The organism is Pseudomonas sp. B21-032, assembly GCF_024748965.1.
Taxonomy (GTDB): domain Bacteria; phylum Pseudomonadota; class Gammaproteobacteria; order Pseudomonadales; family Pseudomonadaceae; genus Aquipseudomonas.
This window is the reverse complement of the sequence record NZ_CP087180.1, coordinates 1314954-1536692: the sequence shown is the minus strand read 5'-3', so window position 1 is coordinate 1536692 and position 221739 is coordinate 1314954. Positions and strand designations below refer to the sequence as shown.

226 protein-coding genes and 4 tRNA genes (2 of these 230 running past the window's edge) are annotated in these 221739 nt (G+C 62.3%); 81 read left to right on the top strand and 149 right to left on the bottom strand.

Annotated features, from left to right (window positions below):
- On the top strand, positions 1-1441 hold the 3' portion of the coding sequence (locus LOY54_RS07090; protein ID WP_258610031.1) for an ABC transporter ATP-binding protein. It extends 392 nt beyond the left edge of the window; 1441 of the gene's 1833 nt are visible here — the last part of the coding sequence; the start codon falls outside the window, past its left edge; its stop codon occupies positions 1439-1441.
- Between the two features lie 96 nt (positions 1442-1537).
- On the opposite strand, the gene LOY54_RS07085 is transcribed toward LOY54_RS07090, so the two are convergent.
- From LOY54_RS07085 to hrpA, 6 genes are all read right to left on the bottom strand, one after another.
- The gene (locus LOY54_RS07085) at positions 1538-2662 is read right to left on the bottom strand and encodes a GNAT family N-acetyltransferase (RefSeq protein ID WP_258610029.1); all 1125 of its coding nucleotides are present in this window, start codon (positions 2660-2662) and stop codon (positions 1538-1540) included.
- Positions 2663-2746: 84 nt separating this feature from the next.
- Positions 2747-4060: an OprO/OprP family phosphate-selective porin gene (locus tag LOY54_RS07080; protein WP_045193409.1), complete on the bottom strand. Its 1314-nt coding sequence runs from the start codon at positions 4058-4060 to the stop codon at positions 2747-2749.
- A gap of 198 nt (positions 4061-4258) precedes the next feature.
- The gene (locus LOY54_RS07075) at positions 4259-4489 is read right to left on the bottom strand and encodes an anti-sigma factor (RefSeq protein ID WP_093386024.1); all 231 of its coding nucleotides are present in this window, start codon (positions 4487-4489) and stop codon (positions 4259-4261) included.
- On the bottom strand, positions 4483-5094 hold the full coding sequence (locus LOY54_RS07070) for an RNA polymerase sigma factor (protein ID WP_045193411.1): 612 nt from the start codon (positions 5092-5094) through the stop codon (positions 4483-4485). The genes LOY54_RS07075 and LOY54_RS07070 overlap by 7 nt, the downstream gene beginning before the upstream one ends.
- 111 nt (positions 5095-5205) lie before the next feature.
- Positions 5206-6327, bottom strand: a complete 1122-nt coding sequence (locus LOY54_RS07065; RefSeq protein ID WP_258610027.1) for a beta-ketoacyl-ACP synthase III — start codon at positions 6325-6327, stop codon at positions 5206-5208.
- A 205-nt stretch (positions 6328-6532) separates the two neighbouring features.
- On the bottom strand, positions 6533-10438 hold the full coding sequence (gene hrpA, locus LOY54_RS07060; protein WP_258610025.1) for an ATP-dependent RNA helicase HrpA: 3906 nt from the start codon (positions 10436-10438) through the stop codon (positions 6533-6535).
- A gap of 186 nt (positions 10439-10624) precedes the next feature.
- Between hrpA and LOY54_RS07055 the strand changes: the two genes are divergently transcribed.
- The 3 genes from LOY54_RS07055 (at position 10625) to LOY54_RS07045 (ending at position 13587) form a co-directional block, all read left to right on the top strand.
- On the top strand, positions 10625-10789 hold the full coding sequence (locus LOY54_RS07055) for a hypothetical protein (protein WP_195883322.1): 165 nt from the start codon (positions 10625-10627) through the stop codon (positions 10787-10789).
- 96 nt (positions 10790-10885) lie between these two features.
- Positions 10886-12250: a glutamine synthetase family protein gene (locus LOY54_RS07050; RefSeq protein WP_213602105.1), complete on the top strand. Its 1365-nt coding sequence runs from the start codon at positions 10886-10888 to the stop codon at positions 12248-12250.
- A gap of 29 nt (positions 12251-12279) precedes the next feature.
- Positions 12280-13587, top strand: a complete 1308-nt coding sequence (locus LOY54_RS07045; RefSeq protein WP_045193415.1) for an FAD-binding oxidoreductase — start codon at positions 12280-12282, stop codon at positions 13585-13587.
- A gap of 84 nt (positions 13588-13671) precedes the next feature.
- Here the strand turns inward: LOY54_RS07045 and fadD1 are convergent, their stop codons facing one another.
- Positions 13672-15369 (bottom strand): long-chain-fatty-acid--CoA ligase FadD1, encoded by a 1698-nt coding sequence (fadD1, locus tag LOY54_RS07040; RefSeq protein WP_093386044.1) that lies wholly within the window; start codon positions 15367-15369, stop codon positions 13672-13674.
- A 268-nt stretch (positions 15370-15637) separates the two neighbouring features.
- A complete protein-coding gene (fadD2, locus tag LOY54_RS07035) occupies positions 15638-17326 on the bottom strand; it encodes a long-chain-fatty-acid--CoA ligase FadD2 (RefSeq protein ID WP_045193417.1) in 1689 nt (562 codons plus the stop codon).
- 209 nt (positions 17327-17535) lie between these two features.
- Here fadD2 and LOY54_RS07030 point away from each other — a divergent pair, with 209 nt between their 5' ends.
- The gene (locus LOY54_RS07030; protein WP_045193418.1) at positions 17536-18480 is read left to right on the top strand and encodes an alpha/beta hydrolase; all 945 of its coding nucleotides are present in this window, start codon (positions 17536-17538) and stop codon (positions 18478-18480) included.
- A 34-nt stretch (positions 18481-18514) separates the two neighbouring features.
- The gene (locus LOY54_RS07025) at positions 18515-18985 is read left to right on the top strand and encodes a MaoC family dehydratase (RefSeq protein ID WP_045187560.1); all 471 of its coding nucleotides are present in this window, start codon (positions 18515-18517) and stop codon (positions 18983-18985) included.
- Positions 18986-18988: 3 nt separating this feature from the next.
- Here the strand turns inward: LOY54_RS07025 and LOY54_RS07020 are convergent, their stop codons facing one another.
- From LOY54_RS07020 to LOY54_RS07005, 4 genes are all read right to left on the bottom strand, one after another.
- Positions 18989-20224 (bottom strand): RNA polymerase sigma factor, encoded by a 1236-nt coding sequence (locus LOY54_RS07020; protein WP_258610023.1) that lies wholly within the window; start codon positions 20222-20224, stop codon positions 18989-18991.
- Positions 20224-20715 (bottom strand): SRPBCC family protein, encoded by a 492-nt coding sequence (locus LOY54_RS07015; RefSeq protein WP_045193421.1) that lies wholly within the window; start codon positions 20713-20715, stop codon positions 20224-20226. The genes LOY54_RS07020 and LOY54_RS07015 overlap by 1 nt, the downstream gene beginning before the upstream one ends.
- Before the next feature lie 19 nt (positions 20716-20734).
- Positions 20735-21079 carry a YciI family protein gene (locus tag LOY54_RS07010; RefSeq protein WP_258610022.1) on the bottom strand — a complete coding sequence of 115 codons (345 nt, stop codon included), beginning with the start codon at positions 21077-21079 and terminating at the stop codon, positions 20735-20737.
- An 86-nt stretch (positions 21080-21165) separates the two neighbouring features.
- Positions 21166-21600: a nuclear transport factor 2 family protein gene (locus LOY54_RS07005; RefSeq protein ID WP_258610020.1), complete on the bottom strand. Its 435-nt coding sequence runs from the start codon at positions 21598-21600 to the stop codon at positions 21166-21168.
- Positions 21601-21930: 330 nt separating this feature from the next.
- Between LOY54_RS07005 and LOY54_RS07000 the strand changes: the two genes are divergently transcribed.
- Entirely contained in the window at positions 21931-23055 is a 1125-nt protein-coding gene (locus LOY54_RS07000; protein ID WP_258610018.1) for an IS481 family transposase, read from the top strand.
- A gap of 236 nt (positions 23056-23291) precedes the next feature.
- Here the strand turns inward: LOY54_RS07000 and LOY54_RS06995 are convergent, their stop codons facing one another.
- The 4 genes from LOY54_RS06995 to LOY54_RS06980 all read right to left on the bottom strand — a co-directional run bounded on the left by LOY54_RS06995 (position 23292) and on the right by LOY54_RS06980 (position 26049).
- Positions 23292-23441: a hypothetical protein gene (locus LOY54_RS06995; protein WP_258610016.1), complete on the bottom strand. Its 150-nt coding sequence runs from the start codon at positions 23439-23441 to the stop codon at positions 23292-23294.
- 498 nt (positions 23442-23939) lie between these two features.
- Positions 23940-24599, bottom strand: coding sequence for a LysE family translocator (locus LOY54_RS06990; protein WP_258610014.1), 660 nt, complete (start codon positions 24597-24599; stop codon positions 23940-23942).
- Positions 24600-24680: 81 nt separating this feature from the next.
- Positions 24681-25013 carry a type II toxin-antitoxin system HicB family antitoxin gene (locus LOY54_RS06985; RefSeq protein ID WP_195885914.1) on the bottom strand — a complete coding sequence of 111 codons (333 nt, stop codon included), beginning with the start codon at positions 25011-25013 and terminating at the stop codon, positions 24681-24683.
- Between the two features lie 79 nt (positions 25014-25092).
- Complete coding sequence (locus LOY54_RS06980) at positions 25093-26049, bottom strand: threonine dehydratase (protein WP_258610012.1); 957 nt, start codon at positions 26047-26049, stop codon at positions 25093-25095.
- 87 nt (positions 26050-26136) lie between these two features.
- On the opposite strand from LOY54_RS06980, the gene LOY54_RS06975 reads away from it, so the two are divergent.
- The 3 genes from LOY54_RS06975 (at position 26137) to ada (ending at position 29247) form a co-directional block, all read left to right on the top strand.
- Positions 26137-27480 carry a PLP-dependent aminotransferase family protein gene (locus tag LOY54_RS06975; protein ID WP_258610010.1) on the top strand — a complete coding sequence of 448 codons (1344 nt, stop codon included), beginning with the start codon at positions 26137-26139 and terminating at the stop codon, positions 27478-27480.
- Entirely contained in the window at positions 27480-28109 is a 630-nt protein-coding gene (locus tag LOY54_RS06970; RefSeq protein WP_093386074.1) for a DNA-3-methyladenine glycosylase, read from the top strand. The genes LOY54_RS06975 and LOY54_RS06970 overlap by 1 nt, the downstream gene beginning before the upstream one ends.
- Before the next feature lie 76 nt (positions 28110-28185).
- Positions 28186-29247 carry a bifunctional DNA-binding transcriptional regulator/O6-methylguanine-DNA methyltransferase Ada gene (gene ada / locus LOY54_RS06965; protein WP_258610008.1) on the top strand — a complete coding sequence of 354 codons (1062 nt, stop codon included), beginning with the start codon at positions 28186-28188 and terminating at the stop codon, positions 29245-29247.
- 6 nt (positions 29248-29253) lie between these two features.
- On the opposite strand, the gene LOY54_RS06960 is transcribed toward ada, so the two are convergent.
- On the bottom strand, positions 29254-29883 hold the full coding sequence (locus LOY54_RS06960) for a lytic polysaccharide monooxygenase auxiliary activity family 9 protein (protein WP_045193429.1): 630 nt from the start codon (positions 29881-29883) through the stop codon (positions 29254-29256).
- 99 nt (positions 29884-29982) lie between these two features.
- On the bottom strand, positions 29983-30240 hold the full coding sequence (locus LOY54_RS06955) for a DUF2790 domain-containing protein (protein WP_258610005.1): 258 nt from the start codon (positions 30238-30240) through the stop codon (positions 29983-29985).
- A 366-nt stretch (positions 30241-30606) separates the two neighbouring features.
- Between LOY54_RS06955 and LOY54_RS06950 the strand changes: the two genes are divergently transcribed.
- Positions 30607-30978 (top strand): GNAT family N-acetyltransferase, encoded by a 372-nt coding sequence (locus tag LOY54_RS06950; RefSeq protein WP_309475661.1) that lies wholly within the window; start codon positions 30607-30609, stop codon positions 30976-30978.
- Here LOY54_RS06950 and def read toward each other — a convergent pair.
- From def to LOY54_RS06935, 3 genes are all read right to left on the bottom strand, one after another.
- Positions 30930-31469, bottom strand: coding sequence for a peptide deformylase (def, locus tag LOY54_RS06945; protein ID WP_093386093.1), 540 nt, complete (start codon positions 31467-31469; stop codon positions 30930-30932). The genes LOY54_RS06950 and def overlap by 49 nt on opposite strands.
- The gene (locus tag LOY54_RS06940; protein ID WP_093386097.1) at positions 31459-32445 is read right to left on the bottom strand and encodes a YihY/virulence factor BrkB family protein; all 987 of its coding nucleotides are present in this window, start codon (positions 32443-32445) and stop codon (positions 31459-31461) included. Before LOY54_RS06940 ends, def begins: the two co-directional genes overlap by 11 nt.
- A gap of 166 nt (positions 32446-32611) precedes the next feature.
- Positions 32612-32791: a CsbD family protein gene (locus LOY54_RS06935; protein WP_045193435.1), complete on the bottom strand. Its 180-nt coding sequence runs from the start codon at positions 32789-32791 to the stop codon at positions 32612-32614.
- A gap of 208 nt (positions 32792-32999) precedes the next feature.
- Between LOY54_RS06935 and LOY54_RS06930 the strand changes: the two genes are divergently transcribed.
- The gene (locus tag LOY54_RS06930) at positions 33000-33380 is read left to right on the top strand and encodes a hypothetical protein (RefSeq protein WP_038996550.1); all 381 of its coding nucleotides are present in this window, start codon (positions 33000-33002) and stop codon (positions 33378-33380) included.
- On the opposite strand, the gene LOY54_RS06925 is transcribed toward LOY54_RS06930, so the two are convergent.
- Entirely contained in the window at positions 33381-34217 is an 837-nt protein-coding gene (locus LOY54_RS06925; RefSeq protein WP_258610001.1) for a S1 RNA-binding domain-containing protein, read from the bottom strand.
- 145 nt (positions 34218-34362) lie between these two features.
- On the opposite strand from LOY54_RS06925, the gene LOY54_RS06920 reads away from it, so the two are divergent.
- Positions 34363-35232, top strand: coding sequence for a DUF6279 family lipoprotein (locus LOY54_RS06920; protein ID WP_258609999.1), 870 nt, complete (start codon positions 34363-34365; stop codon positions 35230-35232).
- 167 nt (positions 35233-35399) lie between these two features.
- Here the strand turns inward: LOY54_RS06920 and aceK are convergent, their stop codons facing one another.
- Positions 35400-37121 (bottom strand): bifunctional isocitrate dehydrogenase kinase/phosphatase, encoded by a 1722-nt coding sequence (gene aceK, locus LOY54_RS06915; protein ID WP_045193438.1) that lies wholly within the window; start codon positions 37119-37121, stop codon positions 35400-35402.
- 186 nt (positions 37122-37307) lie between these two features.
- On the opposite strand from aceK, the gene LOY54_RS06910 reads away from it, so the two are divergent.
- The 20 genes from LOY54_RS06910 to LOY54_RS06815 all read left to right on the top strand — a co-directional run bounded on the left by LOY54_RS06910 (position 37308) and on the right by LOY54_RS06815 (position 55816).
- Positions 37308-38192, top strand: a complete 885-nt coding sequence (locus LOY54_RS06910; protein ID WP_093386111.1) for a DMT family transporter — start codon at positions 37308-37310, stop codon at positions 38190-38192.
- Between the two features lie 334 nt (positions 38193-38526).
- On the top strand, positions 38527-39363 hold the full coding sequence (locus tag LOY54_RS06905; protein ID WP_045193440.1) for an ABC transporter ATP-binding protein: 837 nt from the start codon (positions 38527-38529) through the stop codon (positions 39361-39363).
- A 39-nt stretch (positions 39364-39402) separates the two neighbouring features.
- Positions 39403-40401: an ABC transporter substrate-binding protein gene (locus tag LOY54_RS06900; protein ID WP_258609997.1), complete on the top strand. Its 999-nt coding sequence runs from the start codon at positions 39403-39405 to the stop codon at positions 40399-40401.
- A 29-nt stretch (positions 40402-40430) separates the two neighbouring features.
- Entirely contained in the window at positions 40431-41207 is a 777-nt protein-coding gene (locus LOY54_RS06895; RefSeq protein ID WP_045193442.1) for an ABC transporter permease, read from the top strand.
- Positions 41207-41971, top strand: coding sequence for an SDR family oxidoreductase (locus LOY54_RS06890; protein WP_258609995.1), 765 nt, complete (start codon positions 41207-41209; stop codon positions 41969-41971). The genes LOY54_RS06895 and LOY54_RS06890 overlap by 1 nt, the downstream gene beginning before the upstream one ends.
- A 14-nt stretch (positions 41972-41985) precedes the next feature.
- A complete protein-coding gene (locus LOY54_RS06885; protein WP_093386119.1) occupies positions 41986-42525 on the top strand; it encodes a cupin domain-containing protein in 540 nt (179 codons plus the stop codon).
- Positions 42526-42529: 4 nt separating this feature from the next.
- On the top strand, positions 42530-43399 hold the full coding sequence (locus LOY54_RS06880) for an alpha/beta fold hydrolase (RefSeq protein WP_258609993.1): 870 nt from the start codon (positions 42530-42532) through the stop codon (positions 43397-43399).
- Positions 43396-44223, top strand: a complete 828-nt coding sequence (locus LOY54_RS06875) for an IclR family transcriptional regulator (protein ID WP_045193445.1) — start codon at positions 43396-43398, stop codon at positions 44221-44223. Before LOY54_RS06880 ends, LOY54_RS06875 begins: the two co-directional genes overlap by 4 nt.
- A 1-nt stretch (position 44224) precedes the next feature.
- Entirely contained in the window at positions 44225-45025 is an 801-nt protein-coding gene (locus LOY54_RS06870; protein WP_258609990.1) for an SDR family oxidoreductase, read from the top strand.
- Positions 45018-46700 carry a thiamine pyrophosphate-binding protein gene (locus tag LOY54_RS06865; protein WP_258609988.1) on the top strand — a complete coding sequence of 561 codons (1683 nt, stop codon included), beginning with the start codon at positions 45018-45020 and terminating at the stop codon, positions 46698-46700. Before LOY54_RS06870 ends, LOY54_RS06865 begins: the two co-directional genes overlap by 8 nt.
- 10 nt (positions 46701-46710) lie before the next feature.
- Positions 46711-47514 carry an aspartate dehydrogenase gene (locus LOY54_RS06860; protein WP_045193450.1) on the top strand — a complete coding sequence of 268 codons (804 nt, stop codon included), beginning with the start codon at positions 46711-46713 and terminating at the stop codon, positions 47512-47514.
- A 10-nt stretch (positions 47515-47524) separates the two neighbouring features.
- Entirely contained in the window at positions 47525-49015 is a 1491-nt protein-coding gene (locus LOY54_RS06855; protein ID WP_195885900.1) for an aldehyde dehydrogenase, read from the top strand.
- On the top strand, positions 49012-49977 hold the full coding sequence (locus tag LOY54_RS06850; protein ID WP_258609986.1) for a VOC family protein: 966 nt from the start codon (positions 49012-49014) through the stop codon (positions 49975-49977). The genes LOY54_RS06855 and LOY54_RS06850 overlap by 4 nt, the downstream gene beginning before the upstream one ends.
- 13 nt (positions 49978-49990) lie before the next feature.
- The gene (locus LOY54_RS06845; protein ID WP_195885898.1) at positions 49991-51133 is read left to right on the top strand and encodes an FAD-dependent monooxygenase; all 1143 of its coding nucleotides are present in this window, start codon (positions 49991-49993) and stop codon (positions 51131-51133) included.
- Positions 51134-51142: 9 nt separating this feature from the next.
- The gene (locus tag LOY54_RS06840; RefSeq protein WP_258609984.1) at positions 51143-51460 is read left to right on the top strand and encodes a hypothetical protein; all 318 of its coding nucleotides are present in this window, start codon (positions 51143-51145) and stop codon (positions 51458-51460) included.
- Position 51461: 1 nt separating this feature from the next.
- A complete protein-coding gene (locus tag LOY54_RS06835) occupies positions 51462-51689 on the top strand; it encodes a recombinase-like helix-turn-helix domain-containing protein (RefSeq protein ID WP_045193456.1) in 228 nt (75 codons plus the stop codon).
- A gap of 20 nt (positions 51690-51709) precedes the next feature.
- The gene (locus LOY54_RS06830; RefSeq protein WP_258609982.1) at positions 51710-52741 is read left to right on the top strand and encodes an aromatic ring-hydroxylating dioxygenase subunit alpha; all 1032 of its coding nucleotides are present in this window, start codon (positions 51710-51712) and stop codon (positions 52739-52741) included.
- On the top strand, positions 52741-53178 hold the full coding sequence (locus LOY54_RS06825) for a Rid family hydrolase (protein ID WP_258609980.1): 438 nt from the start codon (positions 52741-52743) through the stop codon (positions 53176-53178). Before LOY54_RS06830 ends, LOY54_RS06825 begins: the two co-directional genes overlap by 1 nt.
- A gap of 3 nt (positions 53179-53181) precedes the next feature.
- Positions 53182-54141, top strand: coding sequence for a PDR/VanB family oxidoreductase (locus LOY54_RS06820; RefSeq protein WP_258609979.1), 960 nt, complete (start codon positions 53182-53184; stop codon positions 54139-54141).
- Positions 54142-54586: 445 nt separating this feature from the next.
- Positions 54587-55816 (top strand): hypothetical protein, encoded by a 1230-nt coding sequence (locus LOY54_RS06815; protein WP_213602130.1) that lies wholly within the window; start codon positions 54587-54589, stop codon positions 55814-55816.
- Positions 55817-55855: 39 nt separating this feature from the next.
- Here LOY54_RS06815 and LOY54_RS06810 read toward each other — a convergent pair whose 3' ends face one another.
- The 4 genes from LOY54_RS06810 to cysK form a co-directional block, all read right to left on the bottom strand.
- Positions 55856-56746, bottom strand: a complete 891-nt coding sequence (locus tag LOY54_RS06810; protein ID WP_258609977.1) for a DMT family transporter — start codon at positions 56744-56746, stop codon at positions 55856-55858.
- A gap of 107 nt (positions 56747-56853) precedes the next feature.
- Positions 56854-57015, bottom strand: a complete 162-nt coding sequence (locus LOY54_RS06805; protein WP_176794290.1) for a hypothetical protein — start codon at positions 57013-57015, stop codon at positions 56854-56856.
- A 128-nt stretch (positions 57016-57143) separates the two neighbouring features.
- On the bottom strand, positions 57144-58079 hold the full coding sequence (locus LOY54_RS06800; RefSeq protein ID WP_045193463.1) for an aspartyl/asparaginyl beta-hydroxylase domain-containing protein: 936 nt from the start codon (positions 58077-58079) through the stop codon (positions 57144-57146).
- Positions 58080-58240: 161 nt separating this feature from the next.
- Positions 58241-59215, bottom strand: coding sequence for a cysteine synthase A (gene cysK / locus LOY54_RS06795; RefSeq protein WP_045193464.1), 975 nt, complete (start codon positions 59213-59215; stop codon positions 58241-58243).
- Between the two features lie 131 nt (positions 59216-59346).
- Here cysK and LOY54_RS06790 point away from each other — a divergent pair, with 131 nt between their 5' ends.
- The 3 genes from LOY54_RS06790 to LOY54_RS06780 all read left to right on the top strand — a co-directional run bounded on the left by LOY54_RS06790 (position 59347) and on the right by LOY54_RS06780 (position 62599).
- Positions 59347-60420 (top strand): DUF748 domain-containing protein, encoded by a 1074-nt coding sequence (locus LOY54_RS06790; RefSeq protein WP_213602132.1) that lies wholly within the window; start codon positions 59347-59349, stop codon positions 60418-60420.
- Between the two features lie 138 nt (positions 60421-60558).
- A complete protein-coding gene (locus LOY54_RS06785) occupies positions 60559-61404 on the top strand; it encodes a MoxR family ATPase (protein WP_038996581.1) in 846 nt (281 codons plus the stop codon).
- Between the two features lie 16 nt (positions 61405-61420).
- Positions 61421-62599, top strand: coding sequence for a VWA domain-containing protein (locus tag LOY54_RS06780; protein ID WP_045193466.1), 1179 nt, complete (start codon positions 61421-61423; stop codon positions 62597-62599).
- 65 nt (positions 62600-62664) lie between these two features.
- On the opposite strand, the gene LOY54_RS06775 is transcribed toward LOY54_RS06780, so the two are convergent.
- The 4 genes from LOY54_RS06775 to LOY54_RS06760 are packed head-to-tail and all read right to left on the bottom strand — an operon-like array spanning position 62665 to position 66347.
- A complete protein-coding gene (locus LOY54_RS06775) occupies positions 62665-63585 on the bottom strand; it encodes a biotin-dependent carboxyltransferase family protein (RefSeq protein WP_258609975.1) in 921 nt (306 codons plus the stop codon).
- Positions 63582-64286 carry a 5-oxoprolinase subunit PxpB gene (gene pxpB, locus LOY54_RS06770; RefSeq protein ID WP_258609973.1) on the bottom strand — a complete coding sequence of 235 codons (705 nt, stop codon included), beginning with the start codon at positions 64284-64286 and terminating at the stop codon, positions 63582-63584. Before pxpB ends, LOY54_RS06775 begins: the two co-directional genes overlap by 4 nt.
- On the bottom strand, positions 64283-65035 hold the full coding sequence (locus LOY54_RS06765; RefSeq protein ID WP_258609971.1) for a 5-oxoprolinase subunit PxpA: 753 nt from the start codon (positions 65033-65035) through the stop codon (positions 64283-64285). Before LOY54_RS06765 ends, pxpB begins: the two co-directional genes overlap by 4 nt.
- Positions 65036-65060: 25 nt before the next feature.
- Positions 65061-66347 (bottom strand): MFS transporter, encoded by a 1287-nt coding sequence (locus LOY54_RS06760; RefSeq protein WP_045193471.1) that lies wholly within the window; start codon positions 66345-66347, stop codon positions 65061-65063.
- A gap of 142 nt (positions 66348-66489) precedes the next feature.
- Here LOY54_RS06760 and LOY54_RS06755 point away from each other — a divergent pair, with 142 nt between their 5' ends.
- Entirely contained in the window at positions 66490-67401 is a 912-nt protein-coding gene (locus tag LOY54_RS06755) for a LysR family transcriptional regulator (protein ID WP_258609969.1), read from the top strand.
- Here LOY54_RS06755 and LOY54_RS06750 read toward each other — a convergent pair.
- From LOY54_RS06750 to LOY54_RS06740, 3 genes are read right to left on the bottom strand one after another with little or no spacing between them, the layout of a single operon-like run.
- Positions 67398-67919 (bottom strand): DUF2937 family protein, encoded by a 522-nt coding sequence (locus LOY54_RS06750; RefSeq protein ID WP_093386196.1) that lies wholly within the window; start codon positions 67917-67919, stop codon positions 67398-67400. The two genes, LOY54_RS06755 and LOY54_RS06750, sit on opposite strands and share 4 nt — an antisense overlap.
- Positions 67920-67930: 11 nt before the next feature.
- Positions 67931-68707 carry a class II glutamine amidotransferase gene (locus LOY54_RS06745; RefSeq protein ID WP_045193474.1) on the bottom strand — a complete coding sequence of 259 codons (777 nt, stop codon included), beginning with the start codon at positions 68705-68707 and terminating at the stop codon, positions 67931-67933.
- Between the two features lie 22 nt (positions 68708-68729).
- A complete protein-coding gene (locus LOY54_RS06740) occupies positions 68730-69221 on the bottom strand; it encodes an MFS transporter (protein ID WP_258609967.1) in 492 nt (163 codons plus the stop codon).
- 84 nt (positions 69222-69305) lie between these two features.
- Here LOY54_RS06740 and LOY54_RS06735 point away from each other — a divergent pair, with 84 nt between their 5' ends.
- Both LOY54_RS06735 and LOY54_RS06730 read left to right on the top strand, forming a co-directional pair.
- Positions 69306-71357 carry a S9 family peptidase gene (locus tag LOY54_RS06735; RefSeq protein ID WP_213602135.1) on the top strand — a complete coding sequence of 684 codons (2052 nt, stop codon included), beginning with the start codon at positions 69306-69308 and terminating at the stop codon, positions 71355-71357.
- A gap of 95 nt (positions 71358-71452) precedes the next feature.
- Positions 71453-71926: a cyclic nucleotide-binding domain-containing protein gene (locus LOY54_RS06730; RefSeq protein WP_045193477.1), complete on the top strand. Its 474-nt coding sequence runs from the start codon at positions 71453-71455 to the stop codon at positions 71924-71926.
- Here LOY54_RS06730 and LOY54_RS06725 read toward each other — a convergent pair.
- Positions 71923-72195, bottom strand: coding sequence for a hypothetical protein (locus tag LOY54_RS06725; RefSeq protein ID WP_213602137.1), 273 nt, complete (start codon positions 72193-72195; stop codon positions 71923-71925). The two genes, LOY54_RS06730 and LOY54_RS06725, sit on opposite strands and share 4 nt — an antisense overlap.
- Before the next feature lie 126 nt (positions 72196-72321).
- Between LOY54_RS06725 and LOY54_RS06720 the strand changes: the two genes are divergently transcribed.
- From LOY54_RS06720 to LOY54_RS06710, 3 genes are all read left to right on the top strand, one after another.
- Positions 72322-72693 (top strand): YajD family HNH nuclease, encoded by a 372-nt coding sequence (locus LOY54_RS06720; RefSeq protein ID WP_038996595.1) that lies wholly within the window; start codon positions 72322-72324, stop codon positions 72691-72693.
- A 61-nt stretch (positions 72694-72754) separates the two neighbouring features.
- Positions 72755-73225, top strand: coding sequence for an RNA methyltransferase (locus LOY54_RS06715; protein ID WP_093386219.1), 471 nt, complete (start codon positions 72755-72757; stop codon positions 73223-73225).
- A 66-nt stretch (positions 73226-73291) separates the two neighbouring features.
- Positions 73292-73657 (top strand): DUF2892 domain-containing protein, encoded by a 366-nt coding sequence (locus LOY54_RS06710; protein WP_093386224.1) that lies wholly within the window; start codon positions 73292-73294, stop codon positions 73655-73657.
- Here LOY54_RS06710 and LOY54_RS06705 read toward each other — a convergent pair.
- Both LOY54_RS06705 and LOY54_RS06700 read right to left on the bottom strand, forming a co-directional pair.
- Positions 73654-74868 (bottom strand): hypothetical protein, encoded by a 1215-nt coding sequence (locus LOY54_RS06705; protein WP_045193703.1) that lies wholly within the window; start codon positions 74866-74868, stop codon positions 73654-73656. The two genes, LOY54_RS06710 and LOY54_RS06705, sit on opposite strands and share 4 nt — an antisense overlap.
- A 58-nt stretch (positions 74869-74926) precedes the next feature.
- On the bottom strand, positions 74927-75376 hold the full coding sequence (locus tag LOY54_RS06700; protein ID WP_045193480.1) for a YcgN family cysteine cluster protein: 450 nt from the start codon (positions 75374-75376) through the stop codon (positions 74927-74929).
- 147 nt (positions 75377-75523) lie between these two features.
- Between LOY54_RS06700 and LOY54_RS06695 the strand changes: the two genes are divergently transcribed.
- Positions 75524-76117 carry a nitroreductase family protein gene (locus tag LOY54_RS06695; protein WP_258609964.1) on the top strand — a complete coding sequence of 198 codons (594 nt, stop codon included), beginning with the start codon at positions 75524-75526 and terminating at the stop codon, positions 76115-76117.
- A gap of 27 nt (positions 76118-76144) precedes the next feature.
- Here the strand turns inward: LOY54_RS06695 and LOY54_RS06690 are convergent, their stop codons facing one another.
- The 5 genes from LOY54_RS06690 to LOY54_RS06670 all read right to left on the bottom strand — a co-directional run bounded on the left by LOY54_RS06690 (position 76145) and on the right by LOY54_RS06670 (position 80834).
- Positions 76145-77077: a D-2-hydroxyacid dehydrogenase gene (locus LOY54_RS06690; protein ID WP_045193705.1), complete on the bottom strand. Its 933-nt coding sequence runs from the start codon at positions 77075-77077 to the stop codon at positions 76145-76147.
- A gap of 64 nt (positions 77078-77141) precedes the next feature.
- Positions 77142-77435 carry a YcgL domain-containing protein gene (locus tag LOY54_RS06685; protein WP_045193483.1) on the bottom strand — a complete coding sequence of 98 codons (294 nt, stop codon included), beginning with the start codon at positions 77433-77435 and terminating at the stop codon, positions 77142-77144.
- Entirely contained in the window at positions 77432-78565 is a 1134-nt protein-coding gene (gene rnd, locus LOY54_RS06680) for a ribonuclease D (protein ID WP_045193484.1), read from the bottom strand. The genes LOY54_RS06685 and rnd overlap by 4 nt, the downstream gene beginning before the upstream one ends.
- 99 nt (positions 78566-78664) lie before the next feature.
- On the bottom strand, positions 78665-80299 hold the full coding sequence (locus LOY54_RS06675) for a phosphoethanolamine transferase (protein WP_258609961.1): 1635 nt from the start codon (positions 80297-80299) through the stop codon (positions 78665-78667).
- A 169-nt stretch (positions 80300-80468) separates the two neighbouring features.
- The gene (locus tag LOY54_RS06670; protein WP_258609959.1) at positions 80469-80834 is read right to left on the bottom strand and encodes a 5-carboxymethyl-2-hydroxymuconate Delta-isomerase; all 366 of its coding nucleotides are present in this window, start codon (positions 80832-80834) and stop codon (positions 80469-80471) included.
- A 120-nt stretch (positions 80835-80954) separates the two neighbouring features.
- On the opposite strand from LOY54_RS06670, the gene LOY54_RS06665 reads away from it, so the two are divergent.
- Entirely contained in the window at positions 80955-81179 is a 225-nt protein-coding gene (locus tag LOY54_RS06665; protein ID WP_045193487.1) for a YdcH family protein, read from the top strand.
- A gap of 91 nt (positions 81180-81270) precedes the next feature.
- On the opposite strand, the gene LOY54_RS06660 is transcribed toward LOY54_RS06665, so the two are convergent.
- Positions 81271-82074, bottom strand: a complete 804-nt coding sequence (locus tag LOY54_RS06660) for a phytanoyl-CoA dioxygenase family protein (protein WP_093386256.1) — start codon at positions 82072-82074, stop codon at positions 81271-81273.
- Between the two features lie 203 nt (positions 82075-82277).
- On the opposite strand from LOY54_RS06660, the gene LOY54_RS06655 reads away from it, so the two are divergent.
- A complete protein-coding gene (locus LOY54_RS06655; RefSeq protein WP_258609957.1) occupies positions 82278-83675 on the top strand; it encodes an amino acid permease in 1398 nt (465 codons plus the stop codon).
- On the opposite strand, the gene LOY54_RS06650 is transcribed toward LOY54_RS06655, so the two are convergent.
- The 6 genes from LOY54_RS06650 to LOY54_RS06625 form a co-directional block, all read right to left on the bottom strand.
- Entirely contained in the window at positions 83676-84572 is an 897-nt protein-coding gene (locus LOY54_RS06650) for a LysR substrate-binding domain-containing protein (protein WP_093386266.1), read from the bottom strand.
- A gap of 41 nt (positions 84573-84613) precedes the next feature.
- Positions 84614-85270 carry a DUF1266 domain-containing protein gene (locus LOY54_RS06645; RefSeq protein WP_258609955.1) on the bottom strand — a complete coding sequence of 219 codons (657 nt, stop codon included), beginning with the start codon at positions 85268-85270 and terminating at the stop codon, positions 84614-84616.
- A gap of 10 nt (positions 85271-85280) precedes the next feature.
- Positions 85281-86495 carry a hypothetical protein gene (locus LOY54_RS06640; RefSeq protein ID WP_258609953.1) on the bottom strand — a complete coding sequence of 405 codons (1215 nt, stop codon included), beginning with the start codon at positions 86493-86495 and terminating at the stop codon, positions 85281-85283.
- Positions 86486-88813: a hypothetical protein gene (locus LOY54_RS06635; RefSeq protein ID WP_258609951.1), complete on the bottom strand. Its 2328-nt coding sequence runs from the start codon at positions 88811-88813 to the stop codon at positions 86486-86488. Before LOY54_RS06635 ends, LOY54_RS06640 begins: the two co-directional genes overlap by 10 nt.
- A gap of 198 nt (positions 88814-89011) precedes the next feature.
- Entirely contained in the window at positions 89012-89335 is a 324-nt protein-coding gene (locus LOY54_RS06630) for a chemotaxis protein CheY (protein WP_230090928.1), read from the bottom strand.
- A gap of 198 nt (positions 89336-89533) precedes the next feature.
- A complete protein-coding gene (locus LOY54_RS06625) occupies positions 89534-89911 on the bottom strand; it encodes a hypothetical protein (protein WP_093386285.1) in 378 nt (125 codons plus the stop codon).
- Positions 89912-90121: 210 nt separating this feature from the next.
- On the opposite strand from LOY54_RS06625, the gene LOY54_RS06620 reads away from it, so the two are divergent.
- The 7 genes from LOY54_RS06620 to LOY54_RS06590 all read left to right on the top strand — a co-directional run bounded on the left by LOY54_RS06620 (position 90122) and on the right by LOY54_RS06590 (position 102407).
- Positions 90122-92950: an ATP-binding protein gene (locus LOY54_RS06620; protein WP_258609949.1), complete on the top strand. Its 2829-nt coding sequence runs from the start codon at positions 90122-90124 to the stop codon at positions 92948-92950.
- The gene (locus tag LOY54_RS06615) at positions 92937-94130 is read left to right on the top strand and encodes an EAL domain-containing protein (protein ID WP_045193498.1); all 1194 of its coding nucleotides are present in this window, start codon (positions 92937-92939) and stop codon (positions 94128-94130) included. Before LOY54_RS06620 ends, LOY54_RS06615 begins: the two co-directional genes overlap by 14 nt.
- 80 nt (positions 94131-94210) lie before the next feature.
- Positions 94211-97441: a hybrid sensor histidine kinase/response regulator gene (locus LOY54_RS06610; RefSeq protein ID WP_258609947.1), complete on the top strand. Its 3231-nt coding sequence runs from the start codon at positions 94211-94213 to the stop codon at positions 97439-97441.
- A 71-nt stretch (positions 97442-97512) separates the two neighbouring features.
- Positions 97513-98160, top strand: a complete 648-nt coding sequence (locus LOY54_RS06605; protein ID WP_123565844.1) for a response regulator — start codon at positions 97513-97515, stop codon at positions 98158-98160.
- Positions 98161-98330: 170 nt separating this feature from the next.
- A complete protein-coding gene (locus tag LOY54_RS06600) occupies positions 98331-98927 on the top strand; it encodes a fimbrial protein (protein ID WP_258609945.1) in 597 nt (198 codons plus the stop codon).
- An 87-nt stretch (positions 98928-99014) separates the two neighbouring features.
- Positions 99015-99758 (top strand): molecular chaperone, encoded by a 744-nt coding sequence (locus LOY54_RS06595; protein WP_195885873.1) that lies wholly within the window; start codon positions 99015-99017, stop codon positions 99756-99758.
- 84 nt (positions 99759-99842) lie between these two features.
- Complete coding sequence (locus LOY54_RS06590; protein WP_408980559.1) at positions 99843-102407, top strand: fimbria/pilus outer membrane usher protein; 2565 nt, start codon at positions 99843-99845, stop codon at positions 102405-102407.
- Between the two features lie 18 nt (positions 102408-102425).
- Here the strand turns inward: LOY54_RS06590 and LOY54_RS06585 are convergent, their stop codons facing one another.
- The 6 genes from LOY54_RS06585 to dapA all read right to left on the bottom strand — a co-directional run bounded on the left by LOY54_RS06585 (position 102426) and on the right by dapA (position 106816).
- Positions 102426-102995: a DJ-1/PfpI family protein gene (locus LOY54_RS06585; RefSeq protein WP_258609943.1), complete on the bottom strand. Its 570-nt coding sequence runs from the start codon at positions 102993-102995 to the stop codon at positions 102426-102428.
- 132 nt (positions 102996-103127) lie between these two features.
- Positions 103128-103217: transfer RNA gene (locus LOY54_RS06580), tRNA-Ser, on the bottom strand.
- A 93-nt stretch (positions 103218-103310) separates the two neighbouring features.
- Positions 103311-104021, bottom strand: coding sequence for a phosphoribosylaminoimidazolesuccinocarboxamide synthase (purC, locus tag LOY54_RS06575; RefSeq protein ID WP_045193505.1), 711 nt, complete (start codon positions 104019-104021; stop codon positions 103311-103313).
- Positions 104022-104048: 27 nt separating this feature from the next.
- Positions 104049-104807, bottom strand: a complete 759-nt coding sequence (locus LOY54_RS06570; RefSeq protein ID WP_093386320.1) for an MBL fold metallo-hydrolase — start codon at positions 104805-104807, stop codon at positions 104049-104051.
- Entirely contained in the window at positions 104808-105920 is a 1113-nt protein-coding gene (bamC, locus tag LOY54_RS06565) for an outer membrane protein assembly factor BamC (RefSeq protein ID WP_258609940.1), read from the bottom strand.
- Positions 105921-105937: 17 nt separating this feature from the next.
- Positions 105938-106816, bottom strand: a complete 879-nt coding sequence (gene dapA / locus LOY54_RS06560; protein ID WP_093386329.1) for a 4-hydroxy-tetrahydrodipicolinate synthase — start codon at positions 106814-106816, stop codon at positions 105938-105940.
- Between the two features lie 260 nt (positions 106817-107076).
- On the opposite strand from dapA, the gene LOY54_RS06555 reads away from it, so the two are divergent.
- Complete coding sequence (locus LOY54_RS06555) at positions 107077-107637, top strand: glycine cleavage system protein R (protein WP_038996628.1); 561 nt, start codon at positions 107077-107079, stop codon at positions 107635-107637.
- 11 nt (positions 107638-107648) lie between these two features.
- A complete protein-coding gene (locus LOY54_RS06550) occupies positions 107649-108122 on the top strand; it encodes a peroxiredoxin (protein WP_213602161.1) in 474 nt (157 codons plus the stop codon).
- Positions 108123-108195: 73 nt separating this feature from the next.
- Here LOY54_RS06550 and LOY54_RS06545 read toward each other — a convergent pair whose 3' ends face one another.
- On the bottom strand, positions 108196-109266 hold the full coding sequence (locus tag LOY54_RS06545; RefSeq protein ID WP_045193511.1) for an AI-2E family transporter: 1071 nt from the start codon (positions 109264-109266) through the stop codon (positions 108196-108198).
- 24 nt (positions 109267-109290) lie between these two features.
- Positions 109291-109530 carry a sulfurtransferase TusA family protein gene (locus LOY54_RS06540; RefSeq protein ID WP_045193512.1) on the bottom strand — a complete coding sequence of 80 codons (240 nt, stop codon included), beginning with the start codon at positions 109528-109530 and terminating at the stop codon, positions 109291-109293.
- 124 nt (positions 109531-109654) lie between these two features.
- On the opposite strand from LOY54_RS06540, the gene LOY54_RS06535 reads away from it, so the two are divergent.
- Positions 109655-111088: a M48 family metalloprotease gene (locus LOY54_RS06535; RefSeq protein WP_093386343.1), complete on the top strand. Its 1434-nt coding sequence runs from the start codon at positions 109655-109657 to the stop codon at positions 111086-111088.
- A 58-nt stretch (positions 111089-111146) separates the two neighbouring features.
- On the opposite strand, the gene nadA is transcribed toward LOY54_RS06535, so the two are convergent.
- The 4 genes from nadA to LOY54_RS06515 form a co-directional block, all read right to left on the bottom strand.
- Positions 111147-112205 (bottom strand): quinolinate synthase NadA, encoded by a 1059-nt coding sequence (nadA, locus tag LOY54_RS06530; RefSeq protein WP_258609928.1) that lies wholly within the window; start codon positions 112203-112205, stop codon positions 111147-111149.
- Between the two features lie 226 nt (positions 112206-112431).
- The gene (locus LOY54_RS06525) at positions 112432-113928 is read right to left on the bottom strand and encodes a YdgA family protein (protein ID WP_258609926.1); all 1497 of its coding nucleotides are present in this window, start codon (positions 113926-113928) and stop codon (positions 112432-112434) included.
- Between the two features lie 54 nt (positions 113929-113982).
- A complete protein-coding gene (locus LOY54_RS06520; protein WP_195885868.1) occupies positions 113983-114852 on the bottom strand; it encodes an oxaloacetate decarboxylase in 870 nt (289 codons plus the stop codon).
- Positions 114853-114905: 53 nt separating this feature from the next.
- A complete protein-coding gene (locus LOY54_RS06515; protein WP_045193518.1) occupies positions 114906-115820 on the bottom strand; it encodes a helix-turn-helix domain-containing protein in 915 nt (304 codons plus the stop codon).
- Between the two features lie 174 nt (positions 115821-115994).
- On the opposite strand from LOY54_RS06515, the gene LOY54_RS06510 reads away from it, so the two are divergent.
- The 3 genes from LOY54_RS06510 to LOY54_RS06500 are packed head-to-tail and all read left to right on the top strand — an operon-like array spanning position 115995 to position 119787.
- Positions 115995-117353: a glutamine synthetase family protein gene (locus LOY54_RS06510; RefSeq protein WP_045193707.1), complete on the top strand. Its 1359-nt coding sequence runs from the start codon at positions 115995-115997 to the stop codon at positions 117351-117353.
- 50 nt (positions 117354-117403) lie between these two features.
- A complete protein-coding gene (locus LOY54_RS06505) occupies positions 117404-118492 on the top strand; it encodes a polyamine ABC transporter substrate-binding protein (RefSeq protein WP_195885867.1) in 1089 nt (362 codons plus the stop codon).
- Entirely contained in the window at positions 118489-119787 is a 1299-nt protein-coding gene (locus tag LOY54_RS06500; RefSeq protein WP_258609921.1) for an FAD-binding oxidoreductase, read from the top strand. The genes LOY54_RS06505 and LOY54_RS06500 overlap by 4 nt, the downstream gene beginning before the upstream one ends.
- 54 nt (positions 119788-119841) lie before the next feature.
- Here the strand turns inward: LOY54_RS06500 and LOY54_RS06495 are convergent, their stop codons facing one another.
- The gene (locus LOY54_RS06495) at positions 119842-120267 is read right to left on the bottom strand and encodes a hypothetical protein (RefSeq protein WP_195885865.1); all 426 of its coding nucleotides are present in this window, start codon (positions 120265-120267) and stop codon (positions 119842-119844) included.
- A gap of 101 nt (positions 120268-120368) precedes the next feature.
- On the opposite strand from LOY54_RS06495, the gene LOY54_RS06490 reads away from it, so the two are divergent.
- Positions 120369-121016: a TetR/AcrR family transcriptional regulator gene (locus tag LOY54_RS06490; protein WP_258609918.1), complete on the top strand. Its 648-nt coding sequence runs from the start codon at positions 120369-120371 to the stop codon at positions 121014-121016.
- 6 nt (positions 121017-121022) lie between these two features.
- On the opposite strand, the gene LOY54_RS06485 is transcribed toward LOY54_RS06490, so the two are convergent.
- Positions 121023-121703 carry a peptidoglycan DD-metalloendopeptidase family protein gene (locus LOY54_RS06485; protein WP_213602190.1) on the bottom strand — a complete coding sequence of 227 codons (681 nt, stop codon included), beginning with the start codon at positions 121701-121703 and terminating at the stop codon, positions 121023-121025.
- A gap of 48 nt (positions 121704-121751) precedes the next feature.
- Positions 121752-122633 (bottom strand): LysR family transcriptional regulator, encoded by an 882-nt coding sequence (locus LOY54_RS06480; RefSeq protein ID WP_258609916.1) that lies wholly within the window; start codon positions 122631-122633, stop codon positions 121752-121754.
- Between the two features lie 91 nt (positions 122634-122724).
- Between LOY54_RS06480 and LOY54_RS06475 the strand changes: the two genes are divergently transcribed.
- Positions 122725-123675 carry a DMT family transporter gene (locus tag LOY54_RS06475; RefSeq protein WP_258609915.1) on the top strand — a complete coding sequence of 317 codons (951 nt, stop codon included), beginning with the start codon at positions 122725-122727 and terminating at the stop codon, positions 123673-123675.
- Here the strand turns inward: LOY54_RS06475 and LOY54_RS06470 are convergent.
- Positions 123617-124075: a carboxypeptidase regulatory-like domain-containing protein gene (locus tag LOY54_RS06470; protein WP_258609914.1), complete on the bottom strand. Its 459-nt coding sequence runs from the start codon at positions 124073-124075 to the stop codon at positions 123617-123619. The genes LOY54_RS06475 and LOY54_RS06470 overlap by 59 nt on opposite strands.
- Before the next feature lie 148 nt (positions 124076-124223).
- On the opposite strand from LOY54_RS06470, the gene LOY54_RS06465 reads away from it, so the two are divergent.
- Positions 124224-125477 (top strand): ankyrin repeat domain-containing protein, encoded by a 1254-nt coding sequence (locus tag LOY54_RS06465; RefSeq protein WP_258609912.1) that lies wholly within the window; start codon positions 124224-124226, stop codon positions 125475-125477.
- Between the two features lie 3 nt (positions 125478-125480).
- Here the strand turns inward: LOY54_RS06465 and LOY54_RS06460 are convergent, their stop codons facing one another.
- Positions 125481-126101: a CatB-related O-acetyltransferase gene (locus tag LOY54_RS06460; RefSeq protein ID WP_045193528.1), complete on the bottom strand. Its 621-nt coding sequence runs from the start codon at positions 126099-126101 to the stop codon at positions 125481-125483.
- A gap of 17 nt (positions 126102-126118) precedes the next feature.
- Positions 126119-127003 (bottom strand): glycosyltransferase family 2 protein, encoded by an 885-nt coding sequence (locus tag LOY54_RS06455; protein WP_093386460.1) that lies wholly within the window; start codon positions 127001-127003, stop codon positions 126119-126121.
- 269 nt (positions 127004-127272) lie between these two features.
- Between LOY54_RS06455 and LOY54_RS06450 the strand changes: the two genes are divergently transcribed.
- Positions 127273-129444, top strand: a complete 2172-nt coding sequence (locus tag LOY54_RS06450) for a TonB-dependent siderophore receptor (protein ID WP_258609910.1) — start codon at positions 127273-127275, stop codon at positions 129442-129444.
- A gap of 60 nt (positions 129445-129504) precedes the next feature.
- On the opposite strand, the gene LOY54_RS06445 is transcribed toward LOY54_RS06450, so the two are convergent.
- The 18 genes from LOY54_RS06445 to LOY54_RS06360 form a co-directional block, all read right to left on the bottom strand.
- Positions 129505-129580, bottom strand: a tRNA-Lys gene (locus LOY54_RS06445).
- Between the two features lie 61 nt (positions 129581-129641).
- Positions 129642-130316, bottom strand: coding sequence for a 7-cyano-7-deazaguanine synthase QueC (queC, locus tag LOY54_RS06440; RefSeq protein WP_045193531.1), 675 nt, complete (start codon positions 130314-130316; stop codon positions 129642-129644).
- A 13-nt stretch (positions 130317-130329) separates the two neighbouring features.
- Entirely contained in the window at positions 130330-130977 is a 648-nt protein-coding gene (gene queE / locus LOY54_RS06435) for a 7-carboxy-7-deazaguanine synthase QueE (protein ID WP_093386470.1), read from the bottom strand.
- 158 nt (positions 130978-131135) lie between these two features.
- Positions 131136-131963, bottom strand: coding sequence for a tol-pal system protein YbgF (gene ybgF, locus LOY54_RS06430; protein WP_258609908.1), 828 nt, complete (start codon positions 131961-131963; stop codon positions 131136-131138).
- A gap of 6 nt (positions 131964-131969) precedes the next feature.
- The gene (pal, locus tag LOY54_RS06425; protein WP_010223188.1) at positions 131970-132467 is read right to left on the bottom strand and encodes a peptidoglycan-associated lipoprotein Pal; all 498 of its coding nucleotides are present in this window, start codon (positions 132465-132467) and stop codon (positions 131970-131972) included.
- Between the two features lie 52 nt (positions 132468-132519).
- The gene (gene tolB, locus LOY54_RS06420) at positions 132520-133821 is read right to left on the bottom strand and encodes a Tol-Pal system beta propeller repeat protein TolB (protein ID WP_045193535.1); all 1302 of its coding nucleotides are present in this window, start codon (positions 133819-133821) and stop codon (positions 132520-132522) included.
- Positions 133818-134894, bottom strand: a complete 1077-nt coding sequence (tolA, locus tag LOY54_RS06415; RefSeq protein ID WP_093386479.1) for a cell envelope integrity protein TolA — start codon at positions 134892-134894, stop codon at positions 133818-133820. Before tolA ends, tolB begins: the two co-directional genes overlap by 4 nt.
- Entirely contained in the window at positions 134894-135346 is a 453-nt protein-coding gene (gene tolR, locus LOY54_RS06410) for a protein TolR (protein ID WP_045193537.1), read from the bottom strand. Before tolR ends, tolA begins: the two co-directional genes overlap by 1 nt.
- A gap of 14 nt (positions 135347-135360) precedes the next feature.
- A complete protein-coding gene (gene tolQ / locus LOY54_RS06405) occupies positions 135361-136056 on the bottom strand; it encodes a protein TolQ (protein ID WP_010223192.1) in 696 nt (231 codons plus the stop codon).
- Between the two features lie 2 nt (positions 136057-136058).
- Positions 136059-136514, bottom strand: coding sequence for a tol-pal system-associated acyl-CoA thioesterase (ybgC, locus tag LOY54_RS06400; RefSeq protein ID WP_045193538.1), 456 nt, complete (start codon positions 136512-136514; stop codon positions 136059-136061).
- Between the two features lie 125 nt (positions 136515-136639).
- Positions 136640-137695 (bottom strand): Holliday junction branch migration DNA helicase RuvB, encoded by a 1056-nt coding sequence (gene ruvB, locus LOY54_RS06395; RefSeq protein WP_258609906.1) that lies wholly within the window; start codon positions 137693-137695, stop codon positions 136640-136642.
- Positions 137696-138304 (bottom strand): Holliday junction branch migration protein RuvA, encoded by a 609-nt coding sequence (gene ruvA / locus LOY54_RS06390; protein WP_010223195.1) that lies wholly within the window; start codon positions 138302-138304, stop codon positions 137696-137698. It lies immediately after the preceding gene.
- A 108-nt stretch (positions 138305-138412) separates the two neighbouring features.
- Positions 138413-138937 carry a crossover junction endodeoxyribonuclease RuvC gene (gene ruvC, locus LOY54_RS06385; RefSeq protein ID WP_045193540.1) on the bottom strand — a complete coding sequence of 175 codons (525 nt, stop codon included), beginning with the start codon at positions 138935-138937 and terminating at the stop codon, positions 138413-138415.
- Between the two features lie 170 nt (positions 138938-139107).
- Positions 139108-139854: a YebC/PmpR family DNA-binding transcriptional regulator gene (locus LOY54_RS06380; protein WP_045193541.1), complete on the bottom strand. Its 747-nt coding sequence runs from the start codon at positions 139852-139854 to the stop codon at positions 139108-139110.
- A gap of 121 nt (positions 139855-139975) precedes the next feature.
- Complete coding sequence (gene aspS, locus LOY54_RS06375) at positions 139976-141751, bottom strand: aspartate--tRNA ligase (protein ID WP_258610696.1); 1776 nt, start codon at positions 141749-141751, stop codon at positions 139976-139978.
- 93 nt (positions 141752-141844) lie between these two features.
- Complete coding sequence (locus tag LOY54_RS06370; RefSeq protein ID WP_045193542.1) at positions 141845-142066, bottom strand: FmdB family zinc ribbon protein; 222 nt, start codon at positions 142064-142066, stop codon at positions 141845-141847.
- A gap of 93 nt (positions 142067-142159) precedes the next feature.
- Positions 142160-142489: a ribbon-helix-helix domain-containing protein gene (locus LOY54_RS06365; RefSeq protein WP_045193543.1), complete on the bottom strand. Its 330-nt coding sequence runs from the start codon at positions 142487-142489 to the stop codon at positions 142160-142162.
- A gap of 242 nt (positions 142490-142731) precedes the next feature.
- A complete protein-coding gene (locus LOY54_RS06360) occupies positions 142732-143205 on the bottom strand; it encodes a Dps family protein (RefSeq protein ID WP_045193544.1) in 474 nt (157 codons plus the stop codon).
- 297 nt (positions 143206-143502) lie between these two features.
- On the opposite strand from LOY54_RS06360, the gene LOY54_RS27450 reads away from it, so the two are divergent.
- Positions 143503-144090 carry a cold-shock protein gene (locus tag LOY54_RS27450; protein WP_045193545.1) on the top strand — a complete coding sequence of 196 codons (588 nt, stop codon included), beginning with the start codon at positions 143503-143505 and terminating at the stop codon, positions 144088-144090.
- A gap of 63 nt (positions 144091-144153) precedes the next feature.
- Here the strand turns inward: LOY54_RS27450 and LOY54_RS06350 are convergent, their stop codons facing one another.
- The 3 genes from LOY54_RS06350 to LOY54_RS06340 form a co-directional block, all read right to left on the bottom strand.
- On the bottom strand, positions 144154-144360 hold the full coding sequence (locus LOY54_RS06350; protein ID WP_093386494.1) for a SlyX family protein: 207 nt from the start codon (positions 144358-144360) through the stop codon (positions 144154-144156).
- A 3-nt stretch (positions 144361-144363) separates the two neighbouring features.
- Positions 144364-144789, bottom strand: a complete 426-nt coding sequence (locus LOY54_RS06345) for an HIT domain-containing protein (RefSeq protein WP_045193546.1) — start codon at positions 144787-144789, stop codon at positions 144364-144366.
- A 255-nt stretch (positions 144790-145044) separates the two neighbouring features.
- A complete protein-coding gene (locus LOY54_RS06340) occupies positions 145045-145302 on the bottom strand; it encodes a hypothetical protein (protein WP_213602202.1) in 258 nt (85 codons plus the stop codon).
- 296 nt (positions 145303-145598) lie between these two features.
- On the opposite strand from LOY54_RS06340, the gene LOY54_RS06335 reads away from it, so the two are divergent.
- The 3 genes from LOY54_RS06335 to LOY54_RS06325 all read left to right on the top strand — a co-directional run bounded on the left by LOY54_RS06335 (position 145599) and on the right by LOY54_RS06325 (position 149761).
- The gene (locus tag LOY54_RS06335; protein WP_045193547.1) at positions 145599-146903 is read left to right on the top strand and encodes an OprD family porin; all 1305 of its coding nucleotides are present in this window, start codon (positions 145599-145601) and stop codon (positions 146901-146903) included.
- Between the two features lie 170 nt (positions 146904-147073).
- Positions 147074-148789: a proline--tRNA ligase gene (locus LOY54_RS06330; RefSeq protein WP_045193549.1), complete on the top strand. Its 1716-nt coding sequence runs from the start codon at positions 147074-147076 to the stop codon at positions 148787-148789.
- 18 nt (positions 148790-148807) lie between these two features.
- Positions 148808-149761, top strand: coding sequence for a lipoprotein (locus LOY54_RS06325; RefSeq protein ID WP_045193550.1), 954 nt, complete (start codon positions 148808-148810; stop codon positions 149759-149761).
- Between the two features lie 45 nt (positions 149762-149806).
- Here the strand turns inward: LOY54_RS06325 and dinB are convergent, their stop codons facing one another.
- The gene (gene dinB, locus LOY54_RS06320) at positions 149807-150871 is read right to left on the bottom strand and encodes a DNA polymerase IV (RefSeq protein ID WP_258609903.1); all 1065 of its coding nucleotides are present in this window, start codon (positions 150869-150871) and stop codon (positions 149807-149809) included.
- 218 nt (positions 150872-151089) lie between these two features.
- On the opposite strand from dinB, the gene LOY54_RS06315 reads away from it, so the two are divergent.
- From LOY54_RS06315 to LOY54_RS06300, 4 genes are all read left to right on the top strand, one after another.
- Positions 151090-151166: transfer RNA gene (locus LOY54_RS06315), tRNA-Met, on the top strand.
- A 131-nt stretch (positions 151167-151297) separates the two neighbouring features.
- Positions 151298-151374, top strand: a tRNA-Met gene (locus LOY54_RS06310).
- A 224-nt stretch (positions 151375-151598) separates the two neighbouring features.
- Positions 151599-154241 (top strand): bifunctional lysylphosphatidylglycerol flippase/synthetase MprF, encoded by a 2643-nt coding sequence (gene mprF / locus LOY54_RS06305; protein WP_213602203.1) that lies wholly within the window; start codon positions 151599-151601, stop codon positions 154239-154241.
- A complete protein-coding gene (locus tag LOY54_RS06300; RefSeq protein WP_258609902.1) occupies positions 154241-155536 on the top strand; it encodes a virulence factor family protein in 1296 nt (431 codons plus the stop codon). The genes mprF and LOY54_RS06300 overlap by 1 nt, the downstream gene beginning before the upstream one ends.
- 107 nt (positions 155537-155643) lie before the next feature.
- On the opposite strand, the gene LOY54_RS06295 is transcribed toward LOY54_RS06300, so the two are convergent.
- Positions 155644-157542 carry a potassium transporter Kup gene (locus LOY54_RS06295; RefSeq protein WP_045193554.1) on the bottom strand — a complete coding sequence of 633 codons (1899 nt, stop codon included), beginning with the start codon at positions 157540-157542 and terminating at the stop codon, positions 155644-155646.
- A 201-nt stretch (positions 157543-157743) separates the two neighbouring features.
- On the opposite strand from LOY54_RS06295, the gene rimO reads away from it, so the two are divergent.
- The 5 genes from rimO to tsaA all read left to right on the top strand — a co-directional run bounded on the left by rimO (position 157744) and on the right by tsaA (position 161698).
- Entirely contained in the window at positions 157744-159081 is a 1338-nt protein-coding gene (rimO, locus tag LOY54_RS06290; RefSeq protein WP_045193555.1) for a 30S ribosomal protein S12 methylthiotransferase RimO, read from the top strand.
- A 91-nt stretch (positions 159082-159172) separates the two neighbouring features.
- A complete protein-coding gene (locus LOY54_RS06285; protein ID WP_258609900.1) occupies positions 159173-159643 on the top strand; it encodes a GNAT family N-acetyltransferase in 471 nt (156 codons plus the stop codon).
- A gap of 130 nt (positions 159644-159773) precedes the next feature.
- The gene (locus LOY54_RS06280) at positions 159774-160484 is read left to right on the top strand and encodes an rRNA pseudouridine synthase (protein ID WP_258609898.1); all 711 of its coding nucleotides are present in this window, start codon (positions 159774-159776) and stop codon (positions 160482-160484) included.
- 49 nt (positions 160485-160533) lie between these two features.
- The gene (locus tag LOY54_RS06275; protein ID WP_258609896.1) at positions 160534-160995 is read left to right on the top strand and encodes a DUF1456 family protein; all 462 of its coding nucleotides are present in this window, start codon (positions 160534-160536) and stop codon (positions 160993-160995) included.
- Between the two features lie 7 nt (positions 160996-161002).
- Positions 161003-161698 (top strand): tRNA (N6-threonylcarbamoyladenosine(37)-N6)-methyltransferase TrmO, encoded by a 696-nt coding sequence (gene tsaA, locus LOY54_RS06270; RefSeq protein WP_258609894.1) that lies wholly within the window; start codon positions 161003-161005, stop codon positions 161696-161698.
- Between the two features lie 223 nt (positions 161699-161921).
- Here the strand turns inward: tsaA and fpr are convergent, their stop codons facing one another.
- The gene (gene fpr / locus LOY54_RS06265; protein WP_003222277.1) at positions 161922-162701 is read right to left on the bottom strand and encodes a ferredoxin-NADP reductase; all 780 of its coding nucleotides are present in this window, start codon (positions 162699-162701) and stop codon (positions 161922-161924) included.
- 119 nt (positions 162702-162820) lie between these two features.
- On the opposite strand from fpr, the gene LOY54_RS06260 reads away from it, so the two are divergent.
- Positions 162821-163747 (top strand): LysR family transcriptional regulator, encoded by a 927-nt coding sequence (locus tag LOY54_RS06260; protein WP_045193561.1) that lies wholly within the window; start codon positions 162821-162823, stop codon positions 163745-163747.
- Here LOY54_RS06260 and LOY54_RS06255 read toward each other — a convergent pair.
- From LOY54_RS06255 to LOY54_RS06245, 3 genes are all read right to left on the bottom strand, one after another.
- The gene (locus tag LOY54_RS06255; RefSeq protein WP_038996675.1) at positions 163744-164109 is read right to left on the bottom strand and encodes a diacylglycerol kinase; all 366 of its coding nucleotides are present in this window, start codon (positions 164107-164109) and stop codon (positions 163744-163746) included. The two genes, LOY54_RS06260 and LOY54_RS06255, sit on opposite strands and share 4 nt — an antisense overlap.
- Before the next feature lie 75 nt (positions 164110-164184).
- A complete protein-coding gene (gene erdR / locus LOY54_RS06250; protein ID WP_093386534.1) occupies positions 164185-164835 on the bottom strand; it encodes a response regulator transcription factor ErdR in 651 nt (216 codons plus the stop codon).
- 261 nt (positions 164836-165096) lie between these two features.
- Entirely contained in the window at positions 165097-165807 is a 711-nt protein-coding gene (locus LOY54_RS06245) for a tRNA-uridine aminocarboxypropyltransferase (RefSeq protein WP_045193563.1), read from the bottom strand.
- Between the two features lie 235 nt (positions 165808-166042).
- Here LOY54_RS06245 and LOY54_RS06240 point away from each other — a divergent pair, with 235 nt between their 5' ends.
- Positions 166043-166459 carry a quorum-sensing-regulated virulence factor family protein gene (locus LOY54_RS06240; RefSeq protein WP_045193564.1) on the top strand — a complete coding sequence of 139 codons (417 nt, stop codon included), beginning with the start codon at positions 166043-166045 and terminating at the stop codon, positions 166457-166459.
- A 5-nt stretch (positions 166460-166464) separates the two neighbouring features.
- Here LOY54_RS06240 and LOY54_RS06235 read toward each other — a convergent pair whose 3' ends face one another.
- Entirely contained in the window at positions 166465-166665 is a 201-nt protein-coding gene (locus LOY54_RS06235) for a hypothetical protein (protein WP_045193565.1), read from the bottom strand.
- Between the two features lie 394 nt (positions 166666-167059).
- Here LOY54_RS06235 and LOY54_RS06230 point away from each other — a divergent pair, with 394 nt between their 5' ends.
- Entirely contained in the window at positions 167060-168178 is a 1119-nt protein-coding gene (locus LOY54_RS06230; protein WP_258609891.1) for an LOG family protein, read from the top strand.
- Positions 168179-168182: 4 nt separating this feature from the next.
- Here the strand turns inward: LOY54_RS06230 and recX are convergent, their stop codons facing one another.
- The 31 genes from recX to LOY54_RS06075 all read right to left on the bottom strand — a co-directional run bounded on the left by recX (position 168183) and on the right by LOY54_RS06075 (position 193302).
- A complete protein-coding gene (gene recX / locus LOY54_RS06225; protein ID WP_045193567.1) occupies positions 168183-168650 on the bottom strand; it encodes a recombination regulator RecX in 468 nt (155 codons plus the stop codon).
- Between the two features lie 8 nt (positions 168651-168658).
- Positions 168659-169726 carry a recombinase RecA gene (gene recA / locus LOY54_RS06220; protein ID WP_045193568.1) on the bottom strand — a complete coding sequence of 356 codons (1068 nt, stop codon included), beginning with the start codon at positions 169724-169726 and terminating at the stop codon, positions 168659-168661.
- Between the two features lie 103 nt (positions 169727-169829).
- Positions 169830-170312, bottom strand: coding sequence for a CinA family protein (locus LOY54_RS06215; RefSeq protein ID WP_258609888.1), 483 nt, complete (start codon positions 170310-170312; stop codon positions 169830-169832).
- A 59-nt stretch (positions 170313-170371) separates the two neighbouring features.
- Complete coding sequence (locus tag LOY54_RS06210) at positions 170372-170872, bottom strand: lysis protein (protein ID WP_258609880.1); 501 nt, start codon at positions 170870-170872, stop codon at positions 170372-170374.
- Positions 170869-171414, bottom strand: a complete 546-nt coding sequence (locus tag LOY54_RS06205; protein WP_258609878.1) for a glycoside hydrolase family 19 protein — start codon at positions 171412-171414, stop codon at positions 170869-170871. Before LOY54_RS06205 ends, LOY54_RS06210 begins: the two co-directional genes overlap by 4 nt.
- A 23-nt stretch (positions 171415-171437) precedes the next feature.
- Positions 171438-172490: a phage late control D family protein gene (locus LOY54_RS06200; protein WP_258609876.1), complete on the bottom strand. Its 1053-nt coding sequence runs from the start codon at positions 172488-172490 to the stop codon at positions 171438-171440.
- A gap of 68 nt (positions 172491-172558) precedes the next feature.
- Positions 172559-172765 (bottom strand): tail protein X, encoded by a 207-nt coding sequence (locus LOY54_RS06195; protein ID WP_093386571.1) that lies wholly within the window; start codon positions 172763-172765, stop codon positions 172559-172561.
- Positions 172740-173585: a phage tail protein gene (locus tag LOY54_RS06190; RefSeq protein ID WP_258609874.1), complete on the bottom strand. Its 846-nt coding sequence runs from the start codon at positions 173583-173585 to the stop codon at positions 172740-172742. Before LOY54_RS06190 ends, LOY54_RS06195 begins: the two co-directional genes overlap by 26 nt.
- Before the next feature lie 9 nt (positions 173586-173594).
- The gene (locus LOY54_RS06185) at positions 173595-175607 is read right to left on the bottom strand and encodes a hypothetical protein (RefSeq protein WP_258609872.1); all 2013 of its coding nucleotides are present in this window, start codon (positions 175605-175607) and stop codon (positions 173595-173597) included.
- Between the two features lie 143 nt (positions 175608-175750).
- Positions 175751-176053, bottom strand: coding sequence for a phage tail assembly protein (locus LOY54_RS06180; RefSeq protein ID WP_045193580.1), 303 nt, complete (start codon positions 176051-176053; stop codon positions 175751-175753).
- Positions 176054-176062: 9 nt separating this feature from the next.
- Positions 176063-176572, bottom strand: a complete 510-nt coding sequence (locus LOY54_RS06175) for a phage major tail tube protein (protein WP_045193582.1) — start codon at positions 176570-176572, stop codon at positions 176063-176065.
- Between the two features lie 12 nt (positions 176573-176584).
- Positions 176585-177751 (bottom strand): phage tail sheath family protein, encoded by a 1167-nt coding sequence (locus LOY54_RS06170; protein ID WP_213602211.1) that lies wholly within the window; start codon positions 177749-177751, stop codon positions 176585-176587.
- 90 nt (positions 177752-177841) lie between these two features.
- Positions 177842-178291 carry a phage tail assembly chaperone gene (locus LOY54_RS06165; protein WP_258609869.1) on the bottom strand — a complete coding sequence of 150 codons (450 nt, stop codon included), beginning with the start codon at positions 178289-178291 and terminating at the stop codon, positions 177842-177844.
- Between the two features lie 19 nt (positions 178292-178310).
- The gene (locus LOY54_RS06160) at positions 178311-180254 is read right to left on the bottom strand and encodes a phage tail protein (RefSeq protein WP_258609866.1); all 1944 of its coding nucleotides are present in this window, start codon (positions 180252-180254) and stop codon (positions 178311-178313) included.
- The gene (locus tag LOY54_RS06155; protein WP_258609864.1) at positions 180251-180856 is read right to left on the bottom strand and encodes a phage tail protein I; all 606 of its coding nucleotides are present in this window, start codon (positions 180854-180856) and stop codon (positions 180251-180253) included. The genes LOY54_RS06160 and LOY54_RS06155 overlap by 4 nt, the downstream gene beginning before the upstream one ends.
- A gap of 1 nt (position 180857) precedes the next feature.
- Complete coding sequence (locus LOY54_RS06150; protein ID WP_258609855.1) at positions 180858-181739, bottom strand: baseplate J/gp47 family protein; 882 nt, start codon at positions 181737-181739, stop codon at positions 180858-180860.
- A 73-nt stretch (positions 181740-181812) separates the two neighbouring features.
- Positions 181813-182274, bottom strand: coding sequence for a hypothetical protein (locus LOY54_RS06145; protein ID WP_258609853.1), 462 nt, complete (start codon positions 182272-182274; stop codon positions 181813-181815).
- Positions 182275-182283: 9 nt separating this feature from the next.
- Complete coding sequence (locus LOY54_RS06140; RefSeq protein ID WP_258609851.1) at positions 182284-183021, bottom strand: DUF1565 domain-containing protein; 738 nt, start codon at positions 183019-183021, stop codon at positions 182284-182286.
- Positions 183022-183026: 5 nt separating this feature from the next.
- A complete protein-coding gene (locus LOY54_RS06135) occupies positions 183027-183713 on the bottom strand; it encodes a phage tail protein (RefSeq protein ID WP_045193590.1) in 687 nt (228 codons plus the stop codon).
- On the bottom strand, positions 183710-184342 hold the full coding sequence (locus LOY54_RS06130; RefSeq protein ID WP_045193591.1) for a phage tail protein I: 633 nt from the start codon (positions 184340-184342) through the stop codon (positions 183710-183712). The genes LOY54_RS06135 and LOY54_RS06130 overlap by 4 nt, the downstream gene beginning before the upstream one ends.
- Complete coding sequence (locus LOY54_RS06125; RefSeq protein ID WP_258609840.1) at positions 184339-185319, bottom strand: baseplate J/gp47 family protein; 981 nt, start codon at positions 185317-185319, stop codon at positions 184339-184341. The genes LOY54_RS06130 and LOY54_RS06125 overlap by 4 nt, the downstream gene beginning before the upstream one ends.
- Positions 185316-185642 carry a GPW/gp25 family protein gene (locus tag LOY54_RS06120; protein WP_093386612.1) on the bottom strand — a complete coding sequence of 109 codons (327 nt, stop codon included), beginning with the start codon at positions 185640-185642 and terminating at the stop codon, positions 185316-185318. The genes LOY54_RS06125 and LOY54_RS06120 overlap by 4 nt, the downstream gene beginning before the upstream one ends.
- Positions 185643-185689: 47 nt before the next feature.
- A complete protein-coding gene (locus LOY54_RS06115; RefSeq protein ID WP_093386615.1) occupies positions 185690-186250 on the bottom strand; it encodes a phage baseplate assembly protein V in 561 nt (186 codons plus the stop codon).
- Positions 186247-186765, bottom strand: a complete 519-nt coding sequence (locus LOY54_RS06110) for a hypothetical protein (protein ID WP_258609837.1) — start codon at positions 186763-186765, stop codon at positions 186247-186249. Before LOY54_RS06110 ends, LOY54_RS06115 begins: the two co-directional genes overlap by 4 nt.
- A 120-nt stretch (positions 186766-186885) precedes the next feature.
- Entirely contained in the window at positions 186886-187434 is a 549-nt protein-coding gene (locus LOY54_RS06105; protein WP_258609828.1) for a hypothetical protein, read from the bottom strand.
- A 73-nt stretch (positions 187435-187507) separates the two neighbouring features.
- Complete coding sequence (locus tag LOY54_RS06100) at positions 187508-188332, bottom strand: hypothetical protein (protein WP_156160152.1); 825 nt, start codon at positions 188330-188332, stop codon at positions 187508-187510.
- A gap of 7 nt (positions 188333-188339) precedes the next feature.
- Complete coding sequence (locus LOY54_RS06095; RefSeq protein ID WP_258609825.1) at positions 188340-188720, bottom strand: 2OG-Fe(II) oxygenase; 381 nt, start codon at positions 188718-188720, stop codon at positions 188340-188342.
- A 183-nt stretch (positions 188721-188903) separates the two neighbouring features.
- Positions 188904-190066, bottom strand: a protein-coding gene (locus LOY54_RS06090; protein ID WP_258606965.1) for an IS3 family transposase whose coding sequence is annotated in 2 segments (ribosomal slippage) — positions 188904-189814 and positions 189814-190066 — 1164 coding nt in all. Because the reading frame shifts where the segments join, the coding sequence is not laid out codon by codon here.
- A 158-nt stretch (positions 190067-190224) separates the two neighbouring features.
- A complete protein-coding gene (locus LOY54_RS06085; RefSeq protein WP_045193597.1) occupies positions 190225-190572 on the bottom strand; it encodes a phage holin family protein in 348 nt (115 codons plus the stop codon).
- Between the two features lie 468 nt (positions 190573-191040).
- Positions 191041-191784, bottom strand: a complete 744-nt coding sequence (locus LOY54_RS06080) for an XRE family transcriptional regulator (RefSeq protein WP_258609823.1) — start codon at positions 191782-191784, stop codon at positions 191041-191043.
- Between the two features lie 93 nt (positions 191785-191877).
- Positions 191878-193302, bottom strand: a complete 1425-nt coding sequence (locus LOY54_RS06075) for a hypothetical protein (protein WP_258609821.1) — start codon at positions 193300-193302, stop codon at positions 191878-191880.
- A gap of 270 nt (positions 193303-193572) precedes the next feature.
- Here LOY54_RS06075 and mutS point away from each other — a divergent pair, with 270 nt between their 5' ends.
- Positions 193573-196140, top strand: a complete 2568-nt coding sequence (mutS, locus tag LOY54_RS06070) for a DNA mismatch repair protein MutS (protein WP_258610695.1) — start codon at positions 193573-193575, stop codon at positions 196138-196140.
- Positions 196141-196280: 140 nt separating this feature from the next.
- Entirely contained in the window at positions 196281-196604 is a 324-nt protein-coding gene (gene fdxA / locus LOY54_RS06065) for a ferredoxin FdxA (protein ID WP_010224804.1), read from the top strand.
- A 533-nt stretch (positions 196605-197137) separates the two neighbouring features.
- On the opposite strand, the gene rpoS is transcribed toward fdxA, so the two are convergent.
- The 8 genes from rpoS to LOY54_RS06025 form a co-directional block, all read right to left on the bottom strand.
- Complete coding sequence (rpoS, locus tag LOY54_RS06060) at positions 197138-198145, bottom strand: RNA polymerase sigma factor RpoS (protein ID WP_045193601.1); 1008 nt, start codon at positions 198143-198145, stop codon at positions 197138-197140.
- A gap of 106 nt (positions 198146-198251) precedes the next feature.
- Positions 198252-199148, bottom strand: a complete 897-nt coding sequence (locus tag LOY54_RS06055; RefSeq protein ID WP_258609819.1) for a peptidoglycan DD-metalloendopeptidase family protein — start codon at positions 199146-199148, stop codon at positions 198252-198254.
- Between the two features lie 179 nt (positions 199149-199327).
- Positions 199328-200005 (bottom strand): protein-L-isoaspartate(D-aspartate) O-methyltransferase, encoded by a 678-nt coding sequence (locus LOY54_RS06050; protein WP_045193603.1) that lies wholly within the window; start codon positions 200003-200005, stop codon positions 199328-199330.
- Positions 200005-200754, bottom strand: a complete 750-nt coding sequence (gene surE, locus LOY54_RS06045) for a 5'/3'-nucleotidase SurE (protein ID WP_093386651.1) — start codon at positions 200752-200754, stop codon at positions 200005-200007. Before surE ends, LOY54_RS06050 begins: the two co-directional genes overlap by 1 nt.
- On the bottom strand, positions 200742-201800 hold the full coding sequence (gene truD / locus LOY54_RS06040; RefSeq protein WP_195885832.1) for a tRNA pseudouridine(13) synthase TruD: 1059 nt from the start codon (positions 201798-201800) through the stop codon (positions 200742-200744). Before truD ends, surE begins: the two co-directional genes overlap by 13 nt.
- On the bottom strand, positions 201800-202273 hold the full coding sequence (gene ispF, locus LOY54_RS06035; RefSeq protein WP_045193605.1) for a 2-C-methyl-D-erythritol 2,4-cyclodiphosphate synthase: 474 nt from the start codon (positions 202271-202273) through the stop codon (positions 201800-201802). Before ispF ends, truD begins: the two co-directional genes overlap by 1 nt.
- 71 nt (positions 202274-202344) lie before the next feature.
- Positions 202345-203199: an S-formylglutathione hydrolase gene (gene fghA, locus LOY54_RS06030; protein WP_258609817.1), complete on the bottom strand. Its 855-nt coding sequence runs from the start codon at positions 203197-203199 to the stop codon at positions 202345-202347.
- Between the two features lie 8 nt (positions 203200-203207).
- Complete coding sequence (locus LOY54_RS06025; RefSeq protein ID WP_045193608.1) at positions 203208-204320, bottom strand: S-(hydroxymethyl)glutathione dehydrogenase/class III alcohol dehydrogenase; 1113 nt, start codon at positions 204318-204320, stop codon at positions 203208-203210.
- Positions 204321-204425: 105 nt separating this feature from the next.
- Here LOY54_RS06025 and LOY54_RS06020 point away from each other — a divergent pair, with 105 nt between their 5' ends.
- Positions 204426-205322, top strand: coding sequence for a LysR substrate-binding domain-containing protein (locus LOY54_RS06020; RefSeq protein WP_258609814.1), 897 nt, complete (start codon positions 204426-204428; stop codon positions 205320-205322).
- Positions 205323-205382: 60 nt separating this feature from the next.
- Here the strand turns inward: LOY54_RS06020 and ispD are convergent, their stop codons facing one another.
- The 15 genes from ispD to bamA all read right to left on the bottom strand — a co-directional run.
- Positions 205383-206090, bottom strand: coding sequence for a 2-C-methyl-D-erythritol 4-phosphate cytidylyltransferase (ispD, locus tag LOY54_RS06015; protein ID WP_093386661.1), 708 nt, complete (start codon positions 206088-206090; stop codon positions 205383-205385).
- Entirely contained in the window at positions 206087-206365 is a 279-nt protein-coding gene (ftsB, locus tag LOY54_RS06010; protein WP_038996723.1) for a cell division protein FtsB, read from the bottom strand. Before ftsB ends, ispD begins: the two co-directional genes overlap by 4 nt.
- A 161-nt stretch (positions 206366-206526) precedes the next feature.
- The gene (gene eno / locus LOY54_RS06005) at positions 206527-207816 is read right to left on the bottom strand and encodes a phosphopyruvate hydratase (protein ID WP_045193612.1); all 1290 of its coding nucleotides are present in this window, start codon (positions 207814-207816) and stop codon (positions 206527-206529) included.
- A gap of 153 nt (positions 207817-207969) precedes the next feature.
- A complete protein-coding gene (gene kdsA, locus LOY54_RS06000) occupies positions 207970-208815 on the bottom strand; it encodes a 3-deoxy-8-phosphooctulonate synthase (RefSeq protein ID WP_045193613.1) in 846 nt (281 codons plus the stop codon).
- A 3-nt stretch (positions 208816-208818) separates the two neighbouring features.
- A complete protein-coding gene (locus LOY54_RS05995) occupies positions 208819-210447 on the bottom strand; it encodes a CTP synthase (RefSeq protein WP_038996727.1) in 1629 nt (542 codons plus the stop codon).
- Between the two features lie 271 nt (positions 210448-210718).
- The gene (tilS, locus tag LOY54_RS05990; RefSeq protein ID WP_258609812.1) at positions 210719-212014 is read right to left on the bottom strand and encodes a tRNA lysidine(34) synthetase TilS; all 1296 of its coding nucleotides are present in this window, start codon (positions 212012-212014) and stop codon (positions 210719-210721) included.
- Between the two features lie 106 nt (positions 212015-212120).
- Positions 212121-213068, bottom strand: a complete 948-nt coding sequence (locus tag LOY54_RS05985) for an acetyl-CoA carboxylase carboxyltransferase subunit alpha (RefSeq protein WP_045193615.1) — start codon at positions 213066-213068, stop codon at positions 212121-212123.
- Positions 213069-213166: 98 nt separating this feature from the next.
- Positions 213167-216688 carry a DNA polymerase III subunit alpha gene (dnaE, locus tag LOY54_RS05980; protein ID WP_258609810.1) on the bottom strand — a complete coding sequence of 1174 codons (3522 nt, stop codon included), beginning with the start codon at positions 216686-216688 and terminating at the stop codon, positions 213167-213169.
- Positions 216689-216796: 108 nt separating this feature from the next.
- The gene (gene rnhB / locus LOY54_RS05975) at positions 216797-217426 is read right to left on the bottom strand and encodes a ribonuclease HII (RefSeq protein ID WP_093386668.1); all 630 of its coding nucleotides are present in this window, start codon (positions 217424-217426) and stop codon (positions 216797-216799) included.
- Entirely contained in the window at positions 217427-218554 is a 1128-nt protein-coding gene (gene lpxB, locus LOY54_RS05970) for a lipid-A-disaccharide synthase (protein WP_093386671.1), read from the bottom strand. It lies immediately after the preceding gene.
- A gap of 1 nt (position 218555) precedes the next feature.
- Positions 218556-219332 carry an acyl-ACP--UDP-N-acetylglucosamine O-acyltransferase gene (gene lpxA, locus LOY54_RS05965; protein WP_045193619.1) on the bottom strand — a complete coding sequence of 259 codons (777 nt, stop codon included), beginning with the start codon at positions 219330-219332 and terminating at the stop codon, positions 218556-218558.
- Positions 219329-219769, bottom strand: a complete 441-nt coding sequence (gene fabZ / locus LOY54_RS05960; RefSeq protein ID WP_010224833.1) for a 3-hydroxyacyl-ACP dehydratase FabZ — start codon at positions 219767-219769, stop codon at positions 219329-219331. The genes lpxA and fabZ overlap by 4 nt, the downstream gene beginning before the upstream one ends.
- A 110-nt stretch (positions 219770-219879) precedes the next feature.
- Positions 219880-220935, bottom strand: coding sequence for a UDP-3-O-(3-hydroxymyristoyl)glucosamine N-acyltransferase (gene lpxD / locus LOY54_RS05955; protein WP_045193620.1), 1056 nt, complete (start codon positions 220933-220935; stop codon positions 219880-219882).
- Positions 220936-220937: 2 nt separating this feature from the next.
- Complete coding sequence (locus LOY54_RS05950) at positions 220938-221441, bottom strand: OmpH family outer membrane protein (RefSeq protein ID WP_038996736.1); 504 nt, start codon at positions 221439-221441, stop codon at positions 220938-220940.
- A 44-nt stretch (positions 221442-221485) separates the two neighbouring features.
- Positions 221486-221739: the 3' portion of an outer membrane protein assembly factor BamA gene (gene bamA / locus LOY54_RS05945; RefSeq protein WP_045193621.1), read on the bottom strand. Its footprint extends 2107 nt past the window's final position; the window shows 254 of its 2361 coding nt (coding positions 2108-2361); its start codon lies off the right edge, out of view; the stop codon is at positions 221486-221488.

Genomic DNA, 221739 nt, shown 5'->3' with positions numbered 1-221739 from the left:
GAACTTCTTCCAGAGCGATTTTGCCGGGCGCATCGCCCAGCGCATCATGCAGACCGGCAACTCGTTGCGCGACTCTGCGGTGCAAGCGGTGGATGCGCTATGGCACGTGCTGATCTACGCGATCAGCTCGCTGGTGCTGTTTGCCGAGGCCGACTGGCGGCTGATGTTGCCGCTGATCACCTGGATCGCCTGCTACATCGGCGCGCTCTACTACTTCGTGCCACGGGTCAAGGCCCGTGCGGTGATCTCCTCCGATGCCCGCTCCAAGCTCATGGGCCGCATCGTCGATGGCTACACCAACATCGCCACCCTGAAACTCTTCGCCCATACCGACTTCGAGCAGCAGTACGCCCGCGAAGCGATCAGCGAACAAACCGAAAAAACCCAGCTGGCCGCCCGCGTGGTCACCAGCATGGACGTGGTCATCACCAGCCTCAACGGCCTGCTGATCGTCAGCACCACGGGCCTGGCCCTGTGGCTGTGGACCCAGTCGCTGATCACCGTCGGCGCCATCGCCCTGGCCACCGGCCTGGTGATCCGCATCGTCAACATGTCGGGCTGGATCATGTGGGTGGTCAACGGCATCTTCGAGAACATCGGCATGGTCCAGGACGGCCTGCAGACCATCGCCCAGCCGGTCAGCGTCAACGACTCGCCTAGCGCGCCCAAGCTCAAGGTCGAACGCGGCGCGGTCAAGTTCGACAACGTCAGCTTTCACTATGGCAAGGGCAGCCGCATCATCGATGGCCTCAACCTGGACATCCGCCCCGGCGAGAAGATCGGCCTGATCGGCCCGTCCGGCGCCGGCAAGTCGACCCTGGTCAACCTGCTGCTGCGCCTTTACGACCTGGAAAGCGGGCGCATCCTCATCGATGGCCAGGACATCGCCCAGGTGACCCAGGCCAGCCTGCGCGCACAAATCGGTATGATCACCCAGGACACCTCACTGCTGCACCGCTCGATCCGCGAAAACCTGCTGTATGGCCGGCCCGATGCCACTGAAGAAGAGCTGTGGGAAGCGGTGCGCCGGGCACGGGCTGACGAGTTCATCCCGCAACTGTCCGACGCTCAGGGCCGGACCGGCTTCGATGCCCATGTCGGTGAGCGCGGGGTCAAGCTTTCCGGCGGCCAGCGCCAGCGCATCGCCATAGCCCGTGTGCTGCTCAAGAACGCGCCGATCCTGATCATGGACGAAGCCACCTCAGCGCTGGACTCGGAAGTCGAAGCGGCAATCCAGGAAAGCCTGGAAACCCTGATGCAAGGCAAGACCGTGATTGCCATTGCCCACCGGCTGTCGACCATTGCCCGCATGGACCGCCTGGTGGTGCTGGAAAAAGGCCGGATTGCCGAGATGGGCAGCCACTCGGAGTTGCTGGCGCACCAGGGCCTGTATGCGCGGTTATGGCACCACCAGACGGGGGGGTTTGTCGGCATCGACTGACAGTAACCTCATCGCGGGTCAAGTCGAGGCGTCGCACCGCCGCTCCCACAGTGGGAGCGGCGGTGCGACGCCTCGACTTGACCCGCGATGAGGCCCTCAACCTTGCCGATAAGGCAACGCCAAACGCGCTTCCTGGGCATAAGCCAACACCCCTGCCCGCTCCTGCTCAAGGAACTCCTCCACCGCCCGGCGCAAGCCCGGGTGCAGCAGGTAATGCCAGGAGCGGGTGATCACCGGCTCAAAACCGCGAATCAACTTGTGCTCGCCCTGCGCACCGGCATCAAAGCGCTGTAAACCCTCGGCAATCGCCCAATCCATGCCCTGGTAGAAACAGGTCTCGAAGTGCAGCCGGTCGAACTCGTCCAGGCAGCCCCAATAACGGCCATACAGGCTGTCGCCACCGACCAGGCTGAAGGCCATGGCCACATCACGCCCACCCTGGCGCGCCATCACCACGCGTATTGACTCAGGCATGCGCTCAGCCAGCAGGCTGAAAAATTCCCGGGTCAGATACGGCGCACGGCGGCGTACGGCATAGGTATTGGCATAACAGGCGAAGACGAAATCCCACTGCGCCTCACTCAGCGCTTCGCCGCGAAACCAGCAAAACTCGATACCCTGCCCCGCCACCTGCTCGCGCTCCTTGCGCATTTGCTTGCGCTTGCGTGAACTCAAGGTATCGAGAAAATCGTGGAAGTCGCGGTAGCCCTGGTTGCGCCAGTGAAACTGGCATCCCAGGCGCTCCATCCAGCCGTCACGCTCGCGCATCAGCGCATCCGCCTGCGCATCGGTGAAGTTGATATGGGCGCCGGACATCCCCTGCTCGAACAGTTCATCGGTCAGTTGATCGACCAGCTCGGCCGCCGCCTGCGGGTCGCCCAGCAGCCGTGGGCCGGTCACCGGCGAGAACGGCACGGCACACAGCAGCTTGGGGTAGTAGGCAATACCCGCCCGCTCACAGGCATCGGCCCAGCCGTGGTCGAACACGTACTCGCCGAATGAATGGGCTTTCACGTAGGCCGGCAAGGCCGCTCGCAGTTGCCCGGCGCTGTCGGTCAGCAACTGGTGCGCGGGGCTCCAGCCGGTGTGGCGGCTGACACTGCCGCTGTCTTCCAGGCTGGACAGGAATGCATGGCGCAGGAACGGCTGGTCCCCCGGCACCAGGGCGTCCCAGGTGGCAGGCGTGAGTTCGGCTAGGTGTTGCAGGATGAGCTTGGGCATTGGCGCAGTCTGCCTCGTCGCGCAGACGAAAAAAAGCCCCGCGCAAGCGGGGCTGAAGATCTAACGGATGAGGAGCGGTGTTGCTTAGAACACGTACTGCGCGCGCATGACGAAACCGTCGCCGCTGTCGTCGCCGGCAGCGTTCTGGGCGTTGTCGACCTTGGCCTTGACGTATACGCCACTGAGCTTGATCGACTCGTTGGCATACCAGTTCAGGCCGACGTTGTGGACCTTGCCTTCGACATCATCGATGTTGGCAAAGGCGCCGTTGTCGTCATCGACGCTCAGGTGGTCATAGCGGTAGAACACTTCCCAGGCACCGATCTGCTTGTTCGAAGGCTTGATGCTGTCGAACTTGCCGAGCTTGTAGCCACGGGCTTCACCGGTGATGGTGTAGGCCAGCTGGCCGTAGTAGCCGTCTGCCTTGATGTCGGAGAACGAGGCGCTGTCGGCCTGGACGTCACGCTTGACGTATTCGCCCTGTACCGAAAACGGGCCCATGGCCCATGCCGCTTCCAGGCCCCAGGCCTTGTCGGTGTCGTAGGCACCGGCCGGGGTGTTGTTGGCACCGCCCAGGGTCAGGCGGTTGCCGTTGCTGCCGGCATCCTGGCCACCGTCGGTGCTGACGCCGCGCATGCCCAGGCGGCTGCGGATACGACCATCGAAGGCGGTGTCGGAGAGGTCACGCTGGGCGTAGTTGATACCGAAGTGCAGGACATTGCCGGCTTCGTGCATCGGCGCGAAGACGCCGCGCAGGTTGAACTGCTTGGTGCTGTCGCCGTCCTTGTCCTGGTTGGTGGCGTCCTTGGCGAAGGCACCGACCGAGCCGTACAGCGAGTCACCGACGGTACCCGAAGCCTGGATACCCAGGCCGCCGTTGTGGGCGTTGGTCCAGTCGACCAGGTCATAGGCGGCAGTACGTTCCTGCGCGGTCACCCACTTGGAGCTGGTGGCTTTTTCCAGGCCGAACTCGGGGTCGAAACGACCAACCTTGATCGATACCGGGCTGAAGCCGTTGTAGGCCAGGGACGCTTCATCGAAGTAGCCGTCTTCGGAACGGTTGTCACCGCCGGAGTTGTGCGAGAAGTCGTAGGCGATCTGGTAGGCCCAGTCCTTGTACATCACGCCGCCCAGTTCCAGGTAGGCGCGGCGGAAGTAACCGGCGTCGGCGGTATTGCCGTTGTTGGTGTAGAAACCGTCGAAACGGCTGTAGTCAGCCTGGATCCGACCGCCCAGCTTGAAGCTGAATTCCTTGTCGGTGGTAGCGACCTCGAGGCCACCCTTGGTCTTGACTACGATATCGGCGCCGTCGGTGGTCACGGTACCCGCGAAAGCCTGGGCGGTAACGGCCATGGCCAAGGCGCTGGCTACGAAACCTGCGAAGTGCTTACGGATCATCGAAGAAGCTCCCCTACTTTATGGTCTTGATAATGTTGGAAAAACACGCGGCTCAGGCCACTTGTGCTGGGGAGGAATCTTGGCGGGGGTGTATGTCAGATCAGTGGCTTTTAGATAAATGTTTTGTGACAGGGGAACTTTTTTACTTCGAAATGAAATAAGCCGGAAAGCTCCGTTGCAGAGCCTCCCGAGCCGGATTCAGGAGTTTTTCAGCTCCCGCGCCAGACGCTCGGCCAGTGCCTCGCTGTCGCCCGCCGGTTGTTCCGGCAAAGCCCGTACCGTGGCCTGGGCCACGCGCATCTGCTTGAGAAAGCGCCGGCAATGGCGACAGAACAACAGGTGCTGACGGACCATCAGGCGCTCGCCCAGGGTCAGTTGTCCATCCAGGTAGTCGCTGGAGCGGGCGACGAGTTCCTTGCAGCTCAGCATTGACCGGTTTCCTCGAAATGTTCCAGGGTGGCGAAGACCTTCAGGCGCGCGCGGTGCAGCAACACGCGGACATTGGAGAGGGAAATCTCGAGAAGATTACAGATCTGCTCGAGCTCCAGGCCCTGACGCTCGCGTAGCACCAGCACACTGCATTGCAGTTCCGACAGGCTGAGCAAGGTGTGCTCAAGGCATTCACGCATCTGCTCGCGGCTGAGCAGGGCTTCAGGGGTGTCCTCATGCCAGGCCGAAGGCCCTTGCAGCCAGTGGCCATCGGTAGCAAAGCGCTCATCGCCAATGGTGCCATGCGGACCTGGCAGGTCATCGAGAAGCACTTCGCGACGATTTTGCTTGTAGCGGGTCTTGGCCGCGTTGGCGGTAATGGTCAGCAGCCAGGTTTTCAGGCTCGAACGCTGCTCGAACCCCTTGAGGTTGCGCACCACCGCCAGCCAGGCGTCCTGTACCGCTTCGTCGGCATGCCGGCTGCCGACAATCGCATAGGCCACTGCGCGCATGGCGCCCTGATAGCTGTCGACCAGTTCCTTGAACGCCTGTTGCTCACCCTTGAGCAGCCGCTCCAGCAAGCGGGTTTGTTGTTCAGCAGTCATCGCCATCCATCCATCGTTCTGCGGGTAGAGTCCGATTAGGCGGATTTGTTACAGCTAACGCCATCAGCGAAGTGTCCCGGCTGCGTGGGACACTTCACCGGTAGTTGCAGCTCAACGCTTGCGCAGGATCACGCTACCGATCGAATAGCCGGCCCCGAACGAGCTGAGCACGCCCAGGGCGCCCTGTGGCAGGTCGTCCTGATGCTTGTGCAGGGCGATTACCGAGCCTGCCGAGCTGGTGTTGGCGTAGCTGTCGAGGATTACCGGTGCCTCTTCTTCGAGGGCGTCACGACCAAGCAGTTTCTTCACGATCAGGTGGTTCATGCTCAGGTTGGCCTGGTGCAGCCAGAAGCGCTTGACGTCGCTGACATTGAGGTTGTTCTCGGTCAGGTGCTGGCCGATCAGCTCGGCGACCATCGGGCAGACCTCGCGGAACACCTTGCGGCCTTCCTGGACGAACAGCTTGTCGGGGGCGCCAATGCCCTCTTCGGCCGCGCGGTTGAGGAAGCCGAAGTTGTTGCGGATGTTGTTCGAGAACTGGGTCAGCAGTTTGGTGCTGACGATGTCGAACTGGTGCCTGGAGGTGGCCAGGTCGGCGCGCTCCACCAACACGGCAGTGGCGGCATCACCAAAGATGAAATGGCTGTCGCGGTCACGGAAGTTCAGGTGGCCAGTGCAGATTTCCGGGCTGATCACCAGCACTGCGCGGGCCTGGCCCAACTGTACGCTGTTGCAGGCAGTCTGAATGCCGAAGGTGGCCGACGAGCAGGCTACGTTCATGTCGAAACCAAAGCCGTTGATGCCCAGCGCCTGCTGCACTTCGATGGCAATCGCCGGGTACGGGCGCTGCAGGTTGGAACAGGCAACGATCACCGCATCGACGTCGGCGGCAGTACGCCCGGCGCGTTGCAGGGCCTGCTCGGCGGCGGCCACGGCCATCTGGCAGAGGATCGACGGTTCGTCGTTGGAGCGCTCGGGCAGGCGCGGCTTCATGCGCTGCGGATCGAGGATGCCGTCCTTGTCCATGACGAAGCGGCTCTTGATACCCGAGGCTTTTTCGATGAAGGCGGCGCTGGACTCGGCCAGGGCCTGGACTTCACCGCGCTCGATGGCGGCGGCGTTGTCACTGTTGAACTGCTGCACGTAGGTATTGAAGGACTCCACCAGCTCTTCGTTGGAAATGCTGTTGGCCGGGGTGTACAGGCCGGTGCCGCTGATGACGACGTTATGCACGGTCGTTCCTCTGTTCGGGGCCATTGCCAGCCCGGCAACGGCCTGTTCGGTCGGTTTGAGTTGGCACCAAAGTACCAACTTTGACTGGCAATGCCCCCAGCTTGCGGGCCACTGCGCAGTGCTGCATGCGTGAGCCGCGCAGGCCCGGCAGGTTATTCCGGGATGCGCGGCGTATATCGGTCAAGTGTGCCACAACTGCAGGGGTTTAGGCTTCCACCTGACTCCACTGCTTGCTCAGTCGTTTGTCGGAAACCGGGACCTTGGTGCCCAACTGCTGGGCGAACAACGACACCCGGTATTCCTCCAGCCACCAGCGGTACAGCTGCAGCTGCTCGTCGCGCTTGCCTTCCTGCAGGTGCTTGTCCAGGCGGGTCTGGTACTGGCTCCAGAGGTTGCCCAGCTCGCCGCTCCAGACCCGGTCCTTCTGCACCTGGGCGCCAAGCTTCTCAAGACGCAACTCGATCGCCTTGAGGTAGCGCGGCAGCTCCTTGAGCCACAGCCCCGGGGTTTCGCGGACAAAGCCGGGGTAGACCAGGTTGCCCAGTTGCTGCTTGATGTCGTTGAGGGCCACGGCCTGGGCCAGGTCGATCTTGCCCTTGAAGCGCTTTTGCAGGCCATGCCAGAGCTTGAGGATTTCCAGGGTCAGGCGAGCCAGACGCTCGGCGTGCTCGGCCCAACTGCCGCGCTTGCGCTCGGCCAGCGAGGCCAGGCCGGCGCCATCGCGTGGCAAGGTAGCCTCGCCTTCAAGGATGCAACTGTCGAGGCTGGCCAGCAGAATGTCCTCGACCAGCGCCTCGACCCGGCCCAGCTCGCGGTACAGCAAGCCCAGCTCGGTCAGCCCCGGCAGCTTGCCGCGCAAAAACTTGGCCGGCTCCGCCAGTTGTTGCAGCAGCAGGCGCTGCAAGGCTCGGCGGTGCTGGAACTCGGCTTCAGCCTGGGTCGAGAAGCGCCCTTCCTTGACCGTGCCGTTTTCTTCCACCAGCGCCGGATAGACCGTCATCGACAGCCCGGCAAACTTTTGTTGCGCAGTCTCGGCCACCTGGGTGAAGGCCTTGGCCTGCACCGGCTGCTGGCTTTGCGCGGTTTGCGGGACCGCCAGCGCGGCCTGGCTGGCCGCGGCAAAGCGCGCGGTCAGCTCGGCCAGGTCACGGCCTTCACCGAGGAACTTGCCCTGGCCGTCAACCACTTCCAGGTTCATCTTCAGGTGGCTGTCGACCTGCGCTGCGGCTTCGGCCCAGGCTTCGTCGCTGACCCGCGCACCGGTCATGCGCAGCAACTCGCGGCCGAGCGCCTGGGGCAACGAACCTTCAGCGAAGCTCATGCGCTGCAGGGCGGCCTTGACGAAGTCCGGCACCGGCACGAAATTCTTGCGCAAGGCCTTGGGCAGGTTGCGCACCAGGGCGATGCACTTGGCTTCCAGCAGGCCCGGCACCAGCCACTCCAGGCGTTCGCCCGGCAGGCTCGGCAACAGCGGCGCCGGCACCCGCACGGTAACGCCGTCGCGTGGATGGTTTGGCTCGAAGTGGTAACTCAGGGCCAGGCTCAGGTCGCCCAGGCGCAGGGTGTCCGGGTACTGCGCGGCAGTGACCTCACTGGCCTCGCGGGCCAGCACGTCTTCCTCGCGCATGATCAGCAGCTGCGGGTCTTTCTGGCTGTTGACCCGGTACCAGCTGTCGAAGGTTGCGGTCTGGTGGATCTCGGCCGGCAGCCGCGCCTCATAGAAGCCGTACAGGGTTTCTTCATCGGCGAGGATGTCGCGCCGGCGGGCCTTGGCTTCCAGCTCGTCGAGTTGCTCAAGCAAGCGCCGGTTGGCGGTCAGGCACCTGGCCTTGGACTGGATCTCGCCGCCGACCAGGGCCTCGCGGATAAACAGCTCGCGAGACATTACCGGGTCGACCGGGCCGTAATGCACCGGGCGCCGACCAACCACGATCAGGCCATAGAGGGTGACCTGCTCGAAGGCCACCACCTGGCCGCGCTTCTTCTCCCAGTGCGGTTCGAAGTGGTTCTTCTTGATCAGGTGCCCGGCCAGCGGCTCGATCCAGTCCGAATCGATCTTGGCCACCATGCGCGCATAGAGCTTGGTGGTTTCCACCAGCTCGGCGGTCATCAACCATTGCGGACGCTTCTTGCCCAGGCCGGACGAGGGGTGCACCCAGAAGCGCCGTTGGCGGGCGCCGAGGTAGTCACCGTCTTCGCTCTTCTGGCCGATCTGGCTGAGCAGACCGCAGAGGATCGCCTTGTGCAGGCGCGGGTAGTCGGCAGGCTCTTTATTGATGCTCAATTGCAGGTCGCGGCAGATCAGGCTGAGCTGACGGTGAGCATCGCGCCATTCGCGCAGGCGCAGGTAGTTGAGGAAATTCTTCCGGCACCAGTTGCGCAGCGGGCTGGCGGTCAGGGCCTGGCGTTGCTCTTCAAAGCCACGCCACAGGTTGACCAGCGCGGCGAAGTCGGAGTCGGCGTCTTTCCATTGCGCATGGGCCTGGTCCGCCGCTTGCTGGCGCTCCGGCGGCCGCTCGCGCGGGTCTTGCACCGACAGCGCACTGGCGACGATCAACAGCTCATTGAGGCTGCCCTGCTTGGCGCCTTCGAGCAGCATGCGGCCCAGCCGCGGGTCCACCGGCAGGCGCGCCAACTGGCGGCCCAGGGGCGTGAGCTGGTTCTCGCGGTTGACCGCCGAGAGCTCCTGCAACAGGTTGAAGCCGTCGCTGATGGCCTTGCCGTCCGGCGGCTCGATGAACGGGAAGGCGTCAATATCGCCCAGGCGCAGATGCAGCATCTGCAGGATGACTGCCGCCAGGTTGGTACGCAGGATCTCAGGGTCGGTAAAGGCCGGCCGCGCATTGAAGTCTTCTTCGCTGTACAGGCGCACGCAGATGCCCGGCTCGACCCGCCCGCAGCGGCCCTTGCGCTGGTTGGCGCTGGCCTGGGACACCGCTTCGATCGGCAGGCGCTGAACTTTGGCCCGGTAGCTGTAGCGGCTGATGCGCGCGGTGCCGCTATCGATCACATAGCGGATGCCCGGCACCGTCAGTGAGGTTTCGGCAACGTTGGTGGCCAGCACCACGCGCCGTCCCGGATGGGACTGGAAAATCTTCTGCTGCTCAGCCGGCGACAGGCGTGCGTACAGCGGCAGGATTTCGGTGTGGCGCAACTGCGCCTTGCGCAGCATCTCGGCAGCGTCGCGAATCTCGCGCTCGCCGGGCAGGAACACCAGCACATCGCCCGGGCCCTTGCCCTGGCTGCGCTCAAAGGCGGCAATCTCGTCGAGGGTGGCGAGGATCGCCTGGTCGACGGTGAGGTCGTCCTCGACGCGGTTGCCCTCCTCGTCCTGCTCGCGGGTTACCGGCCGGTACCAGGTTTCCACCGGGTAGGTGCGGCCCGACACCTCGATGATCGGCGCATCGTTGAAGTGCTTGGAGAAGCGCTCAAGGTCGATGGTCGCCGAGGTGATGATGACCTTGAGATCGGGGCGACGCGGCAGCAGGGTCTTGAGGTAACCGAGCAGAAAATCGATATTAAGGCTGCGCTCGTGGGCTTCGTCGACAATGATTGTGTCGTAGCGCTCGAGAAAGCGGTCGTGCTGGGTTTCGGCCAGCAGGATACCGTCGGTCATCAGCTTGACCAGGGTATTGGCGTCGCTCTGGTCTTCGAAGCGCACCTGGTAGCCGACCAGCGCCCCCAGTGGCGTGCCCAGCTCTTCGGCAACCCGGGTGGCAACGCTGCGCGCGGCAATCCGCCGGGGCTGGGTATGGGCGATCAGGCCGTGCTGGCCGCGGCCCAGTTCCAGGCAGATCTTCGGCAGCTGGGTGGTTTTGCCCGAGCCGGTTTCGCCGGCGATGATCAGCACCTGATGCTCGGCCAGAACCTTCTTGATCTCGTCACGCTTGGCCGCAATCGGCAGGCTGTCGTCGTAACGGATGCTCGGCACGCTGGCCTTGCGCGCGGTGACCTGGGCGCAGGAGGCCTGGACCTTGTCGACCCATTGCGCAAGCCTGGCCTCATCCGGGCGCTTGCGCAGCTCGTGCAACTGCCGGCGCAGACGGTGGCGCTCGGCAATCATGGCGTGGTCGAGGTTTTTCAGCAGTTGATCAATCGCGTGGTCAGTCATGGGGGCTTTTTAGTCGTGCAGGTGAGCCTGCTTTTGCATGATCGGCTTTTCAAGGGCTGCGATTGTCGCAGATTTGCCGACGCTCGGCACGGTTGCGGGCGGGCGGACGATTGTTTAGCCGCGGCTTATCTGAAGTTACCCAAAGGCTGATTTAATGAACCTTCCCTGGCATGGGAGTATCCAGGCATGACTTCGTCTACCGGTTTGCCCCGCCTGCTGCTGCGCCCTTCGTTCCCGAAGGTGCGGGCGCGCTGCGGGGAAAATCCGCTGGTACACATCATTCTCGCCTTCTGGGCTTTGTGGCACTGCCGCCATGCCCGCCCACCGGACGCCCGCCTCGCTCTGCAGTGAACCGTGCGGCCAGCTTCTGGCCGACCTTCCTTGTCGAAGACTGCCGCCTGACCGGCTAGACAGTCCTGTGCGCCTGAGGGCGCGAGCGAGCACACCATGCACTTTGCCCCTATCGAGCAGGCCCGAACGTTCCTGGCCGCCAACCCCGATATCGAGATGATCGAGCTATTCATCCTCGACGCCAACGGCGTACCACGCGGCAAGCTGCTGCACCGCGAAGAGCTGCTGGCGGTGTACGAAAGCGGGCGGCCATTGCCCAGCACCATCCTCGGTTTGACCCTCAACGGCGACGATGTGGAAAACTCAGGCCTGGTCTGGGATGTCGGCGATATCGATTGCCGCGCCTACCCGCTGGAAAACAGCCTGGTGCGCCTGCCGTGGCGGCAGATTCCCACCGCTGCAGTACAAGTCAGCATGCACCCCAGCGAAGGCCTGCCGGCGACTGTCGCCGACCCCCGCCACCTGCTGGTCAAGGTCATCGACGCGCTCAAGGCCGACGGTTACTACCCGGTGATGGCCTGCGAGCTGGAGTTCTATCTGCTCGACCAGCAACGTGACAGCCACGGCCGCCCGCAACCGGCCCTGGACCGCGACGGCGGGCGCCCGCGTGGCACTCAGGTCTATGGCCTGCGTGAGCTGGAGCAGATCGAGCCGTTTCTCGCCGACCTCTACGCGGCCTGCAAGGCCCAGGGCATTCCAGCGCGCACGGCGATTTCCGAATACGCCCCGGGCCAGGTGGAAATCACCCTCGAGCATGGCGATGCGCTGCTGGCCATGGACCAGGCGGTGCGCTACAAGCGCCTGGTCAAGGGCGTGGCGCACAAGCACGGGATGCAGGCCTGCTTCATGGCCAAGCCGTTCGATCACCTGGCCGGCACTGGCATGCACATGCACGTGAGCCTGGCCGATGCCCAGGGCAACAACCTCTACGCCAGCGAAGACAAAGCCGGTACGCCGCTGCTGCGCCAATCGGTGGCCGGCATGCTCACGCTGCTGCTCGATTCGCTGCTGCTGTTCTGCCCCAACGCCAACTCCTACCGCCGCTTCCAGGCCAACAGCTATGCGCCGCTGGCGCCGACCTGGGGCGTCGACAACCGTACCGTCAGCCTGCGCGTGCCCGGCGGCCCGGCCAACAGCCGGCACATCGAGCACCGCATCTGCGGCGCCGATGCCAACCCTTACCTGGCCGCAGCAGCGATTCTCGCCAGCCTGCATCACGGCATCCGCCAGCAACTCGACCCGGGCGCGCCGGTCGAGGGCAATGGCTACGCCCAGGCCAGCGAACTGCTGCCCACCGACTGGCTGACCTCGCTGACTGCGCTTGAGCGCTCGAACTGGGCTCGCGAAGCCCTGGGCGCCGAGTTCCTCGGCGTGTACCTGGCGGTCAAGCGCGCCGAGTACCGCCAGTTCATGGCCGAAGTCGGCGAACAGGACTGGCGCTGGTACCTGAGCCAGGCCTGACCCTTTATTTTTGCACCAAGGATTTTGTTATGAATGCAGCCGTAAACGCCGGCCCTGCCCAACGCAGCGCCTCGTACTACACCGCCAGCCTCAACGACACCACCCAGTACCCGACCCTCAAGGGCACGGTGAAAGTCGACGTGGCAATCATTGGCGGCGGCTTTACCGGGGTGGCCAGCGCCGTGGAACTGGCCGAGCGCGGCCTGAAAGTCGCCATCGTTGAAACCAACCGCATCGGCTGGGGCGCCAGCGGGCGCAACGGCGGCCAGGTCACCGGCAGCCTCTCGGGCGATGAAGCGATGCGCAAACAGATGCGCGACAAGCTCGGCGATGACGTCGATGATTTTATCTGGCACCTGCGCTGGCGCGGCCACCAGATCATCGAGCAAAGGGTCGAGCGCTACGGCATCGACTGCGACCTCAAGCGCGGCCACCTGCACGCGGCGATGAAAGACTCGCACATGGGCGAACTGCGCGCCTTCGCCGCCGAGGCCGAGCGCCGCGGCATGGGCGACCAGGTCGAGCTGCTGGGCCAGAACGCCATGCGCGAACACCTGCAAAGCCCGCTGTACCTCGGCGCCTTGAAGAACCGGCGCAACCTGCACCTGCACCCGCTCAACCTGTGCCTGGGCGAAGCCCGCGCCGCACACAGCCTGGGCGCACTGATCTTCGAGAACTCCGAAGTGCTGGACATCATCCATGGCGAGCAGCCGGCAGTGGTGACGGCCCACGGCCGGGTCGAGGCCAAGCAGATTCTGTTGGCCGGCGACGTCTATCACAAACTGGAAAAACGCCAGCTCAAGGGCAAGATTTTCCCGGCCATGGGCGGTATCGTCACCACCGCGCCGCTCGGTGAACTGGCCGCGCAGATCAACCCGCAGGATCTTGCGGTGTACGACTGCCGCTTCGTCCTCGACTACTACCGGCTGACCGCCGATGGCCGCCTGCTGTTCGGCGGTGGCGCCAACTATTCCGGGCGCGATTCACGGGATATCGCCGGCGAACTGCGGCCGTGCATCGAGCGCACCTTTCCGGCGCTCAAGGGCGTGCCGATCGAGTTCCAGTGGAGTTGCGCGATGGGTATCGTGGTCAACCGCATTCCGCAGCTGGGCAAGCTTTCGGACAACGTCTGGTACTGTCAGGGCTATTCCGGACACGGCATCGCCACCAGCCATATCATGGGCGAGATCATGGCCGAAGCACTGACCGGGACGCTGGAGAAATTCGATACCTTTGCCGGCTGCAAACACATCAAGGTGCCGATGGGCGATGTGCTGGGCAATCCGTTGCTGGCGGCGGGGATGTGGTATTACCAGATGCTTGAAAAACTGCGCTGAAAGCATCGCTGGCAAGCCAGCTCCCACAGGATCGATGGTGGGAGCTGGCTTGCCAGCGATCGAGCGCGAAGCGCTCGCCTTGACTCAGGCGATCTTCTTCAGGCCCAGCTTCTTCAGTTCTTCATCACGCAGTTCACGGCGCAGGATCTTGCCGACGTTGGTGGTCGGCAGCGCATCGCGGAACTCGATGAAACGCGGCACCTTGTAGCCGGTGACGTTTGCACGCATGTGCTCCATCACCTGCTCCTTGGTCACGGTCATGCCCGGCTTGACCACGATGAAGATCTTGATCACTTCACCGGATTTTTCATCCGGCACACCGATGGCCGCGCACTGCAGCACGCCTGGCAACGCCGCCAGCACGTCCTCAAGCTCATTCGGATAGACGTTGAAACCGGAGACCAGGATCATGTCTTTCTTGCGATCGACGATGCGCATGTAGCCGTCGGTCTGGATCAGGGCGATGTCACCGGTCTTCAGCCAGCCGTCACTGTCGAGGATCTCGTTGGTGGCGTCTTCGCGCTGCCAGTAACCCTTCATTACCTGCGGCCCTTTCACGCACAGCTCGCCGACTTCGCCCAGGGCCAGTTCAACACCGGCGTCGTCGATGATCTTGCACAGGGTCGAGGGCACCGGAATGCCGATGGTGCCGATCTGGTTCTGCTCGGCCGGGTTGACCGCCGCCACCGGGCTGGTCTCGGTCATGCCGTAACCTTCGCAGATGGCGCAGCCGGTAATTGCCTTCCAGCGCTCGGCGACGCTCATCTGCAGGGCCATGCCGCCCGACAGGGTGATCTTCAGGCCAGAGAAATCCAGCTTGCGGAAATTCTCGTTGTTGCACAGGGCCACGAACAAGGTATTGAGGCCGACAAAGCCGCTGAACTTCCACTTGCCCAGTTCCTTGACCATCGCCGGCAAGTCGCGCGGGTTGCTGATCAGGATGTTGTGGCTACCGATCAGCATCATTGCCATGCAATGAAAGGTGAAGGCATAGATGTGATACAGCGGCAACGGCGTGATCAGGATCTCGCAACCTTCATTGAGGTCCGAGCCCATCAGCGCCCGGCATTGCAGCATGTTGGCCACCAGGTTGCGGTGGGTCAGCATCGCGCCCTTGGCCACCCCGGTAGTGCCACCGGTGTACTGCAATACGGCGACGTCATGGCGGTCCGGATTGGCTTCCTGAAAGGTCTGGCCACGGCCCTTGCTCAAGGCGTCGTTGAACTTGACCGCCTTGGGCAGGTTGTACGCCGGGACCATTTTCTTCACGTACTTGATCACGCTGTTGATCAACAGGCGTTTAACCGGTGGCAAGAGGTCGGCCACTTCGGTGACAATAACGTGTTTGACCTGGGTCTTGGGCACTACCTTTTCGGCCAGGTGCGCCATGTTTGCCAGGCAGACCAGCGCCTTGGCGCCGGAATCATTGAACTGGTGTTCCAATTCCCGCGCGGTATACAACGGGTTGGTGTTGACCACGATCAGGCCCGCACGCAGGGCACCGAACACGGCAACGGGGTATTGCAGAACGTTGGGCAGCTGCACGGCAATACGATCACCCGGCTGCAGGTCGGTATGCTGTTGCAGGTAAGCGGCAAACGCCCCCGACAACTCATACAACTCGCCGTATGTAATGGTTTTGCCCAGGTTGCTAAAGGCCGGTTTATCGGCAAAGCGCTGGCAAGACTGCTTCAATACCGCCTGAATATTCGGATACTCATCAGGATTGATTTGCGAGGCAATCCCGGCTGGGTACTTATCCTTCCAAAAGTTTTCGATCATGGAAGCCCACTCCTCCAGCAACAGCGAATTCTTCACCGCAGTCGATGCGATTATTATTGATATAAGATTACGGTTTATTGCAAACCTGATAATCAGAAGCGGGCCGAGAGTAGCAGCTTTGCCAAAGGCCGCCTAGAGCTAAAGTAGCCCAGACAGTCACGGAAATGACTCTTGATAATCACGTAGTCATTTTTAGAGTAAAGATTCTAAAGCTTCAAGCCACAAGCTACAAGCTGGCCGGGCTTGTAGCTTGCAGCTTGCAGTTCCCTCAGGCTATATCCCGAAGCTCCCTGCGCAGAATCTTGCCCACTGCCGTCATCGGCAGCGACTCGCGCAAGACAATATGCTTGGGCACCTTGTAGCCGGTGAAGTTGGCCTTGCAGTAAGCCTTCAGCTCTTCAAGGCTTACCCCGCCCTCGCGCGGCACCACGAACAGCTTCACCGCCTCGCCCGAACGCTCGTCGGGGATGCCGATCACCGCGCAACTGGCCACTTGCGGATGGCTCATCACCACTTCCTCGATCTCGTTGGGGTACACGTTGAAGCCCGAGACGATGATCATGTCCTTCTTGCGGTCGACGATGCGGGTAAAGCCGTCCGGATCGATCACGGCAATGTCGCCGGTCTTGAACCAGCCTTCGCTGTCCAGCGCCTCGGCCGTCGCCTCGGGGTGCTGCCAGTAACCCTTCATCACTTGCGGGCCCTTGATGCACAACTCGCCGCGCTCGCCGAAGGGCTGCTCGACACCTGCATCGTCAATCACCTTGAACGCCGTGCCCGGCACCGGAATGCCCACGGTGCCCAGGCGTGCCAGCTGGCCGTAAGGGTTGGTGCTGGCTACCGGCGAGGTCTCGGTCAGGCCGTAGCCTTCGACAATGCGGCAACCGGTGATGCTCTCCCAGCGCTCGGCGGTGGCGCTGACCAATGCGGTACCGCCGGAGTTGGTGACCTTCAGCGCCGAGAAGTCGAGGTTCTTGAACTCTGGGTGGTTCATCAGCGCGACGAACAGGGTGTTGAGCCCGAGCAGCCCGGAGAACTTCCACTTCTTCAGCTCTTTGACAAAGCCGGCGATGTCGCGCGGGTTGGTGATCAGCACGTTGTGGTTGCCGGTAACCATCATGCACATGCAGTTCGCGGTAAAGGCATAGATATGGTAGAGCGGCAGCGGCGCGATCATCACCTCCTGCCCGTCCTTGATCAGGCGCTGGCCATCGGCACCGTGCTGGGAGAAACACGCCAGCACCTGGAGCATGTTCGCCACCAGGTTGCCGTGGGTCAGCATCGCGCCCTTGGCCAGACCCGTGGTGCCGCCGGTGTATTGCAGCACGGCGATGTCATCGAGGCCCAGGGCAACCGGCTTGAGCGCCTGGCCGCGGCCCTGGGCCAGGGCGCTCTTGAATGGCACCGCCTGCGGCAGGCGGTAGTCCGGGACCATCTTCTTGACCTTGCTGACGATGGTGTTGACCAGCCAGCCCTTGGCCGTCGGCAGCATGTCGCCCATCTTCGCCTCGATGAGGAACTCGATGCCGGTGTCGGGCAGCACCTCCTGCACCAGCTTGCCGAACATGTTCAGGTACACCAGCGCCCGGGCGCCGGAGTCCTTGAACTGGTGGCGCATTTCGCGGGCGGTGTACAGCGGGTTGGTGTTGACCACGATCAGGCCGGCGCGCAAGGCGCCGAACACCGCGATGGGGTACTGCAGCACGTTGGGCATCTGTACCGCGATGCGGTCGCCCGGCACCAGGTCGGTGTGCTGCTGCAGGTAAGCGGCAAAGGCCGCAGAATAGCGTTCGAGTTCGGCGTAGCTCAGGGTGACCCCGAGGTTGCTGAACGCCGGGCGGTCAGCAAACTTCTTGCAGGAGCGTTCGAATACTTCGACCACTGACTTGTAAGCATTTATGTCAATTTGCGAAGGAACCCCTGCCGGGCGCTTGTCATTCCAGAAATCAGCTTGCATCTATTATTGTCCTCATACCTGAGCCGATCCGGCCCCCTTGCCTGCTTGGCGAAGAAGGTGCTCTGCCGACGTTAGCAGGTATGTCGCAGGTGGCAAATACGCCAAGCGCTGTCATTAACATTGTGAATCTTATTGCTGATGACCCTGCGATCCTGTCCCTGGGTTATACACTGTGCTGACTTACCGAGTTGCGCGCACAAGGACCCGCCATGCACCACGACGCGTTCTGGCTCCCGGCCAGCGATCACTGCAGCCTCTACGTTTATCAATGGCTGCCGGCCTCGCCGATCAAGGCGGTGGTGCTGCTGGCCCACGGCATGGCCGAGCACGCCGGGCGCTACCAACGCCTGGGCGAGGCCCTGAGCAATGCCGGCTATGCCCTGCTCGCCCACGACCAGCGCGGCCATGGACGCACCGCCGAACTTGGCACTTTAGGCCTGTTCGCCCGACACAATGGCTGGAACAGCGTGGTCAACGACCTGGCCCTGCTCAGCCAGCACATCGGCCAGCAGTTTCCGGGCACCCCGGTGTTCCTGTTTGGCCACAGCATGGGCAGCTACATTGCCCAGGCCTACCTGATGCACCACGGCGCCAGCCTGCAGGGCGCGATTCTCAGCGGCTCGAACTTCCAACCGCCCGCGCTGTACCGCACCGCCTGCCTGATCGCCCGCTTCGAAGCCTGGCGCCAGGGCCCGCTGGGCCATAGCGCGCTGATCGAGTGGCTGTCGTTCGGCTCGTTCAACAAGGCCTTCAAGCCCAACCGCACGGCGTTCGACTGGCTCAGCCGCGACAACGACGAAGTCGACAAGTATGCTGCCGACCCGTTGTGCGGCTTTCGCTGCAGCAACCGTTTGTGGATCGACTTGCTGATGGGCCTTGAGCAAATCAGCCAGCCACGCAACCTGACGCAGATCGATCCGAACCTGCCGATCCTGGTGATGGGCGGCGAATGTGATCCGGTCAGTGCCGGCAAGCGTCTCAAGGATCTGGCCGGTGCCTTGCGCCTGGCCGGCAATCAGCATGTGCAGTTGCAGCTCTACCCCCAGGCGCGGCATGAGCTGCTCAACGAAACCAACCGTGACGAGGTCACGGCCGCCATCATCGACTGGCTGGAGCAGGCCCTGGCCATTGGCCGCCCCGCCCGCAGCGAATGATCGGCCGACCCGCACGTCAGAAGGAAAGCCAAGCATGACCCAGGTCACCAACACCCCGTACGAAGCCCTTGAAGTCGGCCAGACCGCCAGCTTCAGCAAAACCGTCGAAGAACGTGACATCCAGCTGTTCGCGGCGATGTCCGGTGACCACAACCCGGTGCACCTGGATGCCGAGTTCGCCGCCAAGAGCATGTTCAAGGAGCGCATCGCCCACGGCATGTTCAGCGGTGCGCTGATCAGCGCCGCAGTGGCCTGCGAGTTGCCTGGCCCGGGCACCATTTACCTGGGCCAGACCATGAGCTTCCAGAAGCCGGTCAAGTTCGGCGACACCCTGACCGTGCGCCTGGAAATCCTCGAGAAACTGCCGAAGTTCAAGGTGCGCATCGCCACCCGTGTGTTCAACCAGAACGACGAACTGGTGGTCGATGGCGAGGCCGAGATCCTCGCCCCGCGCAAACAGCAGACCGTCGAGCTGGTCAGCCCGCCGCCTATCACCATCGGCTGATGCCTACAACTCGGCCAGGCGGCGCTCGATAAAGCGCCGCTCGGGGCCCTGACGGGTCAGCTCGAGGGCACTGCGATAGGCCTCGCGGGCGTGATCCAGGCGGCCCAACTGGCGGCACAGTTCGGCGCGGGCCGAATGGGCCAGGTGATAATCCTGCAACTGGCCACGGGCCAGAATTGCCTCCACTGCCGCCAGCCCCGTCTCGGCGCCATCGCGCCGGGCCAGAGCCGCTGCGCGGTTGAGCTCGATCACCGGTGACGGCCAGCGCTGCAGCAGCACATTGTACAAACCGACGATTTCATCCCAGTCCGTTGCCTCGGCACTGGCAGCTTCAGCGTGCACGGCCGCTATCGCTGCCTGCAGGCTATACACACCAAACTGCTGACTGCGCAGAGCTTGCTGCACCAACTGGCAACCTTCAGCTATAAATGCACGGTTCCACAGGCTGCGGTCCTGCTCATCAAGCAGTACCAACTCCCCCTCGGCGTCGCTGCGCGCCTGTTGCCGCGAGGCCTGCAAAAGCATCAAGGCCAACAGCCCGAGCACCTCCGGGTCAGGCAGCAGCTGCTGGAGCAAGCGCCCCAGGCGGATCGCTTCATCGCTCAGGTCGTGGCGCATCAGGCTCTCACCCGACGACGCCGAGTAGCCCTCGTTGAACACCAGGTAGATCACCCGCAATACGCTATCAAGGCGCTCCGGCAGCTCGGCCAGCGACGGCACCTGGTACGGTATGCGCGCATCGCGGATCTTGGCCTTGGCCCGTACGATGCGCTGGGCGATGGTCGCCGGGCTCTGCAAAAAGGCGCGGGCGATTTCTTCGGTGGTCAGGTCACAGACTTCACGCAATGTCAGCGGCACCTGGGCATCGGCGGCCAACGCCGGGTGGCAACAGGTGAAAATCAGGCGCAGGCGGTCGTCCTCCAGTTCTTCGTCATTCACCTGAACCTCCTCTTGCGCCTCCAGCGCCTGCATCAACTGCACCTGGGAACGGTCGAAGCGCGCACACCGGCGCAGGCTGTCGATAGCCTTGAAGCGCCCGGTAGACACCAGCCAGGCCCGCGGGCTTGCCGGAATGCCGTCGCGTTGCCAGCGCTCCACGGCAATGAAAAACGCCTCGTGCATGGCCTCTTCGGCCAGATCGAAGTCGCCCAACAAGCGAATCAGCGTCGCCAGGATGCGCCGCGACTCCTGACGGTAGACGGCCTCCAGTTGCGCCCGTACCTGTGCCAGCGCTGCCATCAGTCGGGCATCTGCGTGGTCACCAGCGCCACCAGGCGATCCAGGCTCTCACCCCAGCCCCGGTGAAAGCCCATCTCTTCATGGGCCTGACAATCGGCGGCACTCCAGTGCCAGGCGCGGGCGGTGTACTGGGTCTTGCCGTGGACGTCGTCAAAGGTCACCACGGCGGTCATGAACGCCTTGTTCGACGGCACCCAGCCTGGGCCGAAGGCATCGGTGAAGACGATCCGCGCCGGCGGCACGATCTCCAGAAACACGCCCTGGTTTGGGTATTCGCTGCCGTCCGGGGCACGCATCACCGTACGAAACAAGCCGCCCACCCACAGCTGCATTTCGCATTCCGGCGTGGTCATGCCGTTGGGCCCCCACCACTGGGCCAGCAGTTGTGGCTCGGTCCAGGCGCGAAACACCTTGCGCCGCGGCGCATCGATCAGGCGCGTCAACGACAACTCATGCTGCGCCTTGGGCGGCTCGGGGTGTAAAAGGCTCATCGTGTTGTGCTCCTTGGGTTCAGGGTTGCAACTCGCGCACCGGCCGCACCTCGACACTGCCGACTCGCGCTGCGGGAATGCCCTTGGCAATGTTCAACGCCTCATTGAGGTCGCGGGCATCGACCAGATAGAAGCCGGCCAGTTGCTCCTTGGTTTCGGCGAACGGGCCGTCGGTCAGGCTCATCTGCCCGCCGCGTACACGCACGGTGGTCGCGGTCTGCACCGGCTTGAGCGCCTCGGCGGCGAGCATCCGGCCGCTGCCCTGGACCGACTCGGCATAGGCCATGCACTCGGCGTCGGCCGGGCTTTCAGGCAGGCTGTGCAGCAGACTTTCATCACAGTAGACCAGGCACAGGTATTTCATCGTCGTCTCCACCGCTGGGGATACTATGGCGGCAGTTCGCACCGCCTTGAAAAGCGCGATTCGGCATAACTTTCGGGGTTTTCAGCTCAAGGCTTGAGCGAGAACAGCGCGGCACCGGATTCCATGTCGAACGGTGCCGACCAATGCTCATGAATCACCTTCCACTGCCCGTCGATGCGCTGGTAGCCAACGGTCGCGCGCATATAGCAGCCTTGATCCTCACCGCCTTCGCTACTGGCCGGACCACAGCGGTTGAGCCAATGGGCCAGGGCCAGTTCCGGCGTGGCGTGGATCTGCAGTTGCTCGATTTCGAAGATCATCTCGCCGGGGCAGTGATCCATGCAGGCCTGCCAGTGGGCGCGATAGGCGGCCTTGCCCTGGAACTGCAATTGCTGGATGGCATCGAAGGCGCGAATGTTCTCGGCGTAAGGCGCGGTAATGGCCTCGACATCGCGCGCGCGTACGGCGGGAAGCCACTGCTCGATGAGTTGGCGGATTTCGTTCTCGGCGGCACTGCTCATGGTCGTGTCCTCTGCGCGAAGGGGCGCCGGATGCTCGGCGCGTTCACAGATGGTCGAATGGCAGTGGTTGAAATCGACAGGCTAGGGAAATGGATAACCCAGCAACCTCAATTTCGGGTCTAAAAAAAGAGGTTCTTCACGGAATCCCGGGGGCTATGATTCTTGGGTTGGGTTGCGGGCTTATCCATTCGGTGTGGCGCCGCTGTTGGCCCCTTCCGCCCTTACGGCGGGTCCCTTTTGTTCTTGGTGTAGAGACCGGACACATGGTTGACGGGTGTGCGGAGACATGGTGGACACTTTTCGGCGAGCTCACTTCGCCGGAAAACCATCATGCCTTGGAACACGAGAGATGCCATGAGCCTGAAAGAAGAGTTCGTTGCCTTGGCCCTGCAACCCGGCAGTAACAAGCGCCAACTATGCCGACGATTCGGTATCAGTCCCCAGACGGCCTACAAGTGGCTTGAGCGCTACCAGGTGCAGGGCCGTGCGGGCCTGCAAGAAAAGTCTCGTCTCCCCATCACTAGCCCCAGATTGACTGATGCAGCTCTGGAAGCTGAGGTTGTAGCCCTTCGGCAGGAGCATCCTGCCTGGGGAGGGCGCACAATCAGCAGCTTGCTGGAAAAACGTGTTGCTCCCAGCACAGTCACAAACGTATTACACCGCCACAAGCTGATTCTGCCCAAGCCGCCGACGCGAGCGGGCATGCTGCGGTTTGAGCACGATGCGCCTAATGATCTTTGGCAGATGGACTTCAAGGGCCACTTCGCTATGCAGCAAGGCCGGTGCCACCCCCTGACGGTGCTGGACGACCATTCTCGATTCAATCTGGCCATTCAGGCCTGCGATAACGAGCGTAGCGGGACGGTCAAGGAGAGGTTGGTCGAGATCTTTCAGCGCTACGGCTTGCCGGCGCGCATCAACGTTGATAACGGCGCGCCTTGGGGCTCTCCGCGTAGTCCTGGGGAACACAGTGATCTGAGCATCTGGATAATTCGACTTGGAATCAGAATAAGCTTCAGTCGCCCATATCACCCGCAAACCAACGGAAAAGTCGAACGCTTTCACCGCTCTCTCAAGGCAGAAGTGCTTGATGGACGGCAGTTTTCAACGCTTGTGGAAGCTCAGTCAGCATTTGATAGATGGCGTGAGATCTACAACCACCAGCGCCCACATCAGGCTTTGGACTACCAGGTTCCGATGGCCAGATATCGTGCCAGCCCCTGGGCTTACCCACAGCAACTGACCGAGTTCGAATATGGGCCTGACGACATATTAGCCAAGGTCTATCACGGTCGCTTTCGCTTCAAAAAACGCTACTTCAGGGCCGCGAAAGGCTTGGGCGGGCAACACATTGCGATACGTCCCAGCCCCGATGGCGAGGACCTATTTGAAATCTATTTCTGCAATCAGCACCTGCGGACTATCGACGTGAACAAGCCTGACTACGGTCCATAATGTGTCAACCATGTCCCCGCACATGTGTCCACCATGTGTCCGGTCTCTACAGTTCTTGGCAAAAGGAACCAAAACCGCTCGCTCCAGCATACGGCCCTACGCTGCGCTCCGGGTTCCTTCGCTACGGTGCCTTCCAGGGGCATCGCGGCCTACGACTTGCTTCGCCAAGTCTACGTCTCGCGACTTCGGCTCAGGCCGAAGGGTGCTACGCACCAGCCCCCTCCAGACACCTACGCTCAGCCTCCTGAAGTCGCGAAGTTACGGGCGGCGCCTGCACTGACGTATCTGCGAAAGCAGATGTTGGCGAAGCCATGCTGACGCAGGAGCGGGACAAGCCCGCTGATAAAACGAGCACCAACTTGTTTGGTCTTGATCTTGATGTTCATGCACGTACTTCCAGGCGCCGCGAAAAGCGACTTCAGGAGGCCGAGCGGAGGTGCCTGTAGGGGCGGTGCGCAGCACCTTCGGCGGCAGCCGAAGACGCGAGATGTAGACTTGCAAAGCAAGTCGTAGGCCGCGATGCCCCGGAAGGTGCCGTAGCGTAGGGCCGTATGTAGGAGCAAGCGGTTTTGCCTACTTCTTCCCAAGAGAAAAGTAGGCCGCCGTAAAGGCGGAAGGGGCCAGCAGCAGCCCCACACTGAATGGATAAACTCGCAGCCTCAACATCCCAACCCGGGATTCCGTGAAGAGCCAAAAAAGAGCCCCTTGCGGAGCTCTTGGCGTTACTGTGCAAGAAAACTGTCGCCAGAGCGCTTGGCGCGTTTAGCGGCGTGTTTTTCCTTGGCGGTTTTCAGTGGTTTTTTCTTCGTCATCTTTTTTGCATCCAGACCTTTCATCGAAGATCCTCCTGCCTGACGGCACCTGCGCACCGGTGTCCCGAATCATTATAGACCCGGGGTAGCCGCAGGCACGGCAAGGATGAACTCGCGGTAACCGGAAAGGATCACGTAGCCGGCAAAGTAACAGAAGATGCCCGCCGACAGCAGGTACGACCAGGTCAGCAGGCGGTCACCCAGCAGGCGCCTGCCATGACTGGCAATACCGCACAACGACAGACACCAGATCAGCCCGGCGGCAAAAAAACCGCTTAGAAACAGCCCGGCCTCAAGCAGGCTGCCGCCCCCTGAACGGGAAATCAGCACCCCGCCGACCGCGGCAAACCAGAGGATGGCGCTGGGCGAGGACATGGCCAGGAAGATCCCGCGCAGGAACTCGCGCCAGCCCGATTCGATCACCACTGCGCCGGGGGTCTGCAGATGGGTGTTGCCGCGCAGCGCCGCCAGCAGCATCTTGATGGCAAACCATACCAGCAACACCGAGCCGCCCAGCCACAGCACCCAGCGTACCGTTTCAAATTGCAGCAGCACGGTCATCCCGGCCAGCGCCGCAATGGCATACAACAGGTCACCGACACAGGTACCCAGCCCCAGCCAGAAACCCTGCAAAAAACCCCGCTGCATGGCCAGGGTGATCATGGCGATATTGGCAATGCCGATATCCAGGCACAGCGACAAACTCAGCAGAAATCCGTTTGAAAAAGGCATCGACGTTCCGTAACCGCGGTTGATGGCAGGCGCTATTAAAACGGTTTTCTGCTGAGCTGTATTGGAAGAAATTGCCTTTATTCAGGCCTGTGCTGCGCGCTCGAAAACTTCATCGGCCCATTGGTTGAGGCTCTTGCCTGCCGATTGAGCGGCGATGGTCGCCGCAGCATGGACTTCTGGCCTGATACGCAGCATGACCTTGCCGGAAGCGGGTTTTTCCGGCTTGACCCCACGCTCGGCGCAATCGGCCAGGTAGTCATCCAGGGCCAGGTGAAACGCCTCGTGCAACTGCCTGACGGCGCTGGCGTGAAAGCTGATGATGTCACGCACCCCCAGGACACGTCCGACGAAAATATCGTCCCGTGGGTCGTATTCGACTCGGGCGGTGTAGCCCTTGTAGTTCATAGTGTTCATGGGCGCAGTCCCTAGATTGACGTTAAAAATGCTATCAAATTTAGATAGCATTTTTATCAACCGATCAATTCAGGATTTTTCAATCGCCCGCCAGCACCTGCGCATACCGCTGCCGGTCAATGTTCGCCCCGCTGAGGATCACCGCCACCTTGCGCCCCTGCTGGCGCTCGCGCTCCTGGATCAGCGCGGCAAGGCCGGCGGCGCCTGCGCCTTCGGCGGTATTGTGGGTGTCTTCGTGGTAGATGCGCATGGCCCGGGCCACTTCTTCGTCGCTGACGCGCACAATCCGTGCGGCATGCTGGCGGATGATTTCGAAGGCTTCGGGCAACGGTATGCGGCAGGCCATGCCGTCGGCAAAGGTGTTGGCCGTGGCAGTGGTGACGATGCGGCCCTGCTCCAGGCTCTGGGCAAAGGCGTCGGCGGCGCTGGAGACCACGCCGACGATCTCGGTGCGCAGGCCCAGCAGGTTGCGCGCCTGGATCAGCCCGCAGATGCCCGAGCCCATGCCGATCGGCACGTAGATGCAATCCAGCTCCTGCACGGCTTCGAGCAGCTCCAGCGCGTAGGTGGCGACGCCACGGATCAACTCGGGATGAAACGGCGGCACGCTCTCGTAGCCGTGAAACTGAGCCAGGCGTGCGGCCTCTTCGCGGGCCTGGTCAAAGTCGGCGCCGTGCTCGATCAGTTGGGCGCCCAAAGCGCGCATCGCCGCGTTCTTTTCCAGCGAGTTGCCCTCGGGCACAACGATGATAATCGGCAGCCCGGCATTGCCCGCAGCCAGGGCCATGCTCTGGCCGTGGTTGCCACGGGTGGCGGTGACCAGGCCACGCACTGCCGGCTTTTGTGCCCGCAGCCACTGCACATACATCAACCCGCCGCGCACCTTGAAGGCGCCGGTCGGGGCATGGTTTTCATGCTTGACCCAGACTTCGCAGCCCAGCCGCTCGGCCAGGCGCGGCCAGGCGTACTGAGGGGTGGCGGGTACGCTGGCATGAACCAGGCGGGCAGCTTCGCGCAGGGCTGGCAGGTCGAACATGGAACACCTCGGCAGGATCGGATTTGACCTGATCCTAGTCGCCGCGCATTGTATGGGTAAATTCCTATATTGCATGGCCAACAATAAATGTGGACCCCTACCCTCTGCGATGATGCCCAGCCGCGCTACCTGGCCCTGGTCGATGCAATAGCCATTGCCATCGAACGCGGCGAGCTGAAAGTCGGCGAACGCCTGCCGCCACAACGGCGCCTGGCCTGGAACCTGGGGCTCAACCCGAGCACCACCCAGCAGGCCTACCGTGAGGCGGCGGCACGCCATTTGGTTTCCGGTGAAGTCGGCCGTGGCACCTATGTGCTGGCTGGCAGCAAGGAGGCCACGCTGTTTCGCCTCAAGCAACGCGACGTGCAATCGAGCCTGATCGACCTGTCGACCAACGTGCCGGTGATCGAGCCGGCCAACCGCGACAGCGAAAACACTTTGCAGGCGCTGCTTGAGGAGGGGCTGGCGGCTTGCCTGGATCACTACCTGAGCGCCGAAGAGTTGCTGCGCGCTCGCGTGCACGGCGCCGCCTGGCTGGCCAACCGCAGTTTGCAATTGAACGAGCGGCAATTGCTGCTGTGCGGCGGCGCCCAGCAGGGTTTGTTCACGGTGTTGCTGTCGCTGTGCCAGCCGGGTGAAACAGTGCTGGTCGAGGCCCTTACCGCCCCCGGCATCAAGGCCGCCTGCCGACAATTGCGCCTGCCGTTGCATGGCATCGCCCTGGACGATCAGGGCATTGTTGCCGACGACCTCGACCGGGTCGCCAGGGCCACCGGCGCACGGGTCATGGTCCTGACCCCGAGCCTGCACAACCCAACGGGTGCGTGCATGAGCAGCGCCCGCCAGCAGGCGATTGCCGAGGTGGTCGCGCGCCATGACCTGCTGGTGATCGAAGATGATGTCTACGGCGCGCTCACCGACCAACCACCGCTATGGCGAATGCTCGGTGAGCGCGGCCTGTTGATCAGCAGCCTGTCGAAAACCGTGGGCGCCGGCCTGCGCCTGGGCTGGATTGTGGCTGAGCCGCAAGTGTTGGAACAGATTGATCCGCATGCCCAGGCCACTCACTGGCAGGTGTCGCCGCTGAACCTGCAGATCGCCTGCCGCTGGATCGCCGATGGCACCGCTCAAAGGCGCCTGGCCTGGCAGCGCGAGGAAATCACCCAGCGCTGGCGCCTGGCGTGCAAGGTGCTCAGTGGCCACCTGCTAAATAGCCGCCTGCCGGCGCCGCACATCTGGGTCAAGGCCGGGCTCAGCGCCGCGCGCTTGGCCGAGGCCTGCCGGGCCCATGGCGTGGCGGTGGTGCCAGGCGAGGTGTTCGCGGTAAAACAGCATGAGCTGGCGGCAATCCGTATCAGCCTGTCGGCCGCTGGCAGCCGCGCCGAACTCAAGCAGGCGCTGGAACAAGTGGCCAAGGCACTGGAGGCCTGATGAGCACGCACGCGTTCTATACCGAGGCACAAACCTGCCTCGCCGCACTCGACCCACAGTGGGCTGCGCACATCGAGGCGATTGGCCCGTGCCTGCACCAGCCCAAACCCACCCGTGACCCGTATCAGGCACTGGTGCGGGCTATCGCCTATCAGCAACTGCATGCCAAGGCCGGCGATGCGATCCTCGCGCGCTTTCTGGCGCTCTACCCGGGCAGCGCCTTTCCCAGCCCCGAGCAGGTGCTGGCGACCACCCCGGAGCAATTGCGCGCCTGCGGCTTTTCAGCGAGCAAACTGGCAACCATCCAGGGCATCGCACGGGCGCGCCTCGACGGCCTGGTGCCGGACTATCAGCAGGCTCTGATGCTTGAAGACGAGGCACTGATCGAACGCCTGGTGAGCCTGCGTGGCGTGGGCCGCTGGACCGTCGAGATGTTGCTGATCTACACCCTGGAGCGCATGGACATCCTGCCGGCCGACGACTTCGGCGTGCGCGAGGGCTACCGCCGCTTGCAGGGCCTGCAAGGGCAACCGACACGCCGGCAGATGATCGACCTGGGCAAGCACTGGAGCCCCTACCGGACCGTGGCCGCCTGGTACCTGTGGCGAGTGCCGGCCACTCGAGTTTGAACGCAAGACCCGGAGTTTTTCCGCAGCGCCAAAGCCGTAGCCTGAACCCATCGATCAACGCCAGGAGCACCCCGTCATGAGTACAGGCAAACCACGGATCAGCGAATCCGACCCACGCTGGCAGGCGATCCTGGCCCGCGACCCGGCCGCTGACCAGGCCTTCGTCTATGCCGTGCGCACCACCGGCGTGTACTGCCGGGCGAGCAGTAGCTCGCGCCTGCCGCGCATCGACAACGTCGAATTTTTCGACAGCGCCGAACAGGCCGAAGCCGCCGGGTACCGGCCAAGCAAGCGCCGCGGCGCCGACCAGACACACGTTGCCGAACAGCACCGGGCCCAGGTCACCCGCGCCTGCGCTTTGATCGAAAACGCCGACCCGGCGCCGAGCCTGAACCAGCTGGCCGAGCAATTGAACCTCAGTCCGTTCCACTTTCACCGGGTGTTCAAGGCCGTGACCGGGCTGACGCCCAAGGCCTATGCCTCGGCCCACCGCGCGCACAAGGTACGCACGCAGTTGCAGCAATCGGCAACGGTCACCGACGCCCTCTACGAGGCCGGGTTCAATTCCAACAGCCGCTTCTACGAATCGAGCAACGCGCGCCTGGGCATGACCCCGGGGGCCTATCGCGACGGCGGTGCCAACACCGACATCCGCTTTGCCATCGGCCAGTGCTCCTTGGGGGCAATTCTGGTGGCGCAGAGTGAACGGGGGATTTGCGCAATACTGCTCGGTGACGATCCGCAGGCGCTGCTCAATGACCTGCAGGACAAATTCCCCAAGGCCAACCTGATCGGCGGCGACGCCGGGTTCGAAACCCTGGTGGCCAGGGTCGTGGGCTTTATCGAAGCGCCGGGCATCGGCCTGGACCTGCCGCTGGACCTGCGCGGCACGGCGTTCCAGGAGCGAGTCTGGCAGGCGCTGCGGGCGATCCCGGCTGGCAGTACAGCCAGTTATGCCGAGATCGCTCAGCGCATCGGCTCTCCCAGGGCGGTGCGCGCGGTGGCCCAGGCTTGCGCGGCCAATGCCCTGGCTGTGGCCATCCCGTGTCACCGGGTGGTGCGCAGCGACGGCAACCTCTCGGGTTACCGCTGGGGCGTGGAGCGCAAGCGTGAGCTGCTGGCGCGCGAGAGCCAGTGAGGCGGGTTACTGGAAGTTGACGTCGAAAGCCTGGTAAAAGGCGTTGCCGGTGTCAGCGACCAGCCACAGCAGCACGATTACGTGATGGCCTTTTTTGTTGGCCGGTAGCTTGACCTCGTGCTCGACCTTGGCCACGAGTTTGTCCGTATGGGCCCAGCGCGGCACATAGGGATAAATGTCATCGGCAAAGGGCGTGGTTTCAAGTTGCGCGCGGGTGATGCGCTTACTCTCGTCCCAGCCATCCTTGGTAATAAACCAGCGATAACCGCGGGTGAGGTGTGGCGCCGTATAAGTCCACTCGACTTTTAAGGTTTGCCCTGGTGTCACGTTCAGCAATGGCCATTTAAATTCATGGCCGAGCTTGGCGCTCATTTCAGCATTGGTAAAGTTGACACAATCACGCTTATCCTGCCGACCGCCACTGAGGATATAGCCGTCTGCCGGGGGTACTGTACTTTGTACATCGTCTTGATAAGGCGCAGGTACGGGGCCGGCGACCGTGTCTGGAAAGTTCTTGCCGCCTTCCATTTCATTGACTTCGGACACCCCCAACAACTTCAGCTCAATCGCCGTGGAACCGCGACTGGCAGGGGTAATCACTCGACCGTGACGCAGAATCTTTTCAGGGCTGTTCATTGCAATCACTCCATGTGAGATAAGAAAACCTGTCCACCCTGGACCCGTTTGACCCTAGCTCAAGCCCTGCAATGCGCAACCCAGAGGCGCCGAACGGTATCAGCCGTTGCTGCAGCCGTCGCCCATGGCGCGGTATTCGATGATGTGGCGCTGACCTTGGTGGTCTTCGTAGGTCATGGTTGCCGGTACCACTTCACAGACATTGGGAATGGTCGACAGGCTGATGACCTTGGCGATATCCAGGTTGGTGCTGTAGTCATACTGCTCGACAACCGGTTGCGCCGCGGCGGTAGTGATTTCATCCGCCAGGGCGAACGAAGAAACCGCAACCAGGGCAACTGCAATTAAACGTTTCATGATAATAGGCCTGCAAAGCAATCAAACTAATCGATTGACTTCATTTGCCAATAAGGGCGCGGAGAAGTTGTTATATCAAGCGATGGGACATAACACGAAGACCCGACCCCACTACAACTTATTCTGTGGGATGTGGTTAGTTTACAAGGTACTTCAGGCCGTTAAATCACGAAGCCGGACAATCACTGTTACCACTTGTGCAACAATAACCCCGAGGCACGCCCCTCGACATTGATTGACTTGCGGTGTAAAAGCCCGGGGTAGAGCCATTGCCAGATCAAACCTGTGACCCGTTTACGCTACTGCCCATTGCTTGCGCCCGAGCGGCCCTTGCTGAATAAATTCTATCGAAACCACGGCTCGCCCATGCGCGCAGCGGCCCAGGGTCGACTTTGGGTGGCCCGAGCCGAGGAAATCGTCGCCGCCTTGTGCCTGAGTGAAGTGCCCGGCGGCCATTGGCTGACCGGCTTGTTCGTTGCCCCCGCCTGGCGCGGCCAACAGCTCGCCGGGCGCTTGATCGACGCGGCGCTGGCTGAGTTGCAAGGCAATATCTGGCTGTTCTGTCACCCGGACCTGACAAGCTTCTACGCCCACCAGGCCTTCACCAGCACCGACGCCCTGCCTGCGCCACTGGCCGAGCGCCTGCAGCGCTACCAGCAAAGCAAGCCGCTGCTGGCGATGGTGCGGGTTCAGTCGTCGCTGGCCGGGTCCAGCCCGGGGAACAGCACCTCGGTATAACCAAAGCGGCTGAAGTCGTGGATGCGTGAGGGGTACAGGCGGCCGATCAGGTGATCGCATTCATGCTGCACCACCCGCGCATGAAAGCCTTCGGCGTTGCGCACGATGGGCTGGCCCTGGGGGTCGACGCCTTCGTAGCGAATCCGCTGGTAGCGTGGCACCACGCCACGCAGGCCCGGCACCGACAGGCAGCCTTCCCAGCCATCCTCGACCTCGGTGCCCAAGGGCGTGATCAGCGGGTTGAGCAAAATGGTTCGCGGCACCGCCTCGGCATCCGGGTAGCGCTCGCTGCGCTCGAAGCCGAAGATCACCAGTTGCAGGTCGATGCCGATCTGCGGCGCGGCCAGGCCAACGCCGCCGACATGCTCCATGGTTTCGAACATGTCGGCGATCAGCCGCTCAAGCTCGGCGCTGCCGATCATGTGCGCCGGCACCGGCGGGGCGATGCGCAACAAGCGCTCATCGCCCATTTTCAGGATGTCATGAATCATGCTGGCTTCGACTCAGGGGTTCGCTGGCAGGCGTGGTTTCATGATCGAGGGAGTGATCACGGCCCAGCCCGGATACATGCTTTTTATCATGCTCAGGGGCCACGCCATCAAAGTCTTTTTCGCCAGGGTCCTTGCCTTCCTCGGACATATGCTCGATCACCGCGTTCATCTCCGCGCCCAGTAGCAGTACGGCAGCAGAAATGTAGAAGTACAACAGCAGGACAATGATCGCACCGATACTGCCGTACATGGCGTTGTAGTCGGCGAAGGTCTTGACGTAATAACCAAAGCCCAACGAGGCGATGATCCACACCACCACCGCCAGCACCGAACCCGGGGTAATGAAGCGAAACTTCTGCTTCACATCGGGCATCACGTAATAGATCAGAGCCACCGCGACCATCATCAGAATGATGATCGCCGGCCAGCGCAGCACCGTCCACAAGGTAACGATGAACTCCTGCATGCCGATCTGCGCGGCAATCCATTCCATCACCTGCGGCCCCAGCACCATCAGTGCGGCGGCCGCCAGAAGCATGCCGGCGATACCGACGGTGTAGATCACCGACAGCGGAATGCGCTTCCACACTGGGCGCCCTTCGACCACATCATATGCCGCGTTCATGGCGCTCATCATCAGCCGCACGCCGGCTGAAGCGGTCCACAGGGCAATGACGATACCCACCGAGAGCAAGCCGCCCTTGGACTGCTGCAACTGGTCGATCACCGGGTTGACCTGCTCCAGCGCCTGGGGCGGCAACACCAGTTCCGACTGCAGGCGCAGCCAGGAGAAGAAGTCGGGCAAATGCAGGAAACCGATCAGGGCGATCAAAAACAGCAGGAAGGGAAACAGCGAGAACAGCATCTGGTAGGCCAGCGCCGAGGCATAGGTGGACATCTCGTCGTCGAGAAATTCCTTGACCGTGCGCACCAGCACACGGTGCAACGGCAAGCCGCGCAGGTCGGGAAAAATCATAGCGTCTCCTTTCGCCGCTCGAGGTTCATGGGCGGGCTCCTCACACACTCATCTGACAGGTACGTCCTGAAGTCTAATCGACGATCGCCTCAAAGTTGCGATTGATTGCTGCAGATAGCACAACGGCCACCCGAGGATGGCCGTCGTCCCGCCCTGCTCACAGGGTTCAAGGCTTCTTCACGGCATCCTTGACCTTGCCGACCACTTGCTGGGCTTCGCCTTTGCGCTCCTGCAGTTCGCCTTCGGCGCGCAGACGATCATTGTCGGTCACTTTGCCGACACCTTGCTTGATGTTGCCAACAGCCTCATTGGCCATGCCTTTGACTTTATCTTTAGTGCCACTCATGGGAGTTCTCCTGAAGGGGAAATAACACGCTGTCAGAGTCGACAGTCTGTGGACCCGTGGCCGCTTGCGAGAGTTTCAATTATTTTTCGGCGGGCCGCCTGTCGAGCGCGCAGGGGCAATAGAGAGGCCGGCGAGCAACGTCGCTTTATGTTTCATCGCGTTGCCAGCACAATAAGCGACCTTTCAAGCGTCACCCGTAGGAACCTGCATGAAACTCGACAAACCCACCGCCATCGCCCGCCGCAACCAGGAACTGGAACGCCCCGTGCTCAACAGCGACAACACCCTGTTTGCCGTGCTCGACACCAAGCGCAGCCTGTGGTGGTTCGATGTGCCGGTGAAACTGCTGCGCAAGGGCCAGCCCGACTGGGTCAACCTGCTGCTGCACACCCCCGAAACCGACGAGCTGCAGCATTTGAAGGTGCCGGTGAACTACCTGCAGGCCCATCAGGAAAAAATGGAAGTGCGCCACCCGGGCAAGCGTCGCTCGACCATCAGCCTGGCGCTGAGCGCCGATCGCGACTCGCTGCTCAAAGACCTGCGCCCAGGCGGTGAGAACCTGAGCTTTGCAGGCTTCAAGCAGGTCTGATCAAGCCAGTTCGATGCGGTCGGCGTGGATGACGATGCGGCCATCCTTGTACAAGGCACCGATGGCCTTCTTGAAGTTGCCCTTGCTGACCCCGAACAGATCGCTGATCAACTGCGGGTCGCTCTTGTCGCTGACCGGCAGCACGCCGTTGGCGTCCTTGAGCTTGGCGAGGATCTTGTCGTGCAGGCTGTTGACCAGGTCCTGGCCGATGGGCTGCAGGCTCAGGGCAATCTTGCCGTCGCTGCGCAGCTCTTTGATGTAGCCCTTCTCCTGCTTGCCCGAACGCAGGAACTTGAACACCTCGTTCTTGTGAATCAGGCCCCAGTGCTTGTTGTTGATGATCGCCTTGAAGCCCATCGGGGTTTCTTCGACCACCAGCAAATCAACCTCCTGGCCGACCTTATAGTTGGCCGGCACCTTGTCCAGGTAGCGGTCCAGGCGCGCGGTTGCAGTGATGCGGCGGGTGCGCTTGTCGAGGTAGGCATGCACCACGCAGTACTCGCCGGCCTTCATCTGGCGCTTTTCTTCGGAGTACGGCATCAGCAGGTCTTTGGGCAGGCCCCAATCGAGGAAGATACCGATGCTGTTGATTTCCTTGACCTTGAGGCTGGCGAAGTCGCCGACCTGCAACTTGGTCTTTTCCGTGGTGGCGATCAGCTTGTCTTCGCTGTCGAGGTAGATGAAGACGTTCAGCCAGTCCTCGACCTCGGTGGGCGTGTCCTTGGGGATGTAACGGTTGGGCAGCAGGATTTCGCCGTCCGCCCCGCCGTCCAGGTACAGACCGAAGTCTGTGTGCTTGACCACTTGCAAAGTGTTGTAACGCCCAACTAAAGCCATTTCCGGAAATCCTCGTTGCGAGCGGGGCATTCTACACCTCACGCGGCGATTGCGCCCGGTCGCCGATGACGGCCTGTCAGCAAAATGAACCGCACAGGCTTGCCCTGTTCTATAAAGACAAGCAAGCCTTCGCAAGGATTCGCTCATGTACGCCTGCCTGTCCAAGTACCTGCGCACCGTTCTGTTGCTGGTGATATCGGCCTTGCTGGTGATCGCCTGCAACCGCATCGATCTGGCCTACCGCAACCTCGACATGCTGGTGCCCTGGTCGCTCAACGACTACCTGAGCATGAATCGCCAGCAAAAAACCTGGCTCAATGAACGGCTCAAACAGCAACTGGCCTGGCATTGCCGCACGCAACTGCCCGGCTACCTGACCTGGATCGACGAAATCCAGGCGATGGTCGCCCGCAATGCGATAACCGACCAGCAGTTGCAGGTACGCACTGAAGAAGCCCGGCAGGCGATTGCCAAGGTCGCCGACCAGATCACTCCGTCGGCCGCCGAACTGTTGCGCAGCATGGATGACGAGCAAGTGCGGGAAATGCGCGAAGCCTTTGCCGACGACATTCGCGAACGCCAGGCCAAATACGTCAATACCCCACTGGCGCGGCAGATCGAACGCCGCGCCGAGCGAATGGAAAAACGCCTGAGCACCTGGCTGGGCGAGCTCAGCCCGCAGCAAAAACTTCGAGTCATGACCTGGTCCCAGGGCCTGGGCGAGCAGAACCGCCAGTGGATCGCCAACCGCGCCCATTGGCAGGCGCAGTTCAGCGCGGCGATGGACCAGCGCCACAGCGACAGCTTCGAACCACGCCTGGAGATCCTCTTGAAAAAACGCGAAAGCCTGTGGACCCCGGAGTACCGGATCGCCTTCCAGCGCACCGAGCAGGAGGCGCGGCGCTTGTTGGTGGATGTGATGGCGCAGAGCAGCGAACAACAGCGCCAGCACCTGGAGCAGAAGCTTGCGCAGGTGCGCCAGAGTTTCAGTGAGTTGAAGTGTTTGAAGGGGTAGCGGCCGCATTCAACGGTAGGAGCGGGCTTGACCCGCAATGAGGCCAGTACAGTCAGCAAACCAGGAGTTGCCTGGCATACGACCGCTACGCGCTCGATCGCGGGGCAAGCCCGCTCCCACAGATTCACCCTCATTCCTGTGGGAGCGGGCTTGACCCGCGATGTTGTTCAGCCCTCCCGGCACTTGCGCCGGTACGGGAACACATCGATCACTTTGCCGCCGCGGATCGCCGCCTGCAGGCTCTTCCAGTAGTCGGCGTCGTACAACTCGCCGTGCAGCTGGTTGAACAACCGGCGCTGGCCGCTATCGGCGAACAGAAACGGTGGAAACTCCTCGGGGAACACGTCCAGCGGGCCGATCGAGTACCAGGGCTCTGAGGCCATTTCATCCTCCGGCGTGCGCGGCGGCGGGATATAGCGGAAGTTGACCTCGGTCAGAAAGCAGATTTCGTCGTAGTCGTAGAACACCACCCGCCCGTGCCGGGTAACGCCAAAGTTCTTCAGCAGCATGTCACCGGGGAAGATGTTCGCCGCCGCCAGTTGCTTGATGGCCAGGCCGTAGTCTTCCAGGGCCTCGCGTACCTGGGCGTCGTTGGCGTTTTCCAGGTAGAGGTTGAGCGGGGTCATGCGCCGCTCGGTCCAGCAGTGGCGGATCAGCACGGTGTCGCCGTGCACTTCAACGGTGGACGGCGCCACTTCCAGCAGTTCGGCCAGGCACTCGGGCTCGAACTTGCTCAAGGGGAAACGAAAATCGGAGAACTCCTGGGTATCGGCCATGCGCCCGACGCGGTCGACGCTTTTTACCAGCCGGTACTTTTCAATCACCGTGGCGCGGTCGACGTTCTTCGACGGCGAGAAGCGGTCCTTGATGATCTTGAATACGGTGTTGAAGCCCGGCAGGGTAAACACGCTCATGACCATGCCACGCACGCCCGGGGCCATGATGAAGCGGTCATCGGTGCCGGCCAGGTGGTTGATCAGCGCCCGGTAGAACTCCGACTTGCCGTGCTTGTAAAAGCCGATCGAGGTGTACAGCTCGGCAATGTGCTTGCCCGGCAGGATGCGCTTGAGAAAGCCGACGAACTCGGCCGGCACCGGTACATCGACCATGAAGTAGGAGCGGGTGAAGGAGAAGATGATCGACACCTCTGCTTCGTCGGTGATCAGCGCGTCGACCTCGATGCCGTGGCCCTCGCGGTGCAGCAGCGGGATCACCAGCGGCCATTGCTCGTCCTGGGTGTACAGGCGCCCAACCAGGTAGGCGCCCTTGTTACGGTACAACACCGAGGAAAACAGCTCGACGGCCAGGGCCGGGTCTTTGCAGACCCAGTCCGGCAGGTTTTCGCGCAGTTGCCCTTCCAGGCGTGCCAAGTCGCCGGCAAGGTCCGCGTAGGGCACATCGAAACGGTAGTCGGCAAACACCTGCGCCAGCAATGCGCTCAAGCCGCTTTGTGGCCGATAGGTGCGGGTTTGCGCTGCCCGCTCGTGGCTGCGCAGCGAGGGCCGGGTGGTGTGGATGAACATGCAGCCATCGCTGATCAGGTCATGGCTGAACAGGCTGCAGAAGATCGAGTTGTACCAGGTCTCGGACAGTTCATCGTCCAGGCGCGGGTCGATCAGGCCTATATAAGCACTTTTGACCAGCGGCCACAGCGCGACGTCGAGCAGCACCTCGCCCTCGAAGCCCTGGCGCAGCCAGCCGCTGACCTCGCTGACTTTTTCCTCATACAGATTGATGCGCGCCGCCGAGGCGCTCTGGGTCTGTTGCCACTGGGCCTGCTCGAATCGCTCGCGGGCGCCGTCGGTGATCTGGCGAAAATGCTCGCGGTAATCGTCGAAGCCATCGAGGATCATCCGGGCGATATCGGCGGCCGGCCATTGCTGGGGCATACGTCAGACCTCTGCGGGAATGTCAAAGCCTGAGCTTAGCCAGTCGCCACGGGCAGGGAAAGCCTGTTGGCGCGGCTGTATCGGCCAAACTCGCCGGGTGCTGAATTCAAGCGCAAGAAAGGGAGAGAGCGCAGGCTGCGATGTAACGTAAACTCGCGCCCTGCCCCAAAGGACCCGGAGAGCCCCATGAGCCCCATCGCCATATCCCGCCTGTTGATTCTTGCTGCTGTCTGGGGGGCGAGCTTTCTGTTCATGCGCATCATCGCGCCGGTGCTCGGCACCCTGCCGACGGCGTTTTTCCGCGTCTCCATCGCCTGCCTCGGCCTGCTGGTGATTCTCGCCCTGCTGCGGGTGCGCTGGGACTTCAATGGCAAGCTCAAGGCCTGCCTGGTGCTGGGCATGATCAACTCGGGGATACCCGCCACCCTTTATTCAGTGGCCGCCCAGGTGCTGCCGGCCGGCTACTCGGCGATCTTCAATGCCACCACGCCGCTGATGGGCGTGCTGATTGGCGCGTTGTTGTTCCGTGAGCCGCTGACCCTGGCCAAGCTCAGCGGCATCTTCCTCGGCCTGTTCGGGGTTGGCATTCTCAGTGGCGCGGGGCCGGTGGCGTTCGATGCCAAACTGCTGCAAGGTGCCCTCTCGTGCCTGGCGGCGACCGCCTGCTACGGCCTGGCCGGCTTTCTCGCCCGGCGCTGGCTCGACCAACAAGGCGGCCTCGACAGCCGGTTGTCGGCGCTGGGCAGCATGATGGGCGCGACCTTGCTGCTGTTACCACTGTTCGGCTACAGCGTGCTGACCCAGCCGCCGGCAAGCTGGGGTGGCTGGCAGGTGTGGGCGTCGTTGCTGGGCCTGGGGCTGGTGTGCACCGCCTTTGCCTACATCCTGTATTTCCGCCTGATCAGCGAGATCGGCCCGGTCAAATCCAGCACCGTGACCTTCATGATCCCGGCCTTCGGTGTGCTGTGGGGCGCCTGGCTGCTGGACGAGCCACTGTCGATGGCGCACCTGTATGGCGGGCTGTTGATTGCCGTGGCGTTGTGGCTGGTGCTCAAGCCAGCTCGCGCCTGACAGGTTAATGCTTGTTCCTGTGGGAGCTGCCAAGCCAGCTTCCACAGTTTCTGGTTTCACCCCTGAAACCAGCCCTTCACTCGCGTTACCGAAAAAAGCCTCTTTTCATTGCACCCGCAATTGCCACGCGCAGTTGTTGTGCAATTTCGTGCCATATAGAAAACCTTGTTTCATATATAAAACAAACAAGTTTTCCTGTTAATTCAATAAGTCACTAATAAATAAGCACTTTTCAAATAAAACAGGGCCAATACACATTTGGCATTGTTCATGCACTAAACCGCGTATCACCTATAAAACAGACCAGAGAGCTTCCCCAATGGCTGTGAAAGAGATGTACGCAATCCCCTCTCAATGGAATACGCCGCACTCCAAGGAAGACTTGGAGCCGACCGAAATCGAATTTCGCAATGTCGGTAAATGCTTCCCGGCCAAGGGCAAGGCCGAGGCGCCCTTTGCCATTCGCGAGGTGAACTTCAAGATCCGCCGCGGCGAGGTGGTGTCGATCATCGGCCCGTCCGGTTGCGGCAAAAGCACCATCCTCAACATGGGCTCGGGCCTCTACCGCCCCAGCGAAGGCGAAGTTTTCGTCGGTGGCGAAGCGGTGGTCGGGCCGGTGCGCAAGGTCGCCTTCATGCTGCAGAAGGATCTTTTGATGCCCTGGCGCAGCATCCGCCGCAACGTTGAGCTGGGCCTGGAAATCCAGGGCATGCCCGCCGCCAAGCGCCAGCCGATTGCCGAAGATCTGCTCAATCGCTGCCACCTGCAAGGCTTTGCCGACCACTACCCGTTCCAGCTGTCGGGCGGCATGCGCCAGCGCGCCGCCCTGGCCCGGACCCTGGCCATCGACCCGCAGGTGCTGTTCCTCGACGAGCCGTTCTCGGCCCTCGATGCGCAGACCAAGATGATCCTGCAACAGGACCTGGCGCGGATGCTGTTCGAAGAAAAGAAAACCGCGCTGTTCATCACCCATGACCTGGTCGAGGCGATTGCCATGTCCGACCGTCTGCTGGTGATGAGCGCCCGCCCCGGCACCATCATCGAAGAAATCACTGTCGACCTGCCGTTTCGCGACAACCCGCTGGAGCGCCGCAAGCTGCCGGAAATCGGCCCGCTGGCCGGGCGCCTGATGGAACTGCTGAAAGTCGGCGAAGACACCGAACTGCATTGATCAACGGCCACCGGCCCATCAACCGATTCAGGAGTACGCATGTTCAAGTCCCTGCAACGCCTGGCACAGACTTCAGTCATCGCCCTGGGCCTTGGCCTGGCGCTCAGCGCCCAGGCAGAGCCGACCAAGGTCACCTACCTGCTACCCGCGCCGCCCAACTCGCCGGCTTTTGCGCCGTGGATCATCGCCAAGGAAAAGGGCTACTACCGTGCCAGGGACCTGGACCTGACCTTCATCGCCGCCAAGGGCGGAGTCGATGTCGCCAAGCAGATCGGTGCCGGCAACGCCATGCTCGGCGGCGCCATCGGTGACACCCCGATCGTGGTCCGCGCCAACGGCATTCCAGTGCGTGCGGTAGCGGTGCTCGGTGCCGGCGGGGTGACCATGATCGCCACCAACGCCGACGAGAACATCCAGTCGATCAAGGACCTCAAGGGCAAGACCCTGACCGTGATGTCCTACTCCGACACCACCTACTACGCCCTGCTCGCCTCGCTGCGCAAGGCCGGCCTGAACAAGAACGACGTCGATATCCAGGCCGCCGGCCCCTCGGGGGTGTGGCAGCTGTTTTCGGCCAACAAGGCCCAGGCCATGGCCGGGGTGCCGGACTGGGTGGTGAATGCCGAAGAGGCCGGGCTGAAGATCAGCCTGATCCCGCAGAGCGAAATCTTCGAGAGCATGGCCCAGGCGATCCTCGCCTCGGACGAGGCGATCAAGAACCAGCCGCAGGTGGTCGGCGGCGTGGTCCAGGCCACCCTGCAGGGCATGCGCGACATCATCCAGGACCCGAAGGCCGCCGCCGCCACCTTCGCCAAGGCCGTGCCGGCCTACGCCGGCAAGGAAGCGGCGCTGGAGAAAACCTTGCGCCTGTATGTCGAGCACGTCTACGCCAACCAGACCGTGCTCGGGCGCATCGACCCGGCGCGCCTGGACGCAGTGCGCAAGTTCTACGTCAGCGAAGGCATCGTCGCCAAGGAACCCAAGCTCGACGAGCTCTACAGCAACCAGTTCATCGAAACCACCACGGCCGCGCAATAAGCCTGGATGCATAACAAGGTATTAGCCCGATGAGAAACCTCAACACCTCCGTGCTCGGCAGCGTCGCCCTGCTGATCCTGTTCCTGCTGCTCTGGCAGTGGGGCCCCGGCCTGCTCGGCATGCCCGAGTTCGTCATGCCGCAACTGAGCCGCGTGGCCCAGGAAAGCCTGGTGATGTGGCAGTCCAGCGGCCTGCTGCAGCACACCCTGATCACCGCCTTCGAGATCATCGTCGGCTTTGGCCTCGGCGCCCTGCTGGGCGTGGCCATCGGCGTGTCGCTGGGCCTGTCGCCGTCGGCCGAAGCCATGCTCTCGCCGTACATCCTGGCCCTGCAGATCGCCCCGAAAGTCGCCTTCGCGCCGCTGTTCGTGATGTGGCTGGGCTACACCATCTACCCGAAGATCCTCATCGCCATCCTCATCGTGTTCTTCCCGGTGATGATCAACGTGCTCTCGGCAATCCGTACCGTGGACCCGGACATGATCAACCTGGTGCGCACCATGAACGCCAGCCGCTGGCAGATCTTCCGCCTGGTGGAGTTCCCCTCGGCCATGGCCGCGCTGTTCTCGGGCCTGCGCATCGCCTCGACCCTGGCGGTGATCGGCGTCACCGTCGGCGAACTGGTCGGCGGCAACCAGGGCCTGGGCTTCCTGTTGGTCGACGCTGAAGGCCAGGGCAACACCGCCGGGGTCTTCGTCGCCATCGTCATGCTCACCCTGATCGGCGTACTGGCCTACGGCGCGGTGGTCTGGGCCGAGAAACGCGTCCTGCACTACCTGCCCAAAGCCATGCTGAGTACTCAATGATGAACCCATTCAAAACCATGCTTGAAGGCCGCCGCGTGCTGGTCACCGGTGGCGCCCGTGGCCTGGGCTATGCCTTCGCCCAGGCCATCGGCCAGGCCGGTGCCCGCGTGGTGATCGCCGATATTCTCCAGGAGCGCGTGCTGCAGGCCGCCTGCGAGCTGCGCGAGCAAGGCTTGCAGGTGACCGGCGTGACCCTCGACCTGGGCAACCCGGAGTCGATCACTGCCTGCGTCGCCGAGACAGTTGCCGAGCTCGGCGGCCTCGACGGCCTGGTCAACAACGCCTCGATCACCAACTCCGGCGGCAAGAGCTGCGAGCAACTGGACATCGACACCTGGGACCAGGTCATGCAGGTAAACGTGCGCGGCACCTGGCTGATGACCCGCGCCTGCCTGCCGGCCCTGCGCGCCAGCGGCAAGGGCGCGGTGATCAACCTGGCCTCCGACACGCCGCTGTGGGGCGCGCCGAACCTGCTGGCGTATGTCGCCAGCAAGGGCGCGATCATCGCCATGACCCGCAGCCTGGCCCGTGAACTTGGCACTGACAACATCACCGTCAATGCCATCGCCCCCGGCCTGGTGCTGGTCGAGGCCACCGCCTATGTGCCCGAGGCGCGCCACCGCCTGTACACCGAACAACGGGCGATTCAGCGCCCGCAACTGCCAGAAGACGTCAGCGGCGCCGTGCTGTTCGCCCTGTCCGACCTGTCGCGCTTCATCACTGGACAAACCCTGCCGGTCAACGGCGGGTTCGTCATGCCTTGAGCAAGGAGAAACCCATGACCGACCTATCCGTACAAAACGCCACCGCGAAAACCTGGGAACAACCCGCAGGCTCGGACCTCGCTGGCTGGATGCAGACCCGCATCGCCCGCTACCAAACCCGCAAGTACGACTGGGACGCGCTGAAGTTCCAGGCCGACTTCGACCCCAAGTTCCGCCGCGCGCAAATGCGCTACGTCGGCACCGGTGGCACCGGGGTCAACAGCGACATGAACACCATCCCCTCGGAGCACTTCACCTTCTCGACCATGGTCATCCCGGCCGGTCATGAAGGCCCGCCGCATATCCATACCGACGTCGAGGAAGTGTTCTTCGTGTTGCGCGGCAAGCTCAAGGTGATCATCGAGAAAGACGGCGAACGCTTCGAAACCGTGCTCACCGACCGCGACCTGATTTCGGTACCGCCGGGCGTGTACCGCGAAGAGATCAACATCGGCGATGAAGACGCGCTGATGTGCGTGATGCTCGGCGCGAAAAAGCCAGTGACCCCGACCTACCCGCCAGCGCACCCGCTGGCCTCGATCAAGCGCGGTTAAGCCGATGTTGCACGCCACCGACCACTCGCTCGCCGGCCTTGCGGCCCAGTTGCAGCAGCGCTTCCCCCAGCGCCTGGTGCAACTGGCAAGCGGCGCCCAGGCGATCCGCGAAGCCGGGCACGGGCCTGCCATCGTGCTGTTGCATGGCATCGGCTCGGGCGCCGCGTCCTGGCTGCAGGTGGCGCTGCAACTGAGCCAGCAGGCCCGGGTGATTGCCTGGGATGCACCGGGCTACGGCGACTCCAGTCCGCTGGCCAACCCTGCGCCGCAGGCGGCGGACTATGCCCGGCGCCTGCGGCAATTGCTCGATGCGCTGCAGATTGACGACTGCCTGCTGGTCGGCCATTCCCTCGGTGCCCTCAGCGCTGCGGCCCTGACCCAGCAGCAGCCGCAACGGGTGCGGCGCCTGGTGCTGATCAGCCCGGCTCGCGGCTATGGCGACCCGGCCCGTGCCGAGCAGGCGCAACAAGTACGCAGCCAGCGTCTGCACAACCTTGAGCAACTGGGCATCGCCCAGATGGCCAACCAGCGCAGCGCCCACATGCTCTCGCCAGCGGCCAGCAGCGAGGCCCGCGCCTGGGTGCAATGGAACATGGCGCGGCTGCTGCCCCAGGGCTATCGCCAGGCCATCGAGTTGCTGTGTGGCGATGACCTGCTGCGCTACGCCGCCCTGGCCGTGCCGTGCGAAGTGCATTGCGGCGCCGCTGACAGCATCACCCGCCCCGAGGACTGCCAGGCCCTGGCCAAGGCCCTGGGGGCAGCGTTCGCGTTGATTGCCGAGGCCGGCCACGCCAGCCCGATCGAACAACCCGAGGCCGTGGCAAGCCTGCTTGCCCGGGCCCTCGAAGAATCCCTGACAGGTACTGCGCTATGAATGATTCGGATCTGTTGAAAGACAACCAGGACAAGTACATCGTCCCCGGCCTTGAGCGCGGCCTGTTGCTGCTCTGTGAATTCAGCCGGCAAAACCGCACCCTCACCGCGCCGGAACTGGCGCGGCGCCTGGAGCTGCCGCGCTCGACCATCTTCCGCCTGTTGACCACCCTGGAAACCATGGGCTTCGTCACCCGCAGCGGCAACGAGTACCGCCTGGGCATGTCAGTACTGCGCCTGGGCTTCGAGTACCTGGCATCGCTGGAGCTGACCGAGCTCGGTCAACCGCTGCTGGCGCGGCTGTGCGATCACCTTAATTACCCGAGCAACCTGGTGGTGCGTGACGGTCGCTCGATCGTCTACGTGGCCAAGGTTTCGCCGCCGTCGGTGTTCTCCAGCGCGGTCAACGTCGGCACCCGCCTGCCGGCCCACGCCACGGTGCTGGGGCGCATCCTCCTTGAAGACCTGAGCCTGGCCGAGCTGCGTGAGCTGTACCCGGAGGAGCACCTGGAACAGCACTCGCCGTGCACACCGAAAACCGTACTGGAGCTGTTCGACCTGGTGCAGAGCGACCGTCAGCGCGGCTATGTCAGCGGCGAAGGGTTCTTTGAATCATCGATCTCGACCATCGCTGCGCCGGTGCGTGATCACAGTGGCCGGGTGGTTGCCGCCATGGGCGTGACCATCCCTACCGTGCAGGTTGCGCACATCAATTTCGACGGCCTGCTTGGCCATGTGCGGGGCAGCGCCGATGAGCTGTCGCGCCTGCTCAACTACACGCCAAACGCTGGCTCCGGCCGCGTCACCGCGCTGATGAGGGACTGACATGAGCAACCTCTATCAACTGCACGGGCGCACCGCCATCGTCACTGGCGGCTCTTCCGGGATTGGCCTGGCCTGTGTCGAGCAACTGCTTGAAGCCGGTGCGGCAGTGGCCTTTTGTGGTCGCGATCAGGACCGCTTGAACAGCGCCGAAGCCCGCCTGCGCGAACGTTTCCCCGATGCGCGTCTGTTGGCTCAAGCCTGTGATGTGCTGGATGCCGCGTCAGTCAACGCATTCGCTGCCGCCAGCCTGGCCGCCCTCGGCCCGGCCCAGGTGCTGATCAACAACGCCGGTCAAGGCCGGGTCTCGACCTTTGCCGACACCACTGATGAGGCCTGGAGCGAAGAGCTGCAGCTGAAATTCTTCTCGGTGATCTACCCGGTGCGCGCCTTCCTCCCCCAACTGCAAGGCCAGGCCGGCGCTTCGATCGTCTGCGTCAACTCGCTGCTGGCCAGCCAGCCGGAGCCGCACATGGTCGCCACCTCGGCAGCACGTGCGGGCCTTAAGAACCTGGTGCGCTCGATGGCCACCGAGTTCGCCGAACAGGGCATCCGGGTCAACGGCATCCTCATCGGCCTGGTCGAATCCGGCCAGTGGCGCCGGCGCTTCGAGGCCCGCGAAGCGCGCGATCTGGACTGGTCGCAATGGACCGCGCAACTGGCGCAACGCAAACACATTCCCCTGGGTCGCCTGGGCCTGCCCAAAGAAGCAGCCCAAGCGATCCTGTTCCTGGCTTCGCCCCTGTCGGCCTACACCACTGGCAGCCATATCGATGTTTCTGGAGGCCTGTCCCGCCATGCGTAATGAAAACACTGTCACCGTTGGCGCTGCCATCACCGCGTTCCTCGAACAATGCGAGGTCAAGGCCGCCTTCGGCGTGATCTCGATCCACAACATGCCGATCCTCGATGCCTTCGCCGTACGTGGCAACATCCGCTTCGTCATGGCCCGTGGCGAAGCCGGCGCGACCAACATGGCCGATGCCTACGCCCGCACCACCGGTGGCCTGGGCGTGTGCCTGACGTCCACCGGCACCGCTGCCGGCAACGCCGCCGGGGCGCTGGTCGAAGCACTGACCGCCGGCACGCCGCTGCTGCACATCACCGGGCAGATCGAAACGCCGTACCTGGATCAGGACTTCGCCTACATCCACGAAGCCCGCGACCAGTTGACCATGCTCAAGGCGGTGTCCAAGGCGGCCTTTCGCGTGCGCAGTGTCGAGACCGCGCTGAGCACCCTCAAGCTCGCCGTGCAGACCGCCCTGACCGCGCCCACCGGCCCGGTCAGCGTCGAGATCCCGATCGATATCCAGTCGACCTTCATCCCCATGCCGAGCGACCTCTCGCCGCTGCCGATCCCGGTTGCGGTGCCGGCGCCGGAAGCCCTCGACCTGGTCGCCGAACGCCTGGCCAGCGCCACCCGCCCGCTACTGTGGCTCGGCGGCGGTGCCCGCCACGCCGGGGCGCAGGTCAAGCGCCTGCTGGACATGGGCGTTGGCGTGATCACCTCGACCCAGGGTCGCGGCGTAGTCAACGAAGACGACGAGCGTTGCCTCGGCGCCTTCTCGCAGAACAAGCTGGTCGAAGGCTTCCTGCAAAGCTGTGATGCGCTGGTGGTGGCCGGTTCGCGCCTGCGCAGCAACGAGACCTTCAAGTACGCCCTGAAGCTGCCGCGCACCACCCTGCGCATCGATGCCAACCCGGCCATCGAAGGGCGCAGCTACTCCAGCGAGCTGTTCATCTGCGGCGACTCGGCCCTGGCCCTCGATGGCCTGGCCGACCGCCTTGAAGGCCGCCTGAACATCGACCCGAACTTTATCGACGAGCTCAAGGCCGTCCGCTCGCAATCGCGCGCGCAGCTGGTGGCCGACCTCGGCCCGTACTCGGCGATGGTCGAGCAACTGCAGGGGCTGACCGGGCGCAATTTCTCCTGGGTGCGCGACGTGACCCTGTCCAACAGCATCTGGGGCAACCGCCTGCTCAACCTCTACCACCCGCTGGCCGGCGTGCATGCCCTCGGTGGCGGCATCGGCCAAGGGTTGGCCATGGGCATTGGCGCGGCGGTGGCAGCGGCGGAAACCGACCCGCAGCGCAAGGTCTTCGCCCTGGCTGGCGACGGCGGTTTCATCCTCAACCTCGGTGAGCTGGCGACCCTGGTGCAAGAGAAAGCCAATGTGGTGATCCTGCTGATGAACGACCAGCGCTACGGGGTGATCCGCAACATCCAGGACGCCATCTACGGCGCCCGCCACGCCTATGTCGAGCTGCACACCCCGGACTACACCAAGCTGGCCGAATCGATCGGCCTGCGCCATGGCCTGGTCAGCGACCTGAAGGACTTCGGCGCGGTGCTGGACAATGCCCTGAGCCAGGGCGGGCCGTTTTTGCTGGAAGTCGACATGCTCAGCGTCGGCGGCTTTGCCACCCAGTTCGCCGGTCCCCCCAACAGCGAAACCAAAGCCCAGAAAGCCACGGCCTGAGGACTTGCGCATGCTCAATATCACCATGATCGGCTGCGGCGCCATTGGCGTCGCGGTGCTGGAACTGCTGGAGAACGATGCGCAGCTGCGCGTCGAGCATGTGATCGCCTCGGCCGGCTCCGAAGCCCTGGTGCAACAGCGCCTGGCCAGCTTCAAGCGCCCGCCACAGGTGCTCACCGCCCTGCCCGCCGACGCCCGCCCGGATTTGCTGGTGGAATGCGCCGGGCACAAGGCAATCGAGGAGCACGTGCTGCCGGCACTGGAGCGCGGCATCGCCTGCCTGATCGTCTCGGTCGGTGCGCTGTCGGAGCTGGGCCTGGTCGAGCGCCTGGAGGCCGCCGCCGCCCGTGGCAACACCCGCATCGAGCTGCTGCCCGGCGCCATCGGCGGCATCGATGCGCTGTCGGCGGCCAAGGTCGGCGGCCTGGATTCGGTCGACTACACCGGGCGCAAACCGGCCAGGGCCTGGAAGAACACCCCGGCCGAAGAGGTTTGCAACCTGGACGCCATCGACCAGGCCACGGTGATCTTCGAAGGCAGCGCCCGCGAAGCTGCGCGCCTGTACCCGAAGAACGCCAACGTCGCCGCCACCTTGTCGCTGGCAGGGCTGGGCCTGGACCGCACGCGAGTGACACTGATTGCCGACCCGCTCAGCGAAGAGAACGTCCACCACTTCGAAGCCCGTGGTGCCTTCGGCGGTTTCGAGATGAGCCTGCGCGGCAAGCCGCTGCAGGCCAACCCGAAAACCTCGGCGCTGACCGTCTACAGCGTGGTCCGTGCCCTGGGCAACCACGCCCATGCCATTTCCATCTAGGGGAACGTCGATGACGCTGGAACAGACTCTACCTATCTGCATTGCCGGCACCTGGCGCCTGGGCGGCGGTGAGCGCTACGCCACGCGCTACCCGGCCACCGGCGAGCCGGTGGCCTGGCTCAACGCCGCCAGCCTCGAGGATGTCGAAGACGCCGTGCAAGGCGCCCACCAGGCTTTCCTCAACAGCGGCTGGGCCCAGCGCAAGCCGCACGAACGCGCCGCCGTGCTGTACCGCATCGCCGAGCTGATCCGTCAGCGCGGCGAAGAACTGGCGCAATTGCAGCGCCAGGACAACGGCAAGCCGATCAACGAAACCCGCGCCCTGGTGGCCAGCGCCGCCGGTACTTTCCAGTTTTTCGCCGCCGCCTGCGAAACCCTGGAAGAGACCATCACCCCGTCGCGCGGCGACTTCGTCAGCATGAGCGTCTACGAACCCATGGGCGTGGTCGCGGCTATCACCCCGTGGAACTCGCCGATTGCCAGCGAAGCGCAAAAGGTCGCCCCGGCCCTGGCCGCCGGCAATGCGGTGGTGATCAAACCGGCAGAAATCACCCCGCTGCTGGCCCTGCAACTGGCGCAGATCTGCGAAGACGCAGGCTTGCCCAAAGGCCTGGTCAGCGTATTGCCGGGCAAGGGCTCATTGCTCGGTGATGCGCTGACGCAGCACCCGCTGATCAAGCGTGTGTCGTTCACCGGCGGGACCAAGACCGGCAAGCACATCGCCCACATCGCCGCCGACAAGATGATGCCGGTGTCGCTGGAACTGGGCGGCAAGTCGCCGACCATCGTCCTCGACGATGCCGACCTCGATCACGCCGTGGCCGGGGTGCTGTATGGCATTTTCAGTTCATCGGGCGAGGCCTGCATTGCCGGTTCGCGGCTGTTCGTTGCCCGCGCCCTGTACGAGCCGTTCATGCAGCGCCTGGTCGCAGGCGCTGCGCGTTTGCGCCTGGGCGACCCGGCGGACGAAACCACGCAAATGGGCCCGCTGATCAGCGCCGCGCACCGCGAGTCGGTGGAGCGCTACGTGGCCCTGGGCCTGGCCGAAGGTGGCCGCCTGCTGCTCGGTGGCCAACGCCCGACTGGCGGCCTGTTTGATCAGGGCTACTTCTACCCGCCAACCATCCTCGAAGGCCTGCGCAACAGCCAGCAGACCTGCCAGGAAGAAATCTTCGGCCCGGTGCTGGTGGCCCTGCCGTTCGACAGCGAGGCAGAGCTGATCGAGCAGGCCAACGACAGCCTCTACGCCCTCGCCGCCGGCATCTGGAGCCGCGACTACAAGCGCGCCTGGGCCCTGGGCCGCAAGATCCAGGCCGGCACGGTGTGGATCAACACCTACAAGCAGTTCTCCATCGCCACCCCGTTCGGCGGCTGGCGTGACAGCGGCCTGGGTCGTGAAAAAGGCCGCCTGGGGATCCTGCAGTACATGGAACAGAAAAGCCTCTACTGGGGCATGAACGAACAACCACTGGCCTGGGCCGGTGTGGAGGCAAGGCCATGAGCGTATTGGGCATCGATGAAGTCACCTACGGCGTCGAAGACCTCGACATCTGCGTGCGCTTCTTCAGCGACTGGGGCCTGGACAAGGTCAGCGAACAGGCCGACGAGGTGGTCTTCGAAACCCTCAACGGCTGCCGGGTGGTACTGGCCGACATCAACAAGCCCGGCCTGCCAGCGGCCATCGAGCCGGGCTCGACCGTGCGTGAAGTGGTCTGGGGCGTGGAAAGCGAAGCGGACCTCGCCCTGTACAGCCAGCGCATCGCCAACGACCCGGGCTTTGTCGAAGGCAACGGGCGCATCGGCTGCACCGACCCCAACGGCCTGGCGATCCGCCTGCAGGTGACCCGCAAGCGCGCACTGGACATCGAGTGCAGCGGCCACAACACCTGGCAGACCAAGGGCCGGATCAACAAGCCGGCGCCGGTGTATGAGCGCGCCACGCCGATCGAAGTCGGCCACGTGGTGTTCTTCGTCAAGGATGTGAATGCCTGCGAAGCCTTCTACCACGAGCGCTTCGGCTTCCAGGCCTCGGACCGCTATCCCAACCGCGGCGCGTTCCTGCGCACCGCCGAAGAAGGTGGCCACCACGATTTGTTCATGCTCCAGCTGCCGGCCCCCCGCGCCGGTCTGAACCACGTCGCCTTCACCGTGCGCGACCTGCACGAAGTGTTCGGCGGCGGCATGCACATCTCGCGCAGTGGCTGGGCCACCGAGATCGGCCCGGGCCGCCACCCGGTGTCGTCGGCGTTCTTCTGGTACTTCAAGAACCCGGCCGGCGCCCTGGTCGAGTATTACGCCGACGAAGACCAGCTGACCGGCGAATGGCAACCGCGCGAGTTCGAGCCGGGCCCGACGGTGTTTGCCGAATGGGCGATTGCCGGCGGCATCGATGGCAATACCCGGCGCCAGCAGCATGTCGAGGCGCCGCAAGGCAAGTTCCTTACCGACAAACCCAAACCCTGAGCAGGAGTTGTCCATGTCTTCGTTGAACATCGCCATCAACGGTGCCGGCATCGGCGGCCTCACCGCCGCCATCGCCCTGCGCCAGGCCGGTCACCAGGTCACGGTTTTCGAACAGTCCAAGGCGTTTTTGCGGGTCGGTGCCGACATCAACCTCACCCCCAACGCCGTGCGCGCCCTCGATGGCCTCGGCGTCGGCCCGGCCGTGCGCATTCCGGCCGCGCGCCCGACCCACCGCATCAGCCGTATGTGGGACACAGGCGAAGAAACCTCGCGCCTGGAAATGGCCGACGCCGCGCAAAGCCAGTACGGCGCACCGCAATTGACCATTCACCGCGCCGACCTGCTGGCGGCCCTGGCCGATGTGTTCCCGCTGCACAACGTGCAGTTCGCCAAGCGCGCCGAGCAGGTGCTGCAGGATGCCGACGGCGTCGAGCTGCGCTTCAAGGATGGCAGCCGCCATCGCGCCGACCTGCTGATCGGCGCCGACGGCATTCACTCGGTAGTGCGCAATGCCCTGTTCGGTGAAGAGCAGCCGCGCTTTACCGGCGTGGTCGCCTACCGCGCCGTGGTCCCGGCCGAGCGTGTAGCGCATGTACCGAACATCCAGGCCTTCACCAAATGGTGGGGCCCCAACCCGCAGAGCCAGATCGTCACCTTCCCGCTGAACCAGGGCCGCGACATCTTCATCTTCGCCACCACCGCCCAGGACAGCTGGCACCTGGAGTCCTGGACCACTGCTGGCGACGCCGCCGAGCTGCGCAGTCACTACCAGGACTTCCACGCCGACGCCCGGGCGCTGCTCGACGCCTGCGACGAAGTCCTCAAGACCGCGCTGTACGAGCGTGACCCGCTGCCGTACTGGTCCGAGGGCGCGATCACCCTGCTCGGTGACGCCTGCCACCCGATGATGCCGTTCATGGCCCAGGGCGCCGGCCAGGCCATCGAAGACGCGGTGGTGCTGGCCCGTCATCTGCAGGGCGTAAACAGCCCGGCACAGATCGCCAGCGCCCTGCAGGGTTACCAACGGTCGCGCCTGGAGCGCACCAGCCAGATCCAGATCGGTTCACGCGGCAACCAGTGGCTCAAGGCCGGCGGCAATGCCGACTGGGTCTATGGCTACGACGCCTGGACCGTGCCTACCGCCAGCGCCGCCTGAGGCCCAAGCATGAGCGAGACGATGCAACTGACGGTGGTGCTCAAGCACGACCAGTCGAAGAACCTGGAACAGATCCAGGCGCACATGAAGCAGATGGGCTGGTGGGACAGCTTCCCGCCGGCCGGCGTCGAGCTGGTGTCCTGGACCGTGGCCATGGGCCTGGGCCAGATCGTCACCCTGCGCCTGCCGCCGAGCCTGCTCGGCAAGGTCAATGTGGAACTGGAGCGCGCCGCCTGGGGCGTGTTCCGCACCGAATGCTACCCGACGTACGACTTTGTCCCGGTCCGCGAAATGATCCGCGAACGGGTTCGCAATGGAGGTCAATGACATGAGCAACACCCCACGCTACCTGGAGCCCCATCAGGCGCGCAAACGGCCCAACACCCCGTTCGAAGAACTGCTCGGCGATTCCATCGAGCGCGCCTACGGCAACGGCATCACCCAGCTGCCCGAGCTGCTGGCGCACCTGAACCTGGCCGGTCCGCCCTGCCCGTTGACCCGCGGTGAGTGGACCGAAGACTCCTATAAAACCCTGATGGCGCGGCTGGGCGCATGACCCGCCGGAGGTAAAACAAGATGAATATGCAATTCACCGTCGATCCTGTTGAGAACCACCTGGCCAACGGCCTCAAAGACCTCTGGTTTCCCGTATTGCCCTCCGAGCTGCTTGGCGACAAGCCGCTGTCGGTGCGCCGCCTGGGCTACAAGATCGCCCTGTGGCGCGACAACGATGGCAGCGTGCATGCCCTCGAAGACCACTGCCCGCACCGCGGCGCGCCGCTGTCCCAGGGCCCGGTGCTGGGCGACCGCCTGCAGTGCCCGTACCACGGCGTCGAAGTGCGCTGCGACGGCACCGTGACCAAGGTCCCCGGCAGCCCTGGCTGCAAGCTCGAAGGCAGCCGCCCGACGCGCATGTTCCACACCCGCGAGGCGGCCGGGGCGATCTTTTTGTTCAACGCCACCGACCCGCACCTGGACACCCCGCCAGAGCTGGTGCTGCCCGAGCAACTGACCTCGTCCGAGTGGAGCAGCTTCCTCTGCTACACCGAGTGGCAAGGCGACTACCGCTACGTGCTCGACAACGTCATGGACCCGATGCACGGCACCTACCTGCACAAGATGTCGCACTCGATGAGCGAAGGCGAAGCCACCGCCAAGTTCGTCACCCGCGATACCGAACAGGGCTTCTTTTTCGAGAAGGAAGGCCAGCGCGGGGTCAACTTCGACTGGACCGAATTCCTCGACAACGGCTGCCACTGGCTGCGCCTGGAAATCCCCTACCCGAAGACCGGCGGCCCAGGCGGCAACTTCACCATCATCGGCAGCTACACCCCGAGCAGCCGCAGCCTCTCGGCAGTGTTCCACTGGCGCGCGCGGCCACTGACCGGCTGGCAGCGCGACACCTGGCGCTTCCTCTACAAGAACCGCCTGGAAGCCCGCCACTGGGCAGTGCTGGAGCAGGACCGGGTGCTGCTGGAGTTCATGGAGTTCGACGCCAACCAGCGCGAGAACCTCTACCAGCATGACCTCGGTGTGGTGCGCCTGCGCCGCTACCTCAAGGGCAAGGCCAAGGAGCAACTGGCGCTGATCGAAGCGAAGCAACTGTGATGAACCTGCCCGTGCACCGTATCCAGGCACAGGCGGTGACCGAGCTGGCCACTGCCAGCTGGTCCAACGCCCTGCTGCTGGGCAACGAGCTGGTGATGTCCGGCATGACCGGCCATCCCGCCACCCGCCAGGCCGCCGAGGGCGGCGCGCCGCTGGATGCCTACGCGCAGACCCTGGTGGTACTGAACAAGATCCGCGCCCTGGTGGAAGCGGCAGGCGGGCACATCGGCAATCTCTACCGCTTGACGCTGTACCTCACCGACATTGCCGACAAGGATGAAGTCGCTCGCGCCCGCCGCGACTTCTTCCAAGGCTTTGCCTGCTACCCCACCTCCACCCTGGTTCAGGTGAGCGCCCTGGTGTTCCCCGAACTGGTAGTGGAAATCGAAGCCAGCGCCCGGCTCGACATTGACTTGCGCACTGCGCCCTTGAGGTGACCGATGTCCAACTCCTCTACCATCACCGCGCTGGTGCACACCCTGCGCCACGAAGCCGAAGGCATCATCAGCGTCGAACTGCGCCCCTGGGGCGACACCGTGTTCGCGCCGTTCGAAGCCGGCTCGCACATCGACCTGCACCTGCCCAATGGCCTGGTGCGCAGCTACTCACTGCTCAACTCGCCGAGCGACCAGGGCCGTTATGTAGTCGGCATCCTGCGTGATCGCAACAGCCGCGGCGGCTCGGCGTTCGTCCATGAGCAACTGCGGGTTGGCACGCAACTGCACATCTCGCAACCGCGCAACAACTTCGCCCTCGACCCGCACGCCAGCCACAACGTGCTGGTGGCCGGCGGCATCGGCATCACGCCGATCTACTGCATGTTTCGCCAGTTGCTGGCGCTGGGCAAATCCGCCGAGCTGATCTACTGCGCCCGCTCGCGCAAGGAAGCGGCGCTGCTGGAAGAGCTCAGCGGGGTCGATGCCAAGGTGCTCTACCACTTCAACGACGAGAAGAACGCGGCACCCGACCTGGCCCATTACCTGGCCGGGCAGCCCAGCGATTCGCACTTCTACTGCTGCGGCCCGACGCCGATGCTCGATGCCTTCGAGAGCACCTGCGAAAGCCTCGGTTACCCTCATGCGCATATCGAACGCTTCACCGCCGCCGAACTGCCGCCCTCGGAAGATGCTCAGGACAGCTACAGCGTCGAGCTGAAAAAGTCCGGCAAGACCCTGAATGTCGAGCCTGGGCTGAACCTGCTCGACGTGCTGCTCGAAGCCGGCTGCGATATCGAGTACAGCTGCCGCGAAGGGGTGTGCGGCTCGTGCGAAACCCGGGTGCTGGAAGGTGACATCGACCACCGCGATGGCGTGCTGACCAAGGCCGAACGGGCGGCGAACACATCGATGATGGTCTGTGTCTCGGGCTGCAAGAGCCGGCGCATGGTGCTTGATCTGTAACTGTTGCAACACGCGCAATTGGCCGGCACCGGGTGTGCCGGCTTTTTTTTGCGCGGCTTTCGCAGGTCCGGCGGCCCCAAAACAGTCAATTACTTATTCATTGATAAAACAACCCACGCACTGTCAACGCGCGCTGTGCAGTTAAACCGCACTGCCATTGCCCACCCCTGTTACTTAAACACCACGCTGTTTCACCCACGGCACGAATTAAGGCGTTTCAGATATAAATAATTGTTTTACATCATATTTATTAAAACAACAGTCACTCATCAGCACTGGCACAGTTCCTGCTCTTTCCCTCTCGAATATAAATAAAAACAATGTGCCACCTATAAAACAATAACAAACCCACCGATGCGCCACCGCTGACTTTCGCTTAACGCCTGATTCCAGGCGGCGGACAGCTGTTGCCCAGAGATACTGCTCAACCTTGCGGGGCATTGATATGAACAAGTACGTGATAAGCCTGGGCCTGATCCTTGGCAGCGCCACCAGTTTCGCTTCCGAGCCCGGCCCGGCGGCGCCGGACCAGCCGCCAGCGCTGAAAAAGCCCTTCCCGCACATTGCCTGGCGCAGTGACGACGGCCAGAGTTCGCTGGATATTGGCGGCGCACTGCGGGTCAACTACCGCGATGAGCACTGGGATACCACCGAAAACAACGGGCGCTTTCTCTTCGACACCTTCCGCCTGGATGTCCAGGCCACCCACAAACAACTGTTCAGCGACATCGGCTACTGGTTCCAGGACGACGGCAAACGCTCGATCGACCGCGGCTACGTCGGTTATCGCTTCAATGCCAATTCCAACGTGCAACTGGGCGCACCGTTCAAACCCTTTGGCCTTGAGCCCTACCCGCAGTTCGGCTGGAGTTACCACATCCCGTTTTTCATGGGCTATGGCGTCAGCGCCGGCAGCGGCCTGAAGTACAGCTACAAGGACAAGGACTGGGACCTGCAACTGGGCTACTTCCCGCGCATGCTGCCCAGCGGCATCCGCTACTCGCCAGAAGTCGGCCGTTACAGCGATCTTGACGACAACGCCGTGGCCTTCACCCAGTCACGCCAGGACAACGAGAAGCGCAACCAGGTCAACGCCCGGGTGGCCAGGACCTTCAGCGGTGACGGCTGGAAAACCGAAATCGGCGCCTCGCTGGCCGCAGCCGAGCTGTACAACGCCACCACCCGTGACGATGGCGACTACTGGGCCGGCGGCGTGCATGCGATCGTCAACGCCGGCAACTGGACGGTTACCAGCCAGGCGATTCGCTACGAATACGATCCGAAGAACCCCGACGGCGTCAGCAACGACTCGGTGCTGATGGGCGGCAACGGCCTGACCCCGGCCTACCTGATCGCCTCCAAGGCCACCATCGGCTCGATCAACGTCGGCTACGACATCTTCACCCCGGGCCTTGGCCAGTTGAAGAAGATCAAGGTCTACAACGACTACAGCCGCATGATGAAAGACAAAAGCGGCTGGGATGACTCGCAGATGTTTACCGTCGGCGCGCAGTTTTTGGCCATGCCGATCATGGCCTGGGTCGACTTCACCTGGGCGAAGAACGCCAACCCCTTTGGCGGCGCCGAGAACGGCACGGGCTGGACCAGCACCAACTCGGTCGGCAGCAACGACTGGTACTACCGCACCAACATCAACATCGGCTACTACTTCTGAGGGCAAACCGCCCGGCGCACTGCCGGGCGGTCCGTACGGTCAGTCAGCCTGCAGTTGCGCCTGCGTGGCTGCGGGCTTGCGGAACACGAACAGCAGGCCGATGACGATCAGCCCCATGCCCAACAGGCTGAGCGCCGCCAGGCGGTTGCCGAAGATCAGGTAGTCCATGACCGCCGTCACTGCGGGCACCAGGTAGAACAGGCTGGTGACATTGACCAGGTTGCCCTTGGCGATCAGCCGGTACAGCAGCAAGGTCGCCAGCAGCGACACCACCAGGCCCATCCACAGCAAGGCGCCGATGAAACTGTCGGTCAGTTCCACGTGCAGCGGCTGGAACGGCGCAAACACCGCGCACATCATCAGCCCGGCAATGTACTGCAACGGCAGGGTGCCCATGGGGTTGCTGGTGATGCGCTTTTGCATGATCGAACCGCAGGTCATGCTCATCAGCGCCAGCAAGGCAAACAGCATCCCGGCCAGCGACACGCCACCGAGGTTGATGCCCTGGTAAACCACCATGATCAACCCGCTCAAGCCCAGGCCCAGGCCGAACAACCGGCTCCAGGAGCGCTGGCGCTCCATCAGTACCACGGTGAGGATCGGTTGCACGCCCATGACCGTGGCCATCACCCCGGGGGTAACGTGGGTGTTGAGCGCCAGCAGGTAGAAGATCTGGTAGGCGCCGAGCAGCACGCAACCGGTGGCCAGGGCTTGCAGCAACGCCGGGCGGCTGCGCGGCCAGTGCAGTTTGAGCAACGGGCTGAGCAACAGCAGGCCGGCCAGGGCCAGGGCCGAACGCAGCAGCAGGAAGGCAAACGGGCTGGCGTGGGCCAGGCCGAGCTTGGAGACGATCGCCCCGCTACTCCAGAGCAGGACGAACAGGCTGGTAGTGGCCGCCGAGGCCATAGATTGTTTCGATAGAACAGACATGAATGCCACCTGTAATTCGGGCAGATAAGCCGAACGGCGCTACCCGCGAGGGGCAGCCAACCGTATTCAGTAGGGTGCAGGTGTGTGGGAGCGCAGCGATTGGCCGCTTAGCCCAGCACTACCACCGCTGGCGGTGCAACGATGCACACGACCACGCTACTGACAGGTGGTGGGTAGTGACTGATCATGGCCGGCTGCTGGCTCGCGCGCACAACGACAACCGCGTCAGGCGCGGTGGCGAATACGGTGGCTGGGCAGGAAGCTGGCATGAGCAGGTCTTCGGTGAGGGTGAAGTGGGTCTGACTATAGCGGTGAGTTTATCGCGGGGCAAGTCGGGTCGCCGCTCCCACCGGTAGGAGCGGCGGTGCGGCGACCCGACTTGCCCCGCGATGCTGTTTCAGAACAACCAGCGGTACAACAGGTAGGCCACCAGCACCGCCAGCACCGGACGCAACACCCGGTAGGCCTTGGGATTGGCACGCTTGAACTGCTTCACGCGGCTGCTGATGACATTGCTGAAGCGCTTGCTCCAGGCATAGGCCTGGTTGATCCCGCCCACGCGCTCGTCGTCGGTGTTCTGCGGCGCGGTGGCGCGGCCGAGGAAGGCACTGACCTTGCGGTTGATGCGGGTCATCAGCGGGCTGTTGAGCGGGCGCTCGACGTCGCAGAAGAGGATCACCCGGGTGGTCTCGGTTTCGTTCTTGACCCAGTGCACGTAGGTCTCGTCGAACATCACGTCTTCACCGTCGCGCCAGGCGTACACCTGGCCATCGACGTAGATCCGGCAGTCGTCGGAGTTGGGCGTCGACAGGCCCAGGTGATAGCGCAGGGAACCGGCGAACGGGTCGCGGTGCGGGTTCAGGTGGCTGCCACCGGGCAGCAGGGCGAACATCGCGCCCTTGACGTTGGGGATGCTGTTGACCAGCGCGACGGTCTTCGGGCACAGCGTCTCGGCCGAAGGCAGCGGCTTGTCGTACCACTTCAGGTAAAAACGCTTCCAGCCCTTCTTGAAGAACGAACCGAAGCCGGCGTCGTTGTCTTTCTCGGCGGCGCGGATGTAACCCTCGTCGAACAGGTGCATGGCCTCTTCGCGGATCACTTCCCAGTTGTCCTTGAGCACATCGAGCTCGGGGAAACGGCTGCGGTCCAGGTACGGCTTGGACGGCACACCGGAAAACAGGTACATCAGGGCATTATAAGGGGCGAACAGCGCCGAATGGTTGACGAACTGGCGCAACATTGGCAAACGCGCCTTGCCGCGCAGGTGCACATACAGTGTGCTGCCGAAGAACAGCAGCAGTACACCTGCCTTGGCGACAAAGGAAAAGGTCATGCAACACTCCTTGGAATTTCGATCAGGCCATCGCTGCCGGATTAATCGAACATATTAACCGATCCAGCCCTGCTGAAAACCTGCAGGGCCGGGATTCAGTGTTAAGGATTGTGCAACAAACAGCGGCGCCGGTTATTGCCCGGGATCAGCGCCGCGGCGACTTACTGCTGGTTTTCCTGCTCGGTGAACAGGTCGGCAAACAGCATGCTCGACAGGTAGCGCTCGCCCGAGTCTGGCAGGATCACGACGATGGTCTTGCCCTGCATTTCCGGTTTTTCCGCCAGGCGCACCGCCGCGGCCATGGCCGCCCCGGAGGAAATCCCGCAGAGGATGCCCTCCTCCTGCATCAGGCGCAGGGCCATGGCCTTGGACTCCTCGTCGCTGACCAGCTCGACCTGGTCGACCATCGACAGGTCAAGGTTCTTCGGCACGAAACCGGCGCCAATGCCCTGGATCTTGTGCGGGCTGGGCTTGATCTCTTCACCGGCACGGGCCTGGGTGATCACCGGCGAGCCGAGCGGCTCGACCGCCACCGACAGGATGGCCTTGCCCTGGGTCTGTTTGATGTAGCGCGACACCCCGGTAATGGTGCCGCCGGTGCCGACGCCCGCCACCAGCACATCGACCGCACCGTCGGTGTCGTTCCAGATCTCCGGGCCGGTGGTCTTTTCATGGATCGCCGGGTTGGCCGGGTTCTCGAACTGGCCGGGCAAAAAGTACGCCGACGGGTCGCTGGCGACAATTTCGCTGGCCTTTTCGATCGCGCCTTTCATGCCCTTGGCCGGCTCCGTGAGCACAAGCTCGGCGCCCAGGGCCTTGAGCACCTTGCGCCGTTCGATGCTCATCGACGCCGGCATGGTCAGCAGCAACTTGTAGCCACGGGCGGCAGCGACAAAGGCCAGGCCGATGCCGGTGTTGCCCGAGGTCGGCTCGACGATGGTCATGCCCGGCTTGAGTTTGCCGCTGCTTTCGGCGTCCCAGATCATGTTCGCGCCGATCCGGCACTTGACCGAATAACCGGGGTTGCGCCCCTCGATCTTGGCCAGCACGGTGACGCCGCGGGGGGCGATGCGGTTGATCTGCACCAGCGGCGTATTGCCGATGGAATGCGCGTTGTCAGCAAAGATACGGCTCATGGCAGGGGTCCTTTTATGCACCGGGCGGAAAACTTCAAGGGTAAGCCTGCAGCGCCAGTGCGTCCACAACCGGCGAACCCCTGAGGCTGACAGGGGTCAACCGATCACTACCTTGCCGGGAACCGCCGCCGATGAAACGCCGCTATCGCTGGCCCTTGTGGGGGCTGCTGGGTATCACATTGTTACTATTGGCCTTGCACCTGACCCTGCCGCTGCTGGTGCGCAACTACCTCAACGACAAGCTGGCCGACATGGGCGACTACCGCGGACAGGTCACCGATGTCGACCTGGCGTTGTGGCGCGGCGCCTACAAGATCAACGGCCTGAACATCGTCAAGACCAGTGGCAAGGTGCCGGTGCCCCTGCTTGAAGCGCCATTGATCGACCTCTCGGTCAGCTGGCATTCGCTGTGGCACGACCAGGCGGTGGTCGCCGAGGTGACCTTCCTCAAGCCGCAGCTGAACTTCGTCGACGGCGCCAGCAAGCAGAGTTCACAGACCGGCCAGGGCACCGACTGGCGCCAACAGCTGGAAAAACTGCTGCCGATCACCCTCAACGAAGTGCGCATCGAAGACGGCACCTTGAGTTTTCGCAACTTCAACTCCAGGCCGCCGGTCAACCTCAAGGCCACCCAGCTCGATGCCAGCATCCGCAACCTGACCAACGTCGAGGACCGCAAGGGCCGCCGCGATGCCACGTTCGACGCCAAGGCCCGCCTGCTGGGCGATGCCAGTGTCGAAAGCAGCGCCACCTTCGACCCGTTCAGCGACTTCGACGACTTCAAGTTCCGCCTGCGCGCCACCGGCATCGAGCTGCGCCGGCTCAATGACTTCGCCAGCGCCTATGGCAAGTTCGACTTCAATGCCGGCCACGGCGACCTGGTGATCGAGGCGCAAGCGCAAAACGGCCGGCTCACCGGCTACATCAAACCGCTGCTGCGTGACGTCGATGTGTTCAACTGGCAGCAGGACGTTCAGAACCAGGACAAGGGCTTTTTCCGCTCGATCTGGGAAGCACTGGTCGGCGGCAGCGAAACCGTGCTGAAGAACCAGGGCAAGAACCAGTTCGCCACCCGCGTGGAACTCAGCGGCAGCGTGCATAAAAGCGATATCAGTGCCTTCGAGGCGTTTTTGCAAATATTGCGCAACGGCTTTGTCCAGGCCTTCAACGCCCGTTATGAGCAAACGCCGCCCAAGGCTGACTGAGTCACCGAGTGACGGTCCATTCAGAGACTGAATGGGCCGTCTGCGTTCCCACTCGCCCGGAGCCCGCGTTATAGTCGTGCATGACAATTTTTCCGCCAGGGGCCAAGTACCCCCGGCGCTACGTTAGAGGATCGGTTCATGAAGTTCGAAGGCACCAGCGCTTATGTCGCTACAGACGACCTGAAACTGGCGGTCAACGCGGCGATCACCCTGGAGCGACCGCTGCTGGTCAAGGGCGAGCCGGGCACCGGCAAGACCATGCTCGCCGAACAGCTGGCCGAATCCTTTGGCGCCAAGCTGATCACCTGGCACATCAAGTCGACCACCAAGGCCCACCAGGGCCTCTACGAGTACGACGCGGTCAGCCGCCTGCGTGACTCGCAACTGGGCGTCGACAAGGTCCACGACGTGCGCAACTACCTGAAGAAAGGCAAGCTCTGGGAAGCCTTCGAGTCCGAAGAGCGGGTCATTCTGCTGATCGACGAAATCGACAAGGCCGACATCGAGTTCCCCAACGACCTGTTGCAGGAACTCGACAAAATGGAGTTCTACGTTTACGAGACCGACGAGACGATCAAGGCCAAGCAGCGCCCGATCATCATCATTACCTCGAACAACGAAAAGGAACTGCCCGACGCCTTCTTGCGCCGCTGCTTCTTCCACTACATTGCCTTCCCTGACCGCACCACCCTGCAGCAGATCGTCGATGTGCACTACCCGAACATCAAGAAGGACCTGGTCAGCGAAGCGCTGGACGTGTTCTTCGACGTGCGCAAAGTGCCGGGCCTGAAGAAAAAACCGTCGACCTCCGAGCTGGTCGACTGGCTCAAGCTGCTGATGGCCGACAACATCGGCGAAGCGGTGCTGCGCGAACGTGATCCGACCAAGGCCATCCCGCCGCTGGCCGGGGCCCTGGTCAAGAACGAACAGGACGTGCAGTTGCTCGAGCGCCTGGCCTTCATGAGCCGTCGCGGTAACCGCTGAGCCGGGAGCAATAGCCATGCTGCTCAATCTGTTCAATGAAATGCGCGCGGCCAAGGTGCCGGTGTCGGTACGCGAGCTGCTTGATTTGCTCAATGCCCTCAAGCAGCGCGTGACCTTTGCCGACATGGACGAGTTCTACTACTTGTCGCGGGCCATCCTGGTCAAGGACGAGCGTCATTTCGACAAGTTCGACCGGGCGTTCTCGGCCTACTTCAAGGGCCTTGAGAACCTCAACCAGCACCTGGAAGCCTTGATTCCCGAAGACTGGCTGCGCAAGGAGTTCGAACGCTCGCTGAGCGACGAGGAACGCGCGCAGATCCAGTCCCTGGGCGGCCTCGACAAGCTCATCGAAGAGTTCAAGAAGCGCCTCGAAGAGCAAAAGGAACGCCATGCCGGCGGCAACAAGTGGATCGGCACCGGCGGCACCAGCCCGTTCGGCTCGGGCGGTTTCAACCCCGAGGGCATCCGCGTCGGCGATGCCGGCAAGCGCCAGGGCAAGGCGGTCAAGGTCTGGGACCAGCGCGAGTACAAGAACCTCGACGACCAGGTCGAACTGGGCACGCGCAACATCAAGCTGGCCCTGCGCCGGCTGCGCAAGTTCGCCCGCCAGGGCGCGGCCGAAGAGCTGGACATCGACGGCACCATCGACCACACCGCCCGCGATGCCGGCCTGCTCAACATCCAGATGCGCCCGGAGCGGCGCAACAGCGTCAAGTTGCTGCTGCTGTTCGACATCGGCGGCTCGATGGATGCCCACGTGAAGATCTGCGAAGAGCTGTTCTCGGCCTGCAAGACCGAGTTCAAGCACCTGGAGTACTACTACTTCCACAACTTCGTCTACGAGTCGGTGTGGAAGAACAACCTGCGCCGCACCTCCGAGCGCACCTCGACCCTGGATTTGCTGCACAAGTACGGCGCCGACTACAAGGTGGTGTTCGTCGGTGACGCGGCCATGGCGCCCTACGAGATCACCCAGCCCGGTGGCAGCGTCGAGCACTGGAACGAGGAAGCCGGCTACGTGTGGATGCAGCGCTTCATGGAGAAGTACAAGAAGCTTATCTGGATCAACCCCTACCCCAAGGACACCTGGGGCTACACCGCCTCGACCAACATCGTGCGCGAGCTGGTCGAAGACCGCATGTTCCCGCTGACCTTGCGCGGGCTGGAAGAAGGCATGCGGTTTTTGTCCAAGTAGAGCATCGCGGGTCAAGCCCGCTCCTACCCCCTGTAGGAGCGGGCTTGACCCGCGATGAGGCCCGCTCAGCCAACAAACCTTTCAAGAAACGCCCGCTGCTCAAGCCACGCCATCTCCTGCACCACCGGCCTGAAGCGCACCACACGCCCCGGCAGCATCTGCGCCATCCTCGCCAGGGCCAACGGCGTCAACGCGCCCAAGCGTGGATAACCACCAATGGTCTGGCGGTCATTGAGCAGCACGATCGGCTGGCCATCCGGTGGCACCTGCACCGCGCCCAACGCAATCCCCTCGGAAATCATCGACGGCCCCTGGTAGCGCAACACCGGCCCGAGCAAGCGCATGCCCATGCGATCAGCGCGGCTGTCGAGGGTCCAGTCGCGGTTGAACGCTTCAAACAGACTCGTGCCGCTAAAATCGCCGATCTGCGCACCGAGCAACAGATCAAGCGGCGACCTGTCGGTAAAGTCCGGCCACAACGCCTCCGGCACTTCTTTGAGCGCCGCTGCCACACCGGCGTATTCCAGCGCTTGCCCCTTGGCCAGCGGCGAGCCCAAACCATCCAGCCCACCGAGCGCTTCACGTACCACGCTGGCACAACTGCCCAGTACCTGCGGCGCCTTGAAGCCACCCGGCGCGGCGATGTAGGCACGGGCGCCATGCAGCGGCGCATTCAGGCGCAGGCGCTGGCCCTTGCCCATGCTGAAGCTACGCCAGGGCTTGAGCGGCTGGCCATCGAGGCGTGCGTCGAGGTCGGCGCCGGCCAGGGCCAGGCAACAGTCCTGCTCGGCAATCAGGCTGAAACCACCGAGGGTGACCTCGACCACCGCGGCCTCGGGCGCGTTGCCCTGCAGCCAGTTGGCCCAGCGCATCGACACCCAGTCCAGCGCCCCGCCCTGGGTCACGCCCAGGTGGCGCACGCCAAAGCGCCCGGCATCCTGCAGCAGGCACAGCGGCGTGCTGGCCTCGATCGACAAGCGGCTCATGGCTGTGCCTCCAGCGGGGTATCGTCGCCGCCCAGGTTGATGAAGGTGGCGCGCTCAACCGCCACGAAGCGCACCCGGTCACCCGGCTGCAACAGGCTGTAGCCATCACGCAGGCGGTCGAAAAGCTTGCTCGGGGTGCGCCCGATCAGATTCCAGCCGCCGGGAGAAACCGCTGGATAAGCGGCGGTCTGGCGCTCGGCAATGCCCACGCTGCCGGCCGCCACGCGTTTGCGCGGGGTGGCCAGGCGCGGCGCGGCCAGGGCTTGTTCGACCAGGCCCATGAAGGCGAAGCCGGGGGCAAAGCCCAGGGCGAACACCTGGTACTCACGCTCGCTGTGGCGGCGAATGATGTCGGCCACCGATGTGTTGCAACGCTCGGCCAGCAGTTGCAGCTCCGGGCCGACACTCGGGTCATACCACACCGGAATCTCGTGCTGGCGGCCTGCGCTGCCAGGGTCCGGCTGCAAGTCGGTGAGCGCTTGGCGAATACAGGCCTGGGCCTCGGCCGGCGACAGCTGGAGCAGGTCGAACTGCACCATCAGCGTGGTATAGGACGGCACCAGGTCGACCAGGCGCCCGGCAAAGGCACTGCGCAGGCGCTGGCTGGCGGCGAGCATCCAGGGCATGTTGCTTTCATCGATCTGGTCGAACAGGCGCACCATCAGGCAGTCGATGGCCACCACTTCAATACGGTAATTCATGGCACCGCCTGGGCATCGAGGGCCTGACGGATCTGCCGCACGGCGGCGATCGAGCTGTCGTTGTCGCCATGCACGCACAGGGTATCGGCCTGCAGCAGCAACGCGCTGCCATCGCTGGCGCTCAGCGCCTCGCCGCGGGCCAGGCGCAGGGCCTGCTCGACAATCATCGCCGGATCATGGTGCACCGCCCCCGGCAAGCGCCGCGACAACAGGTGGCCGCTGGCGTCGTAGGCGCGGTCGGCAAAGGCTTCGAACCACAGGGTTACACCGTACTCATCGCCCAAGGCCTGGGCCGCGCTGTTGTCGGCGGTGGCCATCAGCATCAGCGGCAGTTGCCGGTCATAGGCGGCCACGGCTTCGAGCACGGCACGCAGCTTGAGCGGCTCGACCATCATGTCGTTGTACAGCGCGCCGTGGGGTTTGACGTAGGCAACCCGGGTACCCTGGGTACGGCAAATGCCGTCCAGGGCGCCGATCTGGTAATGCAGCAGGTCGCGAATCTCTTCGGCGCTGCAGGCCATGGAGCGGCGGCCGAAGCCGGCCAGGTCCGGGTAGGCCGGATGGGCGCCGATGCGCACCTGGCTGGCCACGGCCAGGGCCACGGTCTTGCGCATGATCCCGGGGTCGCCGGCATGAAAACCGCAGGCAATGTTGGCGCAATCAACATAAGGCATGACCTGGGCATCCAGGCCCATGGTCCAGCTGCCAAAACTTTCACCCATATCGCAATTCAATAACAGGCGGCTCACGTGTGACACTCCTTCAGGCTCGGCCTTAATGGGCTTCTAATTGTTTGCCGCGGGTTTCCGGCAGGCTCAAGGCTGCCAGAATTACCACTCCGTAGGACACTGCGGCAAATCCGCCGATGCCCAGGCCCAGGGGAATCTTCTGGCTCAGCAAGCCGATCAGCAGCGGGAAGAACGCCGCCAGCGCGCGGCCGATGTTGTAGCAAAAGCCCTGGCCCGAGCCGCGGATGCGGGTGGGGAAGAGTTCGGTGAGAAACGCGCCCATGCCGCTGAAGATCCCCGAGGCGAAGAAGCCCAGGGGGAAGCCCAGCCAGAGCATGACGCCGTCGCTGACCGGCATCTGGGTGTAGAGCAGGACAATGATGAACGAACCGACGGCGAAGAGGATGAAGTTCTTTTTCCGGCCCAGCAGGTCGGTGAGGTAGGCGCTGATCACATAGCCGATGTAGGAGCCGAAGATCACCATCGCCAGGTAGCCGCCGGTACCCAGTACGCTCAAGCCGCGCTCGTTCTTGAGGAAGGTTGGCAGCCACGAGGTGATGGCGTAGTAGCCGCCCAGGGCGCCGGTGGTCAGCAGCGAGGCGCGGATCGTGGTGAAGAGCATGCCCGGGGCGAAGATTTCATAAAAATGCGACGGCGCTGCGGTCTTTTCCGCGGCCTTGGCCTGCTGGTAGATCTCCGGGTCCTTGACCAGGCGGCGAACGAAAATCACGAACACCGCTGGCACGATGCCCAGCAAAAACAGTGCGCGCCAGGCATCTTCCGGCGGCAACAGCGAAAACAGCACGGCATACAGGATCGCCGTCAGGCCCCAGCCGATGGCCCAGCCGGACTGCACCATGCCCACTGCCTTGCCACGGTCCTGGGCGCGGATCACTTCGCCGATCAGCACGGCGCCGGCGGTCCATTCGCCGCCAAAACCGAAGCCCATCAGGGTGCGGGCGATCAACAGCTGCTCGTAGTTCTGGGCAAAGCCGCAAAGAAAGGTGAAGAAGGCGAACCACAGTACCGTCAATTGCAGGGTGCGCACGCGGCCGATGCGGTCGGAAAGGATACCGGCGATCCAGCCGCCCAAGGCCGAGGCGATCAGGGTGCTGGTGTGAATCAACCCGGCTTCGGCGGTGCTGATGCCCCACAGGGCGATCAGGGTGGGGATGACGAAGCTGAGCATCTGCGTGTCCATGCCATCGAGGCCGTAGCCGATCTTGCAGCTCCAGAAGGTCCGGCGTTCCTGCTTGTTGATGTTGCGGTACCAGTCGAATGGCCCCGCCACTGACCTGGCTTTGACCTGTTGCTGCACGCCCGATGGGTTCATGGTTGCCTCAGCTTGTTGGTATTGTTTTAACGACGACAACATGTGTCGCGGCTTGAGGATCATTTTTCGACGCCCGCAGGTTGTCGTCCAACGAGAAAAACCAGCTGTCTGGCATAAGAAAAACTTGATCAGTGAGCGCGCCATGAACCTCAAATTCCTCGAAACCTTCGTCTGGGTCGCCCGCCTCAAGAGCTTTCGCCTGACCGCCGAAAAGCTCTTCACCACCCAGGCCTCGATCTCCAGCCGCATCGCCGCGCTTGAGGCCGATCTCGGGGTCAGGTTGCTGCTGCGCGACTCACGTGGCGTGAGCCTGACCCCGGAAGGCAGCAAGGTGCTCGAGTACGCCGAACAGATGCTCGACACCGCCAAGGCCCTCAAGCAATCGCTGGACAGCGACCGGGCCAAGGTCGGGCGCATTCGCATCGGCGTGATGGACACGGTAATCCACACCTGGATGAGCCCGCTGGTGGCGGAGTTGATGGAGCGCTACCCGCAGGTGGAAATCGAGTTGATCGCCGATACGGCGCTTAACTTGCGCGAACAACTGCAAAAAGGCTTTCTCGATGTAATCCTGCAAACCGACCTGTTGCGCCAGGAAAGCATCCGCAGCCTGGACCTGGCGCGCTACCCCATGGGCTGGATCGTCGCCAGCCAGTCAATCTACAACCGCGACTACACCTCGCTGGCGGACCTGGCCCGCGAGCGCATCGTGACCTTTTCGAAAAATTCCCGCCCGCACCAGGAAGTTCTCAGCCTGCTGCAGGCCGAAGGGGTCGGCGCGCCACGGCTGAACTGCGTGAACTCGGTGGCGGCGATCACCCGGCTGTTGCGTGATGGTTTTGGTATTGGCGCCCTGCCACCGGCGCTGGTCAGCGAGGAACTGGCCCGTGGCGAGCTGATCCTGCTGCCGCTGGCCCAACAGCCACCGAGCCTGGAGCTGGTGGTGGCCTGGCAGACCGGCGTCGAGCTGGTCGACGAGGTGGTGCAACTGTGCCGCAACGTGTTGGAGCGCTACGCCCGCGATGCCGGGCCGCAGCGCATCGTGCTGGTTTAGCGCCAGCTCTCCTGCACCGCCTTGCGCCGCCCGCCGAGGGCCACCCAGCCGAGCAACAGCAGCAGGCTTTCGACCACCAGCGCCAGCAGCAGCGCGCAACTCAGGCCCCAGGCCAGGGCCTCGGGGTTAAGCAGAATCTGGTAGCGGTAAGCGTTGAGGGTTTCTTCGCGCAGTTGCGGGTTGGCGGTAACCAGCACATGCCAGGTTTTCGCCAGCCACGGGCCCTGCACGATCTGCCATTCCTGCTCGAACTGGCGATTGCGGATCAACAGGCTCTCGATGCTGTTGGCATCGCTGGTGAACACCGGGTCGTCGCTGCTGCGGTAATGGCGCACCAAGGCCTGCAGGTCGCCGTTGAAGAAGCGCTTGGCGGTGTCTTCAAAACCCTTGAGGCCTTCGCGCGATTCAAGCAGGTGCGCCTCGACCCGCTGGCTGTAATCGACGATATAGCCCGGCACCTGCAGCCCGACCAGCAAACCGCAGGTAAACAACAGCAAGCGCAGGTAACTTCTGAACATGGGGCTGATCCTTAGCTGGCCTGGCCTTCGGCGATGCATTCGCCACGGCGCCACAGGGCCCACTGGCCAGGTGCGTAGCGATGCCAGGTTTCGTTCTCGGTGAGGGCCTCGGTGGCGATCACCGTGACCACATCGTTAGGGGTGGTTTCGGCCTGGAAGTCGACGATCATGTCGACGTCCTTCAGCCGTGCCGGGCCAAACGGCGCTCGGCGGGTGATGTGCACCAGCTTGGTCGAACAGAAGCAGAACAGCCAGTCGCCATCGCTGAACAGGCAGTTGAACACGCCCTTGCCACGGTATTCGGCGCAGGCCTCGACCAGCACCGGCAGCAATTGCTCGACCTCGACCGGTTCGGGGAAGGCTTCGCGCACGCGGTTGAGCAGGTCGCAAAACGCCGCTTCGCTGTCGGTGTCGCCAACCGGCCGATAGAAGGTCGCCTGGCCCTTGAACTCGCCGAGCTGGCCGTTGTGCGCAAAGCACCAGTTGCGCCCCCACAGCTCGCGCACGAACGGATGGGTGTTGGACAGGCAGACCTTGCCGACGTTGGCCTGGCGAATGTGGCCGATCACCACCTCGCTCTTGATCGGGTAGCGCTGCACCAGGTTGGCGACTTCCGACTCGCAGCTCGCCGCCGGGTCCTGGAACAGGCGCAGGCCACGGCCTTCGTAGAAGGCGATGCCCCAGCCGTCACGGTGCGGGCCGGTGCGCCCGCCGCGCTGCATCAGCCCGGTGAAGCTGAAAACGATGTCGGTCGGCACATTGGCGCTCATGCCCAGTAATTCACACATGCTTGGCTGCTCCGGGCAAAGGCTACAGGCGCGGCTCGACCCGCGCGCCACTGCCGCCCAGCGGCGCTGCAGGTGGCGGGTTACGGTAGCGGTCGCTGCGCTCGGCGGCGAACAGCTCATCGCTCACAGGCTCGTCCGCTTCACGTTGCGCGGCGGCTTGCGCCTGCTCGCGGCGGGCCCTGGCACGGCGCTCGAGCGGCCAGCGGATGAGCACGAACAGCGCATACAGGGCAAAGGCAATCATGCCGTACATGGCCAGGTCGGCTGCGGCGCGCAGGGCGTTGTTGCCGACCTTGAACAGGGTGTCGAGAGCGGCAATGGCGATGGCCGGGGCGAACTTTTCTTTCACCGGGTCGACAATGGTCGGGGTCAGCAGCAGCACCGCCATCAGCACCCGCAGCGGTTCGCGCAACCAGCGCCACATCCATGAGGTCAGGCGAAAGCCCACCAGCAGGCATCCCAAGGCGGCAAGGGCGTAGAGGCCCCAGGCGAGCAGATAGTCGTTCTCGGTCATGGTGTCCGTGGCAAGCTAGGCAAATAGACGCTTATGATAAACACTTTTCCGCGCGCAGGCGCCCCCCAGCCAAGAGAACCCCGCATGTCCGCAGACGCCACCGCTCCCCGTGCCCCGATTGCCCGCAAGGCCGAAGGTGCCGATCCCTATGCCTGGCTGCAGCAGCGCGACACCCCCGAGGTGCTGGCGTACCTGAACGCCGAGAACGCCTATCAAGAGGCGCAGCTGGCCGCTCAGGCGCCGCTGCGCGAGCAACTGTTCGAAGAGATCAAGGCGCGCATCCTCGAGACCGACCTGTCGCTGCCCTCGCCCTGGGGCCCGTACCTGTACTACACGCGCACCACCGCCGGTGACGAATACGCCCGCCACTACCGCTGCCCGCGCCCGGCCGACGATTCCAATACGGTCGATGAAAGCCGCGAAGAGCTGCTGCTCGACCCCAATGAACTGGCCCAGGGCGGCTTTCTGTCCCTCGGTGCCTTCAGCATCAGCCCCGACCACCAGCGCCTGGCCTACAGCCTGGACACCACGGGCGACGAAATCTACACCCTGTTCGTCAAGGAACTGGCCAGCGGCGCCATCGAGCAACTGCCGTTCGAGGACTGCGACGGCAGCATGACCTGGGCCAACGACAACCAGACGCTGTTCTTCGCCGAGCTGGACGACACCCATCGCCCGCACAAGCTGTTGCGCCATCGCCTGGGCAGCGGCAGCGTTGCACCCGTGTATGAAGAAACCGACGGTCGTTTCTTTCTGCACTGCTACCGCGCCAGCTCCGAGCGCCAGCTGATCCTGCTGCTCAACAGCAAGACCACCAGCGAGGCCTGGGTGCTCGACGCCGAACATCCCGAGCAGGCCTTCACCTGCCTGGCGCCGCGGGTCGAGGGCCACGAGTACTACCCTGACCACGGCCAGCTCGAAGGCCAGTGGCGCTGGTTCATCCGCAGCAACCAGGACGGCATCAACTTCGCCCTGTACCAGGCCCAAGCCGATAGCGTGCCGAGCCGCGAGCAATGGCAACTGCTGGTGGCCCACCGCGACACGGTGATGCTCGAAGGCCTGACCCTCAACGCCAGCGCCCTGACCCTGAGCCTGCGCGAAGGCGGCCTGCCGATCATCGAGGTGCGCCCACAAGGCCTGCCGGCCTACCGCGTCGAGCTGCCAGACGCTGCCTACAGCTTGTACGTGCAGGACAGCCTGGAGTTCGTCAGCCCGCGCATCCGCCTGCGTTACCAGTCGCTCAACCGCCCGGCCCAGGTACGCCAGCTGGAGCTGGCCAGCGGCGCCCAGCAAGTGCTCAAGCAAACCCCGGTGCTCGGCCCGTTCGACCCGGATGCCTACGTCAGCCAGCGCCTGTGGGCCACTGCCGCCGACGGCACCCAGGTGCCGATCAGCCTGGTGCAGCGCCGCGCCGACGTCGGCAAGCCGGTGCCGCTGTACCTGTACGGTTATGGCGCCTATGGCGAAAGCCTCGACCCGTGGTTCTCCCACGCCCGCCTGAGCCTGCTCGAACGCGGCGTGGCCTTTGCCATCGCCCACGTGCGTGGTGGCGGCGAGCTGGGTGAAGCCTGGTACCGCGCCGGCAAGCAGGAGCACAAGCACAACACCTTCGGCGATTTCATTGCCTGCGCCGAACACCTGATCGCCCAGGGCGTTACCTGCGCCGGGCAACTGGCGATCAGCGGCGGCAGCGCCGGTGGCCTGCTGATCGGCGCAGTACTCAACCAGCGCCCGGAGCTGTTCAAGGCGGCGATTGCCGAAGTGCCGTTCGTCGACGTGCTCAACACCATGCTCGACCCGGAACTGCCGCTGACCGTCACCGAATACGACGAGTGGGGCAACCCCGAAGAACCCGAGGTGTACGAGCGGATCAAGGCCTACGCACCCTATGAAAACGTCCGCGCCCAGGCCTACCCTGCCCTGCTGGTGATCGCCGGTTACAACGACAGCCGCGTGCAGTACTGGGAAGCGGCCAAGTGGGTGGCGCGGCTGCGGGTGACCAAGACCGACGACAACCTGCTGCTGCTCAAGACCGAAATGGGCGCCGGCCACGGCGGCATGAGCGGGCGCTACCAAGGGCTGCGCGATGTGGCGCTGGAGTATGCGTTTGTATTTAACGTGCTGGGCGTGGTGTAAATCGGAAAATTTGTTGTCTGAGTCACCGCCCGCCCCTGTAGGAGCGGGCTTGACCCGCGATTATCAGACACCACAAAACTAAAAGAACGACGCAAATGCCTGAACCCACCCACCTCAACAACGAAATCCGCGACATGCTCATGGACTGCGGCCTGTTCGACCAGTTGCTGCCTGTCGACTTCCAGGCCGCCGCCGGCTATTTCAGCATCAGCAGCATGAGCGAAGGTGAAGAAATTTTCCGCGAAGGCGATGCCGGCACCTTCATGTGCATCATCCACCACGGCGTGGTGTCGGTACGCAAGACCGACGCCGAGCAGCGCCAGGTCGAAATCGCCACCCTGCGCAAGGGCCGTGCCTTCGGCGAAATGGCCGTGCTCGACGGTGAACGGCGCTCGGCCAGTTGCATTGCCGCCAGCGACTGCCAACTGCTCAACCTGGGCAAGGACTCGCTGGAAAAGATGCTCAACGACGCCCCGAAGATCGCCGCCAAGATCATCCGCGCCCTGGCCGTGGCCTTGTCGCGGCGCCTGCGCATGCAGGACGGCCAGCGTCTGGCGCAGCAGGTCTAGTCGCCCTTGCCCTTGCTGTTGTCCGGATTCAGGCCGGGTAACGGCTGGTCCTTGGGCGGAGCGGGCAGCGGCATCGGCGGCAGCAATGGCGAGCCCGGTCGCGCATCACCGGCCCGCGGCGGCGTACTTGGCGTCACCTGCGGATAGGGTGTTGGCGTGGCGGTGCCCGGCGCCCCCGGCACCGGCGTGGCCAGCCGCGGTTGCAGCTCGGCGGCCACGGTGCTTTGCAGGCTGGCACAGATCAGTACGGCAATGATCGCGTAACGCATGCGCAGGCTCCTTGAGGGTCCTGGCTACAGGCTACTCCCACCGCGCACGGTTTGCCTGTCCGAATTGCCCGCCATCGGGCTAAACTTCAAGGCATAACCGTAACAAGCCCGAGAAAAGGTAATCCCATGAGTTCGTCATCCTCTGCCGCCGCCACCGCACGGCTAGACCGCATCCTCGCCGACGCCAAGCGCGACAAGGAAATGGGCTACCGTGACAAGGCCCTGCGCATGTACCCGCACGTGTGTGGCCGCTGCGCCCGCGAGTTCGCCGGCAAGCGCCTGAGCGAGCTGACCGTGCACCACCGTGACCACAACCACGACAACAACCCCCAGGACGGTTCCAACTGGGAGCTGCTGTGCCTGTACTGTCACGACAACGAGCACTCGCGCTATACCGACCAGCAGTACTTCAGCGAAGGCTCGACCAGCAGCCCGAGCATCGCCAAGGCCACCCACAATCCGTTTGCGGCCCTGGCCGGGATGCTGAAGAAGGACTGAAGCGCCCACAGTCGCCGGCAAGCCCGTATAATCGCGTCTTTTTTGCGAAGGGCCCCGGCACGTGGCGAACAAACGGTACAGCTGCATTGGTCTGTTCAACCCCAAGTCAGCAGAGAACGTCGGTTCGGTGATGCGCGCCGCGGGTTGCTACGGCGTCAACTCGGTGTTCTACACCGGCAAGCGCTATGAGCGCGCCCGCGACTTCGTCACCGACACCAAGCGGGTGCACTACGACATTCCGCTGATCGGTATCGACGACCTGCAGAAGATCATCCCCCTGGGCTGCACGCCGGTGGCGGTAGAGCTGGTCGACGGCGCCCGGGCGCTGCCCGAGTACACCCACCCGGACCGCGCGATCTATATCTTCGGCCCCGAAGACGGCTCCCTCGACCCGAGCGTGCGGGCCTGGTGTGAAGAGACCATCTACATCCCGACCAACGGTTGCATGAACCTTGCCGCCACCGTCAACGTGGTGCTCTACGACCGCCTGGCCAAGGGCCTGAACACCCGCTCCGGGCCGAAATTCAAGTAAGCCGACTGAACAGCCCGCCCCGCCCGGCGGTCTGCTATAGACCATCGTCCCTACTGGAGAATGACCATGACCGAGAAACAGACGCTTATCCCGGCCAATTCAGCGCATATGGCCAGCGATCAGAATGTCCACGGCTGGGAGCGCGCAGGTTCGGTTGCCACCGGGGTGATCATGGTCGGCAAGGGCCTGCGCCGTGGCGGCCTGTTCGGCTTGATTCAGGTGGCCATCGGCGGGGTTGCCCTGGCCCGTGGCATCACCGGCCACAGCTCGGTGAAAAGCCTGATCGAACGCGGCCGCAGCGACCTGGACAACATCCGCAGCAAGATCGAACGCAGCGGCGCCGAGCTGCAAGCGCTCAAGGCCAACGCCGAAGCCGCTACCCGTGGCACCACGGTGACCGGCAACGACGCGCTCAATGACCCCAAGCCTTAACGCAGCAGCTTGCTCTGCAGCACCTCGGACGACTTGCCCAGCACGCTTTCGCTGAGCTGGATGAACTCGGCGGTGCTGACGCTGTTCAGGCGCATCATCGCCCGGGTGACATCGTCCAGTGAGCGCTGGTTGTGGGTGTGCAGGCGGATTTCCTGGTCAAGCGCGCGCAACAGCAGCACGCCACGGGCGATCACCGCGCTGTCGACCTGCTCGCCGCGCAAGCTGCTGACCTTCTTGCCACTGCGTTCAAGGCTCGCCTGCAGGGCCTGGTAACGCTCGTCGGTCATGCCGCCGGCGCGGCGCAGCAGTTCGCTGGCGTAGTACTCGGCCAGGCTTTCGCTGATCCAGTCGCTGGCCTCGCGATCATTGATTTGCGCAAACACATGCACCAGCTCGCGCAGCACCGGGCTTGAGCCGTTCTCAGCGACCAACGGACGGCTGCTGTGCAGGTAGATGGAGTTGTGCCCGGCGCGAGCGCCGCGCCACAGTTCATCGCGGGCCCCCACCAGCAACAGCTTGGGCGGGTTGCGCGGGAACACTGCCTGAAGCTGTGGCCAGACGAAGGTCAGCAGGGTCAGGTTGTCCAGCCGGCGCATGCCCTGGCCTTGGGGTGCGGCGACACTGACTTCGGTTTCGCCCAGGCGCGCGCGGCGGGTGCCGACGGTGCCGGCGAGCATCCAGCCGGTCGGGCGGTCGAACAGGCGCGAAACGTTGTCGATGCGAAAACGCTGCTTGCCGATGCGCGGCCACGGCGTCTCGACGCTTTTCCAGCCCTTGGGCAGCTCGAAGCTCAGGCGTGCCACCAGTTCGGTGCCGTCGTGCTGGTCCAGGCGCGCCGGCGGCACCAGGTCGTCGCCGCGAAACAGCGCCCAATCCGGGGTCATGCGGGTTTCATAAGCGCCGCCCTTGAGCCGCTGGCTCAGGCGTACCTTGTAGGTGAGCTGGCTTTTGCCCGGCGCCGGTTGCCAGTGGCCACGCTGATCGTCGCCCTGCAGTTGCCACTGGCCGTCGGCCTTGAACTCGCTGTAGGCGCCGTCCTTGCCCAGGTCGAAGTCCAGGCTGCGCACGCTGGCGCCATCGGCCAGGGTCAGGCGCACTTCGGCCTGCTCGCTTTCTGGCAGCAAGCGCACGTGGTAATCCAGATCGACTTTTTTCGCCCAGGCCGGCGAACTGGCCAGCAGGCCCAGCACCAGCCACCCATGGCAACGCACACGCATACAGAAACTCCTTGTTCCGCCAAACGCGCTGTCCGACAACCCTCTGCGAGGCTCAGCCGGCGCGGAAAATCAGATAGTCTTCCCAGTCGTCTTCATCGACGCTGTCTTCGCTGAGCATGCGCCCGGATTGTGAAATCCGTTGCTTGTGCACCTGCTCGCGGTCGCCACACACCAGATGATGCCAGTCGGGCAGATCCTTGCCCTCGCTGACCAGGCGGTAACCGCAGGTGGTCGGCAGCCATTTGAACTGGTCGGCCTTGCCCGGCGTGAGCTGGATGCAGTCGGGTACGATCTGCATCCGCTGCGGGTAATCGCTGCACTGGCAGGTCTTGAGGTCCAGCAACTTGCAGGCGATACGCGTGTAATAGACGCTGTTGTCGTCTTCATCTTCAAGCTTTTGCAGGCAGCACAGGCCACAGCCGTCACACAGCGACTCCCACTCTTGCGGGTCGAGTTGCTCGAGGGTTTTACGCATCCAGAATGGATTGGCGTTGGCAGTCATGTCGCGGGTGTCCTGTTTCAATTCGTATGCGGCGGCGCGGCGGCGCCAGTCTAGGGCCTGTCACCGGCCATTGCCAGACCGCTTGTCAGCGCTCATATGACACAGTAGTTTGACCAGCGGTCACCACCCCAACTTCAGGAACTATTGATGAGTGCAAATCCTCGCGTTGCCGATCATGCCATCAACGAACAGTTCATCCAGCGCTGGTCGCCGCGCGCCTTCACCGGCGAGCCGATCGACCAGGCCACCCTGCTGAGCTTCCTGGAAGCCGCACGCTGGGCACCTTCGGCCTACAACTCGCAGCCCTGGCGCTTCCTCTATGCCCGCCGTGATACTTCGAACTGGGAACGCTTCCTTGGCCTGCTCAACGAGTTCAACCGCAGCTGGGCCCAGCACGCCTCGGCGCTGGTGATCATCATTTCCAAAACCAGCTTCACCGCGCCGGGCGCCAGCGAAGAAACCCCGGCCCTGTGGCACACCTTCGACACCGGCTCGGCCTGGGGACACCTGGCGCTGCAAGCGAGCCTGAGCGGCTGGCACACCCATGGCATGGCCGGTTTCGACCAGGAACTGACCCGCAAGGAGCTGAAGATCCCCGAAGGCTACGCCCTGCACGCGGCAGTGGCGATCGGCAAGCTGGGCGACAAGTCGACCCTGGCCGAAGGCTTGCAGGCGCGGGAAGTGCCGAGCCCGCGGCGGCCGTTGAGCGAGTTGGCGGCTGAGGGTGATTTCAGCCTTTGATGGGTTTCGCGGGTCAAGTCGAGACGTTTAATAGCCGCGCTGAAAGTCCACTTCCCCGCGCAGCCCTTGACCCGCCTGATACGCCCGCAAGTTCTCGACAAACAAGCGCACCATCGCCGAAGGCGAGGTCGGTGCCGAGCTGTGCCCGGTCAGCAGCAAGCCCCAGGCGGTCCAGAACGGATGGCGCTGGGGCAGCGGCTCCTGCCGACAGACATCGATCACCGCACCGGCCAGATGGCCTTTCTTCAAAGCCTCGACGAGGTCGCCATCGACCACCGCCACACCGCGCCCGGCATTGATGAACAACGCCTCGGGGTTGAAGCGCTGAAACAACGCGGCGTCGTACAGGTCATGGGTTGCCGGGGTATCGGGCAGCAGGTTGATGACGTAATCGACCTCGCCGACCAGACGGCCCAGGTCGTCAAGGCCGGCCACTTCGATAAACGGCGCCTGCTCACGCGGCTGGCTGGCGATGCCGTACAACTGCACGCCAAACGGAACCAGAAACTGCGCCACCTGCTGGCCGATATCACCGGTGCCGACGATCAGCGCCCGGCGCCCTTGCAGGCTGCGTCCGGGGCGGTCATCCCACTTGCGCTCGACCTGGCTGACCAGGCGCGCCAGTACCTCGCGCTCGTGGCCGAGCATGTAGGTGAGCACATACTCGGCCATGACCTGGCCAAAGATGCCCACCGCCCGGGTCAGGCGGTAGTCGCGCTGCAGGCCGTCAGCCAGCAGCGGCGTGATGCCGGCCCAGGTCGACTGCAGCCACTGCGGCTGGTGGCCCTGGCGCAGCAAGGTCGCCAGCAGGTCCGGCTGGCCCAGCCACACCGGGCTGGCGGCGGCCATCCGCGCAAGCTCGGCCGAATCGCCACTGTTCAGGACCTCCAGGTCCGGTGCCATCTCGCGCAACAGCCGAGCGTAGAGGGCATGATCCTGTTCAGCGATCAAAACACGCATGTTCATTGCAACCTTGGGTAACGGCGCAAGCCGCCAGGGGCTGGCGGCGCGACAAAGAGGGGGATCAGACCGGGTCGTTGCGACGCAGCAGCTCTTCTGGCAGGTGCTCGATGTACTCGTCCTCGGCCGGTGGCATTTGCAGGTGGTAACCCTGCTGTTCGAGGTTTTCCAGGACCTTGGCAATATCTTCGCGGGCCAGCTGGCGCTCCGGGCTCAGGACCAGGTCGAAGGCATGCACCGGCTTGCCAAAAAACGGCAGCAGGCCTTCGGGCACGCGCTCCAGGCCATCGGCCTTGAGCACGTACAGGTACATTTCGTTCTTGCGCGGGCTCTTGTAGATCGAGCAGATACGTTTCATGGTTGGTCTCCGGCGCCCGCCAGGCAATCAAGCAGCGCCTGCCCCATGCGCTCACGGCGCCAGCCGCGCAGCGACTCGGGGAGTTGATAGGGTCCGTTGGGGTAGCCGCTCTTGAGCAGCAGTTCCAGGGTTTTCTTGCGCAGCATCAGCTCGGGGGCGATGTTCAGGCGCTCGGCCTCGGCCTGGCCGATGGCGCGCAGTTGCTTGAGCAGCGCCGAGGCTTCGATCGGCAGCGGCTCGGGCACCGCTGGCGGCCATTGCTCTGGCGGCAGACTGGCGGCCTGCTTGATCAGGCCGAGCAAAAACTCGCCATCCTGACGAATGGTGCGCGGGTGCATGTCTTCGATCTTGGCCAGCGCCGACAGTGAGTCGGGCTGGGTGCGGGCCATCGGCCACAAGGCGTTTTCACGCACGATGCGGTTGCGCGGCAGGTCACGGGCACGCGCCTCGCGCTCGCGCCAGGCGCACAGCTCGCGCAGTACCGCCAGTTGCGCACGCGACAGCTTCCAGGCCAGCTTGGCTTCGCGGTATAGCTCAAGGGGATCGGTTTCGCGGCGCAGCTGGGCAACCAGTTCGGCGCCGTCTTCAAGCACCCAGGCGTTCTTGTCATCCGACAGTTGCGGGCGCAGGCGCTCGTACAGTTCGGCCAGGTGCACGGCGTCTTCGGCGGCGTAGCTGACCTGGGTGTCCGACAGCGGGCGTTGCAGCCAGTCGGAGCGGGTTTCACCCTTGGGCAGGTCGATGCCAAGCACTTCCTGGACCAGGCGCGAATAGCCCATGGAGAAGCCCAGGTTGAGGTAACCGGCGGCCAGCTGGGTGTCGAACAACGGCGCCGGCAGGCTGCCGGTCAGGCGCGACAGCACTTCGAGGTCTTCGCTGCAGGCATGCAGGACCTTGATCACCTGCGGATCTTCGAGCAGGCCGGCCAGCGGCTGCCAGTCGCCGATGCGCAGCGGATCGATCAGGTAGGCCCGTGCCCCGTCGCCGACCTGGATCAAACCGGCTTTCGGATAAAAGGTATCGACCCGCATGAACTCGGTGTCGAGTGCCACGAAGGGCAGCGTGCGCCACTGCTGGCAATGCTCTGCCAGGCTGCGGTCATCGCAAATCCAGTGAATATCAATGGCCACAAGGCTCTCCCACAAACAATGGCGCGCAGTATATACGGCGCAGGCCATCGTCGGGAAACCACTCGACCGCTATCCCTGCCGCCGCTACCGCGCCTGTGATCAGTGCCGGGCCAACATCGGCCGGCAACTGGCGAACAGGTCCAGCTGCGGCTTGTACAGGGCGGTGTGCACCTGCAGCAGGCCGAGCATGGAATGGAACAGATTGTCCTGGCTCAGCGGTTGATTACGGGCCTTCTGCAGGCAGTCGCTGTCGACGCCGAAGCTGGCCTTGTAACTGTCGGAGAACCACGCCAGCAGCGGCACGTGTTTTTGCTGCTCCGGCGCCAGCATGTACGGCGTGCCATGCAGGTACAGGTTGTACTCACCGAGCGATTCGCCGTGGTCGGAGAGGTACAGCATGGCGGTGTCGACCTTGTCCTGCTTGCTGCGCAAGAGGTCGATCAGCGAAGCGAGGACATGGTCGGTGTACACCAGAGTGTTGTCATAGGCGTTGACGATGCTCTCCTGGCTGCACTGGTTGAGGGCGTTGCTGCGGCACACTGGAGTGAAGCGCTCGTACGCTTTGGGGTAACGCTTGTAGTAGTCCGGCCCGTGGCTGCCCATCTGGTGCAGGACCAGCACGGTGTCCTGTTGCAGGTTGTCGATGAAGCTGTCCAGGCCCTTGAGCAGGATCTCGTCGCGGCACTCGTCATCGGCGCACAGCGCCGGGTCCTTGAGGTTGCTGACATCCTCGAACACCACCCGGTCGCAAGTGCCCTTGCAGCCAGACTGGTTATCACGCCAGCGCACCGCCAGCCCTGCCCGCTGCAGCACATCGAGCAGGCCTTCCTGGTTTTTTGCGGTGCTGGCGTCGTAATCCTTGCGGGTGAAGCCGGAGAACATGCACGGCACCGACACGGCGGTTTCGGTGCCGCAGGAGTGCACGTCGGTGAAGGCGATCAGGCCCTTTTCCTGGCTCAGTTGCGGTGTGGTGTCACGGCCATAGCCGAGCACCCCGAAGTTCGGCGCCCGCGCGCTCTCGCCGACCACCAGCACAGTCAGCGACTTGCGCGTACGTTGCTGCCAGGCGACGTCGAGCCTGGCGTCCTCGCCGATGGCGCGAAACGGCTTGGCGGCGCTGCCAACGCGCTCGCCGACATAGCCCAGGGAGGCGCCGACAAAATTGCTCGGCACCAGCAACAGGCGGATTTCATGGTGATTGCGAAACAGCGAAGCCAGGCCCTGGTAGTTGATCAGCGCGACGGCGCCCAGCACCACAACACAGGCGACACTGGCGAGTAACTTGCCGAACAATTCACGGACCCAGTTACGGTATAAAACCGGCGTCTTGTACAACAACAAAGAAGGCAAGACACCTAAAAACGTTATATATAAAAAAAGTTTAATCGAGAGCAGGTCACGCACTTCCGTGGCATTCGTCTCCATGGCATTGCGCAGCATGCCGACATCGATCATTACCCCGTACTGGCTCATGAAGTACGCCACTGCGGCACTGACCATGAACAAGGTAATCAGCAGCGGTTTGAGCAGCGGCCTGAAGGCCAGCAGGGTCAATACCAGGTTGAACGCACAGAGGATCATCACCCCAAAGGCCCCGCGCAGCAGCAGGCCGTGGGCATCGGTGGCAAGCACCGAGGCCAGGTGTTGCCACAATAACGAGTTGAAGCCGATCAACAGGTACAGGCTGGCAATCAACGTGACCCATTCGGCCCGCAGGGGTTTGACCTTGAACATGATGGTTCGCTTATTTAAACGTCGGGAACAGTGCCGTTGCGGCACTACCTGGAAACAGCCCGAACTTTAAGTAGCCAGTCATCAATTTTTTGTGAAAAAGACGCCAACAAATAGTCGCTTGGCGTCTATTTAAGTATGACGTTCAGCGTGTGTTCAGGCACACGCCTGTTTACCCCGGCAGGTGCACTTTTGAATAGGAATCGCGATCAATATCAATTACCTCGACGCACAGCTGGATGTCCAGCCCCGGCGTGCCTGGCACGGCCTCCTTGAGCACCTCCAGCAGGCTCGCCGACAGCTGGCGTTTGATCTCGGCCGAACGGCCGCTGAGGATCGCCAGCTTGATGTGGGCGAACGCACGCTCTACCGGCGCCACGCCCACGCGAAAACTGCCCAGGGCCACGGCGCGGCTCTTGATGTCCAGCTCTTCGGCAAACTGGCCACTACCGACCAGGGCGTGGTTAAGGCGCAGTAACAGGCGGTCGACCTCGAGGTTTTTCAGGTTGTCGCTGTATTCCACATGAAGATGAGGCATTGCACGGAGTCCTGGGCAGGGCAAATGTTGCAACAGACTACCCCAGCCGCGAAACCCGGCAAAGCCGACTATCCTCTAAGTTCATGACTTCCACCCCACAAACCCCGGAGAGGTGAAGAAATGCCGGTCAAGCACGATTTACTCGCAGACTTGAATCTGACCAAGGACCAGTTCATCGAGAAGAAACAACACGACCCGCGGCTGAGTCAGCTGCATGAAGACTACAACCGCAAAGACGCCGAAGTCGTCGATGCCGAGAACAATAGCGCCGCCGATGACACCGTCACCCGGCTACGCAAGGAACGCCTGAAGATCAAGGACGAGATCGTCGCCCATCTTAAGTAACCCGCACTACCTGTGGGAGCGGGCTTGACCCGCGATAGCGATCTACCTGCCACATCGCATCGCCAGGCAAGCTCGCTCCTGCCAGCCCCCCTTAAGACCGCGCCCACACCACCGGAAACCAGTCCTCGCGCATGCGATCGCCGCTCTTCAGATCAATCCCCGGAAACGGCGGTGAGGTCCGGCCGGGCCGCTGGATATAGCGCACGTCATCACCCATGAAGCGCGTCGAGAAGGCCCGGCGGCGGTTGCTGCCGTTGTTGCCGGCGGCGCCATGCACGGTACGAAAATCGAACACCACCGCATCACCTGGCTCAAGCTCCGGCGAAAGAATCTGATACTCGCCGTTCTCCACGTCCGGCATGTCCATGAACAGGCTTTCACCGGAGCCGGCATCGGTGGCGCCATAGAAATCCTTGTTGCTGGCCCAGCTCTTGGGCCGAACCGGCTTGGGCCAGCGATGGGAGCCGAGGACCACGCTCAAGGTGTTGTGGCGGGTGACCGGGTCCAGCGGTATCCAGTAGCTGGCGGTTTGCAGGCCGTCGACGCAGTAGTACGGCAGGTCCTGGTGCCAGGGCGTGGGCTTGGAGGTGCCCGGCTCCTTGACCAGGATGTGTTCATGGAACACCTGCACTTGCCGCGACTGCATCAGCGCCCCGGCAAGCGCCGCAGCGGGCGAGTTGAGCACGAAGTCCTTGAATGCCGGGATGCGTTGCCAGTTGCAGTAATCCTCGAAGAAGCGCCCGCCTTCGCCACTGCCGACGTTCTCGATGGCAAAGGCGCTGGGCGCGGCCAGGTTCTGTTCAAAACCTTCGCGCAGCGGTTCGATCCAGTCGCGGAACACGCCACGCAAGACCACTGCACCGTCACGCTGGAACTGTTCGATATCGGCATTCATCGCAGACCACCTCTCTTGTTGTAATGACAAAAGTATTGGGCGCCCGCGCGCAGCCGGTAAACCACAGATTACCTATGCGCCACTATAGGCAATCTGTATGGCGCGGCGGTTGTCAGCCCGCCGCCTTTGGCCGGTTAATGGCCCTGCCTGTGTCCTACGGCGCCTTGCTATCCAAGAATAAGAACAACGAGGAGTTACCTGGGATGAACGAAAACAGCACCGCCTTGCGGCGCGGTCTGAGTACCCGCCACATTCGCTTCATGGCGCTCGGTTCTGCCATCGGCACCGGGCTTTTCTATGGCTCTGCAGCGGCCATCAAACTGGCCGGCCCTTCGGTGTTGCTCGCCTACCTGATCGGTGGCGCGGCGATCTACATGATGATGCGCGCCCTCGGCGAGATGGCCGTGCGCAACCCGGTGTCCGGCTCCTTCGGGCAATACGCCAGCCAGTACCTGGGGCGCTTTGCCGGTTTTCTCACCGGCTGGAGCTACGCCTTCTCGATGCTGGTGGTGTGCCTGGCGGATGTCACCGCCTTCGGCGTTTACATGAGCTTCTGGTTCCCCGACACGCCGCGCTGGATCTGGGTGCTGGGCATCGTCTTCTTCATCGGCGCGCTGAACCTGTGCAGCGTACGGGTGTTTGGCGAACTGGAGTTCTGGCTGTCGCTGCTGAAAGTCACCGCCATCGTCTCGATGATCCTTGCCGGCGCCGCCGTGCTGATGTTCGGCATCCAGCTGGGCGGCGCCGGCGAGCCCCTGGCGGCGGTGAGCAACCTGTGGAGCCATGGCGGCTTCTTCCCCAACGGCGTAGGCGGCATGATCGCCTCGTTCACCGTGGTGATGTTCGCCTTCGGCGGCGTCGAGATGATCGGCATCACCGCCGGCGAAGCCAAGGACCCGCAGCGGGTGATCCCCCGGGCGATCAACTCGGTACCGCTGCGCATCCTGCTGTTCTACGTGTTCACCCTGTTGGTGCTGATGTCGATCTACCCCTGGTCGAAAATCGGCAGCGAAGGCAGCCCCTTCGTGCAGATTTTCAGCGGCCTGGGCATTGGCTCGGCGGCGACGCTGCTGAACATCGTGGTGATTTCGGCGGCGGTGTCGGCGATCAACAGCGACATCTTCAGCGCCGGGCGGATGATGTACGGCATGGCCCACAACGGCCAGGCACCGGCCAGCTTCGCCCAGCTGTCGCGCTTCGGTGTGCCGTGGATGACCGTGGTGGTGATGGCCGTGGCCCTGCTGCTGGGGGTGGTGCTCAACTACCTGGCGCCGGACAACCTGTTCCTGATCCTCGCGGCGGTGGTGACCTTTTCGATCGTCTGGGTGTGGCTGATGATCCTGCTGTCGCAGATCGTCATGCGCCGCGGCATGAGCGCCGACGAGGTGGCAAGGCTGCACTTCCCGGTGCCGTTCTGGCCGGTCGGCCCGGCCTGCGCGGTGGTGTTCATGCTGTTCATCTTCGGCGTGCTGGCCTGGTTCCCCGACACGCGCATGGCCCTGTACGTGGGCATCGGCTGGCTGGCCCTGCTGTCACTGGGCTACTGGCTGTTCGTCGCCCGCCAAGCGCAGGTCAGGTTGGCCGGTTCGCCGGGTAACTGATCAGGTCGCCAGCTGCTCGCTGGCCCAGTCGAGGAAGGCCTGCGCCGCCGGTGACGGGCGCATGGCACTGGACTGGGCCAGCACCACCGGCTGCGGGCTGACCGTTTCCAGCAGGGGCCGGCAGGCCAGCGGCTGGCCGTCGTAGCTGCAATCGGCCACCGGCCGGGTGCAAGACAGCGCCACGCCATAGCCATGGGCGACCAGCCCGCGCTGCATCTCGAAAGTCTGGGTCAGTTGCAGGCTGGCCGGTTGCAGGTCATGGGCCCAGAACAGCGAAAGAAAGTATTCGCGGGTCCGGGCGATGTCTTCGAGAATCAAACACTCCGTGGCCAGGTCCACCAGCGATACCCGCTCCTGCAACGCCAGCGGGTGGTCGGCCGGCAGCAGGGCATAAGGCGTCAGCTGCGCCAGCACGCGCTTTTCGATCGGCGCATCGAGCCCCACGTCATAGGTCAGCGCCAGCTCCGCCTTGCCATCGGCAAGGCGCCGGTTGACCTCGGCAAGATCGGCCTCGAACAAGGTGATGGTGACTTCCGGATGGCGTCGGCGAAAGCCGCTCAACAGGCGCGGCGCGTAGTACGGCCCCAGGTCCTGGAAGCAGATCAGGCTCAGGCTCCCGCGCACCACCTGTTGCTGCTCGCCCTTGCCGCTGATGGCCGAGGCCAGGTTGAGCATGTCGCGCGCCTGTTCGAGCAGCTTGCGCCCGGCCGGAGTCAGCTCCAGGCCACGACTGACCTGGCGATGAAAGAGCTTCTCGCCCAGGCTCGCTTCCAGCTGCGACAGCGCCAGTGATACCGACGGCTGGGAAATATGCTTGGTGCGCGCCGCTGCGCTGACACTGCCCTGCTCGGCGGCGGCGACGAAATACTCCAACTGGCGAAAGGTGAAGCCGATCATCGCAATGCCCCTCTGGGATGCTGGAACCAACAGTCGCGCAGTTACCTCGCCAGCGCCGGGCTCAACGCCGCGGGCGTATGCCAGGGGATATCCGCCCAGGCACCGCTGCCGGGGGCCAGCAACTGGCGCAGATGCTGCTCGTGGAACGCTTCGCCCAGCGAGTCGACGCGAAACGCCGCGACCCACTGCTCGCGCCCCAGCTTATAGGCTTTGCCGAAATCCTCCCAACTGTCGAAACAGTCCTGCGCCCGCTGCGCATTGAGCAGCAGCACACGCCAGGCAAGATCAGGCTCGAGCCAGCGCATCAGCAGCGCACAACGGGCCACAAACGCCACCCGCGCACAGGCAAAGGCCATGGCCGCACGCGGCTCATCGCTGGCCGTCAGCGCCTGCAGGTCGAGGCTGTACCATTGCTGTTCGAGGCTCGCGCTAAAGTGCGCGCGCACGGCCTCGTCATCGCAGTTGCTGCGAACCCCGGCCTGGTGCAGCAACGCTGCCCGCACGATCTTCTGCGCTTGCTCGTTGAAGTGATCGCAGGCCGGCGAGTAGAAGCCCTCGACGCCCATCGCATCGGCCATGGGCCTGGCCAGCAACAGTGACCAGTGCTTGCGCTGGCTGAACAACGGCGCGGCGCCGCGCGGTCGCAATGCCCGCCACAACAACCAAGCTGATACAACCGCCGCGATCAGTAAAAACATGCGCTTCTCCTTACCTTGCCCGGGCCTGCCAGGCCTGGATTTCCTCACCCTCGGCGGGCGTCATGTCCGGCCATGGCACGCCTTCGGTCTGGTACAGCGGATCATTGAGCTGACGTTCAGCGCGCTTGCCGACGATATGCCGGGTGGCGTACTTGACCGACACCGCTTGCGGGCCAGCCTGCAAGAACTGCTGCGGCTGACGCCCGGCCACCAGCCACTCGACCATGGCCGAAGGCGCATCGAGGCGTTCGTACAGCTGCGGGTAGCGCGCCACCAGGCGGGTCTGAGCGGTCGGGTCGCTGACCTCTTCGATGCGCAGCCACCCAGCTTCAGTGCGTACGATGCCGATGGCGATGCAGTCGGCGGGCGTCTGCTGGTCGGTGCCCAGGGCATTCAGGCACTGCAGCAAGTCCTGGTAATAACGCTCGACCGGCGGCCGGTTCTGCTTGCCCTTGACCTGCTCGACGGTCAAGGTGCCGTCGGCCTGAACGATCAGGCTGATGGTGATGTGTGGCTGGCCCTGGGCGTCGCGAAAACTCAACACGCGCATGCGCCGCTGCTCCACCGCTTCGGCATAGCGCTCGCCGTAGCCGCCGGTGAGGGCGCGGCGATCGGCGAACTGACCCAGGCAGTGGCGCATCACATAGCTTTCAAAGGCCATTTCGGCGCGCAGCAAAGGGCTCTCGGGGCGCAGCTCCTGCAGTACGTGCTCAGCAGTGGTCACCCGCGTGAGCAAGGCCTCGGGCTGGCTCTGGCGCCAGCCCTGCTCGACCCGCGCGGCCATCTGCGCGTGCTCCTTGTGCCACAGCGCCAGCGCCTGCGGGCAGTTGATGCGGTCGAGCTTGCCAGCCAACGCGGTGCCCTGACGCGAGGTCAGGAACTCCACCAGCAAGGCCTCCTCGGCCAGCAGTGGCGCCTGCTGCGGATCGATCCAGACCAGCGGCGCCTGCTGCGACTGTTTGCCGGCGTCGCCCAAGTGCCTGGCCACCCACGGCGGCGGTTCGGCCCCCAGCGCCTCGACCGCCTGCTCCAGGGTCAGGATCGGCCGCGCCGGCTCGAAGTTGCCGACCAGGTGCCGGTAGAAATGGTTGAGCAACCATTTGCCCACCTCTGGCGCATCACCACGGGCCTTGCTGCGCTCGGCAATGGCGCGCTTGAGTTGATCGGCATTGAGTGCGTTGCGCGGGGCGTAACCGGACTGTCGCAGCTCCGGTGTCACTTCCATATCTGCCACCAGGCCTTGCCAGCCGGTTTTTCAACGGCCTGCAGCTCGGCGATGCTCTGGCTGAAGATTTCATTGTTGCTCTGGTCGATAGCGTTGTCCGGATCACTGCGCAGGATCGAGCGCTGGTAGTAGGCGATGGCCTCTTCCTTGCGCCCCAGGCCCTTGAGCACATCGCCGGAGCAACCCAGCAGGCTGGCGATGTCACCTTCGTTGACATAGGGCGCGTAGCGCAGCCACAGGCTGGTGGCGGCCTCCGGCAGGTTGTACGACAGGTACGTGGCCACTTTTATCCGCGCGAACAGTTGCGAGATTTCCAGGTCTTTGTCGGCGACTCCTTGCTCTTCCTGCCATTTGAGCACGCGCTCAAGCCAGATCAGGATTTCGCGTTCGCGGTCCAGGCGGTACAGGGCCCGGCTGACTTCGAACAGGTATTCTTCGGGGTCGTGGCGGCTGTAGCCATAGTCGGCGGCGAAGTGCCAGAGCTGTTCGGCGGCTTCGGCGATGCCCGCGTCATCCCCCAGCTCAATGCGGTTTTGCAGGGTGCCATGATAGTGTTCTGCGAACGGACTGGCGGCAATGCCACGGGCATGCAGCTCCAGGGCCTGCTCATACATGCGCTGGTCGTTGTAGCAGCGGTAGTTGATCGCCAGGTTGTTGCAGAGCATCGAGTACATGTGCACACAGGCATCGTAACGATGCCCGCGACCGGTGGCGAAGCATTGCTCCATGCGCGCCTGGCCGCGTTCGTAGGCCAGCTTTTGTACTTCGCGCAACAACGACCAGGCCTGATCTGCTTCCTCGCTCGAGAGCTTCTCGACTTCCACCTCGACCAGGTCGTCGATGTTGCAAGCGAAACTGTAATAGTTCATGCCACCGGCCATTGTCGGCAGCGGTTGGCGCAAGGCATCGACAATGCCGAACACGCTGGCATGGGCGCTGAACAGGCTGTAGGCGCTACGGTGGTCTTGCATATTGCCGGCCGAAACGGCCTCGCGCAGCATCGTAAGTTCAGTGTTGGCGTCAATGCGCCCGGCCTGGCGCTCACGCACTGCCAGCAGGCGGTTGATCCAGGGGTGGTTCGGCGCGCGGCGGCGGGCTTCTTCCAGGGCCTGGGCGAAAACGTTATCGAGCTGCTCAAGGTCATCGCGGGCAGCATGCAGCGCATCGAGCAGCGGGCCCATGGACGGCGTCGACTCGTCGCGCCATGGCAGCCCGGAAACAAACCGCTCCAAGACCTTTTGATCATCACAGGCGCGCATCACGCACAGCGGCCACCATGGCGACTGGTCCTCGGCATCGAGCAGGCGATCGTGTACCCAGTAGGCGGTGCCCGGCCACATCTGGCTGCGAACGCCATAGATTTCCATGAATGCACGCTGCCCGGCGTCGTCGATCTGACCGTTTTCAAGCAACCAGGGCAAGTGGAATTCGACAAAGTTGTCACCGCCGCTGGAGTCCAGTTCCAGGGTCGCCACTTCACAGATTTTCAAGGCGCCGGGCAGGTCGCCCTGGGCCTTCAATGAGCGCGCCGCCAGGCGCGCCAGGCGCACTTCCCACTCGCGGCGCTGGGGCAGCGACAGCTCAGCGATCAACTGCACCACAGGTTGCTCGAACATCGCCAGGCGCAGCGGCACGATCTCGATCAGTGCATCGCCCAGCCACAGCCAGTCGTTGCCGTCGACGTCCTGGTCAGCAGCGGCGGTGCGCAACGCGGTAATTGCCGCCAGCGCCGCTTCGCGAGCCTCTTCGTCACGTTCGTGGGCAGCCAGCACCCGCGCCCGGCGCCGATGCTGGTCGGCATCGTCCCAGGCCCGCAAGGCATGGCGGCCGGGGTTGATCAACGCCAGGGTGTGACGCACCTCGATGGCCTTGAGGGCGACGTCGAGGGTGGTGTGCTGCAGATCGTCAAAAATGCGGTAGCGCCGGTACTGTTCGATATCGAACGCCAGCGACTCGTTGCTCAGTTGCTGCAGGGCGTCGAGGGCCTGCAGCAGGCCTTGCTCGTCTTTGAGGTAGTTGCACAGGCGCAGCTGGTAGATCAGCAGGTTGACCTTGAGTTCGTTGCGCGCCTCTTCTGGCGTCGCCTCGATCAGCGCCTGGCCGTCGTCGGCCAGCACCGCCCTGGAGGCGTCGGCGTCTCCGGCGTTGACCCACAGCACGTGCAGACGGTCGATCGATTCCAGCGAGGCTGCCTTGAGCGGCTGGGCGCGCAGCAGGCCCAGCACGTGGTCGTCACCGTGTTCCTGATGCTCGACCTCTAGACGGTCGATGAATTGATCCAGCTGGATTCCGGACAGCACGGTGCTGTTCTGCGTCATTGTGAACTCCATTTGCGAATGACTGTGCATCGCCCGATGCGCCCTGCGCCGGCGCCCTTGAACGGGCCAACGGGTACTCGTGTACGTCGGCCCTGGACAGGCAACGATGACGAAAGGGATCGGGCAATACAGCGAGGTGCTGCACGCTACCAGTTGGCGTTTGAAAATCCAAGCGGGTGCAGGGGGTGGGCGCGCTGATTAATGCGCAAACAGCGGATCGACACTGTGCAGGCAGCGCTTGATCGAGTCGAGGTCCGGTGCCGGCGACAGGCACAGTTGAATCCTGGCATTGACCGGCACCGAGACCCGCGAGCAATCGGCGCGTTGCCCTTCATAGATCAGCGCATGGCGGATGCGCGGGTTGTCATGGCAGAACTTCAACAGGTTGAACTGCCGGGAAGGCACCAGCACCGTGTTGACGATCAACAGGTCGAAGGGTGTGCCCTGCGCCCGGGTCGCGGCTTGCAACGCTTGAAAGCTACTCAAGTGGGCAACGCGGCTGTACCCCAGGCGGTTGAGCATGTTTTCTATCTTGCTTCGCTGATCCTGCTGCCGATCAGCGATCACTATGCGCAATGCTATGTTTGACATTCGGTAAACCTGACAGATGGGCTCCGCGAGTCTTTATAAACGCTGCGACTCGCTGAAGTACTGGCAAGGTTACCGTTGGTCGTGTGCAGAGACTCTAAGACAATTCTCAAACGCCCTTACGCCCAAGCCTTAAGGCGTGGTCAGGGTAATCAGGTAGGCGCCGGAACTCAGGGCCTTGCCGGAAGCATCCAGCAGCGCGTACTGCTGGTTGTAGTAACGCCCGGCCGTGCCGCTGTCGGCCACCAGCCTGACGTTGACCGGCGCATGGTCGGGCGTCGTGACCGAAGCCTGAGGGACGACCTGCTGCAGCTCGATGCGGGTACCCCGGGCCTGGGCCGGGCAATCGCTGAGGTTCAAGGCACCGGCCCGGGCCGAAGGCGTGCACGGCGACTCGACGATGCTGCCGGTGAAATTGATCACGCCCTGGGCAACCGGCGTGGCGGCCATGCAGGCCCCGTTCAGACCCAACAGCAACCCTGCAGCGATAGCAACATATTTACTCTTCATGCCGACACTCCTGCGAAAACGGTTGATACCTTGAGTGTCGGCCAGACGGCGCAATGTTTAAGGATTGTCTGATAGGCATTGTTGCGCTTTGCCAAGCAGGTCGCAGAACCGGACAAATAAGCGCCCGCTGGCTGGTCAACGCCTGCGCCAGGGCCTATGTTTAAGGATTGTCTGATGTCTGCAGCATTCGCGACTCACTAGAGTCGGCGAATGAGATTAAAAAGCTACCTGCTGCAAATCAGCCCGCTTCTTTCCAGCCCCGAAGCCGCCCGCCGCTTGCTGCGGTTGTTCGCCGTGGTTTTGCTGATCGGCATCTTCAGCGGCGTGTACAACTTCCTGTTGTTCACCTTCAACAACGACATCTCCCAGCGTCGCGGCTACATGAGCAGCGCGATCGCCGAGGCGCACACCTTCTTCACCAACCGCGAGGCCTTGCTCGAGAGCCTGAGCCTGTCGGCGGTGCGCAAGTCAAAACAGGCAAGGTCCCTGGTCTACCTGCCATCGAGCGAAGAAGTGCACCTGCAACTGGGCAGCACCAGCGACAACCGCTGGAGCATCTGGCTGACCCAGCGCATGCGCGATTACATGAAGGACAAGCAGGTCAGCCTGCTGTATGTCGACACCGGGCCGAACGCGCAGGTCAGGCGCCTGTACAACTCCGCCCCCGGGGTGCCGGGGTTTTCGCCGCGCATGCTTGAGCAGCTACAGGCGCTCAAGGACAACAGCCCCTACCCCGCCGCCGAACTGTGGCTGACCGACCAGACCGAGCAGCGCTCGTACCTGTACATCTTCATTCGCCTGGATGAGCGCGACGCCGAGTCGGGCTGGCTGGGCCTGGAAATGGACAGCCGCGAGGTGTCGGCGGCGCTCAACGACCAGAGCGCCGGCGAGTTCATGATGCTCAACTCCGAAGGCATGCTGGTGTTCACCAACAGCCACGACGCGCACCTTGGGCGGATGCTGCTCAACTCCCAGGGGGAAAACTTCTTCGGTTTTGTCGGCGACGGCTGGATCCCCGACCACCTGGTGATCCGCAAGCACCTGAAGTCCTCGGACTGGCAACTGGTGTACTCGATCGACCTGCTGGCGGTGCTGGCCGGGTTGTGGAAGCAGTTGGTCGGCTCGCTGCTGTTCTGCCTGTTCACCGTGACCCTGATCCTGCTGCTGATGCGCCGCATCGAGCATCGCTTCATAGCACCGGCGATCAACCGCATCCAGGCCCTGATCGAAAGCGAGGCGTTCAGCCGCGATGTGATCCAGACCGCACCGGTGGCCTTGTGCGTACTGCGCCGCACCGACGGCAAGGTGGTGCTGGAAAACACCCTGGCGCAACAATGGCTGGGCGACGGCCTGGAGCGCGATGTGCTGTGCGCCGGCTGGATCAACCAGGCCTTCGCCAGCCAGCAAACCGAGCGCAGCGACTACTTCGCCACCGCCGATGGCCGCCACCTGTACCTGAGCAGCGCGCCGACCCGCTACAACGGCGAAGACGTGCTGTTCTGCGCCTTCAGCGACATCAGTGCGCGCAAGCAGGTTGAAGCGGCGCTGGAAGAAGCGCGGCAATCGGCCGATGCCGCCAACGAGGCCAAGACGCTGTTTCTGGCGACCATGAGCCACGAGATCCGCACCCCGCTGTACGGTGTGCTGGGTACCCTGGAACTGCTGGCGCGCACCCAGCTCGATGCCCAGCAGCGCGATTACCTGCACGCGATCGAAGGCTCGTCAGCGACCCTGTTGCAGTTGATCTGCGACGTGCTGGATGTGTCGAAGATCGAAGCCGGGCAACTGGCCCTGGAGCTGAGCGAGTTCTCGCCCGCGGAGCTGGTCCACGAGGTCATCCAGGGCTACAGCGCCGCGGCCCAGGGCAAGAACCTGCAGTTGTACGCCTGCTTCGATCCGCAACTGCCGGAGCGGCTGATTGGCGACGTGACGCGGATCCGCCAGATCCTCAACAACCTGCTGAGCAATGCGGTCAAGTTCACCGACAGCGGCCGGGTGGTGTTGCGGGTCAAGCTGATCAACCGCGATGGCGAGCGTTCAAGCCTGATGTGGCAGGTGTCGGACACCGGCAAGGGCATCGCCGAGGAAGACCACCCGTACATTTTCGAGCCGTTCTACCAGACTGAAGGCAACACCAACGTGGTGGCCGGCACCGGCCTGGGCCTGCCGATCTGCCAGCGCCTGACCCAGTTGATGAACGGCCAGTTGCGCATGGTCAGCGAACTGGGCCTGGGCAGCAGTTTTACCCTGACCCTGCCACTGGAAGAAGCCTCGGCCAGCAGCGACCTGCCGGCCCAGGGCAACCTGTTGCCCGAGACCATCTACGTAGTCTCGCCGATTCGCGAGCTGGCGCAGTCGATCAGCGGCTGGCTGCGCCGCTGGGGCGCCCGGGCCCAGGTCGGGCGGCCAACGCCGGCGGATGCCGCCAGCGGCCACCTGCTGCTCGAGCTGCACCCCGGCAGCGCCGAGCAAGCGCTGGTGGCCGACTGGAGCGGGCCGCTGATCCTGGCCAGCGCCCATGGCTGCTGCGAGCCGCAACTCGAAGACGGCCGCTGGCAGGTCAACCTCAACCACCTCAGTGCTCTTTACCAGGCCATCCGCCAGGCCCAGGGGCTGTGGATCGCCCGTACCGATGACCCGCAAAAGCGCGAAATGCAGAAACTCGAGCTGCACATCCTGGTGGCCGAAGACAACATCATCAACCAGTTGATCCTGCGTGATCAGCTCGAAGAGCTCGGCTGCACCGTCGAGTTGGCGGGGGACGGTATCGAGGCCCTGCAATTGTGGAAAAGCGGGCACTTCGACGTGGTCTTGACCGATGTGAACATGCCCAAACTCAATGGCTACGAACTGGCCAGAGAACTGCGCCGCCAAGGCTGCTCGATCCCGATCATCGGAGCGACGGCCAATGCCATGCGCGGCGAAGCCGAACTATGCCTTGCAGCCGGAATGAATCATTGCCTGGTCAAGCCTTTCGCGCTGCGGGCCTTGTTCAACTATCTGGCGCCTTATCAAGAGACCTCTAATGAAGCCCTATAACATCTTGATCGTCGAGGACCACCCGTTCCAGCACATGTACTTGCAGCACCTGTTCAGCGAATTGGGCGATTTCCATTTCGAAGCGGCCCAGGACGGCAAGGAAGCGCTGGAACACCTGCAGCGGCGTGACTTCGACCTGGTGCTGACCGACCTGCTGATGCCCGGCATGGACGGCGTGCAGTTCATCCAAGGCCTGGCCAGGCTGCGCAGCAAACCGGACCTGGCAATCATGAGCGCCGCCTCCAAGCGCATGCTCATGGCTGCAAGCCTGGTGGCCAAAAACCTTGGCGTCGAAGTGATCGGCCTGCTTTCCAAGCCGGTCAAGCCCGATGCCCTGCGCAACCTCACCGATCAGCTCAACGGCAAGAACCGCAGCGCGCCGCCGGTGCCGCCGGCGGTGGCGCAGTTCGACTACCAGGCGCTTATCCATGGGCTGAGCAATGGCCAGTTCCAGGCCTGGTTCCAGCCGAAAAAATCCCTCAGCAATGGCCGCATCGTTGCCGCTGAAGCCCTGGTGCGCTGGATGCACCCGGAGCAAGGCGTGCTGCTGCCCGGCGCGTTCCTGCCGGCGTTCAAGACCTTCGAGCTGGAAGAGCGCCTGCTGTGGCTGATGCTCAAGCAGGCGATCCATGCCCAGGCGCGCTGGCGCCAGCAGGGGTATGACATTCCGGTATCGATCAACCTGCCGACCCACCTGCTCAACAGCCATGACCTGGCCGACCGCCTGCTGGAGTTCGTCCTGCACCACCAGGGCATCCCCGGCAAGATCTGCTTCGAGCTGATGGAGTGCTCGGTGCCCCAGGACATCAGTAACTTTTACGCCGGCGCCTGCCGCTTGCGTATCAAAGGCTTCGGCCTGTCCCAGGATGACTTCGGCAAGGGCTACAGCTCGTACATGAACCTGGTCTCGACGCCGTTCACCGAGCTCAAGATCGACCGCGCCCTGGTCCAGGGCTGCCACGAAAACGAAAGCATGACCTCGGCGCTGACCAGCATCGTCGCCCTGGGCCGCAAGCTGGGGTTGACGGTGGTCGCCGAAGGGGTCGAGACGCCCCAGGAGCTTGCCCTGTTGCGCAAGATCGACTGCAACCAGGCCCAGGGTTTTCTGATTTCCCACGCGGTATCGTCCGAGCAGTTTCAGCAATTGCTCACCAATGACGGGCCGGCCACCTTCTATTGAGTGGCCGCAGCGCCCTTGAATTGCCAGCAGAGGTACACTCCATCCAGCCACCACCCTTACTGATACTGCGGAAGCTCCTGATGAAGCACGACAACGCCCTGCTGGAAAAACTCACCCGCAGTTCGTTGCGTCTGAACAAAGGGATGATGGTGTTGCTTGGCCTGGCTTTGCTGTTGGTCGGCACCAGCTACTGGTCGTTTCAGCGCCTGATCGAGGAGCAGCACGACACCGTGCGCTTTCACTTTGCCCGGCTGATGGAAAACATCCGCGAGCAGGAAGTGTTCTTGCGCAGCCTGGCCCAGCGCAGCCATCAGGGCGAGTTGCTCAAGGACGAGAATGCCCAGGTGCGCTTGCTCAAAGCCTTGCCGGAAGAAGGCCCGAATATTTACCAGGGCCAGGAGTTTTCCTACTCCATGCCCTTCAGCGCCAAAATCGACCCAGAGAAAATCGCCGCCAGCGAACACGCCAAGATATTCTCCCTTGGCGTGCACCTTGCGACCTTTTACAGCACGTTCTGGTCGACCTCGCACTACCAGTCGCCGCATGTGTTCCTGTTCAACCAGCACGGCAACTTCGACATCACCGTGCCGGCCGCAGGCCATGCAGGGGCCAAGACCGTACCGCATAACGAAAGCTTCATCGACATGATCCGCAGCGTGATCGATCGCCTGCCGCGCGACCATCAGTTGCTGCGCGAAGGTGAAGTCTGCTGGCAACACTATGGCCCAAGCGCCGCCAGCCCGGGCCCGGCGCGCATGCTAGCGTACATCGGCATCCAGCTGGCCGCGGACGAAATCCACATCAAGGGCGCCGACACCCGGGTGATGATCGCCAGCATCCTCGATTTGTCCCAGGCCAATGACTACGAACGCACCATGGAATGGTCGATCTATGACCACTTCACCCTGGTGGCGCCTTCCGGCCAGGTGCTGATTGGCGCGTTGTGGCCAGAATCGCCGCTGCATGAGGGGATCAACTTCAAGCCCGAAGGCCTGGTGTTCAAGCTGGTCAACCACAATGGCCCGGGGTGGACGGCGGTCTATGCCCTTAACTATCGCAGCTTCTTCCGCTACGCCCTGTGGCCGCTAGCAAGCCTTGGCGCCTTGCTGCTCGGAGTCATTGCCATGGGCTGGGGTGCCAACCGCTGGTACCGCCGCCAGGTGATCCTGCCGGCGCGCCAGGCGCATGCCAGCATCGCCGAAAGCGAAGCCTTCAGCCGCGTGGTAATCGATACCGCGCCCACCGGCCTGTGCGTGGTGCGCCGCGCCGACAACCAGGTGCTGGTGGAAAACCAGCGGGCCCAGCAGTCGCCGGGCAGCGCCAAGCTGATCAGCGCCCTGGAGCGGCGCACCGACCAGGGCGAGACGGGTGAAACCTACCTGGAAATCGACGGCCGGCACCTGCAGGTGGGGTTTGTCTCGACCCGCTACCAGGGCCAGGATGTGCGCCTGTATGCCTTCAACGACGTCACCCGGCATATTGAAGATGCCACGGCCCTGGAAGAAGCACGGCGCGCCGCCGATGCCGCCAACGAAGCCAAGACCCTGTTCCTGGCGACCATGAGCCATGAAATCCGCACCCCGCTGTACGGCGTGCTCGGCACCCTCGAACTGCTCGGCCTGACTCGCCTGGAGCCGCGCCAGCAGGAATACCTGCAGACTATCCAGCGCTCCTCGGCCACCTTGTTCCAGCTGATCAGCGACGTGCTCGACGTGTCGAAGATCGAATCCGGGCAGATGGCGATCGAGTCCATCGAGTTCTGCCCCCTGGACCTGATCGAAGACACCCTGCACACCTATGCCGCCTTCGCCCAGCGCAAGGGCCTGCAGCTCTATGCCTGCACCGACGCCGCGCTGCCCGAGCGCCTGCTCGGCGACCCGATGCGCATTCGGCAGATCCTCAACAACCTGTTGAGCAATGCCATCAAATTCACCGACACCGGGCGCGTGGTCCTGCGCACCCGGGTGCTGGCGCGAGAAGATGACAAGGTCAACCTGGAGTGGCAGGTCACCGACACCGGCATCGGCATCTCCACGGCGCAGCAGGCCAAGCTGTTCGAGCTGTTCTACCAGGTGCAGGACGCCTGCAGCGAAGGTGGCGCAGGCCTGGGCCTGCCGATCTGCTGGTGGCTTAGCGAAATGATGGGTGGGCAACTGAAAGTGGTCAGCGAACCGGGGCTGGGCAGCAGTTTTGCCCTGCGCATGAGCTTGCCGGTGCTGGCAGGCCAAACCCTAAGCAGCGCGCCAGTTGCAGCCGCGTCGATTCCGGTTTACGTGCGCGCCCCGGTACAGGAGCTGGCGCAATCGCTGGTCGACTGGCTTGTCCGCCTCGGCGTACACGCCGCCCTGGCCCCCCAGCCACTGGAAGCCAAGCATGCGCCGGCGGTACTGGTCGATGCCTTGCCGGCGACCAACGCCCCAGCCTGGCCGGGGCCACGGGTGCTGTGCACGGCCGGTGGACGCAACCCGCCGGAATACACCGGGCAGGGCTGGAATGTCGACCTGCACAACCTACGCGCCATCGCCGAGGCGGTGGGCATGGCCCGCCTGGGCACGCCGCAGGCATCGCAGCAGGCCGCGCAACAGCAAGCCGACAACCTGCAACTGCGTATCCTGGTGGCCGAAGACAACCCGATCAACCAGGCGATCATCAAGGAACAGCTCGAGGCCCTGGGCTGCACCGCGGTGGTCGCCAGCAACGGCGAACAGGCCCTGCACCTGTGGCAGCCCGAGGTCTTTGACCTGGTGCTGACGGACGTCAACATGCCGGTCATGAACGGCTATGAGCTGGCCCGCACCCTGCGCGAGCATGACCCGCAGCTGCCGATCATCGGCGTCACTGCCAACGCCATGCGCGAAGAGGGCATGCGCTGCATCGCCGTCGGCATGAACGCCTGGATCGTCAAGCCGCTGAGCCTGCAGACCCTGCGCGGCCACCTGCTCAAGCTCTGCCGCCCGGCTTTGCAGAATGCAGCGACGCGGGTCGAGCCAGACACCCTCACCGCCCCCGCCGCCGCCCCGGCTACCGATAGCCTGCAGCTTTCAGAGCGGATGCGCCCGCTGTTCATCACCACCATGCGCGATGACCTGCAACTGATCCGCTGCGCGCTGGAGCAAAGTGACGCTAGAATCGTCGCCCAAAGGCTGCACAGCATCGCCGGCGCCCTCGGCGCGGTACAGGCCAGCGACCTGGCCGAGCACTGTACGGCGCTTGAGTGCCGCCTGGCAGGCGGGACAATCGATGCTTCCCTGCGCCTTGAAGTGCAGCAGATACTGAGCCGGCTTGCCGCTGTTGTGGATGCGCTCGAGTAACAACAATCAGGCTTACCTGCGGCCGTATGGACACCCCCTAACCTTCTATACCGGTACTACGGACAGCCACTATGGACAAACTCAAAGTCATCATCGCGGACGATCACCCGATCGTGCTGCTCGGTGTGCGCGAACTGGTAGAACGTGACGAACGTTTTTGCGTGGTCGGCGAAGCCGTGTGCTCAAAAGGCCTGATCGAGCTGCTCGAACAGCAACCGGTGGATCTGGTGATCACCGACTACAACATGCCGGCCGATTCACCCTATGGCGACGGCCTGAAACTGGTCGATTACCTGAAGCGGCACTTTCCGCATTTGCAGGTGCTGATCCTGACGATGATCTCCAACCACCTGATTCTCACCCGCCTGCATGAGCTGGGCGTGGTCGGGGTGATCCAGAAGAGCCAGTTGCACACCGAAATCCAGCTGGCGCTCAAGGCCGTGGCCCAGCAAAGCCAGTACCGCAGCCTGGAACCTGCAAAAACCTCGGTCATCGAAACCACCGCGGCGATCGAGGACCGGTTTGCCACACTGTCACCCAAAGAGTTTGAAATACTGCGACTGTTTGTCGCCGGTAAAAGTGTCAGTGATATTGCCCGCAGCCAGAACCGAAGTGCCAAGACCATCAGCGCGCAAAAGATTTCGGCCATGCGCAAACTTGATGTTAATAGCGACCAGGACTTGTTGGCTTATTGCCTGGAGCGCAGTATCTTTAACTAAATTTCCCGGCAACAAGGTCAGGAACCGATAAAGACTTTGTTGCCAGAACGCCCGCCCCACCTGGGCTCAGGCCTTATAAGAATCGTCTGATGTTCGGCAAACACCCCCCGTTCTATTGTGTATTGGCATTTTCATGCAGCACTTTCCAACCAATACAAATGGACATCACCATGAAGAAGTTCTCCCTGGCCCTTATTACTCTGTCCGTACTTGCAGCGTCCGGCGCTGCCCTGGCAGCAGAAACGACGCCTGTTCAAGGTGGCAGCGGCAAGATCACCTTCACCGGCGTGATCAACAACGACGCCTGCTCGGTTGACGGCGCCAACGCTGATCGCGTGATCTCCGTGGACATGGGCACTGTATCGATCAAGGACATGGGCACCGCTGAAAGCCCGTCCTCGGGCCGTGTCACCGGTAAAGACTTCAACCTCAACGTCAACTGCAACCTGGGCACCAAAGTCTCGATGATCTTTGACGCCGCCAGCGGCGGTTCGGGCCTGGTCACCGGCAAGAAAGTCCTGGCCCTGACCAAAGGCACCGGCACTGCAGCCAACGTCGGTATCGCCCTGCTCGACAGCAACGGCGCGCTGATCGACCTGAGCTCGAAAACCACCGCCATGATCCAGAGCGAAATGCACGGTACCGGCGCTGCCGGTGGCGACGCGATCCTCAACTTCTCCGCCGCCTACGTCACCACTGGCGCAGCGGGCACTGCCACCGCCGGTCGCGGTGACGCCACCCTGCCGTTCATCCTGCAATACGAATAAGTCGTAGCGCCTGAACTGCTTTGTGCGAGGCCGCCCGGCCTCGCCATTGGCCCTGAAGTAAAACCCCTGAATCAAACGGTACAGACCATGTTGCGTCGTTCTATTCCCGCATGCCTGGGGCTGCTCGGCATGCTCATGGCCGGCCAGGCCATGGCCAGTATTTCTCTGAGTGCCACGCGGATTGTCTTTGATGGCAACCACAAGGAAGCCAACGTCACCGTGCGCAATGGCAACCAGGACGTGCTGATTCAATCCTGGGTCGACGACAGCGATGCCCAGCGCAGCGTGCCCTTTGCCGTAACCCCGCCACTGGCACGGGTGTTCGCCCGTGAACAGCAGTTGCTGCGAGTGCTGTACGAAGGTGCCGGGATGCCTGCGGACAAAGAGTCGGTGGTCTGGCTCAACGTCCAGGAAATCCCCCAGGCCGCGGCCGCAGCCAACACCCTGCAACTGGCCGTGCGCCAGCGCATCAAGATTTTCTTCCGCCCCGCAGGCTTGCCTGGCAATGCCCTTATGGCGCCGACCGAATTGCAATGGCAACTGCTGCGCCACAGCGGCAAGACCCTGCTGCAGGTCAATAACCCGAGCCTTTATCACGTCTCGATGGCGGATATAAAACTTGAGGCGGGCAAACTTAGCGAACTGGCAGCGGACTCAACCATGGTCGCGCCGGGTGAAGTAAAGACATTTCCGGTTAAAACCCTGGGTAGCGATAACAACGTGCGCCTGAGTTTTTCCAGCATCAATGATTACGGTGCGCAAAACCAATACACCACGACACTGTCCAGCGGCCAGGCAAGTACCGCTGCCCAAGCGCCGGGCAAACAATAACGGTTAATGCCCAGGCGTTAAGCCTGCGCGTAACTGCGCCCCTCGCCGCGCCCAGTCGTTATTCGGGATACAAGGTTCCTTCGCATGTCTTTATCTTCCGGTAACAGGCCAACTCATTGCGCCGGCCAACGTGCGTGCGCTCCGTCTGCAACTGCTCGTCTGTGGAAGTTGAGCGCCCTGTCGCTGGCCGTGCTTGGCGCGATGCCGGTGCTGGCCGCGCAGGACACCAGCGATGCGCAACAACTGGAAGCCTTCAACACCACCTTCCTGCAAGGCGCACCTTCGTCGGTCGACCTGCAACTGCTGCTGTCGGCCAACAGCGTGTTGCCGGGCAACTACCGGGTCGACCTGTACAGCAACGAAGTGCTGGTGGGCCGGCGTGACATCGATTTCAACCGCAACCCGGCCACCGGCCGTGTCGAACCGTGCCTGACCCTGGAACTGCTGCAACAGCTGGGCATCGACCTGAACAAACTGCAGGCCCAGGGCAAGTTCGACCCGAACACCCCACAAAGCTGCTACGACCTGCCAGCGCTGATCGACCAGGCCAGCCTGCGCTATGACGCCGCGCGCCTGCAACTGGCGGCCAGCGTGCCGCAAGTGGCAATGCAGCGCGGTATCCGTGGCTACGTCGACCCGGCGCTGTGGGATGACGGTGTGCCGGCGGCGTTCATCAACTACCAGTACAACAGCAGCCGCAGCGCCGGCGATGCCGACACGCGCATCGCCAATAACCTCGGCCTGCGCAACGGCATCAACCTCGGTGCCTGGCGCTTGCGCAACGAGTCGAACTTCACCAGCAGCACCGGTCGCCCAAGCACCTTCAAGAGCAACCGCAGCTACCTGCAGCATGACGTCACGGCCCTCAAGGGCCAGTTCAGCGCCGGCGATATCTTCAGCGACACCGACCTGTTCGACAGCGTGCGCTATCGCGGTGTGAAGCTTGCCTCCGACGAAGGCATGCGCGCCGACAGCGAACGCGGCTACGCGCCGATCATCCGTGGCGTGGCGCAAACCAACGCCACCGTCGAGATCCGCCAGAACAACTACATCCTGTACACCGCCAGCGTGCCGCCAGGGCCGTTCGAGATCAGCGACATCTACCCGTCCGGCTCCAACGGCGACCTGCAAATCACTATCGTCGAGGCTGACGGCCGCCGTCGGGTGACCACCCAGGCGTTCTCCAGCCTGCCGATCATGGTGCGTGAAGGCCAGGTCAAATACAGCGTCTCGGCCGGCCAGTTCAACAGCAACACCGACGGCATGGCCACCCCGAACATCCTCAGCAGCACCCTGGCCTACGGTATCAGCAGCAGCCTTACCGGGATCATCGGTATCCAGGCCAGCGACAACTACAAGGCGCTGTCGCTGGGTGCCGGCAAGAACACTTCGCTGGGCGCGGTGTCGTTCGACGTCACCCATTCGAGCAGCCGCGCGCTGGGGCAAACCACCCAGGGTAACAGTGTGCGTGCCCTCTATGCCAAGACCTTCACCGGCACCGACACCAACTTCACCCTGGCCGCGTACCGCTACTCCACCGAAGGTTTCCGCACCCTGACCGATCACGTCCAGGACTTGAGCAGCGACCTGGAGCGGCGCCCGGGCAACTCCAAGACCCGCACCGACCTGACCATCAACCAGAGCATGGGCCGCAACCGCGAACTGGGCAGCCTGTACGTCAACGCCAGCGACCAGCGCTACTGGAACCGCGGCGGCTCGCAGAGCTTTTCGGCCGGCTACAGCAACAACTGGGGCGAAGCCAGCTACAACCTCGGCGTCACCCGCACCAAGGATTTGGGCGACGGCTACGGCGGCTCAAGCAGCGATACTCAGTTCAACCTGTCGGTGTCCTTCCCGCTGGGCAGCCGCGCCCGGGCGCCGCGTGCGTTCATCACCACCAGCACGCAAAAAGGCGGCGACAGCACCCAGGTTGGCGTCAACGGCTACCTGTCCGAAACCAGCGACACCTTCTATTCGGTCCAGGGCGGCAACAGCAGCTCCGGCGGCAACTCCGCCTCGGCCAACCTCAACACCCGCACCTCGGTGGCCGACATCACCCTGGGCTACAGCCAGGGCCGCGGCTACGACTCGCAGAACCTCAACGTGTCGGGCTCGGTGGTTGCTCACCAAGGTGGCATCAACCTCGGCCAGACCGTCGGCGAAACCTTCGCCCTGGCCCAGGTGCCGGGCGTCAAGGGCGCCAAGATCAGCAGCTACAGCGGCGTCGAAACCGGGCGCAACGGCTACGCAGTGATTCCCAACGCGCAACCTTACCGGGTCAACTGGATCAGCCTGGACACCCGCGAACTGGGCGGCGACATCGAAATCGACAACGCCACCCAGCAACTGGTACCGCGCCGCGGCGCCGTGGTGGTGGCCCGCTACACCGGCAAGAGCGGGCGGCGGGTGCAGTTCGAACTGTTCGACGAACAGGGTGCGATGATCCCGTTCGGCGCCTCGCTGGAAGACGCCAGCGGCAAGCAACTGGCAATTTCCGACCCCAACGGCAAGGCGCTGGTGTTGCTGGAAGAAGACCAGGGCAGCCTGACCATCAAGTGGGGCGAGCGCCAGTGCACAGCGCCGTATAGCCTGCCGGAGCGGGATAAGACACTGAACTATGAGCGTCAGCGCTTGGTGTGCAAGCCGTAATCACCAGGGCCAAGTGGTTTACTCATGTTCAGCGGCCAACATTGATCTGAACTGAGAAACCGCCTCGGCAGATAAACCCGCAGCTTCAAATACTGCACAGGTGAAGCTGACAGGTGCAGGGCCTGGCGCAGTTATGATCCGGTCTGCAACCATGGTGCCTGAACAGTCTTGATAAAGAGCCTCGCCTTTATAACTTGCGGCATGTTGTTTGAGGAAATCCCCGCTGTTCGAGGTGTGAGGCATCGTATTGAGAAGGTCAGCCCTCGCCAGCGCCAGCGTTCCTCCACATATTCCGGCGATAGTTGCCCCCGCGTCTCGGCTGGCACGAAGAAAGTCCCCAATATCTGGAGCATCTGCGTGTTCCCAGAGCTGTCCCCCGACGATGACGGCAACATCTGGTTTCCAGTCCAGGCATTGTTCCAGACTGCTATCGAGCGTGACCGTCAATCCTCCCTGCGAGAGGAATTGCCCTGGAACAGGGGTGAAAAAACCAAGGTCGATTCCGTAAAACGGTGATGCGGTTCCTGCAATAAAGGCATATTCCCAATCAGCAAAACCAGGTGTCAGAACCAAAGCTATGCGTGCCATTTGTTCGAATCCTCCTTGAATTCCGAGACCATGATGCGGCGAACAACCCCTTGTCTCCGGCGGCTATTACGCGCAGAAACGAAAAAGCCCCCACAAACATAAATGTTTGCGGGGGCTTTTCTTTACTGCATATGGCGGAGAGATAGGGATTTGAACCCTAGGTACTGTTGCCAGTACAACGGATTTCGAATCCGTCCCGTTCGGCCACTCCGGCATCTCTCCAGTGGCGCGCATGATACCAGCAGTTTGCCGAAAGGCAAAGCCTGTTTGCGAAAAAAATTCGCGTGGTATCAGGCGCTTGCGTGAACTTGCCGGTTACAGCGGCACGCCCAGGCGTTTGGCAACTTCTTCGTAGGCTTCGATAACGTCGCCCAGACCCTGGCGGAAGCGGTCCTTGTCCATCTTCTTGCGGGTCTCTTTGTCCCACAGGCGGCAGCCGTCCGGGCTGAATTCGTCACCCAGGACGATCTCGCCGTGGAATACGCCGAACTCAAGCTTGAAGTCGACCAGCAGCAGGCCAGCGTCGTCGAACAGTTTGTTCAGCACGTCGTTGACCTTGAGCGACAGCTCTTTCATCTTCGCCAGTTGCTCGGCGGTGCCCCAACCGAAGGCCACGACGTGGGATTCGTTGATGAACGGGTCGCCCTTGGCGTCGTCCTTGAGGAACAGCTCGAAGGTGTGCGGGGTGAGCTTCATGCCTTCTTCGACGCCCAGGCGCTTGACCAGGCTGCCGGCAGCGTAGTTACGCACGACGCATTCGACCGGGATCATGTCGAGCTTCTTGACCAGGCACTCGTTGTCGCCCAGCAGTTTGTCGAACTGGGTCGGGATGCCGGCTTCTTCAAGCTTTTGCATGATGAAGGCGTTGAACTTGTTGTTCACCATGCCCTTGCGGTCGAGCTGTTCGATGCGCTTGCCGTCGAACGCCGAGGTGTCGTTGCGAAACAGCAGGATCAAGCGGTCAGCGTCGTCGGTCTTGTAAACCGACTTGGCTTTGCCGCGGTAGAGTTCTTCACGTTTTTCCATGATGGGCTCCGCTTGCTAAATGATGGGCTAGGCGATTTCACGCCAGTCGAGCCCGGAATCCTGATTGGCCACTTGCAGCCAGTCCGGGTCGCAGCCGAGGGTATCGACGAAGCATTGCCGGGCCAGCTGTGGCTGGTTGTTCTTGCTGCTGAGATGGGCCAGCACCAGGTGTTGCAGGTTCTGCCAGTCCAGCTCCGACACCAGGCGCGCGGCCTGATGGTTGTTCAAATGTCCGTAGTCGCCACCCACCCGCTGCTTCAAAAACATCGGGTACGGCCCGCGTCCGAGCAGGTCGCGACAGTGGTTGGCCTCGATCAGCAGGGCGTCCAGGCCCTGGTAGCTGCTGAGCAGGGCCGCATCATACGAGCCCAGGTCGGTCAGCACGCCAAAGCGCCGGCTGCCATCGCCAAACACGTACTGCAGCGGCTCCAGCGCGTCGTGAGTGACGCCGACGGCGGTAACGCTCAGGTCGCCCAGCTGCAAGGTGTCGTTGGCGGCCAGGAAGCCTGCGGCCTCGACCGGCTTGCGCATGCCGCGCAAGGTGCCGCGGCTGAGGTAGACCGGTACATTGTAGCGCCGCGACAGCAACCCGACCCCATGCACGTGGTCGGCATGTTCGTGGGTGACCAGCACCGCGCTCAATTGCGCCGCAGAAACGCCGAGCAGCGCCAGGCGCCGCTCGGTTTCACGCAGGGAAAAGCCGCAATCGACCAGCAGCAAGGTATTGCCACTGGCGATCAGCGTGCCATTTCCCTGGCTTCCACTTCCAAGTACGGCGAAGCGCACTTAACCCAGGTTGTCCTGAATCACGCTCAGCACGCGGCGGGCAACGTCTGCCGGGGCCACGGTGTTGATGTTCTTCTCGACGGTGACCTGGACGCTTTCGCCCACCTTGCTCAGGCGAACCTGGTAGCGCTCGGCACGGGCTTCACGCTCTTCCTTGCTCGGCGCACCGCCGAACAGGCGGCTGAAGAAGCCTGGCTGCTCTTTGGTCTCGGCTTTCTCGGCAAGGTTGATGTAGTACAGGCCCAGGCTGCGGTTGATGTCTTCAACGCGCCATTCGCCCTGCTCCAGGGCACGGCCAACGCTGGACCAGGCGCGATCGAGGTCGGCGCCCAGGTTCAGTACCGGGTTGCCGCTGCCGTCTTCGCTGAGGCTGACGCGGCTCGGGGTATCGAAGTCGCGAGCGGCAAGCAACGACACCGAACCGCCCTTCTCGGCGCTGCGGGTCATGCTGGCGAGCATTTCGTCGACCAGGATGGCGTCGACACCGGTGTTGGCAGAGCGCGCCGGGAATTCCTGCTCGGCAGTGCTGCCGGCCGGGCGTTCGACGGTCACGACGTAGACTTCACTGGTGTTGCGCTGCACGCCCGGCTCGATGCGGATGCGCGCACGGACTTCGTTGTCGCTGCTGCTCGAGGCACTGCCCAGGCGCTTGGCCATGGATGCCGAGAGTTCGTCGAAACGCTGCCAGGTGGTGTTGAACTCGCCGGTTTGCGGACGCTCTTCGGCAATCCGGAAGCCGTTGTCTTCAAAGAACTGACGGGCCACCGGCCAGACTTCGGCCGGCGAGCGCTGGGCCAGGACCCAACGCGAGCTGCCGCTCTTCTGCAGGCTGAAATCGCTGATGTCGGCCGCGGCGTTCAACGGCAGCGGACGTGGCACTTCGAATTCGCCCTTGACGTTGTCGTCGGCGACGTTGCGCGGGATCGGCAGCAGCGGGTCGAGCCGCTTGGCGCTGCTGACGTCCGGTGGCAGCTGCATTGGCGGCTTCTGGGTGGCCTCCAGATAATCGCTGCCACGGTCACGGAAGTAACCCTCTTCGCCCCAGAGCCAGCCGCAACCGCTGGTACTGGAGATGATCAAGGCAAGGGCGGAAAGACCAGCCAATCGCTTCATGCGGTGTACGTCCTCAATTAAAACTTCAGGCCGCACTGGCGCATCGCCTGGCGTACCGTATCGTGACAGGATTCGCTCAGCCAGGTCAGTGGCAGGCGGATGCCCTTGTGCATCAGGCCCATTTCAACCAGAGCCCACTTCACCGGAATCGGGTTGGCTTCGATGAACAGGTCCTTGTGCAGCGGCATCAGTTGTTCGTTGATTGCGCGAGCCTTCTGGGCATTGCCCTCAAGGGCGGCTTCGCACAGATCGGCCATTTCTCGCGGGGCGACGTTGGCGGTAACAGAGATGTTGCCCTTGCCGCCCAGCAGGATCAGCTCGACAGCGGTCGGGTCATCGCCGGACAGGACGATGAAGTCCTTGCTGACGCCGTCAAGGATGGCCTTGGCGCGCTTGAGATCGCCGGTGGCCTCTTTGATGCCGATGATGTTCGGCACAGTCGACAAACGGATCACGGTCTCGGCCTGCATGTCGCAGGAGGTGCGGCCAGGGACGTTATAGAGGATCTGCGGGATGTCGACGGCTTCGGCAATGTGCTTGAAGTGCTGGTACAGGCCTTCCTGGGTCGGCTTGTTGTAGTACGGCACCACCAGCAGGCAGGCATCGGCGCCGGCTTCCTTGGCGTTGCGGGTCAGGTGCACGGCTTCGCTGGTGGAGTTGGCGCCGGTGCCGGCGATCACCGGGATACGGCCATTGACCTGCTTGACCACCGCCTTGATGACTTCAATGTGCTCATTGACATCCAGGGTCGCCGACTCGCCGGTAGTACCGACGGCAACGATGGCGTGGGTGCCGTTTTCCAGGTGGAAGTCCACGAGTTTGCTGAGGCTGTCCCAATCAAGACGCCCTTGTGCATCCATGGGTGTGACCAATGCCACCATACTGCCCGCAATCATGAAACTGCTCCTGCCGGAAAAAGAGAGCGGTAATGGTACTGGCGCCATCGGCCTTGCACAAGCGAAGCAGGCGGGCGGAGCATTCCCCTCGGCGGCCATTTTCGCTACCCTTCTGTCTTTGATCGGTACATAGTGGCCCGCCGGGCTGCCGACAATGCGCGTAGCCAGCGCCGCAAGGCTCGATCCTGAGCCCCGGGCGCCTGCCTACCGGCCTTTTTGCCACGTCAGGTACCGACCGCTCATCGCTTTAGGAATGCTGCATGTCCACCCCCACCGTTCGCGAACAATTCCTTGTCATCAGCGCCCTGGGTGCCAATCCCATGGAGCTGACCAACATCCTGTGCCGGGCCAGCAACGACAATCGTTGCTCGGTCGTCACCTCGCGCCTGACCCGCCACGGCGAGTGCAGTGCCCTGGTCCTGCAGGTCGCCGGCAGTTGGGACGCCCTGGCGCGCTTCGAAGGCGCCCTGCCGGGCCTGGCCAAGAAGCACACCTTCACCGTCAACGTGGTGCGCAGCGCCGAACTCGAAGTGCGCCCGCTGTCGCTGCCGTACGTGGCCTATGTCAGCGCCGCCTACCGCCCGGACATCATCAACGAGCTGTGCCAGTTCTTCATCGACCATCATGTGGAGCTGGAGAACCTCACCTGCGACACCTACCAGGCCCCGCAGACCGGCGGCACCATGCTCAACGCCACCTTTACCGTGACCCTGCCGGCCGGCACACAGATCAGCTGGCTGCGTGACCAGTTCCTGGACTTCTCCGATGCGCTGAACCTGGATGCGCTGATCGAACCGTGGCGCCCACAGAACCCGATGTAAGGAAGCTTTTCATGGCCGTTGAACTTGACCAACCCGTCGCCGATTTCGAGGCCCAGGCCACCAGCGGCCAGACCGTCAGCCTGGCCGGGCTTAAAGGCCAGCAGGTGGTGCTGTACTTCTACCCCAAGGACAGCACCCCGGGCTGCACCACCGAAGGCCAGGGTTTCCGTGACCAGCATGCAGCCTTCGCGGCGGCCAACACCCAGGTGTTCGGCGTATCGCGCGATGGCATCAAGTCCCACGAAAACTTCAAGGCCAAGCAGGCCTTCCCCTTCGAGCTGATCAGCGACAAGGACGAGGCCCTGTGCCAGCTGTTCGACGTGATCAAACTGAAGAAGCTCTACGGCAAGGAATACCTGGGCGTGGACCGCAGCACCTTCCTGATCGACAAGGACGGCGTGCTGCGCAAGGCCTGGCGCGGGGTGAAGGTGCCCGGGCATGTCGATGCCGTGCTGGCTGAGGCGCAGACGCTGAACGCAAGATAAGCCAATCGCGGGGCAAGCCCGCTCCCACAGGTTCTTTCACTCACTGTGGGAGCGGGCTTGCCCCGCGATGCTTTTAGAGCAGCGGCGCCACCACCGGCTCTCGCCGCGGCCAGGCATCCAGCACGGCCTTGAACAGGGTCGCCAGGGGGATGGCAAAGAAGATCCCCCAGAACCCCCACAGCCCGCCAAACAGCAGCACCGCGCAGATGATCGCCACCGGGTGCAGGCTCACCGCCTCGGAGAACAGCAGCGGCACCAGCACGTTGCCGTCCAGGGCCTGGATGATCGCGTACACCGCCATCAGGTAAATGAACTGATCACCCCAGCCCCACTGGAACAGCGCAATCAGGGTTACCGGTACGGTCACCACCACCGCGCCGACATAGGGCACCACCACCGACAGGCCGACCAGCAGGGCCAGCAACGCCGCATAGTTGAGCCCCAGGCTGATGAAGGCGATGTAGGTGGCCACGCCACAGATCAGAATCTCGATGCCCTTGCCGCGAATGTAGTTGGCGATCTGCCGGTTCATTTCTTCGGCCACCCGGGTCATCAGCGCCCGCTCCTTGGGCAGGTAGCCACTGACCCAATCGGCGATCTGCTCGCGGTCCTTGAGAAAGAAGAACACCAGGATCGGCACCAGCACCAGGTAGATCATGATGTTGACCAGCAGCGGCAGGCTCGACAGCGAGAAGGTCAGCGCCCACTGGCCGAACTTGCCGATCTCGCCGCGCATCACCTCGATGGCCTGCAGCACCTGCTCGTCGGAGACCAGGTGCGGGTAGCGCTCGGGCAACAGCAACAGCAGCGACTGCCACTTGCCGAGCATGCCCGGCAGTTCGTTGAACAGGGTGATCAACTGGTGCCAGAGCAGCGGCACCAGCACCAGCAGGAACACCGCCAGGGCGCCCATGAACAGCATGAACACCAGCCCGACCGCATAGCGCGTGGGCACCCGCAGGCGCTCCAGGGCGTTGACCAGACCCTGCATCAGGAACGCCAGGACCATCCCCGCCAGCACCGGCGCGAGCATGCCACCGAGGGTCAGGACGGCGGTGAACGCCAGAAACAGCAAGACCGCCAGCACCACCGCTTCTTCATCGGAGAAGTAGCGCTGCATCCAGTCGCGAAGCACCTTGAACATTGACGATCCTTTAACAGAAAAAACTCAGGCCTTCTTCAGCCAGTAGGTGTAAACACCGGCCTCGGCCTCTTCGAGCAGCAGCGTATGACCGGCCAATCGGGCAAAAGTGCGAAAGTCGCGCTGGGAACCGGCGTCGGTGGCAATCACCTTGAGCACCGCGCCAGTGGCCAGGCGATTGAGCTCCATCTTCGCCTTGAGCAGCGGCAGCGGGCAGTTCAGCCCGCTGGCGTCGAGTTCGGCGTCATGGGTCGGGGTCTCGCTCATGGGGGTCTCCAGGCAGGAATGCGGGCACAGGTAGCATTTTGAACAAGCCCGGTAGGATACCGCCACTGGTCGCCAACGTGCGAGCGGGCTACAGTAAGGTTCTTTGTCGACCAGAGCTTCGTGCATGAATTTTCTGCGCCCTACCCTGCTGACGCTGGCCTGTTTGATGGCGCTCCCCAGCCATGCCGACGACCTGCCGTCACTCGGCGACGCCAGTTCTGCCATTGTCTCCCCGCAACAGGAACACCAGCTGGGCCGCGCCTGGCTCAGCCTGCTGCGGGGCAATGTCAACCAACTGAACGATCCCCAGCTCAAGGATTACGTCGAAACCAGCGTCTACCGCCTGGCCGAAACCAGCCAGTTGCAGGACCGGCGCCTGGAGTTCATCCTCATCGACAGCCGCGAACTCAACGCCTTTGCCGCCCCCGGCGGGATCGTCGGGGTCAACGGCGGGCTGTTCCTCAATGCCCAGACCGAAGGCGAATACGCCTCGGTACTGGCCCACGAACTGGCGCACTTGTCGCAACGCCACTTCGCCCGCGGCGTCGAGGCCCAGCAGCGCATGCAGTTGCCGATGATGGGCGCGCTGCTGATCGGTATCGTCGCCGCCGCGGCAGGTGCCGGTGATGCCGGTATTGCCGCAATTGCCGGCACCCAGGCGGCCGCCATCCAGGAGCAGCGGCGCTTCTCGCGGCAGAACGAACAGGAAGCCGACCGCATCGGTATCCTCAACCTTGAGAAGGCCGGCTATGATCCGCGCAACATGCCGACCATGTTCGAGCGCCTGATGCGCCAGTACCGCTATGACGCCAAGCCGCCGGAATTCCTTCTGACTCACCCGGTTACCGAATCGCGCATCGCCGACACCCGCAACCGCGCCGAACAGGCGCCCAAGGGTGGCACCGAAGACAGCATGCGCTACCAGCTGATTCGTGCCCGGGTGGCGCTGATCTACGAAGGCACCCCCGGCCTTGCCGCCAAGCGCTTCCAGGCCCAGCTCGACGAAAGCCCGCAGATGGACGCCGCCCGCTACGGCCTGGCGCTGGCGCAGATCAAGGGCGGGCGCCTGAACGAGGCGCGCGAGAACCTCAAGCCGCTGCTGGCCAAGGCGCCCAACGACATCACCTACAACCTGGCGCAGATCGACCTGGACATCACCAACAACCGCCTGCCCGATGCCCAGCAGCGGGTCGAGCGGATGCGCAGCCTGTACCCGGCCAACTACCCGTTGCAACAGGCGCGCATCGACCTGCTACTCAAGCAGAACCGCCCTGCCGAGGCAGAGAAGGCGCTGGATGCGCTACTCAAGAACCGTCCTGAAGACCCGGACGTCTGGTATGACGTGGCGGAAGTGCGGGGCTTGTCGGGCAACACCATCGGCCTGCACCAGGCCCGCGCCGAATACTTTGCCCTGGTGGGCGACTTCGACCAGGCCCTGCAGCAGCTTGACTACGCCAAGCAGCGCGCCGGCAACAACTTCGTCCTGGCGTCGAAGATCGATGCGCGTCAGCGCGAGCTGATGGAGCAACAGCGGATGGTCAAGGACATGATGCGCTAAGCATCGCGGGGCAAGCCCGCTCCTACGGTAGGAGCGGGCTTGCCCCGCGAAGGCGTCGTCAGGCGTTACCGGACAACTTCATCCGCGCCGCCTGGGTGAAGTCGAGCATACGCTTGAGCGGCTTGATCGCCTGGGGGATCAACGCCGGCTCAACGAAAATCTCGTTAGTGCCTTCCCGCAGGCACTGCAAGGTGCGCTCCAGGGTATTCATCGCCATCCACGGGCAATGCGCGCAGCTGCGGCATGCCGCGCCGTTACCGGCGGTAGGCGCTTCGATGAAGATCTTGTCGGGGCACAGCTGCTGCATCTTGTAGAAGATGCCGCGGTCGGTGGCGACGATGAAGGTCTTGTTCGGCAGGGTCTGCGCCGCAGCAATCAGCTGGCTGGTGGAGCCCACTGCGTCGGCCAGGTCGATCACCGCCTCGGGCGACTCCGGATGCACCAGGATTGCCGCATCCGGGTACAGCGCCTTCATGTCGGCCAGTTGGCGCGACTTGAACTCTTCGTGGACGATGCAGGCACCGTCCCACAGCAGCATGTCGGCGCCGGTCTGTTTCTGGATATAGCGGCCCAGGTGCTGGTCCGGGCCCCAGATGATGGTCTCGCCGTTGTCCATCAGGCTTTCGACGATTTCCAGCGCGCAGCTTGAGGTCACTACCCAGTCGGCGCGGGCCTTGACCGCTGCCGAGGTGTTGGCATACACCACCACGGTGCGCTCGGGGTGCTTGTCGCAGAACGCCGAGAACTCCTCCACCGGGCAGCCGAGATCGAGCGAGCAGGTCGCCTCGAGGGTCGGCATCAGCACGCGCTTTTCCGGAGTGAGGATCTTGGCCGTCTCGCCCATGAAGCGCACCCCGGCGACCACCACGGTCGAGGCCGCGTGGTTCTTGCCGAAGCGGGCCATTTCCAGCGAATCGGACACGCAGCCACCGGTTTCCTCGGCCAGGGCCTGGATCACCGGGTCGCAATAGTAGTGGGCAACCAGCACCGCATTTTGCGCCTTGAGTTCGGCGGCAATGGCGGCGCGGTAGTCGGCCTCTTGCTCGGGCGTCAGCGGCGTGGGCTGCTTGGCATCGAGGTGAGCCTGGACGAGAAGGCGTTCGGAAATCTGGGTCATGATCGCTGGACCTGCAGGCGCTTGAGCGCGTAAGTCGAGTGTATCACCGAGCCCTGGCAAATCGGCTACAGGCTCCACAGGCAGGGCAAAACAGCCTTGCGCACAGAACCACGGACCAGCTGCGGCCTCGGGTTTTTATAGGATGCCGAAGGCTACAGATAATCGAATGAATTCAAAAGGTTTTTTTAGTGAAACAAGCCCGGGGCGGGCGCCCCGGGCCTGAACATCAACCGCCGGTCGCCTGCATTGCGCTGGCGTTGGCCATGATCACGCTGGCGAACTGCTCAACGGTCATCTTCTGGCCGTTGAAGTCGACCATGCCATCGGCATAGTGCAGCGAGGTAACAATGTCGTTGCCCTCGACCTTGGCCATCTGGCTCTGCACCGCCATCATGCTGACCATTTCCCCGGCCTGGGCCGCTTGCTGGGAAACGATGGCAGCATCGGTCTGGCCTTCGAACTGCGCCTGCAGGGTCGCCAGGTCACCGATCATCGGCTTGGACAGCGACAGCTTGCTCTGCAGCTGGGTGATCAGCTGCTTGGACAGCTCCTCGGGTGGCAGCTCCAGGGAGGTCGGGTTGGCCAGGTCGACGCTGAAGCTGAAACGGCTTTCGCCATTGGCAGTCTTGAACGACAGGTTCTCCAGGGCGATCTGCGGCTTGGCTGCCAGCAGGCGCTGCACATCGCTGCGCACCTGGGCCGTTTCAGCCTCGGTCATCGCCAGGTCCGGCATGCCTGCACCTTCGGCAGCGGCCTGCTGGAACTCAGGCAGGCGGCTCTGGTACCAGCCGATCAGTGCCTGCATGGCCGGGATGTCGAGACGCTTGAGGCTCCAGACCATCTCGCCGGCACCGATGGCCTTGCCGTCAAAGTTGATGTCGCCAACCTTGTATTCCATGCGTGCCGAGAGCTTGTCGCCGTCGTTCTTGTACTCGTTGTTCTGCGCCAGGCCCTTGAGCTTCAGGACCTTTTGCTCATCGCCGAAGGTGGCGACCGTATCAGCCACGGCCATATCCATCTTGCCGACATAGAAGCCGAACGGCGTCTTGGTCATGTCGCCGGTCAGGCTCAGGCCCTTGATCTCGACTTTCAGCACTTTGCTGTCAGGGTCGACCAGGTTCAGGCTCAGGCTGCCCGACTGGCCGGTGAGCTGCACGTGTTCGGCGCCTTCGTTGCCGTGGCCAGTGACTTCAAACCCGGAGAACTTCAGCGACGAGCCGTCCTTGCTCCACTCGATCGGCGCCACCTGGAAAGCGCTGTCCATCGAGCGATCGTAGCCGTAGGCAACCTGGCCTTGCAGCGGCGAAACGTCTTTGGTCAGGGCGAACCAGTCGGCGGTGGCCGCGTCTTTTTCCAGGCTGTAATGACTGGCTGCCATGACCGGCATCAGCTTCAGCGCCTTGACCCGCGACAGCGGCAACGGCCCGTGTTCGATCTGGTCGACAAAATTCAGCTCAAAGCTTTTGCTGTCTTCGCCAACCTGCAGGTTCTTTACCTTGAGGCGGTATTTGGCGGTACTGCTGAACAGATGGCTGTCCAGCGATACCAGCTCAAGCTCCACGAGGGTGTCCATACCCACCAGCGCCTGCTTGGTCTGGGCGTTGGATTCGGCGATGGTGGTTGCCAGCACGCCTGGCAGTTGCTTGCCGGTGTACCAGGCACCCGCGGTGCACACCGCTGCCACTGCCACTGCGAGGCCGAGTACGCCTGTAGATTTCTTCATGAATTGTTTCGCTTCCATTTGTAGAGAGTTGTTGCGTTGACTAAGCCTTGCGGCCTATTCGTTGACGTCCATGTACTCGCGGGCCCAGACGATGTAGTCGTCCGGTTGCGTGTAGGTATGGGTGAGTTCGGTGGCGCTCAGGTCCGAGGTGCTGCAGGTGATGCCGCGCTGCTCGCGCAGGCAGTCGTAGGTGGCCTTGATCGCGGCAAAGTAGGCGCCATGACCATCGACGGCAATGCGCACACCCAGTTCGGCCAGGCGCGCATCATCATGCAGTTGCGGGTTGCCGTAGGTGACCAGCATCAGCGGCACGCTCAGGTGCGTGGCAATCTGTTCCAGGTGTTCGAAGTCGCGGATACCGACAATGCACAAGGCGTCTGCACCGGCGTTCTGGTAGGCCACGGTGCGGGCGATGACTTCTTCGGTGGCAATCAGCGCCGCGTTGGTGCGGGCAATGATCGACAGCTCCGGGTCAACCCGCGCCTCCAGCGCCGCACGGATCTTGCCGACGCCTTCGGCGATGCTGATCAAGTCGGTGGACTTGCGCCCGAACTGGGCCGGCAGCAGGGTGTCCTCGATGGTCAGCGCGGCAATCCCGGCACGCTCAAGCTCGGTCACCGTCCGCATCACGTTGAGCGCGTTGCCATAGCCGTGGTCGGCGTCAGCAATTACCGGCAGTTGCGCCACCCGGCCGATCCGCGTCGCCTGCTCGGCGAATTCGCTCAGGCTGATCAGGGCAAAGTCAGGGGCGGCCAGCACCTGCAGGGAGGCCACCGAACCGCCGAGGATCCCCACCTCGAAGCCCAGGTCAGCGGCAATGCGCGCCGACATCGGGTCGAAAACGGAGGCGGTGTGGTAGCAGGCAGGTGAGGCAAGCAGTTGGCGGAACGCGCGACGCAGGTCTTGGTGGGAGGCTCTTGGCATGGTCTTTCCAGGCTATCGACTTCATTTAGTAGGTCGAACATTACCACTGCTGGCTATCTGACTGACAGCGCCACGCGCTTCAGGGTCTCGCTGGGCAGCTCCTTGAACAGCTTGCGGTAGCTGTCGGAAAACCGTCCCAGGTGCCAGAACGACCAATGCATGGCCACTTCGGCGACGGTGGTATCGCTGGGCGTGCAACTGAGCAATTCACGCCGTGCACTGTTGAGCCGGCGCAAGCGCAGCCACTGCGCCGGGGCCATGCCGGTGAAGGTCTTGAAGGCGTGCTGCAGCTGGCGCAGGGACACCCCGGCAACCTGCGAAAGCTCAAGCAGATTGAGGGTTTCTTCCGGGCAATCTGCCGCCCATTCGCCAACCTTGCGCATGATTGCGCGCTCTTCGGTACGCCGCCACAACGCCCCGCGATCGAGGCAGATACACGCGTTATCGAGGATGAACAGGCAGTCTTCCAGCAACTGCGCGGCCAATGCGTCCTGGCTTGGTGGGTCGATGGTCTGCGAGATGCGCGTGAGGGTGCCGCTCAGCCAGCGGCTGAACAGCTCGTTCTGCATCGAGTTCAACGGCGCCATGAACAGCCCGTCGAGGCGGGCGATGTCCAGGCTGTGGCGCTGGACGAATTCCGGGCCGAACACCACGGCCACTTCCTGGTAGTTCTCCGGGGTGATCCAGATGTTGCGGCTTTCGCCATTGAGCACGTAAAGACTGTGATCGTTGCGGTCGAAACAAAACGCCAGGGAGCCGGCCGGCGCACTGAAATTCTGCTCGACCCGGGTATTCATGCACTCCTCGTAGATCTCCACGCCCTGCAGGTCGAGGCAGCGCAGCTGGCCGGCGAAATGCCCGGGAGACATCTGTTGGTAATGCTGGGTCCAGCCCGGGGTGGCACGGACCTGTTCGGTGACATCGGCGGTATTGAAAGCTTGAACCCGCAAAGGCGTTGACGCTGTCATGAGCTGCTCTTTACGCACTCTTTTGGTGCATTTTAGTCTTGCTGAAAGTGGATAGATCGAATGCGCAAGCGTCACCCAAGATAGACCTCAACGCGCTACAGGGGAAGCCGCTTGGGTGGCAAGCCGGTCGCAACTGCCGGTCCTGGCGTGGATAAAACCAACAACGAGGTCTTTATGAATGCCCCTTTCGATCAGCTGTCTGCGTGGCTGAAAGAACACAAGATTACCGAAGTCGAGTGCGTGGTCAGTGATCTGACCGGTATCGCCCGCGGCAAGATCGCACCGACCAACAAGTTCCTGCATGAACGAGGCATGCGCCTGCCGGAAAGTGTGCTTCTGCAAACGGTAACCGGGGACTTTGTCGACGACGACATCTACTACGACCTGCTCGATCCGGCCGACATCGACATGGTCTGCCGCCCGGATTCGGCGGCGGTGTACGTGGTGCCATGGGCCATCGAGCCGACCGCCGTGGTGATCCACGACACCTTCGACAAGCAAGGTAACCCGATCGAGCTGTCGCCGCGCAACGTGCTCAAGAAAGTCCTCAAGCTCTACACCGACAAGGGCTGGCAGCCGATCGTCGCCCCGGAGATGGAGTTCTACCTGACCCAGCGCTGCGAAGACCCGGACTTGCCGCTGCAAGCACCGCTGGGCCGTTCGGGCCGGGCCGAAAGCGGTCGCCAGTCGTTCTCGATCGATGCCGCCAACGAATTCGACCCGCTGTTCGAAGACGTCTATGACTGGTGCGAAGCCCAGGGCCTGGACCTCGACACGCTGATCCACGAAGACGGCCCGGCGCAGATGGAAATCAACTTCCGTCACGGCGACGCCCTCGACCTTGCCGACCAGATCACCGTGTTCAAGCGCACCATGCGCGAGGCGGCGCTCAAGCACAACGTCACCGCCACCTTCATGGCCAAGCCAGTGGGCGACGAGCCGGGCAGCGCCATGCACCTGCACCAGAGTGTGGTCGACATCGCCACCGGCAAGCCGATCTTCGTCGACGACAACGGGCAAATGAGCGAGCTGTTTCTGCATCACATCGGCGGCTTGCAAAAGTACATCCCCAAAGTGCTGCCGATGTTCGCCCCCAACGTCAACTCGTTCCGCCGTTTCCTGCCCGACACCTCGGCGCCGGTGAACGTCGAATGGGGTGAAGAGAACCGCACCGTGGGCCTGCGCGTACCGACCTCGAGCCCCGAGGCGATGCGCGTGGAAAACCGCCTGCCCGGCGCCGATGCCAACCCCTACCTGGCGATTGCCGCGAGCCTGCTGTGCGGCTACCTGGGCATGGTCGAGAAGATCAACCCCAGCGCTCCGGTCCAGGGCCGCGCCTACGAGCGGCGCAACCTGCGCCTGCCGATCACCATCGAAGACGCCCTGGCGCACATGGAAGACTGCCCGACCATTGAGCAGTACCTGGGCAGCAAGTTCGTCCGCGGCTACGTGGCGGTCAAACGTGCCGAGCACGAGAACTTCAAACGGGTGATCAGCTCCTGGGAGCGCGAATTCCTGCTGCTCAGCGTCTGAGCCCGAGCTTGTAACAAGTATCGAAAACAACAATTCGAAAAGGTGTCGATATGCGCCCCATGAAAACAGTCGTAACTGCAACCCTGGCGCTGCTGGTCAGCGCCGTGGCCCAGGCCCAGCCCAGTGTCAGCGTGTACAACTGGACCGACTACATCGGTGAAACCACCCTGGCGGATTTTCAGGGCAGCACCGGTATCAAGGTCATCTACGACGTGTTCGACTCCAACGAAACCCTGGAAGGCAAGTTGCTCGCCGGTCGCACCGGCTACGACGTGGTCGTGCCTTCCAACCACTTCCTGGCCCGTCAGGTCAAAGCCGGGGCCTTTCTGAAACTGGACCGCGAGCAGTTGCCGAACTGGAAGAACCTCGACCCGGTGCTGCTCAAGTTCCTCCAGGAGAACGACGCCGACAACCTGCACTCGGTGCCCTACCTGTGGGGCACCAACGGCATCGGCTACAACGTCGACAAGGTCAAGCAGGTGCTGGGCGTCGACCACATCGATTCCTGGGCGGTGATGTTCGAGCCCGAGAACCTGAAAAAGCTCAGCCAGTGTGGCGTGTCGTTCATGGACTCGGCCGACGAACTGTTCCCGGCCATCCTCAACTACATGGGCAAGGATCCGCGCAGCGAAAAGCCTGAAGACTACAAGGCGGCCGAGGCCAAACTACTGACCCTGCGCCCCTACATCACCTATTTCCACTCGTCCAAATATGTCTCGGACCTGGCCAACGGCGATATCTGCGTGGCCTTCGGCTATTCGGGCGACGTGTTCCAGGCCGCCAACCGCGCCAAGGAAGCCAACAACGGCGTGAACATCGCCTACGCCATTCCCAAGGAAGGCAGCAACCTGTGGTTCGACCTGCTGGCGATTCCTTCCGACGCCAGCAACCCGAAAGCGGCCTACGCCTTCATCAACTACCTGCTCGACCCGAAAGTGATCGCCAAGGTCAGCGGCGTGGTCGGCTACGCCAACGCCAACCCGCCGGCCAAGCAGTACATGGACGCGGAGCTGGTCAACAACCCCGAGGTGTACCCACCGCAAGCAGTGCTCGACAAGCTGTACGTGTCCAGCACCCCGACGCCGGCGATCATGCGCCTGATGACCCGCTCCTGGAGCAAAGTGAAGTCGAACAAATGAACCAGTACAGCCCTGAACACGCCCGCTCCTACTACAGCGCCACGGCCCATGACCTGGCGCCCTACCCTGCCCTGGGCGCCGATCTGCAGGCCGATGTCTGCGTGATCGGCGGCGGTTTTACCGGGGTCAACTGCGCCATCGAACTGGCCCAGCGCGGGCTCTCGGTGATCCTCCTCGAAGCCCGGCGCATCGGCTGGGGCGCCAGCGGGCGCAACGGCGGCCAGCTGATCCGCGGTATCGGCCATGAGGTCGAGGGCTTCGCCCGCTACGTCGGCCAGGAGGGGGTGAAGTACCTGCAACGCGCCGGCATCGAATCGGTCGAGGTGGTGGCCGAGCGCGTCCGCACCCACGGCATCGATTGCGACCTGCGCTGGGGCTTTTGCGAACTGGCCAACACCCCGGCGCAGTTCGCCGCCTTGCGTGCCGAGCAGCAAAGCCTGGCCGAGCAGAATTATCGGCATGAAACGCAATTGATCGGGCCTGAGCAGATGCATCAGGTGGTCGCCTCCGACCTGTATGCCGGCGGCCTGATCGACCGCGGCTCGGGCCACCTGCATCCGCTCAACCTGGTGCTGGGCGAGGCACGCGTGGCCGAGACTCTCGGCGTGCGCATCTTCGAACAGAGCCCGGTGCTGGAAATCAGCCATGGCGCCACTGCGCAGGTACGCACCCGGCACGGTACGGTGCGCGCCGGCAGCCTGGTGCTGGCCTGCAACGCGCACCTGGATGAACTGGAGCCGCGCCTGAGCGGCAAGGTATTGCCCGCCGGCAGCTACATCATCGCCACCGAGCCGCTGTCCCAGGCACAGGCCGAGCAGCTGATTCCACAGAACCTGTCGCTGTGCGACCAGAAGGTCGGCCTCGACTATTACCGGCTGTCGGCCGACCGCCGCCTGCTGTTCGGTGGCGCCTGCCACTACTCCGGGCGCGACCCTGCGGATATCGCTGCCTACATGAAACCGAAGATGCTCAAGGTGTTCCCGCAACTGGCCAATACCCGCATCGACTTCCAGTGGGGCGGCAAGATCGGCATCACCGCCAATCGCTTCCCCCAGGTCGGCCGCCTGCAACAGCACCCGAACGTGTTCTATGCCCAGGGCTACAGCGGCCATGGCCTGAACGTCACCCACTGGACCGCGCGGCTGCTGGCCGAAGCCATTCACGCCGGGCACAGCCAGGGCCTGGATGTGTTCAGCGCGGTGCCGCACCTGACCTTCCCCGGCGGCAAAGCCCTGCGCTCGCCGTTGCTGGCGTTGGGGATGTTCTGGTACCGGCTGCGCGAGGTGCTTGGCTAGTCAGCGCCCACCCCTGGCAATCACCTTTTTTCCTCCTGTGCGCTTGCGGCCGACTCAATTGGGCGGCTGCTGCGTTGCCCGCCCTGTGGTCAACAGGCTCAAGGCCAGGTTATGGGCCAGCGCCGCCCCGGGGACGGCGTGCACCGGCACGCCATAAACTGCTGCCAGTACCGGTGCCAGGCCAGTCAGTTCGGCAAGGTTGCCCGGCTGCCCGGTTGCCGTCAGGACCATGCCCCGGCACCACGACGCCAGCCACTGGCGCTGGCCCTTGAGCCACAGCACCAGACGCTTGCGCGCCTGCAGGTCATCCTCGGCCGCTGGCGGCATGGGCGGATAGACCAGAACAAACTCACGGTTGCGCGTCAGCAGCGCTTCGACCTCGACAATCCAGCGCTCTACCTCGTCAAGATTGGCAGGCATGGACTTGACGTGAACCAGCGGAAACTCACCGGCATCGAACAGAACCCATTGGTTGAGCATCATCGTACACCTCGATTCAATACTGTACTGTACGATACACTTCTTTCAGCAAAGATCAACCCAAACGAGATTTGTTCTCGTTAAGTGACGGACAAGCAACCATGAGTACTGACTGCGAAAAACCCAGGAAGGCCAGCCCGCGCCTCACCGCTCGCGGGCTTCAGCGCCGCCACGCATTGATCGAGGCGGCCACCCGGACGTTTATCGAGCACGGTTTTGAAGGCGCCACCCTGGACATGATCATCGACCTGGCCGGCGGCTCACGCGGGACGCTGTACAGCAGCTTCGGCGGCAAGGAAGGTTTGTTTGCCGCAGTGATTGAACGAATGATCGAAGAGATCTTCGTTGCCCCAGACCCCGGCAGCGCCGCACACGACTCGCTTGAACGCGTACTCGAACACTACGGGCGCCGCTTTCTGCACGGCCTGCTGGCGCCCAGAAGCATCGGCCTGTATCGCTTGATCGTGGCCGAAGCGCCGCGTTTTCCGCAGATCGGCGAGCACTTCTACACCCTGGGGCCCGAGCGCAGCTACCAGTTGCTGGCCGAGCGCCTGGGGCAACTGCACGGCATCCAGGCCGACCGGCAAACCCTCAGCCTGGTTGCTTGCCAGTTTCTGGAGATGCTCAAGGCCGACCTGTTTCTCAAGGCGGTCAGCATGCCGGCCTATACCCCGGCCAGCGAGGACATCGAGCAACGTCTGCAACTGAGCGTGAAGATCATCGCCCACTACCTGCAAGCGACGCCTTGAGCGTCCTCAACTGGCCGGCAACACGCTCAGCGGATCGATCGGCTTGCCGTTCTGGCGGATTTCGAAGTACAGCTGCACGCGGTCGGTATCCAGGTCGCCGGCTTCGGCAATCTTCTGGCCCTTGCTGACGGTCTGGCCTTCCTTGACCAGCAACTTGCTGTTGTGGCCGTAGACACTGGCATGGGCAGTGCCATGCTGGAGGATGATCAGGTTGCCATAGCCGCGGATGTTAGTCGCGAACGCGACCTTGCCACCCAGGCTGGCGTACACCGCCTGGCCCGGGGTGGCGGCGATGCGAATGCCCTTGTTGAGCTTGTCGGCGGAGGAATAGCGGCGGATCAGCGTGCCCTGCAGCGGCCACGCCCAGCCGCGCAGGGTGACCTTGGTGGCCGGCGCCACGGGCCGGGCCTTGCTGGCACTGCTGGTGGTGCGCGTGGTGGTTTTCGAGCCGCCGAAGCGGATGGTCTGGCCGACATTCACCGCATAGGGCGCACTGATGCCGTTGTAGCGCGCCAGTTCCTTGAAGTTCCAGCCATGGCGCGAGGCAATCGAGTACAGGGTATCGCCGCGCTTGACCTTATAGGTGCCGGCCACGACTTTGTTGGCGGAGCTACCGGGGCTTGGGGAATGCGAACTGCATGCAGACATCGCCAGCATTACGGCGATCAGAACAAACCTGAAAAACACACCACTTCCTTTTCCCGGAGACGCCGTTGACGAGGGCGCTACTATAAATCAGTCCGCAGCGTTACGCGGCAAACTCCGTGCAAGTTCGATAAAAGCCCGGGTCGCGGGCGAGATGATGCGCTCATCGACCACCGCCAGCCCCACCCTCCGCTTGACCGGCGGATCGAGCGGGCGCTGCACATAAGCCAGGCTTGTGGGCAACGGCAAGGACGATTGCGCCACGATGCTCACTCCGTCACCTCGGGCAACCATCTCCAGGGTGCTGAGCAGTTGCGAGGTGCGGTAGCGAACCCGGGGTTGCAGCCTGGCGGCAAGAAACAGCCGCGAGACGATCTCGGCTGAACCGGCCTCGGTCAGTACGAAGGGGTCCAGGCACAGTTGCTTGAGCGTCACTGAAGCGAGCTGCGCCAGCGCATGGTCGGCGGGCAGCAGCGCAACCATCTGGTCCTCCAGCAGCGGGTAGCTGTCGAACTGCTCTTCAGGCAGCACCACGAAACCGACATCGATGCGCCGCTCCTGCAGCCAGTGCAGCACCTGGCGGTCCGGACCTTCGTCGACATGCACCTCGATACCGGGGTACGCCTGGCGGTAGGCAGCGAGAATCGCTGGCAGCAAGCGCACCGACGCTGTCGGCCCGAATGAGCCGATGCGCAGCGTACCCTGCTTCATGCCACGGGCATCGTGGGCTTCCTGGCGCAGGGTTTCGGCCAGGCCGAGCATGGCCTGGGCCCGCGGCAGCAGTCGGCTGCCAATATCGCTCAGCTCGATCTGCCCCTGCTGGCGCTCGAACAGGGTCACGCCAAGCTCTTGCTCCAGGGCGCGGATGGCGTGAGACACCCCTGACTGGGAGATTTTCAGTTGTGCCGCGGCAAGGGTGAAGCCCTTGCGCGCAGCGACCACGGCGAAGATTTCCAGCTGGGTCAAAGTCATCGAAAGCCCATGAGCGATTGCTCATTTCCCTATGAGTCGGCATTCGGACAAGTATGGCGCATCACCTGTACGCCGTCAGCCGGGGTCCGCCATGCCGTCTCAGTTTTGCACCTACCTGAAACTTGCGCTGGTCGCGATGATCTGGGGCGGCACCTTCGTTGCCGGTCGCGCCGTGGCCAGCGATGTCGATCCGTTGATGCTCGGCAGCCTGCGCTTTGCCCTGGCCAGCCTGGTGCTGGCGATCATCCTGCGGGTGTCGAAAAAGGGTTTTGTCCGGGTGAGCAAGACCCAGGCCGTGCAAGTCGCCGGCCTGGGGTTTGCCGGCATCTACGCCTATACGCTGTTCTTCTTCCATGGCCTGCAATACACCGATGCCTCCCGGGCTTCGCTGATCGTGGCGAGTAATCCTGCGGTCATGGCGATCATGGCCTACCTGTGTTTCAGGCAGCGCCTGGGCCGCACACAGTTGCTCGGCGTCGCCCTGTGCCTGCTGGGCGCGGGCTGGGTGGTGCTGGCCCGGGCGCCCGCAGCGATTGGCCAGGGCAGCTGGCTCGGCGATGGCTTGATCTTCGGCTGCGTGCTGAGCTGGGTGATCTTCAGTGTCTGCTGCAGTGGCCTGGTGAAACAGCTCGGCGCGCTGCACACGGTGACCTATGCGGTGTTCGCCGGGGCGGCGATGCTCAGCGTCCACGCCCTGCTCAATGGCAGCCTGAGCATCAGCGCATTGCACGCACTGTCGGCGCCCGAGTTGCTCAGCCTGGGGTACCTGGGGGCGCTGGGTTCGGCGCTGGCGTACGTGCTGTATTACGACGCCATCGCCAGGATCGGCGCCACCCGGGCGGGCAGTTTCATTGCCCTCAACCCGCTGACCGCCGTGGTCGCTGGCGCCCTGCTGCTGGGCGAGCAACTGAGCGGCGCCATGCTGGCCGGTGGCACGCTGCTGATCAGCGGCATACTGCTGGTCAACCGCGTGCCGGCACGGCTCAGTTGTCCTGCGGCCAGTGCAGGTTCACCGTGCCGGTCTGGCCGGGAACCAGGTTGACGACGCCCAGTTGCTGCACGCCATTGCGCGAGGCGACCAGGTTGTAATGACCCGGCGGCAGCTTGACGTAGACCATCGGCCCGACCTGGCTCAGTTGCAGCACGGTCTGCCCCTGCCCGCCCTGGATCGCCAGATCGACATCCGGCACATACTTGTTCTCGGGGCCGGTCGAGAAGGTCAGATGCAAGTTATAGCCCTGGACTTGCTGAATGGCCCGCGACTCATCGATGCCGATTCCGCCGCTGACATAGCTCACGCCATTCTGCTCCTGGGGTTGCAACTTGACCCCGGACATGTCGATCGGCTCCTGGTACTGCGCGGCTTGAGCGTGCTGGGCCGGCCAGGCCAACAGCAACACAGCCAGTGCCGTGGTGAACGCAAGTGTGCTGAAGGATTTCATTGCCATGACTCCTGCGCTACAGCGTCGATACCATTTTACCCCTCTCACTCCCGGCGTTTAGATCAATTCGGCGTGAGGCTTGCGGGCAATACAATGAGGGTTTCGCCGCGTGCTAGAGTCTGCGGCCCAATCCGAAGGTGGACCACGAATGGAACTCTCCCCCGCCGAACATCAGCTGTTGCAGGACCACCACCTGGCCCTGTTCGAAGGCTGCGTGATCTTCGATACTCAACCTGCAATCGACGCCGCCACCCTGGCGCGGATCGAAGCCCAACTGAGCGGCCCGCTACCCGCAGGGCTGTTGCAGCTGTGGCAGACCTGCCTGGGCGGTCGCGTCGGCTATGACCTGGAAGTGGTTTACGACGGCCACCGCCACCCGTTCTCCTTCAGCGAGCTGTTCTACCCAGATAGTGACGGCTACCGCGACCTCTGGGGCTGGATCGAGCACGAACAGGAGCAAGCCGAAGAAGCCGCCCGGGAACACGGCCGCCCCTGGAGCGGCAAGCTCGACTACCTGCCGTTCGGCGGATTCGAATATCTGGAGCGCTTGTACGTGTGCGTCACCCCGGGCCCCAACCATGGCGCAGTAATCGCCTGGAGCCGCGGGCTGCCGCCAGCCTGGGCCGGCAGCCTGCACCAGGACAGCCTGGCACGCATCGCCGACGACATCGCCGGGCTGTTCCACCTGCTGGCCTATGAACAAGACCCGTTCGACCCGCAGGCCGAGTACAGCAGCGCCAGTGAACTGCTCGAAGCGCTGGATGAACTGGAAGCAGCCGGTGAGTCGGGCGTGACGCTCAAGGCGCGGCTTGAGACCTTGCTACGCGAACGAGTACTGGACTGGCGCCCGGCACTGGCTGACGGCAGCCTCGCCGGACAACCACGCCTGCGCCAACTGGCGCTGCTCGATGCGGCCAGCCATGGCGATATCGAGCGCCTGGCAGCCCTGCGCAGGGCCGGCTGCGACCTGAGCGAAACGTTGCGTGGACACGGCGCCAGCCTGGAATGCTGCCTGCAGCACGGCCACCTGGAAGCTGCCAGCTGGTTGCTCGACCAGGGCATGCCGGTGCAAGCCGACACGCTGCTGGTAGGCGCTGCGCAGGTAACGCCGCCGCTGGCCAAGCGCTTGCTGGGCCTGGGGGCGATAAGTGAACCTAGTGCGGTGCTCAGCGCCATTGCCCAGGACCACCTGGACAGCGCCGAGGCCATGGCCCGGCCGCTGCTTGAAGCCTCGCCGGACAGTGCCAGCGCCTTGCAAAAGGCCTTGCTCGAACGCGCCGAACAGCAGCGGCGCGACGCCAAGCGGATCAAGGCTGGCAAGTTGTACAGCAACCGCAGCGCCGCCGACTACCTGGCCGAGGCCGAACGCATCGACGCGCTGCGCCAGCGCCTGTTCAACTGACTGTCAGCCGTTACGGGCCTTGATGTAGGCAAGAAAGCTATCAAGGTCCGAGCTGCTGAGCATCCGCGAGACAGCTTTGACTTCATCCATGGGCCAGTCCCACCAGGCCGCTTCGAGCAAGGTGTTGCGCACTTCTTCGTCAAACCGCCACCTGATCTGCTTGCACGGGTTGCCGCCGACCACCGCAAACGGCGGCACATCGCGGGTCACCAGCGCACCGGCGGCGACAATCGCGCCATGGCCGATGGTCACGCCCGAGAGGATCACCGCGTTGGTGCAGATCCAGCAGTCGCTGCCGATCACCACATCGCCCTTGCTCGGCGCATAGTCCTTGATGTCCTTGACGGCATCGACCATGGCCGGGAACGGGTAAGTGGTCAGCCAGTCAGTACGGTGCTCACCGCCGAGCAGTATCTGTACGCCCGCTGCGATCGAGGTGTAGGAACCGATCTTCAGCACTGTATCGTCACCGAACTCGACAACTTCCGGAATCCCGTAGGTGCCCACCCCGACGCTATAACGTGGGTAACGCAGCCTGATCTTTTCTGCCGCACGCTCAAGCTTGTCCATCGAGCGCAGTCGTTTGCGCTCACGCCGCTGTTTCAAGAGGTCGAATAACTTCACAAAGGGGTCCTTGCTGATCAACGGTGCAGTACGAGGCGCTTCAGGCGTTTGAATGTGGTGCGGTTGTAATGGCGTAGCGGGATCGAGCGCAACAGTTGCCAGGCAAATTTCTTGTCGGCGACCACCGCATACTTCAATGCCTTGTTGATCAGCACCGTCCTGCCCTGCTGATAGCCGGGATGCGTTTTGAAGGGCGCCATCGCCAGCATATCGGCATCCAGCAGGACCTTGAACTTTCGCGACAGGTTGTTGGGGTGGCGGCGATAGCGCGTCACGCACACCGGCAACTCGTGAATCTGGTAGCCCTTGCTGGCGATCCTGAGGGTGATCTGGAAATCCTGGACCTTGATCGCCGGGTCGTAGAACTGCGCCGCGCGCATCGCCTGCATGCGGTACAACGCGCCCGGCGCACCGATGACCACTGCCTCGCGGACGATCTGGTCGAAGCTGAAGGTCTTTACCTCGGTGCGCTGCTGGGTCTTGGTTTCGGCGCCATCGCTGTCCATGTAGGCGATCAGGGCGCCGACGCAGCCGACCTCGGGGTGCTCGTCCAGGTACCTGGCCCTGACGCTGAGCGAATGCGGGAGCATGATGTCGTCCAGGTCCGGAGTGGACACATACACGCCCCGGGCATGCTTGAGGCCATTGTTCAGCGTGGCACTGACGCCCTGATTGTGCTGGGTCAGCAGGGTGAAAGCGTAGGTGTCCTGCAGCGCCCGGAGCATGGCAAGGCTGTTGTCCGTCGAGCCATCGTCGACAATGATCACCTCGAAGTTGGGGTAATCCTGGGCAAAGATGCTCTGCAGCGCGGCCTCAAGGTACTTCTCGGCGTTGTAGCAAGGAGCGACGACCGAGATCAGTGGCGGCGACTGGGAAGGCTGCTGGGCGTGTTCTTGGGTCATTACGGGTAAAAGCCTTATGCCGGCCTCGCGACGGAGGCGGGTCATCTTTGAGTTCGAAGTGGCACCATGATGCTGGAACTCTGCCTGGTTGTCATGGTTCGCTCCAGAAACATGTCGAAACACCTACAGCTGCAAGAAAGGTAAGCGGCGAGATTATCATCAGCAGCGTAACTGCTAATAATTCTCATAAACACTTACATTTAATTTTCACTGGGGTGAAACTTTACATGTCTTGCCAACTTGCTCGTGGTCGTTCATCGCATTCCTTCATGGCTTCAGCGCTGGGCCTTGCCGTCGCTTCAACATCAAGCTATTCGCTCGCCGAGAAGGCGTCCAGCCCGCCTATGGAGCTGGGCAATATCAACATCGATGCCAAGGCCAGCAGCGACTACAAGACTGAACGCTCGGCGTCGGGCAAGTACACCACCACCCTGCTCGACACCCCGCAGACCATCACCGTGGTGCCCTCCCAGGTAATCAAGGAGCAGCAGGCCCTGAGCCTGCGCCAGGTACTGTCCAACGTCTCCGGCATCACCTTCAACGCCGGCGAAGGCGGTGGCGGCTCGGGCGACAGCATCAACATCCGCGGCTTCTCGGCCAACAGCAATATCCAGATCGACGGCTTGCGCGACAGCGCCCAGACCAACCGCACCGACACCTTAAATGTCGAGCAGGTCGAAGTCATCAAAGGCCCCAACTCGGTGTTCGGCGGTGCCGGCACCACCGGCGGCAGCATCAACATCATCAGCAAGCAGCCCCAGGACCAAGCCTTCACCCGCCTGGGCGGCAGTGTCGGCACCGACAGCTACTACCGCATGACCCTGGACAGCAACCAGCCGCTGGAGGGCGTAGGGCATGACAGCGCGTTTCGCATCAACCTCATGGGCCACCAGAACGATGTGGCCGGCCGCGAACAGATCGACCGTGAACGCTGGGGGCTCGCCCCATCGCTGCGCCTGGGCCTGAGCGAATCCACGCGCCTGACCCTGAGCGCCTTCCACCAGGTCGATGACAACCTGCCCGACTACGGCGTACCGGCCCTGGACGGCAAACGCCTGGCCGGCGTCAGCCGCGAAGACTACTTCGGCTGGAAGAACCTCGACAAGGAAGAGATCGAGCAAAGCTCGTTCACCGCCAACTTCGAACACGACTTCAACGACAACCTGCGCCTGCAAAACCTTACGCGCTACAGCCACATTGCCCGCGATACCACGGTGTCCGCTTCGCACGTCAACACTATCGGCCTGCCGCCTGGCCGCTATCGCCCCGCCGGTCCCCAGGGCTACGGGCGCGATGCGACCACCGAAATGTGGATCAACCAGACCAATCTGATCAGCAACTTCAAGCTGCTGGGCATGCGCCATGACCTGGTCACCGGTATGGAAGTGTCACGCGAAACCATGGACCTGAAGACCTACGGCTACGGCTTGAGCAACGCCCTGTATCCCGCTAATGGTTATGATCTGAGCAACCCGCCGGGGCACTGGTCGGGGCCGGCCAACAAGACCACCAGCAGCTACACCGACACCGAGCTGACCAACCAGGCGCTGTACATCTTCGACACCATTGCCCTGCATGAGCAATGGGACCTGAACCTGGGCCTGCGCTACGACAAGTTCAAAGGTCAGGCCCAAGGCTACGACGCCGGGCATGTACGCACCTCCGACTTCGACTCCACCGACGAAAAACTCAGTGGCCGTGCCGGGCTGGTCTACAAACCGACCGATAACGGTCGTATCTACCTGGCCTGGGGCAACTCCTTCAACCCTTCGGCAGAGAGCCTGGCCTCCACCGGCGGCGGCCTGAGCGCGGCCACCGAAAACCTCGCCCCGGAAAAGAACGAAACCTGGGAACTGGGGACCAAATGGGAGCTGCTCGACAAGCGCCTCGAGCTGGACGCGGCGCTGTTTCGGGTAGAAAAGACCAACGCCCGCGAAACCATGGCCGACGGCTCCACCCAACTGGCCGGCAAGCAGCGTGTACAGGGCGTCGAAGTCGGGGTCACCGGGCATATTACCGAGCAGTGGGATGTGTTCGCCAACTACACCTTCCTCGACAGTGAAACCCTCAAGGCCGCCAACACTGCAGCCGGTATCGCCCGTGAAGGCCAGGCCCTGGGCAACACCCCGCCGCGCTCGCTGAACCTGTGGACCACTTACCAGCTGCCGGCCGGCTGGACCCTGGGCTATGGCGCGCGTTATGTCAGCGAACGCAACGTTACCTCCAGCACCAGCGCCAAGCTTGACGCCTACTGGCTGCACAACGCCATGGTGGCGTACCGGGTCAACGAAGACCTCGACCTGCAGCTGAACGTCAACAACCTGTTCGACAAGGATTACGTTGAGCGTGTGCGCCAGCAGAACGGCACCGATGCGCGTTCTTCGGCCATCGAGTACGGCGATGCGCGTTCGGCGATTCTGTCGGCGACCTACGCGTTCTGATAGGTAGGAAACGAAAAAGCCCGCGACCTTTGCAGGACGCGGGCTTTCTCTTACAGCGTATGGTGGGTCGTGTAGGATTCGAACCTACGACCAATTGGTTAAAAGCCAACTGCTCTACCAACTGAGCTAACGACCCGTTGGATGGCGCGTATAATACTGATTTCTAACAGGAAATCAACACCCCATCGCAAAATAATTTAAAAATATCTGGTCGGGTCCTCTACACCGGCGGCTTTAAAGCCGTCGGCGCGCAGGCGGCAGCTGTCACATTTGCCGCACGCACGGCCTTGATCGTCGGCCTGATAGCAGGAAACGGTCAGGCTGTAATCCACCCCGCGGGCCATGCCGGCCTGGACGATCTGCGCCTTGCTGAGGTTCTGCAGCGGTGCCTGGATACGAAAGCCGTTGCCTTCGACACCGGCTTTGGTAGCCAGATTGGCCATGCGCTCGAACGCCTCGACGAACTCCGGGCGGCAATCCGGGTAACCGGAGTAATCCACGGCGTTGACGCCGATGAAGATATCGCGGGCTTCCAGTACCTCTGCCCAGCCCAGGGCCAGGGACAGGAACACCGTATTGCGTGCCGGCACGTAAGTGACCGGGATGCCTTCGCTCGGCGCTTCAGGTACATCGATGCTGCTGTCGGTCAGGGCCGAGCCGCCAATACCGTCCAGGCTCAGGCCGATGACCTTGTGTTCGACCACGCCCAGGTCGCGGGCAACCCGCGCTGCGGCGTTGAGCTCGGCACGGTGGCGCTGGCCGTAGTCGAAGCTCATGGTGTAGCAGCTGTAGCCCTCGGCCTTGGCCATGGCAACAACAGTGGCCGAGTCGAGGCCGCCGGAAAGCAGAATTACCGCACGTTTCTCAGTCATTGCATCACTCCTGTCAGCGTCCCGGTTCGTCGTTCCACAGCAGTTTGTGCAGCTGCATCTGGAAACGAACCGGCAAATTATCGGCCACGATCCAGTCGGCCAGGTCGGTGGCACTCACCTGGTGGTGGCTGGGCGAGAAGAGGACATCGCCAGCGCGTTTTTCCAGGCCATATTGAATGAGCTTGGACACCGCCCAATCGTAGTCTTCACGGGAACAGATAACGAACTTGACCTGGTCATTCGGGGTCAGCAGCTCGATATTCTCGTAACGGTTGCGGTGAACTTCCTCGGAGCCTGGGGTTTTCAGGTCGACCACGCGACTGACCCGGGTGTCGACCCTGGAAATATCCAGGGCGCCACTGGTCTCCAGCGAAACCTCGTAACCGGCGTCGCACAGCTGCTTGAGCAAAGGGATGGCATTGGGCTGGGCCAGCGGCTCGCCGCCGGTGACGCAGACATAGCGCGGCTTGAAGCCGGCGACCTGGTCGAGGATCGAGTCGAGGGTGCGGATGCTGCCGCCACTGAATGCGTACTCGCTGTCGCAATACTGGCAACGCAGCGGGCAGCCGGTGAGGCGGACGAATACCGTGGGCAGCCCAGCGGTACGCGTTTCACCCTGCAAAGAGTAAAAAACTTCGGTAATGCGTAATGTGTCTTGCATAGTCGCCACGGGCGTAACAGCTAAACAGGCTGTCCGCCTCCGTCAGGCACTGCTGAGAACCCGTCATCGCGTAGTTCGCAGCAGCGTGTTTCATAAAAGGGCAGTGATTCTAACGAAAAAACCCGCGACTAGCGCGGGTTTCTTTTAAAACGGCTGGTTCAGAGCTTTTGCAAATCGCGCTGGGCCAGTTGTGCAGCCGAGGTACCCGGGTACTGGGTAACCACCTGCTGGAGAATGCCCTTGACCCGGTCGGTGTGTCCCAGGCGGCGTTCCACGTCGGCGAGCTTGTACAGCGAATCCGGCACCTTGTTGTGCTTGGGATACAGCTGGCTCACTTTGGCAAAGGCTTGCCCTGCCGCTTGCAGGTCACCTTTGGCCAGGTTTACTTCACCGAGCCAGTACTGGGCGTTGCCGGCATACTGGCTGTTCGGGTACTTGCGCAGGAAGGCGTTGAACGCCTGGCTGGCCTTGTCGAAATCCTTGGCTTTGATCAGGTCGAAAGCAGCGTCGTAATAGAGCTTCTCTTTCGCCGGATCGCCAGGTTCGCTGCTGGCAGCAGGCTGCTGGCCGGTGGCAGCACCGGCGCCAGCGCCTGCAGCAGCACCGGCGGCTTCGCCACCGGCTGGGGAATTGGGCGGAGTGGCGGCAGGTGCAACACCGCTTCCGATACGCCGATCCAGGTCCTGGTAACGCTCCAGGCTCTCCTGTTTCATGCGTGACACGTCATTTTGCAGCTCTTCAATGACGCCTTGTTGACGCGCTATCTGCTCCTGCATTTGCTGCAGTTGCATGAACAGCTGGCCCTGTGCCGAGGCAGGGGCCGTAACCCCTCCCCCGGCATAGGCGCCGTTCGTACCATAACCCGCAGGCGGATAGCTGCTTGCGCCGCTATAGCCTGCGTTGTCATCAACAACAGGAACCTCAGCCCAGGCCATGAGAGGCAGGGTGAGAGCCAGGACGGTTACAGCACGACGGCACGTTCGCATATCGAATTACTTACGCAGTTCGACGCGACGGTTCTGAGCCCAGGACTGCTCGTCGTTACCGGTAGCAACTGGACGCTCTTCGCCGTAGGAAACCAGTTCCAGCTGGGCAGGAGAAACGCCTTGCAGTACCAGGTAGCGTTGAACGGCTTTCGCACGACGCTCGCCCAGAGCCATGTTGTATTCGCGAGTACCACGCTCGTCGGTGTTACCTTCCAGAACGACGCGAGCGCCGTTGCCTTTCAGGTCCTTGGCATGAACGTCCAGAGCGCGCATGGCTTCTGGCTTCAGGTCCGAGCTGTCGTATTCGAAGTAGAAGGTGGTGATTGCGCGCAGAGCAGCTTCTTCGCTCAGGCTGCCGTCAACAGCGCCAGTGTTGGCACCGTAGCCAGCGTTAGGATCAACCTGGCCTTGACCAGCATCGTCGCCGCCTTTCGAGGAGCAACCTACAGCTACGGCCATGGCCAGAGCCAGCGCAGCAAACTTACCAAACTTCAGCATTTCCATCGTGAAACTCCTAATGAACCCCAGTGTGTTAAGTAAAACGTAAAGCGCCGCGTCAGTTCAGGTAAGGGGACCAGGACGGTTCTCTGACTTCGCCTTGAGCGGTAGGAAGCGGGAGCCTCACGCGTCCGTTGAGAGAGACGAGCATCAAGACTCCCCGGCCCTGCTGGCGGGTGGCGTAGATTAGCATGGTGCCGTTGGGCGCAACAGTGGGTGACTCATCAAGACTTGTTTCCGAGAGAATCTTTACACTGCCGCGTTGCAAATCTTGTGCAGCCACTTTGAAGTTGGTGAAACCTTGTTGGCGATGAATCATCACCAGGGTCTTTTCATCCGCCGACAGTTTAGGGTTGGCGTTGTAGTTACCCACGAAAGTTACCCGCTCTGCACCACCACCGGAAACATTGGTTTTGTAGATCTGTGGTTTACCACCGCGGTCGGAGGTGAAGTAGATGGTCGAGCCATCTTTACCCCAGAACGGTTCGGTGTTGATACCCGGGCCTGCGGTAACGCGCGACAGCTGGCGCGAACCCATGTTCATCACGTAGATGTCCGGGTTGCCGTCCTTGGACAGCACGAACGCCAGGCGCGAACCATCCGGCGACCAGGCTGGCGCACCGTTGAGGCCTTCGAAGTTGGTGATCTGCTCACGGCGACCGGTATCGATATGCTGAACGAAGATGCGCGGACGCTTCTGCTCGAACGACACATAGGCAATGCGCTTGCCGTCTGGTGCAAAGCGCGGCGACAGGATCGGCTCACGCGACTGCAGCAGGGTTACCGCCCGCGCACCGTCGTAGTCCGAACGCTGCAGGGTGTAACGGGTGTTGTTGGTCGAGAAGCGCTCGGCGGTCACGTAAAGCATGCGGGTAGAGAATGCACCCTTGATGCCGGTGAGCTTTTCGAACGACTGGTCGGCGATGTAGTGGGACATGTCGCGCAGTTGATCGACACTGCCCGAGACGCTGCCGGTCAGCACTTGCTGCTCGGTGGCGACGTTGAACAGCGCGTACTGCACCTGCAGGCGGCCGCCGGACGGGACGATGCTGCCGACCATCACGTACTGGGCGCCCAGGGCTTTCCAGTCGCGGAAGATCACTTCGCTGGCCTGGCTCGGCTGGCTGATCATGTTCTGGCGCGGGATCGGCGAGTAATAACCGGAGTTGCGCAGGTCATTGCCGATGATGTCAGCCATGTCTTCAGGCAGCACGCTGCCGCCCTGCAGCCCGAACGGCACGACCGCGATCGGCGTGGCGCGATCGCTGCCGCTGGTGACCAGAATGTTCTTTTCATCTGCTACGGCCAACCCTGCTGCACAGCAGAGAACGACCAGCAGTCCTCGAAGAAGGTTAATCACAAGGCTAGATCCTCAGGTGTGAATGTCATCTTGAATGAACGATAGGGATTGAATTCGCTCGGTTTCAAGCCCTGCATTTCGGTTAAACGACCAATGTTCTTGACCGCTGCCACAGCCGAGCTGTCAAACGGACCGTCACCACTGGAGCGGGCTACGCTCACCGAGGTAATGGTGCCGTCCGGCAACATGCCGATCTGCAGGACCACCGTCATGTTCTTGCGCGCAGAAGGCGGACGTGCCCAGCCCTCGGCCGCACGTGCACGGATCAGGTCGTCGAAATCGCCGGCTACCTGGTCACCCTGCTCGTCAGCCAGGGCCTGCTGCCGTTCGGTGGTATCGGACAGAAGCTCGGCCAGGGCCTGGGCTTTCTTGTCTTCCGCCGCCTTGCGGGCTGCATCCTGTGCCTTCTTCTTGGCCGCATCAGCTGCGGCTTTCTTCTTGGCGTCTTCGGCGGCTTTCTTCTTCGCCTCTTCAGCCGTTGCTTTTTTCTTGGCGTCCTCGGCCGCCTTCTTCTTGGCGTCCTCGGCTGCTTTTTTCTTGGCCTCTTCAGCCGCCTGCTTCTTGGCCTCTTCGTCAGCCTTTTTCTTGGCTTCCTCTTCGGCCTTCTTCTTGGCGATGTCAGCCTGTTGCTTCTCGGCAGCCTTCTTCGCCTCTTCGGCTTTCTTGGCTTCGGCGGTTTTCTTCGCTTCCTCGGCCTTCTCGGCCTGTTCGGCTTTCTTCGCCTCGGCCTCGGCTCGCGCCTCTTCGGCCTTTTGAGCCGCTTCTTCTTTCTTTTGTTCCGCAGCCTTCACTGCCTGCTGCTCGACCTTCTTCTGTTCCATCTGTTCTTCTTCGGTTTGACGCGAAGCAGTCTTCTTGGCCTCACCGGCAATCTTCTGATTGGTCTGGGTGGTGGCCTGGCTCTTGGATTTGAGCTGGTACAGGGTTGCCTGGACAATAGGCTTGGCCGGCGGCAGCTCCGGGGTCATGGCAAAGCTGACGAACAGCATGCCGAACACCAGAACGTGCAGCGCAATGGCCCAGACACTGGGCCAGAAATAGCTTTCCGAGGCGGATGGCTCTCGCTGTTGCATCAGGGCGCCTCGGTAATCAGGCCAACGTTACCGACACCTGCCTTCTGCAACCCGCCCATGGCACCCATGACCGCGCCGTAGTCGACGGACTTGTCGCCACGGATGAAGACCTGGGTCTGCTTGCCCTGGTCACGGCCGGCGCTGATGATCTTGGTCACGGCGTCGGTCATTTGCGGCAAGGTCATGGCCTTGTCCATCTGCTTGTCGGTGTCGACTTCACTGCCAAGGTTCCAGTAGTAGGTCTTGTCAGCCTTGATCGAAATGGTCAGGACCTGGGTGTTGTTGTCCTGCGGCAAGGCTTCACTGGAAACCTTGGGCAGGTCGACCTTCACGCCCTGGTTGAGCATCGGTGCAGTCACCATGAAAATCACCAGCAGTACCAGCATCACGTCGATGTATGGCACCACGTTCATTTCGGCGACCGGCTTGCGTTTGTGGCGAACTCGGGCCATGGGCTTTTACCTGATCACTCTTCGCTGGTGTGCACTTTACGGTGCAGGATGGCCTGGAACTCGTCGGCGAACGTGTAGTAACGGCCGATCAAGACTTCACTGCGGGCAGCGAAACGGTTGTAGGCAATAACCGCAGGGATCGCGGCGAACAGGCCGATCGCGGTGGCGATCAGGGCTTCGGCGATACCCGGGGCCACGGTGGCCAGGGTCGCTTGCTGCGCCGAGGCCAGGCCACGGAAGGAGTTCATGATGCCCCAGACGGTACCGAACAGGCCGATGTACGGGCTGGTGGAACCGACGGTGGCGAGGAACGGCAGGCTCTGCTCGAGCTTCTCTTCCTCACGGGAGATGGCTACGCGCATGGCCCGGCCAACGCCTTCCATGACCGCGTCCGGGTCGACGCCTGGCTGTTGGCGCAGACGCGAGAACTCTTTGAAGCCGGCGCGGAACACCTGCTCTACACCCGAATCCGGGTCCGGGTTGCTGCCAGCCTGACGATACAGCTTGGACAGGTCGATACCCGACCAGAAGCGCTCTTCAAAGCTGTCCAGCGCACGACGACCGGCGCGCAGCATGGTGCTGCGCTGGAAAATCATGATCCATGACGTTACCGATGCGGCCACCAGAATCAGCATGACCAGCTGCACCACGATGCTGGCATTGCTGACCAGGCTCCACATGGAGGTATGGTCGACGACGTTAGCTTCCACGCTTAATCTCCTGCATTTGAATGAGTACCCGGATCGCCCGCCTCGGCAAAGGCCGCGCGCAGCGCTTGGGGGATGGCCCGGGGTTTGAAAGTATCGGCGCGCACACAGGCCACCAGGAACTGCCCCTCACAGAGCAGCGTTGCATCTTTTTCGCGCCACACCTGCTGCACGAAGCGCAGGCTGGCGCGGTTCAATTCAAGCACTTGCGCGGTAACCCGCAACTCGTCGTCCAGCCGCGCTGGCGCGTGATAGCGCGCCTCGCTGGAATGGACCACGAACAGCAGGTTGTCCTGCGCCAGTGCCGACTGGGCAAAGCCCAGGTCACGCAACCGCTCGGTGCGGGCACGTTCCATGAATTTCAGGTAATTGACGTAATACACCACGCCGCCGGCATCGGTATCTTCGTAATAGACACGACAACGATGTGCGAACGGCTCTAGCTCGTTTTGCGCGCGCATACTCTAGTGCTAACTCCTCAGCTTGCCAATCCGCCCCGGCAACTGTTTTTCATCGATTATGTCGTATTGCCAGCGCGACTGAGGCATGCCCGCGGATAGGACCACAGAAACGCTGGATAAATCTGTCATTCATCGGCCTGGGTGGAAAAACCCTCGCCACTGATCGATTCGCCCAGGCGATTGGGAATGTTCAGGCCGAAATGCAGGTAGGCATGCCGGGTCACCACCCTGCCCCGTGGCGTGCGCATGATGTAGCCCTGCTGGATCAGGTAGGGCTCGAGCACGTCCTCGATGGTGTGACGCTCTTCGCTGATGGCCGCGGCCAGGCTGTCGACCCCCACCGGGCCGCCGTCGAACTTCTCGATCATGGTCAGCAGCAAGCGCCGGTCCTGATGATCGAAACCGCGCTCGTCGACGTCCAACAGGTTCAGCGCCATGTCGGCCACCGGCTTGGTGATGTGGCCCTTGCCACGCACCTCGGCGTAGTCGCGCACCCGCCGCAGCAGGCGGTTGGCAATCCGTGGCGTGCCACGGGCGCGGCGGGCGATCTCGAAGGCACCTTCGTCTTCAATGGGCAGGCCGAGAATGCCACCGGAACGGCTGACGATGGTCGCCAGGTCCTCGGTGTTGTAGAACTCAAGGCGCTGGACGATGCCGAAGCGGTCACGCAGCGGGTTGGTCAGCATGCCGGCACGGGTGGTGGCGCCGACCAGGGTGAACGGCGGCAAGTCGAGCTTGATCGAACGCGCCGCCGGCCCCTCGCCGATCATGATGTCGAGCTGGAAGTCTTCCATGGCCGGGTACAGCACTTCTTCGACGATGGGCGACAGGCGATGGATTTCGTCGATGAACAGCACATCGTGCGGCTCAAGGTTGGTCAGCAACGCGGCCAGGTCACCCGGGCGTTCGAGGATCGGCCCGGAAGTGCTTTTTATCGACACGCCCATTTCCTGGGCAATGATATTGGCCAGGGTGGTCTTGCCCAGGCCCGGCGGGCCGAAGATCAGGGTGTGGTCGAGGGATTCGTTGCGCCCGCGGGCGGCCTGGATGAACAGCGCCATCTGTTCACGCACCACCGGCTGGCCGATGTATTCGGCCAGGCGCAATGGGCGGATCGCCCGGTCCTGGACCTCTTCACGGTCGCGCCCGGTGGCGGCTATCAGTCGATCGGCTTCAATCACTTAGATCATTCCCTTCAGGCTGCGACGGATCAGCTCTTCGCTGCTCAGGCCCTTGGCATCCACGGCGGCGACCGCCTTGCTCGCTTCCTGGGGCTTGTAGCCCAGGGAAATCAGCGCGCTGACGGCATCGGCCTCGGCGCTGGAAACGCTGGCAATCGGCAGTGGACCATTGGGCACAAGGGCAAACATGGCCGGGGAGGTTTCCCAGGCCTTGAAGCGGTCCTTGAGTTCGACCAGCAGGCGTTCGGCGGTCTTTTTACCAACCCCCGGCACCTTGACCAGGGCCGAAGCATCCTGGGCCTGGACACAGCGTACCAGTTCGTCGACCTCCAGGCCCGACATCAATGCCAGGGCCAGCTTGGGCCCCACGCCATTGAGGCGGATCAGCTCGCGAAACAGCTCGCGTTCGCGCTTTTCATGGAAGCCATACAGCAGGTGGGCGTCTTCGCGCACCACCAGATGGGTGTGCAAGGTCACCACTTCGCCAACCTTGGGCAGGCGGTACAGGGTGGTCATCGGCACTTCGAGCTCATAGCCCAGGCCGTTGACGTCGACAATCAGGTGCGGCGGCTGTTTTTCAGCCAGGGTGCCGCGCAAACGTCCAATCACGTTCCGATCCTTCCTCATGGGTACCGGCAAGCGACCGGTCAACCCTAACAGCAAATGCAATGGCCGATGGCATTGCCCAGGCAAAATTTGTTTCAGCAGATGATGCTATCAGAGCCGCAAGCGCCCGCTGCGACTGCGCGCCGTACCCAGGCCGTGGGGCACCAGGCTTGAGCGGGTATGGGCATGGCACAAGGCGATGGCCAGGGCGTCGGAGGCATCGATCTGCGGCTTTTGCGTCAGTTTCAGCAGGTGCATGACCATCATCTGCACCTGCTCCTTATTGGCCCCACCGGTGCCGGCCACCGCCTGCTTGACCTGGGTGGCGCTGTACTCGGCGATTTCCAGGCCTTCTTCGATAGCCGCGACGATCGCCGCGCCGCGGGCCTGGCCGAGCTTGAGCGCCGAGTCGGCGTTGCGCGCCATGAACACCCGCTCGATGCCCATGGTCACCGGGCCGTGCTGGCGGATAATCTCGCGCACACCGCGAAAGACGATCTGCAGGCGCTCGGGCAGCTCGCCGGCGCCGGTACGGATGCAGCCCGAAGCCACGTACTCGCAACCACGCCCGCTGTGGCGCACCACGCCATAGCCGGTAATGCGCGAGCCGGGGTCGATGCCAAGAATCAGAGTCATACGTCTTTGCGCCATAGTAAAAACAGAAGCCGGACCGGCTCGCAGGTGCAATGCAACTGCAGGCAGATCCGGCCTCGGGCCGGTAGGAGCGGGCTTGCCCCGCGATTGCGCATTACCACCCAATCGCATCGCGAGGCAAGCTCGCTCCCACCTAAATGAACAACTTGAGACTAGCCGAGCTGTTCCATGACTTCGTCAGGAATTTCGGCATTGGAGTAGACGTTCTGTACGTCGTCCAGGTCTTCAAGCATGTCGATCAGCTTGAGCACCTTCTGTGCGCCGTCCAGGTCGAGTTCGGCGCTGGTGGTCGGCTGCATGACGATTTCCGCGTCAGCGGCCTTGAAACCGGCCTCTTCCAGGGCGTTGCGCACGGCATAGAAGCTGTTGAACGAGGTAAACACGTCGAACGAACCGTCCTCGTTGCTGACCACGTCGTCGGCATCGGCTTCCATCGCCGCTTCCATCAGCGCGTCTTCGTCGACGCCGGCGGCAAAGCTGATCTGCCCCTTGCGCTCGAACAGGTAAGCCACCGAACCGTCGGTGCCGAGGTTGCCGCCGCATTTGCTGAAGGCATGACGCACAGCGGCGGCGGTACGGTTGCGGTTGTCGGTCATGGCCTCGACCATGATCGCCACGCCGCCCGGGCCGTAACCTTCGTAGCTGAGCTCTTCGACATTGTCGGCTTCGGCCGTGCCAGCACCGCGGGCAACCGCCCGGTCGATGATGTCGCGGCTCATGTTCGCCCCCAGCGCCTTGTCCAGGGCCAGGCGCAAGCGCGGGTTGGAGGCAGGATCGCCGCCGCCCTGCTTGGCGGCAACGGTCAGCTCACGAATCCACTTGGTGAAGATCTTGCCTCGCTTGGCATCCTGGCGCTCTTTGCGGTGCTTGATGTTTGCCCACTTGGAATGACCTGCCATAACGCACTCCGAATCCTTTGTAACAATGCCACGCCGCGGCCGCGCTCACGCCCGGCCGAGACCTTTAAATTCATGCGCCTTAACGCAAAGGCGCATCCATCTGGATGCGCCCGGGGCCTGCTTACTCAGCCTTGGGCTGTTCGCGCAGACGGATATGCAACTCACGCAGGGCCTTGGCATCGACCAGGCCAGGGGCCTGGGTCATGACGCACGCAGCGCTCTGGGTTTTCGGGAAGGCAATGACTTCGCGAATCGACTGGGCGCCGGTCATCAGCATCACCAGACGGTCAAGGCCGAAGGCCAGGCCGCCGTGCGGCGGTGCGCCGAACTTCAGGGCGTCGAGCAGGAAGCCGAACTTCTCTTCCTGTTCAGCCGCTTCGATACCCAGCAGACGGAAGACCGCCTGTTGCATCTCTTTGCGGTGGATACGGATCGAACCGCCACCCAGCTCGGTACCGTTGAGGACCATGTCGTAAGCACGCGACAGCGCGGTGGCCGGGCTGGCCTCGAGCTCTTCGGGGCTGCATTTTGGCGCGGTGAACGGGTGGTGCAGGGCGGTGAAGCTGCCGTCGTCGTTCTCTTCGAACATCGGGAAGTCAACCACCCACATCGGGGCCCACTCGCAGGTGAGCAGGTTGAAATCGTTACCGACCTTGATACGCAGGGCGCCCAGCGCCTCGCTGACGATCTTGGCCTTGTCGGCGCCGAAGAACACGATGTCGCCATCGACCGCACCAACGCGATCGAGGATCACGTTGAGGTTGGCCTCAGGGATGTTCTTGACGATCGGCGACTGCAGGCCTTCAACGCCCTTGGCGCGCTCGTTGACCTTGATGTAGGCCAGGCCCTTGGCACCGTAGATGCCGACGAACTTGGTGTACTCGTCGATGCGGCTGCGCGGCATGCTCGCGCCACCTGGCACGCGCAGGGCGGCAACACGGCTCTTCGGATCGTTGGCCGGGCCGCTGAACACCTTGAATTCGACGTCCTTGAGCTGGTCGGCAACGTCGACCAGTTCCAGCGGGTTACGCAGGTCAGGCTTGTCGGAGCCGTAGCGGCGCATGGCTTCTTCGAAGGTCATGTGCGGGAATTCACCGAATTCCAGGTCCAGGACTTCCTTGAACAGCTTGCGGATCATGCTTTCGGTCAGGCCCATGATCTCGGACTCATCGAGGAAGCTGGTCTCGATGTCGATCTGGGTGAATTCCGGCTGACGGTCGGCGCGCAGGTCTTCGTCACGGAAGCACTTGGCGATCTGGTAGTAGCGGTCGAAACCGGCAACCATCAGCAGCTGCTTGAACAGCTGGGGCGATTGCGGCAGGGCGAAGAAGCTGCCGGCGTGGGTACGGCTCGGCACCAGGTAGTCACGCGCGCCCTCAGGGGTGGCACGGGTGAGGATCGGCGTTTCGACGTCGAGGAAGCCGTTTTCGTCGAGGAAGCGACGGATGCTGGTGGTGATGCGCGAACGCAGACGCAGCTTCTCGGCCATCTCTGGACGACGCAGGTCGATGAAGCGATAGCGCAGGCGGGTTTCTTCGCCAACGTCGGAGTATTCGTTGAGCGGGAACGGCGGGGTTTCCGCTTCGTTCAGCACGGTCAGCTCATAACCCAACACTTCGATGGCACCCGAGGCCATGTTGGCGTTGACTGCGCCAGCCGGACGCGGACGCACCTTGCCGGTAATCTGCACCACGTATTCGCTGCGCACGCGGTCGGCGGCGGCGAAGCTTTCTGCGCGATCCGGGTCGAAAACGACCTGGGCCATGCCTTCGCGATCACGGATATCGAGGAAAATCACCCCGCCGTGGTCGCGGCGACGATGGACCCATCCGCAAAGGGTAATTTCCTGACCTTCCAGGCTCTCGTTCAGTTGGCCGCAATAATGGCTGCGCATCATGATGGTGGTTTCGCTTCTCGTCATTCGTATGTTCAGTGGAGGCCTTGCAGCCCCAAAGGGCTAATAGTGCAAGACCCTGCCGGTGCAATCAACTCAGTCAGCCTTGTCGCCGCCTGCCAGGTTCTTTTTCGCACCGGTCTTGAAGTCGGTTTCGTACCAGCCGGTACCACCCAGGCGGAAGCCCGGGGCCGAAATCAGCTTCTTCAGCGCTGGCTGCTCACACGCCGGGCAATCGGTCAGCGGCGCGGCGCTGAGCTTCTGGAGGACTTCCAACTGGTGGTTGCAGGAAGCACATTGATAGTCGTACATGGGCATAGGCGTGTCTCGTTAACCACAGCGCAGGCTGGTTCGGGCAGTAAAGCGCGGGATTATATATGGTTAAGGAGTGCTGTGCAGCCCGGCAACCGACTAGCGTGCCACTGGCAAGCCGAGCAAATAGACCACGCAGACCACGCGGATCAGCCCGCTGAAATTTTTTACCCCGCCATGACGCAGGTGTACCTCACGATCGATGTAAGACAACACGGCATTGACCGAGCACTGATTGGCCTTGGCGATGCGTTCAAGAATAGTCCAGTAGATCTCTTCCAGGCGCAGACAGGTGGCAAAGCCGTTGAGGCGCACCGACCGCGACAGCGGCTGGGCCAGGCCCATGTTGAAATTGGCCTCGAAAGGGTCGACGCCATCCTTGTGCGGCACGCAGGCTACGCGCCCCGTGCGATTCATCCATGCCGACATAGTCGTACCACGCCACTGTTTAACCGGGAAACAAACCCGCGTGCGTTATGCACGCGGGAACATGCCCTTAATAAAGCGCTGTGTAACGTGGCGGTGCCAGCAGACACCCTAACTCTGAATGTAGGAATACTCGGCACTGGAGCCGGTACTTTAAAACACCGGAAAGTGCTTCCGTACTAACTGAAATGCCCGAACTTCGCACAAAAGCTCGGGCATTCGAATAACAGGGTTCAATCTGCCGGTTACTTGCCTTCAAGTAGCGAGCGCAGCATCCAGGCGGTTTTTTCATGCACCTGCATGCGCTGGGTCAGCAGGTCGGCCGTCGGCTCGTCGCTGACCTTGTCGAGCAGCGGGAAAATGCTGCGCGCCGTGCGGGTTACCGCCTCCTGGCCTTCGACCAGTTGTTTGATCATTTCGTCAGCAGGTGGCACCCCCTCTTCTTCCTTAATAGAAGAAAGCCGCGCGTAGATCGAGTACGCCCCGGGTGCCGGGAAGCCCAGCGCGCGAATACGCTCGGCGATCGAATCGACCGCCAGGGCCAGTTCGTTGTACTGCTCTTCGAACATCAGGTGCAAGGTACGAAACGCAGGGCCGGTGACGTTCCAGTGAAAGTTGTGGGTCTTCAGATAAAGTACGTAGGTATCCGACAACAGGCGCGACAAACCATCGACGATGGACTTGCGATCTTCTTCGCTGATACCGATATCGATTGCCATGTAGTTCCCCTTTCCTTAGTGCTTGCTGATCAAGCGGGTACAAACCACTGTACCAAGAGTTTTCCACCCCTGCAGCCTCATGCCTGCGACACAAGGCTGCAGGCCGCGCGACACACGGTTGGCCGCTGATTTGAGAAGCCCGGGGCTTTGCTGTTAAATAGGCAGCGTGCCGCCCGCGCCGATTGTCATTGCCCGGGCGCATAGGCTGGCCTTCTCACGTTTTTGCGCTTTTTTACCCGTGCGCGCCGTGAAGCCTGCTCTTCCTGTGATCCGCCTTATCAATGTGAGCCAACCAACATGTTCAAGATCGTCCACCTGTTGACGGGCGTTGCAGCTTTGCTGCTGTCCTTCATACCCAGCCTCAGAACCGAAGCCATACCCTTCCTGCAGCAACCGGAGGCGGTTTACCTGGCGCTTTTCGGCCTGCTTAACCTGCTCATCGCTCCTGTGCTCGCGCAGCACTACCGGGGCGTGCGCCAGCAACTGCAGCGCGCTGCCAGTGCTTTGCTGGTGCTTACCGTGATCCTGCAGACCGTGACCTTGCTGGCCCGTCCGGAGCTTGGCAACCTGCCGGCCCTGGCTTGCGCCCTGCTGGCCACCATCCTGCACTTGATTGCCGGTTTTGCCAAAAGCGCTGTGGCCCGTAGCCAGAACACCCAGTACGACATGTCCAATCGCGATACCGGCACGGTGAAGTGGTTCAACACGTCCAAGGGTTTCGGCTTTATCTCCCGCGATTCGGGCGATGACATCTTCGTCCACTTCCGCGCCATTCGCGGCGAAGGCCACCGGGTGCTGGTCGAAGGCCAGCGCGTGGAGTTCTCGGTGATGAACCGCGACAAGGGCCTGCAGGCCGAAGACGTGATCGCCGCCCCACGGCGCTGATCAGCAGCAACAAAAAAACCGCGACGGCATCACTGCCCATCGCGGTTTTTTTTCGCCCCCGAATCAGTAATGCGGCGGCGGTGCCTCTTCTTCACTGGCCTCGTACTGGCCGACCATCTCTTCATAGCGCTTGAGCAGTGCTGCCATCTGCAACTGCAGGCGCTCAACGACGCGCTGCTGTTCGACCAGCACATCATTCAAGGCCAGCAGGGTATCGTCCTGAAAGGCCAGCCGGCTTTCCAACTCGGTCACGCGCGCGTCAAGGGTCATGATTCAAGCCTCCGCGAACTGAAAATCGTCAACCAATACCTCGGCCAGACGCAAACGGATCTCAGCCACCTGTTGTGGCGCATATTCAATTGCAGGTTTATTGCCCCACACAGGTGCCGGCCAGGCCGGATCAGAACGATGACGAACAATCACATGCATATGTAGCTGGCTAACTACATTGCCGAGGGTTGCCACGTTCATTTTGTCGGCGGCAAAGACGTCCTTGAGGATCTGGGCCAGGGCGTTAGTTTCTTTCCAGAGTTGCTGCTGATCACTGTCATCAAGTTGAAACAATTCGCTGATTTCGGCCCGACGCGGCACCAGGATAAACCAGGGATAGTTGCCATCCCTACTCAGCAACAGACGACAAAGAGGAAAGTCCCCCAGGCAAAAGGTGTCTTGTTGAAGACGTTGATCCAGAACAAACACTACGAAATCTCCTACAACAGCTTAATACCTTGCTCACACAACCCTCCGTGAGCCACTGCCAGCAGGATACTCCTGATCGCTCGTCGGGGCATTGCCTGCTGCCTTATTAATGAAGCAATGCACCGATTTAGCCCCTTCCCCTCACCCAAAAGGCCTATGCGTAGGCCGGTGTTACGCTGCCTGGCCAAGGAAACGCTACTTTTCGCACCAAAATGAAGCCGTCCGTCGGCGTTTCGCCCAGTGAACATCCACAAACTACTCAGCTTTAGCCTTCAACGGTAACGCTTTGACTTTACGGGCAACTTTTTCCCTTATTCCATTGCGATCGACAGCCGCGAACCAAAGGTTCTTTGACCCCCGGTTTACCGGCACCTGAGGGCCTTCGGAGGGCGAAAGCGTGAAAATTTCGTGAAGCCGTTCGATTTTGTGCACGCTTGTTGCATTGTCATCCGCCACGGTCGGCACGCCCTCTGCACTGATGCAGCGAGCGGCGACAAATAACAACAGCTGCATGGGTTAACCAGGGAGTTTCGGGGGGCAGGGGCTAGATTGTTTTTACCTATCCTTAAATCCGCTTGAAACAGCGCTGGAGTTGTACGGCCCGCGAAACCCGGGGCGTGGTTTGCGACAAGGACATAACTGTTAGCGACATGACCGTAAAGTTACCGAAAGGTTCTCGACAGGCATATCGCCAACGCCGGTCAGCGTGATATACATTTCCGCCGACACAAAAAGAAAGAGCCGCGCTGTATAAAAAAACCAAACAGCGACGGCAGTACTCTTCCTAAAAACCAAAGGAGCAAATCACGATGCGCGTGATGAAGTGGAGCATAATCGCCCTGGCTGTTGCAGCCGGCACCTCGCAATTGGCAGTGGCCTCTTCTCAGGATGAGTCCAAGGGTTTTGTTGAAGACAGCAAACTCAATGTCAAAACCCGCATGCTGTACTTTAGCCGTGACTTCCGTAACGTGCCTAACGGCGACCAAAGCCGCGTTGAAGAAACCGGCCTGGGCTTCCTCGGCACCTACCAGTCGGGCTTTACCCAAGGCACCGTAGGTTTCGGTGTCGACGCCATCGGCATGCTCGGCCTGAAACTGGACAGCGGCAAAGGTCGCGCCGGCACCGGCCAGTTCCCGCTGGGCGCAGATGGCCGTTCGCAGGACTCGTTCTCCGAAGGTGGCGCGGCGGTCAAGTTCCGCATCTCCGACACCGTGCTGAAGTACGGCACCCAGTTCACCGCCCTGCCGGTTCTGGCAACCGACGACAGCCGCCTGCTGCCTGAAACCGTCGAAGGTTTCCTGGTGACCAGCAAGGAAATCAAAGGCCTTGAGCTGAATGCCGGTCACTTCACCGCCCTGAATGCTCAATCGCAGTCCTACCACGACAGCATCGGTGGCAAGAACCGCACTACCGGGATCAAGAACCCTGGCCTGACCCAGGCTGACGTGTTCGGCGGCACCTATGCCTTCACCGACACCCTGAGCACCAGCCTCTACTACTCCAAGGTCGAAGACTACTGGCGTAAATACTACGCCAACGTCAACTGGGCACTGCCGATCAACGACAACCAAGGCCTGGTGTTCGACTTCAACATCTATGACACCAAGAGCGACGGCAAGGCCAACGTTACCGCCTTCGATGGTGACAAACTTGATAACCGTGCGTTCAGCCTGTCGGGCGCCTACAACATTGGCGCGCACACCTTCACCCTGGCCTACCAGAAGGTTACCGGTGACGGCGACTATGCCTACGGCATCGACGGCGGCGGCACCATTTTCCTGGCCAACTCCATCGCTCGTTCCGACTTCAACGCCGAAGACGAAAAATCCTACCAGGCACGTTACGACCTGAACTTCGCCGAATACGGCGTTCCAGGCCTGAGCTTCATGACCCGTTATGTCAAGGGTACCGGCGCCAACGTCACTGGCACCGACAACGGCAAGGAATGGGAACGCGACATCGAGGCCAAGTACGTTCTGCAGGAAGGTCCGGCCAAAGACCTGAGCCTGCGTGTACGTCAAGCCACCTACCGTTCGGGTGACGGCGTTTACTACGGTTCGCCATCGATCGATGAACTGCGCCTGATCGTCGAGTACCCGCTGAGCATCCTGTAAGCCTCGGGCTTTCAGTATCCCCAGTACGAAAGGGCCCGGCACTGCCGGGCTTTTTCTTGTCTGAATTCGGGCTGACAACGCCTTCGTGCTCCGGCATCCTGTACGCCACCGAATCGCCCCCGTACAATGCGGGGTCATTTAAAGTCTTAAGCAACCGACAACGGCCTACCATGCGCACCAGTCAATATTTGCTCGCAACTCAAAAAGAAACCCCTTCCGACGCGGTCGTCATCAGCCACCAGCTGATGCTGCGTGCCGGCATGATCCGCAAGCTCGCATCCGGCCTTTATACCTGGCTGCCGATGGGCCTGCGGGTAATGCGCAAGGTCGAAGCCGTGGTCCGCGAGGAAATGAACGCCGCTGGCGCCCTTGAAGTGCTGATGCCGGCCATCCAGCCTGCCGAGCTGTGGCAGGAATCCGGCCGCTGGGAACAGTACGGCCCGGAGCTGCTGCGCCTCAAAGACCGTCACGGTCGCGAGTTCTGCGTGGGCCCGACCCACGAAGAGGTCATCACCGACCTCGCCCGCAACGAGCTCAACAGCTATAAACAGCTGCCGCTGAACATGTACCAGATCCAGACCAAGTTCCGTGACGAGATCCGTCCGCGCTTCGGCCTGATGCGTGGTCGCGAGTTCATCATGAAGGACGCCTACTCCTTCCATGCCGATCCGGCTTCCCTGCAGCAAACCTACGATCGCATGCACCTGGCGTACAGCAACATCTTTACCCGCCTGGGCCTGGATTTCCGCCCAGTGCAGGCTGACACCGGCTCGATCGGTGGCAGCTACTCCCACGAATTCCACGTGCTGGCCGAGTCCGGTGAAGACGATGTGATCTTCAGCGACAGCTCCGACTACGCCGCCAACATCGAGAAGGCCGAAGCCATCCCACGGGAAACCGTGCGCCCGGCGCCGACCGAAGAGCTGCGCCTGGTCGACACCCCGGACGCCAAGACCATCACCCAGCTGGTGGACAACTATGGCCTGGCGATCGAAAAGACCGTCAAGACCCTGATCGTCCACGCCGCCGAAGAAGGCAAGCTGATTGCCCTGATCGTCCGTGGCGACCACGAGCTCAATGAAATCAAAGCTGCCAACCTGGCAGAAGTTGCCAGCCCGCTGGTCATGGCCAGCGACGAAGAGCTGCGCGACGCCATTGGCGCCGGCGCCGGTTCCCTCGGCCCGCTGAACCTGCCCCTGCCATGCATCATCGACCGCTCGGTCGCGCTGATGAGCGACTTCGGCATCGGTGCCAACATCGACGACAAACACTACTTCGGCGTCAACTGGGAGCGCGACCTGCCAGTTCCGCAAGTGGCCGACCTGCGCAACGTCGTCGAGGGCGACCCAAGCCCGGATGGCAAGGGCACCCTGGTGATCAAGCGCGGCATCGAAGTCGGGCACATCTTCCAGCTCGGCACCAAGTACAGCGAGGCACTCAAGTGCCAGGTACTGGGCGAGAACGGCAAGCCGGTAACCCTGAGCATGGGTTGCTACGGTATCGGCGTATCGCGTGTGGTGGCTGCGGCTATCGAGCAGAACTACGACGAAAACGGCATCATCTGGAGCGATACCCTGGCACCCTTCCAGATCGCCCTGGTGCCGCTGCGCTACGAGACCGAACAGGTTCGCGAAGCCACCGACAAGCTGTATGCCGAGCTGACCGCTGCCGGCTTCGAAGTGCTGCTGGACGACCGCGACAAGAAGACCAGCCCGGGGATCAAGTTCGCCGACATGGAACTGATCGGCATCCCGCACCGCATCGTCATCAGCGACCGCGGCCTGGCCGACGGCAACCTGGAATACAAGCACCGCACCGAGCGTGACGCACAGCCGCTGCCAGTGGCCGAGGTGCTGTCGTTCCTGCAAGCCCGCATTCGTCGCTAAGCCAACGCAAGAGTAATCATGTTCAAGCGAAGTACCATCAACCTGGGGGGCGCCGCACTGTGCGGCGCCCTGCTCCTCAGCGGTTGCGCCAACCAGATGTCCCAGCGCAGCGAGCACGAGGAGCGCATCGAGCGCAAGCTGCTCGAACACAGCCTGCAGATCGATGTTGGGGACCCCAAGGTACTCGAGCTGCCGCAACGGCGTGTGCGCATCCACGAACAGAAGAACTTCGAAGTCACCGAGTTCGAGGTTACCCGTCGCTACGATCGCTACACGCCTTACCAACCCTGGCGCGAAGTCTATGAGATTCCGCTGGGTGCGGTGGCGGTGGTGGCCGGTGTCGGCGCCAACGTGGTCAATGTCTTTGCCCTGGGCAACCTGCCCGACAGCGTGACCCATGACTGGTTGAGCTATGGCTTCGACGGCCTCAACCCGTTCATGAACGCCCAGTCCAACGGTCGTGCCCAGCAGAACCTGGCGGGCATCACCGAAGTGCAAAAGGACAAGCGCCAGGAATACACCAGCGTACCCTGGAGCGAGCGGCCGGTGTCGGTCAAGGCCGGCAAGATCGACCATGAGCTGACCACCGACCGCAATGGCGTGCTGCACCTGAACCTGCTCGACAGCCCGTTCAGCGAGCAGAACCTGACCCACATCGGCACCCTGCACCTGCAGGTGGTCGATGAAGACAACAACGTGCGTGGCGATGCCAGCCTGCTGATCAGCGCCGGCCTGCGTGGCAAACTGGTGGAAGCCCACGAACTGATTTTCGATGACCTGGAAGACGATGAAGTCAGCCAGTGGGTGCATCGGGTCAAGCGCCTGTCGGAGCTGGGCCTGGAAGAAGAAGCCAGTGAACTGGAGCAAAGCCTGATCGAGCTGACCCGCAACGATCCGGAGCTGCAACAGGAATTCCTCAAGTCGCTGACCAAGGACGCCGGCCGCCTGGTTGCCGACCCTGGCGCGCACTGACCTTCGCTGTACCCGGAGAGCGCCAGCCTGCTGGCGCTGCCCTCCTCACTCCCGAGTGAACAGCTCCAGCTGTTCATGCGCACCGCGCAAATCCTGCAAGCGCACACCAATCCCCAACAGCCTCACCGGCTTGCCGCCACGGGCAAAGGCCTGGCTGAGCAAGTGTTGATAGCTGCCCAGGTCACGCCCCGCCCCTGACTGCTCAAGGGTGGTCTGGCTGAAATCATGGAACTTCACTTTGACGAACGGCTTGCCCGGGCGATAACTGTCGTCGATGCGGGCCATGCGCCCGGCCAGGGTTTCCATCAGCTCCGGGAGTTTTTCCAGGCAACTGGCGAGGTCAGGCAGATCGGTGTCGTAGGTGTTTTCGACACTGACCGACTGACGCCGGCTGTCATTTTGCACCGGACGGTCATCGATACCCCGCGCCAGCCCCCACAACCGCTCACCAAAACTGCCGAATTCACGGGCCAGGGCCAGGCGACTCCAGTCGCGCAACTCCAGGCAGGTGATGATGCCCAGGCGGCCCATCTTGTCGGCGGTGACCTTGCCTACGCCATGCAGCTTGCTCACCGGCAAGGCAGCCACGAAGTCTTCGACTTCATTCGGAGTGACCACAAACAGGCCATTGGGCTTGCGCCAGTCGCTGGCGATCTTGGCCAGGAATTTGTTCGGCGCCACGCCAGCCGACACAGTGATATGCAACCGTTGGGCAACCCGGCGGCGAATATCGGCGGCAATCCGTGTAGCGCTGCCAGCAAACCAGGAACTGTCCGACACATCCAGGTAAGCCTCGTCCAGCGACAAGGGCTCGATCAGGTCAGTGTATTCGCGAAAGATGCCGTGAATTTCCCGCGAGGCTTCTTTATAGGCATCCATGCGCGGCTTGACGATCAGCAGGTCCGGGCACAGCTTGAGGGCATGGTGCGAGGACATCGCCGAACGCACGCCGAACGCACGCGCCTCATAGTTGCAGGTAGCGATCACCCCGCGCCGCTCCGCCGAACCGCCCACCGCCAGCGGCCGCCCGACCAGACGCGGGTCGTCGCGCATTTCGATGGCGGCGTAGAAGCAATCGCAGTCGATATGGATGATCTTGCGTTGAGACATAGGGAGCGTAAGAACAGGTTTAAAGTGATGTAAGCAGTATCTCACCCGCTAGCGGCCCATGCATCACAACTAATTCATTCCCCCCCGGAACCTCTGCAAGGCCCGCCCTTACTGCCTTGCAGCCCTTTTCAGCGGCGCTAAGCGATTGAAGGAGAAAGGATTTCTGCAAACAGGCTATTGACAGCCCCGGGCAAAACTGTAGAATCTCATCTCACAGGCGCGGGATGGAGCAGCCTGGTAGCTCGTCGGGCTCATAACCCGAAGGTCGTCGGTTCAAATCCGGCTCCCGCAACCAGATTCAGGAAAGGCCACTCTCACGAGTGGCCTTTTTCTTTGCCCGGAATAAAGCCCCGGGTAATTTTTAATTGTAAATCAACAATTAAGCGTTGACAGCCAAGCTCAACGCTGTAGAATCCGCCCCACAGACGCGGGATGGAGCAGTCTGGTAGCTCGTCGGGCTCATAACCCGAAGGTCGTCGGTTCAAATCCGGCTCCCGCAACCAAACAACAGAAAAGGCCACTTTGAAAAAAGTGGCCTTTTTTGCGTCTGCCTTCCAGCTAATCAGCCCGCCCCCTGAACGCCCTTCGCCGCTCAGGCAATATGAAACTTCTTTAACTATCCTCAAGGTGCTCAGCGGCCCGATCATATCGGACATTACGCTTCCAAAGGGATTGGTACTTTGACCGGATACACCCTGCTTCCCCTGCGCAAGCCACGAGGTGGCTGATGCGCACCCAGACGCCTGAAACACAAGCCCCTGTGACCGCCGCATTACCCAATGCCGAGCAACGCCTGCGCTGGCTCGAACGCCTGAGCAAGTATCGCCAGCCCATCGGCCTGGGCGTAACCTTGCTGCTGTTCGCTGTCGCCCTGATCGCCTGCCGTCACCTGCTCAGCGAGCTGGACATCTATGCCCTGCATGATTCGCTGCTCAGCGTGCCGCCGCCAGCATTGGCCGGCGCACTGCTGGCGACGGTGGCCGGCTTCGTCATCCTGCTGGGGTACGAGTGGTCGGCCAGCCGCTATGCCGGCGTCCAGCTACCGGCTCGCACCCTGGTAATGGGCGGCTTCAGCGCCTTTGCCATCGGCAATGCCATTGGCCTGTCGCTGCTGTCCGGTGGCTCGGTACGCTATCGCCTGTATGCGCGCCATGGCATCGGCGCCGCCGAAGTGGCGCGCATGACCCTGTTTGCCAGCCTTTCCCTCGGCTGCGCGTTGCCACCGCTCGCCGCCTTGGCGACCTTGAGCAACTTGCCGGCTGCAGCTTCAGCCTTGCACCTGGCGCCTGCATTGCTGGCGGCGATCGCCCTGGCGGTACTTAGCTTGAGCGGCGCACTGGTCTATGGCCTTTATCGTCGTCGCCTGCCCGAACAACCCCAGGCTGACAACCTGCTAGTACAAGTAGGCCGGCGTACTCTGCGCTTGCCGGGCGCACGCCTGACCCTGCTGCAACTGCTCATTACTGCCCTGGACGTAGCCGCTGCCGCCACCGTGCTGTACCTGCTGCTGCCCGAGGCGCCGCCGTTTGGTGCCTTCTTGCTGGTCTACCTGCTGGCGCTGGCGGCCGGGGTGCTCAGCCATGTGCCCGGTGGCGTCGGGGTGTTCGAGGCGATCCTGCTGGCGGCCTTTGCCGACAAGCTCGGCGCCGCGCCACTGGCCGCCGCGTTGCTGCTTTATCGCCTGATCTATGTGGTGCTGCCACTGCTGCTGGCCTGCGTCCTGCTGCTGGCCAGCGAAGCCAAGCGCCTGCTGTTTGCCCAGCAAGCGATCAGGGCCGCTTCCGGGCTCGCAGCCCCGGTGCTGGCGGTGCTGGTGTTTCTCTCCGGCGTGGTGCTGCTGTTTTCCGGCGCCACCCCGGAAATCGACGAGCGCCTGGAGCATCTGGGCTTCCTCGTACCGCACCGGCTGATCGACGCGTCGCACTTCGGCGCCAGCCTGATTGGCGTCCTCTGCCTGCTGCTGGCCCAGGGCTTGCGCCGGCGCCTGTCGGCCGCCTGGATCCTGACCACCGTCCTGCTGCTGGTCGGCGCCCTGCTCTCGCTGCTCAAAGGTTTCGACTGGGAAGAAGCCAGCATCCTGACCTTCACCGCCTGCCTGCTGGCGGTGTTCCGCCGTTCCTTCTATCGCCCCAGCCGCTTGCTCGAACTGCCGTTCTCGCCGGTTTACCTGGCGGCCAGCGCCTGTGTACTGGGCGCTTCGGTGTGGCTGCTGCTGTTTGCCTATCAGGATGTGCCCTACAGCCATCAGCTGTGGTGGCAATTCACCCTCGACGCCGATGCCCCACGCGGCTTGCGCTCGGCCCTGGGCAGCGCGGTACTGCTGGTGATCGTCGCCCTGACCTGGCTGCTGCGCACCGCGCGCCCGGTTATTCACCTGCCCAGCGCCGACGAGCTGCAACGCGCCAACGCCATCCTGCAAGCCTCCGACCAGCCCGACGGCGGCCTGGCCCTGACTGGCGACAAAGCCTTGCTGTTCCACCCCAACGACGATGCCTTCCTTATGTATGCACGTCGCGGCCGCAGCCTGGTGGCGCTGTACGACCCGATCGGCCCGGCCCACGAGCGCGCCGAAATGATCTGGCAGTTCCGCGACCTGTGCGATGTACACCATGCCCGCCCGGTGTTCTACCAGGTTCGGGCCGAGAACCTGCCCTTCTATATGGACATCGGCCTGACCGCGATCAAACTGGGCGAAGAAGCCCGGGTCGACCTCAAGCGCTTTGACCTAGAAGCCAAGGGCAAGGAGATGAAAGACCTGCGCTACACCTGGAACCGCGGCGGCCGCGACGGCCTGAGCCTGGAAGTGCACGAGCCGGGGCAGGCTCCGCTGGAAGAACTCAAGACCATCTCCGACGCCTGGCTCACTGGCAAGAACGTGCGCGAGAAAGGCTTCTCCCTCGGCCGTTTCAGCCCGGAGTACCTGCAGCACTTCCGGATTGCCCTGATCCGTTTCGAAGGGCGCCCGGTCGCCTTTGCCAACCTCCTGGAAACCCGCAGCCTGGAGCTGGCCAGCCTCGACCTGATGCGCGCCCACCCGCAGGCGCCCAAGCTGACCATGGAATTCATGATGATCGGCCTGATCCAACACTATAAGCAGCACGGCTATGGGCGCTTCAGCCTGGGCATGGTGCCACTCTCCGGGCTGCAACCACGGCGCGGCGCACCGCTGACCCAGCGCCTGGGCTCGATGGTGTTCCAGCGCGGCGAGCAGCTCTACAACTTCCAGGGCCTGCGCCGCTTCAAGGACAAGTTCCAACCGGACTGGGAACCTCGCTACATGGCCGTGCCGGCCGGACTCGATCCGCTGGTGGCACTGGCCGACACCGCCGCCCTGATCGCGGGCGGCCTGACTGGATTGGTGAAACGCTGATGATTCGACGCTACTGGCTGTACCTGCTGGTTCCCCTGCTGCTGGCCTTGCTGGCTGCCGCCCTTGGCTTCTGGCTGTGGACCCGGCCGGCCCCCGAAGCCTCCCTTGAGCACCTGAGCCTGGCCGATGGCAGCAGCCTGGTCCGGGTCAACCCCGGCACCCGGGCCAAGGCCCGCGTGGCCATCGCCGTGCCCCAGGACCAGGCCCTGAGCGACAAGCAACTGCTCGACCTGAGCCAGAGCGGCGAGGCGCAGATGGTCCAGGTGGTCCTGCCGCCAGCCGATTGCAACAAGCAGCAACAGGCGCTGCAGCAAGCCATGCAGCAACTCAAGGGCGCGCCGACCCTGGTAGCCGGTATCGGCCCGGGCGCAGCCCAGGCCTGGAGCTGGCTGGCCAGCCAGAGCGATGACAAGGCCCTGGCCATCTCGGTGGACTTCACCCTCGAACAACCCGGCTGCGCCACGCCGCTGCCCAAGTCCGCCGCCCACGGCCACTGGAGCGTGGCCTGGAACGACAACCCGGATGACGCCAGCGCCGCCTTCGTGCGCGACCAGGCCAATGCCGAGACCAGCATCAGCGACTACGACATCCACCTGCCGCAGGTACTCAAGGCGCAACTGACCCAGGCACTGGTGGGTGAGGACGGCAACGCCATGAGCATCCCGGTGGTCGAAGTACCTGCCGGGCAAACCACCGACACCGTCACCCTGTTTCTCTCGGGCGATGGCGGTTGGCGCGACCTGGACCGCGACGTCGCCGGCGAGATGGCCAAGCTCGGCTATCCGGTGGTGGGCATCGACACCCTGCGCTACTACTGGCAGCACAAGACCCCGGAACAAAGCGCCATCGACCTCTCCGAGCTGATGCAGCACTACCGGCAGAAATGGGGCACCAAGCGTTTCGTGCTAACCGGCTACTCGTTCGGCGCCGACGTCTTGCCGGCGATCTACAACCGCTTGCCGGCCGAAGACCAGAAGCGCATCGATGCCGTGATCCTGCTGGCCTTTGCCCGCAGCGGCAGCTTCGAGATCGAAGTCGAGGGCTGGTTGGGCAATGCTGGCAAAGAGGCACCGACCGGGCCGGAGATGGCCAGGCTGCCAGCGTCCAAAGTGGTCTGCGTGTATGGCGAGGAAGAGGCCGACGAGAGCGGCTGTACCGACCATACTGCAGTCGGCGAGCGCCTGAAGCTGCCTGGCGGGCATCACTTCGACGAGAACTACCCGGCGCTGGCCAAGCGCCTGATCGGCGATATCGAGAACCGCCAGGACAAGACCAGCGTCGCCGAGCAGGATTGAAGCGCGCCCCCCGGCGCGCAGCTGCAAGCTGTCAGCCTCAAGCTGCAAGCTAGAGCCAAGCGCGCACGGCTCTAGCTTGCAGCTTGAGGCTTGTAGCTTGCAGCTCCCTATATCTCTACCTGAGTGCCAAGTTCGATCACCCGGTTCAACGGCAAGTTGAAAAACCTCAGGTTGCCGTTGGCATTCTTCAGCAAAAAGGCAAACAGCAGCCCCCGCCAGCGCGACATGCCCACCAGCCGCGACGGGATCACCGTTTCGCGGCTGAGGAAATAGGTCGTGCGCATCGGACTGAAATCCAGCCCTTCCAGGTGACAGAGCTTCAACGCCGCCGGCACATCCGGCTCATCCATGAAGCCAAAGTGCAACAGCACCCGGTAGAAACCCTCGCCATACGCCTCGACCTCGAAGCGCTGCTGCGCCGGCACCCGCGGGGTGTCCTCGCTGACCACGGTCAACAGCACCACCTGCGAGTGCAGCACCTGGTTGTGCAGCATGTTATGCAACAACGCGTGAGGCACGGCATCCGCCCGTGCGGTGAGAAACACCGCCGTGCCTTCGACCCGATGCGGCGGCTGCACGCGAATGCTGCTGATGAACAGCGGCAACGGCAGGCTGCCTTCGTCCAGGCGCTCGACCAGAATCTGCTTGCCGCGCTTCCAGGTGGTCATCAAGACAAACAGGACAATCCCCGCCAGCACCGGAAAAGCCCCGCCCTGAACGATTTTCGGCACGTTGGCGGCAAAGAACAGGCCATCGACAAAGAGAAATCCCAGCAAAATCGGCACCGCCAGCAGCGGCGGCCATTTCCACAGCAACAACATCACCGTCGACACCAGCAGCGTGGTCATCAACATGGTGCCAGTCACTGCCACGCCATAGGCCGAGGCCAGCGCCCCGGAAGACTCGAAGCCCAGCACCAGCAGGATCACCCCGACCATCAGCGACCAGTTCACCGCACCTATATAGATCTGCCCCTGTTCGTCACTGGAGGTGTGCTGGATTTGCATGCGCGGCACATAGCCAAGCTGAATGGCCTGGCGGGTCAGGGAGAAGGCCCCGGAAATCACCGCCTGGGAGGCAATCACTGTGGCCAGGGTGGACAAACCGACCAACGGTATCAACGCCCAGTTCGGCGCCAGCAGATAGAACGGGTTGCGCGCTGCCTCCGGGTTTTGCAGCAACAGCGCGCCCTGGCCGAAATAGTTGAGCACCAGCGCCGGCAGCACCAGGGCAAACCAGGCGCGGGCAATGGGTTTGCGGCCAAAGTGGCCCATGTCGGCATACAGTGCTTCAGCGCCGGTCAGGGCCAGCACCACGGCGCCAAGAATCGCTACGCCCATGCCCGGGTGAACAATAAAGAAGCGCACCGCCCACACCGGGTTGAAAGCCTTGAGCACCTCCGGGCTCTGGGCGATGCCATGCACGCCCAGAGCGCCGAGCACCACGAACCAGGTGACCATCACCGGACCAAAGAGGATGCCAATGCGCGCCGTGCCATGCTTCTGGATCAGGAACAGCGCCACCAGCACGATCAACGCCACCGGTATCACCCAGTGGTCGATGCCGTCGAAGGCCAGCTCCAGGCCCTCTACCGCCGACAATACCGAAATCGCCGGGGTGATCATGCTGTCGCCGTAGAACAGCGCCGCGCCGATCAGGCCGCAGCCGACCATCAGCGCCTTGAGCTTGGGGTACGGCGCCGAGGCGCGCCGGGCCAACGCCGTCAAAGCCATGATGCCGCCCTCGCCCTGGTTGTCGGCGCGCAGGATGAACACCACGTACTTGATCGTCACCACCCAGATCAGCGACCAGAAGATCAGGCCGAGGATGCCCAGCACCCCATCATGATTGACCGGTACGCCGTAACCGCCCGAAAACACCTCCTTGAGGGTATACAAGGGGCTGGTGCCAATATCGCCGTAAACCACTCCGACGGCTGCCACCAGCAGGCTCAACGGCTTTGCCACCGAATGCCCGGAATCGGCCTGACTACTTGCCTGAACCATCCATCACTCCCGCCACCAGGCCCCTTGCACCAGACACAGGCACACTGCCGCGAAGCATAGCTGAGCGTTCGTCGTATTTCTGCTGGTCAAGTGACTTTGCGCTCGCTAGAATTGCGCACTTTTTGATCAGAGGCGCCCAAAGCGCCCATCAGGTTTGCCCGCCGGCCCGGCCAGGCAAGCCCTTCAATACCGAGGTTAGCCATGTCCACCACTCCTACGCCCACCACGCCTAAGGTCGGCTTCGTTTCCCTGGGTTGCCCCAAGGCCCTGGTCGATTCCGAGCGCATCCTGACCCAGCTGCGCATGGAAGGTTATGAAGTCGTGCCCACCTACGAGGACGCCGACGTAGTGGTGGTCAACACCTGCGGCTTCATCGACAGCGCCAAGGCCGAGTCCCTGGAAGTGATTGGCGAAGCCATCAAGGAAAACGGCAAGGTCATCGTCACCGGCTGCATGGGTGTCGAGGAAGGCAGCATCCGTGACGTGCACCCCAGCGTGCTCTCGGTAACCGGCCCGCAGCAATACGAGCAGGTGGTCAATGCCGTGCACGAAGTCGTGCCGCCGCGCCAGGACCATAACCCGCTGATCGACCTGGTGCCGCCACAGGGCGTCAAGCTGACCCCGCGCCACTACGCCTACCTGAAGATTTCCGAAGGCTGCAACCACAGCTGCAGCTTCTGCATCATCCCGTCGATGCGCGGCAAGCTGGTCAGCCGCCCGGTCGGCGAAGTGCTGAGCGAGGCCGAGCGCCTGGTCAAGGCCGGGGTCAAGGAAATCCTGGTGATCTCCCAGGACACCAGCGCCTACGGCGTCGACGTCAAGTACAAGACTGACTTCTGGAACGGCCGCCCGGTCAAGACGCGCATGCTCGAGCTGTGCGAAGCGCTGAGCAGCCTCGGCGCCTGGGTGCGCCTGCACTATGTGTACCCGTACCCGAACGTCGACGACGTGATCCCGCTGATGGCGGCCGGCAAGATCCTGCCGTACCTGGACATCCCGTTCCAGCACGCCAGCCCGAAAGTGCTCAAGTCGATGAAACGCCCGGCGTTCGAAGACCGCACCCTGGCGCGCATCAAGAACTGGCGCGAGCAGTGCCCGCAACTGGTGATCCGTTCGACCTTCATCGTCGGCTTCCCGGGTGAAACCGAAGAAGACTTCCAGTACCTGCTCGACTGGCTGACCGAAGCCCAGCTCGATCGCGTCGGCTGCTTCCAGTATTCGCCGGTCGAAGGCGCCCCGGCTAACGACCTGGGCCTGGACGAAGTGCCGGACGACATCAAGCAGGAGCGCTGGGATCGCTTCATGGCCCACCAGCAGGCGATCAGCACCGCCCGCCTGCAACTGCGCATCGGCAAGGAAATCGACGTGCTGATCGATGAAGTCGAAGACGAAGGCTCGGTCGGCCGCAGCTTCTTCGATGCTCCGGAAATCGACGGCAACGTGTTCATCGACGGCAACCACGGCTTCAAGCCGGGCGACACCGTTCGCTGCCGGGTGACCGACGCCGACGAGTACGATATGTGGGCCGAACCGATCTGATCCGGCGCCAATAAAAAAATGCCCTGCCAGCGATGGCGGGGCTTTTTTTTGCAACTATCGTTTCCTCAATCGCCACGAGGAGACCATCGTAATGCGCAGGCACATGACCGTGCAGACACCCAGCCTGCGCGACTACCCGGAGCTGGCGCAGGTGTGGGAAACGTCCGTGCGCGCCACCCACGACTTTCTCCCCGACAGCTACATCTGCCTGCTGCGTGAGCTGCTACTGAGCCAGTACCTGGACGCGGTAATGCTGATTTGCTGCAAGGACGCCAGCCAGCGCATCCGCGGCTTTGCCGGGGTCGTTGGCGGACGGGTGGAGATGCTCTTCATCGACCCCGAGGCGCGCGGCCAGGGCCTGGGCGCAAGGCTGCTGCGGGTGGCCATCGACGAGCTGCACGCCGAGCAACTGGACGTCAACGAACAGAATGCCCAGGCCCTGGGCTTCTACCTGCGCCAGGGCTTTGAAGTGGTCGGCCGCTCAGAAACGGACGGCATGGGCCAGCCCTACCCCCTACTTCACATGAGGCTAATTCGTACGCAGTCTGTCCGCACCGACTGAAGGCTTGTGTAATCCCCCTCTGAAATGCCGCGAAAGCGCAGATTAATGGCCGGATCGACGAATGTTACCGGCCCCAAGCCCGTCCAGGCAGTTACAATAGGCACCTTTCCCTGTGTCTACGGCTGTCGTCATGTCTGAACCCATTCGCCTTTCCAAACGCCTTATCGAACTGGTCGGTTGCTCCCGGCGCGAGGCCGAGCTGTACATCGAGGGCGGCTGGGTCACGGTGAACGGCACCGTGATCGACGAGCCGCAATTCAAGGTCACCGATCACAAGGTCGAACTACGCCAGGGCGCCAAGGCCGAAGCCCTGGAGCCGGTCACCCTGCTGCTCAACCAGCCCGCCGGGCTCGACGTCGATGCCGCCTGCGCCAGCATCAGCGCCGACAGCCTCTCGCCGGAGCACAGCTACAGCCGTCGCCCGCTCAAGGGCCACTTCGCCCGCCTGAGCTGCGCCGCGCCGCTGCAAGAAGGCGCCAGCGGCCTGCAAGTGTTCACCCAGGACTGGCGCGTGACCCGCAAGCTCGATGCCGACCTGGCCAAGCTCGAGCAGGAATACATCGTCGAAGTCACTGGCGAAATGATCGCCCACGGCCTGGAGCGGCTGAACCGCGGCTTCACCTGGAAAGGCAACGAGCTGCCGAAGATCAAGGCCAGCTGGCAGAACGAGACGCGCCTGCGCATGGTCCTGAAAAACCCGCCTGCCGGGCTCATCGACCTGCTCTGCCGCAGCGTTGGGGTCACCCCGGTGAGCATGCGCCGCATCCGCCTCGGTGGCGTCGCCATGAGCAAGCTGCCGCTGGGCCAGTGGCGCTACCTGGCAGCCAGCGAAAGATTCTAAGCAACACGGCGCCGCCACCCAGGCGGCGCCCCTGAACAGGATTGTCCCCATGATTCACAACGATGTACTGCGCAGCCTGCGCTACCTGCTGGACGTCAACGACGCCAAGCTCACCGATATCATCAAGCTGAGCGGCTTCGAAGTATCCACCGCCGATATCGCCACCTACCTCAAGAAGGAAGAAGAGGAAGGCTTCGTGCGCTGCCCTGATGAAGTCATCGCCCATTTCCTCGATGGCCTGGTGATCTTCAAGCGCGGCAAGGACGACAGCCGCCCGCCGCTGCCGGTCGAACTGCCGGTGACCAACAACATCGTCATGAAGAAGCTGCGCGTGGCCTTCGAGCTTAAAGAGGACGATCTGCACGCGATCCTCAAGGCCGCCGACTTCCCGGTGTCCAAGCCAGAGCTCAGCGCCCTGTTCCGCAAGGTCGGGCACAACAACTACCGCCCGTGCGGCGACCAGTTGCTGCGCAACTTCCTCAAGGGCCTGACCCTGCGGGTTCGTGGCTGAGCCGACGATGAACTACAGCGTTGCTCCCATCGGCCACGTGCGCTCCTGCTTCAAGGAAAAGTTCGCCATTCCGCGTCAGCCGCAACTGGCGCCGGCCGCCCGTGGCGTGCTGGAGCTGCTGCCACCCTACGACAACGGCGAGGCCGTTGCCGGCCTTGAGCAGGTCAGCCATGTCTGGCTGCTGTTCCTGTTCCACCAGGCGCTGGAAGACAAACCGCGGTTGAAGGTGCGCCCGCCTCGGCTGGGCGGCAACAAGTCCATGGGTGTGTTTGCCACCCGTGCCACCCACCGGCCCAATGGCATCGGTCAGTCGGTGGTCAGGCTGGAGAAGGTCGAAGCCGGCCGCTTGTGGCTGTCGGGCATCGATCTGCTTGATGGCACCCCGGTATTGGATATCAAGCCTTACGTGCCCTACGCCGATGCCGTGGCCGACGCGACCAACCAGATGGCTGACGCGCCACCTGCGCCGATTGCCGTGAGCTGGAGCGATACTGCCCTGCCCCAGGCCCACGAGCACGCCCTGCGCCTGGCCGAGCCGCTGGTGGAGCTGATCGAACAATGCCTGGCTCAGGACCCGCGCCCGGCCTACCAGGTACCACCACCCGAGCGCGTGTACGGGGTTAGGTTCTGGGATGTGCAGGTGCGCTGGCACTACCCGCAACCGAATCAGATCCGGGTGCTGGAAGTGGTGATGGACCTGTAGGTACCGTCCTGCTCTTCAATGGGCCTGGCTGGCGAGCCAGTGGGAGCGGGCTTGACCCGCGATAAGGCCAGTACAGCCAGCACATCAGGTATTGCCTGGATTGCGACCGCTTCGCGCTCGATCGCGGGGCAAGGCCCGCTCCCACAAATCCGCGGCATGCAGACCCGCTACTTCAGGCACAAAAAAAAGCAGGCCGAAGCCTGCTTTTTTTGTATTCAATGTCTTACTTCTCGACGAATGCACGCTCGATCAGGTAATCACCCGGCTCACGCATACGCGCCGAGATCTTCAGGCCGAAGCTGTCGAGCACTTCGCTGGTCTCGTCGAGCATGCTCGGGCTACCGCAGATCATCGCGCGGTCGTCCTGCGGGTTGATCGGCGGCAGGCCGATGTCGCTGAACAGCTTGCCGCTGCGCATCAGGTCGGTCAGGCGGCCCTGGTTCTCGAATGGCTCGCGGGTCACGGTCGGGTAGTAGATCAGCTTGTCACGCAGCGCTTCACCGAAGAACTCGTTCTGCGGCAGGTGCTCGGTGATGAATTCGCGGTAGGCGACTTCGTTGACGTAGCGCACGCCGTGGACCAGGATGACTTTTTCGAAGCGCTCGTAGGTTTCCGGGTCCTGGATGACGCTCATGAACGGCGCCAGGCCAGTGCCGGTGCTGAGCAGGTACAGGTGCTTGCCCGGGTTCAGGTCGTCGAGTACCAAGGTGCCGGTAGGCTTCTTGCTGATGATGATTTCATCGCCTTCCTTCAGGTGCTGCAACTGGGAGGTCAGCGGGCCGTCCGGCACCTTGATGCTGAAGAACTCCAGATGCTCTTCCCAGTTCGGGCTGGCGATCGAGTAGGCGCGCATGAGCGGGCGGCCGTTTGGCTGTTGCAGGCCGATCATCACGAACTGACCGTTCTCGAAGCGCAGGCCCGGGTCGCGGGTGCACTTGAAGCTGAACAGGGTGTCATTCCAGTGGTGAACACTGAGGACACGTTCGTGGTTCATGTTGCTCATGTACGGGCTCCTGAAGAAAAACGCGGCGCTAAGCGAGAGCGCGATTGCGCAATAGTTTAGTGCCAGCGACAATATCTGTTAAATGAATTATCAAGATATGTCTTATCGGTTATATAGATATGCGATTTACCCTTCGTCAGCTCCAGGTGTTCGTTGCCGTGGCCCAGTACCAAAGCGTCTCGCGGGCCGCCGGAATACTGGCGTTATCGCAATCGGCCGCCAGTACATCGATCACCGAACTTGAGCGCCAGTCCAGCTGCCAGCTGTTCGACCGCGCCGGTAAACGCCTGAGCCTCAACGCCCTGGGCCATCAACTGCTGCCCCAGGCGGTGGCACTGCTCGACCAGGCCAAGGAAATCGAGGACCTGCTCAACGGCAAGTCCGGTTTCGGCTCGCTGGCGGTGGGCGCGACCCTGACCATCGGCAATTACCTGGCCACCCTGCTGATCGGCAGCTTCATGCAGATCCACCCGGAGAGCCAGGTGAAGCTGCATGTACAGAACACTGCGCATATCGTGCAACAGGTTGCCCATTACGAAATTGATCTGGGTCTAATTGAAGGCGACTGCAACCACCCGGACCTGGAAGTGCAGCCGTGGGTCGAGGACGAGCTGGTGGTGTTCTGCGCGCCGCAGCACCCCTTGGCCAAACGCGGCCAGGCGAGCATGGAAGAACTCACCCATGAGGCCTGGATCCTGCGTGAACAGGGCTCGGGCACTCGCCTGACCTTCGATCAGGCCATGCGTCACCACCGCTCCAGCCTCAACATACGCCTGGAGCTGGAACACACCGAGGCGATCAAGCGCGCGGTCGAGTCGGGCCTGGGCATTGGTTGCATCTCGCGCCTGGCCCTGCGCGACGCATTTCGCCGCGGCAGCCTGGTGCCGGTGGAAACCCCCGAACTGGACCTGGCCCGGCAGTTCTTCTTCATCTGGCACAAGCAGAAGTACCAGACCTCCGCCATGCGCGAGTTTCTCGAACTGTGCCGCAGCTTTACCGCAGGCGTCAGCCGCAGCGACGAGATCGTCCTGCCGACCATCGCTTAAAGCAGGATCACCGCCCAGGTCAGGCCAACCATGCTCAAGGCCACGAACTGGGCGGCACTGCCCATGTCCTTGGCGTTCTTCGACAACGGGTGGCGATCGAGGGAAATGCGGTCGATCGCCGCCTCCACCGCCGAATTGAGCAATTCGACGATCAGCCCCAGCAAGCACACAGCGATCAGGATCGCCCGCTCGGCACGGCTGACATCCAGCCAGAAGGCCACCGGAATCAACACAACGTTGAGCAGCACCAGCTGACGGAACGCTGCCTCACCGGTGAACGCAGCACGCAGGCCATCGAACGAATAGCCGGCGGCGTTGAAAATACGTTTAAGGCCGGTCTGGCCCTTGAAAGGCGACGACATAGAAGGTCACTTCATCCACTGAAAACGCTGCAGCCTAGTGTAGGTACAGTCAAAAAAGCGTGAAGGCCAATGGCCTTAAGTGGCCGAAACCGATTCCAGTTGTTGCAGCAACAAAGCGGCCTGGGTCCGGGTCCGCACGCCCAGCTTACGGAAAATCGCCGTCACATGGGCCTTGATGGTCGCTTCCGACACGCTCAGTTCGTAGGCAATCTGCTTGTTCAGCAGCCCTTCGCAGACCATGGTCAAAACCCGGAACTGTTGCGGCGTCAGGCTGGCAAGCCCTTCACTAGCGGCCTTGGCCTCAGCGGACACATCGACTTTTTCGAACGCCTGCGGCGGCCACCAGACCTCGCCATCGAGAACCTTCTGCACTGCGTCCTGAATCACCTCCAGCGGGCTTGATTTGGGAATGAAGCCACTGGCGCCGAATTCGCGGGACTTGACCACGACCGCGGCTTCTTCCTGAGCCGAGACCATCACCACCGGAATCTGCGGGTACTGCCCGCGCAGCAACACCAGCCCGGAGAAGCCGTAGGCGCCCGGCATGTTCAGGTCCAGCAGCACCAGGTCCCAGTCGGCTTTTTCGGTCAGGCGGGTTTCCAGTTCGGCGATGCTTGCCACCTCGACCAAGCGTACATCCGGGCCCAGGCCCAGGGTAACGGCCTGGCGCAGTGCGCTGCGAAACAGCGGGTGGTCATCGGCAATCAGGATTTCGTATGTGGCCATCGATCTAATGATCCTGTTCTGTGCAGGCGCAGGAAAGGAAGAATAGGCGCCTGGCGGGCAACTCGAGGCGACGGCAACGCCGTCTGCCCAAACGGCACATCGAGGCCAGGAAAAACAGCGTTTCAAGCCATCGTCGTGCTCGAATCGGCGCCAAGGATGCCGAGCCAGGACCGGGTGGTCAAGCTCAATACCCGCCCTGCTCGCCCACCCTGGCCACCAATCTGCCCATTATGCCGCAAAGTGCCGCGCCTGCCCCTTGTACTATAGGAAGGTATGCAAACGCTGGTGCACGGTGTCCTGCTCATCCAGTGGCAGTTGATGCTTGGCACTCAGGTAATGGGTGGTGAACACGTCCAGGTAGGCATCCAGTGCCTCGGCTGCACGTTGATCACCGGCCAGCTCCAGGCACATGGCGGCCACTTCGGCGGTGCAGAAGTGATCGTCGCGCTTGGAGCGACGCAGGCGGTAGCGCGAAATCTGCTCGGGCTGCAGGCTCAGGACCGGGAAGCGGTTCAAGTACGGGCTTTTGCGAAACATCTTGCGCGCTTCGGTCCAGGTGGCGTCCAGCAGGATGAACAGCGGGCGCTTGCCCGGTACCCGCTGCACCTCGTTGACCACCCGCCCTGGCTCGACGAACTCGCCAGGGAAAACAATGTACGGCTGCCAGTGCGGCTGCTCGAGCAAGGCCAGCAAAGTCTCGTCGACCGCCGTACGCTGCCAGCCAAAGGCCGAGGTGTCGGCGATCAGGTCGGCGATCAGCCAGCCGGTGTTGGTCGGCTTGAGTGGCTCGGTGTCATGCATCAGCAGGCAGATGCCCGAATCAGCCGGTACTTGCGGGCGCCAGGCGCACAGGCAATAACTGGGGATCACCCGGCACTGCGGGCAGCGCGGCGCCCGCGAACCACGGGCAACGAAGGGTTTGACACTGCGCGCCAGGCGCTCGGCGCGCAGACGCGATACGGCATGGCTCATGACTGGGCACAACGTGGGCAATAAAGGGATGGCACTGCACGGACTCGGCAAGACGGAAATCCCGGGCAGTTTATCAGAGCCTGCCTACGGGTAGACTGGATTTGCCGTGCAGCTAAAGCAGCGACTCCTTATAATCTTCCACCTGTCGCTACCCGCTGGCCTTGCCGTTGCGCCGTGACGGAACACCGTGCGCCGTTGTTGGTCCAATTGCCAGTTACCGAACCAGGAGAGATTCATGCTGCGTTTCATCGTCCCGTCCCTGAGCCTGTTGCTCGCCCTGCCCCTGGCGGCCAATGCCGCGTCCAAGCAGGAGTACGAGCTGAGCCGGATGCTGCAAAAAGTTGCCACGCAAAGCAGCGTCGGCACGCCGCGGGCGATCAACGAAGACATCCTCGACCAGGGCTACACCGTCGAAGGCAAGCAACTGATCAACCACCTGAGCGTGCTGCCAAGCCATGCGCAAAAGATGCAGGCCGACCCCAACCGGGTACGCAGCCAACTGGGTGACAGCGTGTGCAAGAACACCGGTTATCGCCTGCTGATGGAAAAAGGCGCGGTGCTGACCTATCGCTTCACCGAGTACAAGACCAACCGCCCGGTCAGCGAACAGGCCTTCAACGCCGCCAGCTGCGGCCTGAAGCTCAAGAAGTAACGGCCTTAGGCAACCCGCTCCCTGTCGCGCCGCTGTTTTTCATCGGCGCGCAGTTCGGCCACCAGGGCCTGGATGTACCGCGAGTGCCGCTCCCCTCCCCCCAGCCGTCGCAGGCACTCCTGTTCAAGGCTCAGGTTGTTGGCCTGCGCCGCGCTCTGAAGCATCTGGAATAGCTGCTCGTCGAGCTCAAGGTTAAGCCGTTGCATGCTGCAGCCTCCCTGCATCGCGCTGACTCGCTCTGAGCTTCAGTTAACCAGACCCTCACAATGATTGGATCCCAGCTGACGAGCGGTTCCACTGCGGCGCGATACTGCGCGGATCATTCGGCATAAACACGCGCCAGGGTCTAGATTGATAGCAACCACCCTGTAATTTTTGGGCAAGCAAAGGGGGTTGCCCATGGATGCCTTGCGCTGCACCCGAAGCCATGAAGAACAATAAGTTGTATGGACCCATTACCACTGCACTGAGACCTTGCAGGTCTACTGCAATGCTCGGGGGTCACACTCGAGCCACGGCAGCCAGCGACACATGCAGTGTCGCGGCCGGGCAGCCCATTGCCGCCCGGTCAGAGGTTTTGCTGCAGAAGGAGACGCTTGAATGCCTTACCAACCGAATGAACTGCTATCGAGTCACTTCAGCAACAATGGAATCGACCTGAGCAAGATCGAAGAACAACTGAACCTGGTTGCGCCCAACAGCCCCAACCTGCCGCTGTACCGCGACATGATGCTGACCGTCCTGCGCATGGCCCATGACGACCGCAACCGCTGGAACGCCAAGATTACCCTGCAGGCCCTGCGCGAACTCGATCACGCCTTTCGTACCCTCGAACAGTACAAGGGCCGACGCAAGGTTACGGTGTTCGGCTCGGCCCGCACGCCGATCGAACACCCGATGTATGCCCTGGCCCGGGAACTGGGGGCGACCCTGGCCCGTTCCGACCTGATGGTCATCACCGGCGCCGGTGGCGGGATCATGGCTGCCGCCCATGAAGGCGCCGGGGTGGAGCACAGCCTGGGCTTCAACATCACTCTGCCGTTCGAGCAACACGCCAACCCCACGGTGGACGGCACCGACAAGTTGCTGCCGTTCCACTTCTTCTTCATTCGCAAGCTGTTCTTCGTCAAGGAAGCCGATGCCCTGGTGCTGTGCCCGGGCGGCTTCGGCACCCTGGATGAAGCACTGGAAGTACTGACCCTGATCCAGACCGGCAAAAGCCCGCTGGTGCCAGTGGTACTACTGGACTCGCCCGGCGGCAGCTTCTGGCAGGAGGCACTGAATTTCATTACCCGCCAACTGGAAGAGAACCGCTACATCCTGCCCAGCGACATGAAACTGCTGCGCCTGGTGTACAGCGCCGACGAGGCAGTGGAAGAAATCAACCAGTTCTATAGCAACTACCACTCCAGCCGCTGGCTGAAGAACCAGTTTGTGATTCGCATGCAGCATCCGCTTACTGAAGCCGCGCTGTTTGACTTGCAGGAGGGATTTGCGGACTTGCGCCTGAGCGGCAATTTCCATCAGCACGCCTATGGCGGCGAGCAGCATGACGAGGCGCGCTTCAGTCATTTGACCCGCCTGGCCTTCGCCTTCAACGGGCGCGATCAGGGGCGCCTGCGCGAATTGGTCGACTTCATCAACCTGTCGGAGAACTGGGCCAAGCCAGAGCCCATGCACACTACCCAGCGGGCAAGGGAAGCGTTGAAAGTCACCTGAGCCGTCAGTCGTCCAGCCCTCGGCCGCTCAACAGGCGGCCGACCGACTCCATGGAAAAACCACGGTAAACCAGAAAACGGGTTTGCTGGGCGCGGCTGCGCGGATCGACAGGCAACTGACCGGCAAACTTGCGCTGCCAGACATCCTGCAACAGCGCCGACCAGTCCACACCGCATTCACGCAGGGCCTGGTCGATGTCACCGCGGTGCAGCCCGCGCTGGCCCAGCTCTTCACGAATACGCGCAGGGCCGTAGCCCGAGCGTGAACGGTAGCTGATGAAGCTTTCCAGGTAACGGGCTTCACTGAGCAGGCCCTCTTCCGTCAAACGGTCGAGTTCCTGGTCAATCAATTCGGCGGGGGCGCCGCGCTGACGCAACTTGCGCGTCAGCTCGACTCGACCGTGCTCGCGACGTGCGAGCAGGTCCATGGCTGTCCGCCTTACGGCGACGGGGGTATCGAGTACGGCGGACATGGGTGCGATCAGTAGCCGGCTTCAGCTTCGGTTTCGTCTTCAGGCTCGGCGGCTACCGCAGCAGCCTTGCCAGCCGCTTCAACGGCGCCGGCATTGAGCAGCTTGTCGCGGATCTGCTTCTCGAGCGTCGCGGCGATTTCCGGGTTCTCCTGGAGGAACTTGGCCGAGTTGGCCTTGCCCTGACCGATCTTGCTGCCCTGGTAGCTATACCAGGCACCGGATTTTTCCAGGAAGCCGTGCAGCACGCCGAGGTCTATGATCTCGCCGTTGCGGTAGATGCCCTTGCCGTAGAGGATCTGGAATTCAGCCTGACGGAATGGCGGCGCCACCTTGTTCTTGACGATTTTGACCCGGGTTTCGCTACCAACGACTTCGTCGCCTTCCTTCACCGCGCCGGTACGGCGGATGTCGAGACGGACCGAAGCGTAGAACTTCAGCGCGTTACCACCGGTGGTGGTTTCCGGGCTGCCGAACATCACGCCGATCTTCATGCGGATCTGGTTGATGAAAATTACCAGGCAGTTGGCGTTCTTGATGTTACCGGTGATTTTACGCAGCGCCTGGGACATCAGGCGAGCCTGCAGGCCCACGTGCATGTCACCCATTTCGCCTTCGATCTCGGCCTTGGGTACCAGCGCCGCCACGGAGTCGACGATGATCACGTCAACGGCGTTGGAGCGCACCAGCATGTCGGTGATTTCCAGGGCCTGTTCACCGGTATCCGGCTGCGAGACCAGCAGGTCGTCGACGTTGACGCCCAGCTTGCCGGCGTATTCCGGGTCCAGGGCGTGCTCGGCGTCGACGAAGGCACAGGTAGCGCCGGCTTTCTGTGCCTGGGCAATCACCGACAGGGTCAGGGTGGTTTTACCCGACGACTCAGGGCCGTAGATTTCGACGATACGACCTTTTGGCAGACCGCCAATGCCCAGGGCAATGTCCAGGCCCAGGGAGCCGGTGGAAATGGCCGGAATCGCCTGGCGCTCGTGGTCGCCCATGCGCATGACCGCGCCTTTACCGAATTGACGCTCGATTTGCCCCAGGGCCGCAGCCAAGGCGCGCTTCTTGTTGTCGTCCATTGAAGTCCTCACGTAATCGATAGGGCCTGACGGCCAGAACACCTGTATAAGTAGCCAGTATTATTCCACAGGGTTTTGTTCCCGCCTACCCCCGATGTGCGATTTACTCTGCACCAAGGTGTAACAAGCCCTCTAGCGCGGCGATTACCGTTTGTCGGCGCACCGCATCGCGGTCGCCATCGAAGTGCCGGCGCTCGCTGCTGACATGGCTGCCATCGGCCCAGGCCAGCCATACGGTACCCACCGGTTTTGCCGGCGAGCCACCGTCGGGCCCGGCCACGCCGCTGACCGCCACGGCAAACCGCGCGCCGCTGGCCGCCTGGGCGCCACGGACCATAGCCTCGACCACTTCCTGGCTGACCGCCCCGACTTGCGCGAACAACGCCTCGGGCACCGCCAGCTGGCGGCTCTTCTGGCTGTTGGAGTAGGTCACATACCCGGCCTCGAACCAGGCCGAGCTGCCGGGAATGCGCGTTATGGCCTCGGCGATGCCGCCGCCGGTGCAAGACTCGGCAGTGCTTACCTGGGCGTTGAAACGGCGCAAGTGCTCGCCCAGGCGGGCAGACAGTGCTGTGATCGGGTCCATGCCAAGCTCCTCTAAGATCTGCCGACTACCCTACACCAGCTGTCCCCCATTCCACAGCCTCAGCGCACCAGCCCGCGCACGTACGCCTGGCACGCGCGCAAGGCGATCAGTCCGCGGTCACCGTCGTCGGTGATGGCGATAATTCGTTGCGCATGCGCCGGCTCAAGTCGGGCGCGTACGGGGTCATGATCCACGCTGCCGGTGCCGGGGGCGGCAGGCAGGCCGGCGCAACCGGAGGCGTCGCGCTCGACCAGGACCGACAGCCGCACATCAGCAGTAGCCAGGCGATCACGCAGGCGTGCCTGAGTCTGTTGAGCATCGAGTAGCTCCTGATAATGGTGTTGTTCGCTGACCGCCAGGCGCTGCGCCAGCCCCTGGCGTTGCAGGCGCTCGGCGACCAGTTGCGCGGCAGCGGATTCAGCCTGGGCTTGCCACTCGCGCTCACACTGCGCCGCTTGCTCCGCCAACTGCCGGCCCATGCGCCAACCCTGGACTTGCCAGCTCAGCGCACAGGCCAGCAGCGTCAATAGCAGCCACGCCCCAAGCTGCAGGCGGCTCAACACAGCACCTCACGGGCCCGCGCCCAGAGCCGCAAGCGGTCTTCCAGGCCGTTGAGCCCGCCATTGATATGCCGGGTGATGCGGTTGAACTCGCCGCGGTCAGCCAGCTGGTTGAGGCCGCGCGAGTGCCAGAACCAGGCCGCCGACTCGGCTGCCCATTGTGGTTGTTCGAGCAGTTGCGGTTGCTTGAGCAAACGCTCATCGCCAAACAGGGCCATGCTGCAGGCCCGGTAATTGTTGCGCCCGGTGACCTGGATCAGGCCTCGGCCGCAGTACAGCTGGCCGTCGCCATCGGCCTCGGGACTATTGCCCAGGCGCAGGGCCAGGGTGCCGGTGTCGTAGCGCGCCAGGTAACGGTCGCTGCCCAGCTCTTTGACGTAGCGCAACTGGCCGGACTCATGGCCGACCTGGGCGAGAAAGGCCGCCTGGCGCCGTGGGGTGTCGATGTCCCAGCGGGCCATGGCCAGGTTCAGTGCAGGTAGAAAAACGCCCGCATTCAGGCGGGCGTTGGGGAACACGGCAGCAAGTTGCTCCAGGGTCATATGGGGTTCCTCATCCTTGGGGTTCAAAGGGGCTGCAACTGGACCGTGCGCAGCCCTGGCCGGCTTTTGGCCTGCTTGCCCCTGGCCTTGGCTTTGCCTTTATTGCCGCCGTTGCAGTCGACCGACGTCGCCCAGCCACTGGAGCTGAAGGTGTGTTCGACCGACTCGATCAGGTACTCGCCATCCAGCCCGTCCTTGAAACCCTGGGTGAGGATCAGGCGCTCGGCAAACAGGTCGGTGCGCCCGGCCATTTCCAGGCGCACACTGGCAGTGCTGCGGTTGAACGCTGCCAGGCGTGCCTTGGCAGCCTGCTCGGCAGCAGCCTTGTTGGGGTAAACATGACGGTCGCTGTGCACCGGCTGCAGCCCAGCGGGCGAGGCATCGTTAGCCAGCTCGACAGTCTTCAGCTCACCGCTTTTGGGATCCTGGTGACGGGTTTGCACAGCCTTGTGCGTGCCCTTGTCCGCCAGGCGAATCTGCCAGCGACTGACATCGCGACGGTTGATGGTCACCACGCCCAGGGCCTGCCCGCTGGCGCTGTGGCCGGCCTGACGCGACAACACCAGCAACTTGCCGTCGCCGATCTTGGCCGTGCAGTCGTATTGCCTGGCCAGGCGGGTGATGAAGTTGAAATCCGACTCGTTGAGCTGGTCAACCCTGGGCAGCCGCGTGCTCACCGGGCAAACCGGCTGCCAGCCATTGCGCGCGGCAATGTCACGCACGATCTGCTGCAGCGGCACGTCCTCCCAGCTACCGCTGCGAATGCTTTTGCCGGTACCGCGCATGTCGCTGGCCTTGCCGCGGATGACGATGCTGTCTGGGGGGCCGGACAGCTCGATTTCATCCACGGTGTAGCGCCCCAGGCGCGTCATTACCTGGCCGGCATAACCCAGGTGCACCTCGATCATCGCCCCCCGTGCCGGCAACGTCACCGCACCATCGCGGTCGTCGATGCGCAGCTCGAACTCGTCGGATTCCATTCCGGGCTTGTCCGAGGTCCGCAAGGACAGCAAGCGGTCGTTGATCCGTTCGGTGATGTCCTTGCCATCGGCAACAAGACGAAACACTGGCTGCATGGTTCAGGCTCCAGAAATGAATGACCCCGCACGCGGCGGGGTCTGGTGATAACGGTTGTCGACGAGCGTCAATCCCACAGCTGCACCGTAGCGTCGCTCGCCGCGGGTAACGCCGGCAGCAGGATCTGTACCCCGGCACGAAATGGCTGGGGCTGCTCGGCCAGGCCCTGGTTGGCGCCCAGCACGGCCTCGACTGTGCCGTTCAGGTGGCCGTAGTAGTGCTGGCACAAGGTGTCGAGCACATCGCCTTCAGCGGTTCTGCAGGTCGTCGCCATAGCTCACAAACTCCAGTGAGAAACCTTGTTTTCGCGGAATGCCGCCAGCAAGCAGATTGCTCTGGTCTTCATCGACGCCGGTCAGGCACCAGGTGCCCAGGACCTCGCCGTAACCGCTGGTGAGGGTTAGCGGCTGCAATTGCCGGCCGATACTGCGCAGCGCCTGCAACTGGCCAAGCCCGCCCTTGAAGCCTGGGAAGATCGCCCCTTTGATGCTGATTTTCTCGTCACCCAGGCCCACTGCCTGCTGGGCGGTGCTGCGCGTCAGACGCTCCTGCCCGGCCCAACGGAAGCTCGTCTGCCTGCGCAGTTCATCGAACGCGGCGGTGTCGAGGTTGAAGTAGTAAGCGGGGGATTCGGGCTTGAGTGGTTGCACAATCAGCAAATGCGGGAACGGCTTGACCGCCTCTGCCGCCGGCGTCACTTCGGGGGCGAAGCTGCTGGTCGGCAGGATATTGGCCAGGGACGGGCTGATCTTGCCCGCCACCCGGTTGATCGCGGCGCTGACCCGGCCAATCTGGGTCTTCACCGTGGCGACGCCGTCACGCACCTGCGCCACCACCGCCACGGCCCGGTCGTATTTTGCCAGCGCCTGGTCGACAGTGGCCTGGGCCTTGTTGATCGCGCGCAAGCTGCGCTGCAGCTTGGCACCAATGGCGGGTCCGACAAAGGGCAGCGCCTCGAGCTCGGCGGCGGCACCGACGAATTCGGCGGCGGCCTCCTTGACCGGCGCCAGCATTCCGTCCGCGCTGCGCCGCCCTGCTTCGCCCGCTGCCACCAGGGCGCCGAGCCCGGATTGCAACTGGTCCATGTAGGTCATGGCACCTCCTTAAGCAACATGAGGAACGTCGTACAGCTGACGACTGGTGGATTGGCGGATCAGTTCATCGAACTGGCGACGGACAATGGCGCCCACTTGCTGAGCAAGCTGAAGGGGATCGCTGATCCCGCCCTGAACCGAAATGGTGGGGGCAAAGGTGATTTGCTGAACCAGTTGCGGTGTCTGGGCTGCGCCTGCTTGCCCTGCACCGGGGACGCTGGCAATTGCCACCGGCTCGCTGGCTGTCAGCTCCATTGCCCGCACAGCCCTGCCCAAATTGCGCTCTGGCTGATCACTTGGGCGGTCTTCGCTGTCTGCAGACCGAGGTGCTGATCTTCCCTGATCAGTCTCTGCTTCGGGGGCAAACCAGGACTTGGCTAGCGCGCTACCGAGCTGGTCACCATACAAACCGCCCAGCAGGGCGCCGATCACAGGGCCCACCACCGGGACCGGAGCACCGAGCGCAGCCCCGGCAAGCGCGCCAGCAAGCCCACCTGCAGCACCTGCGTAGCCCTCGGCTTTCTGTTCGGCCGATTGCGCATACCGCGCCGTGCTGAGCGCTTTGATTCCAGCACCGAGCACAGCCAGACGCGCGACCGCCTTGACCCCGGACCACATCCTGCTCGCAATCCCTGGAGCAGATGGCCGAGGCAGTGGATCCTTGGGTGGCTGAGTTAACGTGGCCTTGAACGCCGGCAATGCGCCAACAACAGCCGTGCCCACAAGCGCAATTGACCCGGGACCTTCCATCCTTGGCGGCCTCGAACCGTCGGGTGCGGGTGCTGTCGTTGAGTGCCCGCCTTTACCCCGGTCATCCGGGCATGGCTTGCACTGGCCTTCAGAGGGTGGTGACGGCTTGCAGGCAACAGGTACAAACCAGTTTTTTGTCATCCAGCCCATTAGATTCTGGCTTGCAGGCTCACCATGGGATGGGCTGAGCAAAGGCCCCGGGCTCGCTGTCGGCGAGGACAACCCTAACAGTCTCGTCAGAACTGGCATCAGTTCGGCCTTGGGAGTGTTCGTCGTCTCAGCACGCAATAACGAGACAGGCGCCAGAGGGACTTTTGAACTGTTCGCAGGTGCGGACGCGATCGGCTCGTCCATGAAGCTTGCCCCCAGGAGTTTCCCCACTTGTCCTCCAAGCGACTCCCCCAACCGTCCTCCAAGGCGTTCACCCAGTACAGCACCAATCGGCCCCAATCGCGCTCCAATGGCCTCCCCGGCCCTCGAGCCTATAAGGCTACCGGCACTTTCCCCGTAACTCTCAGCCTTTTCCTCCGGGGTTTGATCACTGCGGTACGTTTTAAAAATCTCGTAACCAGTCTCGGCATAATCGAGCTTTCTGCCCAGCTTTTCAGCGGCATCGCTTGCTTTGTCTTTCAACGACGGTGGGCGCGCCCGGCTGTTACCAGGAGAAGCCGGAAGCGGATTCTGGCTGGAACCCAGTTGCGCTGTACTTTCGATTTTTTTGCTACCCGCTGACGCGGGAGCAGCGACTGAAGCCGCCTTTCCAGGTTGGACAGCGGTAGTGCCTGACCCACCTTTGCGTGCCCCCCTCGCAAGCGCCAGCAGCATCAGGCCCAGTGACAATCCATCGCCCTCCGGCCCCGCTGCTTGCTCTGGATCACTTAGCGTTGAACCTGGTTCAAAGCCTGGCCCAGCCTGTTCGGGCATACCCCGGGTGATGCCCAACCGAGCCTTGGCTGGCTTCAACTCAAGGGCCAACTTCATCAACCCCAGCGACAGCACATCAATACCTGCAACATTAACCACCAACGGGTTGCTGCTTGCCGGCTTGACTGGTCCCGCCACTGCGTATTCTGCGTTAACGACATCTTCACTCGATGCTGCATCTTGATCGTATGACCCGCGCACCGCCTCCTGCGGAACCTGGGTTTTACCCAGGATGTTCTGGTCAGACTGCGTCAGCGTCTTGATACGTTCCAGGACCGTGTTGAAAACGGTACCCACCATCAGCGTGACGGTGGTGCCAATCTGCGGTTCAAACCCCTGTTTGCGCACGATCTGATCCCCCTTTGCATGGGCTATCTGCTCAATCCGTGAGCCACCAGACCATGTCGTTTAACGACATGGTCATGATTTCGCCGGCGCTAAAATTCAGCTCTTTGGCGAGCCGTTTTGCCGCCGCTTTCTGCAGCCCGGGATCAAAGCTCGTCGTCTTGCACCAGACGAAAATAGCCCGCCTGCAGGCGGCCATAGTCCTTGAGTGACAGGCCCTCAAGATCCTTGACCCCGACCTCGGCCAGCGAGGCAAAGAGGTTCAGCTCGCGCTGCTCGTCATCGCCACTGGCCGCCGACTGGGCGGTGCGGATGTCGCGCACGGTGGGTGCACGCAGTGACAGGCTGTCGACCTGCATGCCATTGGCCTCACTGGCCTTGCTCAGTTGAACGACGACGCGTTCGGCACTGACATTCAGCCAGCTCGGCATTTTCGCGGTTTGAGTCATGTCGCCTCCTTACAGGCCCAGGGCCGAACGTTGGGCGGCGAGCTGGTCGACGCCGTTGATGACGCGCTTCATGCCCAGCGGATCGATTTCGTAGACCAGGCGGCCGTCGACTTCGAGCTTGTAGTAGGTCACGGCCACGTTGTGCTTGATCTCGGCCTTGTCGCCCGGCTTCCAGTCGCCCATGTCGACTTCCTTCAGGGCGCCGCGCAGGGTGACGATGACCGGAGTGACCTTGCCCTTGAGGCCCTTGAAGGCACCACGGAAAGTGCCGTTGAAGGCCGAGCCGTCGGCCAGGCCGAAGAACTTCAGCGACTCACGGCGCACGCCGGTGGTGACGAAGCCGGCCTCCTGTTTTTCCATGCCCTGGTCGATTTCGATCGCCATGTCCATGCCGCCGGCACGGTGCTCCTCCATCTTCAGGGTGAGCTTGGGCAGGGTCAGGCTGGGGACGTCGCCTTGAAAGCTGACGCCATCGACGAACAGGTTCAGGTTTGCCAGGGTTTCGGGAATCATTGCCATGGTTATTGCTCCTTAAACGGCTTGGTCGAGGACTTCGGTCAACCACTGGTTGGTGACCTCGACACGGAAATTCGGGTTCTCGGCGGGCGGCACATCGGTGAAACGGATGTTCCAGTAGACCTTGCCCTGCTCCAGCTGGCTGGCAGTGTTCAGCTCGGGATCGGCGAACACTTCGAAATTGATGATTGCGCCCTGGGCTTTCAGATCACGCATGAACGCCTGCAGGCCTTCGGTCACGTCCTTGACGTAGGTCGCGGTGATCGAGCGATCGACCGCCCACTTGTGGCCATAGAGGATCGCGTCCATGACGATGTCCATGGTCCGCACGCGAGTGACGAAGGCCCACTTCGGGTCGCTGCTCAAGGTACGGTTGCCCCACAGGCGGAAGCCGTCATCGCGGATCACGGTGGTGATGTTGGCGTTGTTGAGCAGGTTGGCGCGGCAGGTGGCGTCGCCATCCAGGTACTCGATCGAGCGGCTGGTGCCGGTGATGCCAACGAACTCCTTGTTCGACGGCGAGGCCCAGAAGCCATACTCGCTGTCGGTCCAGGCAAACAGGCCAGCAACCCAGGCCGACGCTGGCGCATCGAGGGTGGCGCTTTTGCCGGTGTCCCAGTACTGCACGCCCGGGTCTACCAGGTAGGCACGCTTGGCGCCGAAGTTCTCGGCGTAGGCGATGGCTGCTTCATCGGTGGTGTTCGGGCCATCGATAATGGCCAGGCCGCGCAGCTTGTCGGCCAGGGCCACCAGCGCGGTACCGACCGCCAGGGTCGAGCTGTGCTTTGGCGTCACCAGCAGGCGGGGCTGGGCGTTGAACCGGCTCTTGCCGTCCAGCAGTGCTTGCAGGCCGGTGCGTTTGCCGTCGGCCAGCACGCCGCCGATGATCGCCGAAGTCTGCGCAGCCTCTTCTTCGAGCTTGGCCACACCGCAGGCGACGATCACCGCCTTGGCGCGGCTGTAGATCGCCTGGCAGGCGCGGGTGATAGCCGAGTCGGCGCCGAAGGCGGCGACGGCTTCACGCTCGCTGGTGATCAGTACCAGGTCGTTGGCCTTGGCGGTTGCAGTCGGGCCTTCGGTGAAGGTATCGACCAGGCCGATGATCGAGGAAGAAGGCAGCGCGATGGAACGTGCGCCGGTGTCGACGTTGGTTACGGTAACGCCGTGGAAGAATCCACTCATGGGTAAGTCTCCAGAAATGCGAAGGCCCCGCGGTGCGGGGCCTTCAGAGGGTTTGTTGCGGGTAGGAAAAAGCCCCGGCGGTGCGGGGCTTTATTGGGTTTGGGTGGTGAGCCAGGTGGGTGCAGTTGGGCGCTGTCGCAGCTCGGGGAAAAGCTCTGCTTGCGGCCATTCCCGCAGCTCTGCTCGATAGAGTTGAAGCTCTTGATACTGCTCCGAACTTAGTGTGGTTTTCCCGGATTCCAGTTCGTCACGATGACGGGCAACTACATCGTCGGTCTCCCTGAGTTGGGCGTCCCGCCACTTCCTCTCTATGCCGGCAATCACCTCAGACGGCAAAGGTGGGCGCTCTTTGGTCATTGGACGACCATCTTGATCCGCGCAGATCACTCGACCTTGCGATTGTTCTTCGAGAATACGTGCGTGGTGTTCTGCCGTTATCGAAACACTGTCAGCGGGCCATGTATTGCTGGCCTCATAAGAATTACGTAATTGCGCCGCGTAAAACGCCAACTCACTCGCGGAGAAAACATATTCGCTCATGGTGTACGGTTCCTCTTTATCAATAACCGATTGCGATGTAACTGATGCTGCGCGCATTGGGCGATAACCCCGCATTCGGAACGCCTTCAGATCGGAATGTGACGTTTTGCCTGGTCCACCCAATCACACGAGCAAATGAATCATCATCACCCGTCGCGCCGTTGACAGTTGTGGGTATGCACATGAGGCAATAATTAGGAAATGCCATATGGAAAACTGAGGAATAGTTTGCTTCAGCCGGCGTGAATACCGAACCGTACTGGATGATCATGCCGGTTTGAGCATCCCGCCAAAATCCTGATGCGCCGCCGAAAGCGGAAGTGTTCGCGATGCCCAAAATATTTCGGGCCGAAGGGACGTCGCCCGCGGACATCAGTGACTGCCCAACGGCGCCTGTGTGCTCCGTTGTGTAAATCTTTGCATTGGGCCCCCAATGCAAGTCTCCCGCCGCTGACATCAGCAACTGGCGAAACACCCTGTCACCCCAGTGAAATGTGATGGCGGGTGCGTACGCAATTGCACTTTGAGTGGTGCCCACCCGTGCTGTTTCACGAATCTGGATAGCCCCGTTGCGCCAGTCATTCCCAGGTGTTTTGGAATAGAACTCCGGAAACTGATCACTCGAAACACGTAAGCCATCCGTTATCCCATATCCCATAAGCGTCGTGGCTTTTGCTGCCTTGCCCGCCAAGGCATTGGTTATCGTTGAGGCGAAGTTCGGATCATTGCCCAGAGCCAGAGCAAGCTCGTTAAGTGTATCAAGGGCAGCCGGTGCGGCCGCGACCAGGCTATTGATAGCGTCGGTTACAAACTTGGTGGTTGCCGCCTGACTGTTACTGGTCCCGGGGACAGGTGAAGGCACAACCACGGTGCCGGTAAACGTAGGACTCACCAATGGTGCTTTGGCGACCAACAAGTTGTTTACTTGCGCCTGGCTATACGCATCGGTGATGCCATACCCCGCCAGCGTGGTTGCTTTGGCGGCCTTTGCAGCAAGCGCATTGGTCATGGTTACGGCAAAGTTCGGATCGTTACCCAGCGCGTCAGCAAGTTCTTTCAGCGTGTCCAACGTAGCCGGAGAGGCCCCCACCAAAGCGTCAATAGCAGCTTTTACAAATGCAGTACTTGCTGCTTGTGTGCCATTTGCGGAAGCTGCGGCGGTAGGTACATTGACCACACCTGAAAATGTGGGGCTAGCCAACGGCGCCTTGCTTGCGAGGCCATTAACCATTGTGCCGGCAAAATTAGGATCGTTATCAATGGCTGCAGCAAGCTTGTTCAGTTGATTCAGCAACCCTGGAGCACCGTTGACAACACCGTCAATCGCCAACTGGATTGCAGCGCTCGTAGCAGCCTTCGTGAACGCATCACCGATGCTGTAACCGGCCAAAGTCGTCGGGTTGCTTCCCTCAACCACAATGCCACGATCGTTGGTTCTAACCTTGGTAAAAGTACCTGCCACCTTGTTCTTCGGTAAAACGCTCAATATCGATGAGTCGACATACTCACGGGTCGCAAGTACCACAGACGGATCAATCTTCAACTGCACATTGGCAGCACTGGTCACGACAATGTTGAGCCGCACAATCTGCGTTTTACCGGTGCCCTGACTGAGGAGGGGCTTGAAACTAGGCGCACAGTTGGCCACCGCAACCAGGTCACCATCGGCGTCATACAGGCCGATTTCCCGAATCCACCAGCCCCCCACATCCGGCGGTATCACTTGCTCGGCGATGATGATGCTGTTGTTGTCCGGGTCAACCTTGACCTGGTTGAGCGGCGCCCTTCGGCGTTCGTTGATGAGTTTTTTCTGATCCCTCGACGGGATCGGGTCGGTCAGGTTGGCATCGCCAACCCCCATTTGTGCAAAGCTCCACGGCACGCCCAGGGCGTTGGCGTTGGCCTGCTTGGCCTCGCCCACCGCCGTGAGGATGGCGAAGAACTGGCTTGTCTGGTCAGTCATGAGTACACGTCCAGGGTTTCAATTTGCTGTTCACGGCCCACATGGCCATAGCTGCCGCGGACTTCAATGTCGTGAGAGGTCGGCGGATAAATGTCGATTTCATCGCCTTCAGAAAGGCTTATTCCCAAGCGCAGATAGCCACTGCTGGCGAGCGTGATTGCCAGCCCCGTCAGGTGGCGACTGACCGGCTTGGCGTCATCGATCAGCCGGGTCAGCTCCAGGTACATTTGTTCGGAGATTCCGTTCTCCAGTACCCCGACCTGCAGCGCAAATGTGCCCGGCACGCCTTGCGGTACCGTCTGCCACCACTCCTGCACTTCGATCAGGTAACCCAGCGGCTCCACTACCCGGCGCAACGCACCAATGGTGCCTTTATGGGCATGCACGTAGAACGCCGAGCGGATCACCGAGCGCTTGATTGCCTCCGGCCAGGTTTCATCCCAGCGGTCCACCGACCAGGCCCAAGCCAGTTGATGCAGCAGCTGCGCCGGGCAGGTGTCGGGGTTGTACAGCGTGCGCAGGGGGACGTCGGTGGTTTCAAACCCGGCAGCCTCGATGGCCTGTTCGAGATCGGTGCTGTTGAGCGGCAGCAGACTGTCCATGTCAGCTCCCCCGCGTCACGGTGATGCCTTCGCACCAGGCCGCTTGCGCTTGGGTCGGGCGGATATCGGTCCAGTCGTTCAGGTCGACCCGGCTGACGCCGTTGATGTGCAACTGGGCATCCACGCCCGAGCGGGCCACTTCGACACCCAGACGCCGGCGCGGATTGACCCAGGCTTGCAGCCGGCGTTTACACTCGGCAAGCGTCGCTTCGATCTCCGGGCCGTTGCCGCTCATGTGCACCACGGCATCGATACGGTAACGCAGAATTTGTGCGCCCTGAACCGTCAGGCGGTCACCCACCGGGCGCACGTCATCGTCATTGAGCTTGAGCCGCACGGTGTCCAACAGCGCAGCCGGGGCACTGCCATCGCCTTCGAGCGCCAGCACCGTCACCACCACCTGGGCCGGCAACGGGCTTTGGGCAGTGGCATCGGCCACCAGCCCGGAAGCGTTGCGGGCATGCAGGATGTAACTGTTGCGCGGGCCCGCAGTGGTCAGCCCCTCATAGACCAGCTGCACCCGCTCGCGCAGGGCGTCGTCTTCTTCAAGCACTTGCGGCGTTGGCGGCACGCTGCTGGCGTCGGGTGCCTGCACCACCAGGCGCTGCAGCTGGACATTGGCCGCCAGTTGATCCAGGTCGGCGCCCTGCGCATAGGCAAGCAACAGTGCCTTGGCCGCATCGTTGACCCGTGCGCGGTTGAGCAGCTTGCGATAGGCGCCGACTTCCAGCAGTTTGTTCACCGGGTCGCTTTCGACTGTAGCGTCCCAGTTGTCGCCCATGTGCAACCGGAAGGTCGCCAGGTCAGCCTGGAACAGCGCCTCGAAATCGAGGTCTTCCAGAACCTGCGGCGCGGGCAGCGCCGAAAGATCCACACTACTCATGCCGTCACCTCCGGCGTACTGCAGAAACGAAAACGCCCCGAAGTTCGGGGCGCTCAAAGCATGCGGCAAAGTGTCAGACGTTACCGACGCCGACCACACTTGCGCGAATGGCAGCAATGGCCTCATCGGCAATGGCTTCGGCTTCTTCATGGCTGCCGGCCTTGAGCGCGGACTGTTTGCCCTTCAGGCGGGCGGCGCGGATGGCGTAGAGGGCGGTTTTCCAGGCATGGGCTTCGGCGAGGATGCTTTCGGCCGCGGCTTGCGGTGAGAGGTTGGCGGCGTCGGCCCAGGACTGTACAGCTGGTGGCATGTCTCCTGAGAAGTGGGTTGCTTCAAAGGCCTTAGCTTCTTGCTCGGCCAACTGGTACTCAGCCATACGCAGGGAGTCACCGAGCACAGCAGTACGTGACTGATCCGCAGCCAGATCAATTTGCTGAACGATAACGATAAGCGCGGCAGCCAATGGCAGTGCTTCATAGTCAAAGCCGGCATAACTGGTGCCACCGTGAGTTACAAAGAGGTTTTGCTTTTGCATGATGAGTTCCTACAAGGTGGCCAAGTTGGTCAAAACGTTACTCAAATCCTTGGAGGGAGTACCGCCAGCCACCCCGAAAATGTAGCGTCCTGGGAAAGCGGCTGGGAAGCTGGTTGAAACCGCTTGAAAGATCACAGCGTTGTTGTGATACAACATGAGATATCCGGTAAAATCTGAGGCCATCTGTACATCACACGCTGCAAATTTGAGTGACTGGCAAGCGACAATCTGGACACTGTAAGACTTGAGCATGATATTTGCCGTCCCCACCGGCGTTGGCGTAACGCCGGACGGACTCGGCAGGGTCAAGGTAATATCCAGAAAGCCCAGGCCTGCCCCTGACGTCAATACGAAACCTGAAAGCCCGTTGTTTCCGTCACCGGCGAGGTAATAAGTGATGTTAAATTTACGTTTAACACCGGGAGTATCGCTGCAAATATTGAGCTTACTCAGCGGTATTGTCAGGGCACCACTATGCGTATAATCGCTCATCAGACGGACGTTACAGACACCACCCGCAGGCGTACTGGCTACTGCTTTATTAATAGTTCTGAACGGCTTTTCTACACTTCCCACCCCGTTGTCATCGCCGGCTAAAAGATCGACGAACCAGGTACGTTCCATGTTCGGCACCGCCGCAACAGCCGCCGCTACCGCCGCATCAATCCCCGCCTTCTTGCCATTAAAGTAACTGATCAAATCAGTGGTTTTCGTCACCAGATTGGCAACATCAGTCTCAAGACTCATCGGTCTTATGCTCCGTGCATGTTTTCAATAACGAGTTTTTGCAGTGCGATGACGGCCGCTGCATTGCTCACTGTGGCGCTCAACAGGCCATCGCGGTCTGTGCTTTGGCGTTGCTCCGCCGCTTTCATACGTTCAATCAGGTTGGCAATCTGCTCACCTGCGATCCGCTGGCGCGTGGCCTGATCATCGAGCCGGTCCTGCTGTTGCAAGCCGCGCAGTTGCTCAGCAATCAACGCCGAGGCCTGGGCCGCCAGCGGCGCCGCCAAGGTCAGGTTGAGCCCGGTCGCACCGCTGACGATGGTCACGCTGTTGGCCGGCAAGGCCGCCAGTGACAGGTCGTAGGCGAGCAACAGGTCGGTTCCTGCGGGCTTGTAGGCCAGGGCTTCAGTCGGGTGTGACCACACCGCCAGCAAGGTGCCGTCGCTGAGCAGAAAGCCGACTTCACGCACCCAGAAAGCACGATCGCCATCCGCTACTGCGGTGAGGTGCAGCTGGCTATTGCCCAGGCGCTCGCCACCGGAAATGGGATACTTGGCGGTTTGCGCTTTCAGGCTTTTTTGCTCGGCATTCGGTGTGTAGCCCGACGTGCCCAGCACCACATGGCTGATTTCGGCCGCCAGGCCGCTGTTGTCGGCCCGCCAGATCGCGGCCAGGCCGGCCTTGGTAATGACAGGTTGCAAGGGTGTACTCATAGCACTGCCTCCATCGTGCCGCGCACGACGATGCGGGCCCGCGCCGCGTTGGCGACCTGCAGGCCCTGTTGCGCATTGATCGGAACGCCCGTGGCCTCGGCTGATCGCCGAACCAGGGCATAGAGGTTGGCGGCGTTGGCCAGGCGCAGGCCGCCGTCAAAGCCAGCGCCCAGGCGAAACTGGTAATGGCTGCGCTCGTTTTTCGCCGCATCGACCAGGGCACGCAGCCGGGCGTAGAGCTGTGGCGAAAGAATCGAGCCCTCGCCCGGGCGGTTGTCGTTGGCCCAGGCGGTCAGCTCGAAGGTGTAAGGCGCGGCGCCGGGAATCTGCTGCCACTCCCTGAATTGCGAATTGACCCGCACCGCCTTGAGCACCCGACGCACCGCGCCCACCGTGCCCTTGGTCTTGTGCACCGGAATCGCCTCGTGAATCAGTTCACGTTGCTGCGTTTCGGATTCTGCCGCCTCCCAACCGTCGACCTTCAGCGCCCAGGCAAGCCAGGGTAGAAAGTTCGGCGGGCAGCGTGCCGAGTCGGCCACACCGTGGATGATCTGCGCATCGATGTTCAGGTCGCAGGCTGCCGATAAGGCTTGCTCAAGCGCTGTGGAGTTCTGTGGCAGCAGGCTCATGCGACCACCTCGGTGCTCAAGGTGATGCTGCGACAACTTGGATAGTGACGTTTGTCGCTGATGACATCCGCAGTCGGCTGGGAAATCCGCACCCGCCGAACACCTGCGGTATGCAGCGCAGCGTAGATGGCCGAAATCGGCAACAGCCCCTGCAGTTGCCGGGCCTGGGCGATGGTGCCTTCCAGCGCGGCCCGAACCTGGGCTTGGACCACCAGCGGATCCGGCCCGGCTTCCAGCTCCAGAGCCGCGACCACGCTGAACTCGGTCGGCTGGCCAAGCTGCACGCGCGGCCGGTCGGTTAGCGGGCGCACGTCCTCAGCTGAAAGCGCAGCCTCCACGGCGCCAACCAGTTCGTTACCCGGCACCGGGCTGTCAATGCGAGGCAGCACAGCCAGCGAAACATCGCCCGGCAAGGGCTTGTCCAGCCCCGCATTGTAGTCACACACCAGGACAATGGCGTCGGCCGGCAGTTGCGCTTGCAACGCGGCACTGATCGCCAGACCCTTGAAGGTTGGCGAATCCACCGACACGCTGGCGACATTGGCCGAGGCGCTAAGCCCGTGAAATTCATAGGCGCCGCGACTACCGGCTACCGACAAAGCCTCAAGCGACAAGCGGGTGCGGTAGCGCAACTCGCTATCGCCCTCCAGCACCGCCACCACGGGGGGCACGGCATCGGGATCGGCAGGGGTAATCACCAGGCGCTGCACGCCATAGTCGGCCGCGCGATGGTCCAGGTCCGCGCCCTTGGCATAGGCCAGCAGGCTGGCCTTGGCCGCATCATTGATCCGGGCCCGGCCGAGCAGCTTGTGATAAGCCGCCACTTCCAGCAGCTTGACCACCGGATCGGACTCCAGCAGCGCACTCCATTGATCGCCCATCTGCAGGCGAAAATCCTCCAGCACCTGCTGATACAGCGTTTCGAATTCTAGGGTTTCCAGTACATCCGGTGCCGGCAGCAAGGAAAGGTCGATCATGCGACCACCTCCAGGCTGGTCGGTTGCGCCAGGTAGACCCCGGTCAACTGCAGCGTGATCTGCCCGCCCACCACCGCCGTGACCCTGACCCGTTCAAGCTTCAGGCGTGGCTCCCAACGGCCCAGTGCGCGAGCCACCTCCGCCTGCACTGCGCTCTTCCAGCCTTCGTTGACCGGCAAATCGACGAAGCGGCGCAGCTTGCTGCCGTACTCCGGGCGCATGCGCCGGCTGCCCAGTGGCGTGGTGAGGATGTCTTCGATGGACTGGCGTAAATGTGCAATGCCGGACAACGGTTGGCCGCTCCGGCGATCCATGCCGATCATTGATGTTCTCCAGGCGTAAAAAAGCCCGCAGTGGGCGGGCTGGTTTTTTAGTGTTTGTGATTGGCGGTGTTGCCGCCGGTGTCGATGATCTTGCCACCGCCGAGGATGTCGCCGGTTACCCGCAGGGGCCCGTTGATCTGCACCTCGCCGGTCAGGGTGATGCTCGCGGCATTGGCGGTGATCGCCTGGTCGGTGACCACAGCCGAGCTGCCGCCGACCTTGATGCTGACGGTACCGCTGGGCAGTTCGATGCTGTAGCTGCGGGCCTGCCAGTCATAGACCAGTGAGCCACCATCGTCGAAACGCCAGACCTCGACATGCTCGCGGTTGTCCGCGGGTGCCCCGGCGTTACCGTACAGGCCAGGCACAAAAGTACCTTGCGCCGGCTCTCCGCTCGGGCTGATCAGCACCCCTTGCTCGTTAAGGCTCGGTGCACGCCAGTGGCGGGCCTTGCCCGCGGCCTGGCTGTGCCAGCGCAACCAGGCGCTGGTCCAGCCAGCGCCGTCGGACACCCGAACCCGGGCAGCGGCAAGGTCAACGGCGACCACCCGGCAAGGAATCACCAGGCCGGCGAGCATGCGGTCGTGCATGGCGCTGGCATAGCTCATTGCAGGTCCTCCGGCGACTGGTAATCGCCCTCGAAGCCCGGCCCGGTGTCGGGGCTGAAGGCAAACGCCAGCGGGCCCGGTTGATCAGGCCATGGCCATTGCACGGTTCCCAAGTGTAGGATCTGCTGCCATTGCACCAACCAGCCAACGACAGGGGTTGCCCCCGGAGCCGGTTGAACAGGCTCGGCCAGCACACTCATCGCCGCTTCAACAAACTCCAGCTCCCAGAATTGTTTGCGCAACAGTACGATCAGCTGGGTAGCCAAAGTGACAGCTTCCAATGCCGCGTGTTGGCGAGCGGAGTCAATCACGATGCGCGCTTCAACGGTAGCGATAACGCACGAACGACCGTCGCCTGGATCATTTGCCGGTTTAAGGCTGGAAATGGAATGAAACAACGCTGGCAGCGCTGTGTGCTGGTCCGCCTGCCCATAGGCGTCGACGGTTTCAAACTGAGGCAAGGCGGCCTTGATAGTCGCGCTGATCGCCTCATGCAAACGGTTCAGTTCGCTCATGATCAGTCCTGTGTCGTGGAGCTCGCAAAGGCTATTCGCGGCTAAAAACAGGCAAAAATAAACCCGCCATAAGGCGGGTTCATCGAAGCTGTTGTAAAGGCACCCATGAGCAGCCGTTAGTTATCGGCTAGCCCGTAACAAACGTGTCTGGCGAAACCAGAGCCCACCGGCGAAGCTGCAGCAGATAAGCGTCATCATCATAAAGTAGGAAAAATAACGAATCAGCTCGTGGTTCTTGATTGAAGTGATCCGACGATCAAAGCGCCCATCGAAGACAACGCGCCCGTCACTATTCAGAACTTCGCGAATCTTCAGTTCGTCCTCCCCACCACTCGCAAGAACATCAACCATCACCCCAGGTGCCAGACCCGCGGCTTGGTAGAGTTCTTTCGAGACATAGACTATCTGTTTGGACGAGGGGCGCGGGTTCGCTTCAGTCAGCCGAACCTGAAAGTACACGATCGAACTGTCTTGGCGCATCTCGGTGGGGGCACTGACAATCTGCCCTTTGAACAGAGTCGGTGCTTCATCCCCGAGCTCCTCAAATGATTGAACAAAAAGCAGGAAGGTAAGCCCCATCAACAAAAAAACGCCTGCCATCCCTAGCAGTACCCTGATTTGCTCGTAGACTGTTTTTCTACGAAACAACGACAGCCAAGAGTCAGACATACACCATTCGCTTTTGCTGCAAAAAAGGATGCCCAACATCCATGGGCATCCGTCACCCTAACATAGAACAGTATCAGTAGTAGGCGTCCTGATTGCCTCGGCAGCAGCCGTAGCCATCCTGGTTGGGGTCGACGACAAAGATGTTGGGAATAACGACCCGCCCGAAGGGGTAAACCGCAGAGGGGTTGATCAGCGGTGGGCCGCCGCCACTGCCGCCCCAGCCACCGATATTCCCCGGCCCTGATGCGCCTGGCCCCTGCGGCTCGACAAGGGTACTGCCAAGCCCGACCTGGTTCGTTCGCGGATCCCAGTGATTGGCGGCAATTTTATTTGCATAGACACTCTGGATCTCGGCCAGGGTTGCCAACTTCAAGTCCGGCGCAACCCAATAATCCGGATAACTGGCCGCTGGGTTATCTTTGAAGTAGCGGTTCCAAAGCGGTTGAACGGTAGCCTTATAGAGGTTTTTCACCGCATCCGAGTTAATCATGCCAAGTACATTCACCGTCACAGCGATGCCGGTTAACAACAGACCGGCGGTGCCGACGGCTGTCGCCATGATGGTGATACTCGCGGCAATCCCCACGACATTACCTACCAAGCTTAAAACGTCACCAGGCTGGATAGGCTTACCTTCTTTAAAGTCAGCAGTGACCTTCAGAAAAGTCGTCGTCGCCGCAAAGGTATTGGTGGTGACGTTCAGAAACGGTACAAAGCCGTTTGTCATCGCAGTCACCGAGATGACACCGGTCACCGTTGCGGCCGTTTGAGCATTTTGATTAATCAGCTGGAAACCGTTTTTGTTCGAATTGAACTGGTCGACCAGTGAAGTTGCAGCGCCCCCTGTGGCTGCTGGTTTATCAACCACGCCAATGAAAATATCCATTTTACCTGACACGATTATCTCATCCTTTGATAATGGTTTTGAAGGCAAGCGTCATCCGCAACTGGTCGCAGCTGAGTGCAGGCGACCGGGCGTTGTGCGGTACGCTGCCGTTGAACACAACGATTCTTCCGGGTTTGGGTAAGACAGCCTTGATGATGTCGTTCTTCGGGTGGTCGTAAAAGACCAGTTCACCGCCCCATGAAGTTGGCCAAAACTCGTTGCAAAACATCAGAACCGTCTGCCCTTCTTCTCCGGGCTGATTATCCCGGTGGATCGGTGACTCCTGAGCAAAGGTCTGACCGTTGGCATACACCCCGATCAGCGTTGCATCCTGCATGTATTGCTGCTTGACCCGGGCCCAAAACGGAAAGAGAAATGACCAGGCATCAGAGGACTTCAACTCGTCCTCCGCGCATAGAAACTTTTGTCGACCAGCCCCTGCAATGAAGGTATGCCAACACGGCCTGGAATGAGTGGCCGTATTGACTGGCCAGCCGTAGCGCCAGATTGCCCCCTTCAATTGCTGGACGACCTTGCACTGCTCATCAACTGTGACAAAGTCATCAACGACCTGATGTAGTGGTCAACTAATCCCGGACACTGCGTTAACTTTTTCCTCGGCCACAGCGGGCGCCAGCCCGCTGTTAAATTGATGTGGCCGTTGCCAGTTGTAGCGCTGCATCAAAAACCGGCCGATATCCTGCTGTGCTAACGAAGCGCTCATGTAGCCCACGGTCGGTATCCATTCCGTTTTCAGGCTGCGAAACAACCGTTCCATCGGTGCATTGTCGTGGCAGTTTCCACGTCGACTCATGCTCTGTTTGAAGCGATAGCGCCACAGTCGCTGACGGAAGCCTCGGCTGCCGTACTGGCTTCCTTGGTCGCTGTGAAACAGAACGTTCTGAGGCCGACCACGCTGCTCATAGGCCATATCCAAAGCCTTGATAACCAGGTCAGCGTCAGGCTTCGATGAAAACGCCCAGCCCACCACGCGACGGGCGAACAGATCGATCACAGCCGCCAAATAGTGCCAGCGACCTTGAGCCCAGACATACGTGATGTCACCGCACCAGACCTCATTCGGCGCCGACACGGTGAACTCTCGATCCAACACGTTCGGGATATCCGGCCGCTCCACCGTCGCCTTTTTATAGGCATGTGAGCCAGGTTGCTTGCTGATCAATTTCATTTCGTTCATCAGCTTGCGCACCTTGAATCGCCCAATCTCTATGCCGTCCGCGCGCATCATGAGCATGATGCTTCGGCTGCCCGCCGCGCTGCGGCTTTGAGTGAACAGCTCGTTCACTCGGCTGCGTAAAACCAATCGCTCAACGTCCGGAGATCGGCGCTTGCGGCAGTGCGCGTAATAGCAAGATCGGGTGACTTCAAATACCGAGCACAACAGATCAACAGGCTCTTCAGCGCGGAGTTGATCAATTAACGCGAACGCTCGTGTTCCTCGGCCATCAAGAGCGCGGTGGCCTTTTTTAAGATCGATTTTTCCCGTTCCAGCCGATTGATTCGAGCTTCCAGCTCTTGGATTTTTTGCTGTTCGGGCGTCAGCGCTTTACTGGTCGGAGTTACACCATTTCGCTCTTCCTGAAGCTGGTTAACCCATCGACGCAGGGCCGACTCCACCAGCCCAAGTGAACGGGCGGCATCGATATGGCTGTAGCCCTGGTCGAGCACCAGGCTGGCAGCTTCGCGCTTGAATTCTGGGGTAAAGGTACGACGTTGCTTGGTCATCAGACACCTCTCTATGGCGAGCATTTTCGCCTAAATGGGTGTCCGGAATCATTAGACCACTACACTGAACATCCTTCTCACCAAAACAAGTATCCATACTCCTCACCTCTTCTTCCTTCTGTAACGCCTTCGAGCGGCACCTTGTCCGGGTGTTGAACTCAGTGTTCACTCTCCCCCTTTGCACCACTTGCAGGTTCAACCCCCAAGCGCTTCGCCGCCCAGCGTTCATAAAGCCCGATGGCGACATCGGCGCCGGCCATGGCGGTAAGGCAACCAAAAGCGCTGGCGCTCCAGATCGACATGCCGCTGGCGTACAGCAGCATGACGGTGGACACACCGCAGACCATGCAGGCCCCCGAGCGCAATAAAAGGCGCCGAAAAAGCGCCCAGCCCCGGGCGCCGGCCTTGTCCGCGCGCCACATCTCTCCGGAAAGGCCGCCCAGCAAGGCCAGGACGATCACCAGCCAGATCGGCATTTCCAGTAACGTCTGTTGCTCGCTTGTCACTGTCCTGTCTCCTTGGTAGTTCCGCTCGGCAGCTTGCCGGCGGCGTTTGTTGTAGAACCGATCGCTCGGCATTCCAAAAAGCCCGGCCTCCCCAGGCTTTTCAGTAATGCGTTGTCGAACCGCCCGCCACGACTGGTGCGCTGGGCGACTCCGCTTCAAATTGTTCCTCCGGCCGCGGCCACCTGCCCGCCGGATAACTGCTTGTGGTGCTTTACGCTGCACACCCGGGCCAGTTGCCAACCCTTTGAACAGTTCAGGCCTGTTCATCGCTGCCTTTGTCACTACCGGTGTCGACCGGCTTGAGACAAAGATTATGCATTGATGCATATGCAGTCAATGCATTTGTGGAAATATTTATGCATGAGAAAATGCACCTGCGCATGTAGGCCTTGCCCTACCTGGGCTGGACCAATTTTCTGCAGGCGAAAAAAAACCCGCCGAAGCGGGTTTTCTGAGGATGCGGACTACTCAGCGGGCGTACATGCCCCACCAGAACACATGTCCAAGGATACTGATCTGCTCTTCCTGCATCTGCTGGAAGCTGTAGTCTTCATCCGGGTGTTCGTCGCGGTTGAAGCTGCGCAGGCGAATACCGGTAGGCATGCGATAGAGCTGCTTGACCCGCAATTGACCGTTGTGGTTGATGGCGTACAAGTCGCCATCGACGATGTCGCCGATACCGCTTTTACCGGCGTTGACGCCAACCGTGGCGCCGTCGCGCAATACCGGCAACATGCTGTTGCCGCGTACCGTCACGCACTTGGCCTGGTCAAACTGCACACCGTTGTGGCGCAGGCTGCGCTTGCCAAAGCGCAGGCTGGCCTTCTCGCTTTCTTCGATGACGAATCTTCCTGATCCTGCTGCCAATTCGACCTCGCGAAGAAACGGAATGGACACCTCGTCGTCCTCGACGGGGGTGTCGTCATCCCACAGGCTGATGTCGTTCAACTCCACGTGGCTGCGCGCGGGCGCGGCTTCGCGGCTGTCACCGAGCTCGACGCGGCCGCGCAATTGATCAGTGCTCACGCCGAAATACTCGGCGATCTTCGATACATGTTTGTCGGACGGGTCGACGATCTTCTCGCTGAGGATGCGCGACAGGGTGGATTGCGGCACGCCGGTACGACGGTGCAGCTCCGTGGGGGAGAGACCGTGACGATCGAGCAGTGCTCTGAGGACGGATGCTACGTTGCGTTTTTGCATAAAATGCATAATGCCGGGGCTAAACAAAGAATGCAATTGCCTTGATGCATGAGAGGGCATAAACGTCCTGAGCCACGAAAGCTTCTTACGCGGACGGTTGCACTACGACGTTTTCCGGGGCCCCGTCGTGAACCCACCACTGGTCGACGGCACAACGCGACCATTAAGAACAAATTGTTCAACATCCACACGAGACACTTGCACGGTGGCATTTACCAAGACAGGCGCGCCTCCCGAGAAAGCACTTGATGTATTGACCCGCATGACCTTCGATTTAAAGTTGCACCACAGCGACTTAAACTTCTCAGCATCACCAAACCGGACTCCGCCACTGCCGACCGAATCAGCGACCCACTCGGTGATCTCAACTTCTCCAGCAGATACCCCGTACAGCGTGTTTCCGGTATCCTCGATTAAAGCATGCAGCCACTGAGCCTGAGTTTTTCCGTCATTTTTCTGATTCATGGATAAGCGCCGGATGTGGGTGTCCCAGCACCTGTTTACCCAGAGCCCCTTTATCTCGTTTGACTGCTCAATCCCATTGGAGTCTTGAAGCGTCGGGCATACCGTGTTTTCTGCCGCAAAAGCATCGATGACCAAATTGTCTATCCTGTGGCCAAAACCGGTGATATAAGCCCCATGAAAAGCGCTATTCTTTATATGCACAAATCCAAACGTGCAGTTCGATGGATTCCACCCATGACCATCGATCGCTAAAGCCGCTGCAGTATTGGGTCCGCCGGCATAGTCGATTACAAGCCGATCAATCCTCAAGCCGTCTGTACCTGCGTAGATATGCGCGCCCCGGCTCCCCCCCCCTGGGACAGCACTGTGTCGCTCTGGATCATTCAAGATCCAGCAACTTTCGATATAGCAATTTTTGCAATTGATAGTGCCCAGCCGATCGGTGGTCGTTAATACACCGGTAATACGAACATTCATCAGTGGAGTTTCATTGATTGCAGAGGCTCTCAGCAATGCTCCAACATCATCTGGCTTAGACTCGATATACTGCAAAGCGACACCATCAGCCGCTGTTACTCGATACCTATCGCCATTGAACTCAGATCGCTCACCCGACACGTTCCGAACCTGAATAGAATCGCCAACCTGAAAGCTATGTGCCGACTTGACATTTACCGTCACTACGCCAGCGGAGCGTTGTATCTTGGTAATTTCAAAAGATCTAGGCTGAGGTCCACTTATCATGTGAACAACGCCTCCCAGAACAGCCCCAGGCTGGAAGTGCATTCTTGCTCCGCTCAATGAACGGTTGAAATTTATACCTGTGGCATAGTACCCCGGAGGCCAGTAGACACCTGTCTCGACAGAGGCGAGGAGCATGGGTAACCAGTTTTTTGTATTCTCCCAGTTTGTTTTCCCATCTGGAACTATACCAAACTCCGCCACCGAGACCATGTGCTGGTCTTTGGCTGATGCGATTGCGGCTGACGTCATCAGAGGTCCAGAAATTGCTGCGGCAGCAGCTCCAAAAGCCGAAAATCTCAACAACTGACGACGCTTCAAAACATTCCCTCCCCTGGAAAAAGGTCTGGAATATACCATCAACTTCAGAGCGTAACGTCAGCGCAAGGCCGATTGGTAGCGCAACGAGCAGATGCTGCACTGACTGCCCCTCCTTCAAGGCTTCACAACAGAGCCGCCCCCCTAGAGGTCACTAGGACTGTGGTACCCTACCCGTCATCGAGATCACCCCAAGCATTGCACTGGAAGCTATGCCCGAATTTTGCCCCAGCGCCAGCTTAAAAAAGCCCTAACTAATTGATGAATAAAGCAATTTCTGATTTGTCCGCACACACCCCGATGATGCAGCAGTACTGGAAGCTGAAAAACCAGCACCCGGACCAGCTGATGTTCTACCGCATGGGCGACTTTTACGAGATCTTCTACGAAGACGCGAAGAAGGCTGCCAAACTCCTGGACATCACCCTGACCGCCCGCGGGCAGTCGGCGGGCCAGTCGATCCCCATGTGCGGTATCCCCTTCCATGCGGCCGAGGGCTACCTGGCCAAGCTGGTGAAGCTGGGCGAGTCGGTGGTGATCTGCGAACAGATCGGCGACCCGGCCACCAGCAAGGGCCCGGTCGAGCGCCAGGTAGTGCGCATCATTACCCCGGGCACGGTCAGTGACGAAGCGCTGCTCGACGAGCGCCGCGACAACCTGATCGCCGCTGTGCTGGGCGACGAGCGCCTGTTCGGCCTGGCTGTGCTGGACATCACCAGCGGCAATTTCAGCGTGCTCGAGATCAAGGGCTGGGAAAACCTGCTGGCCGAGCTTGAGCGCATCAATCCGGTCGAACTACTGATCCCCGACGACTGGCCCCAGGGCCTGCCGGCGGAAAAACGCCGTGGCGCACGTCGCCGTGCGCCGTGGGATTTTGACCGCGATTCGGCACGCAAAAGCCTTTGCCAGCAGTTCGCGACCCAGGACCTCAAGGGCTTTGGCTGCGAGAAGCTGACCCTGGCCATCGGCGCCGCCGGCTGCCTGCTCGGCTACGCCAAGGAAACCCAGCGCACCGCCCTGCCGCACCTGCGCAGCCTCAAGCATGAACGCCTGGACGACACCGTGGTGCTCGACGGCGCCAGCCGGCGCAACCTTGAGCTGGATGTGAACCTGGCCGGTGGCCGCGACAATACCCTGCAATCGGTGATCGACCGTTGCCAGACCGCGATGGGCAGCCGCCTGCTGACCCGCTGGCTGAACCGCCCGCTGCGCGACCTGAAAGTACTGCAGGCACGTCAGGGCTCGATTCGCTGCCTGCTCGACGGTTACCGCTTCGAGAAGCTGCAACCGCAGTTGAAGGAAATCGGCGACATCGAGCGTATCCTCGCCCGTATCGGCCTGCGCAATGCGCGCCCGCGAGACCTCGCACGCCTGCGCGATGCCCTCGGTGCCCTGCCGGAACTGCAGAACGCCATGGCCGAGCTTGAGGCGCCGCACCTGGCGCGCCTGGCTGCCATTGCCGGGACCTACCCGGAGCTTGCCGACCTGCTGGCAAAAGCCATCATCGACAACCCGCCAGCGGTGATCCGCGACGGTGGCGTGCTCAAGACCGGCTACGACAGCGAGCTGGACGAGCTGCTGGCGATGAGCGAGAACGCCGGGCAGTTCCTTATTGATCTGGAAGCCCGCGAGAAAGCCCGCACGGGCCTGGCCAACCTCAAGGTCGGCTACAACCGTGTGCATGGCTACTTCATCGAGCTGCCAAGCAAGCAGGCCGAGCAGGCACCGGCTGACTACATCCGCCGCCAGACCCTCAAGGGCGCTGAGCGCTTCATCACCCCGGAGCTGAAAACCTTCGAAGACAAGGCGCTGTCGGCCAAGAGCCGCGCCCTGGCGCGCGAGAAGATGCTCTACGATGCCCTGCTGGAGAACCTGATCGGCCACCTGGCGCCGTTGCAGGACACCGCTGCGGCCCTGGCCGAGCTGGATGTGCTGAGCAACCTGGCCGAGCGCGCGTTGAACCTGGACCTGAACTGCCCGCAGTTCGTCGACGAACCGTGCATGCGCATCACCCAGGGTCGCCACCCGGTGGTCGAGCAAGTGCTGACCACGCCGTTCGTGGCCAACGACCTGGCTTTGGATGACAACACCCGGATGCTGGTGATCACCGGCCCGAACATGGGCGGTAAATCCACCTACATGCGCCAGACCGCATTGATCGTGCTGATGGCGCACATTGGTAGCTTCGTCCCGGCTGCGGCCTGCGAGCTTTCACTGGTGGATCGCATCTTCACCCGTATCGGCTCCAGCGACGACCTGGCCGGTGGCCGCTCGACCTTCATGGTCGAGATGAGCGAAACCGCCAACATCCTGCACAACGCCACCGAGCGCAGCCTGGTGCTGATGGACGAAGTCGGCCGCGGCACCAGTACCTTCGACGGCCTGTCGCTGGCCTGGGCCGCCGCCGAGCGCCTGGCGCAGCTGCGCGCCTACACGCTGTTCGCCACCCACTACTTCGAGCTGACGGTGCTGCCGGAGAGCGAGCCGCTGGTGGCCAACGTGCACCTGAACGCTACCGAGCACAACGAACGCATCGTGTTCCTGCACCACGTGCTGCCCGGCCCCGCCAGCCAGAGCTACGGCCTGGCAGTGGCGCAGCTGGCCGGCGTGCCGACGCCGGTGATTCAGCGTGCTCGCGAACACCTGGGCCGGCTGGAAACCGCCAGCCTGCCCCACGAAACACCTGCCTTGCAGCAAGGTGCACCTGCGGTACCGCACCAGAGCGACCTGTTTGCCAGCCTGCCGCATCCGGCCATCGAGAAGCTCGGAAAGCTGGACCTGGACAATATGACGCCGCGTCAAGCTATCGAAATGCTCTATACACTGAAGACTCTGTTATAACGCGCGCCCGCACAAGCTGATAGAATCCCGCGCGGTTTGGCGGCGCTGCAGGTTACTAGCCTGGCCTGCAGCCGAACAACCAAACCGAGCGGCCCTGTCTGGAGGGGCACCGCTGCCGTCGCCTGAGGAGAGAATTAGAAATGACCTTCGTCGTCACCGACAACTGCATCAAGTGCAAGTACACCGACTGCGTAGAAGTCTGTCCGGTGGACTGCTTCTACGAAGGCCCGAACTTCCTGGTCATTCACCCGGACGAGTGCATCGACTGTGCACTGTGCGAGCCTGAATGCCCCGCCGTCGCCATTTTCTCGGAAGACGAAGTGCCTGCCGGCATGGAGAACTTCATCGAGCTCAATGCCGAGCTGGCGGAAATCTGGCCGAACATCACCGAAAAGAAAGATTCGTTGCCAGATGCCGCCGAGTGGGATGGCAAGCCAGGCAAGATCGCCGATCTCGAGCGCTAAGCGCGGATCAACAAAAAAGGCCCTTCCAGGGCCTTTTTTCATGTTTGTTGCGGGCAAAAAAAAGGGGCGGTTTGACCCGCCCACATTTTTTCCGTAGTCCCTTTGTTCCCTTTCATCATCCTGATGAATCGCATCCTGCGATGTCCTTGGCTTTCATCCTTGAGAGCCTGTGTCAGTCCGTAGACACAGGACAAATATTAGCGCTTCCAAGATTTACCACAACAGCACAAAGCTCTCAAAAAGCTGCGGTAACCGTACTGTCACAAACAAAAAAACATATATATATCAATAGCTTAAACAAAAGCGCACACTGAAAGCGACAACGATTTACTACAGCGTACAGCCAAGGCTTACACAACGAGTAAGCGATGGCTTACATGAACTAGAACAGTACCAACATCGCCGTCGGATCGCGCCCAAACCCGAATGTTTCCAGACCGCCATCGGGAAGCCGTTCACGGGTAAACCGCTGTTCTGCAGATGCAAAAACGCCCCGACATGTCGGGGCGTTCTTCACAACGATTTCGCTGGCGTTACTGAAACAGCGACTCGCTGGACAGGCCATTCTTTTCGAGGATCTCACGCAGGCGCTTGAGGCCCTCTACCTGGATCTGCCGCACCCGTTCCCGGGTCAGGCCGATTTCCAGGCCGACATCTTCCAGCGTACTGCTTTCATGACCGCGCAGGCCGAAGCGGCGAATCACTACCTCGCGCTGCTTGTCGGTCAGCTCGCTGAGCCACTGGTCGATGCTCTGGGACAGATCGTCATCCTGAAGCAGCTCGCACGGATCAGTAGGACGGTCGTCGGTCAGGGTATCGAGCAGGGTTTTATCCGAATCCGGCCCCAGGGACACGTCCACCGACGATACCCGCTCGTTGAGCCCAAGCATGCGCTTGACCTCGCCGACCGGTTTTTCCAGCAGGGTGGCGATCTCTTCCGGGGACGGTTCGTGATCGAGCTTCTGGGTCAGTTCGCGGGCGGCGCGCAGGTAGACGTTGAGTTCCTTGACCACGTGAATGGGCAAGCGGATGGTACGGGTCTGGTTCATGATCGCACGTTCGATGGTCTGCCGAATCCACCAGGTGGCGTAGGTAGAAAAACGGAAGCCGCGTTCCGGGTCGAACTTCTCGACCGCCCGAATCAGGCCGAGGTTGCCTTCTTCGATCAGGTCGAGCAGCGAAAGCCCCCGGTTGACATAACGCCGGGCGATTTTAACCACCAGGCGCAGGTTGCTTTCGATCATGCGCTTGCGCCCGGCCGGATCACCACGTTGCGACAGGCGCGCAAAGTGCACTTCTTCTTCCGGAGAGAGCAATGGCGAGAAGCCGATTTCATTGAGGTAAAGCTGGGTTGCATCAAGTGCCCGAGTGTAGTCGATGTACTTGTGCTGTTTGAGCGTAGCGCTCTGTTTAGCCTTGGTCCGAACCGTAGGTACAGCAGGTTCGTCTGACATCACATCCGTTTCCAAAACAATGCCGGTCTCCATCAGGAGAACCTCATCGTCGATGTCAAACTCCGGCACTTCTTTACTGAGAGCCATTGTTATAGTCCTTTGCTGAGTTCGAACTCAGACTCGAGCGGCGCCTTTATCCCTGGCAGCGCTGGAGCCTGTCCCCTCTACGCGAGGAACAGGCCGGGCCTAGCAATCAACGACGTGGCAGGAATTGCAGCGGATCGACAGGTTTGCCCTGGCGGCGAATTTCAAAATGAAGCTTCACCCGGTCTGTGCCCGTGGACCCCATTTCGGCAATTGTCTGCCCTACCTTGACCTGCTGTCCCTCCCGAACCAAAAGCCTGCGGTTGTGGCCGTAGGCACTGACGTAGGTATCGTTGTGCTTGATGATTACCAACTCGCCGTAGCCCCGCAAGCCACTCCCGGCGTAGACAACTGAACCATCAGATGCAGCAAAAACAGGCTGTCCCAAATCACCGGCGATATCAATGCCTTTATTCAAACTACCGTTTGAAGCAAATTTTCCAATCAGCACGCCGTTGGCCGGCCAGGCCCAGCCGGCCGTGGAGCGCCCTGCGGGGGGCACTTGCACAGGTGCTGTGGTAGTCGCCACCGGGGCAACCGGCACGGTGTTTGGCGTGCTTGCAGGCGCGGTGGTGGGCGGCGTTATTGGTTTGCCGGAGCTGTCCAGCGGACGCTTGATGATGGTGGTCTTGCTTGAAGAAGATGGCGAGCTGGTGACCACGGTGGTGCCGACGACTGGCGCCGGGCCACTGGAGCGACCATCGAAACGGATCGCCTGGCCCGGACGAATGGTATACGGCGCAGCGATACCGTTGCGCGCGGCCAGGGCCTTGTAGTCCCAGCCATAGCGAAAGGCGATGGAGAACAGCGTGTCGCCGGGGCGCACCAGGTATTGACCGGTGGTGACCACAGGGCGTTTGGGCGCGGCGTTGTTGCGATCGACCACCCGGACGCTGTTGGAAGACGTGCTCGAGCACCCCGTCACCAGCGTACCCACGGCCAGTGCAATCAGCAGAAGCTTGAAGCTCGATGGATCCTTGCGCTGCCGAATGTTTGTGTGACCCACCCGCCGCTCCCTCTAATGGTGACCGATGTAAAAAATGCAATATTGTTGCAATTATACCCGAGCGCGCCGCAATGCGGACGTCTGGCCATTGCTAAACGTGATCTGTAACAGACTATGGTAGCCCGCCAGATAGACAGGGCAATGCCGCCGAAATTCGCCCGGGCGAAAAAAAAGCCCGGTCAGGCCAGTGGCCCGGTGAGCAACGGCACAAAACGCACGGCGCCCAGCACCCGTCGCGAGAAGCCGTGTTCTTCGCGCACGATCAGCATCAACTGCTGGGTTTCACCGGCCGGGCCCACCGGTATGACCATGCGCCCGCCCGGGGCGAGCTGGTCGAGCAGGGCCTGGGGCACCTCGGGCGCGACCGCGGTGACGATGATGCCGTTGTAAGGCGCAAGTGCCGGCCAGCCTTCGCAACCATCGCCCCAACGGAACACCACGTTGCGCAGGTTCAGCTCGATCAGGCGTTCCTTGGCGCGGTCCTGCAGGACCTTGATACGCTCGACGGAAAACACCCGTTCGACCAGTTGCGCAAGAATTGCGGTCTGGTAGCCGGAACCGGTGCCGATCTCCAGCACCTTGTCCAGGGGGCCGGCTTCGAGCAGCAGCTCGCTCATGTGCGCGACCATGAACGGCTGGGAGATGGTCTGGTTGTTGCCGATTGGCAACGCCGTGTCTTCGTAGGCACGGTGGGCCAGGGCTTCATCGACGAACAGGTGCCGAGGCGTGCGGCGCAGTACCTCGATCACCTTGGGGTTCGAGACCCCTTCCTCGATCAGGCGCTTGATCAGCCGTTCGCGGGTTCGCTCAGAGGTAAAACCGATACCGTGGCGCATCAGATCATCCTGTTCGCGCATCAGAGTAAGCCCTCCAGCCAGCCGTCGAGGCGCTCGAAGGCATCATTGAAGGTCCGGTCGAGCTGCAGCGGAGTGATCGAGACATAGCCCTGCATCACCGCGTGGAAATCGGTCCCCGGGCCGCCATCTTCGGCATCGCCGGCCACGGCGATCCAGTAGCCTTCCTTGCCCCGCGGATTGACCACCTTGGTCGGTGCCGCAGCGCGGGCGCGATGGCCCAGGCGGGTCAACTGGATGCCGCGGATGTGTTCCAGCGGAAGGTTGGGGATATTGACGTTGAGCACTGTACGAGGCGGCAGCTCGAGGCTGGCATGGGCCTCGACCAGCTTGCGGGCGAAGTAGGCGGCCGTCGGCAGGTTGTCGGGCAGGCGCGAGAGCAACGAGAAGGCAAACGAGGTACCGCCGAGAAAACGGCCCTCAAGCGCAGCAGCCACGGTGCCGGAATACAGCACGTCATCGCCAAGGTTGGCGCCCAGGTTGATCCCCGACACCACCATGTCCGGAGGGGTCGGCAGCAGGCCGTTGAGGCCCAGGTGGACGCAATCGGTCGGCGTGCCGTTGAGGCTGATAAAACCATTGGCCAGGGTTTGCGGGCACAGCGGCCGGTCGAGCGTCAGCGAACTGCTGGCGCCGCTTTTGTCCTGGTCCGGGGCGATCACCACACATTCGGCATAATCCGCCAGCGCAGCATGCAGCGCGGCGAGACCGGGTGCGGTAACCCCGTCGTCGTTCGAAATCAGAATACGCATGGGCTGTCCGTCTGCCCTGCCGGCACCAGATCAACAAGCTCGCGCACCACCACGGTGGCGAAGCATCCGGCCGGAAGGACGAATTCCAGTTGCAGGATATCAGGCTCGGGATAATGCCACGTCAGCCCGCTAATGGGCAGTCGCAGAATGCGTCGTTCGTGACTCATGCCCGCCCGCGCCAGCCATTGGCACAAGGCGCCATGCTGTTCACCGATACGTTGCTCGAGTTCACCAGCCGCGCCGCTGGCGCCGGACTGCCCCTCGCCCCATAGCGGGCCGGTGGGGTGCAGGTCGAGAATTGCCAGGCGCGGATCGGAACATTCAGCCTCACCTGCCGGAAAAAAGCTGCGGCTGTCGGTAAACGCCAGCAGGTCACCGACCTGTGCCTGCTGCCAACTGCCGTCGGCGACACGCGCGGCCAGCACCTGGTTGAACAGGTAGCTACGGGCGCTGGAGAGCAGCCGCGAACGAACGTTGCGCTGCTCAGGCAAGGCCTGGCGGTTGGCCCACTCACGGGCGTCGTGGACATTGCCGCCGTCGTGGCCAAAGCGCTGGGTGCCAAAGTAGTTAGGCACGCCCTGGCTACGGATTTGCTCAAGCCGTGCATCCAGCGCCGCACGTTCAGCCTTGAGGCCGGTGAGGCGCAAGGTGAAGCCGTTGGCCGAATGCGCGCCGCGCTGCAGCTTGCGTGAGTGGCGGGTCTGCTTGAGGATGCTCAGGGTTTGGTTTTCGGCGGCGCTCAGGTCCGGGTCGGCCTTGCCCGGCAGGTGCAGGCTGAACCACTGGCGGGTCAGCGCCTGGCGGTCCTTGAGACCGGCGTAGCTGATGCTGCGCAGCGGCACGCCGGCGGCGCGGGCCAGGCGACGGGCAGCCTCTTCGGTGTTGAGGTCACGTTTTTCGACCCACAGCCACAGGTGCTCACCGCTGCCGCTGAGGGGAATGTCGAGTACTTCATCGACCTGGAAGTCTTCGGCGCTGGCCTTGAGAATTGCGCTGCCCAGCGCTTGGCCCGCAGCACGCGGGCCGAGCAGTTCGAGTTCGCTCATCATGCTGGCAGCAACAGGGCAACGGCGTGAACCGCGATGCCTTCCTCACGCCCGGTAAAACCAAGCTTTTCGGTGGTGGTGGCCTTGACGTTGACCTGATCCAGCTCGACCTGCAGGTCCTGGGCGATCAACTGGCGCATGGTGTCGATATGCGGGGCCATCTTCGGTGCCTGGGCAACGATGGTGGCGTCGATGTTACCGACCTTCCAGCCCTTGGCCTGAACGATCTGCACCACGTGACGCAGCAGCACGCGACTGTCGGCGCCCTTGAACTGCGGATCGGTGTCGGGGAAATGCTTGCCGATATCGCCCAGCGCCGCAGCGCCAAGCAGGGCATCGCTCAGGGCATGCAAGACGACGTCGCCATCGGAATGGGCCAGCAGCCCGAACTTGTGCGCAATGCGCACCCCACCCAAGGTGATGAAATCGCCTTCCGCGAAGCGGTGCACATCGTAGCCGTGGCCAATACGCATAAAAAAACGCCCTGATTGAGTCAGGGCGTGATTCTACCTGCTTTGCCGGCGCTTGGGCTTGATTTGTAGGATCAGTTACCCGGGCCTATCAGCGCTGCGGCATGATGCCGCAAGTGGTCATCGATGAAGCTGGCAATGAAGTAGTAGCTGTGGTCATAGCCTGGTTGCAGGCGCAAGGTCAGCGGATGGCCCGCCGCCCTGGCCGCCTGCTCGAGCACCTGCGGCTTGAGCTGGTTGTCGAGAAAATCATCGCGATCGCCCTGGTCGACCAGCAGCGGCAAGCGCTCGCCAGCCTCGGCGAGCAACACGCTGGCATCCCACTCGCGCCAGCGCGCCCGGTCCTCACCCAGGTAGCGACTGAAGGCCTTCTGACCCCACGGGCAATCCATCGGGTTGCTGATCGGCGCGAACGCCGACACCGAACGGTAGTGCCCCGGGTTGCGCAAAGCGCACACCAGCGCGCCATGGCCGCCCATGGAATGACCGCTGATACCGCGCTGACTTGAGGCCGGGAAATGCGCCTCGACCAATGCCGGCAATTCCTCCACCACATAGTCGTGCATGCGGTAGTGCTGGGCCCACGGCTGCTCGGTGGCGTTGAGGTAGAACCCGGCCCCCAGGCCAAAATCCCAGGCGCCATCAGGATCAGCCGGCACCTGCGGCCCGCGCGGGCTGGTGTCGGGGGCGACGATGATCAAGCCAAGCTCGGCAGCCAGCTTGTGCGCACCGGCCTTTTGCATGAAATTCTCGTCGGTGCAGGTCAGGCCGCTCAGCCAGTACAGGACCGGCAGCTTGCCGCCCTGCTCGGCCTGTGGCGGCAGGTACACGGCAAACACCATGTCGCAGCCGAGCACCTGGGAGCGATGGCGGTAGCGTTTATGCCAGCCGCCGAAGCTCTTCTGGCAAGAGATGTTTTCCAGGCTCATGGCAGACCTCAGAAGTGGATGACGCTGCGAATGCTCTTGCCTTCGTGCATCAGGTCGAATGCCTTGTTGATGTCTTCCAGGCCCATGGTGTGGGTGATGAAGGTATCCAGCGGGATTTCGCCTTTTTCCGACATTTCCACGTAGCTTGGCAGCTCGCTGCGGCCACGCACGCCACCGAAGGCCGAACCGCGCCAGACCCGGCCAGTCACCAGCTGGAACGGACGGGTGGAAATTTCCTGGCCGGCACCGGCAACGCCGATAATCACCGACTCGCCCCAGCCCTTATGGCAGCATTCCAGCGCCGCACGCATCAGTTGCACGTTACCCACGCACTCGAACGAGAAGTCGACGCCACCATCGGTGAGATCGACGATCACCTCCTGGATCGGACGGTCGTAGTCTTTCGGGTTGACGCAGTCGGTGGCACCCAGCTGTTTGGCGATCTCGAACTTGCTCGGGTTGATGTCCACGGCAATGATCCGCGAAGCCTTGGCCTTCACCGCACCGATGATCGCCGACAGGCCAATGCCGCCCAGGCCGAAGATGGCCACGGTATCGCCCGGCTTGACCTTGGCGGTGTTGAGCACCGCGCCGATACCGGTGGTTACGCCGCAACCGAGCAGGCAGACCTTTTCCAGCGGGGCTTCTTTCTGGATCTTGGCCACGGAGATTTCCGGCAGCACGGTGTACTCGGAAAAAGTCGAGGTGCCCATGTAGTGGAACAACTGCTGGCCCTTGTAGGAGAAGCGCGTGCTGCCGTCGGGCATCAGGCCCTTGCCCTGGGTGGCGCGGATGGCCTGGCACAGGTTGGTCTTGCCGGAGCGGCAGAATTTGCACTGACCGCACTCGGGGGTGTACAGCGGGATCACATGATCACCAACGGCAACCGAGGTCACGCCCTCACCGATGGCTTCGACGATGGCGCCGCCCTCGTGGCCGAGGATCGACGGGAAGATGCCTTCCGGGTCGGCGCCCGACAGGGTGTAGGCATCGGTATGGCAGACGCCGCTGGCAACCACGCGCAGCAGCACCTCGCCGGCCTTGGGCATGGCCACGTCGACTTCGACGATCTCCAGCGGTTTCTTGGCCTCGAAGGCAACGGCGGCACGGGACTTGATCATCAATCTTCTCCAGCAAGGGTCAGTTCAGGCTTGCAGTGTAATTCATCGATATTTGATGAATAATCCAGGCAAAGACAAAACATTATTGCCACACAGGGATAATCAATGAGCAATCTGTGGGAGGGTATCGACGAATTCGTGGCCGTCGCCGAAGCCGGGCAGTTCACCGCCGCCGCCGAACGCCTCGGGGTGTCGTCGTCCCACGTCAGCCGGCAGATCGCCCGCCTGGAAGAACGCCTGCAAACCCGCTTGCTGTACCGCAGCACCCGGCGGGTGACCCTGAGCGAAGCCGGGCAGACCTTCCTGCAGCATTGCCAACGCCTGCAGGACGGCCGCGAAGAAGCCCTGCGCGCCATGGGCGACCTGACCAGCGAGCCCAAAGGGCTGCTGCGCATGACGTGCGCCGTGGCCTACGGTGAGCGCTTCATCGTGCCGCTGGTGACGCGCTTCATGGCCGCCTATCCGCAACTACGGGTGGACATCGAACTGAGCAACCGCCCGCTGGACCTGGTGCATGAGGGCATGGACCTGGCCATTCGCCTGGGCCGTTTGCAGGACTCGCGGCTGGTGGCCACGCGCCTGGCGCCGCGGCGCATGTACCTGTGCGCGTCACCTGCGTATCTGGAACGCTACGGCCGCCCGCACAGCCTGTCGGAGCTGGCGCGGCACAACTGCCTGATCGGCAGCGCCGACAACTGGGCGCTGCAACTGGACGGGCGGGAGATCGGCCAACGGGTTCACGGCAACTGGCGCTGCAACAGCGGCCAGGCAGTGCTGGACGCGGCGCTGCAAGGGATGGGCTTGTGCCAGTTGCCGGACTACTACGTGCTTGAACACCTCAAAACCGGCGCGCTGGTGTCACTGCTGGAAGCGCATCAACCGCCCAATACCGCGGTGTGGGCGCTGTATCCGCAACAGCGGCATTTATCGCCGAAGGTGCGCAAGCTGGTGGATTATCTGCGCGAGGGATTGGCGGGGTTGCCTGAGTATCGAGGTGCCTGAAAAGCATCGCGGGGCAAGCCCGCTCCTACTGTAGGAGCGGGCTTGCCCCGCGAAGAGTGCTCAACCTCGCTTGGCCCAGCGCTGGCGCAGCCACTCGAGGTCTTCGGGGCGGGTGACCTTGATGTTGTCGCTGCGCCCTTCGATCAGGCGCGGCGCCTGCCCGGCCCATTCGATGGCCGATGACTCGTCGGTAATCGCCACGTCGGCCACCAGGCTGTCGGCCAGGGCCCGGTGCAAGGCACCGAGACGGAACATCTGTGGCGTGTAGGCCTGCCACACGGTACTGCGGTCGATTGTGCTGCTGACCCGGCCGTGGGCATCGGCGCGCTTGAGGGTATCGCGCGCCGGTACCGCCAGCAGTCCACCCACCGGGTCATCGGCAAGCTCTGCGAGCAAGCGGTCGAGGTCGCTGCGGGCCAGGTTCGGCCGCGCGGCGTCGTGCACCAGCACCCAGTCGCTGTCCGCCGCGCCCTGGGCGTGCAGCAGCAACAAGGCGTTGAGCACCGAATCGGCACGTTCCTGGCCGCCTTCGGCACGCTGGATACGGGGATCGCTGGCGCAGCGCAAACCGGGCCAGTAGGGATCGTCAGCGGCAACGCTGACCACCACCCCTTTGACGCAGGGATGGTCAAGAAAACAGTCGAGGCTATGCTCGAGAATGGTCTGCCCGCCCAGCTGCAGGTACTGCTTGGGACGGTCGGCAGCCATGCGGGCACCAACACCCGCGGCGGGAATCACGGCCCAGAAGGCCGGCAAGGTCGGGTTCATTGGGCAAGCTGGTAGAGGGTTTCGCCCTCCTTGACCATACCCAGTTCGTGGCGAGCCCGTTCTTCGACGGTTTCCATACCTTTCTTCAACTCCAGTACCTCGGCATCAAGCACACGGTTACGCTCCAGCAAACGCTCGTTTTCAGCGTGCTGGTCAGCGATCTGTTGCTTGAGTTCGGTGACCTGGGCCAGGCTGCCATTGCCCACCCACAGACGATACTGCAGGCCACCGAGCAGCAGGAGCAAGACGAGGAACAACCAATAAGGACTGCGCATCAGGGTATCCAGTGGAAAAGACCGCCACATCTGCAGGTCGCTGATGGCACGAAGCCTGGCCGAAGCCAGGCTTTGTGTTCAGACACCTGCAGCAAGGGCTTCTGAACGATCAGTATGACCGTTCAGCGCCGCTTTGCTGCGGTCTTTTTACCATCTCTTGCTTAGCCGCGAAACTCGGCACGGCCACGGTACACAGCCTTGCTGCCCAGTTGCTCTTCGATACGCAGCAATTGGTTGTACTTGGAGACGCGGTCGGAACGGCACAGCGAACCGGTCTTGATCTGGCCGGCAGCGGTACCCACGGCCAGGTCGGCAATGGTCGAGTCTTCGGTTTCGCCCGAACGGTGCGAGATTACCGCGGTGTAACCGGCAGCCTTGGCCATCTGGATGGCTTCCAGGGTTTCGGTCAGCGAGCCGATCTGGTTGAACTTGATCAGGATCGAGTTGGCGATGCTCTTGTCGATGCCTTCTTTCAAGATCTTGGTGTTGGTCACGAACAGGTCGTCACCGACCAGTTGCACCTTGGCGCCGATCTTGTCGGTGAGGATCTTCCAGCCAGCCCAGTCGGACTCGTCCAGGCCGTCTTCGATCGAGATGATCGGGAAGCGCTCGGTCAAGCCTTTGAGGTAGTCGGCAAAACCTTCGGCGTCGAACGACTTGCCTTCGCCGGACAGGTTGTACTTGCCATCTTCGTAGAACTCGCTGGCCGCGCAGTCCAGGGCCAGGGTGACGTCGGTGCCCAGCTTGTAACCGGCGTTGGCGATGGCTTCGGCGATGGCCGACAGCGCGTCTTCGTTGGATGCCAGGTTAGGCGCGAAACCACCTTCGTCACCGACAGCAGTGTTCAGGCCACGGGCCTTCAGCACAGCCTTGAGGTGATGGAAAATCTCGGTGCCCATGCGCAGCGCATCGGAGAAGGTCTTGGCGCCAACCGGCTGAACCATGAACTCCTGGATGTCGACGTTGTTGTCGGCGTGCTCGCCGCCGTTGATGATGTTCATCATCGGAACCGGCATCGAGTACTGGCCTGGGGTGCCGTTGAGGTTGGCGATGTGCGCGTACAGCGGCAGGTCCTGGTCCTGGGCAGCGGCCTTGGCGGCAGCCAGGGACACGGCGAGGATGGCGTTGGCGCCCAGCTTGGCCTTGTTCTCGGTACCGTCCAGTTCGATCATGGCGCGGTCGAGGGCTTTCTGGTCAACCGGGTCCTTGCCCAGCAGCAGGTCGCGGATCGGGCCGTTGATGTTGGCAACTGCCTTGAGTACGCCCTTGCCCATGTAACGGCTCTTGTCGCCATCACGCAGCTCCAGCGCTTCGCGCGAGCCAGTGGAAGCACCGGACGGCGCGCAGGCGCTGCCGATGATGCCGTTGTCGAGCAGCACGTCCGCTTCTACGGTAGGGTTACCACGCGAATCGAGAACTTCACGACCTTTGATGTCGACGATTTTTGCCATTGTTGTAAGCACTCCAGAATTGACGAAAACAACGCAGCTGAGAAAAATCTTGCCGCTCGCCGGGCAATTTGAAACAGGCAGGCCCGGCGAAAGCAGACCCCTGACCCGAGGGTCAGAGGTTGAACGGGGGGTACTTTACCGGAGAATCGAGGATTACGCGGTTTCTACCGTCGGAAAACTCTTCACCAGGTCATCAAGTTGCTTGAGCTGGGCCAGGAAAGGCTCCAGTTTGTCCAGGCGCAGGGCGCAAGGACCGTCACACTTGGCGTTGTCCGGATCCGGATGCGCCTCGAGGAACAGGCCAGCCAGGCCCTGGCTCAGGCCTGCCTTGGCCAGGTCGGTGACCTGGGCGCGGCGACCACCGGCGGAATCGGCGCGACCACCCGGCATCTGCAGGGAGTGGGTGACGTCGAAGAACACCGGGTACTCGAACTGCTTCATGATGCCGAAGCCGAGCATGTCCACCACCAGGTTGTTGTAACCGAAGCTTGAACCACGCTCGCAGAGGATCAATTGATCGTTACCGGCCTCTTCGCACTTGGTCAGGATGTGTTTCATTTCCTGGGGTGCGAGGAACTGGGCTTTCTTGATGTTGATCACCGCGCCGGTCTTGGCCATGGCCACCACCAGGTCGGTCTGGCGCGAGAGGAAGGCCGGCAACTGGATGATGTCGCAGACCTTGGCCACCGCAGCAGCCTGTTCTGGCTCGTGCACGTCGGTGATGACCGGCACGTTGAAGGTCTTCTTGATCTCTTCGAAGATCTTCATCCCCTCTTCCAGGCCAGGGCCACGGTAGGAGTTGATCGACGAACGGTTAGCCTTGTCGAAGCTGGCCTTGAACACGTAAGGGATACCGAGTTTCTCGGTAACCCGCACGTACTCTTCACAGACCTTCATGGCCAGGTCACGGGATTCCAGCACGTTCATGCCGCCGAACAGGACGAACGGCTTGTCGTTGGCGATCTCGATGTTACCGACGCGAATGATCTTCTGGGTCATGAATCAGGCCTTGTTCTTTTGAGCCAGTGCCGCCTTGACGAAGCCGCTGAACAGCGGATGGCCGTCACGCGGGGTCGAGGTGAACTCCGGGTGGAACTGGCAAGCGACGAACCATGGATGATCCTGGGACTCGACCACTTCAACCAGCGCGCCGTCACCGGAACGACCGGAGACTTTCAGGCCGGCTTCGACCAGTTGTGGCAGCAGGTTGTTGTTTACTTCGTAGCGATGACGATGACGCTCGACGATCACGTCCTTGGCGTAGCAGTCGTGAACCTTGGAGCCGCTTGCCAGCTGGCATTCCTGGGCGCCCAGACGCATGGTGCCGCCCAGGTCCGAGGCTTCGGTACGGGTTTCGACTGCGCCGGTGGCATCTTCCCACTCGGTGATCAGGCCGACGACCGGGTGACCGCTGTTGCGATCGAACTCGGTGGAGTTGGCGTCTTTCCAGCCCATGACGTTACGGGCGAATTCGATGACCGCCACCTGCATGCCCAGGCAGATACCCAGGTACGGGACCTTGTTCTCGCGAGCATATTGCACGGCAGTGATCTTGCCTTCGACGCCACGCAGGCCGAAACCGCCTGGAACCAGGATCGCATCGGCGCCTTCGAGCAGGCTGGTGCCCTGGTTCTCGATGTCTTCGGAGTCGATGTAGCGCAGGTTGACCTTGGTGCGGTTCTGGATGCCGGCATGGCTCATCGCTTCGATCAGCGACTTGTAGGCGTCCAGCAGCTCCATGTACTTGCCGACCATGGCGATGGTGACTTCGTGCTCGGGGTTGAGCTTGGCGTCGACGACCTTTTCCCACTCGGACAGGTCGGCACCGTTGCATTGCAGGCCGAAACGCTCGACGACGAAGTCATCCAGGCCCTGGGCGTGCAGTACGGCCGGGATCTTGTAGATGGTGTCGACGTCTTCCAGGGAAATCACCGCACGCTCTTCGACGTTGGTGAACAGGGCGATCTTGCGGCGCGAGGAGACATCCACCGGATGGTCGGAGCGGCAGATCAGCACGTCTGGCTGCAGGCCGATGGAGCGCAGCTCCTTGACCGAGTGCTGGGTTGGCTTGGTCTTGGTCTCGCCAGCGGTGGCGATGTACGGCACCAGGGTCAGGTGCATCAGCATGGCGCGCTTGGAGCCCACTTCGACGCGCAGCTGACGGATAGCCTCGAGGAACGGTTGCGACTCGATGTCACCCACGGTACCGCCGATTTCCACCAGGGCCACGTCGGCGTCGCCGGCACCCTTGATGATGCGGCGCTTGATCTCGTCGGTGATGTGCGGAATGACCTGGATGGTCGCGCCCAGGTAATCACCACGGCGCTCTTTGCGCAGCACGTGCTCGTAGATACGGCCGGTGGTGAAGTTGTTGTTCTGGGTCATGGTCGTGCGGATGAACCGCTCGTAGTGGCCCAGGTCCAGGTCGGTCTCGGCGCCGTCATGGGTGACGAACACTTCACCGTGCTGGAACGGGCTCATGGTGCCCGGGTCGACGTTGATGTACGGGTCCAGCTTGAGCATGGTGACCTTGAGCCCCCGCGCCTCCAGGATGGCCGCCAATGAAGCCGAGGCAATGCCTTTCCCCAATGAAGAAACAACACCGCCCGTGACGAATATGTAGCGCGTCATGAAAAACCCTAGAAGTCTGCGTTAAAGCGGTCAGTGCCGCCGGGGAAAGCGAAGGAAGGCCGAAGCCCCCGATCACCTGCGTCAATCACAGTGCATCTTAAAAAACTGCCGCGTCTGGTCACACCGGGGGTTGGATACCCGGTTAGGAGCTCGCTAAACATTTTTAGAATCGCCCAGCAAAAAACTGCTTGGTAATCGGCAACTGCTGTGATTTCGGGGAAGCCACAGAAGCTGTATCAAGAAGGGAGCGTAGTCTACCCGAATGTGCCTTTCATCTCAAACCTTGCTCGCTCGTCGGCGCATGCCAATGCAATTGCCAGTCGCCCTGGCTCAGCCCCGGCAGGTTGGCGACCGCCAGCAATTGCCCGGCGCAATACAGCAACGGCAGGCGCGAACGGGCGAATGACGGCAGTTGCGCCTCGTTGAGCAGGCGTTTCAAGTCGCGCTGGCCGCGGCCGGCAATTGTCAGGGTTTCGCCGCCCTGGCGGTAGGCAATGTGCAAGGGGCCCTGCGGCAACGTGCCGCTGAGGCTGACACTGCCGTTGTGGCTCAAGGTCAGTGCTTTGTGCGGGTCAGCCCAGACCTGCCGGCCACCTGCAGGCATCAACCAGTCACCGGCCAGCCACCAGATACGGCCAGCGGCGCGGTGCAATTGGCCGTCGGTCAGTTGCCACAGTGGCCGTCCGTCGGATGCCGCATCGCGCAGCGCCTCCCAGCCTGCCCAGTGGCGGCTGTCGGGCAAGCGCGTGCGCGGCGCCAGCCAATATTGCAGGGCGTTGCGCTGGCGCGCCGGGGATAGCTCGCGCAGCACCTCGAGGTCGAGCGAGTCCAGGCCAAGCCAGTCGAACGCTGCCGGGGTCGCGGCCCGGGCCAGGTCGTCCTGCGCCAGTTCATCGAGCAGGCCCTGGGCTTCGCTCAAGTGCTCGGCGCTGCGCGCGAGGTTTTGCGCGGCCTGCGGCCAGCGCTGCAGCAGTGCCGGGAACACCTGGTGGCGCAGGTAGTTGCGCGAGAATTGCGTATCGGTGTTGGACGGGTCTTCGATCCAGCTCAACTGCTGAGCCTTGGCGTACGCCTGCAGGTCGTTACGCGAAACACCCAGCAAAGGCCGCAGCAGCAGGCCCTGCCCTAGCGGCCGCTGCCCGGGCATGGCGCCCAGGCCGCGCAGGCCGGCGCCGCGCAACAGGCGAAACAGCAAGGTTTCGGCCTGGTCTTCGCGGTGCTGGCCGGTCAACAGGATTTCGCCGGGATGCAAGGCAGCGGTAAAGGCGGCGTAACGCGCGTCACGGGCGCCCTGCTCAATGCTGGCGCCGGGAGCGACCTTGACCCGGATGATCTGCAGTTCAACGCCCAGGGCGTCGCACAGGCGCTGACAATGCGCCGGCCAGGCGTCGGCCGCAGCCTGCAGGCCGTGGTGGATGTGAATCGCGCGGATGGGCGGTATTGGCTGCTGGCGGGACAGGCTTGCCAGCAGGTGCAGGAGGACACTGGAATCCAGGCCGCCGGAGAGGGCGATGCACCAGGAGGGGGCGGTGAGCCAGGGGGACAGCTTGGTGTGAAGATCAATCATCAGCGTCGACCCGGTGGCGAGCGCTTTGCGCTCGATCGCGGGTCAAGCCCGCTCCCACAGTTTGCCTGGAGCCCTGTGGGAGCGGGCTTGATCCGCGATTGTCAGATCAGAGCCCGTAGCTCATCAGACGGTCATAGCGGCGCTTGAGCAGCGCGTCGTTGTCGAACTTCTTGAGCATGTCCAGTTGCTCGATCAGCTCGCCGCGAACGGTGGCGGACATTTTTGCCGGATCACGGTGCGCGCCGCCCAGAGGCTCGGCGATAACCTTGTCGACGATGCCCAGGCCTTTCAGGCGCTCGGCGGTGATGCCCATGGCTTCGGCTGCGTCGGAGGCCTTTTCGGCGGTCTTCCACAGGATCGAGGCGCAACCTTCCGGCGAGATCACCGAGTAAGTCGAATACTGCAGCATGTTCAGCTGGTCGCAGACACCGATGGCCAGCGCACCGCCGGAACCACCTTCACCGATTACGGTGGCGATGATCGGGGTTTTCAGGCGGGCCATGACCCGCAGGTTCCAGGCAATGGCTTCGCTCTGGTTGCGCTCTTCGGCGTCGATGCCAGGGTAAGCGCCCGGGGTATCGATGAAGGTCAGGATCGGCATCTTGAAACGCTCGGCCATTTCCATCAGGCGGCAAGCCTTGCGGTAGCCTTCCGGGCGCGGCATGCCGAAGTTGCGGCGAACCTTTTCGCGCACTTCACGGCCTTTCTGATGACCGATGACCATCACCGGCTTGTCGTCCAGGCGGGCGATACCACCGACAATCGCGGCGTCGTCGGAGAAGTGACGGTCACCGTGCAGCTCGTCGAACTCGGTGAAGATGTGCTCGATGTAGTCCAGGGTGTACGGACGGCGCGGGTGACGGGCCAGGCGGGCGATCTGCCAGCTGGTCAGGTTGCCGAAAATGCTTTCGGTCAGGGTGCTGCTCTTGTCTTGCAGACGGGCGATCTCATCGCCGATGTTCAGCGAGTTGTCATTGCCAACCAGGCGCAGCTCTTCGATCTTGGCTTGCAGGTCAGCAATCGGCTGTTCGAAATCCAGAAAATTCGGGTTCATAGGCATCCGTCTTGGGTCTACGGCCAGGCGGCCGGCCGGTTGATCCGTTTGGCGCCCTACCTTAAGGGATCAGGCGCATTCAGGTCGAGATTAAAAATTCATCGATATTGCAAAAAGACGTTCTCACGTCCGAACTGGTCACGCAGGGCCTGAATCAAGCCATCGGCCGGGTCGATGCGCCAGCTTTCGCCGAACTGCAGCATGGCCTTGGCATCGCTGCCGGTGTATTCCATGGTGATCGGGCAGGCGCCGCGATGGCGCTTGAACAGCTCGCCCAGCCAGTTCAGCCGGTCGCCCTTGAGGGCATCGGCGTGCACTTTAAGGCGCAGGCTTTCGGCCAGGTTGGTGCGGGCATCTTCCATGCTCATCACGCGCTTGACCCGCAGGCGCAGGCCGCCGGAGAAGTCATCGTTGCTGACCTCGCCTTCAACCACCACCATAGCATCGGTCTGCAGCAGCGCCTGGTTGGCCATGAAGGCATCGGCAAACAGCGAGGCCTCGATGCGCCCGGAGCGGTCGTCGAGGGTGACAAAGCCCATCTTGTCGCCCTTCTTGTTCTTCATCACGCGCAGGGCAATGATCATCCCGGCGACGGTCTGAGTGTCGCGCGCAGGCTTGAGGTCAATGATGCGCTGGCGGGCAAAACGGCGGATCTCGCCTTCGTACTCGTCGATCGGGTGACCGGTCAGGTACAGGCCCAGGGTGTCTTTTTCACCACGCAGGCGCTCCTTGAGGGTCAGCTCGCGGGCCTTGCGGTGGTTGGCATAAACGTCGGCATCCTCTTCGACGAACAACCCGCCGAACAGGTCGGCGTGACCACTGTCGGCGGTGCGCGCGGTTTGCTCGGCCGCCTTGATCGCCTCTTCCATCGCCGCCAGCAGCACTGCGCGGTTGCGGTCGATGTTGGCCTGGTAGGCCTTGAGCTCGTCATGGAAGTACGGGCCCAGGCGGTCCAGCGCGCCACTGCGGATCAAGGCATCGAGGGTGCGCTTGTTGATGCGCTTGAGGTCGACCCGCTCGCAGAAGTCGAACAGGTCCTTGAACGGGCCGCCGGCGCGGGCTTCGACGATGGCCTCAACCGGCCCCTCGCCCACGCCCTTGATCGCCCCCAGGCCATAGACGATGCGGCCATCGTCGTTGACCGTGAACTTGAAGTCGGAGGTGTTCACGTCCGGCGCATCGAGGCGCAGCTTCATGCTGCGCACCTCCTCGATCAAGGTCACGACCTTGTCGGTGTTGTGCATATCCGCCGACAGCACCGCGGCCATGAACGGCGCCGGGTAGTGGGTCTTGAGCCAGGCAGTCTGGTACGAGACCAGGCCGTAGGCGGCGGAGTGGGATTTGTTGAAGCCGTAGCCGGCGAATTTCTCTACCAGGTCGAAGATGTTGCCGGCGAGGTCCGGATCAATGTTGTTGCTGGCGCAACCTTCAATGAAACCGCCGCGCTGCTTGGCCATTTCCTCGGGCTTTTTCTTACCCATGGCCCGGCGCAGCATGTCCGCACCACCGAGGGTGTAACCGGCCATGACCTGGGCAATCTGCATCACCTGTTCCTGGTACAGGATGATGCCGTAGGTCGGTGCCAGAACGGGTTTCAGGCCTTCGTACTGGTAATCGGAGTGCGGGTAGGCAAGTTCCGCGCGACCGTGCTTGCGGTTGATGAAGTCGTCAACCATGCCCGATTGCAGCGGGCCGGGACGGAACAGCGCCACCAGTGCGATGAGGTCTTCCAGGCAGTCGGGCTTGAGCTTCTTGATCAGCTCCTTCATGCCCCGCGATTCAAGCTGGAACACCGCCGTGGTTTCGGCCTTTTGCAGCAGGTCGTAGGTCTTCTTGTCATCCAGCGGGATGAAGTCGATGTTCAGGTCATCCAGGCCTTTCTTGGCCTGTTCGCGGTTGATGGTTTCCATCGCCCACTTGATGATCGTCAGGGTACGCAGGCCGAGGAAGTCGAACTTCACCAGGCCTGCGGCCTCGACGTCATCCTTGTCGAACTGGGTGACCAGGCCGCCGCCCTCTTCATCACAGGCAATCGGCGAGAAATCGGTAAGCTTGGTCGGCGCGATAACCACGCCACCGGCGTGTTTACCGGTACCCCGGCAGACGCCCTCGAGCTTGAGGGCCATGTCCCAGATTTCCTTGGCGTCTTCATCGTTCTTGAGGAAATCGCGCAGGATCTCTTCCTGCTCGTAGGCTTTTTCCAGGGTCATGCCGACTTCGAAGGGGATCATCTTCGACAGGCGGTCAGCCAGGCCGTAGGACTTGCCCTGGACCCGCGCCACGTCGCGCACCACCGCCTTCGCCGCCATGGTGCCGAAGGTGATGATCTGGCTCACGGCATTGCGCCCGTAGGCGTCAGCCACGTATTCGATTACCCGGTCGCGGCCATCCATGCAGAAGTCGACGTCGAAGTCGGGCATCGATACCCGTTCCGGGTTGAGGAAACGTTCGAACAGCAGATCATAGGCCAGCGGGTCGAGGTCGGTAATCTTCAGTACGTAGGCAACCAGCGAACCGGCACCCGAACCCCGGCCCGGGCCAACCGGCACGCCGTTGTTCTTGGCCCACTTGATGAAGTCCATAACGATCAGGAAGTAACCGGGGAAGCCCATCTGGATGATGATATCCAGCTCGAACTTCAGCCGGTCCAGATAGACCTGGCGCTTTTCTTGGTAATTCGGCGTGGTCTCTTTCGGCCACAACACCGCCAGACGCTCTTCCAGGCCCTCGTGGGAAACGTGGCGCAGGTAGTCGTCGATACCCATGCCGTTGGGCGTAGGAAAATCCGGCAGAAAGTGCTTACCCAACTGCACCTGGATGTTGCAGCGCTTGGCGATCTCGACGGTGTTGGCAATCGCTTCGGGCAGGTCGCTGAACAGCTCGGCCATTTCTTCCGGGCTTTTCAGGTACTGCTGGTCGCTGTAGTTGCGCGAACGGCGCGGGTCATCCAGCGCCCGGCCTTCACCGATGCACACGCGGGTTTCGTGGGCGTCGTAGTCGGACTGCTTGATAAAGCGCACATCGTTGGTGGCTACCAGCGGCGCGTCGAGCTTGTCGGCCAGGGCCACGGCGGCGTGCAGGTATTCTTCGTCACCGGCGCGGTTGGTGCGCTGCACTTCGACGTAGAAGCGCTCGGGGAACATCTGCATCCAGTCGCGCAGCAAGGCTTCGGCTTCGTCCGGGTTGCCATTGAGCAAGGCCATGCCGATGTCGCCTTCCTTGGCCGCGGACAGGGCGATCACGCCCTCGCTGGCTTCGGCGATCCACTGGCGCTCAATGATCACCAGGCCATTGCGCTGACCATCGACCCAGCCACGGGAAATCAACTCGGTGAGGTTGCGGTAGCCCTTGGCATCCATGGCCAGCAGGCAGATACGCGACAGCGGCGCATCCGGGTCGCTGTTGGCCAGCCACAGGTCGGCGCCGCAGATCGGCTTGATCCCGGCGCCCATGGCGTTCTTGTAGAACTTGACCAGCGAGCACATGTTGCTCTGGTCGGTAACCGCGACCGCCGGCATGTTCATCGCCGCCAATGCCTTGGCCAGCGGCTTGATCCGCACCAGGCCATCGACCAGCGAGTATTCGGTGTGCAGGCGAAGATGAACGAAAGAAGCCGACATGATGATCCTATAGCAGCACAAAACAACAAGGCCCGGATTGTACCGGGCCCTGATCAAAACAACAGCCAGTGCGGGGCGATCCTGACTACTGACGCCTGCCGCGCCCGGTCAGACCTCGGCAAATCCGCTGCTGATGGCGTCGCGGGCTTCGTAGGCGGCGCGTACCGGTGCGAACGAGCGCCGGTGAATCGGCGTCGGCCCCAGGCGCGCCAGGGCTTCGAGGTGCACCGGCGTCGGGTAGCCCTTGTGCCCGCCAATGCCGTAGCCGGGGTAGATCAGCTCGAACGCCGCCATCTCGCGGTCACGGGTGACCTTGGCCAGGATCGATGCCGCGGCAATCGCCGGCACCTGGCTATCGCCCTTGACCACCGGCGCCGCCGGTACCGACAGCTGCGGGCAGCGGTTACCGTCGATCAGCGCCAGTTTCGGGGTGACGCTCAGGCCTTCGACGGCACGCTGCATGGCCAGCATGGTGGCGTGAAGGATGTTGAGCTGGTCGATTTCCTCGACCTCGGCGCGGGCGATGCAGAAGCTCAGGGCCTTCTCACAAATCTCGTCAAAAAGCTTTTCACGCTTGGCTTCGGTGAGCTTCTTCGAGTCGTTGAGCCCCAGAATCGGCCGCTGCGGGTCGAGAATCACCGCCGCCGTCACCACTGCGCCGCACAGCGGGCCACGGCCCACTTCGTCGACACCGGCGACCAGGTCCTCGACCAGGTTGAAGTCCAATCCCATTTGCATCTATCGGTTTTCCAGCAGGGCCAGCACCGCGTCAGCTGCCTGGTTCGAGGCATCGCGGCGCAGGGTACGGTGAATCTGGTCAAAGCCTTCGGTCTGCTGCACACCACCGTGCACCAGTGGCGCCAGGGTCTGGGCCAGGGCCTCAGCAGTGGCAGCTTCCTGCAGCAACTCGGGCACCAGCATGCGCTGGGCCAGCAGGTTGGGCAGCGACACGTAGGGGCTTTTTACCAGGCGTTTCAAAATCCAGTAGGTCAGCGGCGCCAAGCGGTAGGCAACCACCATCGGCCGCTTGAACAGCAGCGCTTCGAGGGTGGCGGTACCAGAGGCGATCAGCACCGCGTCGCAGGCGGCCAGGGCCTGGTGCGAGCGACCGTCGAGCAGGGTCACCGGCAGGTCGCGGCCCTGGAGCATCTGCTCAAGCTGGGCACGGCGCTCGGCATTGGCACACGGGGATATAAAACGTACCCCCGGCACCAGCTCGCGCAAACGCTGGGCGGTATCAAGAAACAGCGCACCCAGGCGCCCTACTTCACCGCCACGGCTGCCGGGCATCAGGGCAACCAGCGGCCCGTCGGCCAGGCCCAGCTGTTCACGGGCACCAGCCCGATCGGCGTCCAGCGGAATGCTGTCGGCCAACGGGTGGCCGACGAAGCGCACCGGCACGCCCTTCTCTTCATAGAATTTGGCTTCGAACGGAAACAGCGTGAGCATCAGGTCGCAACCTTCGCGAATCTTCAGCACGCGCTTCTGCCGCCAGGCCCAGACCGACGGGCTGACGTAATGCACGGTCTTGATCCCGGCCTTGCGCAGGTTCAGTTCGATGTTGAGGGTAAAATCCGGGGCATCGATGCCGATGAACACATCCGGGCGCTCGGCGATCAGGGTCTGGATCAGCTCCTTGCGGCGCTTGAGCAGCTCGCGCAGGCGCCCTAGCACCTCGACCAGGCCCATCACCGCCAGGCGTTCCATGGGGAAGTACGAAGTCAGGCCTTCAGCCTGCATCAACGGCCCACCCACGCCAATGAAGCGTACCTGCGGATGACGCGCCTTGAGCGCGCGCATCAACCCGGCGCCGAGAATATCGCCGCTGGCCTCACCTGCCACCAGCGCTACACAAAGCTCGGCCATGTCAGCGGGTGATGCCGCGGGTGGAGTTCTGGATCGACTTGAGGAACACGTCGACTTCAGGGAACTGGGTAGCCGGCTCGGCCAGCTCGGCAATCGCCTGCTCGACGGTCAGGCCCTGGCGGTAGACCACCTTGTAGGCGCGGCGCAGGGCGTGAATGGCGTCTTCGCTGAAACCACGACGGCGCATGCCCTCGAAGTTCATGCTGCGCGCTTCGGCCGGGTTGCCGAACACCGTGACGTAGGCCGGCACGTCCTTGCCGATCGCCGTGCCCATGCCGGAAAAGCTGTGGGCGCCGATGTGGCAGAACTGATGGACCAGGGTGAACCCGGAAAGGATCGCCCAGTCGTCGACGTGCACATGGCCAGCCAGCGCGGTGTTGTTGACCAGGATGCAGTGGTTGCCGATGACGCTGTCGTGACCGATGTGGGCATAGGCCATGATCAGGTTGTGATCACCCAGGGTGGTTTCCGAGCGGTCCTGCACGGTGCCACGGTGGATGGTCACGCCTTCGCGGATCACATTGTGATCACCGATCACCAGGCGCGTGGCTTCACCCTTGTACTTGAGGTCAGGGGTGTCTTCGCCTACCGAAGAAAACTGGTAGATGCGGTTGTGCCGACCGATGCGGGTCGGCCCTTTGAGAATCACGTGCGGACCGATCACGGTCCCCTCGCCGATCTCGACCCCGGCACCGATGATCGACCAAGGGCCTACCTCGACACCGTCGGCGAGCTTCGCCGATGGATCGATGATTGCCCGAGGGTCAATCAAACTCATAGTTTGCGTTCCGCGCAGATGATCTCGGCCGAGCATACCGGCTTGCCGTCAACCGACGCCTGGCACTCGAACTTCCAGATCTGGCGCTTGCAGCTGATGAACTTGGCCTCGAGGATCAGCTGGTCACCCGGCAGCACCGGCTGGCGGAAGCGCAGCTTGTCGGAACCGACGAAGTAGTACAGGGTACCGTCCGCAGGTTTGACGTCGAGCATCTTGAAGCCGAGGATACCGGCCGCCTGGGCCATGGCCTCGATGATCAGCACGCCCGGCATGATCGGGTGCGCCGGGAAGTGACCATTGAAGAAAGGTTCGTTGATGCTGACATTCTTGTAGGCACGAATGCGCTGGGCCTCGACGTCCAGTTCCACCACCCGGTCCACCAGCAGGAACGGGTAACGGTGAGGCAGGTATTCGCGAATCTCGTTGATGTCCATCATTTCGGGGGGAAGCCTGTAGTAAAGATAGGGAGCGCCGGTTTTCACACGGCGCTCCTTTAGCAAATCAAAGAGTCAGTCTAGGGCTGTTCGCTCTTGATCAGGAAATGGTATCAGCCTTCTGATGAAGCTTTATCGCCAGAGGTCACGGCGGCGAGACGCTTTTCCAGTTGTTGAAGGCGTTTTGACATCTCATCCAGCTGGCGAATTCGCGCGGCGCTTTTGCGCCACTCGGCCAGCGGCTGCATCGCCGTACCGGAAGAATAAGCGCCTGGCTCGGTAATCGAGCGCGTCACCATGGTCATCCCGGATACGAAAACGTTGTCGCAGACATCGATGTGTCCAACCATGCCGACACCGCCGGCAATGGTGCAATGCTTGCCGATCTTGGTGCTGCCGGAAATCCCGACACACGCCGCCATCGCCGTATGATCGCCGATCTGCACGTTATGGGCGATCTGGATCTGGTTGTCGAGCTTGACCCCGTCACCGATGCGGGTGTCGGCCAGTGCGCCGCGGTCGACCGCAGTGTTGACGCCGATCTCGACATCATCGCCGATGCTCACGCCGCCGATCTGGGCGATCTTCTGCCACACGCCTTTCTCGTTGGCAAAGCCGAAGCCTTCGCCGCCGATCACTGCGCCCGACTGAATGACCACACGCTTGCCGATACGCACGTCGTGGTACAGGGTCACCCGCGGGGCCAGCCAGCCGCCCTCACCGATCACGCAGCGCGCGCCGATGAAGCACTGGGCACCGATAGTCACACCCGGGCCGATCTGCGCACCGCTCTCGATCACCGCGCAGGCACCAATGCTGGCGCTGGCATCGACCTGGGCATCGGCGGCAACCACGGCGCTGGGATGAATTCCCGCTACAGCCCTGGGCTTTGGATCGAACAGGTGGGAGATGCGCGCGTAGGCGAGGTACGGGTCGGGAACGATCAGGGCGTTGCCGGCAAAACCTTCGGCGTCGGCCGGCTTGAGCAGGATCGCCGCCGCCTGGGTTTCACCCAGGTACTTGCGGTACTGTGGGTTGGCGAGGAAGCTCAACTGCCCAGGCCCGGCTTCCTGAAGGGTTGCCAGGCCAGTGATTTCCAGCTCCTCGGGGCCACTCAGGGTGGCTCCGAGGAACTCGGCCAGCTGACCGAGTTTCATGGTCACGGTCATGATCAACGGGACTGGTTCATGCGCTCGATGACCTGGCGGGTGATGTCGTACTGAGGTTTGACATCAATGACCGCGCCACGCTCGAGAACCAGGTCGAAACCGCCTTTCTTGATCACTTCTTCAACTGCGCCATCCAGCTTGGGCTTCAGTTGCTTGAGCATTTCGCGGTCGGCCACGGCCTTGGACTCGTTCAGCTCCTTGGACTGGAACTGGAAGTCACGGGCCTTTTGCTTGTATTCAAGCTCCAGGCGCTCGCGCTCTGGCTGGGCCATCTTGTCGCCACCGGCACGGATGCGGTCGGCAATGCCCTTGGCGCTGCTTTCCAGGTTCTTCAGCTTGGTCAGCTGCGGGCCGAATTTCTTCTCGGCATCGACGGCGTACTTCTTCGCCGCGTCCGATTCGAGCAGGGCCATTTGATAGTTCAGCACAGCAACTTTCATTTCGGCGAAAGCCGGGGTTGCGATCAGGGTCGCAGCCAGTACTGCCAGTTGAGTCAACTTACGCACGATGCACTCCTACAGAATCCGTTGTCGTTAGCAAGGGGCAGACCTTAGAAGGTCTGGCCCAGAGAGAATTGGAACACCTGGGTATCGGCTTCGTCCGGCTTCTTCACCGGCATTGCCAGGCTGAAGCTCAACGGACCGAGCGCGGTAATCCAGGTCACGCCCAGGCCGACGGAGCTGGCCAGGCCCGACAGGCCGACCTTCTCGCAGTCCGGCTTGGAACCGCAGTTGGTGTCGAAAACGTTACCCACATCCCAGAAGACCGAGGTGCGCAGCGAGCGTTGGTCCTTGACGAACGGCA

What these genes read in the sequence shown, in the direction of transcription:
- LOY54_RS06860 (WP_045193450.1), top strand. Translation starts at nt 46,711, where the DNA reads ATGCTCAATATCACCATGATCGGCTGCGGCGCCATTGGCGTCGCGGTG.
- LOY54_RS06465 (WP_258609912.1), top strand. Translation starts at nt 124,224, where the DNA reads ATGGAACTCTCCCCCGCCGAACATCAGCTGTTGCAGGACCACCACCTG.
- LOY54_RS06845 (WP_195885898.1), top strand. Translation starts at nt 49,991, where the DNA reads ATGTCTTCGTTGAACATCGCCATCAACGGTGCCGGCATCGGCGGCCTC.
- LOY54_RS06745 (WP_045193474.1), bottom strand. Translation starts at nt 68,707, where the DNA reads ATGTGTGAATTACTGGGCATGAGCGCCAATGTGCCGACCGACATCGTT.
- LOY54_RS06190 (WP_258609874.1), bottom strand. Translation starts at nt 173,585, where the DNA reads ATGACCTACATGGACCAGTTGCAATCCGGGCTCGGCGCCCTGGTGGCA.
- LOY54_RS06630 (WP_230090928.1), bottom strand. Translation starts at nt 89,335, where the DNA reads ATGCTCAACCGCCTGGGGTACAGCCGCGTTGCCCACTTGAGTAGCTTT.
- LOY54_RS06280 (WP_258609898.1), top strand. Translation starts at nt 159,774, where the DNA reads ATGTCTGAACCCATTCGCCTTTCCAAACGCCTTATCGAACTGGTCGGT.
- LOY54_RS06235 (WP_045193565.1), bottom strand. Translation starts at nt 166,665, where the DNA reads ATGCAACGGCTTAACCTTGAGCTCGACGAGCAGCTATTCCAGATGCTT.
- LOY54_RS06360 (WP_045193544.1), bottom strand. Translation starts at nt 143,205, where the DNA reads ATGGCAATCGATATCGGTATCAGCGAAGAAGATCGCAAGTCCATCGTC.
- LOY54_RS06255 (WP_038996675.1), bottom strand. Translation starts at nt 164,109, where the DNA reads ATGTCGTCGCCTTTCAAGGGCCAGACCGGCCTTAAACGTATTTTCAAC.
- nadA (WP_258609928.1), bottom strand. Translation starts at nt 112,205, where the DNA reads ATGACCCAGATTTCCGAACGCCTTCTCGTCCAGGCTCACCTCGATGCC.
- LOY54_RS06370 (WP_045193542.1), bottom strand. Translation starts at nt 142,066, where the DNA reads ATGCCCATGTACGACTATCAATGTGCTTCCTGCAACCACCAGTTGGAA.
- LOY54_RS06895 (WP_045193442.1), top strand. Translation starts at nt 40,431, where the DNA reads ATGAGAAACCTCAACACCTCCGTGCTCGGCAGCGTCGCCCTGCTGATC.
- LOY54_RS06775 (WP_258609975.1), bottom strand. Translation starts at nt 63,585, where the DNA reads ATGAGCCGCTTGTCGATCGAGGCCAGCACGCCGCTGTGCCTGCTGCAG.
- LOY54_RS05995 (WP_038996727.1), bottom strand. Translation starts at nt 210,447, where the DNA reads ATGACGCGCTACATATTCGTCACGGGCGGTGTTGTTTCTTCATTGGGG.
- dnaE (WP_258609810.1), bottom strand. Translation starts at nt 216,688, where the DNA reads ATGTCGGCTTCTTTCGTTCATCTTCGCCTGCACACCGAATACTCGCTG.
- LOY54_RS06790 (WP_213602132.1), top strand. Translation starts at nt 59,347, where the DNA reads ATGAAACGCCGCTATCGCTGGCCCTTGTGGGGGCTGCTGGGTATCACA.
- LOY54_RS06330 (WP_045193549.1), top strand. Translation starts at nt 147,074, where the DNA reads ATGCGCACCAGTCAATATTTGCTCGCAACTCAAAAAGAAACCCCTTCC.
- LOY54_RS06640 (WP_258609953.1), bottom strand. Translation starts at nt 86,495, where the DNA reads ATGGAAGTGACACCGGAGCTGCGACAGTCCGGTTACGCCCCGCGCAAC.
- LOY54_RS06910 (WP_093386111.1), top strand. Translation starts at nt 37,308, where the DNA reads ATGAGCCCCATCGCCATATCCCGCCTGTTGATTCTTGCTGCTGTCTGG.
- LOY54_RS07000 (WP_258610018.1), top strand. Translation starts at nt 21,931, where the DNA reads ATGCCTTGGAACACGAGAGATGCCATGAGCCTGAAAGAAGAGTTCGTT.
- LOY54_RS07050 (WP_213602105.1), top strand. Translation starts at nt 10,886, where the DNA reads ATGCACTTTGCCCCTATCGAGCAGGCCCGAACGTTCCTGGCCGCCAAC.
- LOY54_RS06670 (WP_258609959.1), bottom strand. Translation starts at nt 80,834, where the DNA reads ATGCCTCATCTTCATGTGGAATACAGCGACAACCTGAAAAACCTCGAG.
- LOY54_RS06105 (WP_258609828.1), bottom strand. Translation starts at nt 187,434, where the DNA reads ATGTCTGACTCTTGGCTGTCGTTGTTTCGTAGAAAAACAGTCTACGAG.
- LOY54_RS07055 (WP_195883322.1), top strand. Translation starts at nt 10,625, where the DNA reads ATGACTTCGTCTACCGGTTTGCCCCGCCTGCTGCTGCGCCCTTCGTTC.
- LOY54_RS06475 (WP_258609915.1), top strand. Translation starts at nt 122,725, where the DNA reads ATGCCGTCTCAGTTTTGCACCTACCTGAAACTTGCGCTGGTCGCGATG.
- LOY54_RS06785 (WP_038996581.1), top strand. Translation starts at nt 60,559, where the DNA reads ATGAAGTTCGAAGGCACCAGCGCTTATGTCGCTACAGACGACCTGAAA.
- LOY54_RS06505 (WP_195885867.1), top strand. Translation starts at nt 117,404, where the DNA reads ATGCGCCCCATGAAAACAGTCGTAACTGCAACCCTGGCGCTGCTGGTC.
- pal (WP_010223188.1), bottom strand. Translation starts at nt 132,467, where the DNA reads ATGGAAATGCTGAAGTTTGGTAAGTTTGCTGCGCTGGCTCTGGCCATG.
- LOY54_RS06730 (WP_045193477.1), top strand. Translation starts at nt 71,453, where the DNA reads ATGCCTGAACCCACCCACCTCAACAACGAAATCCGCGACATGCTCATG.
- LOY54_RS06145 (WP_258609853.1), bottom strand. Translation starts at nt 182,274, where the DNA reads ATGCAAAAGCAAAACCTCTTTGTAACTCACGGTGGCACCAGTTATGCC.
- LOY54_RS07075 (WP_093386024.1), bottom strand. Translation starts at nt 4,489, where the DNA reads ATGCTGAGCTGCAAGGAACTCGTCGCCCGCTCCAGCGACTACCTGGAT.
- erdR (WP_093386534.1), bottom strand. Translation starts at nt 164,835, where the DNA reads ATGGCCACATACGAAATCCTGATTGCCGATGACCACCCGCTGTTTCGC.
- LOY54_RS07025 (WP_045187560.1), top strand. Translation starts at nt 18,515, where the DNA reads ATGACCCAGGTCACCAACACCCCGTACGAAGCCCTTGAAGTCGGCCAG.
- LOY54_RS06615 (WP_045193498.1), top strand. Translation starts at nt 92,937, where the DNA reads ATGAAGCCCTATAACATCTTGATCGTCGAGGACCACCCGTTCCAGCAC.
- LOY54_RS06880 (WP_258609993.1), top strand. Translation starts at nt 42,530, where the DNA reads ATGTTGCACGCCACCGACCACTCGCTCGCCGGCCTTGCGGCCCAGTTG.
- pxpB (WP_258609973.1), bottom strand. Translation starts at nt 64,286, where the DNA reads ATGAATTACCGTATTGAAGTGGTGGCCATCGACTGCCTGATGGTGCGC.
- fabZ (WP_010224833.1), bottom strand. Translation starts at nt 219,769, where the DNA reads ATGATGGACATCAACGAGATTCGCGAATACCTGCCTCACCGTTACCCG.
- LOY54_RS06545 (WP_045193511.1), bottom strand. Translation starts at nt 109,266, where the DNA reads ATGTTCAAGGTGCTTCGCGACTGGATGCAGCGCTACTTCTCCGATGAA.
- LOY54_RS06685 (WP_045193483.1), bottom strand. Translation starts at nt 77,435, where the DNA reads ATGAAACGTATCTGCTCGATCTACAAGAGCCCGCGCAAGAACGAAATG.
- cysK (WP_045193464.1), bottom strand. Translation starts at nt 59,215, where the DNA reads ATGAGCCGTATCTTTGCTGACAACGCGCATTCCATCGGCAATACGCCG.
- LOY54_RS06695 (WP_258609964.1), top strand. Translation starts at nt 75,524, where the DNA reads ATGAGTGCAAATCCTCGCGTTGCCGATCATGCCATCAACGAACAGTTC.
- LOY54_RS06930 (WP_038996550.1), top strand. Translation starts at nt 33,000, where the DNA reads ATGAAACTCGACAAACCCACCGCCATCGCCCGCCGCAACCAGGAACTG.
- ada (WP_258610008.1), top strand. Translation starts at nt 28,186, where the DNA reads ATGAGTACAGGCAAACCACGGATCAGCGAATCCGACCCACGCTGGCAG.
- tolA (WP_093386479.1), bottom strand. Translation starts at nt 134,894, where the DNA reads ATGCAACAGCGAGAGCCATCCGCCTCGGAAAGCTATTTCTGGCCCAGT.
- LOY54_RS06500 (WP_258609921.1), top strand. Translation starts at nt 118,489, where the DNA reads ATGAACCAGTACAGCCCTGAACACGCCCGCTCCTACTACAGCGCCACG.
- LOY54_RS06625 (WP_093386285.1), bottom strand. Translation starts at nt 89,911, where the DNA reads ATGAAGAGTAAATATGTTGCTATCGCTGCAGGGTTGCTGTTGGGTCTG.
- LOY54_RS06380 (WP_045193541.1), bottom strand. Translation starts at nt 139,854, where the DNA reads ATGGCAGGTCATTCCAAGTGGGCAAACATCAAGCACCGCAAAGAGCGC.
- tsaA (WP_258609894.1), top strand. Translation starts at nt 161,003, where the DNA reads ATGAACTACAGCGTTGCTCCCATCGGCCACGTGCGCTCCTGCTTCAAG.
- mprF (WP_213602203.1), top strand. Translation starts at nt 151,599, where the DNA reads ATGCGCACCCAGACGCCTGAAACACAAGCCCCTGTGACCGCCGCATTA.
- LOY54_RS07020 (WP_258610023.1), bottom strand. Translation starts at nt 20,224, where the DNA reads ATGGCAGCGCTGGCACAGGTACGGGCGCAACTGGAGGCCGTCTACCGT.
- hrpA (WP_258610025.1), bottom strand. Translation starts at nt 10,438, where the DNA reads ATGACTGACCACGCGATTGATCAACTGCTGAAAAACCTCGACCACGCC.
- LOY54_RS06590 (WP_408980559.1), top strand. Translation starts at nt 99,843, where the DNA reads ATGTCTTTATCTTCCGGTAACAGGCCAACTCATTGCGCCGGCCAACGT.
- LOY54_RS06870 (WP_258609990.1), top strand. Translation starts at nt 44,225, where the DNA reads ATGAGCAACCTCTATCAACTGCACGGGCGCACCGCCATCGTCACTGGC.
- LOY54_RS06540 (WP_045193512.1), bottom strand. Translation starts at nt 109,530, where the DNA reads ATGAGCGAGACCCCGACCCATGACGCCGAACTCGACGCCAGCGGGCTG.
- lpxD (WP_045193620.1), bottom strand. Translation starts at nt 220,935, where the DNA reads ATGACCGTGACCATGAAACTCGGTCAGCTGGCCGAGTTCCTCGGAGCC.
- LOY54_RS06850 (WP_258609986.1), top strand. Translation starts at nt 49,012, where the DNA reads ATGAGCGTATTGGGCATCGATGAAGTCACCTACGGCGTCGAAGACCTC.
- LOY54_RS06285 (WP_258609900.1), top strand. Translation starts at nt 159,173, where the DNA reads ATGCGCAGGCACATGACCGTGCAGACACCCAGCCTGCGCGACTACCCG.
- LOY54_RS06205 (WP_258609878.1), bottom strand. Translation starts at nt 171,414, where the DNA reads ATGACCCTGGAGCAACTTGCTGCCGTGTTCCCCAACGCCCGCCTGAAT.
- LOY54_RS06955 (WP_258610005.1), bottom strand. Translation starts at nt 30,240, where the DNA reads ATGAAACGTTTAATTGCAGTTGCCCTGGTTGCGGTTTCTTCGTTCGCC.
- LOY54_RS06215 (WP_258609888.1), bottom strand. Translation starts at nt 170,312, where the DNA reads ATGGACCCGATCACAGCACTGTCTGCCCGCCTGGGCGAGCACTTGCGC.
- LOY54_RS06675 (WP_258609961.1), bottom strand. Translation starts at nt 80,299, where the DNA reads ATGTTCAAGGTCAAACCCCTGCGGGCCGAATGGGTCACGTTGATTGCC.
- rnhB (WP_093386668.1), bottom strand. Translation starts at nt 217,426, where the DNA reads ATGCAAATGGGATTGGACTTCAACCTGGTCGAGGACCTGGTCGCCGGT.
- LOY54_RS06110 (WP_258609837.1), bottom strand. Translation starts at nt 186,765, where the DNA reads ATGAGCGAACTGAACCGTTTGCATGAGGCGATCAGCGCGACTATCAAG.
- LOY54_RS06985 (WP_195885914.1), bottom strand. Translation starts at nt 25,013, where the DNA reads ATGAACACTATGAACTACAAGGGCTACACCGCCCGAGTCGAATACGAC.
- LOY54_RS06620 (WP_258609949.1), top strand. Translation starts at nt 90,122, where the DNA reads ATGAGATTAAAAAGCTACCTGCTGCAAATCAGCCCGCTTCTTTCCAGC.
- LOY54_RS06300 (WP_258609902.1), top strand. Translation starts at nt 154,241, where the DNA reads ATGATTCGACGCTACTGGCTGTACCTGCTGGTTCCCCTGCTGCTGGCC.
- LOY54_RS06645 (WP_258609955.1), bottom strand. Translation starts at nt 85,270, where the DNA reads ATGTTTTTACTGATCGCGGCGGTTGTATCAGCTTGGTTGTTGTGGCGG.
- LOY54_RS06155 (WP_258609864.1), bottom strand. Translation starts at nt 180,856, where the DNA reads ATGGACAGTCTGCTGCCGCTCAACAGCACCGATCTCGAACAGGCCATC.
- LOY54_RS06885 (WP_093386119.1), top strand. Translation starts at nt 41,986, where the DNA reads ATGACCGACCTATCCGTACAAAACGCCACCGCGAAAACCTGGGAACAA.
- LOY54_RS06595 (WP_195885873.1), top strand. Translation starts at nt 99,015, where the DNA reads ATGTTGCGTCGTTCTATTCCCGCATGCCTGGGGCTGCTCGGCATGCTC.
- LOY54_RS06050 (WP_045193603.1), bottom strand. Translation starts at nt 200,005, where the DNA reads ATGCGCGAACAGGATGATCTGATGCGCCACGGTATCGGTTTTACCTCT.
- LOY54_RS06940 (WP_093386097.1), bottom strand. Translation starts at nt 32,445, where the DNA reads ATGATTTTTCCCGACCTGCGCGGCTTGCCGTTGCACCGTGTGCTGGTG.
- LOY54_RS06835 (WP_045193456.1), top strand. Translation starts at nt 51,462, where the DNA reads ATGAGCAACACCCCACGCTACCTGGAGCCCCATCAGGCGCGCAAACGG.
- LOY54_RS06490 (WP_258609918.1), top strand. Translation starts at nt 120,369, where the DNA reads ATGAGTACTGACTGCGAAAAACCCAGGAAGGCCAGCCCGCGCCTCACC.
- LOY54_RS06975 (WP_258610010.1), top strand. Translation starts at nt 26,137, where the DNA reads ATGTGGACCCCTACCCTCTGCGATGATGCCCAGCCGCGCTACCTGGCC.
- dapA (WP_093386329.1), bottom strand. Translation starts at nt 106,816, where the DNA reads ATGATTGCGGGCAGTATGGTGGCATTGGTCACACCCATGGATGCACAA.
- LOY54_RS07030 (WP_045193418.1), top strand. Translation starts at nt 17,536, where the DNA reads ATGCACCACGACGCGTTCTGGCTCCCGGCCAGCGATCACTGCAGCCTC.
- LOY54_RS06335 (WP_045193547.1), top strand. Translation starts at nt 145,599, where the DNA reads ATGCGCGTGATGAAGTGGAGCATAATCGCCCTGGCTGTTGCAGCCGGC.
- LOY54_RS07070 (WP_045193411.1), bottom strand. Translation starts at nt 5,094, where the DNA reads ATGACTGCTGAACAACAAACCCGCTTGCTGGAGCGGCTGCTCAAGGGT.
- LOY54_RS06150 (WP_258609855.1), bottom strand. Translation starts at nt 181,739, where the DNA reads ATGAGTAGTGTGGATCTTTCGGCGCTGCCCGCGCCGCAGGTTCTGGAA.
- LOY54_RS06340 (WP_213602202.1), bottom strand. Translation starts at nt 145,302, where the DNA reads ATGCAGCTGTTGTTATTTGTCGCCGCTCGCTGCATCAGTGCAGAGGGC.
- LOY54_RS06175 (WP_045193582.1), bottom strand. Translation starts at nt 176,572, where the DNA reads ATGGCAATGATTCCCGAAACCCTGGCAAACCTGAACCTGTTCGTCGAT.
- queC (WP_045193531.1), bottom strand. Translation starts at nt 130,316, where the DNA reads ATGACTGAGAAACGTGCGGTAATTCTGCTTTCCGGCGGCCTCGACTCG.
- LOY54_RS06990 (WP_258610014.1), bottom strand. Translation starts at nt 24,599, where the DNA reads ATGCCTTTTTCAAACGGATTTCTGCTGAGTTTGTCGCTGTGCCTGGAT.
- LOY54_RS06450 (WP_258609910.1), top strand. Translation starts at nt 127,273, where the DNA reads ATGGCTTCAGCGCTGGGCCTTGCCGTCGCTTCAACATCAAGCTATTCG.
- LOY54_RS06080 (WP_258609823.1), bottom strand. Translation starts at nt 191,784, where the DNA reads ATGCATTTTATGCAAAAACGCAACGTAGCATCCGTCCTCAGAGCACTG.
- LOY54_RS06720 (WP_038996595.1), top strand. Translation starts at nt 72,322, where the DNA reads ATGAGTTCGTCATCCTCTGCCGCCGCCACCGCACGGCTAGACCGCATC.
- LOY54_RS06740 (WP_258609967.1), bottom strand. Translation starts at nt 69,221, where the DNA reads ATGACCGAGAACGACTATCTGCTCGCCTGGGGCCTCTACGCCCTTGCC.
- LOY54_RS06550 (WP_213602161.1), top strand. Translation starts at nt 107,649, where the DNA reads ATGGCCGTTGAACTTGACCAACCCGTCGCCGATTTCGAGGCCCAGGCC.
- LOY54_RS06760 (WP_045193471.1), bottom strand. Translation starts at nt 66,347, where the DNA reads ATGAACCCATCGGGCGTGCAGCAACAGGTCAAAGCCAGGTCAGTGGCG.
- LOY54_RS06700 (WP_045193480.1), bottom strand. Translation starts at nt 75,376, where the DNA reads ATGACTGCCAACGCCAATCCATTCTGGATGCGTAAAACCCTCGAGCAA.
- fghA (WP_258609817.1), bottom strand. Translation starts at nt 203,199, where the DNA reads ATGAGCCTGGAAAACATCTCTTGCCAGAAGAGCTTCGGCGGCTGGCAT.
- dinB (WP_258609903.1), bottom strand. Translation starts at nt 150,871, where the DNA reads ATGTCTCAACGCAAGATCATCCATATCGACTGCGATTGCTTCTACGCC.
- lpxA (WP_045193619.1), bottom strand. Translation starts at nt 219,332, where the DNA reads ATGAGTTTGATTGACCCTCGGGCAATCATCGATCCATCGGCGAAGCTC.
- LOY54_RS06455 (WP_093386460.1), bottom strand. Translation starts at nt 127,003, where the DNA reads ATGACCCAAGAACACGCCCAGCAGCCTTCCCAGTCGCCGCCACTGATC.
- LOY54_RS06735 (WP_213602135.1), top strand. Translation starts at nt 69,306, where the DNA reads ATGTCCGCAGACGCCACCGCTCCCCGTGCCCCGATTGCCCGCAAGGCC.
- LOY54_RS06020 (WP_258609814.1), top strand. Translation starts at nt 204,426, where the DNA reads ATGAGCAATCTGTGGGAGGGTATCGACGAATTCGTGGCCGTCGCCGAA.
- LOY54_RS06855 (WP_195885900.1), top strand. Translation starts at nt 47,525, where the DNA reads ATGACGCTGGAACAGACTCTACCTATCTGCATTGCCGGCACCTGGCGC.
- LOY54_RS06200 (WP_258609876.1), bottom strand. Translation starts at nt 172,490, where the DNA reads ATGCAGCCAGTGTTTCGTCTTGTTGCCGATGGCAAGGACATCACCGAA.
- LOY54_RS07080 (WP_045193409.1), bottom strand. Translation starts at nt 4,060, where the DNA reads ATGATCCGTAAGCACTTCGCAGGTTTCGTAGCCAGCGCCTTGGCCATG.
- queE (WP_093386470.1), bottom strand. Translation starts at nt 130,977, where the DNA reads ATGCAAGACACATTACGCATTACCGAAGTTTTTTACTCTTTGCAGGGT.
- LOY54_RS07085 (WP_258610029.1), bottom strand. Translation starts at nt 2,662, where the DNA reads ATGCCCAAGCTCATCCTGCAACACCTAGCCGAACTCACGCCTGCCACC.
- LOY54_RS06660 (WP_093386256.1), bottom strand. Translation starts at nt 82,074, where the DNA reads ATGAATGCCGATATCGAACAGTTCCAGCGTGACGGTGCAGTGGTCTTG.
- LOY54_RS06125 (WP_258609840.1), bottom strand. Translation starts at nt 185,319, where the DNA reads ATGATCGACCTTTCCTTGCTGCCGGCACCGGATGTACTGGAAACCCTA.
- LOY54_RS06470 (WP_258609914.1), bottom strand. Translation starts at nt 124,075, where the DNA reads ATGAAATCCTTCAGCACACTTGCGTTCACCACGGCACTGGCTGTGTTG.
- LOY54_RS06830 (WP_258609982.1), top strand. Translation starts at nt 51,710, where the DNA reads ATGAATATGCAATTCACCGTCGATCCTGTTGAGAACCACCTGGCCAAC.
- LOY54_RS06650 (WP_093386266.1), bottom strand. Translation starts at nt 84,572, where the DNA reads ATGATCGGCTTCACCTTTCGCCAGTTGGAGTATTTCGTCGCCGCCGCC.
- LOY54_RS06140 (WP_258609851.1), bottom strand. Translation starts at nt 183,021, where the DNA reads ATGAGTCTTGAGACTGATGTTGCCAATCTGGTGACGAAAACCACTGAT.
- LOY54_RS06935 (WP_045193435.1), bottom strand. Translation starts at nt 32,791, where the DNA reads ATGAGTGGCACTAAAGATAAAGTCAAAGGCATGGCCAATGAGGCTGTT.
- LOY54_RS06750 (WP_093386196.1), bottom strand. Translation starts at nt 67,919, where the DNA reads ATGTTCAGAAGTTACCTGCGCTTGCTGTTGTTTACCTGCGGTTTGCTG.
- ybgC (WP_045193538.1), bottom strand. Translation starts at nt 136,514, where the DNA reads ATGCGCGCGCAAAACGAGCTAGAGCCGTTCGCACATCGTTGTCGTGTC.
- LOY54_RS06515 (WP_045193518.1), bottom strand. Translation starts at nt 115,820, where the DNA reads ATGACAGCGTCAACGCCTTTGCGGGTTCAAGCTTTCAATACCGCCGAT.
- fadD2 (WP_045193417.1), bottom strand. Translation starts at nt 17,326, where the DNA reads ATGCAAGCTGATTTCTGGAATGACAAGCGCCCGGCAGGGGTTCCTTCG.
- LOY54_RS06635 (WP_258609951.1), bottom strand. Translation starts at nt 88,813, where the DNA reads ATGACGCAGAACAGCACCGTGCTGTCCGGAATCCAGCTGGATCAATTC.
- tilS (WP_258609812.1), bottom strand. Translation starts at nt 212,014, where the DNA reads ATGATTGATCTTCACACCAAGCTGTCCCCCTGGCTCACCGCCCCCTCC.
- LOY54_RS06120 (WP_093386612.1), bottom strand. Translation starts at nt 185,642, where the DNA reads ATGATCGGCATGGATCGCCGGAGCGGCCAACCGTTGTCCGGCATTGCA.
- LOY54_RS06820 (WP_258609979.1), top strand. Translation starts at nt 53,182, where the DNA reads ATGTCCAACTCCTCTACCATCACCGCGCTGGTGCACACCCTGCGCCAC.
- LOY54_RS06240 (WP_045193564.1), top strand. Translation starts at nt 166,043, where the DNA reads ATGCTGCGTTTCATCGTCCCGTCCCTGAGCCTGTTGCTCGCCCTGCCC.
- LOY54_RS06690 (WP_045193705.1), bottom strand. Translation starts at nt 77,077, where the DNA reads ATGCGTGTTTTGATCGCTGAACAGGATCATGCCCTCTACGCTCGGCTG.
- tolR (WP_045193537.1), bottom strand. Translation starts at nt 135,346, where the DNA reads ATGGCCCGAGTTCGCCACAAACGCAAGCCGGTCGCCGAAATGAACGTG.
- LOY54_RS06170 (WP_213602211.1), bottom strand. Translation starts at nt 177,751, where the DNA reads ATGAGTGGATTCTTCCACGGCGTTACCGTAACCAACGTCGACACCGGC.
- truD (WP_195885832.1), bottom strand. Translation starts at nt 201,800, where the DNA reads ATGAGCGAACTCGAACTGCTCGGCCCGCGTGCTGCGGGCCAAGCGCTG.
- fadD1 (WP_093386044.1), bottom strand. Translation starts at nt 15,369, where the DNA reads ATGATCGAAAACTTTTGGAAGGATAAGTACCCAGCCGGGATTGCCTCG.
- fpr (WP_003222277.1), bottom strand. Translation starts at nt 162,701, where the DNA reads ATGAGCAACATGAACCACGAACGTGTCCTCAGTGTTCACCACTGGAAT.
- ybgF (WP_258609908.1), bottom strand. Translation starts at nt 131,963, where the DNA reads ATGCGAACGTGCCGTCGTGCTGTAACCGTCCTGGCTCTCACCCTGCCT.
- LOY54_RS06825 (WP_258609980.1), top strand. Translation starts at nt 52,741, where the DNA reads ATGAACCTGCCCGTGCACCGTATCCAGGCACAGGCGGTGACCGAGCTG.
- LOY54_RS06865 (WP_258609988.1), top strand. Translation starts at nt 45,018, where the DNA reads ATGCGTAATGAAAACACTGTCACCGTTGGCGCTGCCATCACCGCGTTC.
- LOY54_RS06480 (WP_258609916.1), bottom strand. Translation starts at nt 122,633, where the DNA reads ATGACTTTGACCCAGCTGGAAATCTTCGCCGTGGTCGCTGCGCGCAAG.
- LOY54_RS06520 (WP_195885868.1), bottom strand. Translation starts at nt 114,852, where the DNA reads ATGCCAAGAGCCTCCCACCAAGACCTGCGTCGCGCGTTCCGCCAACTG.
- LOY54_RS06275 (WP_258609896.1), top strand. Translation starts at nt 160,534, where the DNA reads ATGATTCACAACGATGTACTGCGCAGCCTGCGCTACCTGCTGGACGTC.
- LOY54_RS06555 (WP_038996628.1), top strand. Translation starts at nt 107,077, where the DNA reads ATGTCCACCCCCACCGTTCGCGAACAATTCCTTGTCATCAGCGCCCTG.
- def (WP_093386093.1), bottom strand. Translation starts at nt 31,469, where the DNA reads ATGATTCATGACATCCTGAAAATGGGCGATGAGCGCTTGTTGCGCATC.
- LOY54_RS06810 (WP_258609977.1), bottom strand. Translation starts at nt 56,746, where the DNA reads ATGTCTGTTCTATCGAAACAATCTATGGCCTCGGCGGCCACTACCAGC.
- LOY54_RS06875 (WP_045193445.1), top strand. Translation starts at nt 43,396, where the DNA reads ATGAATGATTCGGATCTGTTGAAAGACAACCAGGACAAGTACATCGTC.
- LOY54_RS07005 (WP_258610020.1), bottom strand. Translation starts at nt 21,600, where the DNA reads ATGAGCAGTGCCGCCGAGAACGAAATCCGCCAACTCATCGAGCAGTGG.
- fdxA (WP_010224804.1), top strand. Translation starts at nt 196,281, where the DNA reads ATGACCTTCGTCGTCACCGACAACTGCATCAAGTGCAAGTACACCGAC.
- LOY54_RS06980 (WP_258610012.1), bottom strand. Translation starts at nt 26,049, where the DNA reads ATGTTCGACCTGCCAGCCCTGCGCGAAGCTGCCCGCCTGGTTCATGCC.
- LOY54_RS06610 (WP_258609947.1), top strand. Translation starts at nt 94,211, where the DNA reads ATGAAGCACGACAACGCCCTGCTGGAAAAACTCACCCGCAGTTCGTTG.
- rpoS (WP_045193601.1), bottom strand. Translation starts at nt 198,145, where the DNA reads ATGGCTCTCAGTAAAGAAGTGCCGGAGTTTGACATCGACGATGAGGTT.
- LOY54_RS06260 (WP_045193561.1), top strand. Translation starts at nt 162,821, where the DNA reads ATGCGATTTACCCTTCGTCAGCTCCAGGTGTTCGTTGCCGTGGCCCAG.
- LOY54_RS06655 (WP_258609957.1), top strand. Translation starts at nt 82,278, where the DNA reads ATGAACGAAAACAGCACCGCCTTGCGGCGCGGTCTGAGTACCCGCCAC.
- LOY54_RS06600 (WP_258609945.1), top strand. Translation starts at nt 98,331, where the DNA reads ATGAAGAAGTTCTCCCTGGCCCTTATTACTCTGTCCGTACTTGCAGCG.
- LOY54_RS06230 (WP_258609891.1), top strand. Translation starts at nt 167,060, where the DNA reads ATGCCTTACCAACCGAATGAACTGCTATCGAGTCACTTCAGCAACAAT.
- LOY54_RS06890 (WP_258609995.1), top strand. Translation starts at nt 41,207, where the DNA reads ATGAACCCATTCAAAACCATGCTTGAAGGCCGCCGCGTGCTGGTCACC.
- recA (WP_045193568.1), bottom strand. Translation starts at nt 169,726, where the DNA reads ATGGACGACAACAAGAAGCGCGCCTTGGCTGCGGCCCTGGGGCAAATC.
- LOY54_RS06925 (WP_258610001.1), bottom strand. Translation starts at nt 34,217, where the DNA reads ATGGCTTTAGTTGGGCGTTACAACACTTTGCAAGTGGTCAAGCACACA.
- LOY54_RS06605 (WP_123565844.1), top strand. Translation starts at nt 97,513, where the DNA reads ATGGACAAACTCAAAGTCATCATCGCGGACGATCACCCGATCGTGCTG.
- surE (WP_093386651.1), bottom strand. Translation starts at nt 200,754, where the DNA reads ATGCGTATTCTGATTTCGAACGACGACGGGGTTACCGCACCCGGTCTC.
- LOY54_RS06920 (WP_258609999.1), top strand. Translation starts at nt 34,363, where the DNA reads ATGTACGCCTGCCTGTCCAAGTACCTGCGCACCGTTCTGTTGCTGGTG.
- LOY54_RS06130 (WP_045193591.1), bottom strand. Translation starts at nt 184,342, where the DNA reads ATGAGCCTGCTGCCACAGAACTCCACAGCGCTTGAGCAAGCCTTATCG.
- LOY54_RS07015 (WP_045193421.1), bottom strand. Translation starts at nt 20,715, where the DNA reads ATGAGCCTTTTACACCCCGAGCCGCCCAAGGCGCAGCATGAGTTGTCG.
- LOY54_RS06995 (WP_258610016.1), bottom strand. Translation starts at nt 23,441, where the DNA reads ATGAACATCAAGATCAAGACCAAACAAGTTGGTGCTCGTTTTATCAGC.
- LOY54_RS06725 (WP_213602137.1), bottom strand. Translation starts at nt 72,195, where the DNA reads ATGCGTTACGCGATCATTGCCGTACTGATCTGTGCCAGCCTGCAAAGC.
- bamC (WP_258609940.1), bottom strand. Translation starts at nt 105,920, where the DNA reads ATGAAGCGATTGGCTGGTCTTTCCGCCCTTGCCTTGATCATCTCCAGT.
- LOY54_RS06815 (WP_213602130.1), top strand. Translation starts at nt 54,587, where the DNA reads ATGAACAAGTACGTGATAAGCCTGGGCCTGATCCTTGGCAGCGCCACC.
- LOY54_RS06905 (WP_045193440.1), top strand. Translation starts at nt 38,527, where the DNA reads ATGTACGCAATCCCCTCTCAATGGAATACGCCGCACTCCAAGGAAGAC.
- LOY54_RS06325 (WP_045193550.1), top strand. Translation starts at nt 148,808, where the DNA reads ATGTTCAAGCGAAGTACCATCAACCTGGGGGGCGCCGCACTGTGCGGC.
- LOY54_RS06295 (WP_045193554.1), bottom strand. Translation starts at nt 157,542, where the DNA reads ATGGTTCAGGCAAGTAGTCAGGCCGATTCCGGGCATTCGGTGGCAAAG.
- rimO (WP_045193555.1), top strand. Translation starts at nt 157,744, where the DNA reads ATGTCCACCACTCCTACGCCCACCACGCCTAAGGTCGGCTTCGTTTCC.
- LOY54_RS06665 (WP_045193487.1), top strand. Translation starts at nt 80,955, where the DNA reads ATGCCGGTCAAGCACGATTTACTCGCAGACTTGAATCTGACCAAGGAC.
- lpxB (WP_093386671.1), bottom strand. Translation starts at nt 218,554, where the DNA reads ATGGCCGAGCTTTGTGTAGCGCTGGTGGCAGGTGAGGCCAGCGGCGAT.
- LOY54_RS06525 (WP_258609926.1), bottom strand. Translation starts at nt 113,928, where the DNA reads ATGAAGAAATCTACAGGCGTACTCGGCCTCGCAGTGGCAGTGGCAGCG.
- LOY54_RS06365 (WP_045193543.1), bottom strand. Translation starts at nt 142,489, where the DNA reads ATGTCGGCATGGATGAATCGCACGGGGCGCGTAGCCTGCGTGCCGCAC.
- LOY54_RS07010 (WP_258610022.1), bottom strand. Translation starts at nt 21,079, where the DNA reads ATGAAATACCTGTGCCTGGTCTACTGTGATGAAAGTCTGCTGCACAGC.
- LOY54_RS06180 (WP_045193580.1), bottom strand. Translation starts at nt 176,053, where the DNA reads ATGACTCAAACCGCGAAAATGCCGAGCTGGCTGAATGTCAGTGCCGAA.
- LOY54_RS27450 (WP_045193545.1), top strand. Translation starts at nt 143,503, where the DNA reads ATGTTCAAGATCGTCCACCTGTTGACGGGCGTTGCAGCTTTGCTGCTG.
- ftsB (WP_038996723.1), bottom strand. Translation starts at nt 206,365, where the DNA reads ATGCGCAGTCCTTATTGGTTGTTCCTCGTCTTGCTCCTGCTGCTCGGT.
- LOY54_RS06780 (WP_045193466.1), top strand. Translation starts at nt 61,421, where the DNA reads ATGCTGCTCAATCTGTTCAATGAAATGCGCGCGGCCAAGGTGCCGGTG.
- LOY54_RS06165 (WP_258609869.1), bottom strand. Translation starts at nt 178,291, where the DNA reads ATGAGCGAATATGTTTTCTCCGCGAGTGAGTTGGCGTTTTACGCGGCG.
- LOY54_RS06350 (WP_093386494.1), bottom strand. Translation starts at nt 144,360, where the DNA reads ATGACCCTTGACGCGCGCGTGACCGAGTTGGAAAGCCGGCTGGCCTTT.
- LOY54_RS06115 (WP_093386615.1), bottom strand. Translation starts at nt 186,250, where the DNA reads ATGAGCTATGCCAGCGCCATGCACGACCGCATGCTCGCCGGCCTGGTG.
- LOY54_RS06970 (WP_093386074.1), top strand. Translation starts at nt 27,480, where the DNA reads ATGAGCACGCACGCGTTCTATACCGAGGCACAAACCTGCCTCGCCGCA.
- LOY54_RS06195 (WP_093386571.1), bottom strand. Translation starts at nt 172,765, where the DNA reads ATGGCGACGACCTGCAGAACCGCTGAAGGCGATGTGCTCGACACCTTG.
- aceK (WP_045193438.1), bottom strand. Translation starts at nt 37,121, where the DNA reads ATGCCCCAGCAATGGCCGGCCGCCGATATCGCCCGGATGATCCTCGAT.
- ispD (WP_093386661.1), bottom strand. Translation starts at nt 206,090, where the DNA reads ATGAACCCGACCTTGCCGGCCTTCTGGGCCGTGATTCCCGCCGCGGGT.
- ruvC (WP_045193540.1), bottom strand. Translation starts at nt 138,937, where the DNA reads ATGACTCTGATTCTTGGCATCGACCCCGGCTCGCGCATTACCGGCTAT.
- LOY54_RS06805 (WP_176794290.1), bottom strand. Translation starts at nt 57,015, where the DNA reads ATGCCAGCTTCCTGCCCAGCCACCGTATTCGCCACCGCGCCTGACGCG.
- LOY54_RS06840 (WP_258609984.1), top strand. Translation starts at nt 51,143, where the DNA reads ATGAGCGAGACGATGCAACTGACGGTGGTGCTCAAGCACGACCAGTCG.
- LOY54_RS06950 (WP_309475661.1), top strand. Translation starts at nt 30,607, where the DNA reads ATGCGCGCAGCGGCCCAGGGTCGACTTTGGGTGGCCCGAGCCGAGGAA.
- LOY54_RS06800 (WP_045193463.1), bottom strand. Translation starts at nt 58,079, where the DNA reads ATGACCTTTTCCTTTGTCGCCAAGGCAGGTGTACTGCTGCTGTTCTTC.
- LOY54_RS06585 (WP_258609943.1), bottom strand. Translation starts at nt 102,995, where the DNA reads ATGGCACGCATAGCTTTGGTTCTGACACCTGGTTTTGCTGATTGGGAA.
- LOY54_RS05985 (WP_045193615.1), bottom strand. Translation starts at nt 213,068, where the DNA reads ATGAACCCGAATTTTCTGGATTTCGAACAGCCGATTGCTGACCTGCAA.
- LOY54_RS06135 (WP_045193590.1), bottom strand. Translation starts at nt 183,713, where the DNA reads ATGAGTACACCCTTGCAACCTGTCATTACCAAGGCCGGCCTGGCCGCG.
- LOY54_RS06755 (WP_258609969.1), top strand. Translation starts at nt 66,490, where the DNA reads ATGAACCTCAAATTCCTCGAAACCTTCGTCTGGGTCGCCCGCCTCAAG.
- kdsA (WP_045193613.1), bottom strand. Translation starts at nt 208,815, where the DNA reads ATGACCCAGAAGATCATTCGCGTCGGTAACATCGAGATCGCCAACGAC.
- LOY54_RS06245 (WP_045193563.1), bottom strand. Translation starts at nt 165,807, where the DNA reads ATGAGCCATGCCGTATCGCGTCTGCGCGCCGAGCGCCTGGCGCGCAGT.
- purC (WP_045193505.1), bottom strand. Translation starts at nt 104,021, where the DNA reads ATGGAAAAACGTGAAGAACTCTACCGCGGCAAAGCCAAGTCGGTTTAC.
- aspS (WP_258610696.1), bottom strand. Translation starts at nt 141,751, where the DNA reads ATGATGCGCAGCCATTATTGCGGCCAACTGAACGAGAGCCTGGAAGGT.
- ispF (WP_045193605.1), bottom strand. Translation starts at nt 202,273, where the DNA reads ATGCGTATTGGCCACGGCTACGATGTGCACCGCTTCGCGGAAGGCGAT.
- LOY54_RS06535 (WP_093386343.1), top strand. Translation starts at nt 109,655, where the DNA reads ATGAATTTTCTGCGCCCTACCCTGCTGACGCTGGCCTGTTTGATGGCG.
- LOY54_RS06510 (WP_045193707.1), top strand. Translation starts at nt 115,995, where the DNA reads ATGAATGCCCCTTTCGATCAGCTGTCTGCGTGGCTGAAAGAACACAAG.
- eno (WP_045193612.1), bottom strand. Translation starts at nt 207,816, where the DNA reads ATGGCAAAAATCGTCGACATCAAAGGTCGTGAAGTTCTCGATTCGCGT.
- LOY54_RS07045 (WP_045193415.1), top strand. Translation starts at nt 12,280, where the DNA reads ATGAATGCAGCCGTAAACGCCGGCCCTGCCCAACGCAGCGCCTCGTAC.
- LOY54_RS06710 (WP_093386224.1), top strand. Translation starts at nt 73,292, where the DNA reads ATGACCGAGAAACAGACGCTTATCCCGGCCAATTCAGCGCATATGGCC.
- LOY54_RS06495 (WP_195885865.1), bottom strand. Translation starts at nt 120,267, where the DNA reads ATGCTCAACCAATGGGTTCTGTTCGATGCCGGTGAGTTTCCGCTGGTT.
- recX (WP_045193567.1), bottom strand. Translation starts at nt 168,650, where the DNA reads ATGTCCGCCGTACTCGATACCCCCGTCGCCGTAAGGCGGACAGCCATG.
- LOY54_RS06025 (WP_045193608.1), bottom strand. Translation starts at nt 204,320, where the DNA reads ATGATCAAGTCCCGTGCCGCCGTTGCCTTCGAGGCCAAGAAACCGCTG.
- LOY54_RS06900 (WP_258609997.1), top strand. Translation starts at nt 39,403, where the DNA reads ATGTTCAAGTCCCTGCAACGCCTGGCACAGACTTCAGTCATCGCCCTG.
- LOY54_RS06960 (WP_045193429.1), bottom strand. Translation starts at nt 29,883, where the DNA reads ATGAACAGCCCTGAAAAGATTCTGCGTCACGGTCGAGTGATTACCCCT.
- LOY54_RS06160 (WP_258609866.1), bottom strand. Translation starts at nt 180,254, where the DNA reads ATGACTGACCAGACAAGCCAGTTCTTCGCCATCCTCACGGCGGTGGGC.